At 65.9% G+C, this 230686-nt stretch carries 194 protein-coding genes, 1 tRNA gene, 1 other RNA gene and 3 pseudogenes; 90 read left to right on the forward strand and 109 right to left on the reverse strand.

The features are described from left to right. Positions 1-394: 394 nt before the first annotated feature. The gene (locus tag FHT08_RS14175) at positions 395-1495 is read right to left on the reverse strand and encodes an NADH:flavin oxidoreductase/NADH oxidase (protein ID WP_166775492.1); all 1101 of its coding nucleotides are present in this window, start codon (positions 1493-1495) and stop codon (positions 395-397) included. A 578-nt stretch (positions 1496-2073) separates the two neighbouring features. Here FHT08_RS14175 and FHT08_RS14180 point away from each other — a divergent pair. From FHT08_RS14180 to FHT08_RS14205, 6 genes are read left to right on the forward strand one after another with little or no spacing between them, the layout of a single operon-like run. After that, positions 2074-2916: an STAS domain-containing protein gene (locus FHT08_RS14180; protein ID WP_104538236.1), complete on the forward strand. Its 843-nt coding sequence runs from the start codon at positions 2074-2076 to the stop codon at positions 2914-2916. Position 2917: 1 nt separating this feature from the next. Further along, on the forward strand, positions 2918-3280 hold the full coding sequence (locus FHT08_RS14185; protein WP_166775493.1) for an STAS domain-containing protein: 363 nt from the start codon (positions 2918-2920) through the stop codon (positions 3278-3280). Continuing rightward, the gene (locus tag FHT08_RS14190; RefSeq protein WP_104606833.1) at positions 3277-3672 is read left to right on the forward strand and encodes an ATP-binding protein; all 396 of its coding nucleotides are present in this window, start codon (positions 3277-3279) and stop codon (positions 3670-3672) included. The genes FHT08_RS14185 and FHT08_RS14190 overlap by 4 nt, the downstream gene beginning before the upstream one ends. Next, positions 3663-4673, forward strand: coding sequence for an ATP-binding protein (locus FHT08_RS14195; RefSeq protein ID WP_104606834.1), 1011 nt, complete (start codon positions 3663-3665; stop codon positions 4671-4673). The genes FHT08_RS14190 and FHT08_RS14195 overlap by 10 nt, the downstream gene beginning before the upstream one ends. Continuing rightward, positions 4670-5545 (forward strand): ATP-binding protein, encoded by an 876-nt coding sequence (locus FHT08_RS14200; protein ID WP_104538232.1) that lies wholly within the window; start codon positions 4670-4672, stop codon positions 5543-5545. The genes FHT08_RS14195 and FHT08_RS14200 overlap by 4 nt, the downstream gene beginning before the upstream one ends. Then, a complete protein-coding gene (locus tag FHT08_RS14205) occupies positions 5535-7493 on the forward strand; it encodes a response regulator (protein ID WP_208409065.1) in 1959 nt (652 codons plus the stop codon). Before FHT08_RS14200 ends, FHT08_RS14205 begins: the two co-directional genes overlap by 11 nt. Before the next feature lie 219 nt (positions 7494-7712). Here FHT08_RS14205 and FHT08_RS14210 read toward each other — a convergent pair whose 3' ends face one another. Further along, the gene (locus FHT08_RS14210) at positions 7713-9362 is read right to left on the reverse strand and encodes a glycoside hydrolase family 43 protein (protein ID WP_166775495.1); all 1650 of its coding nucleotides are present in this window, start codon (positions 9360-9362) and stop codon (positions 7713-7715) included. A 270-nt stretch (positions 9363-9632) separates the two neighbouring features. On the opposite strand from FHT08_RS14210, the gene FHT08_RS14215 reads away from it, so the two are divergent. Next, positions 9633-12008 (forward strand): TonB-dependent receptor, encoded by a 2376-nt coding sequence (locus tag FHT08_RS14215; RefSeq protein ID WP_166775496.1) that lies wholly within the window; start codon positions 9633-9635, stop codon positions 12006-12008. Between the two features lie 148 nt (positions 12009-12156). On the opposite strand, the gene trxC is transcribed toward FHT08_RS14215, so the two are convergent. The 6 genes from trxC to FHT08_RS14245 form a co-directional block, all read right to left on the reverse strand. Next, positions 12157-12603, reverse strand: coding sequence for a thioredoxin TrxC (gene trxC, locus FHT08_RS14220; RefSeq protein ID WP_166775497.1), 447 nt, complete (start codon positions 12601-12603; stop codon positions 12157-12159). Between the two features lie 175 nt (positions 12604-12778). Continuing rightward, positions 12779-13144 (reverse strand): DUF1428 domain-containing protein, encoded by a 366-nt coding sequence (locus FHT08_RS14225; RefSeq protein WP_166775498.1) that lies wholly within the window; start codon positions 13142-13144, stop codon positions 12779-12781. Positions 13145-13517: 373 nt separating this feature from the next. Next, positions 13518-14648, reverse strand: coding sequence for a hybrid sensor histidine kinase/response regulator (locus FHT08_RS14230; protein ID WP_166775499.1), 1131 nt, complete (start codon positions 14646-14648; stop codon positions 13518-13520). Continuing rightward, positions 14645-15232 (reverse strand): chemotaxis protein CheB, encoded by a 588-nt coding sequence (locus FHT08_RS14235; RefSeq protein WP_039511445.1) that lies wholly within the window; start codon positions 15230-15232, stop codon positions 14645-14647. The genes FHT08_RS14230 and FHT08_RS14235 overlap by 4 nt, the downstream gene beginning before the upstream one ends. Beyond that, the gene (locus tag FHT08_RS14240; protein WP_343204155.1) at positions 15229-16080 is read right to left on the reverse strand and encodes a CheR family methyltransferase; all 852 of its coding nucleotides are present in this window, start codon (positions 16078-16080) and stop codon (positions 15229-15231) included. The genes FHT08_RS14235 and FHT08_RS14240 overlap by 4 nt, the downstream gene beginning before the upstream one ends. Continuing rightward, positions 16053-19217 (reverse strand): response regulator, encoded by a 3165-nt coding sequence (locus FHT08_RS14245; protein WP_166775501.1) that lies wholly within the window; start codon positions 19215-19217, stop codon positions 16053-16055. Before FHT08_RS14245 ends, FHT08_RS14240 begins: the two co-directional genes overlap by 28 nt. A 155-nt stretch (positions 19218-19372) precedes the next feature. Here FHT08_RS14245 and FHT08_RS14250 point away from each other — a divergent pair, with 155 nt between their 5' ends. After that, positions 19373-20536 carry a PAS domain-containing sensor histidine kinase gene (locus FHT08_RS14250; RefSeq protein ID WP_104538224.1) on the forward strand — a complete coding sequence of 388 codons (1164 nt, stop codon included), beginning with the start codon at positions 19373-19375 and terminating at the stop codon, positions 20534-20536. Next, a complete protein-coding gene (locus FHT08_RS14255; RefSeq protein WP_166775502.1) occupies positions 20529-20897 on the forward strand; it encodes a response regulator in 369 nt (122 codons plus the stop codon). The genes FHT08_RS14250 and FHT08_RS14255 overlap by 8 nt, the downstream gene beginning before the upstream one ends. Positions 20898-20993: 96 nt before the next feature. On the opposite strand, the gene FHT08_RS14260 is transcribed toward FHT08_RS14255, so the two are convergent. Next, entirely contained in the window at positions 20994-22343 is a 1350-nt protein-coding gene (locus FHT08_RS14260; protein ID WP_166775503.1) for a glycoside hydrolase family 16 protein, read from the reverse strand. 419 nt (positions 22344-22762) lie between these two features. After that, positions 22763-23035, reverse strand: a complete 273-nt coding sequence (locus tag FHT08_RS14265; RefSeq protein WP_104538221.1) for a DUF2798 domain-containing protein — start codon at positions 23033-23035, stop codon at positions 22763-22765. Between the two features lie 135 nt (positions 23036-23170). On the opposite strand from FHT08_RS14265, the gene FHT08_RS14270 reads away from it, so the two are divergent. From FHT08_RS14270 to FHT08_RS20055, 3 genes are all read left to right on the forward strand, one after another. Beyond that, positions 23171-24106 (forward strand): LysR family transcriptional regulator, encoded by a 936-nt coding sequence (locus FHT08_RS14270; RefSeq protein ID WP_166775504.1) that lies wholly within the window; start codon positions 23171-23173, stop codon positions 24104-24106. A gap of 418 nt (positions 24107-24524) precedes the next feature. After that, the gene (locus FHT08_RS20050) at positions 24525-25766 is read left to right on the forward strand and encodes a reprolysin-like metallopeptidase (protein ID WP_243849047.1); all 1242 of its coding nucleotides are present in this window, start codon (positions 24525-24527) and stop codon (positions 25764-25766) included. Next, positions 25745-26713: a ricin-type beta-trefoil lectin domain protein gene (locus FHT08_RS20055; protein WP_343204156.1), complete on the forward strand. Its 969-nt coding sequence runs from the start codon at positions 25745-25747 to the stop codon at positions 26711-26713. Before FHT08_RS20050 ends, FHT08_RS20055 begins: the two co-directional genes overlap by 22 nt. A gap of 129 nt (positions 26714-26842) precedes the next feature. Here the strand turns inward: FHT08_RS20055 and FHT08_RS14280 are convergent. Beyond that, positions 26843-28115 (reverse strand): annotated as a pseudogene (locus FHT08_RS14280) (alpha-L-arabinofuranosidase C-terminal domain-containing protein). A 240-nt stretch (positions 28116-28355) separates the two neighbouring features. On the opposite strand from FHT08_RS14280, the gene FHT08_RS14285 reads away from it, so the two are divergent. Then, positions 28356-29405 (forward strand): aldose epimerase family protein, encoded by a 1050-nt coding sequence (locus FHT08_RS14285; protein ID WP_166775505.1) that lies wholly within the window; start codon positions 28356-28358, stop codon positions 29403-29405. A 52-nt stretch (positions 29406-29457) separates the two neighbouring features. Here the strand turns inward: FHT08_RS14285 and ccsA are convergent, their stop codons facing one another. Continuing rightward, positions 29458-30249: a cytochrome c biogenesis protein CcsA gene (gene ccsA / locus FHT08_RS14290; protein WP_104538218.1), complete on the reverse strand. Its 792-nt coding sequence runs from the start codon at positions 30247-30249 to the stop codon at positions 29458-29460. Between the two features lie 80 nt (positions 30250-30329). Between ccsA and FHT08_RS20155 the strand changes: the two genes are divergently transcribed. The 8 genes from FHT08_RS20155 to rplS all read left to right on the forward strand — a co-directional run bounded on the left by FHT08_RS20155 (position 30330) and on the right by rplS (position 36320). Continuing rightward, positions 30330-30452 (forward strand): hypothetical protein, encoded by a 123-nt coding sequence (locus tag FHT08_RS20155; RefSeq protein WP_016901490.1) that lies wholly within the window; start codon positions 30330-30332, stop codon positions 30450-30452. 111 nt (positions 30453-30563) lie between these two features. Then, positions 30564-31940 (forward strand): signal recognition particle protein, encoded by a 1377-nt coding sequence (gene ffh / locus FHT08_RS14295; RefSeq protein WP_046342053.1) that lies wholly within the window; start codon positions 30564-30566, stop codon positions 31938-31940. Between the two features lie 232 nt (positions 31941-32172). Next, positions 32173-33243, forward strand: a complete 1071-nt coding sequence (locus FHT08_RS14300) for a nitronate monooxygenase (RefSeq protein WP_166775506.1) — start codon at positions 32173-32175, stop codon at positions 33241-33243. Further along, a complete protein-coding gene (locus FHT08_RS14305; RefSeq protein WP_166775507.1) occupies positions 33234-34031 on the forward strand; it encodes an aminotransferase class IV family protein in 798 nt (265 codons plus the stop codon). The genes FHT08_RS14300 and FHT08_RS14305 overlap by 10 nt, the downstream gene beginning before the upstream one ends. A gap of 97 nt (positions 34032-34128) precedes the next feature. Then, the gene (gene rpsP, locus FHT08_RS14310; RefSeq protein WP_011036396.1) at positions 34129-34389 is read left to right on the forward strand and encodes a 30S ribosomal protein S16; all 261 of its coding nucleotides are present in this window, start codon (positions 34129-34131) and stop codon (positions 34387-34389) included. A 44-nt stretch (positions 34390-34433) separates the two neighbouring features. Continuing rightward, a complete protein-coding gene (gene rimM / locus FHT08_RS14315; RefSeq protein ID WP_166775508.1) occupies positions 34434-34946 on the forward strand; it encodes a ribosome maturation factor RimM in 513 nt (170 codons plus the stop codon). A 63-nt stretch (positions 34947-35009) separates the two neighbouring features. Further along, positions 35010-35768: a tRNA (guanosine(37)-N1)-methyltransferase TrmD gene (trmD, locus tag FHT08_RS14320; protein ID WP_039520068.1), complete on the forward strand. Its 759-nt coding sequence runs from the start codon at positions 35010-35012 to the stop codon at positions 35766-35768. Positions 35769-35912: 144 nt separating this feature from the next. Continuing rightward, positions 35913-36320 (forward strand): 50S ribosomal protein L19, encoded by a 408-nt coding sequence (gene rplS / locus FHT08_RS14325; RefSeq protein ID WP_005989873.1) that lies wholly within the window; start codon positions 35913-35915, stop codon positions 36318-36320. A 327-nt stretch (positions 36321-36647) separates the two neighbouring features. Here the strand turns inward: rplS and FHT08_RS14330 are convergent, their stop codons facing one another. Beyond that, positions 36648-38123 carry an MATE family efflux transporter gene (locus FHT08_RS14330; RefSeq protein WP_166775509.1) on the reverse strand — a complete coding sequence of 492 codons (1476 nt, stop codon included), beginning with the start codon at positions 38121-38123 and terminating at the stop codon, positions 36648-36650. Positions 38124-38438: 315 nt separating this feature from the next. Between FHT08_RS14330 and FHT08_RS14335 the strand changes: the two genes are divergently transcribed. After that, entirely contained in the window at positions 38439-38846 is a 408-nt protein-coding gene (locus FHT08_RS14335) for an RNA-binding S4 domain-containing protein (protein ID WP_016903197.1), read from the forward strand. 533 nt (positions 38847-39379) lie between these two features. Here FHT08_RS14335 and katG read toward each other — a convergent pair. Together katG and FHT08_RS14345 are read right to left on the reverse strand one after the other, a co-directional pair. Beyond that, positions 39380-41626, reverse strand: a complete 2247-nt coding sequence (katG, locus tag FHT08_RS14340) for a catalase/peroxidase HPI (RefSeq protein ID WP_166775510.1) — start codon at positions 41624-41626, stop codon at positions 39380-39382. 432 nt (positions 41627-42058) lie between these two features. Further along, entirely contained in the window at positions 42059-42682 is a 624-nt protein-coding gene (locus FHT08_RS14345) for a DUF937 domain-containing protein (protein WP_208409067.1), read from the reverse strand. Positions 42683-42760: 78 nt separating this feature from the next. On the opposite strand from FHT08_RS14345, the gene FHT08_RS14350 reads away from it, so the two are divergent. Both FHT08_RS14350 and FHT08_RS14355 read left to right on the forward strand, forming a co-directional pair. Then, the gene (locus FHT08_RS14350; RefSeq protein ID WP_104538210.1) at positions 42761-43456 is read left to right on the forward strand and encodes a YafY family protein; all 696 of its coding nucleotides are present in this window, start codon (positions 42761-42763) and stop codon (positions 43454-43456) included. 57 nt (positions 43457-43513) lie between these two features. Next, entirely contained in the window at positions 43514-44158 is a 645-nt protein-coding gene (locus FHT08_RS14355) for a glutathione S-transferase family protein (RefSeq protein WP_104607293.1), read from the forward strand. 43 nt (positions 44159-44201) lie between these two features. Here FHT08_RS14355 and mutS read toward each other — a convergent pair whose 3' ends face one another. After that, entirely contained in the window at positions 44202-46757 is a 2556-nt protein-coding gene (gene mutS / locus FHT08_RS14360; RefSeq protein ID WP_343204157.1) for a DNA mismatch repair protein MutS, read from the reverse strand. 863 nt (positions 46758-47620) lie between these two features. Between mutS and FHT08_RS20060 the strand changes: the two genes are divergently transcribed. Further along, positions 47621-47971, forward strand: a complete 351-nt coding sequence (locus FHT08_RS20060) for a hypothetical protein (RefSeq protein ID WP_243849048.1) — start codon at positions 47621-47623, stop codon at positions 47969-47971. A gap of 28 nt (positions 47972-47999) precedes the next feature. On the opposite strand, the gene FHT08_RS14370 is transcribed toward FHT08_RS20060, so the two are convergent. Next, positions 48000-48974: an AraC family transcriptional regulator gene (locus tag FHT08_RS14370; RefSeq protein WP_343204161.1), complete on the reverse strand. Its 975-nt coding sequence runs from the start codon at positions 48972-48974 to the stop codon at positions 48000-48002. Between the two features lie 92 nt (positions 48975-49066). Between FHT08_RS14370 and FHT08_RS14375 the strand changes: the two genes are divergently transcribed. Continuing rightward, on the forward strand, positions 49067-50308 hold the full coding sequence (locus FHT08_RS14375; protein ID WP_166775513.1) for an MFS transporter: 1242 nt from the start codon (positions 49067-49069) through the stop codon (positions 50306-50308). A gap of 86 nt (positions 50309-50394) precedes the next feature. Here FHT08_RS14375 and FHT08_RS20065 read toward each other — a convergent pair whose 3' ends face one another. The 4 genes and pseudogenes from FHT08_RS20065 to FHT08_RS14390 form a co-directional block, all read right to left on the reverse strand. After that, positions 50395-50586 carry a hypothetical protein gene (locus tag FHT08_RS20065; protein ID WP_104538207.1) on the reverse strand — a complete coding sequence of 64 codons (192 nt, stop codon included), beginning with the start codon at positions 50584-50586 and terminating at the stop codon, positions 50395-50397. A 201-nt stretch (positions 50587-50787) separates the two neighbouring features. Beyond that, positions 50788-51417 (reverse strand): annotated as a pseudogene (locus FHT08_RS14380) (methyl-accepting chemotaxis protein); the annotation flags it as partial. A 616-nt stretch (positions 51418-52033) separates the two neighbouring features. After that, entirely contained in the window at positions 52034-53002 is a 969-nt protein-coding gene (locus FHT08_RS14385; RefSeq protein ID WP_146096351.1) for a GAF domain-containing protein, read from the reverse strand. A gap of 190 nt (positions 53003-53192) precedes the next feature. After that, positions 53193-53645 (reverse strand): helix-turn-helix domain-containing protein, encoded by a 453-nt coding sequence (locus FHT08_RS14390; protein ID WP_104607297.1) that lies wholly within the window; start codon positions 53643-53645, stop codon positions 53193-53195. Positions 53646-53815: 170 nt separating this feature from the next. Between FHT08_RS14390 and FHT08_RS14395 the strand changes: the two genes are divergently transcribed. Together FHT08_RS14395 and FHT08_RS14400 are read left to right on the forward strand one after the other, a co-directional pair. Next, complete coding sequence (locus FHT08_RS14395) at positions 53816-54997, forward strand: MFS transporter (protein WP_208409068.1); 1182 nt, start codon at positions 53816-53818, stop codon at positions 54995-54997. Between the two features lie 154 nt (positions 54998-55151). Then, positions 55152-55457, forward strand: coding sequence for a hypothetical protein (locus tag FHT08_RS14400; RefSeq protein WP_053051653.1), 306 nt, complete (start codon positions 55152-55154; stop codon positions 55455-55457). A 195-nt stretch (positions 55458-55652) separates the two neighbouring features. On the opposite strand, the gene galA is transcribed toward FHT08_RS14400, so the two are convergent. The 4 genes from galA to FHT08_RS14420 form a co-directional block, all read right to left on the reverse strand. Beyond that, positions 55653-58220, reverse strand: coding sequence for a beta-galactosidase GalA (gene galA / locus FHT08_RS14405; protein ID WP_166775516.1), 2568 nt, complete (start codon positions 58218-58220; stop codon positions 55653-55655). Next, positions 58217-59416: an arabinogalactan endo-1,4-beta-galactosidase gene (locus FHT08_RS14410; RefSeq protein ID WP_166775517.1), complete on the reverse strand. Its 1200-nt coding sequence runs from the start codon at positions 59414-59416 to the stop codon at positions 58217-58219. The genes galA and FHT08_RS14410 overlap by 4 nt, the downstream gene beginning before the upstream one ends. A gap of 162 nt (positions 59417-59578) precedes the next feature. Continuing rightward, on the reverse strand, positions 59579-62263 hold the full coding sequence (locus FHT08_RS14415) for a TonB-dependent receptor (RefSeq protein WP_166775518.1): 2685 nt from the start codon (positions 62261-62263) through the stop codon (positions 59579-59581). 369 nt (positions 62264-62632) lie between these two features. Then, the gene (locus FHT08_RS14420) at positions 62633-64018 is read right to left on the reverse strand and encodes a short-chain fatty acyl-CoA regulator family protein (RefSeq protein ID WP_166775519.1); all 1386 of its coding nucleotides are present in this window, start codon (positions 64016-64018) and stop codon (positions 62633-62635) included. 123 nt (positions 64019-64141) lie between these two features. Between FHT08_RS14420 and FHT08_RS14425 the strand changes: the two genes are divergently transcribed. The 7 genes and pseudogenes from FHT08_RS14425 to FHT08_RS14460 form a co-directional block, all read left to right on the forward strand. Then, positions 64142-65647, forward strand: a complete 1506-nt coding sequence (locus FHT08_RS14425) for a CoA-acylating methylmalonate-semialdehyde dehydrogenase (RefSeq protein WP_166775520.1) — start codon at positions 64142-64144, stop codon at positions 65645-65647. 10 nt (positions 65648-65657) lie between these two features. Then, the gene (locus FHT08_RS14430; protein WP_166775521.1) at positions 65658-66839 is read left to right on the forward strand and encodes an acyl-CoA dehydrogenase family protein; all 1182 of its coding nucleotides are present in this window, start codon (positions 65658-65660) and stop codon (positions 66837-66839) included. Continuing rightward, a complete protein-coding gene (locus FHT08_RS14435) occupies positions 66836-67633 on the forward strand; it encodes an enoyl-CoA hydratase (RefSeq protein ID WP_053045305.1) in 798 nt (265 codons plus the stop codon). Before FHT08_RS14430 ends, FHT08_RS14435 begins: the two co-directional genes overlap by 4 nt. Continuing rightward, on the forward strand, positions 67633-68820 hold the full coding sequence (locus FHT08_RS14440) for an enoyl-CoA hydratase/isomerase family protein (RefSeq protein WP_104538813.1): 1188 nt from the start codon (positions 67633-67635) through the stop codon (positions 68818-68820). The genes FHT08_RS14435 and FHT08_RS14440 overlap by 1 nt, the downstream gene beginning before the upstream one ends. A 156-nt stretch (positions 68821-68976) precedes the next feature. Beyond that, complete coding sequence (gene mmsB, locus FHT08_RS14445) at positions 68977-69879, forward strand: 3-hydroxyisobutyrate dehydrogenase (RefSeq protein WP_181126404.1); 903 nt, start codon at positions 68977-68979, stop codon at positions 69877-69879. 1444 nt (positions 69880-71323) lie between these two features. Continuing rightward, positions 71324-72289, forward strand: coding sequence for a cation diffusion facilitator family transporter (locus FHT08_RS14455; protein ID WP_166775887.1), 966 nt, complete (start codon positions 71324-71326; stop codon positions 72287-72289). Positions 72290-72365: 76 nt separating this feature from the next. After that, positions 72366-72736 (forward strand): annotated as a pseudogene (locus FHT08_RS14460) (aspartyl/asparaginyl beta-hydroxylase domain-containing protein); the annotation flags it as partial. A gap of 23 nt (positions 72737-72759) precedes the next feature. On the opposite strand, the gene FHT08_RS14465 reads toward FHT08_RS14460, so the two are convergent. Continuing rightward, positions 72760-74262 (reverse strand): sulfotransferase, encoded by a 1503-nt coding sequence (locus FHT08_RS14465; protein WP_166775522.1) that lies wholly within the window; start codon positions 74260-74262, stop codon positions 72760-72762. 161 nt (positions 74263-74423) lie between these two features. Here FHT08_RS14465 and FHT08_RS14470 point away from each other — a divergent pair, with 161 nt between their 5' ends. The 3 genes from FHT08_RS14470 to FHT08_RS14480 all read left to right on the forward strand — a co-directional run bounded on the left by FHT08_RS14470 (position 74424) and on the right by FHT08_RS14480 (position 79738). Next, a complete protein-coding gene (locus FHT08_RS14470) occupies positions 74424-74882 on the forward strand; it encodes a hypothetical protein (RefSeq protein WP_053046267.1) in 459 nt (152 codons plus the stop codon). A 40-nt stretch (positions 74883-74922) separates the two neighbouring features. After that, entirely contained in the window at positions 74923-76506 is a 1584-nt protein-coding gene (locus FHT08_RS14475; RefSeq protein WP_166775523.1) for a sulfotransferase, read from the forward strand. Positions 76507-76885: 379 nt separating this feature from the next. Continuing rightward, positions 76886-79738, forward strand: coding sequence for a TonB-dependent receptor (locus FHT08_RS14480; RefSeq protein ID WP_053051196.1), 2853 nt, complete (start codon positions 76886-76888; stop codon positions 79736-79738). Between the two features lie 174 nt (positions 79739-79912). Here the strand turns inward: FHT08_RS14480 and FHT08_RS14485 are convergent, their stop codons facing one another. Continuing rightward, entirely contained in the window at positions 79913-81994 is a 2082-nt protein-coding gene (locus tag FHT08_RS14485; RefSeq protein WP_166775524.1) for a 3-hydroxyacyl-CoA dehydrogenase NAD-binding domain-containing protein, read from the reverse strand. 235 nt (positions 81995-82229) lie between these two features. Between FHT08_RS14485 and rpoE the strand changes: the two genes are divergently transcribed. The 9 genes from rpoE (at position 82230) to recO (ending at position 91247) form a co-directional block, all read left to right on the forward strand. Continuing rightward, positions 82230-82850 (forward strand): RNA polymerase sigma factor RpoE, encoded by a 621-nt coding sequence (gene rpoE, locus FHT08_RS14490; RefSeq protein WP_039809975.1) that lies wholly within the window; start codon positions 82230-82232, stop codon positions 82848-82850. After that, positions 82847-83737, forward strand: coding sequence for a sigma-E factor negative regulatory protein (locus FHT08_RS14495; protein ID WP_104606370.1), 891 nt, complete (start codon positions 82847-82849; stop codon positions 83735-83737). The genes rpoE and FHT08_RS14495 overlap by 4 nt, the downstream gene beginning before the upstream one ends. Positions 83738-83846: 109 nt before the next feature. Then, positions 83847-85427, forward strand: a complete 1581-nt coding sequence (locus FHT08_RS14500; protein ID WP_166775525.1) for a DegQ family serine endoprotease — start codon at positions 83847-83849, stop codon at positions 85425-85427. 188 nt (positions 85428-85615) lie between these two features. Continuing rightward, positions 85616-87406, forward strand: a complete 1791-nt coding sequence (gene lepA / locus FHT08_RS14505) for a translation elongation factor 4 (RefSeq protein ID WP_166775889.1) — start codon at positions 85616-85618, stop codon at positions 87404-87406. A gap of 104 nt (positions 87407-87510) precedes the next feature. Then, positions 87511-88311 (forward strand): signal peptidase I, encoded by an 801-nt coding sequence (gene lepB / locus FHT08_RS14510; RefSeq protein ID WP_104606368.1) that lies wholly within the window; start codon positions 87511-87513, stop codon positions 88309-88311. Next, on the forward strand, positions 88311-88718 hold the full coding sequence (locus FHT08_RS14515; RefSeq protein WP_104538192.1) for a DUF4845 domain-containing protein: 408 nt from the start codon (positions 88311-88313) through the stop codon (positions 88716-88718). Before lepB ends, FHT08_RS14515 begins: the two co-directional genes overlap by 1 nt. Further along, entirely contained in the window at positions 88708-89388 is a 681-nt protein-coding gene (rnc, locus tag FHT08_RS14520) for a ribonuclease III (RefSeq protein WP_053046266.1), read from the forward strand. The genes FHT08_RS14515 and rnc overlap by 11 nt, the downstream gene beginning before the upstream one ends. Next, positions 89385-90284: a GTPase Era gene (gene era / locus FHT08_RS14525; RefSeq protein WP_026064645.1), complete on the forward strand. Its 900-nt coding sequence runs from the start codon at positions 89385-89387 to the stop codon at positions 90282-90284. Before rnc ends, era begins: the two co-directional genes overlap by 4 nt. Positions 90285-90524: 240 nt before the next feature. Continuing rightward, positions 90525-91247, forward strand: a complete 723-nt coding sequence (gene recO, locus FHT08_RS14530) for a DNA repair protein RecO (RefSeq protein ID WP_104606367.1) — start codon at positions 90525-90527, stop codon at positions 91245-91247. Positions 91248-91398: 151 nt separating this feature from the next. Here the strand turns inward: recO and FHT08_RS14535 are convergent, their stop codons facing one another. After that, complete coding sequence (locus FHT08_RS14535; protein ID WP_026064631.1) at positions 91399-92121, reverse strand: response regulator; 723 nt, start codon at positions 92119-92121, stop codon at positions 91399-91401. 157 nt (positions 92122-92278) lie between these two features. Here FHT08_RS14535 and rlmD point away from each other — a divergent pair, with 157 nt between their 5' ends. The 10 genes from rlmD to FHT08_RS14585 all read left to right on the forward strand — a co-directional run bounded on the left by rlmD (position 92279) and on the right by FHT08_RS14585 (position 102023). Beyond that, entirely contained in the window at positions 92279-93613 is a 1335-nt protein-coding gene (gene rlmD, locus FHT08_RS14540; protein WP_026064630.1) for a 23S rRNA (uracil(1939)-C(5))-methyltransferase RlmD, read from the forward strand. Positions 93614-93686: 73 nt separating this feature from the next. Next, positions 93687-94184, forward strand: a complete 498-nt coding sequence (locus FHT08_RS14545; RefSeq protein ID WP_016903736.1) for a CYTH domain-containing protein — start codon at positions 93687-93689, stop codon at positions 94182-94184. Between the two features lie 151 nt (positions 94185-94335). Further along, the gene (locus FHT08_RS14550; RefSeq protein ID WP_016903735.1) at positions 94336-95019 is read left to right on the forward strand and encodes a DsbA family oxidoreductase; all 684 of its coding nucleotides are present in this window, start codon (positions 94336-94338) and stop codon (positions 95017-95019) included. A gap of 39 nt (positions 95020-95058) precedes the next feature. Then, positions 95059-96075, forward strand: coding sequence for an FAD-dependent oxidoreductase (locus FHT08_RS14555; RefSeq protein ID WP_166775526.1), 1017 nt, complete (start codon positions 95059-95061; stop codon positions 96073-96075). Between the two features lie 183 nt (positions 96076-96258). Further along, the gene (locus tag FHT08_RS14560) at positions 96259-97836 is read left to right on the forward strand and encodes a cryptochrome/photolyase family protein (RefSeq protein ID WP_166775527.1); all 1578 of its coding nucleotides are present in this window, start codon (positions 96259-96261) and stop codon (positions 97834-97836) included. A gap of 138 nt (positions 97837-97974) precedes the next feature. Next, positions 97975-98979 (forward strand): beta-N-acetylhexosaminidase, encoded by a 1005-nt coding sequence (gene nagZ / locus FHT08_RS14565; protein WP_166775528.1) that lies wholly within the window; start codon positions 97975-97977, stop codon positions 98977-98979. Continuing rightward, complete coding sequence (locus FHT08_RS14570; protein WP_053045294.1) at positions 98979-99533, forward strand: hypoxanthine-guanine phosphoribosyltransferase; 555 nt, start codon at positions 98979-98981, stop codon at positions 99531-99533. Before nagZ ends, FHT08_RS14570 begins: the two co-directional genes overlap by 1 nt. 86 nt (positions 99534-99619) lie before the next feature. Continuing rightward, the gene (locus tag FHT08_RS14575; RefSeq protein WP_053045293.1) at positions 99620-100372 is read left to right on the forward strand and encodes an S-methyl-5'-thioinosine phosphorylase; all 753 of its coding nucleotides are present in this window, start codon (positions 99620-99622) and stop codon (positions 100370-100372) included. Positions 100373-100459: 87 nt separating this feature from the next. Continuing rightward, positions 100460-100666 (forward strand): cold-shock protein, encoded by a 207-nt coding sequence (locus tag FHT08_RS14580; protein WP_003488188.1) that lies wholly within the window; start codon positions 100460-100462, stop codon positions 100664-100666. Between the two features lie 94 nt (positions 100667-100760). Next, positions 100761-102023 (forward strand): NAD(P)/FAD-dependent oxidoreductase, encoded by a 1263-nt coding sequence (locus FHT08_RS14585; RefSeq protein ID WP_166775529.1) that lies wholly within the window; start codon positions 100761-100763, stop codon positions 102021-102023. Positions 102024-102055: 32 nt separating this feature from the next. On the opposite strand, the gene pdeM is transcribed toward FHT08_RS14585, so the two are convergent. From pdeM to FHT08_RS14640, 11 genes are all read right to left on the reverse strand, one after another. Continuing rightward, positions 102056-102700 carry a ligase-associated DNA damage response endonuclease PdeM gene (gene pdeM, locus FHT08_RS14590; RefSeq protein ID WP_104538184.1) on the reverse strand — a complete coding sequence of 215 codons (645 nt, stop codon included), beginning with the start codon at positions 102698-102700 and terminating at the stop codon, positions 102056-102058. Then, entirely contained in the window at positions 102690-105185 is a 2496-nt protein-coding gene (locus FHT08_RS14595; RefSeq protein WP_166775530.1) for a ligase-associated DNA damage response DEXH box helicase, read from the reverse strand. The genes pdeM and FHT08_RS14595 overlap by 11 nt, the downstream gene beginning before the upstream one ends. Beyond that, on the reverse strand, positions 105182-106786 hold the full coding sequence (locus FHT08_RS14600) for an ATP-dependent DNA ligase (RefSeq protein ID WP_166775531.1): 1605 nt from the start codon (positions 106784-106786) through the stop codon (positions 105182-105184). The genes FHT08_RS14595 and FHT08_RS14600 overlap by 4 nt, the downstream gene beginning before the upstream one ends. Further along, the gene (locus FHT08_RS14605; protein ID WP_104538181.1) at positions 106783-107016 is read right to left on the reverse strand and encodes a hypothetical protein; all 234 of its coding nucleotides are present in this window, start codon (positions 107014-107016) and stop codon (positions 106783-106785) included. Before FHT08_RS14605 ends, FHT08_RS14600 begins: the two co-directional genes overlap by 4 nt. Continuing rightward, positions 107013-108023, reverse strand: coding sequence for a ligase-associated DNA damage response exonuclease (locus tag FHT08_RS14610; protein WP_104538180.1), 1011 nt, complete (start codon positions 108021-108023; stop codon positions 107013-107015). The genes FHT08_RS14605 and FHT08_RS14610 overlap by 4 nt, the downstream gene beginning before the upstream one ends. A gap of 376 nt (positions 108024-108399) precedes the next feature. After that, complete coding sequence (locus FHT08_RS14615) at positions 108400-108765, reverse strand: hypothetical protein (RefSeq protein ID WP_104606360.1); 366 nt, start codon at positions 108763-108765, stop codon at positions 108400-108402. Next, positions 108762-109319, reverse strand: coding sequence for a polymer-forming cytoskeletal protein (locus FHT08_RS14620; protein WP_104538178.1), 558 nt, complete (start codon positions 109317-109319; stop codon positions 108762-108764). Before FHT08_RS14620 ends, FHT08_RS14615 begins: the two co-directional genes overlap by 4 nt. Positions 109320-109415: 96 nt before the next feature. Beyond that, positions 109416-111125, reverse strand: coding sequence for a diguanylate cyclase (locus tag FHT08_RS14625; RefSeq protein ID WP_166775532.1), 1710 nt, complete (start codon positions 111123-111125; stop codon positions 109416-109418). Between the two features lie 116 nt (positions 111126-111241). Next, entirely contained in the window at positions 111242-111568 is a 327-nt protein-coding gene (locus FHT08_RS14630) for a hypothetical protein (RefSeq protein WP_104538176.1), read from the reverse strand. A gap of 238 nt (positions 111569-111806) precedes the next feature. Next, entirely contained in the window at positions 111807-112148 is a 342-nt protein-coding gene (locus FHT08_RS14635; RefSeq protein WP_104538175.1) for a hypothetical protein, read from the reverse strand. Between the two features lie 122 nt (positions 112149-112270). Further along, a complete protein-coding gene (locus tag FHT08_RS14640; protein ID WP_166775533.1) occupies positions 112271-113446 on the reverse strand; it encodes a thiolase family protein in 1176 nt (391 codons plus the stop codon). Between the two features lie 185 nt (positions 113447-113631). On the opposite strand from FHT08_RS14640, the gene FHT08_RS14645 reads away from it, so the two are divergent. Next, positions 113632-116481: an autotransporter serine protease gene (locus FHT08_RS14645; RefSeq protein ID WP_166775534.1), complete on the forward strand. Its 2850-nt coding sequence runs from the start codon at positions 113632-113634 to the stop codon at positions 116479-116481. Between the two features lie 75 nt (positions 116482-116556). Here FHT08_RS14645 and FHT08_RS14650 read toward each other — a convergent pair whose 3' ends face one another. From FHT08_RS14650 to FHT08_RS14660, 3 genes are all read right to left on the reverse strand, one after another. Continuing rightward, positions 116557-117657, reverse strand: a complete 1101-nt coding sequence (locus FHT08_RS14650) for a Glu/Leu/Phe/Val dehydrogenase dimerization domain-containing protein (RefSeq protein ID WP_104538172.1) — start codon at positions 117655-117657, stop codon at positions 116557-116559. A gap of 156 nt (positions 117658-117813) precedes the next feature. Beyond that, positions 117814-119064 carry a 2OG-Fe(II) oxygenase gene (locus tag FHT08_RS14655; RefSeq protein WP_166775535.1) on the reverse strand — a complete coding sequence of 417 codons (1251 nt, stop codon included), beginning with the start codon at positions 119062-119064 and terminating at the stop codon, positions 117814-117816. Between the two features lie 188 nt (positions 119065-119252). Further along, positions 119253-119780 carry a M48 family metallopeptidase gene (locus FHT08_RS14660; RefSeq protein WP_104538170.1) on the reverse strand — a complete coding sequence of 176 codons (528 nt, stop codon included), beginning with the start codon at positions 119778-119780 and terminating at the stop codon, positions 119253-119255. 175 nt (positions 119781-119955) lie between these two features. On the opposite strand from FHT08_RS14660, the gene FHT08_RS14665 reads away from it, so the two are divergent. Next, on the forward strand, positions 119956-120129 hold the full coding sequence (locus FHT08_RS14665; RefSeq protein WP_003489471.1) for a DUF1328 domain-containing protein: 174 nt from the start codon (positions 119956-119958) through the stop codon (positions 120127-120129). Positions 120130-120306: 177 nt separating this feature from the next. Here FHT08_RS14665 and FHT08_RS14670 read toward each other — a convergent pair whose 3' ends face one another. After that, positions 120307-120561, reverse strand: coding sequence for a DUF2789 domain-containing protein (locus FHT08_RS14670; RefSeq protein ID WP_104538169.1), 255 nt, complete (start codon positions 120559-120561; stop codon positions 120307-120309). Positions 120562-120692: 131 nt separating this feature from the next. On the opposite strand from FHT08_RS14670, the gene FHT08_RS14675 reads away from it, so the two are divergent. Beyond that, on the forward strand, positions 120693-120959 hold the full coding sequence (locus FHT08_RS14675) for a DksA/TraR family C4-type zinc finger protein (RefSeq protein WP_104538168.1): 267 nt from the start codon (positions 120693-120695) through the stop codon (positions 120957-120959). 140 nt (positions 120960-121099) lie between these two features. Here FHT08_RS14675 and FHT08_RS14680 read toward each other — a convergent pair whose 3' ends face one another. Further along, positions 121100-121693, reverse strand: coding sequence for a mechanosensitive ion channel domain-containing protein (locus FHT08_RS14680; protein ID WP_046345878.1), 594 nt, complete (start codon positions 121691-121693; stop codon positions 121100-121102). 564 nt (positions 121694-122257) lie between these two features. Between FHT08_RS14680 and FHT08_RS14685 the strand changes: the two genes are divergently transcribed. Genes FHT08_RS14685 through FHT08_RS14695 form a run of 3 tightly spaced genes read left to right on the forward strand, consistent with a single transcriptional unit; the run spans position 122258 to position 124283 of the window. Continuing rightward, positions 122258-122848, forward strand: coding sequence for a sigma-70 family RNA polymerase sigma factor (locus FHT08_RS14685; protein ID WP_104538166.1), 591 nt, complete (start codon positions 122258-122260; stop codon positions 122846-122848). Further along, positions 122845-123387: a hypothetical protein gene (locus FHT08_RS14690; RefSeq protein WP_166775536.1), complete on the forward strand. Its 543-nt coding sequence runs from the start codon at positions 122845-122847 to the stop codon at positions 123385-123387. The genes FHT08_RS14685 and FHT08_RS14690 overlap by 4 nt, the downstream gene beginning before the upstream one ends. An 11-nt stretch (positions 123388-123398) precedes the next feature. Further along, positions 123399-124283: a DUF4097 family beta strand repeat-containing protein gene (locus tag FHT08_RS14695; RefSeq protein ID WP_104538164.1), complete on the forward strand. Its 885-nt coding sequence runs from the start codon at positions 123399-123401 to the stop codon at positions 124281-124283. Positions 124284-124366: 83 nt separating this feature from the next. On the opposite strand, the gene FHT08_RS14700 is transcribed toward FHT08_RS14695, so the two are convergent. The 4 genes from FHT08_RS14700 to FHT08_RS14715 form a co-directional block, all read right to left on the reverse strand. After that, on the reverse strand, positions 124367-124552 hold the full coding sequence (locus FHT08_RS14700) for a hypothetical protein (RefSeq protein ID WP_010366034.1): 186 nt from the start codon (positions 124550-124552) through the stop codon (positions 124367-124369). 189 nt (positions 124553-124741) lie between these two features. Next, the gene (locus FHT08_RS14705; protein WP_166775537.1) at positions 124742-126118 is read right to left on the reverse strand and encodes an Hsp70 family protein; all 1377 of its coding nucleotides are present in this window, start codon (positions 126116-126118) and stop codon (positions 124742-124744) included. 124 nt (positions 126119-126242) lie between these two features. Then, positions 126243-126716, reverse strand: a complete 474-nt coding sequence (locus FHT08_RS14710) for a peptidylprolyl isomerase (RefSeq protein WP_166775538.1) — start codon at positions 126714-126716, stop codon at positions 126243-126245. 276 nt (positions 126717-126992) lie between these two features. Further along, entirely contained in the window at positions 126993-128045 is a 1053-nt protein-coding gene (locus FHT08_RS14715; protein WP_166775539.1) for a cation diffusion facilitator family transporter, read from the reverse strand. Positions 128046-128142: 97 nt separating this feature from the next. Between FHT08_RS14715 and FHT08_RS14720 the strand changes: the two genes are divergently transcribed. Next, on the forward strand, positions 128143-128478 hold the full coding sequence (locus tag FHT08_RS14720) for a zinc ribbon domain-containing protein YjdM (RefSeq protein ID WP_047125710.1): 336 nt from the start codon (positions 128143-128145) through the stop codon (positions 128476-128478). Between the two features lie 117 nt (positions 128479-128595). Here FHT08_RS14720 and FHT08_RS14725 read toward each other — a convergent pair whose 3' ends face one another. The 4 genes from FHT08_RS14725 to FHT08_RS14740 all read right to left on the reverse strand — a co-directional run bounded on the left by FHT08_RS14725 (position 128596) and on the right by FHT08_RS14740 (position 132285). Then, the gene (locus tag FHT08_RS14725) at positions 128596-129396 is read right to left on the reverse strand and encodes a hypothetical protein (RefSeq protein WP_243849050.1); all 801 of its coding nucleotides are present in this window, start codon (positions 129394-129396) and stop codon (positions 128596-128598) included. A gap of 227 nt (positions 129397-129623) precedes the next feature. Then, complete coding sequence (locus tag FHT08_RS14730; protein ID WP_166775540.1) at positions 129624-130679, reverse strand: L,D-transpeptidase; 1056 nt, start codon at positions 130677-130679, stop codon at positions 129624-129626. A 374-nt stretch (positions 130680-131053) separates the two neighbouring features. Further along, a non-coding RNA gene (locus FHT08_RS14735) (sX9 sRNA) lies at positions 131054-131130 on the reverse strand. A 60-nt stretch (positions 131131-131190) separates the two neighbouring features. Next, positions 131191-132285: an alkene reductase gene (locus FHT08_RS14740; protein ID WP_166775541.1), complete on the reverse strand. Its 1095-nt coding sequence runs from the start codon at positions 132283-132285 to the stop codon at positions 131191-131193. Positions 132286-132531: 246 nt separating this feature from the next. On the opposite strand from FHT08_RS14740, the gene FHT08_RS14745 reads away from it, so the two are divergent. The 6 genes from FHT08_RS14745 (at position 132532) to FHT08_RS14770 (ending at position 137970) form a co-directional block, all read left to right on the forward strand. Beyond that, on the forward strand, positions 132532-133740 hold the full coding sequence (locus FHT08_RS14745; protein ID WP_166775542.1) for an MFS transporter: 1209 nt from the start codon (positions 132532-132534) through the stop codon (positions 133738-133740). Between the two features lie 583 nt (positions 133741-134323). Further along, positions 134324-134779, forward strand: a complete 456-nt coding sequence (locus tag FHT08_RS14750; RefSeq protein WP_047126648.1) for a PA2169 family four-helix-bundle protein — start codon at positions 134324-134326, stop codon at positions 134777-134779. 256 nt (positions 134780-135035) lie between these two features. Beyond that, complete coding sequence (locus tag FHT08_RS14755) at positions 135036-135638, forward strand: 2'-5' RNA ligase family protein (protein WP_166775543.1); 603 nt, start codon at positions 135036-135038, stop codon at positions 135636-135638. 35 nt (positions 135639-135673) lie between these two features. Next, entirely contained in the window at positions 135674-136282 is a 609-nt protein-coding gene (locus FHT08_RS14760) for a hypothetical protein (RefSeq protein ID WP_104538158.1), read from the forward strand. Positions 136283-136344: 62 nt separating this feature from the next. Next, on the forward strand, positions 136345-136527 hold the full coding sequence (locus tag FHT08_RS14765; RefSeq protein ID WP_166775544.1) for an oxidoreductase-like domain-containing protein: 183 nt from the start codon (positions 136345-136347) through the stop codon (positions 136525-136527). Positions 136528-136596: 69 nt separating this feature from the next. Continuing rightward, a complete protein-coding gene (locus FHT08_RS14770; RefSeq protein WP_166775545.1) occupies positions 136597-137970 on the forward strand; it encodes a virulence factor family protein in 1374 nt (457 codons plus the stop codon). A 960-nt stretch (positions 137971-138930) separates the two neighbouring features. On the opposite strand, the gene mprF is transcribed toward FHT08_RS14770, so the two are convergent. Beyond that, positions 138931-141495: a bifunctional lysylphosphatidylglycerol flippase/synthetase MprF gene (mprF, locus tag FHT08_RS14775; protein WP_104538155.1), complete on the reverse strand. Its 2565-nt coding sequence runs from the start codon at positions 141493-141495 to the stop codon at positions 138931-138933. 261 nt (positions 141496-141756) lie between these two features. Here mprF and FHT08_RS14780 point away from each other — a divergent pair, with 261 nt between their 5' ends. Both FHT08_RS14780 and FHT08_RS14785 read left to right on the forward strand, forming a co-directional pair. Continuing rightward, positions 141757-142473, forward strand: coding sequence for a DUF998 domain-containing protein (locus FHT08_RS14780; protein WP_166775546.1), 717 nt, complete (start codon positions 141757-141759; stop codon positions 142471-142473). 1 nt (position 142474) lies between these two features. Next, positions 142475-142822 (forward strand): RidA family protein, encoded by a 348-nt coding sequence (locus FHT08_RS14785; RefSeq protein ID WP_166775547.1) that lies wholly within the window; start codon positions 142475-142477, stop codon positions 142820-142822. 236 nt (positions 142823-143058) lie between these two features. Here the strand turns inward: FHT08_RS14785 and FHT08_RS14790 are convergent, their stop codons facing one another. The 16 genes from FHT08_RS14790 to FHT08_RS14865 form a co-directional block, all read right to left on the reverse strand. Continuing rightward, entirely contained in the window at positions 143059-144129 is a 1071-nt protein-coding gene (locus FHT08_RS14790) for a cyclopropane-fatty-acyl-phospholipid synthase family protein (RefSeq protein WP_104538152.1), read from the reverse strand. A gap of 17 nt (positions 144130-144146) precedes the next feature. Beyond that, positions 144147-144929 (reverse strand): DUF1295 domain-containing protein, encoded by a 783-nt coding sequence (locus FHT08_RS14795; RefSeq protein ID WP_104538151.1) that lies wholly within the window; start codon positions 144927-144929, stop codon positions 144147-144149. Continuing rightward, complete coding sequence (locus FHT08_RS14800; RefSeq protein WP_166775548.1) at positions 144926-145471, reverse strand: DUF2878 domain-containing protein; 546 nt, start codon at positions 145469-145471, stop codon at positions 144926-144928. The genes FHT08_RS14795 and FHT08_RS14800 overlap by 4 nt, the downstream gene beginning before the upstream one ends. Further along, a complete protein-coding gene (locus FHT08_RS14805) occupies positions 145468-146763 on the reverse strand; it encodes a cyclopropane-fatty-acyl-phospholipid synthase family protein (protein ID WP_104538149.1) in 1296 nt (431 codons plus the stop codon). Before FHT08_RS14805 ends, FHT08_RS14800 begins: the two co-directional genes overlap by 4 nt. Beyond that, on the reverse strand, positions 146760-147665 hold the full coding sequence (locus tag FHT08_RS14810; RefSeq protein WP_166775891.1) for a DUF1365 domain-containing protein: 906 nt from the start codon (positions 147663-147665) through the stop codon (positions 146760-146762). The genes FHT08_RS14805 and FHT08_RS14810 overlap by 4 nt, the downstream gene beginning before the upstream one ends. Then, positions 147665-148915, reverse strand: coding sequence for an FAD-dependent oxidoreductase (locus FHT08_RS14815; protein WP_166775549.1), 1251 nt, complete (start codon positions 148913-148915; stop codon positions 147665-147667). Before FHT08_RS14815 ends, FHT08_RS14810 begins: the two co-directional genes overlap by 1 nt. Next, positions 148912-149910, reverse strand: a complete 999-nt coding sequence (locus tag FHT08_RS14820) for a fatty acid desaturase (protein ID WP_104538146.1) — start codon at positions 149908-149910, stop codon at positions 148912-148914. The genes FHT08_RS14815 and FHT08_RS14820 overlap by 4 nt, the downstream gene beginning before the upstream one ends. Positions 149911-150137: 227 nt before the next feature. Next, the gene (locus tag FHT08_RS14825) at positions 150138-150965 is read right to left on the reverse strand and encodes an anti-sigma factor (RefSeq protein WP_166775550.1); all 828 of its coding nucleotides are present in this window, start codon (positions 150963-150965) and stop codon (positions 150138-150140) included. Then, positions 150962-151525, reverse strand: coding sequence for a sigma-70 family RNA polymerase sigma factor (locus FHT08_RS14830; protein ID WP_104538144.1), 564 nt, complete (start codon positions 151523-151525; stop codon positions 150962-150964). The genes FHT08_RS14825 and FHT08_RS14830 overlap by 4 nt, the downstream gene beginning before the upstream one ends. 58 nt (positions 151526-151583) lie before the next feature. Then, positions 151584-151952, reverse strand: coding sequence for a DUF4345 family protein (locus FHT08_RS14835; protein ID WP_104538143.1), 369 nt, complete (start codon positions 151950-151952; stop codon positions 151584-151586). Between the two features lie 85 nt (positions 151953-152037). Further along, positions 152038-152826, reverse strand: a complete 789-nt coding sequence (locus FHT08_RS14840; RefSeq protein WP_166775551.1) for a hypothetical protein — start codon at positions 152824-152826, stop codon at positions 152038-152040. 194 nt (positions 152827-153020) lie between these two features. Beyond that, the gene (gene rnfB / locus FHT08_RS14845; protein ID WP_104538141.1) at positions 153021-153452 is read right to left on the reverse strand and encodes an Rnf electron transport complex subunit RnfB; all 432 of its coding nucleotides are present in this window, start codon (positions 153450-153452) and stop codon (positions 153021-153023) included. A gap of 1 nt (position 153453) precedes the next feature. Beyond that, complete coding sequence (locus tag FHT08_RS14850; protein ID WP_104538140.1) at positions 153454-154044, reverse strand: HAD family hydrolase; 591 nt, start codon at positions 154042-154044, stop codon at positions 153454-153456. A gap of 201 nt (positions 154045-154245) precedes the next feature. Beyond that, a complete protein-coding gene (gene metG, locus FHT08_RS14855) occupies positions 154246-156333 on the reverse strand; it encodes a methionine--tRNA ligase (protein WP_104538139.1) in 2088 nt (695 codons plus the stop codon). Positions 156334-156568: 235 nt separating this feature from the next. Next, a complete protein-coding gene (locus tag FHT08_RS14860) occupies positions 156569-157018 on the reverse strand; it encodes a DUF2147 domain-containing protein (protein ID WP_104538138.1) in 450 nt (149 codons plus the stop codon). Between the two features lie 277 nt (positions 157019-157295). After that, entirely contained in the window at positions 157296-157685 is a 390-nt protein-coding gene (locus FHT08_RS14865) for a VOC family protein (protein WP_104538137.1), read from the reverse strand. A 305-nt stretch (positions 157686-157990) separates the two neighbouring features. Between FHT08_RS14865 and mmuP the strand changes: the two genes are divergently transcribed. Both mmuP and mmuM read left to right on the forward strand, forming a co-directional pair. After that, positions 157991-159388: an S-methylmethionine permease gene (mmuP, locus tag FHT08_RS14870; protein WP_104538136.1), complete on the forward strand. Its 1398-nt coding sequence runs from the start codon at positions 157991-157993 to the stop codon at positions 159386-159388. Then, positions 159385-160347 (forward strand): homocysteine S-methyltransferase, encoded by a 963-nt coding sequence (gene mmuM, locus FHT08_RS14875; protein WP_166775552.1) that lies wholly within the window; start codon positions 159385-159387, stop codon positions 160345-160347. The genes mmuP and mmuM overlap by 4 nt, the downstream gene beginning before the upstream one ends. Before the next feature lie 6 nt (positions 160348-160353). Here mmuM and FHT08_RS14880 read toward each other — a convergent pair whose 3' ends face one another. Next, positions 160354-162294: a DUF885 family protein gene (locus FHT08_RS14880; RefSeq protein ID WP_166775553.1), complete on the reverse strand. Its 1941-nt coding sequence runs from the start codon at positions 162292-162294 to the stop codon at positions 160354-160356. Positions 162295-162484: 190 nt separating this feature from the next. On the opposite strand from FHT08_RS14880, the gene FHT08_RS14885 reads away from it, so the two are divergent. Further along, a complete protein-coding gene (locus tag FHT08_RS14885) occupies positions 162485-163318 on the forward strand; it encodes an AraC family transcriptional regulator (protein ID WP_166775554.1) in 834 nt (277 codons plus the stop codon). Here the strand turns inward: FHT08_RS14885 and FHT08_RS14890 are convergent. From FHT08_RS14890 to FHT08_RS14900, 3 genes are all read right to left on the reverse strand, one after another. Then, entirely contained in the window at positions 163282-163884 is a 603-nt protein-coding gene (locus FHT08_RS14890) for a LysE family translocator (protein WP_166775555.1), read from the reverse strand. The two genes, FHT08_RS14885 and FHT08_RS14890, sit on opposite strands and share 37 nt — an antisense overlap. A 214-nt stretch (positions 163885-164098) precedes the next feature. Then, positions 164099-164875, reverse strand: coding sequence for a queuosine precursor transporter (locus FHT08_RS14895; RefSeq protein WP_166775556.1), 777 nt, complete (start codon positions 164873-164875; stop codon positions 164099-164101). Positions 164876-164879: 4 nt separating this feature from the next. Beyond that, the gene (locus FHT08_RS14900; RefSeq protein WP_104538809.1) at positions 164880-165554 is read right to left on the reverse strand and encodes a DUF502 domain-containing protein; all 675 of its coding nucleotides are present in this window, start codon (positions 165552-165554) and stop codon (positions 164880-164882) included. Between the two features lie 154 nt (positions 165555-165708). Between FHT08_RS14900 and FHT08_RS14905 the strand changes: the two genes are divergently transcribed. Then, positions 165709-167067: a hypothetical protein gene (locus FHT08_RS14905; RefSeq protein ID WP_166775557.1), complete on the forward strand. Its 1359-nt coding sequence runs from the start codon at positions 165709-165711 to the stop codon at positions 167065-167067. 128 nt (positions 167068-167195) lie between these two features. Here FHT08_RS14905 and FHT08_RS14910 read toward each other — a convergent pair whose 3' ends face one another. From FHT08_RS14910 to FHT08_RS14920, 3 genes are all read right to left on the reverse strand, one after another. Further along, positions 167196-168755 carry an alginate export family protein gene (locus FHT08_RS14910; RefSeq protein ID WP_166775893.1) on the reverse strand — a complete coding sequence of 520 codons (1560 nt, stop codon included), beginning with the start codon at positions 168753-168755 and terminating at the stop codon, positions 167196-167198. Between the two features lie 480 nt (positions 168756-169235). After that, the gene (locus tag FHT08_RS14915) at positions 169236-170543 is read right to left on the reverse strand and encodes a polyhydroxyalkanoate depolymerase (RefSeq protein ID WP_166775558.1); all 1308 of its coding nucleotides are present in this window, start codon (positions 170541-170543) and stop codon (positions 169236-169238) included. Positions 170544-171032: 489 nt separating this feature from the next. Next, positions 171033-171635, reverse strand: a complete 603-nt coding sequence (locus FHT08_RS14920) for a class I SAM-dependent methyltransferase (protein WP_166775559.1) — start codon at positions 171633-171635, stop codon at positions 171033-171035. Positions 171636-171709: 74 nt separating this feature from the next. Between FHT08_RS14920 and FHT08_RS14925 the strand changes: the two genes are divergently transcribed. Further along, the gene (locus FHT08_RS14925; RefSeq protein ID WP_104538129.1) at positions 171710-172156 is read left to right on the forward strand and encodes a CopD family protein; all 447 of its coding nucleotides are present in this window, start codon (positions 171710-171712) and stop codon (positions 172154-172156) included. A gap of 148 nt (positions 172157-172304) precedes the next feature. On the opposite strand, the gene FHT08_RS14930 is transcribed toward FHT08_RS14925, so the two are convergent. The 8 genes from FHT08_RS14930 to lpxD form a co-directional block, all read right to left on the reverse strand. Next, a complete protein-coding gene (locus FHT08_RS14930) occupies positions 172305-173264 on the reverse strand; it encodes an acetyl-CoA carboxylase carboxyltransferase subunit alpha (RefSeq protein ID WP_104538128.1) in 960 nt (319 codons plus the stop codon). 81 nt (positions 173265-173345) lie between these two features. Then, positions 173346-174209 carry a hypothetical protein gene (locus FHT08_RS14935; protein ID WP_104538127.1) on the reverse strand — a complete coding sequence of 288 codons (864 nt, stop codon included), beginning with the start codon at positions 174207-174209 and terminating at the stop codon, positions 173346-173348. Between the two features lie 56 nt (positions 174210-174265). Then, complete coding sequence (gene dnaE / locus FHT08_RS14940) at positions 174266-177853, reverse strand: DNA polymerase III subunit alpha (RefSeq protein WP_166775560.1); 3588 nt, start codon at positions 177851-177853, stop codon at positions 174266-174268. A 282-nt stretch (positions 177854-178135) separates the two neighbouring features. Beyond that, positions 178136-178831 carry a ribonuclease HII gene (locus FHT08_RS14945; RefSeq protein WP_166775561.1) on the reverse strand — a complete coding sequence of 232 codons (696 nt, stop codon included), beginning with the start codon at positions 178829-178831 and terminating at the stop codon, positions 178136-178138. Positions 178832-178857: 26 nt separating this feature from the next. Beyond that, entirely contained in the window at positions 178858-180177 is a 1320-nt protein-coding gene (gene lpxB, locus FHT08_RS14950) for a lipid-A-disaccharide synthase (protein ID WP_166775562.1), read from the reverse strand. Beyond that, on the reverse strand, positions 180174-180965 hold the full coding sequence (gene lpxA, locus FHT08_RS14955; RefSeq protein WP_104538123.1) for an acyl-ACP--UDP-N-acetylglucosamine O-acyltransferase: 792 nt from the start codon (positions 180963-180965) through the stop codon (positions 180174-180176). The genes lpxB and lpxA overlap by 4 nt, the downstream gene beginning before the upstream one ends. Before the next feature lie 23 nt (positions 180966-180988). Then, positions 180989-181450, reverse strand: a complete 462-nt coding sequence (gene fabZ / locus FHT08_RS14960) for a 3-hydroxyacyl-ACP dehydratase FabZ (protein ID WP_104538122.1) — start codon at positions 181448-181450, stop codon at positions 180989-180991. Continuing rightward, positions 181447-182460 (reverse strand): UDP-3-O-(3-hydroxymyristoyl)glucosamine N-acyltransferase, encoded by a 1014-nt coding sequence (gene lpxD, locus FHT08_RS14965; RefSeq protein WP_104538121.1) that lies wholly within the window; start codon positions 182458-182460, stop codon positions 181447-181449. The genes fabZ and lpxD overlap by 4 nt, the downstream gene beginning before the upstream one ends. Positions 182461-182588: 128 nt before the next feature. Between lpxD and FHT08_RS14970 the strand changes: the two genes are divergently transcribed. Next, complete coding sequence (locus FHT08_RS14970; protein WP_104538120.1) at positions 182589-182783, forward strand: hypothetical protein; 195 nt, start codon at positions 182589-182591, stop codon at positions 182781-182783. Between the two features lie 72 nt (positions 182784-182855). Here the strand turns inward: FHT08_RS14970 and bamA are convergent, their stop codons facing one another. From bamA to FHT08_RS15050, 16 genes are all read right to left on the reverse strand, one after another. After that, positions 182856-185261: an outer membrane protein assembly factor BamA gene (bamA, locus tag FHT08_RS14975; RefSeq protein ID WP_166775563.1), complete on the reverse strand. Its 2406-nt coding sequence runs from the start codon at positions 185259-185261 to the stop codon at positions 182856-182858. Between the two features lie 83 nt (positions 185262-185344). Further along, the gene (gene rseP, locus FHT08_RS14980; RefSeq protein ID WP_166775564.1) at positions 185345-186691 is read right to left on the reverse strand and encodes an RIP metalloprotease RseP; all 1347 of its coding nucleotides are present in this window, start codon (positions 186689-186691) and stop codon (positions 185345-185347) included. Between the two features lie 26 nt (positions 186692-186717). Next, positions 186718-187908 carry a 1-deoxy-D-xylulose-5-phosphate reductoisomerase gene (locus tag FHT08_RS14985; protein ID WP_166775565.1) on the reverse strand — a complete coding sequence of 397 codons (1191 nt, stop codon included), beginning with the start codon at positions 187906-187908 and terminating at the stop codon, positions 186718-186720. Positions 187909-187910: 2 nt separating this feature from the next. Beyond that, the gene (locus FHT08_RS14990; RefSeq protein WP_166775566.1) at positions 187911-188738 is read right to left on the reverse strand and encodes a phosphatidate cytidylyltransferase; all 828 of its coding nucleotides are present in this window, start codon (positions 188736-188738) and stop codon (positions 187911-187913) included. Beyond that, a complete protein-coding gene (uppS, locus tag FHT08_RS14995) occupies positions 188735-189496 on the reverse strand; it encodes a polyprenyl diphosphate synthase (RefSeq protein ID WP_166775567.1) in 762 nt (253 codons plus the stop codon). Before uppS ends, FHT08_RS14990 begins: the two co-directional genes overlap by 4 nt. Before the next feature lie 17 nt (positions 189497-189513). Beyond that, positions 189514-190071, reverse strand: coding sequence for a ribosome recycling factor (gene frr, locus FHT08_RS15000; protein ID WP_104538114.1), 558 nt, complete (start codon positions 190069-190071; stop codon positions 189514-189516). Positions 190072-190269: 198 nt separating this feature from the next. Then, positions 190270-190992 (reverse strand): UMP kinase, encoded by a 723-nt coding sequence (gene pyrH / locus FHT08_RS15005; RefSeq protein ID WP_166775568.1) that lies wholly within the window; start codon positions 190990-190992, stop codon positions 190270-190272. 105 nt (positions 190993-191097) lie between these two features. Next, positions 191098-192621 carry a GGDEF domain-containing protein gene (locus tag FHT08_RS15010; RefSeq protein ID WP_104606315.1) on the reverse strand — a complete coding sequence of 508 codons (1524 nt, stop codon included), beginning with the start codon at positions 192619-192621 and terminating at the stop codon, positions 191098-191100. A 272-nt stretch (positions 192622-192893) separates the two neighbouring features. Further along, positions 192894-193772, reverse strand: a complete 879-nt coding sequence (gene tsf / locus FHT08_RS15015) for a translation elongation factor Ts (protein WP_104538112.1) — start codon at positions 193770-193772, stop codon at positions 192894-192896. Between the two features lie 169 nt (positions 193773-193941). Continuing rightward, complete coding sequence (rpsB, locus tag FHT08_RS15020) at positions 193942-194763, reverse strand: 30S ribosomal protein S2 (RefSeq protein WP_026064294.1); 822 nt, start codon at positions 194761-194763, stop codon at positions 193942-193944. Positions 194764-195145: 382 nt separating this feature from the next. Continuing rightward, the gene (locus FHT08_RS15025; RefSeq protein WP_104538110.1) at positions 195146-195853 is read right to left on the reverse strand and encodes a fimbria/pilus periplasmic chaperone; all 708 of its coding nucleotides are present in this window, start codon (positions 195851-195853) and stop codon (positions 195146-195148) included. Between the two features lie 2 nt (positions 195854-195855). Next, positions 195856-196188, reverse strand: a complete 333-nt coding sequence (locus FHT08_RS15030) for a hypothetical protein (protein WP_104538109.1) — start codon at positions 196186-196188, stop codon at positions 195856-195858. Between the two features lie 48 nt (positions 196189-196236). Continuing rightward, positions 196237-197271 (reverse strand): spore coat U domain-containing protein, encoded by a 1035-nt coding sequence (locus FHT08_RS15035; RefSeq protein WP_166775569.1) that lies wholly within the window; start codon positions 197269-197271, stop codon positions 196237-196239. Then, positions 197268-199619 carry a fimbria/pilus outer membrane usher protein gene (locus FHT08_RS15040; RefSeq protein ID WP_166775570.1) on the reverse strand — a complete coding sequence of 784 codons (2352 nt, stop codon included), beginning with the start codon at positions 199617-199619 and terminating at the stop codon, positions 197268-197270. The genes FHT08_RS15035 and FHT08_RS15040 overlap by 4 nt, the downstream gene beginning before the upstream one ends. 16 nt (positions 199620-199635) lie before the next feature. After that, positions 199636-200406, reverse strand: a complete 771-nt coding sequence (locus FHT08_RS15045) for a molecular chaperone (protein WP_047130792.1) — start codon at positions 200404-200406, stop codon at positions 199636-199638. Positions 200407-200414: 8 nt separating this feature from the next. Further along, positions 200415-200966: a spore coat U domain-containing protein gene (locus tag FHT08_RS15050; protein WP_181126352.1), complete on the reverse strand. Its 552-nt coding sequence runs from the start codon at positions 200964-200966 to the stop codon at positions 200415-200417. A 291-nt stretch (positions 200967-201257) separates the two neighbouring features. Here FHT08_RS15050 and map point away from each other — a divergent pair, with 291 nt between their 5' ends. The 7 genes from map (at position 201258) to asnB (ending at position 209885) form a co-directional block, all read left to right on the forward strand. Further along, on the forward strand, positions 201258-202034 hold the full coding sequence (gene map, locus FHT08_RS15055; protein ID WP_104606308.1) for a type I methionyl aminopeptidase: 777 nt from the start codon (positions 201258-201260) through the stop codon (positions 202032-202034). Beyond that, positions 202031-204640, forward strand: coding sequence for a [protein-PII] uridylyltransferase (locus FHT08_RS15060; protein ID WP_104606307.1), 2610 nt, complete (start codon positions 202031-202033; stop codon positions 204638-204640). Before map ends, FHT08_RS15060 begins: the two co-directional genes overlap by 4 nt. A 20-nt stretch (positions 204641-204660) precedes the next feature. Next, positions 204661-205827 (forward strand): 2,3,4,5-tetrahydropyridine-2,6-dicarboxylate N-succinyltransferase, encoded by a 1167-nt coding sequence (dapD, locus tag FHT08_RS15065; RefSeq protein WP_166775571.1) that lies wholly within the window; start codon positions 204661-204663, stop codon positions 205825-205827. A 26-nt stretch (positions 205828-205853) separates the two neighbouring features. Continuing rightward, complete coding sequence (locus FHT08_RS15070; protein WP_243849053.1) at positions 205854-206297, forward strand: hypothetical protein; 444 nt, start codon at positions 205854-205856, stop codon at positions 206295-206297. After that, complete coding sequence (locus FHT08_RS15075; RefSeq protein ID WP_104538104.1) at positions 206294-206650, forward strand: arsenate reductase; 357 nt, start codon at positions 206294-206296, stop codon at positions 206648-206650. Before FHT08_RS15070 ends, FHT08_RS15075 begins: the two co-directional genes overlap by 4 nt. 111 nt (positions 206651-206761) lie before the next feature. Then, positions 206762-207895, forward strand: coding sequence for a succinyl-diaminopimelate desuccinylase (gene dapE / locus FHT08_RS15080; protein WP_166775572.1), 1134 nt, complete (start codon positions 206762-206764; stop codon positions 207893-207895). Positions 207896-208190: 295 nt separating this feature from the next. Then, a complete protein-coding gene (asnB, locus tag FHT08_RS15085; RefSeq protein WP_104538102.1) occupies positions 208191-209885 on the forward strand; it encodes an asparagine synthase B in 1695 nt (564 codons plus the stop codon). A 68-nt stretch (positions 209886-209953) separates the two neighbouring features. Here asnB and hpaM read toward each other — a convergent pair whose 3' ends face one another. The 3 genes from hpaM to FHT08_RS15100 form a co-directional block, all read right to left on the reverse strand. Further along, the gene (gene hpaM / locus FHT08_RS15090) at positions 209954-211003 is read right to left on the reverse strand and encodes a type III secretion-associated outer membrane-bound protein HpaM (RefSeq protein WP_104538101.1); all 1050 of its coding nucleotides are present in this window, start codon (positions 211001-211003) and stop codon (positions 209954-209956) included. A 240-nt stretch (positions 211004-211243) separates the two neighbouring features. Then, positions 211244-213388 (reverse strand): TonB-dependent receptor, encoded by a 2145-nt coding sequence (locus FHT08_RS15095; protein WP_166775573.1) that lies wholly within the window; start codon positions 213386-213388, stop codon positions 211244-211246. Positions 213389-213603: 215 nt separating this feature from the next. Next, positions 213604-216012, reverse strand: coding sequence for a penicillin acylase family protein (locus FHT08_RS15100; RefSeq protein WP_166775574.1), 2409 nt, complete (start codon positions 216010-216012; stop codon positions 213604-213606). Between the two features lie 146 nt (positions 216013-216158). Between FHT08_RS15100 and bfr the strand changes: the two genes are divergently transcribed. Beyond that, positions 216159-216644 carry a bacterioferritin gene (bfr, locus tag FHT08_RS15105; RefSeq protein ID WP_039511630.1) on the forward strand — a complete coding sequence of 162 codons (486 nt, stop codon included), beginning with the start codon at positions 216159-216161 and terminating at the stop codon, positions 216642-216644. 277 nt (positions 216645-216921) lie between these two features. Here the strand turns inward: bfr and FHT08_RS15110 are convergent, their stop codons facing one another. The 3 genes from FHT08_RS15110 to FHT08_RS15125 form a co-directional block, all read right to left on the reverse strand. Beyond that, on the reverse strand, positions 216922-217578 hold the full coding sequence (locus tag FHT08_RS15110) for a thiopurine S-methyltransferase (RefSeq protein ID WP_166775575.1): 657 nt from the start codon (positions 217576-217578) through the stop codon (positions 216922-216924). 481 nt (positions 217579-218059) lie between these two features. Further along, positions 218060-220303, reverse strand: a complete 2244-nt coding sequence (gene parC / locus FHT08_RS15120; RefSeq protein WP_166775576.1) for a DNA topoisomerase IV subunit A — start codon at positions 220301-220303, stop codon at positions 218060-218062. Positions 220304-220363: 60 nt separating this feature from the next. Next, a complete protein-coding gene (locus tag FHT08_RS15125) occupies positions 220364-221215 on the reverse strand; it encodes a helix-turn-helix transcriptional regulator (protein WP_024938904.1) in 852 nt (283 codons plus the stop codon). Between the two features lie 123 nt (positions 221216-221338). Between FHT08_RS15125 and FHT08_RS15130 the strand changes: the two genes are divergently transcribed. The 4 genes from FHT08_RS15130 to FHT08_RS15145 are packed head-to-tail and all read left to right on the forward strand — an operon-like array spanning position 221339 to position 226081. Then, complete coding sequence (locus FHT08_RS15130; RefSeq protein WP_016904051.1) at positions 221339-221779, forward strand: MarR family transcriptional regulator; 441 nt, start codon at positions 221339-221341, stop codon at positions 221777-221779. Between the two features lie 23 nt (positions 221780-221802). Then, entirely contained in the window at positions 221803-223290 is a 1488-nt protein-coding gene (locus FHT08_RS15135; protein ID WP_343204162.1) for an AdeC/AdeK/OprM family multidrug efflux complex outer membrane factor, read from the forward strand. A 10-nt stretch (positions 223291-223300) separates the two neighbouring features. Beyond that, on the forward strand, positions 223301-224494 hold the full coding sequence (locus tag FHT08_RS15140; protein WP_166775578.1) for an efflux RND transporter periplasmic adaptor subunit: 1194 nt from the start codon (positions 223301-223303) through the stop codon (positions 224492-224494). Positions 224495-224500: 6 nt separating this feature from the next. Further along, complete coding sequence (locus FHT08_RS15145) at positions 224501-226081, forward strand: DHA2 family efflux MFS transporter permease subunit (RefSeq protein ID WP_166775579.1); 1581 nt, start codon at positions 224501-224503, stop codon at positions 226079-226081. 214 nt (positions 226082-226295) lie between these two features. On the opposite strand, the gene FHT08_RS15150 is transcribed toward FHT08_RS15145, so the two are convergent. From FHT08_RS15150 to FHT08_RS15160, 3 genes are all read right to left on the reverse strand, one after another. Further along, positions 226296-226382, reverse strand: a tRNA-Leu gene (locus FHT08_RS15150). 142 nt (positions 226383-226524) lie between these two features. After that, positions 226525-228762, reverse strand: coding sequence for a glycoside hydrolase family 3 C-terminal domain-containing protein (locus FHT08_RS15155; protein ID WP_166775580.1), 2238 nt, complete (start codon positions 228760-228762; stop codon positions 226525-226527). A gap of 123 nt (positions 228763-228885) precedes the next feature. Then, complete coding sequence (locus FHT08_RS15160; RefSeq protein ID WP_166775581.1) at positions 228886-230655, reverse strand: M14 family metallopeptidase; 1770 nt, start codon at positions 230653-230655, stop codon at positions 228886-228888. Positions 230656-230686: the final 31 nt, after the last annotated feature.

Genomic DNA, 230686 nt, shown 5'->3' on the forward strand with positions numbered 1-230686 from the left:
TGTCACGCCGCCAGGAATGGATGCCCGGAAGAACGTGCAGCTCATCTCGCTGTTCGCATTTCTTTCCGCAACCGACAACAACCGGTGGTGCTTGCACGCGTGCCGGCGTGGGACCTTGAGCGGCATGGATGCCGCGCCAGAGCCTACATGGACGTACTTGCGGCGTGTCCCACACCGGCACGCGTGCAAGCGCCCGCAGCAGACCGGAGCATTCGCGTGGAACCGGCAGAGGTCTTGCACAAGATTGCCAGGTGTGCGGAGTCGGTCGGCAGCGTGGCGCCGCATCCGGTGTCGGGACACGCCGAGAGTCCATCCCTGGAAACTCGGTGGAAGCGCCCGCAGCAGACCTAGGCATGCACGTACCGCAATCTCGCAGTGCATCGCATCTGTGCGATCAGCTGCGCTTGCCGTAACGCTCCAGCCAGTGCGCGTACGAGGGCGGCAGCACCCACGATGGGCGTTCTTCGTCCAGTGCCAACGCGGCATGATACGGCCAATGCGGGTTGGCCAGGTGCGCGCGGCCGACCATCACCAGCTCCATCTGCCCGGCGCCGACAACGCGGTCGGCTTCCAGCGGATCGTCGATGTTCCAGGACGAGGCAATCGGCAGCTGCGCCTCGCGGCTGACCCGCTCGGAGTAAGGCGCCAGCAAGGCCGGCCCCCACGGAATCTGCGCAGTCGGGGCGCTGAAGCCGATGCTGACGTTGAGCAGATCCAGGCCGCCTTGCTTGAAGTTGCGCGTCAGTGCGATGGCTTCCTGCAGGGTTTCTTCGTCGCGGCCATCGAATTCGATCACGCCAAAGCGTGCGGTGAGCGGCAGCTGTTCCGGCCAGACCGTCCGCACGGCTTGCAGTGTTTCCAGCAGGAACCGCGCGCGGTTTTCGGCGCTGCCGCCGTAGTGATCCTGGCGATGATTGGCGTGTACCGAGAAGAAGCTCTGCGCCAGATAGCCATGCGCAAAATGCAGCTCCAGCCACTGGAAGCCGGCATCGCGCGCGCGCTGTGCGGCGGCGACAAAATCGCCGCGCACGCGGGCGATGTCGTCCAGCGTCATCTCGCGCGGCACTTTGGGCAGGCCGCCGCCGAAGGCGACGGCCGAGGGCGAGATGGTGTCCCAGCCACGCGGGTCGCCGTCGGCGATGTGGTCGTCGCCTTCCCACGGCAGGTTGGCACTGGCCTTGCGGCCGGCGTGGCCGATCTGGATGCCCGGCACGGCGCCGGCAGCGCTGATCGATGCCGCGATGCGTGCCAGCCCCTCGGCCTGGGCGTCGTTCCACAGGCCCAGGCAACCGGGGGTGATGCGTCCTTCCGGCGACACGCCGGTGGCTTCGACAATCACCAGGCCCGCGCCGCCGCGCGCCATGCTGGCGTAATGCACCTGATGCCACGCGTTGCTGAGGCCGTCGACGGCGGTGTACTGGCACATGGGCGGAACCGCGATGCGGTTGCGCAGCGTGACGTCCTTGAGTTGATACGGAGAGAACAGCGATGACATGGAGAGCGACCACCTGAGAAAAATCAGGCTGCGATCAGACCACGCGCGACCACCGCGCAGACACCCTGCCGGTGGCACAGCGCGTTGCATGCGCTGCCAGGTGTGCGGATGCGCACCTGGTCCGGCGCGCGGTCGTGCCCGGCGCAGGCGTGGTGGGTGCCGTCACGACATGGACGCCGGGTCGGGGCGGCGCAGCCAGGGCAGGCCAGGTACCGGTCGGAGCGGCCGCTGGACCCTGCGGTGCCGGCCTCGCCGGCCACCATGCCACCGCCAGTGCCGACGCGCCGCACCGGCGCCGGACCCGCGCAGCCGTGCGGCCGCCCTGCACGGTCGCCTGTCCGGCTGCGGCGCGCACCGCAACCGCCGTTGTCCAGGCGTGGCCGCGCTCACGTTTGCCGCCCGCCTTGCGATGTCAAACTATGTCGGGCACCGCGCATGACCGCTACAGGTTGGTCGCTGGTTGCCGAAACTGAATTGCTTTACTCTGCAGCGCTTCGGCGTTGGGGGCGCCGCGTCGGTCAGGGCGCAGTGCCGCCCGTACGCCCAGCCCTTTCTTCTTCATTCCGGCGGGTGATCTCATGGTGGCATTGCAGCAGCGCTCGATCGATGCGATTCGTGGCCAGGAAACTGCGTTGTTGGCTGCATGGCTGGGCTCCAGCCTGGGCAGCGATGGACGCATTTCCCGGCAGGACGTCGAAACACAAAGTGCAGACTTTTTGCATCTGTTGGTCGCCTCCCTGAAGGACGGCGGCAGTACCCTGGACAGCGCCGACTGGAGCGAGGTGCGTCGCTTCCTGGAAAACCTCTCGCGCGACCGCGCCACCCGCGGCTTCGATTCGCAGGAAACCGCCAACTTCATCTTCTCGCTCAAGCGGGTGCTGTTTGCGCTGATGCAGCGCGAGTATGCCGATACGCCAGAGGAACTGGGTCAGCAGCTGTGGGCGCTGTCCGAGCTGCTGGACCGTCTGGGCCTGTATACCGTCAAGGCGTTCCAGAAGACCCGCGAAGACATCATCGTGCGCCAGCAGGAAGAGATGCTGGAGCTGTCCACCCCGGTGGTCAAACTGTGGGACGGCGTGCTGGCACTGCCGATGATCGGCACGCTGGATTCGCAGCGCACCCAGGTGGTGATGGAGTCGCTGCTGCAGCGCATCGTCGATACCGGCTCGGAAATCGCCATCATCGACATTACCGGCGTGCCCACCGTGGACACGCTGGTGGCGCAGCACCTGCTCAAGACCGTCACTGCGATCCGCTTGATGGGCGCCGATGCCATCATCAGCGGCGTGCGCCCGCAGATTGCGCAGACCATTGTGCACCTGGGGCTGGACCTGCAGGGTATCGTCACCAAGGCCAACCTGTCCGACGCGCTGGCGCTGGCGCTCAAGCGCATCGGCGTGACCGTGAACAAGGCAGGCTGACATGGAACGCATCCCGATCCTGCGGATGGGCGACCTGCTGCTGGTCACCATCCAGGTGGACATGCACGACCAGTTGGCGATGACGCTGCAGGAAGACCTGTCGGAAAAGATCAGTGCCACCTCCGCGCGCGGCGTGCTGATCGACATTTCCGCACTGGACATCGTCGACTCCTTCATCGGCCGCATGATCAGCACCATCTCCGGGCTGGCGGCGGTCATGGATGCCCGGACCGTGGTGGTGGGCATGCAGCCGGCCGTGGCGATCACGCTGGTCGAGCTGGGCCTGAACCTGCCGTCGGTGCGCACCGCGCTTGATGTCGAACGTGGCATGCGCCTGCTGCGGCAACCCGATCACGCTTCATGACCACCGGTTCGCAACCGGTGCGCACCGAACAGGACGTGGTGCTGGCCCGGCAGACGGTGCGCAAGCTGGTGGTGCAGTGCGGCCTGCGTCTGGTCGACCAGACCAAGCTGGTCACCGCAGCCAGCGAACTGGCACGCAATACCGTGATCTACGGCGGTGGCGGCGACATGGATTGGGCCCTGGTGGAAAGCGGCATCCGCAAGGGCGTGCAGCTGACCTTCCGCGACGACGGTCCCGGCATTCCCGACCTGGATCTGGCGCTCACCGATGGCTGGACTTCCGGTAGCGGACTGGGATTGGGCCTATCCGGCAGCCGTCGGCTGGTGGATGATTTTGTCCTGGACACTGCAGCCGGCAAGGGCACGCGTATCACCATCACCAAATGGAAGTGACGCTCGCTGGCGAGGTCACGCGCGCGTTTCGTGTCGAGGAGACCAGCCAGGTCGGGCAGGCACGCCGCGAGGCAGCGGCATTGGCACAGACGCTGGGCTTCGATGAGGCCGCCTGCGGGCGCGTGGCGCTGGTGGCCACCGAGCTTGCCACCAATATGGTCAAGCACGGACGTGGCGGCTGCCTGCAGTTGTCTACGGTGGCCGCACGCCAGGGCATGGGCGTGGAGATTTGCGCCATCGACGGCGGCCCCGGGTTTGCACTGGCGGACGGCTTGCGCGATGGCTACTCCACCGCCGGGACGCCCGGCACCGGGTTGGGCGCGATCAAGCGCCAGGCGCAGGTGCTGGATGCGTACTCCGACGCCAAGGGCGCGATCGTGATGACACGGCTGTTTGCGCAGCAACGCGCCGAGCTGGACCTGGCGTACGGTGCCATCCGTCTGCCGCTGCACAACGAAACGGTGTGCGGCGATGCCTGGCATCTGGCCATTGGCGAGCAGCGGGCGACCGTCACCGTGATCGATGGCCTGGGCCACGGTCCGGGCGCTGCCGACGCTGCCGACGCCGGAACGCGCGCTGCGGCCACGGCCAGCGGCGAGCCCGGCGAGCGCATCGCGCAGCTGCATGCCGGCATGTCCGGCACCCGCGGCGGCGCAGCGGCAGTGATGCAGTTCGACAGCAACGCCGGCCGGGTGCGCTTTGCCGGGGTGGGCAATATCGTCGCGTCGCTGTGCGATGGCGACGGCGTGCGCGGCATGCCGTCGCATCCGGGCATCGTCGGGGTGCAGTTCCGCAAGGCGCAGCCGTTCGATTTTCCGGACGCCGCCGGCAAACTGCTGGTCATGCACAGCGACGGTCTGCAATCACGCTGGAACCTGCGCGACCACCCGGGGCTGCTGTCGCGCCATCCGCGTCTGATTGCCGCAGTGCTGTTGCGCGATTACACACGTGGCCGCGACGATTGCGGCGTGTTTGTCATGCGGCTGGGAGGCCTGCAATGAATGCTTCCGGTGAGACATCGCCCCCCGATCCGCTGGCCGAACTCGACGCGCTGCGGCAGCAGAACCAGGCCCTGCGCGAAGAGTTGGAAGAAACCAACCAGGGCGTGCTGGCGCTGTATGCCGAGCTCGATCAGCAGGCCGAGCAACTGCGCGATGTGTCCGAGCTCAAGAGCCGCTTCCTGTCGTACATGAGCCACGAGTTCCGCACGCCGCTCAGCTCGATCCTGAGCATCACCCGCCTGCTCGAAGATGGCATGGACGGGCCGCTGACCGCCGAGCAGTCCAAGCAGGTGCGCTTCGTCAGCGCCTCGGCGCGCGAGCTCACCGAAATGGTCGACGACCTGCTGGATCTGGCCAAGATCGAGGCCGGGCGCATCACCATCTCGCCGGGCTGGTTCGATCTGATGGACCTGTTTGCGGCCTTGCGCGGCATGTTCCGCCCGCTCACCGATGCCAGCAGCACCACCTTGATCTTCGAAGATCCACCGACGCTGCCGATGCTGTACACCGACGACAAGAAGCTGGCGCAGATCCTGCGCAACTTCATCTCAAATGCGCTCAAGTTCACCCCGCAAGGCCATGTGCGCGTGTTCGCACAGCTGGAAGGCGAAACCCATGTGCGCTTCGGCGTGCAGGACACCGGCATCGGCATTCCGGCCGAGCTTCACGATGCCTTGTTCGAAGATTTTGTACAGGTGGACTCGCCGTTGCAGAAACGGCTCACCGGTACCGGTCTGGGGTTGTCGATCTGCAAGCGGTTCGCCGAATTGCTGGGCGGCAGGGTGGGGATCAACAGCGTGGTCGGGCAAGGGTCGGAATTTTTTGTGGTGCTGCCGGTCACGCTGGCACCGGAGGATGCACTTGGGCAGTAAGCCACACATTCTGGTCGTCGACGACAACGCGGTGACGCGTTATTCGGTGCGGCGCGTGCTCGAACATCATCAGTTCGTGGTCGAAGAAGCCGGTACCGGCACCGACGGCCTGACCAAGCTGGCCGGGCAGGCATTCTCTGCGGTGGTACTGGACGTCAATCTGCCGGACATGAGCGGCTTCGACATCGTGCGCACGTTACGCGCCGAGCCGCGCACCGCGTCGCTGCCGGTGGTGCACGTGTCTGCGGCGTCGATCGCCACCGGCGACATGATCACCGGCCTGGAAGCCGGTGCCGATGCCTACCTGATTCACCCGGTCGACCCCAGTGTGCTGGTCGCCACGCTGCGCACCCTGCTGCGCGCGCGCCAGGCCGAGGACGCCTTGCGCATCAGCGAGGCACGCTTCCGCGAGATCTTCGAGCACATCAGCGCGCCGATTGCGGTGGTCGATGCCAGGCTGCACACGCATGAGGCCAATGCGGCGTTCCAGCGCTTGATCGGTGCCGCCACGCCCGGCGAGGTGATTGCCGTGCCCGGCGTGGACCAGGCCGCCACCGTGCACGCGCTGACCAACGCGCTGGCGCAGCGCGAGCGCTGGAGCGGTGCCTTGTCGATCCTGTGCGAGGGCAAGGTGTGCGAGACCGAATGGCGCGTGTCGCCGTATCGCGAACCGGATCTGGGCCTGCTGCTGGTCGAAGACGTCACCGAACAGCGCCTGCGCGAGCGCGAGCAGCGCCAGGAACTGGATACCGCCACCACCGAGCTGGCCCACCAGATCGCCGAGCGCCAGCGCACCGAAATCCAGTTGCTGCAGGCGCAGAAGATGGAGGCGCTGGGCAAGCTCACCGGCGGCATCGCGCACGACTTCAACAATCTGCTGACCAGCATCATTTCCGGCCTGGACATGATCCAGTTGGCGGTCGAGTCCAATCGCATCGAGCGGGTGCCGCGGCTGGCCGAGATCGCCACCGGCTCGGCGCATCGCGCCGCCGCGCTGACCCAGCGCATGCTGGCCTTTGCGCGCAAGCAATCGCTGGATGCGCAGGCCTTCGACATCAACGCACGGGTGCGCTCGCTGGAAGACATGCTGCACCGCTCGATCGGCGAGAACATCGTGCTGGAAATGGAGCTGGCGGACACGCCGCTGGTGGCGGTGGCCGATGCCAACCAGCTCGAAAACGTGGTGCTCAATCTGGTGATCAATGCGCGCGACGCGTTGAAGGGGCGGGGCACCATCCGCATCCAGAGCGCGGCCTATACCGCGCAGGGCGATCCGGAACTGGACGATGGCGATTACGTGGCGGTGAACGTGATCGACAACGGCAGCGGCATCGAGCCGGCCATCCTCAATCAGGTCTTCGAGCCGTTCTTCACCACCAAGCCGATCGGCGAGGGCACCGGCCTGGGCTTGTCGATGACCTATGGCTTTGCGCGCCAATCCGGCGGCACCGCGCGCATCACCAGTACCGTGGGCCGCGGGACCACGGTGGCCTTGCTGCTGCCGCGCGGACTCACCGCCAGCGCAGTGCCGCCGGCACCGGCACCGAGTTCGCCGCGTACGCGCAGCGAGCGCATCCTGCTGGTGGACGACACCGACGTGGTGCGCATGATGGTGAGCGAGGTGCTCAGCGATGCCGGCTACCACGTGATCGAAGCCGAAGACGCCAATGGCGCACTGGATCAGTTGCGTGCCGGTGTGGAGATCGATCTGGTGGTGTCCGACGTCGGCCTGCCTGGCATGAACGGGCGCGACATGGCCGATGTGGCGCGCGCGCTGCGCCCCGGCCTGCCGATCCTGTTCATCACCGGCTACGCCGAAAACGCCGCCACCCGCCAGGAATTCCTGGCTGACGGCATGGCGCTGCTGCCCAAGCCTTTCAGCCTCAACGATCTGCTCAACATGGTCGGGCAGATGCTCGATAGCAGCGTGATCTCCGCCCGCGCCTGACGCCGTTTGCGCGCGTAGGCGCCAGCCGTCGATGCCGACCTGCCGCGCGACGCTGTCGTGGCGACGCCTTGCGCGTTGAATGCCGTCGGGGCCAACGTCGACCCGCTTGTATCAGGTGCGCGCTTCCTGCGCGTGACACGTTACGTTGTACGCGCCTGCCTGTAGCGGGCGGTCGTCCAGTGCGTCGGCAGCGCCGACGTGTCGTTCGCTTGCGCGCGCTCAACGCGAATATGCGTACGGGCCGAACGTGGCGCCCAGGAAACCGCCGGCGCTGTCGGTGCTGAGCATGCTCGCATCGCCCTGTTCCAGCAGCGTCTGCCATTGACCGCTGCCGACCGCGTAATCCACATGCACGCGTGCGCCATCCAGGGCGAAGCGCAGCGTGACCGGTTGGCTTGCATCGGCCAGCGGCGCGCGTGCCAGCACGGTGCCGGTGCCCGGCTCCTGCGTCCCGGCACGGCGGGACAGCACCACCGACATGCCCGCATCGTCGCGCACCAGCAGTGCGGCCAGGAAATGACTTTCCCTGGCGACGATCGCCAGCCCGGCCTGTTCGCCCGCTGCCAGCGTGCTGCCATCGACGGTCGCCCCCAGCGTGGCGTGGTGATGCTGCAGACGGTGGCCGAGATACGCCGGTTGCCCGCGTCCGACATCGCCCAGCGCCACGGTCGAAGGCGTGATGCGCAGACCCTGTGGGCCGGTGACATACCACGGCGTGGTTGGCGGATGGATGGTCATCCATTGCATCGGTACGTGCGCGTCCTGGAAACGCTCGCTCCACTGCATCGGTCCGCTGGTGGGTGTGTCCTGCGGGCCTGCCGGCAGTGGCGGGCGCGCGGCGACCACAGGCACTGCCGTGCCGTGCGGCACTATCACCGGCCAGCCGTCGCGCCACTGCACCGGCAGCAGGAAGGTTTCGCGGCCCAGGTTGTAGCGGTTGCCTTGATACGGGCGGGTGGCCAGGAACACCGCCCACCAGGAGCCGTCCTGCAACTCGACGAACTGCGCGTGGCCTGCGGAGGTGATCGGCGCGTCGCGGCTTGGGTCCAGATCGCGCTGGGTCAGCACCGGATTGCCGCTCCAGGGCTGGTACGGCCCGGCGATCTGGCGGCTGCGGTAGATCATCTGCGCATGCTGCTCGCCGGTGCCGCCCTCGGCTGCGGTGAGGTAGTAGTAGCCATCGCGGCGGAACAGGTGCGGGCCCTCGATATGCTCGGGGTTGCTGGCTGGCCTGAAGCCCGCATCCACCAGCACCTGGCGCGTGCCGACCAGTTTCATGCGGGTCAGATCCAGCTGCTGCAGCCAGATCGCGCGGTGTCCGTCGTAACGCAGCGTGCCGGCAGGCACATCGTTGTTGACCAGCCAGGCGCTGCCGTCGTCGTCGAAGAACAGCGATGGATCGATGCCCTTGGCATCCAGCCAGATCGGGTCCGACCACGGTCCGGCCGGATCCCTGGCGGTGATCAGGAAATTGCCGCCATCGCAGTAGAAACAGGTGTTGGCGATGTAGAAGATGCCGTCGTGGTGGCTGATGCTGGCGGCGAACAGTCCGCGGGTGAGTTCGTCGTTTCCGTATCTGATCTGGCCGGGGCGATCGATCGCATTGCCGATCTGCGTCCAGTGCACCAGATCGCGGCTCTTGAACACCGGCAGGCCGGGGAAATAGCCGAAACTGGAGTTGACCAGATAGAAGTCGTCGCCAACGCGGACCGCAGACGGGTCCGGATGGAAGCCGGCCACGACAGGGTTGCGGTACTGCGCTGCGGTCGGCACCGGGCCGCCGTCATCGCCCTGGTAGTCGATCCGGTTGATCATCGCGCTGCCGGCCTGCGCCAGCTGACAGCTCACTGCGGCCAGTAGGCCCGCCATCCATCCAAGTCGTTTCAAGGTCTGTCCCTCTCCGGAGCGCGTCCACATGGCGCCAGCATGACAGCACACCGCTACTGCAGGCATCTGCCATTTCGCCATGGCTGGCGCGCGCCGCGCACAGGGCTGTGCGGCGGCAGCCACGTGCGCCACGGCACGCTTGCCATAGAGCTGCAACATTGCTGACATATCGTGCGCGCGGCGCCACGTCGCGCCTTCGGCCGGCACAACCCCGTATCGCCCCTCGCGTCACCTACCCAAGGATCATTTCGCATGCCGTTGTACTCGTCTGTCTCCGCGTCCCTGACGTCCGCCGCCACGCACGCACCCGCACGTCGTCGCGCCGCCTTGCAGCGCACGCCGCTGGCGCATGCCTGCGCCGGCCTGCTGCTCGCCTCGCTGGCGGCCGCGGCCTCTGCGCAGCAGGTGCCGACGCGCCAGGGAGAGGGCGAGGGCAGCCCGACCGCGCTGGATACGGTCACCGTCACCGCCGAGCACCGCGAGCAGAACCTGCAGGAAGTGCCGGTGTCGGTGGGCGTGGTGCAGGGCGCGGCGATGCGCGAGTTCACCGCCGGTGGCGACGACACGCTGCTGGCACTGTCCGGCCGCGTACCGGGTTTCTATGCCGAGACCACCACCGGGCGCATCTTCCCGCGCTTCTATATCCGTGGCCTGGGCAATATCGATTTCTATCTTGGCGCTTCGCAGCCGGTGTCCATCATCCAGGACGACGTGGTGCTGGAACACGTGGTGCTCAAATCCAACCCGGTCTACGACGTGGACCAGGTCGAAGTGCTGCGCGGCCCACAGGGCACCTTGTTCGGCCGCAACACCACCGCCGGTATCGTCAAGTTCGACACGATCAAGCCCGGCGATACCTATACCGGCCGCGTCGATGCCAGCTACGGCAGCTACAACACTGTGTCGCTGGACGGCGGCTTCGGCGGCCCGATCAACGACGTGCTGTCGTTCCGCGTGTCGGCCCTGTATCAACACCGCGACGACTGGGTGGACAACACCTTCGCCGGCAGCAGCGCCGACGGCACGCGCACGCCGCGCAAGGATGCGATGGGCGGCTACAACGACCGCAATGCGCGCCTGCAGGTGCTGCTCAAGCCCAACGACGCGTTCTCGCTGCTGGGTTCGGTGCATACCCGCGACTACGACGGTACCTCCACGTTGTTCCTGCGCAATGCGGTCACCCGTGGTAGCGACAAGGTCGACGTGGCGCGCGATCGCGTGGCCTACGACGAGGCGCACGACAACCCGCAGGCGTATCAGACCGACGGCGGCTCGATCAAGGCAATCTACGATTTCGGCGGCGTGTCGCTGACTTCCATCACCGCTTACGAGACCACCTCCGGCTACAGCCGTGGCGACACCGATGGCGGCGCAGCGGCGAACTACCCGGTCAATGGCGTGCCGAACGGCTTCGGCCAGTCGATGGGGCAGATCCGCGACCTGGACCAGTACACCCAGGAACTGCGTCTGGCCAGCGAAGGCGACGACGCACTGCAGTGGCAGGTGGGCGCGTTCTACTTCGATGGGCGCGACACCACCGATTTCTATCAGCGTGCGTATTTCCTGCAGACCGCGGCGCGCAACCCCAACAACTGGGTACGCCTGCGCAACACCAATACCTCCTGGGCCGGGTTCGGGCAGCTCAGCTACAAGGCCACCGACGCACTCACCTTGACCGCCGGTCTGCGCCAGACCAAGGACAGCAAGGAAACCCGTCTGCTCAAGACTGCCGATACCGCCGCAGGTGCGGTGACCTACCGCGGCCGCCGCGACGTGCGCATGTCCGATACCCAGCCCAGCTGGGACCTCAGCGCGATGTATGAGATCAATCCCGAGCTGAGCGTCTATGCGCGCGTGGCACGCGGCTTCCGCGGTCCGACCATCCAGGGCCGCAGCGCGGTGTTCAATTCGGATTTCACCACCGCCGATTCGGAAACCATCCTGTCGTGGGAAGCCGGCATCAAGAGCAGCCTGTTCGACAACCGTCTGCGTCTAAACGTCAGCGGCTTCACCTACACGGTGGACGACATTCAGCTCAACGGCAACGACTCGGACGGCAACGGTGTGCTGTTCAATGCCGACAAGGGCAAGGCCTACGGCCTGGAAGCGGATCTGGACTGGCGCCCGATCTCCAACCTGTCGCTGACCGCCGGACTGAGCCTGCTGCATAGCGAGATCCGGGACGATCGCGTCTATGCGCAGGCCTGTGCGCTCAACGGCGTGGTGGTGTGCACGGTCAACGACCCGACCATCCGCGTCGGCGCCAACACCTTTGCGCAGATCGACGGCAACCCGTTGCCCAACGCGCCCAAGTACAACCTCAACCTGGCCGCGCGCTACGACATCCCGGTGGGCAACGACGGCGCCTTCTTCGTCTCCACCGACTGGAACAAGCAGGGCGAAACCAGCTTCGTGCTGTACGACTCCACCGAGTTCCGCGCCGACGGTAATTTCGAAGGCGGCCTCAAGCTCGGCTACACCGGCGGCTATGGCGCGTGGGAAGTGGCGGCGTTCGCGCGCAACATCACCAACGAAAAGAACGTCAAGGGCGTGATCGAAAACTACATGGCGGCGGTGTACAACGAGCCGCGCGTGGTGGGCGTGTCGGTCAACGTCAACTGGCAGTAAGCGCGATTGAGACGGTAGCGAGCGGCTGCGCAATGGTCTTGTCGGCCGCTCCCGGTTGCTGATCGATCGGCATCACTGCGCGCGTGGCGCAGCGATGCTGGTCGTAGAACCAGGCCCGCTGCGTGCATCGCGCAGCGGGTTTTTTGTATCAACGGCTGCGCAATACCGACTGCACCCAGCTGACGATCTGCGCGCTGCTCACCGCGCCGGAATGACGGCCCAGCTCGCTGCCACCGCGGATGACCAGCAAGGTCGGGATGCTGCGGATGCCAAAGCGCGTGCCCAGCGCCGGATGCAGATCGGTATCGACCTTCGCCAGCCGGACATGCGGTTCGAGCATTGCCGCGGCTGCGGCAAACTGTGGCGCCATGCTCAGGCATGGTCCGCACCACGGCGCCCAGAAATCCACCACCAACGGCAGCGCGCTGCGCACCGCATGCTTGTCGAAATCGGCCGCCGACAGCGCCACCGGCGTGCCTAGGAACAAGGGCTTGCGGCAACTGCCGCAGTTGGGTGCATCGCGCAGACGCGCAGCTGCGACACGGTTCATCGCAGCGCAGTTCGGGCAGGCGATCAAAAGCGGTGCGTCTGTCATGCGGCGGTCTCCGGTGGCAGGCAATGCAATCGCTGCGCTCGCGCATTATGAGCGGCGAGCGCGGCTGCATGCGGCCAGTGTAACGGCCATCGCCGAAGGCCCGGTGTCGTCGGCCACTGCCGCAACACCGGGTGTGCGGCGCTCATGCGACAGGCCGGCGCACGCGCTGCAGTGCTCAGCCCGACTGCCCCAGGCTCAGGATCGGAACGAAGCCGCCGTAGATCAGGCGCTTGCCATCGAACGGCATCGGGTTGACCGACGAGTCCATGCGCGGGTCGTCCATCATCTTGCGCATGCCCGCATCGCGGGTCGCCTTGTCCGGCCATTCGATCCACGAAAACACCACGGTTTCGTCCTCGCCGGCATCGACCGCGCGATGGAAGTCGGTCAGTTGTCCATGCTGGACGTCATCGCCCCAGCACTCCACCACGCGCAACGCGCCGTACTCGATGATGACGGCATCGCCCATGCGGGCATGTTCCAGAAACGCGGCCTTGTTGGCCGTGGGCACCGCAAGCGCAAACCCATCCACATACGACATGACCACCTCCTCAGACATGGCGCACGGCGTGCGCCTGATGATGACGAACAGATGCTGGTGCGATCGACACAAGCGGCAAAGCAGCGCCAGAGCGTGTGCCGCCCCGCGCATGGAGTGCGAGCATACGGCGCATCTGGCCGGCGAGCACTGGTCGCGCTCGCATGACGTTGATGCACACGTCGTTGTGCCTGGCTTGCATTGCCGGATCGCGCGCGCGGCACGATGCGCGGTGCATTCTGGATGAGTTCGTCAGGGGGCGTTGTCGCCAGGGACTGGCGCTGCGACGGGCGCCAGCATGGGCATCGCGTGGGCTTCGACCAAGCAGCACGCGCTGCCGGGCGCTGTGGCGGACACTCCGATGCCCGACCTGCGATTACGCGGCCAGGTTGTGTCGCCGCAGCACGGCCTCAAACACCACTTCGCCGTCTTCGTTGCGCGCCTGCAACGTACCACCGTGCGCCTTGACGAATTGGTCGGCGATGAACAGGCCCAGACCGAGCCCCTGGCTGGCATGGAAGCTGGCCTTGAACGGCTCGAACAGGCGCGGCATCAGACTGTCCGCGATGCGCCCGGCGTTGCGTACCGACAGCCGCAGCGTGTCGCGTTCGCGTCCGTCCAGGTGCACCCGCACAGGCTGGTTGCCGCCATGCAGCACCGCGTTGCCGACCAGATTGGACACGACCTGTGCCAGGCGATCGCCATCGCCGTCGCCGTCCAGATCGCCTTCGGTACGCAGGTCGATCGGCGTGTGCGGATTGGCCTGGGCCACCTCGCCCACCACGCTGTGGGTCACTTCGCCCAGATTGCAGGGGCCGAACTGCATCGACAGCCCGTCGCTGCGCAGGCGCGAGAAATCCAGCAACTGTTCGACCATTCGCGCCATGCGCCGCGCGCTGTTTTCCAGGTGATCGAGCGTGCGCGCGGCCGAGCCGTCGGCGTCCACATCCAGGCTGAGCTTGTCGGCGCACAGCAGGATCACCGACAGCGGCGTGCGCAGGTCGTGGGTGAGCACGGCCATCATGGTTTCGTTGAGGGTGAGCGCGCGTTCCAGCGAAGCGTTGCGCGCCTTGAGCAGGCGCCGCTGCTGGTACAACTCGATGAACACATTGACCTTGCTCAGGATCACGTGCGGCTCGATCGGCTTGTGCAGGAAATCCACCGCGCCGGTTTCGTAGCCCTGGAACGCGCGCATCGGATCGTTCGGCGATGCGGTCAGGAAAATGATCGGCACATGCCGGCTACGCTGCGAGCCGCGCATCAGTTCGGCCAGCGAAAAGCCATCCATCTCCGGCATGTGCACATCCAGCAGCGCCAGCGCCACGTCGTGTTCGAGCAGCAGTTCCAGCGCCTGTGCGCCGGACGCGGCGCACAGCACCTGAAGGCCGTCGCGCTGCAGCAGCGCTTCCATCGCCACCAGATTCTGCGGCACGTCGTCGACGATCAGCAGCTTGGCGGGTTCATCGCCGTTGCTGTGCGCAGCCAGGCCGGTCGCGGTGAGGTTCATGGGTGAAAGGCTTCCAGTCGGCTGCAGATCGCCTGCAGGGTGAGCACCGCATCGGCGCCAGCATAGGCGAGAGCGGAGGCGGGCATCAGCGGTGAGGCGGCATCGTCGGGGCGCTGGATCCAGGCGGTGCCGCCGACCGCGCGCACCGCCGCCACCCCGGCGCTGCCGTCGCTGCTGGCGCCGGTGAGCAGAATCGCCAGCAGGCGCTGGCCGAAGACGTCGGCGGCCGATTCGAACAAGGGATCGATCGCCGGGCGCGAGAACAGCACCGGTGCATCCATCGACAACGCCAGGCTGTCGCGTGTTTCCACCAGCAGATGGTAGTCGGGCGGGGCGATGGTGACACTGCCGGCAAGCAGCGGCTGCTTGTCTTCGGCTTCGCGCACCGGCAAGGCGCAGCGTGCATCCATCAATTCGGCAAGATGGCTGGTGCGGTCGCGCGGCAGATGCAACACCACCAGCACCGGCATCGGCAGGTCCGCAGGCAGGCTGGACAACAGTGCCTGCAAGGCCATGACGCCGCCGGCCGAGGCACCGATCACCATCGCGTCGAACTGCGCTGCCGCCGCGTGCATGACATTCATGCCGCCGCCTTGCGGAACAGGCGCTGCTCGCGTGCCACGGTCTCGAATGCCTGCGCATGCGCACCGAACTGCAGCGATTCCTTGCTGCCCAGGCCCAGAAACCCGCGATGCACCAAGGCATCGTAAAACAGGCCCACTGCACGGTCCTGCAGGCTGCGGTTGAAATAGATCAGCACGTTGCGGCACGACACCAGATGCACTTCGGAGAACACCGTGTCGGTGGCCAGGCTGTGATCGGCGAAGACGATATTGCGCTTCAACCGGCGATCGAATACCGCACCATCGTAGGCGGTGGTGTAGTAGTCGGAAAGCGAGCCGCGGCCGCCGGCCTCCAGATAATTGCGACTGAACTGTGCAATGCGGTCGATGCTGAAGGCGCCGGCTTCGGCCATGCCCAGCGCTTCGGGATTGATGTCGGTGGCGTAGATCACCGCTTTTTCCAGCAGGCCTTCTTCGTGCAGCAGAATCGCCAGCGACCAGACTTCTTCACCGGTGCTGCAGCCGGCCACCCAGAGCTTGATCGAGGGATAGGTGCGCAGTACCGGCACCGCATGCTCGCGCAAACAGCGGAAATAGGCAGGGTCGCGGAACATCTCCGACACCTGCACGGTGAAGAACTGCATCGCCTGCGCAAACGTCTCCGGCTCGTGCAGCAGGCGATGCTGCAGATCGGCCACGCGTGCGCAATCGAAGCGTCCCATGGCGTGGCGCATGCGTCGACGCAACGAGGACACCGCGTAATCGCGGAAGTCGTAGTGATAGCGCTGGTAGACCGCTTCCAGCAGCACCCGCAGCTCCAGATCGAACAGCTCCACTGCAGTCATTGCCGCGAGCACCACACCCGGCACAGCGACACCAGCTTGTCCACGTCGATGGGCTTGGCGATGTAGTCGTTGGCACCGGCCTCAAGACAGCGTTCGCGATCGTCGGCCATGGCCTTGGCGGTCAGCGCGATGATCGGCAGATCCTGCCACTGACGATTGGCACGGATCTGGCGCATCGCAGTGAGGCCATCCATCTCCGGCATCATGATGTCCATCAGCACCAGGTCCACTTCGTGCCTGGCCAGATGTTCCAGCGCCTCGCGGCCATTGCGGGCGATCTGCAACGTCACGCCCAGCGGTTCGAGCACGCTGGAGAGCGCAAAGATATTGCGCACATCGTCTTCTGCCAACAGCACGGTGGCGCCATCCAGCACCGCATCGCGGCGGCGCGCTTCGCGCAGCAGGCGTTGCTGGTCGCTGGGCAACGAGGCTTCCACGCTATGCAGGAACAGCGTCACTTCGTCGAGCAGGCGCTCCGGCGAGCGCACGCCCTTGATGATGATGCTCTTGGAATAACGGCGCAGGCGTTGTTCTTCGTCGCGTGTGAGTGCGCGCCCGGTGTAGACGATCACCGGCGGGAACGCGACCGCATCGTTGCCGGCCATGCGTTCGAGCAGGTCGTAGCCACTGCCGTCGGGCAGCGCCAGATCGGTGACCATGCAATCGAAGGTGGAGCCGGCCAGTTGCTGCATGGCTTCGGCAATGCTGCCCACCGCGACGATTTCCAGTTGATCGCGTGCCAGCAGCAGTTCCAGGTTCGCACGCAGTGCGCTGTCGTCTTCGACGATCAACAAGCGGCGCACGGCGCGTGCATTGGTGTCTTCCAGCTGGCGGATTGCGCCGGCCAGCAGCTCGCGCGTGGCCGGCTTGATCAGATAGCCCACCGCACCGAGTTCCAGCGCAATCTGGCTGCGCTCCATGGCCGAGACCACATGCACCGGGATGTGTCGCGTTGCCGGGTCGCGCTTGAGCCGCTCCAGCACACTGAGCCCGGAGGCATCCGGCAGGCCGATGTCGAGCAGAATGCCGCTGGGGCGCAGGTCCGCTGCCAGCTGCAGCGCTTCTTCGGCGCTGGGCGCCACCACGCAATCGAAGTCCAGCTCATGCGCCAGGTCGACCAGGGCCTGCGCAAAACGCGTGTCGTCTTCCACCGCCAGGATCAGCCGGCCCGGACGGGTGCGTTGGTCGCGATCGTCCTCGGCGCGCTGCAGCGGCGGTGTGGCGGTTGCCGGAATCGGCAGCGGCATTTTCGTGGATGCCACCGCAGCGCGCTCGCCAAGGCGCGAAGCCATGGCCATGCCGCTGGCGGGCTGCGACGACGGCGTGGCGCCGATCGCTACTGCGCCCGCGTTGGCCTGCGCTACCGTGACCGGCTCGGTCGGTGCGCCGTCGATCGGCAACTCCAGCGTAAAACAACTGCCGCGTCCCGGCTGGCTGTCCACGCGGATGCTGCCGCCCATGCGCTGCGCCAGGTCGCGCGAGATCGACAGCCCCAGGCCGGTGCCGCCATAGCGACGGCGCGTGCTGCCATCGGCCTGACGGAACGCTTCGAAGATGATCTCGGTCTGTTCGTGCGCGATGCCGATGCCGGTGTCGTTGACCTTGAACAGCACCCGGCCCGGCGTGTGCGACTGGATCGACAGGCTGACGTTGCCGTGTTCGGTGAACTTGATCGCGTTGGCCAGCAGGTTTTTGAGGATCTGCTGCAGGCGTTGGCTGTCGATGACCAGTTGCGTCGGTGCGTCGGATTCGGCAGCCAGCTGCAACGCCAGGCCTTTCTGGCGCGCCAGCGGCTCAAAGGTTTCGCGCAGGCGCTGCAGTACCGAGTTGGTGGCGACGGTTTCGTCGGCCAATTCCACGTGCCCGGCCTCGATCTTGGACAGGTCGAGAATGTCGTTGATCAATGCCAGCAGGTCGTTGTTGGACGACAGGATCGCCTGTGCGTATTTCACCTGCTCGGGGCTGAGCGTGCCGTCCTTGTTGTCCGACAACAGCTTGGCCAGGATCAGCGCGCTGTTGAGCGGAGTGCGCAACTCGTGCGACATGTTGGCCAGAAACTCGGACTTGTAGCGCGAGGCAGTGGACAACTCGTTGCTGTTGCGCACCAGCTGGTTCTGCGCAACCAGCAAGGCCTGCTTCTGGGCCTCCAACGCCTGGGTCCGTTCCTCCAGCTGCACATTGGTCTGTTCCAGCTCGGCTTGCTGCAGTTCCAGATCGCTCTGCGATTGCTGCAGGCTGCGGCTTTGCTCCTCCAACTCCTCGTTGGCCACGCGCAGTTCTTCCTGCTGGGTCTGCAGTTCTTCGCTCTGACGCTGGGTTTCTTCCAGCAAGGCCACCAGCTGCGCGCGCAGCAACGCGGTGCGCAAAGCCAGGCCGATGTTTTCGCCGCAGCGTGCGAGCAGTTCTTCTTCGCGCGTGCGGGCAGCGCCCGGCGCAGCGGCGCGGCCCAGCTCGAGAATGCCGATCACCCGCCCATCGGCGACGACCGGTGCCAGCAGCAGCTCCTGGCAAGCGCTCCGGCCCAGGCCCGAGGCGATCTGCAGATGTCCGGCTTCCACACCGCGCACCCGGCGCACCGTGCCGCCACGCAAGGCCTCGCCGAGTTGGCCGGTATCGGTGGGCAGTGTCTTGGATACATCGGCCGGCAGCGCGGCGCCGCCGGTCAGACGCAGGCGTTCGCCCTCGATGCGATACAACGCGCCGACCTGCGCATCCAGCGTGTGGCACAACGCGCGCACGGCGGCATTGGCCAGATCGTCCGGGCTGTGATCGCCGCGCAAGCTGGCTTCGATCGTGTTCTCGGCCTGCTGTAGCCACAGCGCCAGTTCGGCCTGACGGCGCGCACGGATGGCCTGCATCACCACCAGCGCCATCGCCAGGAACGACACCCCGCCAATGCTGCGGTTGACCGAGGAAAAACTCGAATTGGTACTGGCCGGCGCCAGCTGAAAGCCGATTGCGACCAGCACGCACGACAGTGCGGCGACCACCAGCGGTGCCTGCACGCGATTCTGGAACACCGTCACGCCCACGGCGACAAAATAGGTCAACCACACCGCGTAGCCGAGCGGCGTGATCAATTCCACGCCGAGCGTTCCTGCCATCAGGGCCCCCGCGATTCCCCACACCCAGCGGTCGCGTGTGGTCGAGATGTTCTGCATAAAGGCACGGACCGGACTGGAAGGGCGGTCATGGTAGCCGATAATTTTCACGCGCAAATCGCCGGTATCTTGACGCCTGCAGCCGGGTCGGCTTGCACGCGGCCTTCACGCACTCGTCACTATGGTCGCGCGCTTTTCCGGGGGAAAGTCGCGTGATGGATGCGCAAACGGCCGTCGGCAGTGCGGGGCCGCTTTCTCACGACAGCCGGCAGTGCCAGCTGTTGGTGCAGAGCGTGTCCGATTATGCGATCTACATGCTCGATACGGGCGGCCATGTGTGCAGCTGGAATCCCGGGGGCGAGCGCATCAAGGGGTATACCGCTGCCGAGGTCATGGGGATGCATTTCTCGCGCTTCTACCTGCCCGAGGATGTGCAGCGCGGCGAACCGGCCCGCAATCTGGATACCGCCAGACGCGAAGGACGCTTTGCCACCGAAGGCTGGCGGGTGCGCAAGGACGGTCGCCGCTTCTGGGCAAGTGTGGCGATCGAGCCGGTGCTGGAATTTGGCGTGTTGGCCGGGTTTGCCAAGGTCACCTGCGACATCGACCAGCGGCACCAGGCGCAGCAGCTGTTGCAGCAGGCGCAGCACGCCCTGCTGCAGTCGCAGAAGGTGGATGCGCTGGGTCGCCTGACGCTCGGCATGGCGCACGATTTCAATAATCTGCTGACGGTGATGGCGACCAGCCTGGATCTGATCGCGCTGCGCGCCGGCGACGACGCGCGCACGCGCATGCTGGTGGAGGCGGCGCAGACGGCAGTCGATCGTGGCACCTTGCTGACGCGCCAGCTGCTCGCCTTCGCGCGCGGGCAGCGGCTGATTCCCGAGCGCCATGGCGCCAACGCGGTGGTGACACGCTCGCTGGAACTGCTGCGGCGTGCCTGCCCGGCCGGGCTGGCGCTGTCGCTCAAGTTTGCCGAGCAATTGCCCGATATCCGCGTGGATCCCGGCCAACTGGAAGCGGCCTTGCTCAATCTGGTGTTCAACAGCTGCGATGCCATGCCCGGTGGCGGCAACATCGTGCTGGAAACGGCGCGACAGCAGCGTGTTGCGCCATCCGATCCGCATGGCCGGCCGCGCGGCTACGTCAGCATCGCCGTGCGCGATGACGGCCCCGGCATGTCTGCGCATGTGGCGCAATGCGCCAGTGAGCCGTTTTTCACCACCAAGGACGTGGGCAAGGGCTCTGGCCTGGGATTGAGCCAGGTGTATGGCTTTGCGTCCCAATCCGGTGGCTTCGTCGAGCTGGACACCGCTCCGGCTTGCGGTACCAGCGTTACCCTGTTTCTCCCGGCCATCGAGGAGGCTGAGCATGACTGAACCCCTGCGTCTGTTGATGGTGGAAGATCAACAGGAATTGCGCGAACTGATCGGCGAGGCGCTGCGCGATGCAGGCATCGCCGTCGAAACCGCCGACGACGGCCACAGCGCCTTGCGCATGCTGCGCGAGAGCGGCCCCTATGATGTGGTCTTCAGCGACATCCGCATGCCCAACGGCATGTCGGGCATTGAACTGAGCGAACACGTGGCGCAGCTGCTGCCGCAGGCCCGGGTGATCCTGGCCTCGGGGTTTGCAAAGGCGCAATTGCCGCCGCTGCCGGCGCAGGTGGATTTCCTGCCCAAGCCGTATCGCCTGCGTCAGCTGATCGAGATGCTCAAAGGCGTTGCAGCCAACGCCTGAGCGTTGGCTGCGTGTGTCATGCGCTACACACACCTCTGCACGCAGTTGCGCGGCAGCCGTGCGTCGCGCTGACGGTGCGTCAGGCGCCTACGCCGCTCAACGGCTTTGGTAGTACACCTTGTCGATGGCGATCTCCACCGGTGCGGCGGGTGGATCGGCCACCAGCATGAACATCTGTTTGACCGCCTGCAGATCCAGATCGTAGAACGCACTGAAGGGAATGCTCACCTCGTGCCAGGCGCCATCGCGCACCAGGCCGTACTGATTGCCGCCTGCGGCAAAATCCACCCAGCTGTCGCCAAAACTTGTGTTGATGCCGATCTTGAAGGTCGACGGCGTGGTGGTTTTCAGGTGCAGCTTCAGCGTACCGCCGGCATAGGCGGCCATGTTGCGATAGTCGGTCTGGATGCCCAGGCCATACCAGGCACCAGCGTTGGCGCGGTATGCCATCACGTTGCGGCCTTCGAACGGCGCCTGCGCAATCGGGGCGAGGTTGTTCCACAGATACAACTCGGCATCCTGGCCCAGGTTCAGCCGCCCGCTGGTATCGGTCTGCTCGGTGAACACGCCAAAGCGCCCTGCGGGCGCCGCGTGTTGCGCGCCCACGTACAGCTGCGAACCGGGGTTCTGATACAGGCGGATGTAATCGATCTCCATCCTGCCGGGCAGCGGCGCGGTCACCGCCGCAGGCGAGGTGATGCCGGTATAGGCGCCTCCCACGGCGAGATTGAGCAGTAAGTACTGCTGCTGATGGAATTCGTGCAGCGAGGCGCCCTCGATGTTGGAGATCGCAAACTCGAAGTACTGCTGGCCGTCGATCGACACGCGGATGAACTGCGGGTCCCAGCTCATGCGGTACACATGGAAGTCGCCATGCAGATCCACCGGGCTGGTGTAGCTGGTGTCGTAGTCGGCCTGCTGGCCGTTGTAGTCCCAGTGCACGGCGGCGCCGATACGGCGATTGGCGCTGCCATTGGCGATCGCCGCTGCCATGCCGGCTTCCATCAGGTCGATCTCGCCGCGACCTGGCCACACGCCGATGGTGCCCAGCATCCAGTACGCCGGCCACAGCCCATTGCCCACCACCGGGGTCTTGATGCGCGCTTCCAGCGTGCCGTACTTGAAATGCATGCGGCCTTCGGTCTTGAGACGCGCCGAGGTGAACGGCATGCCCTGGAACGCTTCGCGCCGCGCTTCGATCACCAGCCGGCCGTTGTCGATGCGCGCGTTCTCGGCGCGGCTGGTGTAGTACTGCATCTCGCCGTTGCCCCAGCCGCACAGGCCGATCTGGCAGCCGTTGCCGACGTCGTAGGTCCACTTGTTGCCGTCGATGCCGGGGCCGTCGAAGTTGTCCTCCCAGACCAGGGTTTGCGCGTGTGCGCCTGGTGCCATCGTCACTGCCCATAGCAGGGCCAACTGTACAGCGACACTGCGTAGCGTGTTCATTGCGTACGTCTCCGAAAAGTGGACCGACGTCCATGGAGAAGTGACGCTGCGCAGCGGCTACTTCAGTGTCAAAGCAATTGTGTGGCGCGTTTCAGTTCCGTGGCGCTCATTCCGGAATAGTCCAGCATCGGCATGACGGTGGTCGCAGACTACATGCGGCGGATGTTGCGTGGCAGCAGCTGGCTGCGAATGTTTCGCTGCGGGCGCGATGGCATCTGCGGCGTCCGGGTCAATGCGTTCAAGCCGGGAGATGGTCCCATCGCCAACGCATGCACGCCTTGGCAGGCTTCGGACTGGCTGCCGCGCAGGGGATGCCACCGTGGCAGGCAAGCCGCGTGCTGCTGCACATCGATGACCTTGCAAATGCACCATCACGATGGCCTGCGGCAGCTTGTCGAGCATGCTGGCGCATGCCTGGCTCAATGCCCTGCGTGCACCGTCCACGCCACCAGCCGTATCACCAACGGTCGCACCACCATCACGCAGCAGAACGCGGTGGGCATCGCAATACGGTAGGCGTCCAGCACGCGCCACAGGTAGCCAGGGGCAAGCCCGGTATTGGCGCCGGTGATCACCAGGCACATCAGCAAGGCCATGATCGCGGCCATGTAGAACGCAAACACGAACGGGGTGGTGCGCACGCCGAGTTTCCAGCGCGGGCGCACCAATGGGGAGGGGGGAGATGACGACATGCAATGACCTCGGTTGCCGCGAATCGACGCGATGGGCAGCACTGTAGAGAGGCCACCGCTGGCGGGGTAGATCGCGTAGCCTTGCGGCTTACGTAAGAAGAAATTACGAATCGTTTGGCAATACTTGCCTAGCCAATGAACATTCTTCAGTCCATCCGTAGCTTTGTCAGCACTGTCGATGCCGGTAGCATTGCCGGGGGCGCCAAGTTGCTGGGGATCAGTGCGGCCGCGGTCAGCCAGAACATCGCGCGTCTGGAACAGCACCTGGGCGTGCGTCTGCTGCACCGGACCACGCGCAGTATGGCGCTGACCGAGCGCGGTACCTTGTACTTCGAGCAGGTGCGGCAACTGGAGCGGGACCTGGAACGCGCGCGGCAATCGGTGGCCGGGCCGCAACAGGCGCCGGCGGGGCGCTTGCGGGTGGCCAGCACTGCGGCCTTTGCGCGGCACGTGCTCGCCCCGATGCTGCCGGCCCTGCGTCAGCAGTACCCGCAGCTGGAGATCGAGCTGTTGTGCACCGACCGGGCCGTGCAGCACGCGCAGGAAAACGTGGATGTCAGCCTGCGCATCGAGGCGCAGCTGGAAGACGGCCTGGTGGCACGTTGCATCGCCCAGGTACCGCTGGTGGTCTGCGCAGCACCCGATTATCTGGCGCGTTGCGGCACACCGCAGACCGCCGACGACTTGAAGTACCACGATTGCCTGCTGCTGCGTTACCCGGTCGACGGGCGCTGCCTGCCGTGGAATTTCGTACGCAATGGCGTGCGCTTCCAGCCGGAGCTGGGCAAGGCAATGGTCAGTGACGATATCGATGCGCTCGCTACCATGGCCGCTGCCGGCGGCGGTATCGCGCGGCTGGCCGCCTATGTCGTGCAGCCTTACCTGCAGCGCGACGAGCTGCAGCCGCTGTTTGTCTCCGATCTCGGCAGCACCGCCCAGGCATTGCCGGAGCCGCTGCGGATCTACCTCTGCGTGGCCGACCGCCGCGACTTTACCCCGAAGGTGCGCGCCTTCATGGAGCACGTGCTCGAACGCCTGCCCGTGCAATGGGGTACTGCGAGTCAACGTTGAGATCCACGCAAAATTGAGCGCCCATCGCTGTGTGGTTGCTCGTGCGTCTGCGGAGAAGGCAATGCAGCTCCTGCGAGAACGATACGCGGGCTTAAAAAGTGCCCGTATTACAGTGCATTGGCTAATGACACAAATGCGTGGCTTCTATACCTGATATGCATCCGTACTGACGTCTTGGCGAGGCTGAAAAATGTCTCAAGCAATCTGGGCCGGGGCCGATAAGAAGTGAGACGCTGCTGATACGGGGCTAATTTGCTTGTTCGGCGGCGCATGGTGAACAGCGTGCAATGGAAGAGCTCGTAAACAAGAGGTGCCGCGCGGGGATGGGAATCATCCGATGGATCGGGCATTTACGAGTAGGGCCTTTTGATGTTTGACGGATCGGCCGAGCAGCTTGCACGGCAGATGGGGAATTGTAATGTTAAAGAAGAGCGCATTGGTTGTGGGGTTGTTTGCAGGTGTGGGTCTTGGGGGTTTTTTCTGGAATAGTCCGGCTGAGTCTCCGCAACGCAGCGCTCTCCAGGCTACGCCTGCTGCTTCTGGGTCGAAGATGGTGGCTTCTAAAGCAGGTCGTATGGCCGCTGTAGTTGTGAATAATAGTTTGTTCGACTATCCGGATAGCGGGACCTTATTAAGTTACGAAAGCCGGAAGCCTGAAAAGAAAGAAGGCCCCTTTGACCTATACCCCGTCCACCTGAGTGAATCATACGCACTACGCGCTGTGCTCGAAGGAACCATGAGCATCATGTCGCCTGACGGGGCCGAGCTCAACATGGAGTACGTTCGTCACACACATGGAAAAAACGGCAATTGGACGTGGGTTGGCCGCCTTCCTGGTGCTGGAATTGGTGAAGAGTCGGTTATTACCTTCGGTAAGAATGCAGTCTTTGGTTCCCTCGGATCCAGTGGCGGAAACGTATATAAAATTTCAACGATAGATGGTCGTCCTTACGTAATGGCAGCGACCGTATCTGCAACGCAGGCTGCGAAGCCCAGTCGAAAAAGCGACTCGCGCGAGCTGCTTGCATCCGTTACTGCCAAGCTTCAACCGCAGGTGGCCTCAACGGGTTTGATACCAGGTTATACTAGCTTGCAACAAGTAAATGCTGATGCCGGTACCACTGCGACGAATTCGATTGATTTGTTGTTGGGTTATACAACTGGGTACAAGGATTACCGCGGCGGGGAGTCTGCGGTTGAGACTGCACTTACTAACTTGGTAGAAGAGGCGAATCAGGCGTTTGCGAACACTACAATCAATACTCGCTATAGATTGATTGGTACACTTGAAATTAATTATACCGATAAAAACTTGAATTCTCAGGCCTTGAGTGAAGTAACTGGAATTACTGCTTCTAATGCAGCATTTCGGCCTCTTCGTCAGCTCCGAGAAAATGTTGGTGCCGACCTTGTTGCCGTCGTGAGGCGGTTTTATGAAGTGCAAGAAAGCTGCGGGGTTGCTTGGCGTAACGGTACGACAGACTCCCGGTATGCGTACGCGGAGGTTTCGGACGGCATTGATGGCGGATTCTACTGCACGCCCAGCACTCTTGGTCATGAATTGGGTCACCTGCTGGGTTCAGGGCACACGCGTGAAGCGGGGATGAGACGGGCGAAAACTACGGTTACAGAAGCGATGTGGATAGCTTTCACACTTTGATGGCTTATGGGGTCAATGGTCAAAGAGAGGTAAATATTTATTCATCGCCTTTGATCGCCAACTGCTATGGCCGGCCCTGCGGTGTCGCGCTTGAAGCTGATAATAGGAATGCCTTTGACTCTACAATTCCAAAAATTATTCAATTCCGTACATCCAGTGTGCCTTTTGACGATTTGAGCTCGCCCGGCCAAATTTCTGGTCCTTCTGGCAGATGTTTGGATATTCCTGGTGGCTCCACGCAGAACGGATCAGGCATTCAGGTCTGGAGTTGTAATGGTTTTTCGCAGCAGAAGTGGTCTTTGCAGCGTAGTGGTCGCTCTCTGTTGTCGAACTCAGCTGGGAAGGTTTTGGATATTGCGGGCGTAAGCTCTGAGAGCGGTGCGCCGTTACAACTTTGGGATTCGTTGAATAGTAAAAATCAGGCCTGGTATTTCTATAACTCCTCGATTATCGCGACCGGTGGAAAAGTTCTTGACGTGTCTGGTCCGTTATCTTCGAATGGATCTCAGTTGCAAACTTGGGATAATCTACGGGGCAGTAATCAGGTTTGGATGTATTCTCCTCGCACTGGTCAAATTCAAGTGTCTGCAGGTCGCTGCTTGGATGTTGCTGGATTTGACAATACCCCGGGAGCGGTTGTGCAAATATGGGATTGCGCACAAACAAAAAATCAGGTGTGGACGCTTGGAAAAAAAGGATCCATTCGTGGGTTTGGTGGCAACTGCCTGACGGTCCTTGGAAATTTGAATGCAAATGGTTCACGCGTGGTAATGGCGCAGTGCAACGGCGGTAGCGCTCAGGCCTGGCGTATTCGTGGAGAAATACGCAGCGAGCTTAATGATAAGTGTCTGGATGATTCGGCGGGTGGGCAACGTAACGGTGCCCGTGTTCAAATGTGGCAGTGTCTTGGAAATTCGAACCAAACTTGGGAGTTGCAGCCCAACTAATAGGTTTGATTAAATTAGTTTTTGTTCGATTAGATAGTTTATTTTTGAAGGGGCGCATAGCGCCCCTTTTTTTTGGAAGATGCTTCTGCAGATGATTTGATGCCTGATGTTGTAATTTACTTTCAGGCTTCAGTATAAAATCTCTCGATATTCCAGTTTCAGTATCACAATCGAACGCGCCGGCAACGCGATAGTCACCGCGTTGCCTTGCACGCGTGCTCCCTTGAACGCCTTAGGTTCCACCGCGTACGGCTGCATAAAGGTATTGAGCGCAGTGATCGCCGGCCCGGTCAGAATCTGTCCGGTCACTCCGCGCGCCGGGAGCCCATCACCTGTACGCTGACGCTCGCGGCCGACGTCGCATCCAGATTGGTCAGGGCGATAGAGACGTGTTCATCCCTGGTCTTGACAGCCGAGCCGTGCACTGCGGGCACGTGGACATCGCCGTGGCGAGACTCGGGTGTTTGCAGGCGTAACGGCAGTTGGGTGGCGTCCTGGTAGGGCGTGTACAGCGCGAACACATGGTAGGCGGGCGTCAGCACCATCTTGTCGCCGTCGGTGAGGATCATCGCCTGCAGCACATTGACCATCTGCGCGATGTTGGCCATACGCACGCGCTCGGCATGTGCGCTGAAGATATCGATGTTCAGCGCGGCCATCAGCGCATCGCGCAGCGTGTTCTGCTGATGCAGGAGCCCCGGGTTCGCATCCGGCAGCCCGGCGTACCAGGTGCCCCATTCGTCCACCATCACTGCGACCTTCTTGCCCGGGTCGTAGCGGTTCATGATCGCGCTGTGTTTGCTGATCAGCTCGTCCGTCACCAGCGTGCGCGACAGCGTGTCGATCCAGGCGGCTTCGTCGAAGTCCGTGGACCAGGCGCGTGGCGGCCAGCCACCTGGCACGGTGTAGTAATGCAGGCTCAGGCCGTCCATCAGCGTGCCGGCCTCGCGCATCATCACCCCTGTTCAGTGGTAATCTTTGTTGCTGGGCCGGGCGTGATCTTGAGGATCTTCTGATTGACGCTGACCGGGCGTTTGCCCGGCGCACCGACGCCATCGCGCCAATGGTATTCGTCAGCAAAACAGCCGCCGGGCCAGCGGATGTTGGGCACCACAATCGCCTTCAGTGCGGCCAGCACATCGTTGCGATAGCCGCGCGTATTGTGGATGGCCGAGTCCTCGCCGACCCACACCCCGCCCTAGATGCCGGTGCCCAGATGCTCGGCAAACTGGCCGAACAGCTGCCGCGACACCTGCGCACCGGGCTGGTCCACGCGCAGCGTGCCGGTCACCTTGACCTCAGCCGCAGGGGCGGCGAGCGCGCTGGCGAGCAAGGCTGCGCCAACGACAGCCTGCAACAGCCGTCCCGGTGAGATTCGCAAGGCGGGGGAAATCCATTGCATCGGCTTGGCGCTCCTGTGCTGATCGATCGAGGGGATCACACGCCGCTGCGTGGCGAGCGCGTCGCTAGCCTAGTGCCTGCAATGGCGGCTTGTCGCTGCACCGCGATCAATCAGCCGAGCGCTGGCGCATGCCTTGCCGACATGGTCATCGCATCGCACGCCAGGATGTGCGCCGGGGCATGGTCGTCGACCGCGCTACCCCGCTATGCTCGCCAGCTTCCAGTATCGGCGGGACGATCCATGCAGCGAGTGTTCGGGCAGTTGCCAGGCGGTGTCGACGTCCATGCGCTCACGCTGCGCAGCGATGCCGGACTGGAGGCGGAAGTACTCACTTACGGCGGCATCCTGCATGCGCTGCGGCTGACCACCGAGCACACGGCGGTGCCGTTGCTGCTGGCATTGCCGGATCTGCCTGCGTACGCCGCCGATTGCGACAGCCTCAACATCCTGGTCGGCCGCTTCGGCAACCGCATCGCCGGTGCGCGCTACACGCTGGATGGCGTCACCCGCACGCTGGCGGCCAACGAAGGGCGTAACCAGCTGCACGGCGGCCTGCGCGGCTTCGGACGGCGCGTTTGGAGCGTGCTGGAGCAGGCGCAGGATCAGGTGCTGCTCGGTTACGACTCGCCCGATGGCGAGGAAGGCTACCCCGGCAATCTGCAGGTGCGCGTGCGGCTGCAGTTGCGAGGACGCAGCCTGCAGCTGGACTTCCAGGCGCAATGCGATGCCGCCACCCCGTTGAACCTCACCCATCACCCCTACTTCAACTTATCCGGCGACCCGCATCAGCGCGCCGCGCTACAAGTGTTGCGGGTGCCGGCCGATCGCTATCTGCCGGTGGATGCCGAATCGATCCCGACCGGCGAGATCGCACCCGTCGCCGGCACGCCGTTCGATTTCCGCCATGCTGCAGCGTTGGCCGAGAACATTGATCCGTCGCACCAACAGGTGGTGCTCGGCAAGGGCTACGACCAATGCTTGGTGCTGGCCGCCGGGGCCGATTGCATTGCCGAGCTGTACTCGCCGCACAGCGGCGTGGCGCTGCGCATCATCAGCGACGCGCCGGCGGTGCAACTCTACGAAGGCCAGCATCTGGACGACCACCATCCCGGACTCGGCCGTGGCGTCTGCCTGGAGCCGCAGGACTATCCGGATGCGCCCAATCACCCCCACTTCCCGTCGACGATCCTGTGGCCCGGGCAGGTCTATCGCCGCCGCATCGCCTACCACTTCGCCAACCCGGGGCCGGATCAGCCGTGGGCGGCGGTAAGCGCTGCGCTGGACGCCTGAGCGCGGGTATCGCAACGACGGTGAGGCCCGCAGGTTCCTGAAGCCAACGCGGTCAGCGCGGCCCCAGGACCAGTTCGATCACGAACTTGCTGCCGAAGAACGACAACACCAGCAGCGCCATCGCGGTCAGCGTCCAGTGCACCGCCTTGGTGCCGCGCCAGCCGTTGCGCCAACGGCCGATCAGCAGTGCACCGAACACGATCCACGACAGGATGCTGAGTACGGTCTTGTGCAGCAACCGCTGCGCCAGGAAGTCCTGCACGAACAGCAGGCCAGTCAGCAGGGTCAGGCTCAGCAACACGAAGCCGACCGTAATCGTGCGGAACAGCAGCGTCTCCAGCTCGGTCAACGGCGGCAGCGCGCGCAGCCAGGTGTGGAAGTCGCGCCGGCGCAGGGCACGCTCCTGCAGCCACAGCATGATCGCCAGCAACGCGGCGATGCCCAGCGTGGCGTAGGCCAGCAGCGCCATCCATGCGTGCAGTTCCAGCCGCCAGCCCAGGTCCGAGCTCGGTTCGTGGCCGTAAGCGTGATAGCAGGCCAGCAAGACCGCCGACAGCGGGAACACCACCACGCCCACCGCCGCCATGCGTCCGCGCGCGCCGAACACGGCCGTCAGCGCGGCCATGCCCAGGCCGCACAGCGATAGCGCCGCGAAGAAATGCATGTCCGGCCCGCCGGCGGTGCGTAGCGCCACCAGCACGTGATACCCGGCGTGCAGCGCCACGGCCGCCAGCGCCGGGATCAGCCAGCGTGCAGGCGCCTGGTTGCCATCGCGCAGCACCGACCGGGTGAGCAGCGCCGTGGCCAGCAGATACAAGGCGAACGCGATGAGAACGATTGTCATCGTGGAAGTTTCGCATATTGGGGGCTGGGAATCGGGAATCGGGAATCGGGAAAAGCAGTTGCGAGCTGCGGGGGCTGGAGATGGACTGGCGTGCGGGGGCGGTACGCGCGCGGGCAGGGGGCTTACCGCTGGCACTGCAGCTGCCGTTGCTGTTGCTGGCGCTGCTGCTATGGCTGGCCGTGCGCATTGCTGCGCGTTGGTGAAGCTGCTTGCGGGTCGGCTTCGCCGGTCGGGCGGCGGGCGGTCGCTGGGGCGGCTGGCTGGCCGGTGCCGCTATAATCGACGCCCGTTTCCCCTCACGCGGTCCCTTGCGCATGTTCGAGTCCCTTACCCAACGTCTCTCCGGCACCATGGAGCGCCTGCGCGGCCGCGGCCGCCTGACCGAGGAGAACATCCGCGAAGCCACCCGTGAAGTGCGCATCGCGTTGCTCGAAGCCGACGTGGCGCTGCCGGTGGTGCAGGCGCTGATCGAGCGCATCAAGGTACGCGCGGTCGGTCAGGAAGTGCTCAAGTCGCTGACCCCGGGCCAGGCGCTGATCAAGATCGTCCGCGACGAGCTGACCGCCGTCATGGGCGCGGCCGCCACCGACCTCAACCTCAACGTGCCGGCGCCGGCGATCATCCTGATGGCCGGCCTGCAGGGTGCGGGCAAGACCACCACGGTCGGCAAGCTCGCCAAGCACCTGAAGGAAAAGCGCAAGAAGAAGGTCATGGTGGTCTCGGCCGACGTCTATCGCCCGGCCGCGATCGAGCAGCTCAAGACCCTGGCCGAGCAGGTCGGCGTGCTGTTCTTCCCGTCCGACGCCTCGCAGAAGCCGGTCGACATCGTGCGCGCCGCCATCAGCGATGCGCGCAAGTCGTTCGCCGACGTGCTGCTGGTCGATACCGCCGGCCGCCTGGCGATCGATGCGGCGATGATGGACGAGATCAAGGCGCTGCATGCCGCGGTCAATCCGACCGAAACCCTGTTCGTGGTCGATGCGATGACCGGCCAGGACGCGGCCAACACCGCCAAGGCCTTTGGCGAGGCGCTGCCGCTGACCGGCGTGGTGCTGACCAAGACCGACGGCGACGCCCGTGGCGGTGCCGCGCTGAGCGTGCGTTACATCACCGGCAAGCCGATCAAGTTCGTCGGTACCGGCGAAAAGACCGACGGCCTGGACGTGTTCCATCCCGACCGCGTCGCCAGCCGCATCCTGGACATGGGCGACGTGCTGTCGCTGGTGGAGCAGGTCGAGCACAGCGTCGACCAGGAAAAGGCCGCCAAGCTCGCCGCCAAGGTCGCCAAAGGCAAGAAGTTCGACCTCAACGACATGAAGGAACAGCTCGAGCAGATGCAGAACATGGGCGGCATCCATGGGCTGATGGACAAGCTGCCGGGCATGGGCCAGATCCCGGACAACGTCAAGCAGCAGGTCACCGGCAAGGAAGTGCCGCGCATGATCGCGATCATCAATTCGATGACCAAGAAGGAGCGCCGCAACCCGGCCCTGCTCAACGGCTCGCGCCGCGCCCGCATCGCCCGCGGCTCCGGCATGCAGCCGGCCGATGTCAACAAGCTGATGAAGCAGTATCAGCAGATGGAAAAGATGATGGGCAAGCTGGCCGGCGGCGGCATGAAGGGCCTGATGCGCAACATGAAGGGTATGATGGGCGCCATGGGCGGCCGCGGCGGCATGCCGTTCCGTTGAGTTTCGAGCGGCGACGCGCGCGGTGAGTGTCTCACCAGGCGCGCCTGGCGTTGAACTTGCCGGCTGTCAGCCGGCGCTGCAGTCGGGCGCTGGCTGGACGGTGCGGGCGTGGCGCAGCGATCTGTGATCGCAGGGTCGTTGGATTGATCGCGCATTCCGCCTGCATGCGCCGAGCGGACGTTGGATGCACGCGCGGGTACCATGGCCTGATCATGACTTCAGGGCGCGCACGATGGGTTCGTTTTCGCAGATCGACGCCTTCCAGCGGCGTTTTGGTTTAGGCCTTCCCATCCTGCTCAGCCCCATGGCCGGTGCCTGCCCGGTGCCGTTGTCGGCGGCCGTTGCCGATGCCGGCGGCATGGGCGCGATGGGCGCCGTGCTGTCGCAGCCGCAGGACATCGTGGCGTGGATGACGGCGTTTCGTGAAGCGAGTGCCGGGCCTGCCCAGGTCAATCTGTGGATTCCCGATCCGGCACCGGTGCGCGATGCCGCTGCGGAGGAGCGCATGCGCGCGTTTCTGTCGCACTGGGGGCCGCCGGTGCCCGAGGCGGCGGGCGATGCAACGCCGGCCGACTTCGATGCCCAGTTCGAGGCCTTGCTCGCTGCGCGGCCTGCCGTGGCCTCATCGATCATGGGCGTGTTTCGGCCCGATCAGGTTGCGCGGCTGAAAAGTGCCGGCATTGCCTGGTTCGCCTGCGCCACCACGCTGGACGAAGCGCGTGCGGCCCAGGCGGCCGGTGCCGATGCGGTGGTTGCGCAGGGTGCCGAGGCCGGTGGGCATCGCGGTGCGTTCGACGCCGGTCGGGCCGAGCGGCAGATGACCGGGTTGTTCGCCTTGCTGCCGCGATTGGTCGATCATCTGGATCTGCCGGTGATCGCCGCAGGCGGCATCGCCGACGCGCGCGGCATTGCCGCGGCGCTGATGCTGGGCGCAAGCGCCGTGCAGGTCGGTACCGGCCTGCTGCGCACGCCCGAGGCCGCGCTACCGAACGCCTGGGCCGATGCCCTGGCCCAGGCCGAACCGGAACAGACCCAGCCGACCCGTGCATTTTCCGGTCGGCTGGGGCGTGCACTCGCGACGCCCTATGTGCGTGCTGCCATCGCCGCGGAGGCGCCGGTGCCGGCGCCGTATCCGGTACAGCGCGCGCTGACCGCACCGATGCGTCAGGCCGCCGCGCGCGACAACCGCCTGGACGCCATGCAGGCCTGGGCCGGCCAATCGGCCTGGATGGCACCGGCACAGCCTGCCGCGCACTTGGTGACCCGGTGGTGGGCTGAAGCGCAGGCGCTGTTGTGCCGCTGATCTTCTGCAACGGCGCAGTGGCGACAGCGCAGCAGTTGGGCGCGGCCGCATTGATCAATTACGGCCACTTCACCACGCTGCAGGTGCGCGCCGGTGCGGTACGCGGGCTGGACCTGCATCTGCAGCGGCTGCAACACGACGGCGCTGCCTTGTTCGGTGCATCGATCGACGAGGCATCCCTGCGCGCCCAGTTGCGCGCTGCGTTGTCGGCCGCGAACTGCGAGGACGCCAGCGTGCGCATCACCGTGTTTGCGCAGGATTTCGACCTGCGCGATCCGTCGCGCCAGCTTGCACTCGATGTGCTGATCTCCATCGCGCCTGCAGCCCGAGCGCCGGCCACTGCGCTGCGCGTGCAGCCGGTCCATCATGTGCGCGAGCAACCCCGCCACAAGCATGTCGGCACCTTCGCGCTGCTGCATCTGCGTCGCCAGGCCATGGCGGCCGGCTACGACGATGCATTGCTGATCGACGCGCACGAGCATCTGCTGGAAGGCGCCTTCTGGAATCTGGGCGTGTGGCAGCAGGGCAGGGTGGTGTGGCCGCAAGGGCCGGCGCTGCCCGGCACCCAGCAGCGTCTGCTGCAGGCCGGCCTGCAAACGCTCGGTATCCAGCAGGAGTTTCGCCCGGTCATGCTGAGCGAACTGGGCAGCTTTGATGGCGCGTTCAGCTGCAACGCGCGCGGCCAGCAGGCGATCGTGCAAGCCGGCCCGGCGTCATGGCCGGCGCGGGGCGCGCAGCTGCCATTGCTGGAACAAGCCCTGCAGACCCAGGCCTGGCAGGGGATCTGAGCGATTCCGGGGTGACTTGGCTTCGCCGCCGGAGCCCGCTATAATCGCTGGCTTACCGCGCCACTCTGGCGACTGGGCAACTCAGGAAAACGACACCATGGTCAAGATTCGACTGACCCGCGGCGGCGCCAAGAAGCGTCCGTTCTACCACATCATCGTGACTGACGTGCGCAGCGCGCGCGACGGCCGCAACATTGAGCGTCTGGGTTACTACAACCCGGTTGCGCAGGGCGCAGAACCGCGCGTCGTGCTGGACGTTGCACGCGTCGACCATTGGGTCGGCCAGGGCGCACAGCTGACCGACAAGGTGCGTAACCTGTATCGCGAAGCATCCAAGTCCCAGGCCGCTGCGGCCTGATTTTGGAGGGCCGGGCGTCACCGCCTGGTCCAGAGTCGACGCAGATGAAGCCGACCGAGCGCCGCATCCTGTTAGGCAGGATTGTCGGCGCTTTTGGTGTCAAGGGCGAACTCAAGCTCGAATCCTGGACCGAGCCGCGCAGTGCGATCTTCCGGTACCAGCCGTGGATCGTACGGGCGCCCTCGGGGCAGGAATCGGTTGTGAGCGGCGTACGTGGGCGCGATCAGGGCAAGAATCTGATTGCGGTGTTCCCCGACGTGACTGACCGCGACACCGTCGAAGCCATGCACGGAACCGAGATTTACGTCGCGCGCAGCGTGCTGCCGCCACCCAGGCCCGATGAATATTATTGGGTGGATCTGGAAGAGCTGCAGGTGGAAACCGTCGAAGGCGTCAAGCTCGGCACGGTGTCGCACCTGTTCTCCACCGGCTCCAACGACGTGATGGTGGTACGTGGCGATCGCGAGCGGCTGGTGCCGTTCGTGCTGCCGGATTTCGTCAAGTCGGTCGACTTCGAAGCCAACCTGATCGTGGTGGACTGGGATCCGGATTTCTGATCGGAACGGCGCATCGCTCCGCTCTTGCTTTACCCATTCCCCAATCCCGATTTCCGATTCCCTGTGCGCATCGACGTCATCAGCCTGTTCCCCGAGTTCATCGCGCAATGCGCGGCGTTCGGTGTGGTCGGGCGGGCGCAGGAGCGTGGCTTGCTGGAATTGCAGGGCTGGAATCCGCGCGAGCATGCGCAGGGCAATTACCGCCGGGTGGACGATCGTCCGTTCGGTGGCGGGCCCGGCATGGTGATGCTGATCGAGCCGTTGCGGGCCTGCCTGGACGCGGTGCAAGCGGCAGACGCGCGTCCGGCGCCGGTGATCTATCTCAGCCCGCAGGGGCGGCCGCTCACCCAGCCGCTCGCTCGCGAGCTGGCGCAGTTGCCACGCATGGTGTTGCTGTGCGGGCGCTACGAAGGCGTCGACGAGCGCTTTCTGGCGCAGGCGGTGGATATGGAAATCTCCATCGGCGACTACGTGTTGTCCGGTGGCGAGCTTGGCGCGGCGGTGCTGGTGGATGTGGTGACGCGGTTGCAGGAGGGGGTGTTGAACGACGCCGAATCCGCTGCCCAGGACAGTTTCGAAGGCCCGCAAGGCCTGCTCGACTGCCCGCACTACAGCCATCCATCGACCCATGACTGGGGCGATGTGCCGGAGGTACTGCGCTCGGGCAATCACGCTGCGATCGCGCGCTGGCGTCGGCAGCAGTCGCTGGGCCGGACCTGGTTGCGTCGCCCGGACCTGCTCGATGAGGCCGGGTTGGACAAGAACGATCGCCGCCTGCTGGACGAGTTTCGCCGCGAACTCGCTCCGGGCGACGAGAAATAAGGGCTCACCCCTAGCTCTTGCCACTTTGGTTGGGGTATAATGTGCGGCTTGCTGGCCAGCCTTGCGTCTGGCCCTCCTACGAACCTCGAGCAATCGCCGTGCGGCGACTGCCGGTCCAATATCACCAGACACGCGGTGCCCATCATGAGCAAACTCAACAAGACCATCCTGGCTGACTTCGAAGCCGCCCAGATTCAGCGCAAGCTTCCCGAGTTCAACCAGGGCGACACCGTCGTGGTGAACGTCAAGGTGAAGGAAGGCAACCGCGAGCGCGTGCAGGCCTATGAGGGCGTCGTGATCGGTACCAAGAACGCCGGCCTGAACTCCGCTTTCACCGTGCGCAAGATCTCGCACGGCTTCGGCGTCGAGCGCGTGTTCCAGACCCACAGCGCCATCATCGACTCGGTCGAAGTGAAGCGCCGCGGTAAGGTGCGCGCCGGCAAGCTGTACTACCTGCGTGGTCTGGAAGGCAAGGCTGCCCGCATCAAGGAAGATCTGGCCGCCGCTGCACAGGCCAAGGCCGCTCGCCAGGCTGCTGCCAAGGCTGAGTAAGTCACTGGCAGGCTTGCCCTGCTGTTGCCAGACGGCCGCCTTCGGGCGGCCGTTTGCGTTGTGGGAATCGGGATTGGGGAATCGAGATTAGGGATTCGCCGGTTGTGCGTACGCGATGCTCATGGGTTTGCACGTGAGCGCGCGGTTGCTGCGCAGTGGGCGGAACCTCCCTGTAGCGCGCCGGTAACCGGTTGCGTCAGTGGGGCCCGGCCGATTACGCACGAGCGTCCGTGCTGCATGGATCATCTCAACACGGCGTCCGGCTCCTGCTTTCGCGCGTGATGTCGGCCGGTGTGACAGCGCGCTACCCGGCTGGGCCAGCGGACGTCAGTGCCGCCGGGGCTGCGGCGCGCCTGCGATGGGCGCGGTGTCGGCAACCGGCGAGGCCGGATGCGCCTGCACTTCGGCGGCGGCGGCCAGTTCCGCAGGATCTGCCGGCGTGGTCAGCATGCGTGCCTTGCGCCAGCCGCCCCAGCGGTAATACGCCAGCGACAGCAGCATCGAACACAGCGAACTGATCGGAAGGCTCCACCAGATGCCATCGGCTCCCAGGTACGGAATCAAGGCATTCGCCAGCGGCACGCGCACACCCCACAGACCGAACGCCAGGATCAGCAGCGGCGGGATCACTGCACCGGTGGCCCGCACCACGCCGGAAACCACAAAGCTCACGCCGAACAGCAGGAACGACCAGATACCGATGTGATTGAGATGCCGCGCCACCTCCAGCGTCGGGCTGTCGCTGGGCAGGAACAGCGCCAGCGTCCAGCGATCGAACACGATCAGCAGCCCGATCAGCACGCCGGTCATCAGGAAGTTGGCCACGATGCCGGTGCGTGCGGTCGCATCCACGCGCGTCCACAAGCCGGCGCCCACGTTCTGCGCGGCCATCGTCGAACACGCCGCGCCCAGCGCCATCGCCGGCATCTGCACATACGTCCATAGCTGCAGCGCCGCGCCGTAGGCGGCTGCGGTGTCGGTACCGAAGCCGTTGACCAGCGTCATCATCGCGATCATGGCCAGCGAAATCAGCACCATTTGCAGGCCCATCGGCACGCCTTTGACGATGAGCGCGCGCAGGATCGCCGGCGCGATGCGGAATAGGTGCAGATCGGCGCGCCCCAGCCACAGCACATGGCGTTTGCTGCGCAGATACAGCAGCAAACCGCCCAGTGCCACCGCCTGCGCCAGCAACGTGGCCCAGGCCGCACCGGCGATGCCCAGCGCCGGGAAAGGACCCAGACCGAAGATCAGCAGTGGGTTGAACACAATGTCCAGCACCACCGACACCAGCAAGAAGCGGAACGGCGTGCGGGCATCGCCGGTACCGCGCAGTGCCGCCGACAGGAACGCAAACACATAGATCAGCGGCATCGCCAGGAAGATGACCCGCAGGTACTCCTCGGCCAGCGTCTGCGATGCCGGCGGTGTGCCCATCGCGGTCAACAGATGCGGCGCCAGAAACCAGCCGAGCACCGCGATCAGCGCCGACAGCCCGCCGAAGAAACTGGCGCTGGTGCCCATGACCTTGCGCGCCTGTGCGATGTCGCGCGCGCCCATCGCCTGGCCGATCAGGATGGCCGAGGCCATGCCGATGCCGAACACCGAGCCGATCAGGAAGAACATGATGCTGTTGGCATTGGCCGCCGCAGTCAGTGCCGCCTCGCCGAGGTAGCGGCCCACCCAGATCGCATTGATCGAGCCATTGAGCGATTGCGCGATGTTCCCCGCAAGGATCGGCATCGCGAACAGCAGCAGATTCCTGCCGATCGGGCCTTCGGTCAGGACAGCGGATTTGGGCATCGCAGACGGGCCGTGGTGCAGAAGCTGCGAACACTAGCACTGGCAGGTGTGAGGCGCGCTGTCGCCAGGCAAATAGCAACTGCCGCAGGAGCGTGAAGCCGCCAGGCCGATGACACGACGCACGCTGTGCGGGTCAGTCTGTATGAGTCAGCCAGAGTGTGGAAGGTAGGCTGTACTTAGACGGCAGCGACGCTTGAGTTACAGCGGGCTTGCCCAGATATTTCCCGCTCAACGCAGCCCGTTGCGACGCGCCGATGCAGTGGCGATCACGGCAGCGGCCCGCAGCCCTTTGGAACCGACGGCAAGCACAACGCAATGACTCAACTGGTGGAACAAGCGACGACGGTCAGGCTGGATGTCTGGCTGTGGGCGGCGCGCTTCTTCAAGACGCGCAGCCTGGCCAAGACGGCGGTGGACAACGGCAAGGTGGACGTCGCCGGCCAGCGGCCCAAGCCCTCGCGCACGCTGCGCAGCGGCGAGCAGCTGCGCATCGACCGCGGCGGCGAGATCTTCGAAATCACCGTCGCCGCGCTGAGCGATGTGCGTGGCCCGGCACCGGTCGCACAGACGCTGTACGTGGAAAGCGATGCCTCACGCGAGGCGCGTGCGCAATGGCGGCTGCAGCGCGCCGCCGAACGCACCGGCTATCGCGCACCCGAGGGCAAGCCGGACAAGCGCGCACGCCGGCTGATCAACGCGCTGGGCGATATCGACGCGTTGTAGCGCTGCGTGGTTGTCCGCTGCGAATTGGATGGTGGAAACAGAAACGCCTGGATCTCCGTCGTGTCGTTCACTCAAGAAAGAACGGCGCTTCCCGATTGAGGTTGGAAGCGCCGTTTTCTGTTGCGGTGTGCGATGTATCCAGGTGCAGAACCGTCGATCAGAAGCTTGAGAACGGCTCACAAGACCTGGCCGGCGGTCGCGTGGTGGCGGTGTTGCCCACGTTTGGCGCCAGGTAGGTGGTGCAAGCCGCACAGTAATCCGACCAGCGCATCATGCTCTGCTCCTAACCAGGCACACCGACCATCTCGACTGGTCCTTGTCCGCTCACCGTCGCGGGACCTTACGCGGCATGGATGCCGCGTAAGAGCCTACATGGACGTACTTGCGGCGTGTCCTGCGATGGTGGGCGGGCAAGGGCCTTGCAGCCAAACCGCAGACCCGCCGCTCCACTGACGTCTTCAGTGCCGAGTCGATCTGTTGCGTGTGGTTCAACACTGCTGGAGGCGCACGCACGAGGGCGTGCGCCTTGCCACTCACGCCAGATCGAAACGATCCAGCTGCATCACCTTGGTCCAGGCGGCGACGAAGTCCTGGACGAACTTCTCCTGTGCATCGGCACTGGCATAGACCTCGGCCACCGCACGCAGGATCGAGTTGGAACCGAACACCAGATCCACGCGCGTGCCGGTCCACTTGGCTTCGCCGGTGCTGCGGTCGTGGCCTTCGTAGACCTGCTTCGATTCGGAGGTGGCTTTCCACTCCGTACGCATGTCGAGCAGGTTGGCGAAGAAGTCGTTACTCAGCACGCCGGGGCGGGTGGTGAACACGCCATGGCCGGAGTCGCCGACATTGGCGCCGAGCACGCGCAGGCCGCCGACCAGCACGGTCAACTCGGGCGCGGTCAGCGTCAGCAGCTGTGCCTTGTCGATCAGCAATGCCTCCGCGGGCACCGCATAGCGCTGCTTGGCGTAGTTGCGGAAGCCATCGGCCACCGGTTCCAGCACCGCGAACGATTCGACATCGGTCTGCTCCTGCGAGGCATCGGTGCGGCCGGGTGTGAACGGCACGGTGACGCTGTGACCAGCGGCCTGTGCGGCACGTTCGACCGCGGCATTACCGGCCAGCACGATCAGGTCGGCCAGCGATATCTGCTTGCCGCCCGACTGCGCGCCGTTGAAGTCGGCCCGGATACGTTCCAGCGTGCCCAGCACCTGTGCAAGCTGCGCGGGCTGGTTGGCCTGCCAATCCTTCTGCGGTGCCAGACGGATGCGTGCGCCGTTGGCGCCGCCACGCTTGTCCGAACCGCGGAAGGTCGATGCCGAGGCCCACGCGGTGGACACCAACTGCGCCACGCTCAGGCCGGAATCGAGGATGGTCTGCTTGAGGGCGGCGGCGTCCTGCGCATCGACCAGCGGGTGGTCGACGGCCGGCACCGGGTCCTGCCACAGCAATTCTTCGCTCGGCACCTCGGCGCCCAGGTAACGCGAGCGCGGGCCCATGTCGCGGTGGGTGAGCTTGAACCAGGCGCGGGCGAAGGCGTCGGCGAACTGGTCCGGGTGTTCGTGGAAGCGACGCGAGATGGCCTCATAGGCCGGGTCGAAACGCAGCGCCAGATCGGTGGTCAGCATGGTCGGCCGATGCGTCTTCGCTGCATCGTGCGCGTCGGGAATGATGGCGTCGGCATTTGTGGCCACCCACTGGTGCGCACCGGCCGGGCTCTTGCTCAGTTCCCACTCGAACTTGAACAGATGGTCGAAGAAGTCGTTGCTCCACTGCGCCGGGGTGGTGGTCCAGGTGACTTCCAGGCCGCTGGTGATGGTGTCGGCGCCCTTGCCGCTGCCGTAGCGGTTGTGCCAGCCCAGGCCCTGGCTCTCCAGCTCGCCGGCTTCCGGCTCGGCACCGACGTTGTCGGCCGGGCCGGCGCCGTGCGTCTTGCCGAAGGTGTGGCCGCCGGCGATCAGCGCCACGGTCTCTTCGTCGTTCATCGCCATGCGCGCGAAGGTGTCGCGGATGTCGCGCGCGGCGGCGACCGGGTCGGGCTTGCCGTCCGGGCCTTCCGGGTTGACGTAGATCAGGCCCATCTGCACGGCCGCCAGCGGATTTTCCAGATCGCGGGTGTGCGGCACTTCGCTGTCGTCGTCCTTCACCAGCACGCCGTGCGCTTCGTCCACGCCCGGCGAGCCGCGCGAGTAGCGCTCGTCGCCGCCCAGCCACTTGGTTTCGCGGCCCCAGTACAGGTCCTGATCCGGTTCCCAGGTGTCTTCGCGGCCACCGGCAAAGCCGAAGGTCTTGAAGCCCATGCTTTCCAGCGCGACGTTGCCGGTGAGGATCATCAGGTCGGCCCAGGAAATCGCCTGGCCGTACTTCTGCTTGATCGGCCACAGCAGCCGGCGCGCCTTGTCCAGGCTGACATTGTCCGGCCAGCTGTTGAGCGGTGCGAAACGCTGCTGGCCACGACCGCCACCGCCACGCCCGTCGCCGATGCGATAAGTGCCGGCGCTATGCCAGGCCATGCGCACGAACAGCGGGCCGTAATGGCCGAAGTCGGCCGGCCACCAGTCCTGCGAGTCGGTCATCAGCGCATGCAGGTCGCGCTTGAGCGCCTCCAGGTCCAGGGCCGCGAAGGCCTTGGCGTAGTCGAACGCCGCATCAAACGGATTGGAGCGCGCGGAGTGCTGGTTCAGCAGGTCGACGCGCAACTGCTGCGGCCACCAGTCCTTGTTGGTGGTGCCGTTGCCGACGACGGTGTGATTGAACGGGCATTTGGCTTCTGTGGTCATCGCTCTCTACCTTCGTTGCGCGGGGCGCGGCCCGGGTAACGGGACGGACGCCGGAAAAAGACTGGCCTGGATTCGCCCGGCGGCTCCCTGCGGCGGCGCCCTGAGGGCGGGACGACGGAGCGGACGTGGAGCGGAACCGGACCGGTTTCGGTAGAGGCAGACTATCGGTAACCAGGCGGTTGATAAAATTGATTGATGAAAATACTGCGATAGATGGCCTCAATCGTCATGCGGCTTGCTTGCGGGGCACTCGGCCTGGCCGCTGCGCATCGATCACACGGCCCTGTCGAACGCTTTCGCGTTGCCGGCATCACGGCCACCGCGCCGCCGGTTGCCCGAGGAGCAGGGCGAACCCCACGGCATCGGAGGCGATGCCGTCGCCGCGGGAGGGAGCGGTGTGCTGCGGCGAAGCGCCCAGGCAGCGGCGGTACCTCAGCGCTTGCCGAACAGCCCGCCGCCCAGCTTGAGCAGGTCGCCGACGCCGAGCTTGCCGTCGCCGTCCTGGTCGAACACGCTGCTCAGTAGGCCGGACAGGCCGCTGTCGGCATGGACCTGCTGCCGCTCCTGGCCGAGCGCCTGGCCGAGTTGTCCGGCATCGGCGGTGCCGCCGCCGCCGAGGAAGCGCCGGGCCAGGAACGCCAGCACGATCGGCGCCAGGATCTGCAGCAGCTGGCCGGAGCGCTGGGTGTCCAGGCCGGTGGCCTGGCCGAGCCCGGCACTGGCCTGCGGCGCCTGGCCGCCGAAGACGTGGCCGAGGATGCCGGCGCCATCGGCCTGCGCGCCACCGCCGCCGAGCACGCTCTCGAGCAGGCCGCCGAGCCCGTTGCCGGCGGCGGCCGGTGCGTGGTCGCGCTGCAGCGCGCCAAGCAGGGCCTGGGCGCCTTCCGGTTGTTGCGCGTTGCGGCCCAGCGCCGCCAGCAGCAGCGGCAGGGCGGTGGCGACCGCGCGTTGCGCCTGCGCCGGGTCGACGCCGAGGCGATCGGCGATCTGCTGCACCGGCGCGCCCTGCAGCTGCGTGCTCAGTTCCTGGGTCAGAGAGGTGCTCATGGAAACCATTCCTGGGTCTGGGGTCGTTCGTGCGCACACTACGCCGCCGCCGGTTAGGAAGGGAGCAAAAGCCCTTATGCTGTCGCGATGACTGTGCGCGCCACCCGTCTGCTGCACCTGCTCGATGCCCTGCGCGGGCGCCGCCGGCCGGTCGTTGGCGCGGATCTGGCCGATGCGCTCGGGGTCAGCCTGCGTACGCTCTACCGCGACATCGCGACCCTGCGTGCGCAGGGCGCCGACATCCTCGGCGACCCCGGGGTGGGCTATACGCTGCGCCCCGGCTTCCTGCTGCCGGCGCTGAACTTCACCGCCGACGAGCTGGAAGCGCTCACGCTGGGCGCACGCTGGGTCGCGCGCCAGGCCGATCCGGAACTGGCGCAGGCGGCGCAGCGTGCGACCGCGCGGATCGCCGCCACGCTGCCGGCCGACCTGCGGCTGGCGATCGAGACCAGCGGCCTGCTGGTGCCGGACCTCGGGGACGCGCCGCCGCCGGCACCGTGGTTGCCGGTCCTGCGCCGTGGCATACGGCGCGAACACGTGCTGCGGATGAAGTATGTCGATGTCGGTGGCCAGGTGTCGCAGCGGCAGATCTGGCCATTCGCGATGGCCTTTCTGGGCGGCCACGGCATGATCGCCGCCTGGTGCGAGCTGCGCGGCGATTTCCGCCACTTCCGCGCCGACCGGGTGCGGGCGCTGGCCGACGGCGGCGAGCGCTATCCCTCGCGCCGCCCGCTGCTGATCCAGCGCTGGCGCGCGGCAACCGGCCACGGCGTCGGCTGCTGACAGCGGGTGTCAGCAAGGGTCGCCCACACTGGCGTCTCTTCCCAGCGGAACCCGGCCATGGCCATCGATTACGTGCTGTACACCCACCCCCTGTCGCGCGGCCGCGTTGCGCGCTGGATGCTGGAGGAAACCGGTCTGCCGTACCGGCACGAGATCCTCGACTACGGCGCGGACATGAAGACGCCGGCCTATCGGGCGATCAATCCGATGGGCAAGGTGCCTGCGCTGGTGCACGGCGACACCGTGGTGACGGAGAACGCTGCGATCTGCGCCTACCTGGCCGAGCAGGTGCCGGAGCGGCAGCTGGCGCCGCCGCCGGGATCGGCCGCGCGCGGGCCGTACTACCGCTGGCTGATGTTCATGGCCGGCCCGTTCGAGGCGCTGCTGACCGCCCGGCAGAGCGGCACCCTGGCGCCGTCGCACAGTGCCGGTTACGGCAACGAGGCCGATCTGCTGCACACGCTCGAAACCGCACTCGAGGGCCGCCAACATCTGGCCGGCGAGCATTTCACCGCGGTCGATCTGTACGTCGCTGCTTGCCTGGGTTTCTACCTGCGCATCGGCGCGCTGGCCCCGCGCCCGGCCTTCGTGGCCTTCGCGCAGCGCCACGGCACGCGGCCGGCGGCGCGGCGCGCCCAGGCCATCGACGACGGCCTGGGCGCCGCGCATCCGAACCCGCACCCGCCTGCCGCCCCGGTGTGAGCGGCCGGCCTGCGGTCCGGCATGCGGACTGCAGGCCTTGGCGTCACAGCAGCGCCTTGAGCCGGTATAGCGCTTCCAGCGCCTGCTTGGGGCTCAGCTCGTCGGGGTCTAGCGCCGCGAGCGCTTCCTGCGCGGCGCTGGCCTGCGGCGCGAACAGCCCGAACTGCTGCGGCGCATCCAGCGCCTGCGGCGCCATCTCCGAGGCATGGCTTTCGCCGCCGCGTTGTTCCAATTCGGCCAGGCGCCGCCGCGCCTGGGTCACGGCGGCCTTGGGCAAGCCGGCGAGTGCGGCCACCTGCAGGCCGAAGCTGCGATTGGCCGGGCCGTCCTTGACCGCATGCATGAACACCAGGCGCTCGCCGTGCTCGACCGCGTCCAGGTGCACGTTGGCGATGCCGCTGGCACCGCCGGCATGCGATTGGTCGGCCAAGGCGGTGAGCTCGAAGTAATGCGTGGCAAACAGCGTGTAGCAGCGGTTGCTGTGCGCCAGGTGGCGCGCCACCGCATCGGCCAGCGCCAGGCCGTCGTAGGTAGAGGTGCCGCGGCCGATCTCGTCCATCAGCACCAGCGATTGCGGCGTGGCGTGGTGCAGGATGTAGCTGGTTTCGGCCATTTCCACCATGAAGGTGGATTGCCCGCGCGCAAGGTCGTCGCCCGCGCCGATGCGGGTGAGGATGCGGTCGATCGGCCCGATCACCGCGCGGCTGGCCGGCACATAGCTGCCGATATGCGCCAGCAGCACGATCAGGGCGTTCTGGCGCATGTAGGTCGATTTACCACCCATGTTGGGGCCGGTGATGACCAGCATGCGACGGTCGGCATGCAACTCCAGATCGTTGGGTTCGAACGGTTGGTCGCGCACCGCCTCCACCACCGGGTGGCGGCCGCGTTCGATACGCAGGCAGGCTGTGCTGTCCAGTTCCGGACGTGACCAATCCAGTGCCTGCGCGCGTTCTGCAAATCCGGCCAGCACGTCGAGCTCGCTCAATGCACTCGCGCAACGCTTGAGGCCTTCCAGCTCGTCGCCGAGTGCGTCGAGCAGGCCTTCGTACAGCAGCTTTTCGCGTGACAACGAGCGCTCGCGCGCCGACAGCACCTTGTCCTCGAAGCTCTTGAGTTCTTCGGTGATGTAGCGCTCGGCGTTGGTCAGCGTCTGCCGGCGGCTGTAGTGCAGCGGGGCCTTCTCGGCCTGGCCCTTGCTGATCTCGATGTAGTAGCCATGCACGCGGTTGTAGCCGACCTTGAGCGTGGCGATGCCGCTGCTGGCGCGTTCGCGCTGTTCCAGGTCGATCAGGAATTGATCGGCATTGGTGGACAGGCGGCGCAACTCGTCCAGATCGGCGTCGTAGCCGGTGGCGATCACGCCACCGTCGCTGAGCTTGAGCGGTGGCTGTTCGGCCACCGCGCTGATCAACAGGTGCGCGGTGGCATCGTGCTCGCCGAGTTCGGCATACAGCGTCTGCAGGCGGGGCGAATCCAGTGGCGCGAGGATCGCGCGCACCTTCGGCAACAGCGCCAGGCCATCGCGCAAGGTGGAAAAATCCCGTGGGCGCGCCGAGCGCAGGGCCACGCGGGTCAGGATGCGTTCCAGATCGCCGAGCGCGCGGAAGGCCTCGCGCACGTCGGCATCGGCGCCGCTGTCGATCAGCGTGCCGACCGCGTGGTGGCGCTGCACCAGCACCTCGCGCAGCCGCAGCGGACGGTGCAGCCAGCGCCGCAGCAGGCGCCCGCCCATCGGCGTGACCGTGCTGTCCAGCACCCCGAGCAAGGTGTTGCGGGTGTCGCCATCGACGCGTGTGTCCAGCTCCAGATGCCGGCGCGTGGCCGCGTTCATCGAGATCGCCTCGCTGGCCACTTCCATGGCGATGGAGGTCAGATGCGGCAGTCGCTGTTTCTGGGTTTCCTCGACATAGCCAAGCAGCGCGCCAGCCGCCGCGGTGGCGCAGGGCTTGTCGTCGATGCCGAAGCCGGACAGGTCATGCAACTTGAAGAACGCCAGCAGCTGGCGCCGGCCGCTGTCGGCGTCGAACAACCACGGCGGCCGCCGCCGCACGCCGACGCGGCCGCGCAGGAACTCCGGCCAGTTGTCTTCGTCGGGCACCAGCAGCTCGGCCGGTTCCAGGCGTGCGATTTCCGCTTCCAGCGCGTCCACGCTGTCCACTTCGTTGACCAGAAAACGCCCGCCGGCCAGATCGGCCCAGGCCAGGCCATAGCCTTGCTTGCTGCGCGCGATCGCCATCAGCAAGGTGTCGCGGCGCTCGTCCAGCAGCGCCTCGTCGGTGACCGTTCCCGGGGTGACGATGCGCACCACCTTGCGCTCGACCAGGCCCTTGGCCAGCGTCGGGTCGCCGATCTGTTCGCAGATCGCCACCGACTCGCCCAACGCCACCAGCCGCGCCAGATAGCCCTCGTAGGCATGCACCGGCACGCCCGCCATCGGGATCGGCGCACCGCCGGAACTGCCGCGCTGGGTCAGGGTGATGTCGAGCAGCCGTGCGGCCTTGCGCGCATCGTCGTAGAACAGCTCGTAGAAATCGCCCATGCGGAAGAACAGCAGCAGGTCGGGGTAGTCCGACTTGGCGGCGAAAAATTGCTTCATCAGGGGTGTGTGCTCTACAGCCCCGCTGGCGTTCTTGGTTTTTTCTTTTGTGTCAGTGTTTTGCAAGAAATGTTCTTCCGGGATGTGGCGGTCGATCAGGGTCGGTAGCGGCGAGTAACGGTAAATTGTGTTGCGGCGCTGGTGCGACGACCCTCTAAACGAGTGAAGCGATGTTGCGACGAAACGGACGAGGCGTTGGAATGGAACAGGATGTTGCGACGCAACCAGGGGCTGCCTCAAGTCGGCGCGGACTCAAGTTTAAGCTCACCCACCGGCAAATCCTTGAGCTGTCCGTCGAGAGGGTGCCGGCCATGGGACCCAGTGGGCGCTTGGCCATCGGGTCGAGGGCATGAAGAAGCAGTAGCTGCAGTCACGGGCGCGTTCTGGCAGCAAGCATGGCGGTGCTAGCGCAGGACAGGGGAAATCTTCTTCAGCGGATTGGGCGGGCCATCACCGGGGCTCCGCAGGCATCAAGGGACAGGGCCAAGAGCCTGTATCTCGACCTGCAAGGCACCTACTGGGACCTCGACCAAAACGAACTGGCGGGCGCGCGACACATCCGAGCCGGGCTGGCGTCCACGGCTTCGGCGGCTACCACACCTGCGATGCGAGGCTGACTGCGTCGACGCGGTCCAGCTATCGGTTGAGAAAGACCGAGCGAGAGCAGCGCTTGATATGGCGAGTGGCTGATCGATACGAAGCGGAACGGCCCCAACGGCATCACCGCTCAAGAGCCGCAAGCCATTGAGCGCAAGTATGGGGCGGCCCTCGATGCAAGGGCGCAGCGCTTCCGTGGCCTTCAGCGTTTTGCCGTTCGCCCCACCATCGTGGATCAGCCGTCCTATGACCGGCAACGCGGCATCTTGGACATCTACGTACCGATTCCTTGGATTGCCGGATTCCAGGTAGAGGGCATCACCGGCGAGGGGTCTGTCCCGACCGGTGCTCGCAGTGAGCGATCTATTTGGACACCCCGGCATGCCGGGCACTTTCATCTTTCGATCCGCATGAGCGAAAGCGAGGCAACCGGAGTGCTTAAGCAAGGCAGGGACGCAAAAGACGATCTGCTGGTCTTTGAGGTGGTATGCGTTTGGATGGAGAACGCAGGTCCGCGCGCACAGGTTGAAGTTGCGCGCGTCCAGGTGGGTTACCGGAACGAGGTCATCGGCGTGGACCTGACCAAACAAAAGAAGAGGAATCGTGATGCGGACTAGCAAGTTGGGTTGGGTTTCGGAATGCGTCCTACCGCTGGCGTTGTCGTCCTCGTCGAGTCGCGCCAGGAGAGTGCCCCATGACGCGTTTGTAGGCGCGACTAAATGCTGCCTGCGACGCATAGCCGAGACGCTCTGCCACTACCTCTATGGACAGGCTTTGCTGAGTCAACCATTGACTCGCCAACTGCATTCGCAGCTCAGTCACGTAACGCAGGGGCGCGGTTCCAATGACGGTCTGGAACCGGTCTGCAAAGACAGAACGTGAAATGTTTGACTCTGCAGCCAGTGCGTCGACGGTCCAATCGCGTCCGGGGTCTTTGTGTAGGGCAAGCAGCGACGGCGATAGACGAGGGTCGCGCATGGCCATGACCAGGCCTGAGGCTCCTTCGCAACCGCGCTCGACCCAGTCACGGACGATCATGGCGGCGACTGCATCCGCCAGCCGGGCGAGTATTCCAGCAAATCCAATACGTCCTGAGCACACCTCGCGCTTCATCGCGTCGACCAGCGGCAACAGCCCAGGAAACCGAGCGGCGTTGCCATCGGCCAACATCACGGTCGGCATCAACGTGCTTAACCCATGCATGCCACCTAGATCGAACACCATGCATCCGTGGAAGAGCACAGCGCTTGGCACGGGATGTGTGCTCGGGCACGTGTCGATGCCGCTCACCGCGTCACCCAGTGGGGCTGCGTCTATCGTTTCTAAGCACTGGACTGGATGGTCCTCGCCAGACAACAACGAGTGTCCTTCTCCGCGGGGAAGAAGCACGACATCCCCGGCGGTTAGAAGGTGTTGGCTGCCGCCCGCGCTACGAAGCATCGCATTGCCCACCGCCAGGTAGTGGAAGTAGGCATGCCCTGGCTTCAGGGGAAATCCAAGCCCAAAGGTCGGCCCGGTCTGAATGCGTCGGTATTGGACGCCATGTAACCGCATGCCGGTCAGCAGCTGGCTGATCAGATCGCTGGGCTGGGATGACGCGTGGCGTATTGAGTTAGCCAGGGGTTTCGATCAAAAATACAGGTCGGACAATCATAGATCATCCTGACTTGGCTCCATAGACTCTCGGCTGCACGATTGCACTGGGATCTTTGATGAGTAATGACGTAGTTGATGTCGCAGACGCGCCTGATCCGGTGACATGGGGCAGCGGGGAGCCGTCTTCATCGGCATGGGTGGCCGTGTTTTCGCTGGCCATGGGGGTCTTTGGGCTGCTCACGGCCGAATACCTGCCTGCCAGCCTGTTGACGCCAATGGCGGCGGATCTGGGTGTGTCGGAGGCGCTGGCCGGTCAGGCAGTGACGGTCACTGCTGTGGTGGCCCTGTTCGCTGGCCTGCTTGTGCCTCGGCTGACCCGTTCGATGGACAGGCGCCTGGTGCTGTTGAGTTTCACAGGTTTGATGCTCCTGTCCAACGCCTTGGTGGCGTTGTCTTCCAGCATGGGTGTTCTTCTGGTGATGCGAGTCCTTCTGGGCGTCGCGCTGGGTGGTTTCTGGAGCATGGCAGCGGCCGTTGCCATGCGGTTGGTGCCGCCACAGCGCGTGCCTCGCGCGCTTTCAATCATCTTCAGCGGGATTGCGGTCGGCACGGTGGTGTCCGTTCCGCTGGGGAGCTACCTGGGCGGGCTGCTGGGCTGGCGCAGCGCCTTTTGGGCTGCGACGGCGGTAGGTGGCCTCACTTTTGCGTTCCAGTGGTTCACGCTGCCCCGAATGGCCCCGCGCAAGGCCGCACTCCCAGAGTCGGTGGTGAGGCTCTTGCGCCGACCAGGTGTGACGGTCGGAATGCTGGGCTGCGTTCTGGCGCACACCGGTCAGTATTCGCTGTTTACCTATATCCGCCCAACGATGGAGAGCCTGGGGCAGATGAGCGCCGACGGCCTGGCGCTGATTCTGCTCGGATTCGGTGTGGCGAACTTTGTCGGCACACTACTGGCCGGCTGGCTCATGGAGCGCAGTTTGAAAGTGACGTTGGTGATCATGCCTGCCCTGGTTGGCGTAGCCGTTCTCGGCATGGTCCTGTTGCCGGTGGGTATTGGCGGGCTATCGATCCTTGTCTCGCTCTGGGGTCTGGCCTTCGGTGGCGTACCCGTTGCCTGGTCGAGCTGGGTCGCACGTGCGGTGCCCGACCAAGCCGAGAGCGCCGGCGGGATGGTAGTGGCCGCGGTGCAGTCCTCTATCGCGGCGGGGGCCGCTTTGGGCGGCCTGGTGTTCGGGCTGGGGGGCATCGTTGCAGTCCTCATCGTTGCCGCGGCAGTGATGCTCCTCGCTAGCCTGCTCATTGCGTTCCGAGTCAGGGTGAGCTCGCCGACGCTCTCGGCAGGTCCGTTTCATATCTAGCCCACATCCACCTTTGGGTGGCCACAGGGTCGCTAAGTACGCCTTGGACCTCGGCCGAACAATGTGCCGCCCAGCCCGGCAGCCTTTCAAAGAATAAAGTTGACGTCACTCTGACGGGCAACTGGGTGCCGAGCATGCGACGCCAAGACCAGGCCCAAGCGTCGCTGACACTCTCGAAAAGCAAGTGCAGATGCCGGCATGTCGCACGAATCAAAAGTTGTTGCTTGCGCATCCCAGGCTGCCAGCAGGGCTTCCAGGTCACTTATGAGTTTCTGCATTCAAGCCCTTTGATGCGCAAACGGTAGCCTTGCGTCTGGTCTGGCATGCGGAGCAAGCCTACTTAGCCACTATGTCGGTGCTGTTAAACCCGCTCAGCGAATTTATAGCGGACACGACAATGCAGGACAAGCGGTTGCCATCGCTTGGTCCTGCGGAATGATGTGTCGTATCAGAACCCAATGAGCCCAGGTTCCTGGGCCCACGCGTCCGACAATCTCCGCAAGCTGTGCGGCGGTGGTATTGGCGTCATTGCGCATCTGCGCGAACACACCCTTGAACTCGCCGGTCATTCGCGCGGTCAGGTCTCCTGCCGCGCTGGAATGCAGCAGCGAGGACAGCGATTGCAGGTTGCTGTCTGCGGTGGCCATGAGCAGGTTCAAGCGCTCCACCATGATGCGGAAATCGTATTGGAAACGATCGGCATCGCCGCGCGCCGTGAAGTCACCGATGGCGGCGGCCTGCGCCAGCTGCTTGATCTCGATATTCCTGGCGGACAGGTTGGCCTTGACCTCGTCCATGGTTTGGGAGAGCACGGCCTTCTCACCGGGCAGGCGCTCCATGCTCTCGCTCGGCTCGCCGATGGCATAGCGGCCCATGATCCGCGCAAGGTTGGACTGCACGGCCAGGTGGGAGGCCACCAGGGTATTGGTGGCCTCGGCCTTGCGGCCGTAGTCGCCCGGGAAGGCCTGTGCATCCATGCGGAAGCCGGTCTGGCCTTCATCGTGGCGCTTGGCCATGTTTGACCGGGCGGACATCAGGCTGCGTATCTGCGTTTGCATGACCTGCATTGCCTGGAGCAGGCGACCTGGTGCGTCTTGTGCTTTGGTCCGAGCGTCGCTACTGCGTTTTCTGGGACCGCCGATGGTCACCCTTGGCGAGGCTGGCGCAAAGAAAAGCTTATCGGCAACGGCGAAGCCGATCGAGGTTTGCACACTCGAATAGTTGGCGGCATGGAGTGATCGCAGCAGACGAATGAGCGATCGTAGGCCTGCCTCTGTTGCTAGGCGGGGCTGACAGCGCCTGTGCTCGACACATGGCATGTAGCCATCCAGCGCTTGGCGTAGTCATACGCGTCGCGTTGGTCAGCAAAGGCGGTACTTCTGAGTTGGCATCGGTGCAACGTGATGCTGCCGGGCTTGGAAATCAGGAGCTCCGGCAGGAATTTTCCATTGCACGGGATGCTGTGGGCCGTGAGCAGGTAATCGCCCACGTGCCGAACTGCGGTGACGCCCAATAGCGATCCTCCTTGATGGGGCAGGCACCTACGTTCGTCCAACATCAGTGTCAGACGATCGGCTCTCGATGCTCGCCGAGTGACACGCCATCATTGAAGGAAAAGCCTCAAGCCGCTATCGGCAATAGGCGAACATGCCTGTAAGTATTTTCCTGACCCGCAGCTGCTGGTTCCGCTGACAGCGCCCCTGCGTGCCCTCGTCCTTTGAGGGCTTAGCCTGGTCCTGCGGGGACAGCCGCTGGGATCGTGTGCTCATCGCTTCCAGCCAGACTGGCGCCCGGCAGGGAGCCTGCCTTGATGAGCTGATCGATGTTGTTGAGCTGCTGCATTTCCTTGAACCAGCTGGCTCCCCATCGGGCGCTGAACCCCTCTGCATTCAAGGACGACTGGATGCGCCGGGCGACCGACACCAACCCGGCTTCGCTGGTGCCAGGCAGAAACAGGGCGAACTCTCCGCGCGCCAGGTGTGCCAGGCTGTCCTGAGGACGGGTGGCTTGCTTCAGCAGGGCGATGGCCGCCGCCACATCTTGTTCTGACTCGGCGCCATTGCCCGAGTTGCTGGCGCCTACGTCAAAGAGCAATACGCCGCCTGGCTCGTTGCGATGGCGATGATCCGCCGCTGCTTGCAGGAGATCACGGAAGGTGCCGAGATCGTAGAGGCCCGTCAGCGTCTGCACGTTTTGCAGGATATGCGGATCAGCGGGGTGCGGTTGGACCTCGGCCAGGTGCTGGGCCCACGATCCGGCCAGCACCCGTCCAAATGTTTCCACCAGCGGCAAGAGGTGATCCAGTTTGTCCTCGATGACCCGGTTGTCCAGTCCGCACAGCATTCCCTCAACTTTGCCAGGAATTCGAATGGGCACGCCCAGATAGCTTGCGATACCCAGCCGTGTCGCCACGGCGGACTGGGCCAGGTGTTCGACTTTCTGCAAGTCGGGAGCGAACTGCGGGCCCCCCATGACGATCATGCTGCGGCATACCGACTCGTGCCAACTCAAGAACTGGTCGACCTTCAACCCGAAGGAAGCGTCGGTGCAGCCACGAATGATCCAGTGATCGTTTTTGACCTCGGCAAGCACCCAGGTCTTCAGCGGCGTCAGCTCGGCAAGACGCTCAAGCAGCTCGCTCGCGGTGTCTTGCATTCCGGCGAAGGGGACTTGGGTTCTAAGTTCGGTCGACATGCGGCGGCAGCGTTAGGGATTGACCTCATATCGGCCGTGCAGAATCAATCTGCAGCGGGCACCCTGTCGATTTTCTGAACGGCGGAACGGCCCCCGGTCTGGCCTGGATGGGCCCGAAGGCGATACCCAGCAGGGCGGCTGCCCACCATTGGGCGTTGAGTCGCCGCAGACGCGTGGGCGAACTGGGCGACTACGGATTGATCACTTTCCGAACCTGCGTAAACGCAGGCAGCAGCGGAGCGCCGTCTTTTGCCTGAAGCGACATGCGTGCGACCTTCTTGCCCGTGCGCCTGTCGATCAGCACCGAATGACGTTCGCCCTGCTCAAAAAGGTGGTCTTCGCCCCACTGTCGCAATGCCACCACGACGGGGAACAGGCTGTCGCCCTGTGCCGTCAGCACGTACTCCTGATAAGCCGTGCCGTCGGATGCATCTTGCATTACCAGGATGCCCGCATCGACCAGCTTGCGCAGCCGATCGGACAGGATATTGCGCGCCACGCCCAGGCTCCGCTGGAAATCGCCGAAGCGGCGCACACCATCGAAGGAATCGCGCACGATCAGCAGCGCCCATCGATCCCCAATGAGATCGACCGATCGCGCAACCGGGCAATGTTCGTCACCAAGGCGTCTGCGAGGGGGCATGGCGTCTCCGGAGCCGATCGACTGGGAATCAATAAAGTTGCATTTTAAAACCATATTGCTTAGCCTTCAATCGGTTTTTATTTGCAACTGGATTGGGTGGGGTTGGAACCATGGGGATTTCTGTCGCATCACTACCGTCAAGCAATCCTCCAACGGTTCCGTCTGCGAACATGCCCCGATACTTGGTGTGGCTGTTTGCGGTTGCAAGTGGACTGAGCGTGGCAAATGTCTATTACGCTCAGCCGCTGCTTGACACGCTGGCTCGAGACTTCGGCATCAGCTACGCGGCTGTGGGCGGGGTCATTACAGCCACACAAATCGGTTGTGCGCTGGCATTGCTGCTGCTGGTGCCGCTGGGCGACTTGGTCAATCGCCGTCGCCTGATGTCTATGCAGCTCCTGGCGCTGGTGGTCGCACTTGCCGTCGTGGCGATGGCGCGATCTGCGCCTGCACTGCTGGCAGGCATGCTCGCCGTCGGCTTGTTGGGCACAGCGATGACGCAGGGCCTGATTGCCTATGCGGCCAGTGCCGCCGCGCCCCATGAACGGGGCCGCGTGGTCGGCGCAGCGCAAGGCGGCGTATTCATCGGTCTGTTGCTGGCACGGGTGTTTGCCGGTGGTGTCAGCGATTTGGCAGGATGGCGCGGTGTGTACTTCTGCGCCGCTGTCCTGATGGTTGCGATGGCACTTCCGTTGTGGCGATGGCTGCCGGTCTTGCCGTCGACGTCCCAGACGATGCGTTACCCGCGTCTGATCGCTTCGATGCTGACGCTGCTGCGCCAGGAAAAGGTCTTGCAAGTGCGCGGCACGCTGGCGCTGTTGATGTTCGCCACATTCAACATCTTTTGGAGTGCGCTGGTGCTGCCCTTGAGCGCGCCGCCTTATCGCTTCTCCCATATGGCCATCGGTGCCTTCGGTCTGGTCGGTGTGGCAGGCGCCTTGGCTGCGGCGCGCGCCGGGCGGTGGGCGGACCAGGGTCATGCTCAGCGCACCAGTGCAGCGGCGCTCACGGTGCTGCTGCTGGCCTGGTGGCCTCTGTCGCTGATGGAGTGGTCATTGTGGGCACTGGTCATTGGCATCGTGCTGCTCGATATGGGAGGCCAAGCACTACATGTGACGAACCAGAGCTTGATCTTCCGCACCACGCCTGAGGCGCATAGCCGCTTGGTTGGCCTTTACATGCTGTTCTATGCCGCCGGCAGCGGACTGGGTGCAATCGGCGCGACCGTCACCTATGCCAGGGCAGGTTGGCAAGGTGTGTGCCTACTGGGCGCGGCAGCCAGTCTCCTGGCCCTGCTGTTCTGGTGGACGACAAGGCGGGGCGATACCCGCACTGCAGGCGTCGAGTCCTGAACGCTGCCAGTTCTTGCGAGCGCTCGGGGGCATGGCGCAATACATTCCGTGACACCAGGGGGAGATCGCCTGCGCCGCGCCGATAGTGGCTCCACATGGCCGTCCCAGCGGGCGCGCTACCGTGTGGGGCACATCAGGCAGGTCCGGTTTGGATATGGAACAGAAACAGCAAGAGTGGATGCAGGCCGTGACCGAGGCGCTCAGCGACCTGCTGGCCGCGCGTGTGGCCCAGGCCACGTTGCTGGAAGCGATGATGGTCTCGCATCCCGATCCGGTGATGCTGCGCAAGGCCTGGGATGAGCTGTCCTCCCAGCGCATCGCGTATGTCGCGCAGAAGAAAGCGGTCGCCGCCGACCCGCGACCGATGGATGCCTACACGCTTGAGCAGTTCCAGGCGTGGGAAGAAAAGCTCAGCCGTTACTTCCCGCGTGCGCCGGATGCAGGGGGCGCGGATGCGTGAGTCCGTCGGCCAGCGGCCCAATCGCGTGGCCCAGCGGCGATGGGCCAGGTGCTGATCGCCGCCACTGTGTACCGCTTGCGCACACGGGCGCCAGCGACTGTGCCGGAAGTCGGTCCTGGCACCCGGCATTGCGGTACGCCCAGGCGCTGCTGACCTGCTCGCTGGTGATCACTGCGGCTGCTGCTGCGGCTTGCGTCAGGCCACCGAGGCGCGTGGTTTGGCCTTGTCGGCATCCAGGCGCAAGGTGGCAGCGGCAAGGCCGGGTGCGGTGGCCTGCAAGACGATGCTGCCGGTGCTGCGCGTGCTCTGCAGCAGGGCCGCACACAGTCCATTGAAGGCCTTGCGTTGCGGCGCCTTGTCGTCTTCATGGCTGGCGGGGTCGCCGTTGCCCACGCCGATCAACCGCGCAGGGCCGCGCAGCGCGAACTGCACCAGGGTGTCGGCCGTCGGCACCAGGCGGCCTTGTGCGTCGACGATCTCCACCTTGACCACCGCGACGTCTTCGGCGTCGGCACGCGCTGCGTTGCGGTCGCAGCTCAGGCGGATCGCTGCCGGCTTGCCGACCGTCTCGCGGCGTTCGCTCAACACCAGTGAGCCGGCGCGATAGCCGCGCGCCTCGATCACGCCCGGTGCATAGGCCACGCGCCATTCGACATGGCCGTAGGCCGGCACCTGCTGCAGGCCCTGGCTGACGCCGTTGACCAGCAGTTCCACCGCTTCGAGATTGCTATGGCACCAGACCTGGACGCGGCCCTTGTCATCGGGCTGCAGCAGGCCGTCCCAGTTCCAGTGCGGGAACAGATGCAGCACCGGTTCGCTGGTCCATTGCGCGCGGTAATACCAGTAATTGTCCTTGGGAAACCCGCAGCTGTCGAGCACGCCGAACTGCGAGGCGACATTCGGCCAGCGGTTGTAGGGCGTTGGTTCGCCGCGGTAATCGAAGCCGGTCCAGATGAAGCCGCCAGCGATATACGGGCGCTGCGCGACATAACTCCACCAGGCTTCGGCGGTGCTGGCCCACCACGGGTGGTCGGTGTCGTAGGCGCGGGTGTAGCCGCGGGTGTCGTCGCGCTGGTAGTTGCCGCGCACCGACACGGTGCTGCCGGTTTCGCTGCCGTAGATTGGAATGTGCGGATACTGCGTGTGGAAGCCGTCCATCTGGCTGGTGCGGTAGTTGAAACCGACCACATCGACGACCTGGCCAACGCCATCGCCAAAGCCCTTGTCCATGGCGAACGTGGTGGGGCGGGTGGGGTCGAGCTGACGTACCCGTTGTTGCATGCGGCTGACAATGCGCGCGCCGCGCTCGGTGACCTGCTGCGGCTCTTCGTTGCCGAGCGACCACAGGATCACGCTGGGATGATTGCGCCCGCGCCGCACCATCGTCTCCAGCTCGCCCATCGCCTCGGGGTCGGTGGACATGCGGCGGGTTTCCTCGATCACGAACATGCCGAGCCGATCGCACAGCGCGAGCAGTTCGGGCGTGGCCGGATTGTGCGAGCTGCGGTACGCGTTGCAGCCCATCGACTTGAGCCGGCGCAGGCGCCATTCGTGCAGGCTGTCGGGGATGGCGGTGCCGACGCCGGCGTGATCCTGGTGGTTGTTGGTGCCGTGCAGCTTGAGCGGCGCGCCGTTCAACAGGAAGCCGCGCTGTGCATCGAAGACGGCCGTGCGCACGCCGAACGGCGTGACCACCGCATCGACTGCCTTGCCGTCGCTGTGCACGCTGGTGGTCAGGCGGTAGAGCTGCGGGGTGTCGATCGACCATAGCGCCGCTTCGCCGAGCGGCAGGGTCTGTTCGATGAGGTGCACCTGGCCGGGAGCAATGCTGACCGCGGCGCTGGCCGCCTGTGCGACGACGCGTCCATCCGGCGCGGTCACGCGCGCCTGCAGCGTGCATTGGCGCGGGGCGCTGCCATCGTTGCGCACCTCGGTGGACAGCTGCGCCGTGGCGGTGGCACCTTGCAGCGTGCTGCGCACGAACACGCCGTCCTGCGGCAGATGCAGCGGGTCGGTCTTGTTCAACCACAGATGGCGATAGATGCCGGCGCCTTCGTAGAACCAGCCTTCGCCCAGGGTGGCATCCACGCGCACCGCGATCAGGTTGGGCTTGCCGTAGTCGAGCACCTCGCTGAGGTCGACCTCGAACCCGCAATAGCCGCTGGCATTGCGCCCGACGATGTGGCCGTTGCAGAACACGATGCAGTCGCGGAACACGCCGTCGAACACCAGGCTGATGCGCTTGCCCAGATCGTCCGCAGGAATCTGCAGCACGCGGCGATACCAGCCCACGCTGGTTTCCGGAAAGCTGGTGCCCAGCGGCTTGTAGCCGTGCGCGGCCGCCGGATCTTCCTCGGTGATGGTGGCCGAGATCGGTTCCTGCCGGAAGGGCAGGGTGACGGCCCAGTCGTGCGGCAGATCCAGCAGTTCCCAGCCACTGTCGTCGAAGGCGAGTTGCGCGGCGGTGGCGGTGTCCTTGCCGGCCTTGGCGAAGGTGCGCTGGAAGGTGCCGAACCCGAAGTCGCGCACTGGGTCGCTGGCGTGGCCGAGATGGAAGCGCCAGCCGAAGTCGAACAGCAGCCGTTCGCGCGGTGCCAGGGCTGCATCGCCCAGCGCGGCAAGCGGGGCGGCGGTATTACTTGCAGCTGGCGCTGCAGCGGCGATAGCGGGCGGCAACGCACCGGTCGCACCGATCGGGAGTGCGGCGCTCACGCCACTGGCGAGCATGCCGCGCAGCAGCTCGCGGCGATTGATGCCGGTCATGGCTGGATCCCCTTGCCGGTGTCTGCAGCGTTGCCTTGCACGCCAGCAGCAGGGTTGCTCGTGGTTGCAGGCACGCCGGTATACGGGTGGCGCATGAAGTCGATCGCCGGCAGCACTTCATTGGCATGCTTGAAGTCGAAGAAGCTGGCGTTTTCCCACGACGAGCCGGTGCCCCAGCGCGTCTTGCAGCTGCTGCTGGTCCATGCCGGTTCCCAATACACCACGCCGGCGCCGCCGGTATCGATCACCAGCTGGGTGAGATCGACCATGTAGCGGAACTGGCCCTGCGGCGTGGCCGGGTAACCGGCAATCAGCGAGTCTTGGCCGAGCAGGTTGTGCGAGGTGTCGCCGGAGTCCAGCGTCCACGGATAGGCGGTTTCCACCACCACCACGTCGGCATCAAAGCGGCCGCGCAGGCGCTTGATGGTCTTGCCCAGCTCGTCCATCGATTGGATGGACCACTTGCGATAGTAGCTGATGCCGATCAGATCGTAGTCGGTGACGCCGGCCTTGGTGGCGGCGGCAAACCACGGTTCCACATTCTCTGGCTGGGCGATATGCAGCATCACCCGTGGCTTGATCGCCGAGCGTGCGCCGATATCGCGTACCGCCTTGATGCCGGCGTTGAACAGCTTGGCGTTGCGCTGCCAGTCGATGGGGCGCTTTTTGTCCCATGGCTTGCTGTCCATCAGATCGGAATTGCTTTCGTTGCCGACCTGCACCAGCTCCGGCATCAGGCCGGCACGGTCGAGCGCGCTGAGCGTGTCATAGGTGAAGCCGTAGAGCGTGCGTGCCAGTTCATCGGTATCGGTGATGCTGGCCCAGGCCTTGGGAATCAGCTGCTTTTCGCCGTCGGCCCAGTCGTCGGAATAGTGCAGGTCCAGCAGCACCTGCATGCCTTGCGCGCGTGCGCGTGCGATGGTCTTCTTGACGTCGGACAGGTCGCTGTAGCGGGTCCAGCGGGCATCGTTCCACAACCGCACGCGCACCAGATTGGCGCCATGCGCATGGAACAGCTCGAACGGGTCCTTGACCACGCCGTTCTCGCGGTACTGCACACCGCATTCCTCCATCTCGTTGACGTAGGACAGGTCCGCGCCCAGATACAGCGTGGCGGGGGCCGGGGCGGCGTGTGCGAAGGTGGAGATGGCCAGCGCGAGCAGCGCGGGCGTCCAGAGGCGGCGTGTGGAGCGCATGCAATTCCTCGACAGATGAAACGTGGAGCGGGTGACAGCCTGCCGCATGCGGCGGTGCCATCGTGCGGGCGATGCGCGCAATCACAACGTCAGTGACGTAGGCGATTGCGCACACCGCGCGCAGTGGTGGAGCAGGCGTGCAACAGCGGTGTCAGCGGTGCTTTAGAACTTGTAGGTCGCTTCCAGCGAGTAGCGACGGCCGAACACCTGATAGCCGCCGTCGTCCTGATTGGCCAGACGGTTGGGCTTGTTGTCGGTGTAGGCGCGCAGCGGTTCGTTGGTGAGGTTGCCGGCCTGGAAGCGGAAACCGAGCTGCTTGCTGTACTGCCAGTTCAGGCTCAGATCCACCGTGCCTTCGCTCTGCAACCGTGCCAGCCGCGCCGCATTCCAGCCGTACACCACGGTGTAGGGGCTGTGGTACTTGTAACCCACGCGCGCTTCGAAGCTGCCGTTGCTGTACCACAGGTCGAAGGTGCCGGTCTTGCGTGCCAGCCCGCTCAGCGGCAGCGGGTTGTCTTCCGGCGAGAATTCCTTGAGGTTGGAATCGACCAGCGAGAAGTTGGAGTAGACGCCGAAGTTTTCCATGTGCGGGATGAAGTAGAACGGCGTCTGGAAGGTGAGTTCCACACCGTTGATATGCCCGCCGCCGCCATTGAACGGCGCGCTGACCAGGTAATCCAGGCCGTTGATCACTTCGCGGTCGGTGCGGTAGCCGATGCTGGAATCCACTTCCTTGCGATACACCGCAATCGCCGCCAGCGCTTCCTTGTGGAAGTACCACTCGTAGGACAGGTCGACCTGGGTGGCCTTGAACGGATCCAGCTGCGGGTTGCCGCCGCTGCCGGTGAGCTGGCCGACGGTGACGTTGGGGTCGTCCAGGCGCCGGCCGGTGCGCAACTCGTCCAGCGGCGGACGCGCGATGACCTTGGCCACCGCAAAGCGCAGGATGCGTTGATCGTCGATCAGGAAGTTGACGGTGGCGCTGGGCAACACGTCGGTGTATTCCTTGCTGTCGCTGCTGGCCTGCACGGTGGTGCCGACCGAATCGAAGCCGTCGCTGGTGGTCTTGGTGTTGACCAGGCGCACGCCGATATTGCCGGTGACATCGGTGCCGAACAGCTGCGAGCTGAACACCGCTTTGGCGAAGGCTTCGCGCACGTCTTCCTTGACGTTCCAGTGGTCGAGCAACTGCTCCTCGAGCGTGGCCGGGTCGAAACCGCCGAAGCCGATCTGGGCGATGGCATCCATGTTGCCGCCGGTCAGCGTGGGCACGTTCAAGTCCGGCATGGTGACCGGATAGATCAGGCCCTGGTACGCCGAGATCGGCTGGTCGTAACCGGACTGGTTGCTGATGAAGCGGCGGTTCTGCTTCTCGCGGCGCGCGGCGCGTGCGCCGAATTCCAGCGAGGTGAACGCCGCGGCATCGACCGGGCGGCTGGCGTTGAGCGCCAGCGCGGCGATCTTGTCGCGTAGCCCCTGCGGCTCGGTCTGGCCGGCGATGCCCCACTCGGGCGTGTCCGAGCTGGTGCTGATGGTGGGGGTGACGCTGCGGCGGAAATCGAACGAGACGGTGTCCGGGTTGCTGCCGAAGCGCACCGCCTGCCAGGTGTTGTCACGCTTGGCCTGCGAGAACGACAGGTCGCTGCCCAGCGTCCACACGTCGCCGCTCCACTTGGCGTTGAGGCCGCCGGCGGTGAGCGTCTTGACCTCGTTGTAGTGGCTGACCACATGGTCGACCTGCAGGTTCGAGTTGGCCAGCGTGCCGGCCACCACGTCGCCATCGACGATGGTGTAGGACGAGCCCGGCGTGGTGTATGGATTGGCGCCGGTCGAGAAGGTGCTGTAGGCCAGGCCGTTGAACCAGTTCTGCAACTGGTCTTCGTCGATTTCGATACGCGAATACAGGCCGTCGAACTTCAACTCGACGTTGCCCGAGCGCCATTGCACGGTGCCCATCGCGCCGGTACGCGTTTGTTCTGTCAGCTTGAGCTGGTCGGCTGCGCCCCATGGCGTGGGGTCCACAGTGCCGTCGCCATCCACATCGCGCGAGGTGGTGGCATCGGTATAGCCCCAGCTGCCGATCGAGGAGTTGGAGTTCTTCTGCTTCTGGTAGGTGGCGCCCAGCGCAACCGCCAGGTTGTCGTTGATCTGGTGCACCCAGCTGGCGCCGAAGCGGTTGCCCCACGGCGAGTAGCCGTCCACGTCCTTGGCATGGTCGTAGAACACCGGGCCGGCGGTGCCGACGAAGCCCGGGCCGGTGTAGTCCAGCGGGCTGATGGTGGAGATGTCCACCGTTGCGGCAAGTCCGCCGGCGACCAGGTCCGCCGACTGGGTCTTGTAGACCTTGACGGTGGAGACGATCTCGGTGGGGAACACTTCCCAACGCACTGCACGATTGGGCTCGGAAGAGGCGATTTCGCGCCCGTTGACGGTGCCCATGGTCATGCGCGGGCCAAGCCCGCGCACGGTGGCCAGGCTCTCGTTGCCGCGGTCGCGGGTGCCGTTGACGCCGGGCAGGCGCACCAGCGCCTCGGCCACGGTGACGTTGGGCATCTGGCCCATGTTGTCGGCAGAGATCACTTCCATGACGTGATCGGACATCTGCTTGGCCTGCACCGCCTGATTCAGGCTGGCGCGCTGGCCGATCACGGTGATGTTGTCGAGCGTGACCGGCGGCGCCGCCGCGGTGGTGGCGGCGGTGGCCGGCGTTGCGGCAGGCGCGCTGTCCTGTGCGTGCGCACTGAATGCGGTGGCCAGCACGCAGGCGATGGTGGTGGTGAGGACGTCGCGCACGGGCGTGCGGCGCAGGCGCCGGCCGGCCGGGTGGCCGGTGTGGTGAACGGGCATCGTTTGATCCCTCCCAGAACAAAGTTACCGAATGAAATAGTGGCCGCTTGTGCGGCGCGCTGGCGCGGCTGCGCGTTGGCGCATCCGACGCGGGCATGGCGGTTGCTGCGGTGCTGCGGTGTGGAGCTGATTGGTCGTGTGCGTGACGCGGCGACGATCGTCGATCGCCTTGGCGTCCCCCTGTCCTGCATGTGTCTGCTTCAGGGTAGAAGCGCAAGTCATTCCATTCCAATGAAGCATTTTGCGTGAGCTATCTCGCGTTGGAATGCTGCAGCGCAGCGGTAGCGTCTGCCTGATCGCCGCCGACGCGCAAGGAGCCTGCGGGGAAACAAGACCGCCTGACAGAACGCTGCAGACCCGGGTCTGGGGCTAACGCGCGTTGGCAGATAACCTGGGCAGTGCGGGAAAGGCGCGCTGCATGCAGTCGTTGCGTTCGCAGGTCAGGCAGCCGGGGCCGATCGGCACCGCATCGTCCACCGCGTCCAGGTCCCAGCCGCGCGCATACACCAGTTGATCGGCATGACGCAGATCGCAGCCCATCGCCAGCGCGAAGGTCTTGCGCGGGCGGCCGTAGCCCGGCGCGCCGCTGCTGACCTGGCGCGCCAGCCAGAAGTAGCGCCGGCCATCGGGCATGCGTGCGATCTGGGTCAGGATGCGGTCGGGCTGGTTGAAGGCCTCGTAGACGATCCATAGCGGGCAGGCGCCACCGACATGCGAGAAATGGAAGTCGGTGGCCGAGTGGCGCTTGGATACGTTGCCGGCACGATCGACCCGCATGAAGAAGATCGGCAGCCCGGCCGCGCCGCGCCGCTGCAAGGTGCTGAGCCGGTGGCAGACCGCCTCGAAGCCGACGCCGAAGCGATCGGCCAGCCATTCGATGTCGTAGCGGGAGCGCTGGGCACTGTGCAGGAATTGGCCATACGGCATCACCAGGGCACCGGCGAAATAGTTCGACAACCCGATCCGCGACAGCGCGACACGTTCGGCATCTTCGAAGCCGGCATCGGCGATGCGTGCGTCGAGCAACGGCGCGCATTCCAGCAAGGCCAGTTGTGCGGCCATCTGGAAGGCCTGCTGGCCGGGGCGCAGGTGCGCGAGCAGCCACAGCACGCGGGCCTGCGTATCCACGCTGCGTTTGTCGCTGTACAGCTCGGGCGCGTCCTGCACCAGCAGGCCGTGGCGATCGGCCAGGCGTTGGCGCAGCCGCAGCGGCAGGTTGTCCGAGGTCAGGCCGAGTTCGGCATACAGCGCCTCGGCGCGCTCATCCAGTTCCGGCAGATAGTTGTGCGCGCGATTGAAGTAATCGCGCACCTGCTCGCCCGGCGACAGCGAGGGCAATGCGGCATGGTCGGCGCCGATCTGTATTTCCAGTGCGGCGGTACGCTCGAGCAGATGCCGGTGCGCGCGGTGCAGGTCCAGCAGGGCCTGGGCCACCTGCGGCAGGTTGCCGGTGAGCACGCGCAGCTCGGCGGCCGACAGGCTGTGGCCCAGGCTGCGCAGCGATTCGTCCAGCGGCTCGACCAACGCGGCCGGGTCGTCCAGGTCGAGCAGGCCGTCCAGATCGCCCAGCGCGGCCTTGAGCCGCTGCTGGATTGCCAGGGTCAGGGGGCGCTGGTTGCGCTCGATCTGGTTGAGGTAGCTCGGCGACAGCCCGAGCCGGCGCGCCAGCTCCGCCTGGGTCAGGCCGTGGCGCTGGCGCAGCCGCTGCAGGCGCAGGCCGAGCTGGTGGCGGAGCGGGAGGGGCGACTGCGGCATTTGCAAGATTCGCAAAATAGTGGCGGCAGCTTAGCGCGATTAAGCAGTCTCCGGCTGGGAATGCCAGGTCGCGGTGCGAACAATGCGAAGCATCCGTAGCGACCTTCTGCGAGCGACCCTGCAATGAGTGATTCCGTCCCGCGTGTTTCCCTGTTGATCGACGGCCAGTTCGTCACCTCCGCCAGCACCCATTGGCAGGACGTGGTCAACCCGGCCGATCAGTCGGTGCTGGCACAGGTGCCGTTCGCCACCACCGGCGAAGTGGCCGCGGCGGTGGCGGCGGCCAGCCAGGCCTTCGTGAGCTGGCGCAAGACCCCGATCGGCACCCGCGCACGTGTCTTTCTGAAGTACCAGCAGTTGATCCGCGAACACATGCCCGAGCTGGCCGCGTTGTTGAGCGCCGAGCAGGGCAAGACCCTGGCCGATGCCGAAGGCGATGTGTTCCGCGGGCTGGAAGTGGTGGAACACGCCGCGGCGATCGGCAACCTGCAGTTGGGCGAGCTGGCCAACAACGTCGCCAACGGCGTGGACACCTATAGCCTGCTGCAGCCGCTGGGCGTGTGCGCGGGCATCACCCCGTTCAACTTCCCGGCGATGATTCCGTTGTGGATGTTTCCGATGGCCATCGCCACCGGCAACACCTTCGTGCTCAAGCCATCCGAGCAGGACCCGATGGTGACCATGCGGCTGGTGGAACTGGCGCTGGAGGCGGGCATTCCCAAGGGCGTGCTCAATGTCGTGCACGGCGGCGAAGACGTGGTCAACGCGTTGTGCGACCACCCGGACATCAAGGCGCTGTCGTTTGTCGGGTCGACCAGGGTCGGCACGCACGTCTATCGGCGCGCCTCGCTGGCCGGCAAGCGCGTGCAATGCATGATGGGTGCGAAAAATCATGCCGTGGTGCTGCCGGACGCCAATCAGGAACAGACGCTCAATGCGATGGTCGGCGCCGCCTTCGGTGCGGCCGGCCAGCGCTGCATGGCCGCATCCACGCTGGTGCTGGTGGGCGAGGCGCGGGAGTGGATTCCGGCGCTGGTGACCAAGGCCAAGGACCTGACGCTGGGCGCCGGAAACGCGCCGGGTACTGAAGTCGGGCCACTGATTTCCGGCGCGGCGCGCGCGCGCGTGGAAGGCTTGATCGCCTCCGGCGTGGAGCATGGCGCCAGACTGGAACTGGATGGGCGCGCGCCCAGCGTGCCGGGGTTCGAGCAGGGCAACTTCGTCGGCCCGACCATCTTCTCCGGCGTGAGGCCGGGCATGCGCATCTACGACGAGGAAATCTTCGGCCCGGTGCTGGTGATCCTGGAGGCGGCCACGCTGGATGAGGCCATTGCCCTGGTCAATGCCAATCCCAACGGCAACGGCACTGCGTTGTTCACCCAGTCGGGTGCGGCGGCGCGGCGTTTTCAGGAAGACATCGACGTGGGCCAAGTCGGCATCAACGTGCCGATTCCGGTGCCGGTACCGCTGTTCTCGTTCACCGGATCGCGCGCCTCCAAACTCGGCGACCTGGGCCCGTACGGCAAACAGGTGGTGATGTTCTACACCCAGACCAAGACCGTGACCGCGCGCTGGTTCGACGACGAAACGCTGGGCCACGGCGTCAACACCACCATCTCCCTCAAGTGACCTGATCGCCATGAATGCAGCCATCCAGCTACACACCAATACGGCCGATTTGAATGACGAGCAGGAAGCGTTTCGCGCTGCCGCGCGCGACTTTGCCGACAAGGAACTCGCACCGCACGCCGCGCACTGGGATGCGCAAAGCCACTTCCCGCGCGAGGCGATCGCAAAGGCGGCCGAGCTGGGGTTCTGCGGGCTGTATACCGATGAGGGCGTGGGCGGCCTAGGCATGCGCCGGCTCGATGCCGCGGTGGTGTTCGAAGAACTGGCCACGGTCGATCCATCCACCTCGGCGTTCATCAGCATCCACAACATGGCCACCTGGTTGATCGCCAGTTACGGCAACGACGCGGTGCGCGCGCAGTGGGGCGAGGCGATGACCAGCGGCGCCAAGCTGGGCTCGTACTGCCTCACCGAACCGGGTGCCGGCTCGGACGCGGCCTCGCTCAAGACGCGTGCACAGCGCGACGGCGACAGCTACGTGCTCAACGGCAGCAAGGCCTTCATTTCCGGCGCGGGCGCCACCGATGTGCTGGTGGTAATGGCCCGCACCGGCGATGACGGCGCCCGCGGCATCAGCGCCTTCGTGGTGCCTGCCAATGCGCCCGGCATCAGCTACGGCCGCAAGGAAGAGAAGATGGGCTGGAACAGCCAGCCCACGCGCGGGGTGAGTTTCGAGAACGTGCGCATTCCGGCCGGCAATCTGCTGGGCAAGGAGGGCGAGGGTTTCAAGATGGCGATGAAGGCGCTGGACGGCGGCCGCATCAATATCGCCGCCTGTTCGTTGGGAGCGGCGCAAGGGGCGCTGGATGCCGCCCGCCGCTACATGGGCGAGCGCCGTCAGTTCGGCAAGAAGCTGGCCGATTTCCAGGCGCTGCAGTTCAAACTGGCCGACATGGCCACGCAACTGGTGGCCGCGCGGCAGATGGTGCACACCGCTGCGCGCAAGCTCGATGCCGGCAGCCACGATGCCACCGTGTGGTGCGCGATGGCCAAGCGCTTCGCCACCGACGCCGGCTTTGCGATCTGCGACGACGCCTTGCAGATCCACGGCGGCTACGGCTATATCCGCGAATACCCGATCGAGCGCCTGCTGCGCGACAGCCGCGTGCACCGCATCCTGGAAGGTACCAACGAGGTGATGCGCATGATCATTGCGCGCCACCTGCTCAACGGCGAGGAGGAATTGCGATGAGCGATTGGGCAACACAGGCGCACACCGGCTTGCAGGTCGAACGCGATGGCCATGTCGCCATCGTTACCTTGTGCAATCCGCCGGCCAACACCTGGACCGTGCACAGCCTTGCAGCCTTGCGCGATCTGGTACGCGCGCTGGATGCGGACCGCAGCATCTATGCGCTGGTGATCACCGGCGACGGCGAGAAGTTCTTCAGTGCCGGCGCCGACCTCAAGCAGTTTGCCGATGGCGACAAGGCTGCTGCACGGGAGGCCGCGCGTCGCTTCGGCGAGGCGTTCGAGGCCTTGAGTGCGTTTGGCGGCGTGTCGGTCGCCGCCATCAACGGCTATGCGATGGGCGGTGGCCTGGAGTGCGCGCTGGCCTGCGACCTGCGCATTGCCGAACAGCACGCGCAGCTGGCCTTGCCGGAAGCCAGCGTCGGGTTGCTGCCATGCGCCGGCGGCACCCAGAACCTGCCGCGCCTGGTCGGCGAGGGCTGGGCCAAGCGCATGATCCTGCTGGGCGAGCGTCTGGATGCCGCCACTGCGCACCGCATCGGCCTGGTGGAAGAGGTGGTGGGCACGGGCGAGTCGCGCGCGCAGGCCATTGCCTGGGCGCAGCGTGCCGGCAAGCAGAGTCCGGCCAGCGTCGCGGCGTGCAAGCGCCTGGTGCAGTCCACCCGTCACGGTACGCATGCCGCCGCGCTGGTGGCAGAGCGCGAAGCCTTCGTCGACCTGTTCGAGCAGGCCGATCAGGCCGAGGGAGTGGCGGCCTTTCTCGAGAAACGCGCGCCGCAGTGGAGCAATGGCTGATGCTGGATGTGAGCCCAACCGAGGAAGCGCCGGTGCTGTTCGAACAACGCGACTGCGCGGACGGGCATCGCATCGGCATCGCCACCTTGAACGCGCCCGGGACGCTCAACGGTTTGTCCTTGCAGATGACGCGCTTGCTGGATGCGCAGCTGCGTGTCTGGGCCGACGATGCGCAGATTGTCTGCGTGGTGTTGCGCGGCGCAGGCGAGAAGGCATTCTGCGCGGGCGGCGATCTGCATGGTCTGTACCAGAGCATGCGCGCGCATCGCGAGGCGGTGCCGGATGCGCAGGAGCGTCGCGCGCAACCGCAGGGCAATGCGCACGCCGCTGCGTTCTTCGAAGAGGAATATCGGCTCGACCATCGCATCCACACCTATCCCAAACCGGTGCTGTGCTGGGGCCATGGCATCGTCATGGGCGGCGGTATCGGCTTGATGTCCGGTGCCAGCCATCGCGTGGTCACCGAGCGCTCGCGCCTGGCGATGCCGGAGATCAGCGTCGGCCTGTTCCCCGATGTCGGCGGCAGCTGGCTGTTGCGCCGGGTGCCGCAGGCTGCCGGGTTGTTTCTGGCACTGACCGGCGCGCCGCTGGGCGCCAGCGATGCCATCTATGCCGGGCTTGCGGATGTCCGCCTGGAGCATGCGCAATACGCGGCAGTGCTGGACGCCTTGGGCGCGCATGCATGGACTGGCGATGCAGATGAGGATCGCGCCCAGCTCGGCGCGTTCCTGCACGGGATCGCGCAACCGCTGGAACCGGGCCCATTGCAGGTGCATGCGGCGCTGATCGCGCAATTGGTGGCAGGCCAGACGCTACCAGAGGTGGTCGCTGCAATCCTGGCATTGCAAAGCGAAGATGCCTGGCTGCAGGCCGCGCGTGCAACGCTGGCAGCCGGCGCCCCTGGCTCGGCGCGCCTGGCCTGGGAGCTGCAACGTCACCCGGGCATCGGCACGCTGGCCGACACCTTTCGCACCGAGTACGTGGTGGCGCTGCATACGGCCGCCCATGGCGACTTTGCCGAAGGCATTCGCGCGCTGTTGATCGACAAGGACCGCCAGCCGCAGTGGCAACCCGCCTTGCTGGAAGAGGCGGATGCGCAGTGGGCTGCTGGATTTTTCCAATCGCCCTGGCCGGCCGCACAGCATCCGCTCGCCGATCTTGCTGTACGTGCACTCGGTGAACGCTGAGCGGCTGGCAAATGCGGTTGATGGCTAGCGCAACGCGGACGCGATGGAGGAATTGCAGGGTTCGCATTGGCACCGGCAAGCCTGAAGTTTGCGACGGCTGCGTTGCGATCCAGCCGCTCGTTCATGGCCGTCCTAACTATTGATGATCGTTCTAACCTGGAAACCGACACCATGAGCAAGATCGCCTTTATCGGCCTGGGCAATATGGGCGGGCCGATGGCTGCAAACCTGATCAAGGCCGGGCACCAGCTGCGCGTCTTCGATCTGGTGCCTGCCGCACTGGACGCCGCCGCAGCAGCCGGCGCGCATGCCGCCAGCTCCGCGCACGACACCCTGGCCGACGCCGAGATCGTGATCTCGATGTTGCCGGCCAGCCGCCACGTCGAAGCGCTTTACCTGGGCGAGGCCGGGATCCTGCCGCAGATTCCCGCCGCTGCCCTGGTGATCGACTGCAGCACTATCGCACCCGCCAGCGCACGCAAGCTCGCCGCCGAGGCGCAGGCGCGTGGCCTGGCGATGCTGGATGCGCCGGTTTCCGGCGGGACGGCGGGCGCGGCGGCAGGCAGCCTGACCTTTATCGTCGGCGGCGCCGCGCAGGTGTTGGAACGCGCGCGGCCGGTGTTGCAGGCGATGGGCAAGAACATCTTCCACGTCGGCGACAACGGCGCCGGCCAGGTCGCCAAACTGTGCAACAACATGGCGTTGGGGGTGATCATGGCCGTCACCGGCGAGGCGCTGGCGCTCGGCGTTGCGCAAGGGCTGGATCCGGCGGTGCTGTCGCAGATGATGGCGGTCAGCACCGGGCGCAGCTGGGCCACCGAAGTCTGCAATCCGTGGCCGGGCGTGCTGCCCAACGCGCCGGCATCGCGCGGTTACAGCGGTGGCTTCGGCAACGATCTGATGCTCAAGGACCTGGGGCTGGTCGCCGAATCCGCAGTGCAGGCGGGCGTGTCGATTCCGCTCGGCGAGCTGGCGCGCAATCTGTACGCGATGAACAGCCAGGCCGGCAACGGCGCGCTGGATTTTTCCAGCGTGATCAAGCTGGTGGCCAAGGTTTGAGAGCGGCTGGCAAAAGTGTCTACGCCCATCGTCAACTAGGTGCGGCTGGAGTGGTGATTCGCCTCCGTCTGCAGGGTTGATCGAACTGGGGGCCTCGGCTGTAGAGTGGATGATCTGCGGCTTGGCTGCAGGGCCCTTGCCCGCCCACCATCGCGGGACACGCCGCAAGTACGTCCATGTAGGCTCTTACGCGGCATCCATGCCGCGTAAGGTCCCGCGACGGCGGCCGGGCAAGGACCAGGCGGGATGGTCGGTGTGCATGGCTCAGTAAAACAATCAGCACACTGTCTGGTGCGGTGTCCTCGCCGCTTGCGGGACCGTGTGGCGGCATGGATGCCGCCACCGAGCCCCCAGGGACGGGTTCACGGCGTGTCCCGCGAGCGGTGAGGGCACCGCGCACTCGACGCTGTGGTTTTGCTGCAGGGCCCTTGCCCGTCCGCCATCGCAGGACACGCTGCAAGTACGTCCTTGTAGGCGCTTACGCGGCATCCATGCCGCGTAAGGTCCCGCGACGGTAGGCGGGCAAGGGCCAGTCACGATGGTCGGTGTGCATGGTTTTAAGTAAGACAGCCAGCAAACTGTCTGGGGCGGTGTCCTCGCCGCTTGCGGGACCGTGTGGCGCATGGATGTCGCCACCGAGCCCCCAGGGACGGGTTCACGGCGTGTCCCGCGAGCGGTGAGGGCACCGCGCACTCGACGCTGTGGTTTTGCTGCAGGGTCCTTGCCCGTCCGCCATCGCAGGACACGCCGCAAGTACGTCCATGTAGGTTCTTACGCGGCACCCATGCCGCGTAAGGTCCCGCGACGGTGGGCGGGCAAGGACCAGGCGGGATGGTCGGTGTGCATGGTTTTCAGTAAGACAGCCAGCCCACTGTCTGGGGCGGTGTCCTCGCCACTTGCGGGACCGTGTAGTGGGATGGATGCCGCCACCGAACCTCAGGGACGGGTTCACGGCGTGTCCCGCGAGCGGTGAGGGCACCGGGCACTCGACGCTGTGGTTTTGCTGCAGGGTCCTTGTCCGCCCACCATCGCAGGACACGCCGCAAGTACGTCCGTGTAGGCCCTTACGCGGCATCCATGCCGCGTAAGGGCCCGCGACGGTGGGCGGGCAAGGGCCAGTCACGATGGTCGGTACGCATGGTTGCATGCAGGGGCAGGCAGTGCATGCAGCGCGGCCGTCCGACGAGCTGCGGTCTGATCAGCCTCTTTTTTTCCGAGCAATGTCACTGCCAATACGACATCACACCACCCGCCAACGAAGGCGAATGTGGCCGACAGGTTGCCGCCATCGCTACGGCGTTCGAGGGTTTTTGCTAGCCACTCCGGCCTGAGCAGTAACGTGCAGCGCCGCGCCCACGTGATGTGATGTCATCACGCCCGGGTGTAATAGTCTCCGCCATCGCGTGCGCCTAAGGTGCGCGCATTGCACGAGGCCACCGCATCCATGGGACACGACCACAGCCACGCCCCCAGCGACATCCGCCACGAGACACCGCTGTGGTGGGCACTGGGACTCACCGCCACGTTCCTGCTGGCGGAAGTCATCGGTGCGTTCATCACCAACAGCCTGGCGCTGTTGTCCGACGCCGCACATATGGCCACCGACACCGTCGGCCTGATGATCGCCCTGCTTGCCGTGCGCCTGAGTCGCCGTCCTGCCGATGCGCGCCGCACCTATGGCTATGTGCGTCTGGAAGCGCTCGGCGCGCTGGCGAACGGCGTGCTATTGTTCGCGGTCGGCGCCTACATTCTCTGGGAGGCCGCGCAGCGCTTCCGCGCGCCGCAGGATATTTCCTCCAGCGGCATGCTGCTGATCGCCGGCTTCGGCCTGGTGATCAATCTGATCGCCATGAAGCTGCTGCACGCCGGCAGCGGCGAGAGCCTGAACGTCAAGGGCGCGTATCTGGAGGTCTGGAGCGACATGCTCGGCTCGGTGGCGGTGATCATCGGCGCGCTGCTGATCGGCTGGACCGGTTGGCAATGGATCGACCCGGTGCTGGCCGTGCTGATCGGCCTGTGGGTGCTGCCGCGCACCCGGGTGCTGCTGCGCGAGGCGATCAACGTGCTGCTGGAAGGCGTGCCCAAAGGCATCGATCTGCCGCAGGTGCAGCAGGCGCTGACCAGCTACCCCGGCGTCGAAGACGTGCACGACCTGCATGTCTGGGCACTGGCCTCCAGTACCCCCGCGCTCACCGCACACGTGGTGGTCGGCGAAACCACCGACCGCGACCGCCTGCGCGACGCCCTTGCCGAGCTGCTGCACGCGCGCTTCGAGATCAGCCACGTCACCCTGCAGGTGGAGAGCGGCGATTGCGGCACCGAACCGTGTGGCACGTCGCCGGCCGCGCAGGGCTCCGCGCATGACGATCATCGTGGTCACGCGCATTCGCATGACCGCCACTCGCACTGACGCGGACAGCGCCGCCCAGTGAGCTTCTCGCCTGCTTGGCGGCGGTATGACGGTGCCGGGCACCACTCCGGCAGTGCCGGCAACCGCAGCCGCGTTGGCATTGGTCGATGCGGTGCAGATCGATGGCGCGTGTCCGAACGCGATGTCTTTGGTGCCTCGCCGCTGACCGTCATTCCGCCGCACCATGGACAGACCAACGCGCGTCTGGTGGCGCATCTTGCGTTGATCGTGCCCGAGGGCTGCAGCTTCGGTGTCGGTTACGACTAGCGGCAGTGCGAGGTCGGCAAGGTGCTGGTATTCGACTCGATCGGACATGAGGCGCGCAACGCGAGCGCGCAGCTGCGTGCGGTGCTGATCTTCGATGTCTGGAACCCGCTGCTGAGCCGGGAGGAGCGGCAGATGGGCAATGCCATGGAGGCGGCGATCGCGCGCCACCGTGCGGGATGAGGTATCGCCGGTAGTCGACCGATTCAGTCCGCAGGCGTGATGCCGAACCGGGCAAGCGTGGCGCGCAGGGGAACGAGCTGGGCGGTGTAATGTTTCCAGCGCCCGGACGCATCGCCATGCAGGGGCTGGCGCACCTGCCAGTAGCTGGCTGTCCTGACGGCTCCAGGCGCCTTGTGGAAATCCAGGCAGTCCGGTTCCCAGGGCAACTGCAAGAAGTCCAGCAGGGCGCGCAAGCTGGGCTCCGGAGCGGCGACGAAGGCGTCATAGTCGAACGTGTGGATGCTGTCCGGATACAGCGACAGCCAGTGCGCCATCAGTCGCTGGTAGGCGGCATAGAAATGCCCGATGTCCTCCAGCCGGCCCGCATAGCCAAACTGTTGTGGATTGAGCTGCTGCATGAAGATCGACAGCCCGTTGTCCAGCGGGTGGCGACGTGTGTGCACGATCCTGGCCGCCGGAAACAGCTGTTTGATCAGCCCGATCAGCAGAAAGTTGTCGGGGCGCTTGTCGGTGATGTAACGCAGTTGCGCATGCTGGGGAACGGCTGCCGACACGCGTTGACGATAGGCCGCGGCCAGCTGCGCCAGCGTGTGCGAGGACAGGTGCTGCGCGGCTTGCGGGAACGGCGACAGCGACTGTGCAACCAGTCGCGGCAGCGCATCCAGTTCGCCCCCGGCGGCAATGCACGAGTGGCGCGACAAGGCCTGTTCGATCAGGGTGGAGCCGGAGCGGAACATGCCGCAGATAAACAGTGGCGATACCGCGTCGTCTACGGCGGCCATGTGCGGTGACTGGCGCGCGTCGTTTGCATCGGCAAATACCGCAGCGATGTTGTCGAACTGCTGCTGTGTGCGGATCGGGTCGTAGCGCCTTGCATGTGCATGGCCATGCCGGTTGGCGGCACTGGCCGCATCGAATGCCTGGCTGTGCAGGCCGAGGCGGTCGTAGGCATGGGCAAGTGCATGCAGCAGCGTGGCCGTCAACGCAGGATCCTGCCCCGCGACCGAGCCTGCCTGCGCAAGTGCGAGCAGGCGGATGTCCTGCGCATGCGTTGGAGGATCCAGCTGCAGCAGGCGTGCGGTGGCTTGCAGCTGCAGCGCCCGTGTCCGGGCATCGACAGGAGGATTGGCGAGCAGCCGCCGGTATGCGGCGATCGCCTGGTCGCGTGCACCCAGCTCTTCCTGCAGGTTGCCCAGATTGAGCAAGGCCGGAGCATAGTCCGGCCGGCACTGCAGTGCCAGGTCGAGTTCCTTCAGCGCTGCCGCCTCCTGGCCAAGATGGTCGCTCAGCAGCGCAGCGCGATTGAGATGGATCTGCTCCGGTAACGCGGCACCGCACTGCAATGCCTGCGCATAAGCGTCCATTGCGGCGGATGCCTCGCCGGTCTGGCGCAGCAGATATCCCAGGTTGTACCAGGCATCGGCGCAGCGGGGCTGCGCCTGCAGGATGCGGCGATAAGCAGCAATCGCCTGCGCCAGATGGCCCTGTTGCAGTAAGCGTGCGGCGTGCTGCAAGGACGGGTCCAAGGCGTTTTCCAGGCATTCTTGCAACGGGTGGGAGACCTGCAGCTTAGGCGGCGCCGGCGGTGCGTTCAATCGGCCGGTGGCGGCACGGTGCTGAGCGGTCTTTCCTGCGCTCGCCGCTTGCCTTGTATGCTCTGCTGCAGTCGACGAGTGAAGATGCGCGCATGCACAAGCGAGTGGTGTGGGGGCTGACGATGTTGAGCTGCGCCTCGGTGGCATCAGCGCAGGACGTGCCGACGCATCGCTGCGCCGCAGTACTCGATCCCCTGCCGCGGCTGGCTTGCTACGACGCCAGCTTCCCGCCAACGCAGGCGGTGCGGGCGGCAGAGGCGGACAGGGCAGTGAGGGTATTCGGCCGCAGCACCCAACAGGCCCCGGCAGCGACAGGTGTGCAGCAATCAGCGCCTGCGCAACTCACCGCGAAGGTGCTTGCGGTGGCGTATCAGCCAGACGGTACGCGCATCGTGTCGCTGGACAGTCGCCAGCGCTGGGCGCTGACAGAAGCGACCAGCCGCGGACCGCTGGCCGAGGGCGAGGTTGTGGTGATCCGCAAGGCCGCAATGGGAAGCTACATGCTGGTGACCGCTGCCGGTGTGGCGCTGCGCGCCCGCCGCATCGACTAGCCAGGCCACCGACGGCGTCGCAATCAAAAGAAGACAATGGATGACTGAGAGACAACTGCGCGCACTGTTGCACAACGGGTATCAATTGCTGCGTCAGGGACGTTATGCCGAGGCAGCTGCGTTCGCCGACCGCGCCTGCGCAGAGCAGCCCGGCAATGCGCATCTGCTGGAGCTTGCCAGTGAAGCCTTGCTGGCCAACGGCAAACCGCAGGCCGCAGCCGACCGCATCGCACAGGCTGCGGCGGTTGCCACATCACCGCTCCCGCTATTGATCAAGTACGGCAGCTTGCTGCTGCAGCTGCGTCGCCGCCGCGAGGCCCGGCTCGTCGCCGGACAGGCGCAGGCGCTGGCCGCCGCCGACGGTGCTGCATGGTGGCGGATCGGCGCGCTGTACAGCGGATGCCACGAGGTGGCAACCGCCCGGGACGCGTACCGGCATGCGATGACATTGCTGGGAGAACAGCCCGGCCTGCTCTACGACCTTGCCACCATGCAGTTCTTTGGCGGCGAATTCGATGCGGCTGAGCGCACCCTGGAGCGGCTGTTGCAACTGGCACCCGGCACCGGCGATGCCTTGTACCTGCGCGCCACGCTCCGGCGTCAGACCGGGCAGCACAACCATCTGGACGATCTGCGTCACCGCTTGACCACGCTGTCGGAACCATCCGCCCGAGCGGCCGGGCTGTACGCCTTGAGCAAGGAGCTGGAGGACCTGGGCCGGCATGCGGAATCCTTCGAGACACTGACCGCCGCAGCGGCCTGCAAGCGCAAGACACTGCAGTACGACGTTGCTGCCGAGTGTGCGCATATCGCTCAGGTGCGAGAGGCGTACGACCCGCCTGCCTTGCGCGCACTGCAGCCCGGTCATGCGGGCGAGGGGGCCATCTTCATCGTCGGGCTGCCACGCTCAGGCACCACCTTGCTGGAGCGCCTGCTGATCCAGCGCGGCGGTGCACGTTCGGCCGGGGAGCTGATGGATTTCGGTGCGCTGCTCGGCAATGCGACATCCGGCGCATTGTCGACCAATCCCGAATTGACCGCCGCGCAGGCGTCGCTGCAGATCGATTTTGCGGCGCTTGGGCAGGAGTATCTGCGCGGCGCCCGTGAGCTGGTGCGCGACCATCCGGTGTTCATCGACAAGATGCCGGTCAATTACCTGTATTGCGGCATGATTGCCACCGCGCTGCCACGTGCACGCATCATCCATCTGGTGCGCGATCCGCTGGACACCTGTTATGCGATATACAAGACCCTGTTCTACAACGCCTATCCGTTCTCGTATGCGCTCGATGAGCTCGCCGATTACTACCTGGCGTATCAGCAGACCATGCGGCACTGGCATGCGGTACTGCCTGGCAGCATTCTCGATGTGCACTACGAAGAGTTGGTGCGCGACACCGACCAGCAGATCGCGCGGGTGCTGAGCTGGTGCGGGTTGACGCGCAGTGACGCCATCGCCGAACTGGAGCATGTGCCGTTCGTGACTGCGAGCGCGGCGCAGGTGCGCGGCGATGTCCATCAACGCTCGGTGCATAGCTCTCGGCGGCATATGGATGGATTGCTGCCTTTGTTGACGCGACTTCAGGCAGCTGGCGTGATCGTGCCCGGCGTCGAAGTGGTGTAGCGATTGGCGCTGGCCGATCATCCGGTCCAGTCTTTCGAGTGAGCGCGCCGCTGGCTCGCGAGCGACGAGCGAACACACGTGGCGACATCGAGTTCCACACAAGACACCGGCGGAAAATGGCCATTTTTCCCTGGCATCCGCACTGTTTTGGGGATTCGTCGCACCGATTCGGAGCATTTCTGAATGGCGCTTTAATTCTCCTCAACGTGGTCTTAACATCGGGTTGGCAACGTTTTTCGGGCGCTTTTTCGTCCGGCCGTTCGCCAGTGTGGAAGCGCAGTTTGACGCGCTTGCCAACGACGTCGCAGCACGTGCCGGCATCGCTTCAGATGCAAGCGCACCGCGCTGCGCTTACCCGTTCGGACTTTCGGAGAGAGAGATGAGATTGAAGACTACCAAGCTGCGCGACGCCATCCGGGTATCGCTCACGGTTGGCGCCACCGCGTTGGCCCTGTCGGGGACCGTGATGGCGCAGGATCAGCCCTCGACGGAACTCAAGAGCCTGGACGCGATCAGTGTCACCGGTACGCGCATCAAGAGCCAGACGATGACTGCCTCCAGTCCGGTGGCAGAGATCAACAAGGAAGAATTCCAGTACACCGGTTCGACCAAGGTCGAAGACCTGATCAATCAGTATCCGCAGCTTTCGGCGAGCTTTGACAACTTCGCCAACAATGGCTCGCAGGGCTATGCGACCGTCGATCTGCGGGGATTGGGCGCGCAGCGCACCTTGACCCTGGTCAACGGCAGGCGCATTCCCAAGGGCATTGGCGAGAGTCCGGACATCAGCATCATTCCGGCAGCGCTGGTGCGCCGCGTGGACATCCTGACCGGCGGCGCCTCGGCGGTGTACGGCTCGGATGCCGTCGCCGGCGTGGTCAATTTCGTGCTCGACGACGAGTTCGAAGGTGTCAGTGTCGACATGGGCTACAACGCCTACCAGCACGACAATGGCAACACGTTGATGCGCGGCCTGATGGACGATGCCGGTTACGATTATCCGACAGGGAACTCCGGTTTCGACGGCATCTCGCGCAATGTGGACCTGGCCATCGGCGGCAGCTTCGGCGAGGCGGGGCATGCCACCGCATGGGCGACCTGGCGCGAGAACGATCCACTGCTGCAGGGCCAGCGCGATTACTCCGCATGCGCCTTGAGCAACCGCGGCACTGCGTGCGGCGGGTCAGCCACCGCAGACCCGGCCAACTTCTATGTCGTCGCTCCGTCGGCTGGCGCGTTCTATGTGCAGCCTTCCGCCGGCGGAACCTGGTCGCAGGTCGCATCCCCGAATCTCTACAACTTCGCGCCGTTGAACTACTACCAGCGTCCGGATACGCGCTACACGGCCGGCACCAACATCAAGTACGAGGTCAACGAGCACTTCAAGCCCTATCTCGAAACCTTGTTCGTCAACCGCAAGAGTTCGACCCAGATCGCGCCGTCGGGTGCGTTTTTCACCGACCTCAACGTCAACTGCGCCACCTCGGTGATCGGTAGCCTGTGCAACGATGTGGGCATCACCGACGATGAGTTCACCGTCTATGTGGCCAAGCGCAACGTCGAAGGCGGCCCGCGCATCACCGACTCGGATACCAACAGTTTCAGCATCACCACCGGCGCCCAGGGCGACATCAACGACAACTGGTCGTACGACGCCTCGTTCACCTATAACCGCAGTACCACCAAGTCGGAAAACAGAAACGACTTCGTGACCACGCGGGTACGTGACGCGCTGCTGGGCTGCCAGCCTGGTTCGTTCGATGGCTGCGTGCCCTACAGCGTGTGGACCGACAGTGTCACCGCAGCAGAGGCAGAAGCGCTGCAGGGCGTGGGTATCGTCAACTACGAAACCTCGATGCGCGTGTTCAATGCCTATGTGACCGGTAATTTCGGCTATAGCCTGCCGTGGGCCGGCGATAACCCGATCAGTCTGGTCGGCGGTGTCGAAACCCGCACCGAAACCTTCAAGCGGGTGGCCGACAGCAACATGCAGACCGGCAACTTCACCGGCCTGGGTGGCCCGACCTCCAATGTGTCCGGCGACATCGGCGTCAAGGAACTGTTCCTCGAAGGCGCGGTGCCGCTGGTGGCGCAGGCCGGTAGTCTGGATCATCTCGACATGCAGCTTGGCTATCGCTACTCGGACTACGACACCTCCGGCGGCGTGAGTACTTATAAAGCCGGTCTGGGTGCGACATTCGTCGATGGCAAGTACCACCTGCGCGCCGGCTGGAACCGTGCGATCCGCGCTCCCAACGTGACCGAGCTGTACAACGAAAATACGATCGGGCTGTGGAGCGGCAGCGACCCGTGCGCCGGTGCCAATCCGGTCTTCACTCAGGCGCAGTGCGCCAACACCGGCGTCACCGCGGCGCAATACGGCCGCGTTGCGGCCAACCCGGCCGGTCAGTACAACGAAATCGGCGGCGGTAACACGGCACTGCAGCCGGAAACGGCCAACACCTGGACCGTCGGTTTTGCTGCCAGCCCCGTCAAGGGGCTCGATCTGAGCGTGGATTACTACGACATCAAGATCGACGATGCGATCCGCAGCATCGGCTCGTCCAACATCCTGACCGCATGCGGCGTGACCGGTAATGCGGATATCTGCAGCCGCGTGCGCCGCAATGCCACGACAGGTGACCTGTTCCGCGGTAGCGACCCGGACGTCTCCGGTCTGATCCTCAATTCCCAGGATAATTTTGGTTCGTTGCATTTCCAGGGCGTGGATCTGACCGCGTCGTATGCCTGGAGCGTCGGCCCCGGGCGCCTGACCGCCTCGATGATGGGCAGCTACGCCATCAAGCAGGAGTACGAGCCGGTTCCGGGTGTGCAGGAAGTGACCTACGACTGCGCGGGCGTGGTCAACGTGGCCTGCAACAGTGCCGAATGGCGGCATGTGCTGAGCACGCGCTACAGCTTCGATCGCTACACCGTCGGGCTGCGCTGGCGCTACATCGGTGAGCTGGATTACCAGAACACCGACGGCACCCGTGGCACAACCGACGTCCGCCTGGTGAACCAGGACAACAAGGTGTCGGCGTACAACTACTTCGACCTGTCCGGTTCGATGCAGTTGGGCGATTACGTCACCTGGACGTTGGGCATCAACAACATCGCCGACAAGGAGCCGCCGCTGGTGGGCGGCAGCCTGACCTTCAACGGCAACTCGCTCGCCGGTTACGACCAGGCTGGCCGTTACTTCTTCACCAGTGTGGGTCTGCGTTTCTGAGGCACGTTGCAACTCGGTAAAAAACAACGGCGAGCCAAGGCTCGCCGTTGTTTTTTCTGATTGCCTGCGACAGCTCGTGTCGACGGCTTGCCGCGCTGCAACCGTCAGATCAGTGCGGTCGCCGATCGCCTCTCGCCTGCGTGTCTGATCGACGTCGAAGACAGCGTCGACGGCTCACGCCACCGGTTCACGCAACAACGGCGACTGCCAGCCCGGGCGCGGCGCGAAACGCTCGCCATAGTGCGCCTGCAGTGCCTGCAGACGGGCCAGCAAGGCGTCGGCGCCGACACTGCGGATGTGCTGGATCGGGCCGCCGCGGAACGGGGCAAAGCCGGTGCCGAAGATCACGCCGGCGTCGAGCAGGTCCGCATCGGTCACCACGCCGTCGTGCAGGCAGGCGACCGCTTCGTTGAGCAGCGGCAGGATCAGGCGATCTTCCAGGTCTGCCGGCACCGCGTAGCCGCTGGCGACCTCGGGCTTGACCGCGCGCCCGTTCTTCCACTTGTACAGGCCCTGACCGTCCTTCTTGCCGCGCTTGCCCGGCTCCACGGTGGCCAGCGCCGCCGGAATCGGCAGGTGCAGAAACGGGGCGAGCTCCGCGCCCACGCCGGCTGCAACGTCCAGCCCCACCGTGTCGATCAGTTCGATCGGCCCCATCGGCATGCCGAACGTCACCGCGGTCTTGTCCAGCACCGGGCCCGGCACGCCTTCGGCATAGGCGGTGGCCGCTTCGAGCAGGTACGGGAACAGCACGCGATTGACCAGGAAGCCCGGGGTGCCGGCCACCGGTACCGGGAACTTGTCCAGCGCCTTGCAGAATGCCGCCAGGCGCGCGACGTTGGCCGGATCCAGCCCGTCGTGCTGCACGATTTCCACCAGTGGCATCATCGAGACCGGATTGAAGTAGTGCAGGCCGGCAAACTGCGCCGGGCGCTGGATATGCCCGCGTAGCTCGGTCAACGGAATCGACGAGGTGTTGGTGGTCAGCAACGCATCGGGCTTGAGCTGCGGCTCGATGGACTGATACAGCTCGCGCTTGGCCTGCGGGTTTTCGATGATCGCTTCGATCACCAGGTCCGCCTGCGCCACGCCCGCGCCTGCCAGGTCGCCACGCAGGCGCGCTGCCACCGCCGGCCGCTTGGCCTCGTCCTTGACGCGCTTGGCGAACAACTCGTTGCCGCGGCCCAGTGCCGTATCGATGAAGCGCTGCTCGCGGTCCTGCAGCGTTACCTCGAAGCCCTTGTAGGCAGCCCAGGCCGCGATATCGCCGCCCATCACCCCGGCGCCGACCACATGCACATGGCGGATCGGAGCCAGCGCCGTAGCGCCGGCATCCTTGCCGCCCAGCGCCTTCAGGCGCTCGGTGAGAAAGAAGATGCGGATCAGGTTGCGCGCGGTCGGCGTGCTGGCGAGCTTGACCACCGCCTTGCGCTCGGCCGCCAGGCGCGCCTGGATGCCGCTGCCGCCAGCGCGCTCCCACACGTTGATCAAGGCGTAGGGAGCCGGGTAGTGCTCCTTGCGCGCCTTGCGTGCGACCTGCTTGCGCATCTGTGGGGCCAGCAGTTTGCGCGCGAGCAAGGTATTGGTGGCCCATGCGGTGGCGCGCTGCTTGAACGGGCGCTTGCTGCCGGTGAGCGCAAGCGCGGCGGCGACATCGACCAGCACCGCGGGCGCGGCGACCTTGTCGACCAGGCCCATCGCGCGGGCAGCCTTGGCCGCGACGGTGCGGCCGGTCAGCATCAGATCCATCGCCGCCGGCGCACCGATCAGGCGCGGCAAGCGGGCGCTGCCGCCCCAGCCGGGAAAGATGCCGAGCTTGGTTTCCGGCAGGCCGATGCGCGTGCTGGCGTCGTCGGAGGCCACGCGATACCGGCACGCCAGCGCGATCTCGGTGCCGCCGCCCATGCAGAAGCCGTGGATCGCCGCGACCGTGGGGCAGGGCAGTTCGGCCAGCTTCTGAAAGACGCTCTGGCCGCGATGGATCGCATCGTTGACGGTACCCTTGCGGTCGAATTCCTGAAATTCCTTCAGGTCGGCGCCGGCGATGAAGCCGTTGGGCTTGCCCGAGCGCAGCACCACGCCCTTGGGCGGGTCCAGCGCCAGGCGTTCGACCAGTGCGCCCAGTTCGAGCAGCACCTCCTGCGAAAACGCGTTGACCGGTGCGCCCTGGCGATCGAGGCTGAGCACGACCACGCCGTCCTCGCGTAGGTCGGTCTGCCAATGGCTGAATCGGAGCCCGTCGAAACCTGGAAGCATGCGTCTGGTCGTCCGGTGATAGAAGGAAAGGTCGTTATCATCCAGAGGTTGTTTCCTTCACGTCAAATACCCATACCAGTCGGCAGGGCGGCGCGCGCCTCGTGCGAGGCGTCGCCAGTGGCGCATCGGTGCAGCTAGTCTGATGCGTGACGATCGTACGGATCGGTATGAACTTTTCTTCTCAATGGTTGTCTCATTGCCCGACTTCGGTGGGCTGACAGGAGTGCGGCCCGACATGGCCGAAGTCGATACACCTCAGGAGCTGGACCTGGAACTGGTCCGGCGCGTGCAGCGCGGCGAGAGCGCAGCGTTCGATGTGCTGGTGCGCAAATACCAGCACCGCATCGTTGCCTTGATCGGGCGCTACATCGCCGACTGGAGCGAGTGTCAGGACGTGGCCCAGGATACGTTCGTGCGCGCCTACCGCGCGATCAACAGTTTCCGCGGCGACGCGCAGTTCTATACCTGGTTGCACCGCATTGCCGTCAACACTGCCAAGAACCATCTGGTTGCGCACAACCGCCGTCCGCCCACCGACGATATCGAGATCAGCGATGCCGAACAGTTCGATGGTGCCACCCGCCTGCGCGATACCGACACCCCGGAGCGCGAATTGATGCGACAGGAGCTGGAACAAACGGTGATGCGTGCGGTCCAAGCCTTGCCGGAAGAACTTCGGTCAGCCATCACCCTGCGCGAGGTGGAGGGGCTGAGCTACGACGAAATCGCGCGAAAGATGGATTGCCCGATCGGAACGGTGCGCTCGCGCATCTTCCGGGCGCGCGAGGCCATCGACATCGAGCTGCGGCCTCTGCTGGAGACCGAAAGCGCCACCCGTGAGCGACACCGTGTATGAGCCATAACCCTGCCATGTCCACCACCGACAAGTTCGAGCGTCACTACCGCCAGCAGCTGTCTGCGCTGGTGGACGGCGAATTGAACGCCGACGAGTCGCGCTTTTTGCTGCGCCGTCTGGCCCATGACGAAGAACTGGCCGGCTGCCACGAACGGTGGCAGCTGTGCGGCGATGTGCTGCGCGGTGCGGCCAGCGCGCCGGCACCGCTGGATTTTGCCGCGCGCGTACGCAGCGCCATTGCCGACGAGCCCGTTCCGCAGGTGCAGCCAGCCACGCGTGCGGCCACGCGCCGGCGCTGGGGTGGTGGCGCGGCGATCGCGGCATCGGTCGCGGCGATCGCCCTGTTCATGGCGCGCGAGCGCCTGCCCGAAACCGCACCGCCTGCTGCGCAGGTCCCGGTGTTCGCCACGACAGCGCAGCTGCCGGCCGCCACGCAGGCCCCCATCACGCCCACGGCGCCGAAGGCTCCGGCCGAGCCTGGCCCGGCCGCCCCCGATGAGGTGGCCGCGCTGGCCGCAGCGGTGCCGGCTGCGGCGCTGGCATCCACGCGCCGTGGCGCGGCCACACGCAACCAGCAGGTCGCCCGCAGCGTTGCCGCGCGCCAGCAGCAGGCGCCAACCCGCATGCTGGCGACGGCTGCTCCCGCTTCGGCGACGGCCACGGCCGGTGCGGCGGCGCCATCGAATCCATTCACGCATCCGGATACCACCTTGCAGGCGCGCCCGTGGCCGCGTGCGGCGCTGTCCGGTGCCGGCGAAAGTCCGCTCAATGCCAGCTTCCGCCAAGGCGGACAAGGTACCGCGTTCTATCCGTTCGAGCCTGCGCCGCAGGGTGTTGCCAACCCTGCGCCGAACCGCCCGCTGCCGGTGCAACCACCGCAGGACTGATGTCGCCGCCGATCTTCATCCGTTCGGTGTGCTCCTTTCCGTTATCGTGCCGGACCCCTGCACTGGCAGGGGCTTTGGCCCCTGTCGCCCTGCCATCGGAGGCAACCTGATGAACCATCGCATTCGCACCCAGATGTTCGGCCTGATCGCCATGACCTTGCCGCTGGCCGCCTGCGCGCAGCAGTCCGCGCCCGCTGCCAGGGACGTTGCCCCGATTGCCGCCAATCGCAGCGCCACCCCGGCTCCGCAGCTGGTGGCCGGGCTGCCGGACTTCACCAACCTGGTCGAGCAGGTCGGCCCGGGTGTGGTCAACATCGAAACCACGATCACCCGCAAGGACGCCATGGCGCGCCAGCGACGTGGTGGTCCGGGTGGGCAGGACGGCGGCGCGATGCCCGGCGACGAGCAGATGCCGGAATTCTTCCGTCGCTTCTTCGGGCCGGATTTCCAGATGCCGGGCGGTCCGCGCCAGGCGCCTGGCCAGGGCGGCGATGACGATGGCGGTATCGCCGGCAAGTCGATGGGCTCGGGCTTCATCATTTCCGCCGACGGCTATGTGCTGACCAATCACCATGTGGTCGATGGCGCCAGCGAGGTCACCGTCAAGCTGACCGACCGCCGCGAGTTCAAGGCCAAGGTGGTCGGCAGCGACGAGCAATTCGACGTGGCGCTGCTCAAGATCGAGGCCAAGGGCCTGCCGACGGTGCGCCTGGGCGATTCCAACACGCTCAAGCCGGGCCAGTGGGTGGTGGCGATCGGCTCGCCGTTCGGGCTGGACCACTCGGTCACCGCCGGCATCGTCAGTGCCACCGGGCGCAGCAATCCGTATGCGGATCAGCGCTACGTGCCCTTCATCCAGACCGACGTGGCGATCAACCAGGGCAACTCCGGCGGCCCGTTGCTCAATACGCGCGGCGAGGTGATCGGCATCAATTCGCAGATCTTCTCCGCCTCGGGCGGCTACATGGGGATCAGCTTCGCGATCCCGATCGACCTGGCCTTCAGCGCTGCCGAGCAGATCAAGGCCAGCGGCCATGTGAGCCGCGGCATGCTGGGCGTGGCGGTCGGCCCGATCGACTCGCTCAAGGCGCAGGGCCTGGGCCTGCCGGACACGCGCGGCGCGCTGGTCAACGACATCCCGGCCAACAGTCCGGCGGCCAAGGCCGGAATCGAGGTGGGCGATGTGATCCGCGCGGTCAACGGCAAGCCGATCGATGTCGCCAGCGATCTGCCGCCGATGATCGGGCTGATGGCGCCGGGCACCAAGGTCAACCTGGACGTGTTGCGCGATGGCAAGCCGCGCAAGGTGGCCGTCACCCTGACGACGCTGGACAACCCCGCCGGCAACGCCGCGCCGCGGACCGCGGCCGATGACGCCAAGCCGAGCGCTCCGGCCAGCGTGGAGCTGCTCGGCCTGCAGGTGGCCGATCTCACCGCTGCCGAGCGCAGCCGCCTGGACCTGGAAGCCGGCGAGGGCGTACGCATCGCCTCGGTGACCGGCGCAGCAGCACGCAGCACCCAGCCGCCGTTGTCGCCGGGCCTGATCATCGCCCGCGTCGGTCGCACCAAGGTGGGCAGCGTCGCTGAACTCAACCGCGCCTTGTCCAGCTACAAGAAGGGCGACGTGGTCATGCTACTGGTCACCGACGGCAAGGCGACGAGCTATGTGGCCTTGAAGGCCGGCGCCTAACGGAGGGAAGGGAGAATCGGGAATCGGGAATGGCAAGCGCGGCTCCGCGAGGCGATAGCCCGCCTGGCTTTTGCGATTCCCGAATCCCGATTCCCCAATCCCCGGCCCCAAAGGGGCCGACCGTGCGATAATGCTGCGTTACCCTGACGACGGCACCGCCGGCGCCCACCTCAATGTCCTCTGATTCAATGCGGAATATCCGCAACTTCTCCATCATCGCCCACGTCGACCACGGCAAATCCACCCTGGCCGACCGGATCATCCAGCTGTGCGGCGGCCTGCAGGCGCGCGAGATGGAGGCCCAGGTCCTGGACTCCAACCCGATCGAGCGCGAACGCGGCATCACCATCAAGGCGCAGTCGGTGTCCTTGCCGTATACGGCCAAGGACGGGCAGGTCTACCACCTGAACTTCATCGACACCCCCGGGCATGTGGACTTCTCCTACGAAGTCAGCCGCTCGCTGGCCGCGTGCGAAGGCGCGCTGCTGGTGGTGGATGCGGCCCAGGGCGTGGAAGCGCAGTCGGTGGCCAACTGCTACACCGCGGTGGAGCAGGGTCTGGAAGTGGTGCCGGTGCTCAACAAGATCGACCTGCCCACCGCCGACATCGAACGTGCCAAGGCCGAGATCGAAGCGGTGATCGGCATCGACGCCGAAGACGCGGTAGCGGTCAGCGCCAAGACCGGTCTGAACATCGATCTGGTGCTGGAGGCAATCGTGCAGCGGATTCCGCCGCCCAAGCCCCGCGACACCGACAAGCTGCAGGCACTGATCATCGATTCCTGGTTCGACAACTACCTGGGCGTGGTCTCGCTGGTGCGCGTGATGCAGGGCGAGATCAAGCCGGGCAGCAAGATCCTGGTGATGTCCACCGGCCGCACCCATCTGGTCGACAAGGTCGGTGTGTTCACGCCCAAGCGCAAGGAGCTTGCCGCGCTGGGCGCCGGCGAAGTGGGCTGGATCAACGCCTCGATCAAGGACGTGCACGGCGCACCGGTCGGCGACACGCTGACCCTGGCGGCCGACCCGGCGCCGCACGCGCTGCCGGGTTTCCAGGAAATGCAGCCGCGCGTGTTCGCCGGCCTGTTTCCGGTCGATGCCGAGGATTACCCGGATCTGCGCGAGGCGCTGGACAAGCTGCGCCTGAACGATGCGGCGCTGCGTTTCGAGCCGGAAAGCTCCGAGGCGATGGGCTTCGGCTTCCGTTGCGGCTTCCTGGGCATGCTGCACATGGAGATCGTGCAGGAGCGGCTGGAGCGCGAGTACAACCTCAACCTGATCTCGACCGCGCCGACCGTGGTCTACGAGGTGCTCAAGACCGACGGCAGCATCATCCCGATGGACAATCCATCCAAGCTGCCGCCGCTCAACAACGTGGAAGAGATCCGCGAGCCGATCATCCGCGCCAACATCCTCACTCCGCCTGATTACGTCGGCAACATCATCACCTTGTGCGAAGAAAAGCGTGGCACCCAGATCGGCATCAACTACCTGGGCAGCCAGGTGCAGATCAGCTACGAGTTGCCGATGGCCGAAGTGGTGCTGGATTTCTTCGACAAGCTCAAGTCGGTCTCGCGCGGTTACGCCTCGCTGGATTACCACTTCCTGCGTTTCGATGCCGGCCCGTTCGTGCGCGTGGATACGCTGATCAACGGCGACAAGGTCGATGCGCTGTCGATCATCGTGCACCGCAGCTACGCCGACCGGCGCGGCCGCGAACTGTGCGAGAAGATGAAGGAGCTGATCCCGCGGCAGATGTTCGACGTGGCGATCCAGGCTGCCGTGGGCTCGCAAATCATCTCGCGCTCCACGGTCAAGGCGATGCGCAAGAACGTGTTGGCCAAGTGCTATGGTGGCGACGTTTCGCGCAAGAAGAAGCTGCTCGAAAAGCAGAAAGAAGGCAAGAAGCGCATGAAGCAGGTCGGCCGCGTGGAGATTCCGCAGGAAGCCTTCCTGGCTGTCTTGCAGATGGATAAGTAGCTGGGAATGGTAAATCGGGAATTGGGAATCGTAAGGGCGCAAGTGCTCCTGCTGTTCCGATTCCCCATTCTCGATTCTCGATTCCCTTTCCGAAAGGAACATCAATGAAATGGTTTGAAATCGCCCTGGTTGTGCTGACGCTGGGCACCGGCTTCATCTGGCTGCTGGACAAGCTGTTCCTGGCCAAGCGCCGCGCCGCACGCGCCGGTCTGTTGGACAGCGAGCCGGCGATCATCGACTACTCGCGTGCCTTCTTCCCGGTACTGGCGGTGGTGTTGATCCTGCGCAGCTTCGTCGCCGAGCCGTACAAGATTCCGTCCAGTTCGATGATGCCCAACCTGCTGATCGGCGATTTCATCCTGGTCAACAAGTTCGCGTACGGGTTCCGTCTGCCGATCAGCAATACCAAGTTCATTCCCACCGGCGAGCCCAAGCGTGGCGACGTGGTGGTGTTCAAGCCGCCGCATGCGCCGGACCAGAACTGGATCAAGCGCGTAGTGGGCCTGCCGGGCGACAAGATCGGCTTCCATGGCGATACGCTGTACATCAACGACAAGCCGATGCGTTACACGGTCAAGGGCGAGTACATCGGCAAGGGCAAGGGCGCCGAGATGACCGGCACCACCTTGCTGGTCGAGGACTTGCCGGGCCGCACCCACACGGTGCTGGAGTGGGTCGATCGCAACATGCCGGCCGGGCAGGGCGACTGGACCGTACCGGCGGACAGCTATTTCGTGATGGGGGATAATCGCGACAACAGCGAAGACAGCCGGTTCTGGACCCAGACGCACTTCCTGCCGGAGGCCAACCTGCGCGGCAAGGCGTTCCTGATCTGGCTCAATTGCGAGGGGTGGTTCTGCAAGGGGAGTTTCGATCCGTCGCGGATCGGAACCGGAATCCAGTAATGCACGCACGGCGTGCCGGGGGAAGCACAATGAAGCGCAAGCAAAGCGGTATGACGTTGACGTCGTTCGTGGTGGTGCTGGCGGTGGTGGGGTTCGCGCTGTACATCGGAATGAAGCTGTTTCCGATGTATCAGGAATATTATTCGGTGCGCACGGCCATGAAAGGCCTGGCCAAGGAACCCGATAGCGCCAACATGGATCCGTCCAAGTTGCAGGATCTGTTCTTTCGGCGGCTGTACATCAATTACTCGGAAAACGTCAAAAAAGAAGACGTCAAGTTCGAGCGCGTCGACGGGGGCTGGCGCATGAAGGTCAATTACGAAGTCCGCCGCGAATTGATCGGCAATCTGGATATTGTCGGTAAATTCGAGACGTCTCAGGACATGACCGGACGTGGTGGCGAATAGAACTTTCCAGCGTGGCGATCCGATCGGGCATGCGTTCGCCGATCCGGGCTTGCTCGCCCAGGCGCTGCGGCATCGCAGCGCCGGGACGCCGCATAACGAACGACTGGAATTCCTCGGCGACGGCATCGTCAATCTGCTGATCGCCGAGGCACTGTATCAGCGCTGGCCCAAGGCCGACGAAGGCGCATTGACCCGCGCGCGTGCCGAACTCGTGCGCGAAGCAGCGCTGGCGGTGATCGGCCGCACCCTCAATCTGGGGGAGCGGCTGACGCTGGGCCCGGGCGAGCTGAAATCCGGCGGCCATCGACGCGATTCGATTCTGGCCGACGCGGTCGAGGCGATCGTCGCGGCGATCTACCTGGACTGCGGTTTCGAACGCTGCCGCGCGGTGGTGCTGCCGTGGTTCGAGCCCTCGCTGGCGGCGCTGCCGGTGGGCAAGGCAGAGAAAGACCCCAAGACGCGGCTGCAGGAATGGCTGCAGGCGCGGCAGCTGCAATTGCCCACTTACGCGCTGATCAGCGAAAGCGGCGACGAACACGCCAAGCAGTTCCATGTCGCCTGCATCCTGGAACAGCCCGTCGCCCGCGCCGAAGGCCAGGGCAGCTCGCGTCGCCTCGCCGAGCAACAGGCAGCCACCCTTGTCATCGCACAACTGGATTCAAACACGTGAGCGAAACCTCTTCCCCCCATCGTAGCGGCAGCGTTGCGGTGATCGGCCGGCCCAATGTCGGCAAGTCCACCCTGACCAATGCCCTGGTCGGCGCCAAGGTCAGCATCGTGTCCAACCGGCCGCAGACCACGCGCCACCGGTTGCTGGGCATTGCCACCTTTCCCGAGGGGCAGCTGGTGCTGGTCGACACGCCCGGACTGCATCGCGAGCAGAAGCGCGCCATGAACCGGGTGATGAACCGCGCCGCGCGCGGCTCGCTGGAAGGCGTGGACGCGGCGGTGCTGGTGATCGAAGCCGGCCGTTGGGACGAGGAAGACACCCTGGCCTTCAATGTCCTGAGCGATGCCGACGTGCCGGTGGTGCTGGTGGTCAACAAGGTCGACCGGCTCAAGGACAAGACCGCGCTGTTCCCGTTCCTGGCCCAGGTCAGCCAGGGGCGTACGTTCGCTGCGGTGCATCCGGTGTCGGCGCTCAAGCGCAAGGGCCTGGAGGCGTTGGTCGGCGACCTGCTCAAGCTGGTGCCGGAGGCCGAAGCGATGTTCGGCGAGGACGAGATCACCGACCGCAGTCAGCGCTTCCTGGCCGGGGAACTGGTACGTGAGCAGTTGATGCGTCAGCTCGGCGAAGAGCTGCCGTATGCCACCACGGTGGAGATCGAACGCTTTGCCGAAGATGGTGCGCTGCTGCGCATCGGCGCGGTGATCTGGGTCGAGCGCGAAGGCCAGAAGGCGATCGTGATCGGCAAGGGCGGCACCCGTCTGAAGGACATCGGCGGCAAGGCACGGCTGCAGATGGAGCGCCTGTTCGGTGCCAAGGTGTTCCTGGAGACCTGGGTGCGCGTGCGCGAAGGCTGGTCGGACGACGAAGCGGCATTGAAGGCGTTCGGATACGAGTGAGGTCCTGGCCGGCGCCGGTGCAGATGAGATGCTGACGGCCTGCCGAAGTGATCGCCTACACCGGCACTGGCGTGGAGTTGCGATGCAAGCGATGTCCCGATGCACCGGATCGCGCCTGGCCACCGCGGCTGATATCGGTGGCCGGTGCGATCATGTGCGCTGCCGGGAGTGGCTCACAGCGGTCACTGCCGGCAGCCGGTCTTCTGTCCTGCAGTTGCGCCCCTTGCCGCATAACAGATCATGCTGATCGAACACGAACGCGGTTTCGTCCTGCATGTGCGCGCCTGGCGCGAGACCAGCCTGCTGGTGGAGGTGCTGACCGAGCAGCATGGTCGGGTCGGGCTACTGGCACGCGGGGTGCACGGGCCACGCAAGCAGGCCTTGCGGGCCGCGCTGCAGCCACTGCAACTGATCCAGTTCACGGCGGTGCAACGCGGCGAACTGGCCCAGTTGCGTCAGGCCGAGGCGCTGGATACCGCACCCCGGCTGGCGGGCGAATCCATGCTGGCCGGCTTCTATATCAGCGAATTGCTGCTGCGCCTGGCGCCGCGCAACGACCCGGTGCCAGAGTTGTTCGATTGCTATGCGCAGGCGCGTGCGCATCTGGCATCGGACCTGCCGCTGGCCTGGGGGCTGCGCCAGTTCGAGCGCGATGTGCTCGACGGCCTGGGCGTGGCGTTCGATCTGCAGCACGACCGCGACGGCCAACCGATCGACCCGGCGGCGCGCTACCGGCTCGATCCGCAGGAAGGCGCGTTGCGCGTGTTGAGCGAGGCGATGGCGCAGGACCGGCGCGACACCGTCACCGGTGCGGCGCTACTGGCGTTGGGCCAGGACCTCATGCCCATGGCCGATGACATGCCGGGCCTGCGTCGCAGCATGCGGGGCGTGCTGCTGCATCATCTGAGTGGGCGTGGGTTGAAATCCTGGGAAATGCTCGAGGATCTGGCGCGGCGGCGTTGAGGAGCGAAAGGCCGGTCAACCAAACCTGGCCAGTAGTAGCCAGATGCGCGTTGGACTCCATGCGGACCCATCGTGCACGCGTGGTGCTCGATGTCGCCTGTTCCGATCGCTGACGCTGTGCCGAGCCCGGGGACATCGACGCAGTCGCCCCTCAGTGCAGCAATGCGGCCACCGCCGCATGGAACTGCGTCTGCGCCGTGCTGGAATGCGGGTCGCCGCGCAGCAGGCGCACTGCGCCGGCAAGCCGCGCCGCGCCGACAAATCCGCAGCTGGCCTGCAGCCGGTGCAGATGGCCGCGCAGTGCCTGATCGTCGCTGACCTGCAAGGCCGAGTCCACCGCATCGCGGGTGCCCGGCAACTCGGCCAGAAACAACTCGCGCAGCGCGTTGAGATGATGTTGCTGGCCGTTGAGGGCGCTGAGCGCGGCCGCTTCGTCCCAATCGCTGGCGGCGATGTCGACCACACCCACCGGCGCCACGCTGTAGCGGCCGCGCGCCAGTCCGCGACGCACCGCCTGCAGCAGGCGCTCGGAGGTCAGTGGCTTGACCAGCATTTCCAGAAAGCCATCGGACTGCAGGCTGCGTTGCATCGCCGTAGCGGTGTCCGCGGTATGAGCCAGTGCAGGCACGTCCGGATGCAGCAGGCGCAATGCGCGTAGCAGGCCGCTGCCGGTGCCATCGGGAAGATTGACATCGATCAGCCACAAGTCGTGGCGACGTTCGCGCGCGCGGTCCAGTGCCGAAGACAAGGAGTCTGCGCAGTCCACATGAGCGGGAAGACCTCCCAGCACCGCCTGCAGAAAGCCACGGCTGATCGGGTCGTCCTCTACCAGCAAGAGTCGTGGTTGGGGTTCGTGGCGTGTGGCCATGTTCATGCTGCCTCCTTGTCAGCGATGCCGCGTCCTAGCAGGCGCGTGCAGCGGAAGTGTGCCTGTGTTTGCAGGGCGCGACAATTGTTCTCCAGCGCGAAGCGGCCGCGATCGATCGCATCTGCGACAATACGCACCCTTTTTGCCCGCAGCTTGTCGCCACGTGGCCAGAACCCGAAACCGCCTCGACCGTACTCCGTTCCAGACCGCGATCACCGACCTCAGTCACGACGGGCGCGGTGTGGCCCGCCGCGACGGCGAGGGCGGCAAGGTCACCTTCATCAGTGGCGCCTTGCCCGGCGAACTGGTGCGTGCCGAACCCACCGCGCGCAGCCGGCATTTCGACGAGGCCAGGACGGTGGAGGTGCTGGAGGCGTCGCCGCAGCGGGTGACCCCGCGCTGCCCGCATTTCGGCGTCTGCGCCGGCTGCGTCCTGCAGCATCTGGAAGAGTCGCAGCAGATCGTGGCCAAGCAGCGCGTGTTGATGGACAACCTAGAGCGCATCGGACACGTCACGCCGCAGGCGGTGTTGCCGGCCCTGGTCGGCGATACCTGGGGCTATCGGCGCAAGGGCCGCTTTTCGGTCCGGCGCGTCGAAAAGAAGGACAAGACCCTGGTGGGGTTTCGCGAGCTGGATCCGCGTTTCGTGGCCGATCTGTCGGTCTGCTACACGGTGATCCCACAGATCGGCGAGAAGGTTCCGCAGCTGGCGGCGCTGGTCGAAGGTTTGGACGGCAAGCGCGACATCCCGCAGATCGAATTCATCGCCGGCGACGACGCGGTGGTATTGACCATCCGTCATCTGCAGCCGCTCAGCGAGCGCGACCTGCAGGCGCTGACCGCGTTCGCCCAGGCGCAGGGCTTTGCGATCTTCCTGCAGCCGGGCGGCGTGGATAGCGTGCATCCGCTGTGGCCGCAGGAAGTGCCACTGTCGTTCCGCCTGCCGCAGTGGGATGTGGAGCTGGCGTTCCGGCCGCTGGACTTCATCCAGGTCAACGCCTCGCTCAACCAGAAAATGATCGCGCATGCGCTGGCACTGCTCGACGCCAGGCCGGACGACCGCGTGCTGGACCTGTTCTGTGGGCTGGGCAATTTCACCCTGCCGTTGGCGCGCGGCGTGCGTGAAGTGGTCGGTGTGGAGGGCGATGCCGGGCTGGTGGCGCGCGCCAGGGACAACGCGCAGCGCAACGGTCTGGCAAACGCGCAGTTCTATGCGGCCGACCTGACCCAGGACCAGCGCAACGCTGAGTGGATGCGGCAGGGCTTCGACAAGCTGCTGCTGGACCCGCCGCGCTCGGGCGCGCTGGAAGTGCTGCAGCAGTTGCCGCTGAAGAAGTTCGAGCGCATCGTCTATGTGAGCTGCCACCCCGGCTCGCTGGCGCGCGATGCCGGCTACCTGGTCAACGAGCAGGGCTTCACGCTCAAGGCCGCCGGCGCGATGGACATGTTTCCGCACACCGCACATGTGGAGAGCATCGCGGTGTTCGAGAGGCGGTGAATCGGAAATAGTGAATCGGGAATCGTAGAGGCGGTTCGCCGTATGCTGTTGCGATTCCCGATTCCCGATCTCCATGCCCATCGAAATCGAACGCAAATTCCTGGTGACCGGCGATGGCTGGCGCAGTGCCGCCCATGCGGTGATCCCGATGGCCCAGGGCTATATCAACGACCAGGCGGCATTGCGCAGCGGTGCGCAGAACGCGTCGGTGCGGGTGCGCATCCAGGGCGAGAGCGCGTTTCTCAACCTGAAATCGCGTGAGGTGGGGCACACGCGGCAGGAGTTCGAGTATCCGATTCCGGTCGTCGAGGCGCGTGCGCTGTTGGCGCTGTGTGTCGGCGGCCTGATCGACAAGCGCAGGCATCTGGTCCAGTACCAGGGGCATGTGTGGGAAGTGGACGAATTCCTCGGCGACAACGCCGGGCTGGTGGTGGCCGAGATCGAACTCGACGATGCGGGCGAGGCTTTCGCCAAACCCGAATGGACTGGCGCGGAGGTCACCGACGACGTGCGCTATTACAACCTGGCGCTGGCCTCGCACCCGTTCAAGCACTGGAGCGGGGATTTGTAGGTCGGGATTCGGGATTGGGCATTCGGGATTCGTAAAAGCTAACGCGATGCGTCGGAGTTGGGGCTGATTGCGTTGCGCCCCCCCCAGTCCCTGCCTTGGTATTGGGTTTATGCTTTGCGAGTCCCCAATGACGAATCTCCAATCCCCGCCCATGCGCATCGATATCTGGTCTGACGTGGTCTGCCCCTGGTGCTGGATCGGCAAGCGCCGTTTCGAGCAGGCGGTGGCCGCACTCGGTGCGCAGGCAGCGGCGCTGGACATCCATTACCACGCCTTCCAGCTGGACCCAGATGCTGGCCTGGAGCCGACCCCGCTGCGTGATGCGCTGGCGCAAAAGTTCGGCGGTGCCGCGCGCGTGGAGCAGATGCTGGCGCAGACCCAGGCCACTGCGCGCGCCGAAGGCCTGCCGTTCGATTTCGCGCGTGGGCAGGTGCAGGTCAGCACCCTGCGCGCGCATCGGCTGATCTGGCTGGCCAGCCGCGAGGGCGATGTCCAGGCCGTGATCGAAGCGCTGTTCCATGCGTATTTTGCCGAAGGCCAGGACATCGGCGCGACCCAAACGCTGGTGTCCGCCGGGGCCGCCGGCGGTCTGGACGAGGCCCGCGTGCGCGCCCTGCTGGACTGCGACGAAGGCGTCGTTGCGGTGGAAGCGCAACTGGCGCAAGCCGCTGCGTTGGGAATCCGTGCAGTGCCCAGTTTCGTCATCGATGGACGCAGCCTGATCCAGGGCGCGCAGCCGCCGGAAAGCTTCGCGCAGGCACTGTTGCAGCTGGCGGCCGAATCGGCGCCGATCGGCGGTCCCGATACCTGCGGGCCGGACGGCTGCGCGGTGTGAACGGCTGGCGGCGTGTGGCAACGGCCTGCCGCTGACGAGATGACGCGGCCCACCCCATCGAAGACGGTTGCGGTGATCGGCGCCGGGCTGGCCGGGCTTGCCTGCGCGCAACGTCTGCAGGCGTCAGGATTGGCCGTGACGCTGTTCGAGCAGGGCGATGTGCCCGGCGGACGCATGCGCAGCTGTGGCGGCGATGGCTGGCAATGCGATCACGGCGCGCAGTATTTCACCGCACGTGACCGGGCGTTTGCCGCGGTGGTGGAGGCATGGATCGCGCGCGGCGTCGCGGCGGTCTGGCCTGCGCGCGTCGCCAGTTGGGATGGCGCCGACATGCGTGCGTCACACGGCGGGTTGACGCGCTTTGTCGGGGTGCCGGACATGGCCGCACCGGCGCGTGCGCTTGCGGCGGCCCTCAATGTTCGGTTGGGCAGCTCTGTGCGATCGCTGCAGCGCGAGGGCGACACCTGGCAACTGGAGGTGGCGGAAGATGCGACCACACGCAGTTGCTGCTTCGACACTGTGCTGCTGGCGGTGCCGGCACCGCTTGCAGCTGCATTGCTGGCGGACATCGCGCCCACGCTGGCGACGCTTGCCGCCAACGCACGGATGCAGCCGGCCTGGGCGGTGGTGGCGCGTTTCGACATGCCGGTCGACCCCGGGTACGACGCCCTGTTCGTCAACACCGGCCCGTTGCGCTGGGCGGCACGCAACTCCAGCAAGCCGGGGCGAGAGGGCGTGGAAACCTGGCTGCTGCACGCCAATGCCGCTTGGAGCCAGGCGCATCTCGGCGCGACGCCCGCAACAGTGATTGCCAGCGTGTTGCCGGCACTGGCTGCGCTTGGTCTGCCAACGCCGCAGTCCTGCGACGCCTATCGCTGGACGGTTGCCAGCACCGATCCGGCCTTGCAGATCGGCTGTGCCTGGGAGGCGCGGCTGGGTATCGGCATCTGCGGCGACTGGTTGGCCGGGGGCAAGGTCGAAGGTGCCTGGCAGAGCGGTGTGGCGTTGGCAAGGCGTGTGTGCGCCGGCGATGCCGCCTGCAGCGGGCAGGATTGATGCGTGGCAAGCGCAGCGGGAGAGGCACTGGCACTTGAAGGCAGCAGGCCTACGCACACCAGGCCGTTCGCCAACGCAGATTGGTCGCGCAGGCATGACGGAGCACGTGCCGTCGTGCAGTGCGTATGCCCCTGCGAGCTCAATCGTTGCCAGGCGCTGCTGGCGTGCAGGAGTCCGGCATAGATGAGCGATCCCAACGCGACCGCAGCCGGGCGTAATCCGCAGGTAGCCGCGCACACGCTGCGCCTGATCCTGGGCGATCAACTCAATCCACAACACAGCTGGTTCGATGCAACCGAGGCGGGCGTGGTCTACGTGCTGATGGAAGTGCGCGAGGAAACCGACTACGTGCTGCACCACGCGCAGAAGATCCTGGCGATCTTCGCGGCGATGCGCGCGTTCGCCGCGCGCTTGCGGCAGGCCGGTCATCGGGTGCGTTACGTGGCCATCGACAGCCCCAGCAATCGGCAATCGATTCCCGCCAATCTGGACGCGCTGATGGCGCATTACCGCGCCGGCCAGCTGGAGTACCAGGCGCCGGACGAATGGCGGCTGGACCAAGCATTGCAGCACTGGCGCGCACGCCAGCCGTTCGCCACGCGCGTGGTCGACAGCGAGCATTTCCTGAGCGAACGCGATGAGGTGGCGGGGTGTTTCCGCGCGGGCGGCGCATGGCGCATGGAAGCGTTCTATCGGCGCATGCGTCGGCGCCACCGGATCCTGCTCGATGCCGCAGGCGAGCCGGAAGGCGGGCGCTGGAATTTCGATCACGACAACCGTGCGCCATGGCCGGGCGATCCGCCCGCGCCGCAGGAGTGGCGCGCAGCGCACGATCACCACGCGCTGTGGAGCGTCATCGAGGCAGCCGGGGTACGCAGCTTCGGCGCGCCCAATGCCGACGCGCTGCCGTGGCCGCTGGACCGCGACGAAGCCTTGCAGCACCTGGATGCCTTCGTCACGCATGCGCTACCGCACTTCGGTCGCTACGAAGATGCGATGAGCACGCGCAGCCCGCGGCTGTTCCATTCGCTGTTGTCGTTTGCGCTAAACGTCAAGCTGCTGCATCCGCGCGAGGTGATCGCGCGTGCGGAAGCGGCATGGCATGACGGGCATGCGCCGCTGGCATCGGTGGAGGGCTTCATCCGCCAGATCCTGGGCTGGCGCGAATACGTGCGCGGCGTGTATTGGTCGCAGATGCCCGGTTATGCGCAATCCAATCGCCTCGCTCAGCATGCGCCGCTACCGCACTGGTTCTGGGACGGGCAGATCGGCATGCGCTGCCTGGCCGATGCGATCGGTAATTCGCTGTCCAACGCGCATGCGCACCATATCCAGCGGCTGATGGTGATCGGCAATTTCGCGCTGCTGGCAGGACTGGATCCGCAGGCGCTGCATCGCTGGTACCTGGGCGTCTATATCGATGCGTTTGAGTGGGTGGAGCTGCCCAATACGGTCGGCATGAGCCAGTTCGCCGACGGCGGCCTGCTGGGCAGCAAGCCGTACATCAGCGGCGCGGCCTATATCGACCGCATGAGCGATTACTGCGGTGGCTGCCGGTACCAGCGCAAGGCGCGGGTCGGCGCGCAGGCCTGCCCGTACAACGCGCTGTACTGGGATTTCCTGGCACGGCAGCGCACGCTGCTGGGCGCCAACGAGCGCCTGGCGCTGCCATACCGGCAGCTCGACGCCATGGCACCGGCTGCGCTGGAACAGGTGCAGGCGCAGGCCGCGCATTGGCGGGCGAATCTGGAGCGGCTCTGAGGTGCAGCCGGCGTGCAGCGGCCGGGCAGGGATGGCCGGAAAACGGGCCTGCCTGAATGCGCGATCTGACGCTGCAACGCGCATCTGCGACAATGCCGCGCTGCGCCAACGTGGCGCCTGGCCCGGGAGTCCCCCAACATGCTTCTGATCGGCGTTGCCGGTACCGAACTCAGCGCACAGGAACGCGACTGGCTGCAGCACGACGCGGTCGCCGGCGTGGTGCTGTTCACGCGCAACTTCGCCTCGCGCACGCAGGTGGCCGAGCTGTCCGCATCCATCCGCGCGGCCGCACCGCGCCCGGTGCTGATCTGCGTCGACCAGGAAGGCGGGCGCGTACAGCGCTTTCGCGACGGCTACAGCGCCCTGGCGCCGCTGCAGAGCTTCGGCGCGCAGTACGCGCAGGACCCCGAAGCCGCGCTCGCTGCGGCGCGCGCGCATGCGCAGCTGATGGCCAGCGAAGTGCGTGCCAGCGGTGTGGACCTGAGCTTCGCACCGGTGGTGGATCTGGGCCGTGGCAACCGCGCCATCGGCGATCGCGCATTCAGCGACGACCCGCAGATCGTGGCCAGCTTCACCCGCGCCTATGTGCAGGCGCTGCACGCTGCCGGCATGGCCGCCACGCTCAAGCATTTCCCCGGCCACGGCACCGTGCTGGAAGACACCCACGTCGACCATGCCAGCGACCCGCGCCCGCTGGAGGTCCTGTTGGCCGAAGATCTGCTGCCGTTTATGGCCGGCATCGAGGCCGGCGCCGATGCGGTGATGATGGCGCACGTGGTCTATCCGCAGGTCGCCGCGGAACCGGCCGGCTATTCGCAGCGCTGGATCGAGCAGATCCTGCGCGGGCAACTGGGGTTTCGCGGCGTGGTGTTCTCCGACGACATCGGCATGGCCGCCTCGTTCAGCGCCGGCGGCGTGGCGGGCCGGGTGCATGCGCATCTGGATGCCGGCTGCGACGTGGTGCTGGTCTGCCACCCGGAACTGGTCGACGAATCGCTGCAGGCCGTGGCCGGCCGCAGCCTCAATACCGCAGCATTGATCGGCCTGATCGGACGCGGCGCGCTGGGCTGGGATGGCCTGCTCGCCGGCTCCGACACCTCATTCACCACTCCCCTTTCCGCCTTTTTCGGAACAACTGCCTGATGTCCACGCTCACCATTTCCCAGGCCCTGGCCCAAGCCGACCTGCTGGTCGACCGCCCCGCCATCGATGCGGCGGTCGCCGGCATTGCCGACGCGATCGCGCGCGACTATGCCGGCGAAGTGCCGGTGTATCTCACCATCATGCACGGCGCGTTGCCGTTCTCCGGCCAGCTGGCGCTGGAGCTGGGCGCACGCGGCCAGGACCTGCAGTTCGATTACCTGCACGCCACCCGTTATCGCGGCGAAACCACCGGCGGCGAGCTGGTGTGGAAGCACCGTCCGGCCACTGCGCTGTTCGGCCGCCGGGTGATCCTGGTCGACGACATCCTCGACGAGGGCTACACGCTGCAGGGCGTGCGCCAGTGGTGCCTGGAGCAGGGCGCCACCGACGTGCGCGTGGCGGTGTTGACCGTCAAGCGTCACGACCGCTGCGTGCCCGGCGTGGCCGCCGACTATGTGGGCGTGGAAGTGGCCGACCGTTACGTGTTCGGCTTCGGCATGGACGTCAACGAGCAGCTGCGCGGCATTCCCGCCATTTACGCGATGAAGCAGTAACTGCCGCAGTTTGCCCGCGTCGCTGCGGGCAGCCCGGCGCGCAGGCCTGCGCGCCACCGTCCTGTCTTTCGTTGCAGAGGTTGCTTGTGTCCTCCAATTCCATCGCATTGGCCGTCATCGGCGGCACCGGCGTCTACAAGCTCGCACAGCTGGACCAGGTGCAGACGCATGTCATCGAGACGCCGTATGGCGCGCCCTCCGGCCCGATCCGGGTGGGCATGTTGCTGGGCCACCGCGTGGCGTTCCTGGCGCGGCATGGCGAGGGCCATTCGCTGCCGCCGCACAAGGTGAATTACCGCGCAAACGTCGCTGCGCTGCAGCAAATCGGTGCTGCGCGCGTACTGGCGCTCAACACCGTCGGCGGCATCACCGAGCAGTTCGGTCCGCGCGTGCTGGCCTGTCCGGACCAGCTGATCGATTACACCTGGGGCCGCGTGTCCACCTTCTGCGAAGAGCCAGGCAGCGAGGTGCAGCACGTGGATTTCGGTCATCCGTATTCGCCGATGTTTCGCAGCAAGGTCATTGCCGCCGCCAAGGTGACCGGCGTTACGATGGTTGCCGGCGGATGCTACGGCGCAACCCAGGGGCCGCGGCTGGAAACGATTGCAGAGATCGCCCGCATGCGTCGCGACGGCTGCGATCTGGTCGGTATGACCGGCATGCCCGAAGCGGGTCTGGCACGCGAAAAAGGCCTGGAATATGCGTGTTTGGCGATCGTGGCCAACTGGGCGGCCGGCTGTGGCGACGCGCAGGAAATCACCATGGCGGAGGTGTTGGCCAACGTGGATGCCGCCTCGTCCGGATTGCCGGAGTTGATCGGCGAACTTGCACGCGGGTGATTGTCATCGGGGCATAAGCTTTGCATACTCGGCGCGTACGCATCGCCGTACACCACCCATTAATTATTGCAAAGGTCTCGCATCACCATGCCGAACGGTACCGTCAAGTGGTTCAACGACGCCAAGGGATTTGGCTTCATCTCACCGGAGGACGGCAGCGCCGATGTCTTCGCGCACTTCTCCGCGATCAACTCCAAGGGCTTCCGCAGCCTGCAGGAAGGCCAGCGCGTCAGTTATGACGTGACCCAGGGCCCGAAGGGTGCCCAGGCTTCGAACATCACGCCGGTCGAGTGACGTGACTCGATTGTGCGGTTGAAGAACCCCGCCACGGCGGGGTTTTTTTTGCAGCGGTCCCTGCATGGCAGGTGCCATCCAGAGAGCGAAGGACATGCAGCAAGCATTGCGGATTGCGGTAGTGGGCTATGGAACGGCGGGACAGGCGCTGGCCGTGCTGCTGGGCGCCGACGGGCACCGGATGGACGTGTTTGAACGTGCCGCCACGCCCGGGCCGGTGGGAGCGGGCTTCCTGCTGCAGCCCAGCGGGTTGCAGGTGCTGTGGAAGATGGGCTTGCTGCCGCAGGCGCTCGCGCATGGCGCACCGGTGCGCCGGCTGTATGGCGAAACGCCGTGCGGACGCGCGGTGATGGACATGCAGTACCGCGATCTGGATGCGCGGCTGATGGGCCTGGGAATGCAGCGCGGCGCCTTGTTTACGCTGTTGCGCGAGGCCTGGCCGGAGCACGCGCAACTGCACGTGGATACCCAGATCAACGCGATCGATCACGACGGCGTGCGCGTGCAGGACCAGCGCGGGCAGTGGCATGGTCCCTACGATCTGATCATCGCCGCCGATGGTTCTGCATCGAACTTGCGTGCGCAGGCGCAGGGCACACGGCTGGATCGGGTGTATCCGTGGGGCGCGTTGTGGTGTCTGTTGCCATGCGAGGACTGGCCGTTTGTCGATGCGTTGCGCCAGCGCTATATCGGCGCGCGCAAGATGATCGGCCTGCTGCCGGTGGGCACGCGTCCGGGCGACGCCACCCCGCGGCTGAGTTTTTTCTGGAGCCTGCCGTGCAACGATTTTGTCGCCTGGGAACAGCGCGGCATTGCCGCGTGGCGCGAGGAGATCGCGCAGATGTGGCCGCAGGCGCATGCGCGTCTGGACAGCGTGCAGGTGCATGGCGCATTGGCGCGTGCGAGTTATCGCGACGCGGTGGTGACGCGCTGGCATCGCGGCCGTTTCGTGCTGGCCGGCGATGCCGCGCATGCGATGAGTCCGCAGCTGGGGCAGGGCGTCAACATGGCGCTGCTGGATGCGTTGGCGATGCGCGACGCGCTGCGGGTCGGCGCCGATCTGGATGCGGCCTTGCAGCACTATCAGCGCGAGCGGCAGGCGCATGTGGCGATCTATCACCGCTGGAGTCGTTGGCTGACGCCGCTGTTCCAGTCCGAACGCGATCTCTGGGCGCACGGACGCGATCTGCTGATGCGCCCGATGGGACGCGTGCCCGGAGGACGCGGGCATATGCGCGTGCTCAGCGGGACCCAGCACGGCTGGTTCGGCAAGTTGGCATTGGCGCCGGAGTTTGTGGATGCGTTGTCGCAACCGGTGCCGCGTGTTGACGTCGACAACGCCGAAGCGGCCGCATAGATGAAGCATCGGTCCACGCAGCGCCGCGCCCGTTAACGCACCGGCAATGCCAGCGCATCGTCCTCCACGCAAGCAACCAGACGTTCGCCTTCGACCAGCGTTGGCACGATGCCCGCGGTGAAATGCGAGAACGCCGGCAGGATGGTGACGCGCTCGCGCAGCCAGAACGCCGGCCAGCGACGCGACATGCCGGGCAGCGCGGCCAGCGGATGCAGATGCCCGCACAGCACGTGCCCGGTCGGATGCGGCAGTGGATCGTGGCGCAGCACGAAGGGGCCATCTTCGACCTGTTCGCCGGCCGCCTCGATATGCAGATCGGCGCCCGCCAATGCGCGGTCGTGATTGCCGCGGATGGCGATCACGCGCAAGGCGCAATGGCGCTCGCGCCAGGCGCTCCAGCGACGATGCCAGGCCGCGCGCGGCACCGGTCCGTGCAGCAGGTCGCCGAGGATCCACAACGCGTCCACGGCGCGCCGTTCCAGCAGCACATCCAGCCGCTCCAGATCGTGCGCAGTGCCGCCGGCCGGCATCCCGATGCCGGCGCGACGGAACACATCGGCCTTGCCCAGATGCAGGTCGGCGATCAGCAAGGCGCGCTGCGCCGGTCGATACAGTGCGCGTTCGCCGAGCAGTTCCACTGTTTCGCCGGCCAGCTGCAGCTGCACGCTATCGCCCATGTTTACGCTCCAGTTGTTCGGCAGCGCGCAACACGCGGGCCTTCCAGTCTTCGGTACTCAGTTGGCCGCGCACGCGTTCGGCCCATAACGGAAACGACAATGGGGTGAGGCTGCGCGGTTTGCACAGGCGCAGTTCGCGCCGCGCGCAATCTTCCAAGGCATGCGCAAGCCGCGCCAGTTCGAGCTGGCCTTCGAACACTTCGCGCTCGGCCTGGGCAAGCAACAGATGATCGGGATCGAAACGCTGCAACACGTCGTACAGCAATCCGCTGGAGGCCTGCAGCTGACGCAGGCTGCGTGGTGCACGACCGGGCAGCGAGGGCGACAGCAAGCCGGCGACGCGCGCGATCTCGCGGAACTGGCGGCGCGCCAGTTCGCCCAGGTTGAGGCTGTCGCGCAGATCGGCGAACAAGCCCTCCGGCGACAGCAGCGCCTGCAGGACGCCCGCATCCAGTTCCACATCCTGCGCCGGCGACAACACGAAACCGTAGTCGTTGGCAGCAAAACTGAATGTATTACGCTGACGCCGGCCCCAGCGCGCTGCAAGCAACGCAGCCAGGCCTTCATTGACCTGGCGGCCGGCGAAGGGATACACGAACACGTGCCGGCCATCGCGCGCCTTGATGCTTTCCACCACCAAATGGTCAGGGCCGGGCAGCGAGGACAGCTGCGCCTGCAGGCGCAGCAACGGTGCCAGCGCCTGCATTTCCGGTGCGTCGCCGGGATCGGCAAACACCGCTTCGACCTCGCGGCCCAGTGCCGACGACAACGGCATGCGTCCGCCCATCCACTTGGGCACCACGCCGCTGCCGCCCTTGGCCACGCGCACGTAGGCGGTCATGTCTTCCAGCCGCACCAGCTCCAGCAGACGGCCGGCGAATTGAAAACGATCGCCACGGCGCAGGCGGCCGACGAACTGTTCTTCCACCGCACCCAGGCGCCCGCCGCGCAGGAACTGCACGCGCACGCTGCCGTCGCTGGTGATCGTGCCGATGGACAAGCGATGCCGCAGCGCGACGCGCCGATCGATGACGCGATACACGCCTTCTTCGTCGCGCACGACCTTATGGAAATCCGGGTAATGCGCCAGCGCGCTGCCGCCTTGCACGATGAAGTCCAGCACCGCCTGCCAGGTAGCGTGATCCAGCGCCGCAAATGCATCGGTGCCGCGCACTTGCTCAAACAAGGCATCGGCCTGAAAGCCGCCGCCCAGTGCCAGGGTGACGCAGTGCTGCGCCAGCACGTCCAGCGACAGGCGCGGTGGCGGTCGCGCTTCGATCTGGCCATGCACGATGGCGCGCCGCGCTGCGGCGTATTCCACCAGTTCCAGCGCATGCGAGGGCACGCACACCACATGCCCGGATTCGCCCGGACGGTGGCGCGCGCGGCCGGCACGTTGCAGCAGGCGTGCAATGCCCTTGGGACTGCCGACCTGCAGCACCTGATCGACAGCCGGGAAGTCCACGCCCAGGTCCAGGCTGGAGGTGGCGACCACGCAACGCAGGCTGCCGTCGCGCAAGCCTTGTTCGGCCGCCGCACGCAAGGACGGGTCCAGCGAACCGTGATGCAGCGCGAGCGTGGCCAGATCGTCCGGCCACACCGCGCTCAAGGCCTGATGCCACAACTCGGCCTGTGCGCGCGTATTGGTAAACACCAGGCTGGTGCGTTGCTGCATGATCTTCTGCAACACGCGCGCCAGCTGCGCCAGACCCAGATGCCCGGCCCACGGAAAACGCTCGCCGCTGTCGGGCAGCAGCGTCTCCAAGGTCATCGCGCGGGGTTTGACGCCCGACACCAGCGCGGCATCGGGGCGATGCGGCAACAGCACGTCGCGCGCCTGCGCCAGATTGCCCAGCGTTGCCGACAGGCCCCAGATGCGCAGCTGCGGCGCCCAGCCACGCAGCCGCGCCAGGCACAGCTGCAGCAGCACGCCGCGCTTGTTGCCGAGCAGCTCATGCCATTCGTCGACGATCACGCAGCGCAGCGCCGACAACTGCGGCGCGGTGTCGGGATACGACAACAGCAAGGCCAGCGATTCGGGCGTGGTGACCAGTACGTCGAGCTTGCCGCTGCGCGCCAGCCGCTTGTCGCGCGCGCTGGCATCGCCGGTACGCAGGCCCACCTGCCAATCCAGCCCCAAGGCCTCCACCGGCTCGCGCAGGGCGCGTGCGGTATCGGCAGCAAGCGCGCGCAAGGGCGTGATCCACAGCACCTGCAGCGTGCGTTGCTGCTGGCGTCGTGCGGTCGTGGTGGCTGGCTTGATCGCCGGCTTGCGTCCACGTATGGACAGGGCCTCCAGCAGCGGCCCACCGAAGGCCGCCAGCGTCTTGCCGCTGCCGGTGGGCGTATGCAGCAAGCCGGATTCGCCGGCCAGATAGCGCTTCCACACATCGCGTTGAAACGGCAACGGCGCCCAACCGCGCTGCGCGAACCAGGCACGCCATTGTTGCAGGGGCGTGCCGCGTGTCTGCGGCGCAGCACTCACCGTGCCAGCGCCTGCAGGCTGCTCAGGTGATCGGCCTCGCGCATCGGTTTGTCGTGCCGCCAGCGCAGAATGCGCGGAAAACGCACGGCAATGCCGGATTTGTGCCGCGCGCTGCGGTTGACCGCTTCGAACCCCAGTTCGAAGACATGATGCGCGGTGACCGCACGCACCGGGCCGAAGCGCTCGGTGGTATTGGCGCGGATCCAGCGATCCAGTTGCAGGATCTCCTTGTCGTCCAGACCCGAGTAGGCCTTGGCGATCGGCACCAGCTGGCCCTCGTGCCACAGCCCGAAGGTGTAGTCGGTATACAGCGTGCTGCGCCGGCCATGGCCGGCTTGCGCGTACAGCAGCACCGCATCGATGGTGAGCGGGTCGATCTTCCATTTCCACCAGTCGCCGCGTCGGCGGCCCGACTGGTAGGTCGAGTTGGCACGCTTGAGCATCAGTCCTTCGACACCGCGTTCGCGTGCATCCAGGCGCACTTGCGCCGCCGCCTGCCAGTCGCCGGCCTGCACCAGTGGCGAGGCGACGATGCGCGGGTCGGCGAGCGTGGTCAGCACGCCTTCCAGCAATGCGCGACGCTCCTGCAAGGGGCGCTCGCGTAAATCCTCGCCATCCAGCTCGAGCAGATCGTAGGCGACCACGCGCGCCGGCGCCGCCGCCAATGTCTTCGGCCCGGGCTTGAGCCGCTGGATACGCGTTTGCAAGGCGGTGAACGGCATCGGCAAGGGTTGCTCCGGTTGCCAGGCCAGCAGCTCGCCATCGATGACGGTGCCGTCGGGCAACTGCAGCGCGGCCTGTTCGATCTCCGGAAAACGGCCATCCAGACGTTCCTCGCCACGCGACCACAACGCCGCGTCGCCCGCCCGTCGGATCAGCTGCAGGCGAATGCCGTCCCACTTCCATTCCAGCAACCAGTCAGCGACCGTGCCCAGCGTCTCGACCTCGGCTTCGAGTGGCGATGCGAGAAAGAACGGATAGGGCTGTTGACGATCGCCGGGCAGTTCTTCGGCGGTCAGCAGGGTGGCCAGATAGCCCGGATGCGGCCGCCAGCTGCCGAGCATGCGCTGCGCAATGCGCGCGATCTCTACCCCGGACATTTCCGCCAGGGCCTGCTGTACCAGTCGCTGTGACACGCCCACGCGCAGGGCCCCGGTCAGCAGCTTGTTGAAGACCAGGCGCTCGTCGAAGGCCAGGCTGCGCCACGCCTGCACGATGCAGGCCTTGCGCACCTCCACGTCCTGGTTGGCGATCGGCAGCAACCGCTGTTCGATCCACTCGGCCAACGGCAGATCGGCCGCTTCGGTGGTCGGGTCATCCAGCAACAAGGCCAAGGTCTCGGCCAGATCGCCGACATGGTCGTAGCTGTCGGCCACCAGCCAGTCGGCGATGCCGGCGGTGTCGGTGATCCATTCGCGCAGTTCGCCGCTGCTGGCGATGCGCATGCGCGTGCTGGCCACCTTGCCACCGGCCAGCAGGTATAGCGCCCACGCCGCATCGAACGGCGGCGCGCTGCTGAAATAGGCGACCAGGGCCGCACGCTTGTCGAGCGTGCCGGTGCTGCGATCCAGAGTGCGGTACAGCGCGGCAAATCGCTTCACGCCGGGCCCTGCAGGTTGCTGCGGTTGTCGGCAGCACGCAGCTCCAGCGCGCGCCGGGTAAATGCGCCCAGACAGCGCGGGCGCCGGTAAGGCCGTGGCGGTCCGATCACCGCCGCCGGCAGTGCGCGATGCACGCGAAATGCCAATGCATGGCGACGGAACGCGAGCGCACCGGTCAAACGGATCCGTGGGCGCGCGCGCGCATAACGACGTGCAGGCAAGGGGTTCATTCCTCGGCTCCGAAATCGGTACGGAAGGCCTCGGCAGCCACGCCGCGTTCCAGCAGGTGCTGGATCAACGCGTCGGTATTGCCGTGGGTGGCAATCACCCGCCGTGCGCCGGTGTCTTCGATGGTGCGCAGCAGGTCAGGCCAATCGGCATGATCGGAGACCACAAAACCGCGGTCGTAATTGCGCCGACGGCGATTGCCGCGAATGCGCATCCAGCCCGATGCGAAGCCCTGTTGCGCATGCCGGAAGCGACGGATCCAGGCGCTGCCCGCCGCCGATGGCGGCGCTAGCACCAATTGCCCGGCATAGTCGGCGCCACGCGCGTGCTCGCTGACCGGTTGGGTGTCCAGCATCGGGATGCCGGCCTGACGATACACCTCCACGCCCACCGCGATCGCACCATGCAGCAACGCCGGTTGCGTGTCCCAGGCGCGCAATTCGGCCAGCACGCGTTGCGCCTTGCCCAAGGCATAGCAGTACAGGATGGCCGCCTCGCCGCGCGCGGCGCATTCGTGGCGCCAGGCGACGATGTCGGCGGCCACGTCGGAGGTGTCCGGCCAGCGATACACCGGCAGCCCGAAGGTCGCCTCGGTGATGAAGGTGTCGCAGGGCACTACTTCGAACGGTTTGCAGGTGGGGTCGTGCTGGCGTTTGTAGTCGCCCGAGGCAACCCAGACTTCGCCATCCACCTCGATGCGCACCTGCGCCGAGCCGAGCACATGTCCGGCCGGATGCAACGACACCCGCGCACGTCCCAGATCGAACGCTTCACCGTCGGCATGCGTGTGATAGACCTGCTCGCCCAGGCGCCACTGCAGGATCGGCAGACTTTCGTGCGTGCAATGGTATTCGCCCATTCCGCCGCGCGCGTGGTCGCCGTGTCCGTGGGTGATCACCGCACGCGCCACCGGCCGCCAGGGATCGATATGGAAATCGCCCTGCGGGCAATACAGGCCTTCGGGGCCAAGCACCACCAGATCGCCAAGTTGTTCGTTGCCGTTGCGCATGCGGCAACTCTGGCCAAGCCGGTGTGCAGATCCTGAGAATGGGAATGGCATGCCTCGGTGCACCGGTGCGGCAAGGCCTGCAGATCGCAATCGCTAATCGAGCCAATGCGCGATCAATGCAAGGCCAATGAATCGATCAAGCGCCTGGCGTGGCGTGAGCTGGCCTTCAATGCAGCACGCACGCCGATACCTCGCACCGTTCCGCATCGGAATAATCCGTCAAGACTCGGAAATCGAACACCCACGCAGGCGCTGGCCCGCATCATCCACGCCGATTCCCGATTCCCGATTCCCGATTCCCGATTCACAATCCCCAATCCCCAATCCCCAATCCCCAATCCCCAATCCCCAATCCCCAATCCCCAATCCCAGCACCCTAATGCCGCGACCGCCGCCCAGGCACACGCACCGCTGTCGCCTCCACCGCCAGCGTAAAGCCGCGTTCTTCGCCGCGCTGCATCGCGCCGACATCCACGATCTGGCGCCGAATCTCTTCGCCCTTGCCGTTACGCACCACCACCACCACGGTGTATTCCCATGGATCGCCATCGGCAGGATGGCGAATGGTGCCATCGACCTTGAGCGGCACGATCGGTGCCGGCTGTGCGTGCTGCGCCGCGGCCGAGTCGAAGCGCAGGTGATGCCTGCACGCAGGGCAGACGCTGGCGCTTTCCAGAATCGTCGCCTTGCAGTGCGGGCAGCTGCGCGTGGCACCGGGCGTGCCCGGGCGGGGCGCACTCATGTGGCGTCGTTGTCTCCGCTGACGACCGGCTTGGCTGCACCGACCGGTTTGCCGGTGTCCTCGCCCCAGCCGAAATCGGCCTGGCCGCGCATGCGCGCCCCCGAGGCCACGGTCAGGCTGCCGGCCTTGACGTCGCCGACCAGCACGCCGGAGGTCTGCAGCTCCACCTGCGCGGCCGATTCGATATTGCCCTCCAGCTCTCCGGCAATGATCACCGTGTTGGCGCGCACCCCGCCGTTGAGCTTGGCGCCGCGCTCGATGGTGAGATCGCCCTTGACGTTGACATCGCCCTTGAAGCGACCGGCCAGACGCACGTGGCCGGCGCCCTCGATCTTGCCTTCGATGCTGATGTCGGCGGCAATCAGCGATTCCTTGGCCTCGCTATGCCGCTGCGGTGTGGCCGCGGCGGGCGTGGCGCTTGGTGGCGCGGCTGCAGGGACCGGCGGCGTCGGGCTGGCCTCGGCAGTAAACAGCCGCCCATCGGCAGCCGGGACCTCAGGCGCTGCGGGAACGCCGTCTTTCTTGTTGGGAGCTTGATCGCGCCACATCGACATCTGACTGCCTCGCTGGGGGGTCAAAACCGACTATCGCCGCGTGAACCGATCTTTTGTGTGACCGATTACGCAAACCGACGTCGATGGCGCGCCTGCTCAGTCCGGCGCGTGCGTGGCAGCGCCATGCCGCGCGACCCGGTTGCGGCCACCATGCTTGGCGACATACAAGGCCGCATCGGCTTTCTGGAGCAGGCTCGCAGCCAACTCACCATCGGCCGGAAAGCTGGCCACGCCGATCGAGGCCGTCACCCGCGGCAACGAGCGCAGGCCGTCGCTGACTGCCAGGGCCGCGATATAGCCGCGAATGTCCTCGGCCACACGCAGTGCCCGGACGCCATCGGCCTCGGGAAGAATGACCGTGAACTCTTCGCCCCCGTAGCGGCAGGCGACGTCTTCGGCACGCAGCCGGGTCAGCAGCAACTCGCCCAGCGCCGCCAGCAGCAGATCGCCGCCGGCATGCCCCTGGCTGTCGTTGAATTGCTTGAAGTGGTCCACGTCTAGCATCAGCACCGACAACGGCAGGCCACGGCGTGCGCAACGCGCCAGTTCGTGGCTGAGCGATTCTTCCAGATAGCGGCGGTTGTACAACCCGGTCAGTGGGTCGCGAATCGACTGCCTGCGCAGCGATTCGCGCAGGCGCAGATTGCTCAGTGCCAGCGACAGCTGTTCGGCGGCCGCCTCGGCGATCTCCAGACGTGGCATCGGCCCCGGACCCGTCGAAGACAAGAACAGGAATCCAAGTTGGGTGCCTTGCGCGGACATCGGCAGGCATGCGGTGGTGACGCAGGTGTCGTGCTCGGGCGCGCCGATATGCGCACACGGTGCGTCCCGGCTCAGGTCGTCGATGATGTGCGGTTGACCACGGCGCAGCGCCCAGCACTGTTCAGGCAGAAGATGCGGCGCACTGTGCACCAGCGGCTCGCCCCAGTGACTGATCGCCTCAGCGCGATCCTGCGAAGAGCGCAGCAGATACACGCTTCCGGCAACGCCCGGCAGCAGGCTGGCCAGGGTGCGGCTGGTCACCACCAGCGCCTCTTCTGCGCTGATGCAGCTTTGCAGCAAGCCGGTATAGCGGCTGAGCAGGTTGAGATCGGCAGTACTGCGTTGCAGCGCAACGACGCTGTCGCCCAACTCGCGAATGGCCTGCGCTGCCAGCTTCTCGGCCTGCGAGCGATGCCGCAGTTCGCGCATCAGCAAGGCATAGACGGTGCCGACCACCGCCAGTCCGAACGGGATGCCGGCCAGTGCCAGCGCCAGCAACAAGGCCGCACTGCGCCGGCTGCTTTCGGCGCGTTGCACCAACAATTCCTGCTCGCGTTGCACCATGGTCAGCGCTTGCTCGCGGATCGCACTGGTGGTGCGGAAGGCGCTCTGCCGGATGCCGGCACGCGCGGGCTCCAGACCGGCCTGCACGTACACGTCGAGCACGTGCTGGATCTGCTGCAGTCGCATCTCCACCAACCGCCGCAAGGTATCCAGGTTCTGCACCTGAGCGGGGTTGTCGGCAATCAGGCGACGCAGGTTGCCGAGCAGGATTGGCAGGCGCTCGACGCTGGCCTGATAGTCCAGCAGATAGGCATCGTTGCCGGTCAGCAGAAAACCGCGCTGCGCCGATTCGGCGTCCAGCACGCGCGCCTGGATCTCATCGATCCGGCCGATCACTTCATGCGTATGGGACACCCAGGCAGCATCGGCCAGCGAGCGGCGTGCGCCGACGAAGATGCCGGCGCCGATGGCAATGAAGACCAGCGCGGAAAAGACCAGCGCCAGCTGGTTGCGGCGGCGCACGGTAAAGGAGGCAGGCATGGGCGGATGCTAGCGTGCCAGCATGGACAACACGAGGTCGCCGGTGGCAGGAAGCGAACGCGCCGGCGCAAAGTGGCCGGCGCGTCTGCAAAGTGTCGACACGGTCACGCGGTCGATCAGCGCTGCGGATGTTCAGCGTCGTGCTTGTCGGCGTTCTGCTCGGCCTTGTTAGCCATCTCGCGGGTCTTGTCTGCGGTGGCGTCCGCGGCATTGGCGGTTGCGCGGCTCGCGTCGGCGGCCAGTTCGCGTGCTGCCACGCGTGCATCGGCTGTGGCGGCCTTGGCCTGCACGGCGGCGCGATCGGCGGCTTGTTCGGTCGCCGCCGCCGCATGCTTGGCAGCGGAGGCGGCGTCGCGTTGCGCCTGCTCAGCGTCGGGGCCTTGGCAAGCGGCGAGAGTGAAAGTGGCGATGGCGCTCAACGACAGCATGCGGATCGTCTTCATGGGTGGTCCTGTTCCTGTTCCGGTGTTGGAAGGCGGAGCTTATGCAGGGCCGGATGCAGCCGGCGTCAATGTGCTGTTGTCCGTTCAGCCAGTTGGCGGCATGCGTTGTACATGTCCTGACACGGCACGGGTTCGACGGCTGGCCGGCGACGCAGCCCATCACCGGTAAATCGCAGGCAAAGAAAAAGCCGCTGGAGACCAGCGGCTTTTTCCGAACTCGCTTGGAGCTAAGAAGTGATTACTTCTTGGCTTCTTCGGCGGTGTCCTTAGCGGCTTCGGCGGTGTCTTCAGCCGTCTTGGCAGCGTCGGCAGCCTGCTCGGCAGCAGCGTCGGTGGCAGCGCCGGAAGCAGCCTGGGCAGCGTCAGCAGCGGTGTCAGCCGAAGCAGCAGCGGTGTTGGCAGCAGACTGAGCGGCGTCAGCCGACTGCGAGCCCGAGGCAGCAGCCTGGTCAGCAGCGGTCTGAGCGTCGGCAGCAGCTTCGTTAGCCGAAGAAGCAGCGTCCTGAGCCTGTTCCGGCTTCGAGCAAGCGGTCAGGGCCAGGCCCAGAGCCATTGCGATCAGCAGCTTGTTAATGGTCATTGTTTCAATCCTCGTCGTTAGATTAGGCAACGCGCTATTGCGCGCCCCCGACATGATGACGGTCCAAAGACCAGTGTCAAGCGTGCGCGCATTCAGTTTTGCAAAATCGCCGTTAAAAACAATTAAATCAATTCGATAGCGATGGCGGTCGCCTCGCCGCCGCCGATGCACAGAGTCGCAATTCCGCGCTTGCCACCGCGCATGCGCAACGCATTCACCAATGTCACCACCAGGCGGGCGCCAGAAGCGCCGATCGGATGCCCCAATGCGCAAGCGCCGCCGTTGACGTTGACCTTCGCGTGGGAAATGCCCAGCTCGGCGATCGGCGTCATTGCCACCACCGCGAATGCTTCGTTGATTTCAAACAGGTCCACTTCGTCCAATTGCCAGCCGACCTTGCCGATCAACGTCTGGATCGCAGCGACCGGCGCGGTGGTGAACCACTCAGGTTCCTGCGAATGGGTGACATGGCCCACGATGCGCGCCAATGGTGCGATGCCACGACGTTGCGCCTCGTCTGCGCGCATGAGCACGGTGATCGCCGCGCCATCGGAGATGCTCGACGAACTGGCGGCGGTGACGCTGCCGTCCTTCTTGAAGGCCGGCTTCAGGGTCGGGATCTTGGCGATGTCTGATTTACCGGGCTGCTCGTCGCTGTCGACGACCACCTCGCCCTTGCGCGTGGTCACCGCGACCGGAACGATTTCATCGGCGAACGCACCGCTGCGCTGCGCAGCCTGCGCGCGTTCGACCGAGGCGATCGCAAACGCATCCTGATCGGCGCGGCTGAAACCGAACTTCTCGGCAGTGGCCTCGCCGAATACGCCCATCGCCTGGCCGTCGTAGGGATTGGTCAGACCATCCCAGGCCATGTGGTCGACCGCCTGGAAGTTGCCGTAGCGGTTGCCGGTGCGCGAATTGGGTAGCAGATGCGGCGCATTGCTCATCGACTCCATGCCGCCAGCGACCACGATGCTGGCCGAACCGGCCTTGATCAGGTCGTGCCCGAACATGATCGCCTTCATGCCCGAGCCGCATACCTTGTTGATGGTGGTGGCGCCGGTCGAGGTAGGAATACCGGCGGCGATCGCCGCCTGCCGTGCAGGCGCCTGGCCCAGGTTGGCCGGCAGGACGCAGCCAACGATGACTTCCGAAATGTCGGCCGGCGCGACGCCGGACTGCGCCAGCGCGCCGCGGATCGCTGCAGCGGCGAGCGTCGGCGCCGGCACACCGTTGAATTGACCAAGAAACGAGCCGATGGCAGTGCGTTTGGCAGCAACGATGACGATGTCGGACATAGGGGAGATACCGTTTAAAGTGAAACGATTATCTGCCTCATGGTGGGTTCGCGCCAGCACGCGCCGGTGTTGCGCCATCCGCTACGCAATCGACTGCGACAGTTGTGTGAGGATGCAGTATAAAGACGGCGTTCGGGCCCGAGCTTGGGCCCTATCCATGGAATGGGTTCGGGGAGAACAATCAGATGAAGAAGACAGACGTCGCCAGGACTGTCCTGGCCTCGGCGTTGGCCGTGGCATTGACCGCGTGTGGCGGCGGTGGTGGGGGCGGTGGTATTCGTCCGAGTACACCGACCGCACCGCCACCGACGTCGCCACCGCCACCACCGCCGCCCACTTCACCGCCGCCGCCGCCTCCGCCGGTGGTCGCACCGCCGACGACGCCGGAACCTGCATTCGACGCGCATTTGACGCTGACCAACGCACGCGCTGCGCAGGCGCTGGGGTTCACCGGTGCGGGCTATCGCATCGGCGTGATCGATACCGGCATCAATACCAATCATCCGGCCTTGCAGGGACGGGTCAGTAACAGCTTCATCTATGTGGATCCGCGCACGAACAATGTCGCCGCAGGCGATGTCGTGGGCCACGGCACGGTGGTCGCGCAACTGGCAGCCGGGCGCGCGGTGGGCCAGTGGCCGGGCGGCATCGCCAGTGGCGCCGGCCTGGTGTCGGCACGCATCATCAGCGACGAAGCACCGGACGATGACGGCAGCGGCGAAGGCAACGAGGTCGACGGCCCGCTTGGCCTGGGTCCGGTGCATGCCGATCTGATCAGCGCAGGCGTGCGCATCATGAACAATTCCTGGGGCGGGCTGTATTGGAACGACCCGGCCGTCACCAATCAGGTCGCGCAGGAATACCGGCCGTTCGTCATCGGCAACGATGGGTTGGTGGTGTTTGCTTCGGGTAACGAATCCGGATCGCAACCGTCCGACACCGCTGCGCTGCCCAGCCAACTGGGCCCGAATGGCACGCTGCCGGCTGCCGATCTGGAACGCGGCTGGCTGGTCGTCGCTGCGCTGGATACCGCCAATCCGACGCAACTGGCGTCGTACTCCAATGCCTGTGGCGTGGCGATGCGCTACTGTTTGGTGGCGCCGGGCACTTCGATGTTCCTCGACCCGGATGCAACCGCCAGCAATATCCGCTACTTCTACGGTAGCGGCACCTCGTTTGCGGCGCCGTTGGTCTCCGGTGCGGCTGCGCTGGTGTGGCAGGCGTTTCCGTACTTCAACAACGACCTGGTGCGACAGACGCTACTGGGAACGGCCACCGATCTGGGTGCGGCCGGCGTCGACCCGACCTTCGGCTACGGCCTGCTCAATGTCGGCAAGGCGGTGCTGGGGCCGGCACGTTTTGACTGGGGCACGGTCGATGTCACCGTCAACACCTTGCGTTCCACCTGGGCCAACGACATCAGTGGCACCGGTGGCCTGACCAAACGCGGCACCGGCACGCTGGTGTTGAGCAGTGGCGCCAATACGTTCAACGGCGACACCCAGGTGCTGGGCGGCACCTTGCAGACGGCCAGTCTGCAGAGTGCGCGCGTTGGCATCGCCAATGGTGCAACGCTGATCGGCGCGGGCAGGATCGGCGGACGCGTCGATAACGCCGGCACGCTGCAGGTCAACAGTGCGACGCTGTCGATTACGGGCAATTACACCCAGGCCAGCAACGGTCGCCTTGCGTTGAACGTGGGCGACCGGGTGAACGTGACCGGGACCGCGACGATTGCCGGCGATCTGCAAGTACTCGGCCGCCGCGATTACGTGGTCGACAACGCCACCTACACGCTGTTGCAGGCCAGCAGTGGATTGCAGGGCACGTTCGACACGCTCAGCCGCGGCGCGGCCGTGACCTTTCTGGATGCCTCGCTGACGTACGACAGCAATACGGCGTACCTTGCCGTGCGCAGCTTGAATGCCACCGCAGTTGCCGCCACGCTTGGCATGACCGGTACGGCGGCGATGGATTCGGCAATCCGTGTCGAACAAGCGTTCCAGCAGGTGGATGCGCAGCAACTGCAGGGCGCTGGCGGCATCAGCAGCGGGTTTATCCGCGCCGCAGCGGCGTTGCAGCAGTCGCCGGATGCCAAGGCTGCCGCCGCTTCGCTGCGCAGTCTGTCCGGGCGTGCGCATGCCGAGTCGGCAGCGATGACCTTCGACACCATCGATCTGGGCAGGCGTGCGTTGGCCTCGCATTTCGATGGGGTGTCGCAGCAGCCGCGCATGCTGGGCGTCTGGCAACGCGCGCTCGGTGGGCCGGGCGAGGGTGGCGTGACCACCGCAGGATTCGCCACCTCCGGCTGGATGATGGGCAACGACTTGCGCCTGGCATCGGGGGCAGTCACCGGCTTTGCCTTCGGCGAAACGCGCTCCAACAGCCTGGGCGATCTGGACGGTGCACGCGGGCGCGATCGGCAGGTGCAGGGGCAGCTGTACTGGGGCACCACGCTGGGGTCGGCGTACACGCTGAGCCAGTTGGGGTTCGGCAACGTCAACCGGCAGATCGAGCGCAGCCTGCAGTTGGGCCAAGACCGCAGCAGTGCCTTCAGTGACTACAGCGGCAGTTACCTCAGCGGCAACCTGGAAGCCGGGTATCGCCTGGGTGGCGTGCGCGCCAGCCTGACGCCCTATATGGGGCTGGATTACGTGCGTCTGCGCAGCGAAGGATTCCGCGAAAGCGGTGGCGACGGCTTCGGCTTGCGCGCCGATGCCAGCACCTCCTCGCGCACCCAGGTGCTGGCCGGCCTGCGTTCGTCCTATCGCTGGCGCGGCGTGCAGCTCGGCGGTTATGCCGAATGGCAGCAGGCGTTGCGCAGCGACGGCCTGACGCTGGATGCCAGCTTCATCGGCGTAGACGCCTGGGCGCCGTTGCGCGGCATGCAGCCGGCGCGCTCGGGTGGTCTGTTCGGCATCACCGCGGCCGCGCCGTTGGGGCCGCAGAGCCAGTTGCGCTTCGGCTACGACCAACGGGTGGGCGAGCGCGGCGACGATCGCGCGCTGAGCCTGCGCTACAGCGCCGATTTCTGATCGGCGCGTGGCCTGGGTGAGCGGTCGTGTGGATCGGTAGGTCACCTGTCCGGGCAGCGTGCCTGGACAGGTGGGTCACTCGCCGCGCAGCTTGTGCAGAAAGCGCGGTGCGGTGCGGCCCAGCGGCAGTTTGAGCTTGCTGATGGCCTCGATACGCGCCTCGGCAATCTGGTCGGCCGCCTGCTGCGGCGCTACCCCCAGCCGGGTGGACAGGTCGAATACCTTTTCCAGGTTGTGATAGATGCTGCGGATCAAGCGCATCGCACGTTCGCGGTTGTAGCCGTCGATCTCCAGCGACACGTTCATTACGCCACCGGCATTGACCACGTAATCGGGCGCATACAGGATGCCGCGCTTGTGCAACTCTTCGCCGATGGCGGCGCTGGCAAGCTGGTTGTTGGCGGTGCCGCAGATGATCTTGGCCTTCAGCCGCGGCAGCGTGTCTTCGTTGATCGCCCCTTCCAGCGCGCAGGGTGCGAACACATCGGCCGGCACTTCATAAATCTCCTCGATGCCGACCCCTTCTGCACCGTATTCGGCCACCGCGCGGTCCACCAGTGCCGGGTTCAGATCGGCCACATAGAGTTTGGCGCCGCGCTCCTTGAGCAGTTTCACCAGCTCCATGCCGATATGGCCCAGGCCCTGGATCGCGATGCTGGCCTTGCCGACTTCCTCGTGGCCGAGCCTGCGATTGAGCGAAGCCATCAACGCCTGCAACGCACCGTAGGCGGTGAATGGGGCCGGGTCGCCGGAGCCGCGATGCACCTGGTGGACGCCGGTGACGTACTCGCTCTCCAGATAGATCTGTTCCATGTCGCTGACATCGGTGCCGACGTCTTCGGAGGTGATGTAGCGCCCGCCAAGGGTGTCGACAAAACGGCCGAATGCGCGAAACAGCGCCTCGCTCTTGTCGCTCCTGGGGTCGCCGATGATCACCGCCTTGCCGCCGCCGACATTCAATCCCGCCAACGCGTTCTTGTAGGTCATGGTGCGGCTGAGCCGCAGCGCATCGTTGAGCGCCGCCTCGCTATTGGGATAGGGGCGCATGCGCACGCCACCCAACGCGGGCCCGAGCCGGGTGCTGTGCAGCGCGATGATCGCTTTCAGGCCGGCGTCGCGGTTGTGACAGAAGATCACCTGCTCGTGGCCGGTGGTGTCGAGGGTTTCGAAAAGCATCGAAGGCTCCGCGGGGCTGCGTGATGTGCCTTCCCTGAGGCCGGGCCGGAACCCGTGCAATGGGAAACAAAAAACGCGACGTTTGCAGACCCTGTCCGATCACGTCGCGCCGCAACATTTTAAACCACGTCGACGGGGGCTGGTGTATGAATCTGTTCACCAATGCCGATAGCGCCGCTGCCGAAACCACAGGGTTCCCAACCATTTGCTCCCTGCGCTGACCGGCAGGCCGGCGTGCAGCGAGTCGGGATCGGGGCGGCCGTCGGCATGCAGATTGTCGAAGCACACCACCGACCCGGCACGTGGACACACGCGCACGCCCGCGACCGGAAAGTCGGTGTCGCCCCCTGCGTCGACGTCGTTGAGGTAGACGCAAGCGGTGCGCAGACGATTGCCGGCAGTGGGACGGTCGGCGGCGATCGTGCCGGGCGGCAGATAGTCGCGATGCGCGCGGTACTGCTCACCCGGCGCGTAGCACAGGACCGACAGCGCTTCGGCATGGGTCAGCGGCAGCTGCGCGCAGGCCGCTACACGCGCCTGTGCCGCACGTGCGGCGAAGTCCTCGAGGATGGGATCCAGCGTGGCGCCGCGACTGGTGCGGATCGGCGCACGGCGCGTGCTCGCATCGTCGGCGTCGACCACCTCGGAGGCGCGCAGGTGCGGCCGCGCCAGCAGCATCAACAAGCGGCACTCGTCGGCAGACAGCACGCCGCAGACTTCTTCGATCACGGGCGCGTCGTGGCGGCGCGTCGCGACATGTCGGGCAGCGAAACCGATGCGCTGGTCGTTGCCGACCGGATCCGGTGGCGTGATCCGCACGGCGGGCGGCGCGGCAATACCCAGCGGTTGCAGTTGCCGCAGCAGCTGCGCCGCAGCCTCGGGTTGCGGCGGGACGCCTTCGCCACGCAGCAGGCGTTCGGCCAGCAGCGCCGCAGCCAGTGCATCGCCGGCTGCGGCGGCGCGTTCCAGCAAGGCAACGCAGCTGCGTTGCTGCGCGGGGTGGTCGATCCGGCCGTGCTGGATAGCCAGCGCGCGCAGCGCGGGCGGGTAGTCGACTGCGGCCGCTGCGTGCAAGCCGGATTCCGCCTGCGTGTCCAGCGTCAACCGGTCGTCGGTGATGGCCAGGGTCGCCAACAGATAGCGCGCTGACGCGACATTCTGGCGTTCGGCGTGTTGCCAGTGTTCCAGCGCCTGGGCCACGTCGACCTCGCAACCGACACCGTAGGCCAGCATGCGGCCGGCTTCGATCTGCGCGCTGGCATCGCCTGCGGCTGCACTACGCGTGTACCAGTCCAGGGCCTGCTCGGTCTGCCCTGCGCGCACCAACGCATGTCCCAATGCCGTCATTGCCGCAGGTTGCGCACTCTGCGCGGCGTGGGCGAGCTGCTGGAGGGATGGTGCCTGCATGGCCGCATTCTAGGAGACGCCGCCAACGCTGTCGCGCTCAACCTCGGGCAGGCGCAGATGTTACCCAAGGCCGGGTGGAGCACAGCATTGCCGAGGATCAGTGCAGCCCGGTCGTACCACACGGTGACCGGTCGCCCCCCCGGACAGGTGCTGACGCTGACGTGCAGCCTCCGCTTGCCGGTGCGCGATCAGGCGTCCGTGGACAGCGCCAGGTGGGTCAGATACAGGCGCAGGTCGAACTCCAGTTGGTGGTAGTCCGGGCTCATGTGGTTGCACAGCTGGTAGAAGGCCTTGTTGTGATCGGCCTCCTTCAGATGCGCCAGCTCGTGGGCGACGATCATCTGCAGGAACGGTTCGGGCGCATCGCGGAAGATCGCGGCAATGCGGATCTCGCGGCTGGCTTTGAGTCGGCTGCCGTGGACGCGCGAGATCGCCGTGTGCGTGCCCAGCGCATGCTTCACCACCTGCAGATGGTTGTCGTAGAGCGCCTTGTGCAGGGTGGGCGAGGAGCGCATGTAGCGCTCCTTCATGGCCTTGACGTAGTCGTACAACTGGCGATCGGTGCGGATGCAGTGGCGATCCGGATAGCGGCGCGCCAGCACCAGTGCGAGTTTGTCCTGCGCAATTAGCTCGCGCACCTGATCCAGGACGGCGGGCGGGTAACCGGCGAGATAGCGAAGAGTGTCCATGCCAATCGATTGCTGCAAGGTACGCATGATCACCGATGCGGGCGCTGCTGGCGAATCTACAGGCGTGACTATGACATCGTGTGTCAGGTGTATTCACGAATGCGGCACATCCGGGTGAGTAGCGTGCAATGCATGTTTTGCGGCACGACCGCGCAAGCACACGACTGAACACGGCACCGCGCCGGATGAGGAGACAACAAACATGATCAAGTGGGCCATTATTTTCGCCATCATCGGACTGATTGCCGGTGCGCTCGGGTTTGGCGGCATGGCCGGTGCTGCGATGGGAATTGCCAAGTTCCTGTTTTGGGCCGGCATCATCATCGCCATCGTGCTGTTCGTACTCGGCATGACGATCGCCAAAAAGGTGACCTGATGCCCCAGGCATGGCGTTGATGTGCAGTTCGCATGCCGGACGCATCACCCGAAGTGCAAAGGAGCGGCCATTGGCCGCTCCTCTTTTTTTGTTGCTGCAATCTGGGGAACCGACCCACCGACAATCCGGGCCGCAAGCGAGGTCTAGCGCAGGGCGATCGCCGCGTTTTTGCGCAGATCAGACGCCGGTATCCTCGGCGGTGGTGTGCAGGGCAATATTGAGTTGATCGATGGTCACGATCCAGTCGGCATCGTCGAGGCGCTCTTCACGCAATAACTGCGCCTGTGCCGGCGTCCAGAACCGCGCTTCCTCCAGGCGCATGTCGCCTGGCAGCGGAGAATGTTCATCGATGAAACTGCGGATGCTGACCTCATCGGACGGCAGGCCCAGCTGGGCGAATAATTCGGAGAACGGGTGGACGTGTTGTTCCATTGCGACTTCCTCGAAGGGTGCGAATGAGCGGATGCTAAAGCACCCGATTTGAGCGCGCTGTGCACGTCCGGCTTGGATTTGCCCGCGCGCATGCCCATATTCCGGTTCTGAGCAGACAAGCCGAGGCGAACATGGCGACCGGATGGGCAGGTGATGGGGCGGTACAGGACCAGATCGATGCAACCGTCGAGGATGCGGTCAAGCGCGCACGGAGCCAGCTGCATCGGGGCCCGAGCCTGACGCACTGCGAAGAGTGCGATGCACCCATCCCCGAGGCACGCCGTAAGGCGGTGCCGGGCGTGCACCTGTGCGTGAACTGTCAGCAAGCGCACGACCTTGAGCAGGCGGCGCAAGGCGGCTACAACCGTCGTGGTAGCAAGGACAGCCAGCTGCGTTGACTGCCGCGGGGCGTCTTCAGAGAAGCCGGCAAAACGACTGCGTCTGCTGCCAGGCTGACGCGTCCATTGCTCGGCTCTATCAGTGTCCCGGCCCCGATCAAGCCAGCTGACAACTGCTCGCCGGGTTTTGCCAGTCGGTCTCAGTTGGCGTTGAAGTGGCTGGCCTCGCGCCAGCGACGCGTGGTGCGCTGGAAGAACAGGCTGTTGGGAACCTGCAACACGCTACCGGCGTGATCGCCAGTCTCTTCCAATGTCGTGTAAATCACATTGATGTCGATCACCCGGCCCTTCAAACCAGGCTTGTCGCCGCCTTCCAGCAGTTCGATGTGGTCGTGCAGGCGGAACGGGCGCGTGGTGATGATCAGGAAGGTGCAGAAGATATTGGACAGCACGCTCCATGCCGCGAAGAACGCAACTGCACCGACCGCTGCGAATCCGGTGAACGCTGTCCACAAGGTGCCGCTGGAGACGCCGATCACGTGCAGCACCATCAGCACTGCGCTGATCGAAATGACGAAACTCCCAACCCGGCGGATGCCGATCATCATTTCCGCGGGCAGGCTGTAGCGGGCACATAGGCGCCTGAGCAATTGCCGGAGCAGCAAGCGCGCCAGCGCAGCAACGGCGAGAATCAGCACGATCTTGACCGTCGGCACTGCAACGGCCAGCCATTGCGCATTCCAGTGGGGCAACAGACTACGGATCATCGCGGGCAATGTGTCGGACGCGGACATCACATCGTGCAGGGTCATGGAGAACACCCATTGTAACGGGGGCGTCATCGTGCAGCCGGTGCGCGGGGTGAATGCGCGCTCGGCTGCGGCGGCAGCGGCAGAAACCCCAGCGCTGGCGCTGCAACCGGTCAGGGCGTAGAACGCCGGCCATGCGCCGACAAAGCGACCACGTGCCGCCAGAGCTGCTCGGCGCGGCGGACCGGAAACCAGATTGCCGGTGCGCTCAGCTCGACGCACGACAGTCGTGTCGACGGCAAGTGCAGCAGGCAGACCTGCAGGCGCGCAGGAGTCAGTGTGAGCTGCACCGCATCGATCGGCAGCGGGGCCGGGCAATGGGTGGAGCACAGGCTCAGCAGTAATCCCAGAACATGCGGCATGGCAACGTCCGATCAGGGTGCCTGCGCCTGGAGCAGCCAATGGCCGTGCTCCCCGCAAGCGATGCGACGCAGGATTGCGCCATCGCAGGCTTGGATGCGGCGGCCGGCGAAAAGGTTTAGAGCCGTGCTCGAACGACACCCTGGGCACGGTTTAAACCTTTGCGCTGCCTGACGCATCGAAGTGGATATGCTCGACACCTCCATGCCCATCATCGATGCCCCAGCTTGTGACGGTCCGGCCGGCCGCGACGATGCGGCGCTGGCGCGTGCCGCCGCCGGCGGCGATCGCACCGCCTACGAGGCCATCTATCGCCGCCATGCGCCGCGCCTGTATGCGGTGGTGTGGCGGTTATGCGGGGGCAATGCGGCGCGTGCCGACGATGTGCTGCAGGAGACCTTCATTGCCGCGTGGAAGGCCTTGCCGCAATTTCGTTTCCAGAGCGCACTGGGCACCTGGCTGCACCGGCTGGCCGTCAATACGGCCTTGATGGAGCTGCGTGCGCGCTCGGTTGCGGGAGATCATGTGGTGGACGATGCCGACGGCGAGATCCTCGCTGCCATTCCGGGCGCCGCAGCCTGCCAGGCCACCCGGATGGATCTGGAGCGCGCGCTGGAGACCCTGCCGCCGCGTGCACGCGCGGTATTGGTCTTGCATGACATCGAAGGCTGGAAACATCAGGAAATTGCCGACCAACTGCAGATGGCGGTCGGCAGTTCCAAGGCGCAACTGCATCGCGCGCGCGGCCTGCTGCGCGTGCGGCTGGGAGACATTGCATGAACCACGATCCGCTCGATCCTTACGCAACCGATGACGCCGCCTTGTCCGCGCGTCTGCGTGCGTTGCCGCAGCAACGCCAGCCACCGGCGCAGGTCTGGGAGCGCATCGCGCCCGCACTGACGCCGCACGCCACCGTGGTTGCACTGCAGCCGCGCCGCCGGCGTGCCTGGGTCTGGCCTGCGTTCGGTGTGGCGCTTGCTGCCGCGCTGGCGGTGGTGGCGATCGTGCCAGGCCTCGATCGCTCGACGCAGGCGCCAGCGCCAGCGCCAGCGTCGGCGCGGCCTGCTGGCTTGGTGGTGCAGGCACAGGCAATGGCCGGGCAGTACCAGCAGGCCATCGACGCAGTGCCGGTGCAGCAGGTGCCGGCCGACCTGCGCCCGGCGCTGGCCGAGCTGGACCAGAGCGCGCAGGCCATCCACGCCGCCATCGCGCAGAGTCCGCGCTCTGCATTCCTGTTGTCGCAGCTGCAACGCACCTATGCCAAGCGCCTGCAACTGACCCGTCTTGCCTCACAGGGCGAGGCGTCCTTTCCAAGCTGAGGAGCATGCCCATGCGTTACGCCCATTTGTCCGTGTTGTTGCTGGTCGCGTTTTGCGCGGCGCCGGCGGCAGCGCAGACCACCGTGAAGCAGTCCCATCCGCTAACGCGCGGCGGACGCGTGGAGCTGGACAACATCGCCGGGCAAATCCGCGTGCGCGGCTGGGACCGCGACGACGTGGCGCTGACCGGCACCCTGGGCGAAGGACAGCGCCTGCAGGTGGATGAAAGCCCGGACCGGCTGCAGTTCGAGGTGGTCTATCCGCGCAACGGCCGCAACAGCAAGGGCGCCCAACTGGAACTGCGGGTCCCGCGCGCGGCGCTGCTGGAGGTGGAGGCGGTGAGTGCCTCGGTGGATGTCGATCAGGTCGATCTGGCGCGGTTGCAGCTCAAGTCGGTCAGCGGCGATGTGGTCGCAGCCGGACGCGCCGGGGAAGCGCACCTGGAAACGGTCAGCGGCGCGCTGCGCAGCACGGTGGCCAGCGCACGGCTGAGCCTGGGCACGGTCAGCGGGCAGATCGATGCGCCAACCGGCGCCAGCGGCGTGGTGTCGGTCGAGTCCGTCTCTGGCCAGATCCGGGTTGGCGCGGGGCAGGTGTCGCAGTTGCGCGCCGAGAGCGTGTCCGGCGGGACGGCACTGACGGTGACCGGTCTGGCGCCGGGCGGCAGCATCGCTGCCGAGAGCGTCAGCGGTTCGATCAGCCTGGGCGTGCCGCGCACCGTGTCGGCAGCGTTGCAGGTGGAGGTGTTCAGCGGCGACATCCGTTCGGTGGCCGGGCAGGTGGAGCGGCCGGAGTACGGCCCGGGCAAGCGCCTGAAAGCCCGGCTGGGGGCCGGCAACGGCGACATCAAGGTGGAATCGCATTCCGGTTCGGTACGCGTCGATTACGGCAACTGATCGCCTGCGCCAACCAGCACCGCAAACGAGCGTGCCACCTTGCGGTGGCACGTTGGTACGACGCTTCTGCTTGCGGGTAACGCTTAGGCGATCTTGTCGCCGTCGTTACGTGCCGGGCCGAAGTTGGTGGTGAGCACTTCGATCCGGCCGCCGGTCTTGCGGAACGCGGCGATGTCGGCAGCGATGCGCTCACGACTGAGCGGCTGCGACTTACCTTCGCTGCGAGCGATGCTGGGCTGGGATTTCTGCTTGGTCGCGGGACGTGCCATGTGGCCTCCTGTAGCGGGGAAGTGCGGTGACACCGCGTGCGGCTAGGGTGGCGCGCGCGGAAGCGGTGTCGAGAGGTGCGGTCGCGTTCGGTGCGCAATCGCGGTGGCACGGCAAGCGTGCCTTGCTGACAAGACGGCTAAGCGGCATGCAGCAACCGTGCATTGTAAGGGATACGGGCGTGGGTTGCGTTAACCGTCCGACGGACGGGCCTGGTCTGCCGCCGCCCAGGCCAGACCCTGCACCACGCCGAAGGACGGATCGCCCTGTACCAGGCGCGATTCCGGGAACGCGGCGGCCACCGTGTCGCGGATATAGCCGGCACGCGACATGCCGCCGGTCAGAAACAGCGTGGCCGGCGGCGCATCCAGGTCGGCACGGACCTGCGCCAGCAAGCCTCCCAGTTCGCCCAGATAGCTGGAAGCGGACGCAATCAATGCGCTGGCCTGCACCTCCACCGCTAGCCCGCGTTCGATGAAATCCAGCGCGGCCTGATGCTGGTCACGCTCGCTGAGCGCGATCTTGCAGGCTTCCACGCCGCGATACAGGCGCGCGGTGTTGCCGGTGTCCTGCAGCGCCTGCAGGCGCTTGTCGAACGGGGCGGGGACGTCCTGGTATTTGTGCAGGCGGAACTCGCGCTGGCGGGTCATGTCCTGCACCATCGCCGCTTCCACGTAATGGTGGGTGGGCACGCGGGTGATGCCGCGGCCGAACAGTGGCATGTAGGCGGCCAGACTCAGTGCCAGATCGATATCGGTACCGCCGCGCGCGATGCCCCAGGCGCGGTGCACCTGCGGCGCGGCGCTGCCGCCAACGCTGGCATGGGCGATGTCGGTGGTGCCGCCGCCGATGTCCACCACCACGGTGTCGTGACGGCTGTCGTGACTGACGTGGTAATGCATCGCGGCCGCTGCGGGTTCTTCGAGGAAATCCACGTGGTCGAAGCCGGCCGCGATGGCGGCGGTGCGCAGAATCTCCAGCGCCTGCGCATTGCCGGCCTCGCCGATGGAACTGCGGAACTGCACCGGACGGCCCAGCGTGGCGCTGCGGATATTGATGTCGAACTGGCGCGAGGCGGTGAGCCGGATGTGTTCCAGCACATGCGTGGCGATGCCGGTGATGGTCTGGCGTGCGCGCGGATGCAGGTTGTAGCCCAGCATCGATTTGGGGCTCTGCACCAGGCTGCCTTCGCCTTCCAGGAAGTACGCATCCAGCGCCTCGTCGCCGTAGACCGCGTTCTGCAGCAGGGCGGCGGAGCTGCGCGGTTCGCGCACCTGCTCTTCCATCCACTGGCGGCGGACAATGCGGATCGCGTCGCGGCGCAGGCTGTCGGTGCTGGACGTCCGTCCGGCCGCGGCGGCGTCGCGACGGCCCGAGTCGATCAGCCGTTCGACCTCATACTCCAGCGCCGGCGTCAGGCTGAAATCGTCTGGGTCGCGCATGGTCTCGGGGAAGTACACCGTGGTGCGGAACTGCAAGGCCTCGCCGAAACGCACCGGCACCACCTGGCCATCGACGATCGCCGCAGCGGCGGAATTGCTGGTACCGAAGTCGATGCCGAGTTTCATGCAAGCGGGCCTGTGGGCGGGCCGCGCACTTTACTACTTCTGCCGCCGGCGACGCCGGTCGCGCTGCGTTCCAACGGCGCAGCAGCCGAATTGCCGCATGCCCGCAGGCACACGGCATACCCGATCAGGCCGCGATGCTGGCGACCTGACCTTCGTTCAGTTCTTCGGTGGTGGCTTCGCGCACCTCGATGACTTCGACCGCAAAGTGCAGGGTCTGCCCGGCCAGCGGATGGTTGCCGTCGACGGTGACCTGCTCCGCGCCGACTTCGGTGACGGTGACCAGGACCGGGCCCTGTTGCGTGCGCGCCTCGAACTGCACACCCGGCACGACCTCGACATCGGTCGGGAATGCCTCGCGCGGCACCTGCTGGATCAATTGTTCATGGCGCGGACCATAGCCCTGTTCGGGCGCCACATCGGCAGTGAGCGTCTCGCCGACGCGCTTGCCGTCCAGTGCCTGTTCCAGGCCGGGCACGATGTTGCCGGCGCCGTGCAGGTAGCTCAATGGCGTGTCCGGCGTCGAGCGGTCCAGGACCTGGCCGCTGTCGTCGGAAAGGGTGTAATGAATGGTCGCAACGCGACCCTGGCTGATTTCCATTGGAAACCTCCATGACGGTGATCGAGTGGAATGCGTCGGCTGACTCACGACGCCAAGAGGTGGTGCCCGCATACCGTAGGCAATCGACCCGGATGGTGCAACCGCTGCCGGAGCTGCGGTTATGGCGAGGATCAGCTTGGTGGTGACGATGGCACCCCTGTGATGCAACAGATTCTGCGCGACGCCTCGGTGCTGGAACGTGGGCCGGTCGATGCGCGTCACGGTGCAGCGTTCGGTCGCATCGCGCGATGCGCGAATTCCAGTGCCTGCAGTGCGCTAATCCTTCTCGGCACCACGTTCGATCTGGGCGCGGCGTGCGTGCCAGGTTTCCGGCGTCTGCGGCTTGATGAACAGCGCGGTGAGCTCGGGGTGCTGACGCTTGGCGGCCGCTTCGATGCGCCCGACGCAGGCTTCGATCTGTGGCGTGGTGCGGCTGTCTTCGAATTCGGCGCTCAGGGTGGCGATGACTTGGTTCGGGCCCATTTGCATGGTCAGCACACCGTTGGCAGCACGCACATCCGGATCGCTGGCGGCAATGCGCAGCAGCGATTCGGTAACGTGCGCATGCGCAGGTTCACCGATCAGCAGGCCCTTGGTCTCGCGCGCCAACAGGAATGCGGTGAAGGCCAACACGCAGGCAATGCCGATCGAGGCGATGCCATCGAGTTCGGGCATGTCCAGCAGTTGCGCGCCGGCCAGGCCCAGTACCGCCATGAACAAGCCGATCAACGCGGCGCTGTCTTCAAGCAGCACGGTGAACGTGCTGGGGTCCTTGCTTTGCCGAAATGCCTGGAAATACCCTATGCGGCCTTTCTTGGCGCGGAATTCGCGCAATGCCACCACCCAGGAAATGCCTTCGAACACGATCGACACGCCGAGCACGATGTAGGCGACCAGATGGCTCTTGGCCGGCTCGGGATTGCGCAGATGCACGATGCCTTCGTACAGCGACACGCCTGCGCCCATCGCGAACACCAATAGCGCAACGATGAAACTCCAGAAGTACAGCTCGCGTCCGTAACCGAACGGATGGGTCGGCGAGGGGGCCTGCGCGGCGCGGCGCAGGCCGTATAGCAGCAGCACTTCGTTGACGGTGTCCACCAGCGAGTGCACGCCTTCGCTGAGCATCGCCGAGCTGCCCGAAATCCCTGCGGCGATGAATTTTGCGACCGCGATGGCAAGATTGCCGGCCAGCGCGACATAGACGACCAGATGCGAGCCGGTTTTCTTTGCCGCGCCCGCTTGGCCAGCCGCGGGCTCGGTGGGTGCTGGCGCAGCGCCGGGGGCTTGGGGAACCGATTGGTTGGACACACGCGACCTGCAAGGCATTCGACAAGCGGCGCACTATCGCGCTGGCGCCGTGCCGGAGACGTGATCGCGCGGCCGGGAGGCTACAATCCACGCCCGCTTTGAACTTAGGAATCCCATGTCTTCCGTTCCCACCTGCCCGCAATGTGGCCTGGACAATACCTATGCCGATGGCGCGTTGTGGATTTGCGCAGACTGCGGCTTCGAATGGAGCGCGGGGGAATCCGCCGCGCCTGCGATGGAGGTGCGCGACAGCAACGGCAACCTGCTGCAGGCCGGCGACACGGTGAGCGTGATCAAGGACCTGAAGGTCAAAGGCTCGTCGATTCCGCTCAAGCAGGGCACGCTGATCCGCAACATCCGCCTGGTCGAAGACGATGCCGAGCACATCGAAGGCAATTCGGAAAAGATCAAGGGCCTGGTGTTGAAGACCTGTTTTCTGCGCAAGGCCTGAGGCTGTTGCGGAGGCAGCAACACCGCATGCGGCAAGTGTAGCAGCGCGCCTGCGCGCGATCAGGCATGCTCGATAACGCTTCGTCGCGCGCAGGCGCGCTCCTGCGTTGCGGCATGCTCAATCGCGCGGATACACCGCCGCCACCGTGCAACTCAGGCGCATCCGCGCGGCCAGGCCGCCGCGCGTGGTGCTCAGGTCGCCCTGCTGGCCGGATCCGGCAGCCGCGCCGGCAAGTGCCATTTCGTCGAGCACATCGACCTTGTCGCCGGGATTGCCGCAGATCGCATTCAGGCCCATGCCGGAGACGAAGCGGATCGGCGGCGCGCCGCTGAGTTCGCGGCAGCTGTCCATCAGTTCGACCCGGTAGTGGCGATGCGTGCCGGGGTGACGTGGCGAGACTTCCACCACCAGTCCCTGGCCGTCTTCCGACCACGAACGCAGCATGCTGGGATTGAAGCAGTAGCTGGACGAACCGGCGAAATTGCGCCGGCGCGCTTCGCGCACGCTGACCCCGTCCAGGGTCGGGATGCCGCTGTCGCGTTGCCGGGCCGCACTGGCGTATTCGCGCGCACTCAGCGTGGCGATCTGGCTGATCGCGCAACGTTGCTGGCCCGAACTCACGTATGCCGGCGCACCGTTGCAGACCCAGCCGTGCGCCGCCAGCAGGCTCGCATCCGCGTGTGCGGCCAGTTGCGGGCAGTCCTGCGCCAGGCGGATGCGGAACAGCCGTCCGCCCTGTTCGGCCACTGCCAGCGTGCGCGGATCGGCTTGATGCAGCTCCGTCACCTTGCGCGCATCCAGGCACTCGGCGTTCGGTGCGGCCGGGCGCAGCGGCTCGGCCGCTACGTCGGCCGCTACGGTGGAGGACGCGTAACCAAATAGCGTGCTGCCGAGCAGAACCGCAGTGAGTAGACGCATCACGCACATCCTTGGCAATGAGGGATGCCCGCATCATCTGCCAAGCAAGCCGCGCCGACAATCGCAGCAACGCGCGTCGGCTCGCTCAACAATGCCGGGCGGGCTGCCAGCGCTCGGCACCGCCCGCGCATACGCGTGCATGCCGCTGCCGGGCTGCCAGCATGTGCGCGCGCAATCTCACGCGCAGCTTGCAACTCGCCGCTGCGATAGCGCGGCGCAGCTCGTGCTCAGGGTGCCTGGGGCGGATCCGAATCCAGCACCTGCAGCTTGCCGCCGGTGGTTTCGGGAAGGACGCGTTGATCGGTGGCGACCAGCACCACACCAGGCGTCAGCAGCGGCAGCAGGCCGGCCAGGAATGCCGGCGGCACCTGCAGCCGCGCGATGGCGTCGGCATCCAGGGCCTGTCCTGCCGCGGCACTGCTGCCGGGGATGCCGATGCGCATCCAGTTGGGCATGCGTTGACCGGGCAAGCCGGGCACTTCGCCAGGCAGAAAACCCTGGCCGACGATGAACGCCTGCGTGCCCAGCGGCGCGGCGCCGGTCTGCGCGCGCAATGCCACTTGCGCGCGTCCGATTTCCACGCCGTTGCGATACACCACCAGTTGCTGATCGCTGCTGCTGACCAGCATCGAGATCGGGCCGTTGGGCGCCAGCTCCGGCTGCCACGCAAAGCTCTGGCCGTTGGGCAGCGGCAGCAATGCCCGCTGCGCACCGGTGGCCGGGTCGATCGGGCTGAGCGCGCGGGGATGCACCACCGCGTCCGCGTCCACGCCGGCCTGCGCGACCACCACCACCATGCCCATGTTGGAATTGTCGAACAGCAGCCGCGCGAACTCCGATGGCAGATGCACGCAGCCATGCGATTCCGGATAACCAGGCAGGCCGCCTGCATGCAGGGCCACGCCGTCCCAGGTCAGGCGTTGCTGATAGGGCATGGGCGCGGCGTTGTAGAGGCTGGAACGGTGGTCCTTGTCCTTCTGCAGGATGGTGAACACGCCGGTCGGTGTCTCGTGCCCGGGCTTGCCGGAGCTGATGGTGGACATGCCAATCAGGATGCCGTTGCGATACGCATACGCGCGTTGCTCGGTGAGGCTGACGATCACCGCCATCGGCCCCCAGCCCTTGCTGACGCCGCCCCAGATCCATTCGCCCGGCTTCAGATCGGCCGGTGCCGTTTCGGCAGGGCTGGATTGCCGCGCGCCCCAGAACGGCACCGCAAGGGCCGGCCCGCAGACCAGCAGCGAGCAGAAAACAACAGCAGTGAGCAGGGGCCGCATCGGCATTCCAGAAAGCAGTGTCGGCACGATCCTAGCGGGGCAGGGCGAGCGCGTCATGGGGGTGTTGCCGGTGTCGCTGCGATGCGAAGGTGCCGGCGTCGCGCGGGGAGAGTACGGTGTACGCGTTTGGCGTCTTCGCCGAGCCTGGGGTGCAGCACGCACAGGCGCTTGGTCTTGCGCGCTGGTTCAACGATTGATTTGGCAGATGCACGATGGCCGCCGCATCGCGATGGCAGTCGGGCATAGGCGACGTATTGCGCTCACACGGAACGCCGGGCCACGACGTGCTTGCTCCGGTGTACACAAAGATGGACTGATCCGGTGCAGCGGCTGCGCTTGCATGATGCCGGCGCAGCCGCTGTGTCGGCGGGACATGGAGCGACCAACAGATCATAGCGAGCAGTCGTCAGGTGGGTGCGGACGGCGCGCTTGGAACCGGAGTGTACAAGTGGTACATGCCGATTCCGTGCACCGGCCGCGCCCGCCTGGCGGCTGCGAAGTAGGCCCTTAGCCGCTTTTAGTCCGGCAGAGCGGGGTAGTCGGTGTAGCCCTTGGCCCCGCCGCCGTACAGGGTGGCCTGGTCGAGGTCGGCCAACGGAGCGTTCTCGCGCAGGCGACGCACCAGATCCGGGTTGGCGATGAACGGCCGGCCGAAGCCGATCGCATCGGCGTAACCGCTGTTGATGGCGTGGTCGGACAGCGCCTTGTCGTAGCTGTTGTTGGCGATCCAGGCGCCGTCGAACTTTGCGCGCAACGCGGCATAGTCGAAGGCGACGTTGTCGCGCGCACCGCCGGTTGCGCCTTCGATCACGTGCACGAAGGCCAGCCCGCCGATCAGGTTGAGACGCTCCACCGCACGCTCGAACAGGGGCTGCGGATCGGAGTCGTGCATGCCGTACACCGGCGTGACCGGCGACAGCCGCACGCCGGTGCGCTCGGCACCGATCTGATCGGCGATCGCCTGTACCACTTCGGTCAGCAGGCGGGTGCGGTTTTCGATGTCGCCGCCGTACGCGTCGGTGCGCCGGTTGGAGCCGTCACGCAGGAACTGGTCGAGCAGGTAGCCGTTGGCCGCGTGCACTTCCACGCCGTCGAAGCCGGCATCGATGGCGTTGCGCGCAGCGATGCGGTAGTCCTCGATCAAGGCGGGGATTTCGTCCAGCGCCAGCGCGCGCGGCTCGGAGACATCCTGGAAGCCGTCCTTGGTGTAGGTCTTGCCTTCGGCGCGGATGGCGCTGGGCGCGACCGGCGCTTCGCCCGGCGGCAGCACGCTGGTGTGCGAGACGCGGCCCACATGCCACAGCTGCAGCACGATCTTGCCGCCACGGCGATGCACTTCATCGGTGACCGCACGCCAGCCCTGGACTTGCTCGGCGGTGTGGATGCCGGGCGTATCCAGGTAGCCCTGACCCAGCGGGCTGATCTGCGTGCCCTCGGCCACGATCAGGCCGGCACTGGCGCGTTGGCCGTAGTATTCGGCGGCGAGCGGCGAAGGTACCTGCCCGGCGGCGGCGCGATTGCGCGTCAGCGGCGCCATGATCACGCGGTTGGCAAGATCCAGCGCGCCCAGGCGCACGGGGGAGAACAACGGGGATTCAGTGGAGTTGGACATCAGCAACCAATTGGGTATGGATCACGCGCCAGGCGCGACACCGCGCCGATCGCGAGTGCCCCTTAGCGATGGTGGCGGGCCAAAGCGGATTCGAGCGTTGGCGATGGGACACAGCGTCTCCTGTCGCGTCGAAAGCGGCCAAATGTCGATGTGCCGGGGCCTGGCGCTGAATCGCGGCATGCACCGTGCTTTCGTGGATTGCTGCGTTGCACAATACTAGGCCGCCCCGTCATTGTGGAGTCGGGCATGTCCGATACCGAGCTTTCAACGCCGCGCGTGTCCCGGCGCGATTACGTGCTGATCCTGTTTGCGTTGGCGATGGGCGGCTTTGCGATCGGCATCAGCGAATTCTCGACCATGGGCCTGATGACCCAGATTGCGCAGGGCCTGCAGATCAGCGAGCCGCAGGTCGGCCACGTGATCAGCGCCTATGCGCTGGGCGTGGTGGTCGGTGCGCCGTTGCTGGCGATTGTCGGCGCGCGCTGGCCACGGCGCACCTTGTTGCTGCTGCTGATGGTGTTCTACGCGCTGGGCAATCTCGCCAGTGCGTTGGCGCCGAGCTATCACATGATGTTGCTGTGCCGTTTTATCGCTGGATTGCCGCATGGCGCGTACTTTGGCGTTGCTTCGTTGGTGGCCGCGTCGATCAGCCCGCCCAATCAACGCGCCACTGCAGTGGGCCGGGTATTGCTGGGCCTGAGCATTGCCTTGCTGGTGGGCAATCCGTTGGCGACCTGGCTGGGCCAGATCGTGAGCTGGCGCTGGGCCTACGCGGCGGTGTCGGTGCTTGCACTGTGCACGGTTGCCGCAGTGGCGGCGCGCCTGCCGCCTGCCCCGGACGAGCCGCGGCAGCAGCCGCTGCGTGAGCTGCGCGCGTTCAATCGGCCGCAGGTGTGGCTGGCCCTGGCGATCGGCGCGGTGGGCTTTTCCGGCATGTTCTGCGTCTTCAGTTATCTGGCGCCCACCCTGACCGCGGTGACCGGCGTGGAGCCGGCACGGATCCCGCTGGCGATGGTGGCATTCGGGGTCGGCGGCGTGCTCGGCAGCATCCTGGGCGGCTGGCTGTTTGACCGCATGCAGTTCCGCGCGGTGCCGGTGTTGCTGGTGTGGTCGGTGGTGGTGATGCTGACCTTTCCGTTGGCTGCGCAGTCGGGCCTGTGGGTGTTCGTGTCCATCGTGGCGGTCGGCACCATGGGCGCCCTGGCGCCTGCCCTGCAGACGCGTTTGATGGATGTGGCCGCGGAGGCGCAGACCCTGGCAGCGGCGTCCAACCATGCCGCGTTCAATACCGCCAACGCGCTCGGCCCGTGGCTGGGCGGCATGGCGATCACGGCCGGGTGGGGATGGACCTCGACCGGCTATGTGGGCGCGGCCACTGCGTTGGGCGGCTTGCTGGTGTATGCGCTGGCGGTCTGGCAGGAGCGCCGCCAGCGTGCGTGGCTGGCGAGCCGCTGAGGCGTTGCCAGGCCTCTACTGCCTGATGCAGGGATATTGACGAGCGGCAGCGTTGGCCGACGTCGTGCTCGCTGCGAGGTTGGTCCCCATGCATGACGCAGGGCTGCATCCACGGCCAACTCACGACCGCACGTCGAGACTGCATGCACCACCGCAGACAGGCCATACAGCGCCATGACCGACTTCACGCCACCGCCATGGAAGCGCCCAAAACCCAAGGGTAAATCCGCATCCACGCCGCTGACAGCAAGCCAAAAGGCCGCCGCCAGGCAGCGTGCCGAGGAGGCCGGTCGGCCGTATCCCAACCTGGTCGACAATATGTGGGCGAGCCGGCAACCGAAGTCAGTTTGACCTGATCTTGGCATCGATGAATCGCCATTCATTGCCTGCATGATCGCGTGAGGACAATCCCCACATCACTCACATGTCGATTATGTGCGGCACGCCAAGCTGAGGCCGTACACAACACACGTACACAACACACAAGGCATGCAATCAGCACATCGATTGCCTCATCTCCGAAAGCCAGCGCAAACGCATTCGTAACCGCGCAGCGCTGGCCCATCGCAACCAGGAGCGACACATGAGCATTCAGAGCAAGACCGAGCACAGCCTCAACGACCTCATCGCCATTTCCCGTGACGGCAAGGACTTCTACGAAGAAGCGGCTGCCAAGGTGGGCGATGCGGAACTTGCAACGCTGTTCCGCCGCATCGCTGGCGTCAAGTCCGACATCGTCAGCAATCTGAGCAGTGTGGTTGCGTCGGTCGGCGGCAAGCCGGAAACCAGCGGCACCATGGTCGGCGGCATGCAGCAGTTCTACGGCAAGGTCCGCGCCACCTTGGGCGATACCAAGTACGGCTACGTTGCCGAGCTGGAAGAGTCCGAAGACCGCCTGTTGAAGGCATTCGACGAGACCATTGCCGACCAGGACACCCCGGCCGCCGCGCGCGACGCCGCACTGCGTCTGCTGCCGGAAGTGCGCGCATGCCACGACGTGATGCGTAATCGCAAGCATGCGATGAAGAGCGCCGCATAAGCTGCGTGCGCGACCCAGGCGCATCCAGGTGATGCAGCTTGCGGAGTACAACCGATAAAGGCGGAAACGGGTGGCGCAAGCTGCCCGTTTCTTTTTGTGCTGCACATGGCCAGTGCTGTGCGATTGTTGTTCCACGCGTTGCGCGCGTTCCACGCTTTCATGTCGCGATTGACTGCGTGTCACGCACGCGCCCGGTCTGCTAGTATCCGCCGCCCTTCTTCCGGCAGGGCCGCGTACGCGGTCGCGGCATCAGCCCATGAAACAGCAGTTCCTGTACCTGTCTTCTGCCGAAGCACAGTTGTCGCTGGGCCTTGGTGAGGAGAAGACCACCGAGCGCCTGTTCTTTGCGGTCATGGCAGATGCGACCACCGCCCAACACGCTTCGGCGATCGCCGATGGGCTGCTGCACAGTGGTCATGTTGACGGCAAGCCGCTGGCGCGCGAACGCTTGCATGTGACCTTGCATCATCTGGGCGATTACGCAGGCGGCTTGCCGCCATCGTTGGTGAGCCGCGCCAGCCAGGCAGCCGAGCGCGTGGTGCTGGATGCGTTCGAGGTGGAATTCGATCGGGTTGGCACCTTCGGTGGACGGCGCTCGCAGCTGCCATGCGTGTTGCGTGGCGAAGACAAGGTGCGCGGGTTGTACGAATTGCAGGGCGCGCTGGGCCGGCAACTGGCGCATGCGGGCATTGCCGGCGATGCGCAGTACACGCCGCACATGACGCTGCTGTATTGCAACCAGTCGTTGCCGCAACGGCGCTGCGATGCGCTGGCCTGGACGGTACGCGAGTTCGCGCTGGTGCGCAGCTTTCTGGGTCAGTCGCGCTACCGGATCGAGGGGCAGTGGGCGCTGCGATGATGTGCTGACAGATGCGTACGCGGTAGCCTGCGCGCATGGACGCCCTCACCACACCGCTGCCATTGCAGCCCCAGCACCTGGCCGCGCTCGAACAGGCCTATGCCACGCCGCCGCGCGCCTATCATCACTTCGGCCATGTGCGTGCGCTGCTGCACCATTACGCCGAGGTCGACGCCGGGCCGGGCTGGCAGCAGCCGGTCGAGGTCTGGCTGGCGGTGCTGTTTCACGATGCGGTGTATCGGCCCGGGCGTAGCGACAACGAAGCGGAATCCGCCAAGTGGGCGGCGGACTGCATCCCGCGCTGGTGGCCGCAGGCGTCGGTGGATCTGCAGCGCGTACAGCGCCTGATTCTGCTGACCGCACGCCACGGACAGCTGCAACCAGCGGACGTGGATGCCGACGCGGCGTTGTTCCTGGATTGCGACATGGCGATCCTGGCCGCACCGGCAGCGGTGTTCGATGCCTATGACGAGGGCATTGCCGCCGAGTACCGTGGGCATGTCCCCAGCCTGCTGTTCCGGCTCAACCGCAGGCGGTTTCTGGCCGGCCTGCTCGAGCGTCCACGCATCTTCCTGAGCGACCACTTCCATGCGTGCTACGACGCTGCGGCACGGGCCAATCTGCGCCGGCGACTGGGGCGCTGACCTGGCACGCTGCGCGCTGTGGTTCATCCAGGCGCTGCCATGGCGCACGCTACAATGCGCGCATGCACGACCGCGCAGCTTCCGATCACGATCCACGCCCGCAGCCGCCTGAGGCGCCTGCTCCCAACGAGTGCTGCGAAAGCGGTTGCCCGTTGTGCGTGCACGATCTGTACGCGGGGGAGCTGGCGCGCTACCGGCAGGCGTTGGCCGCCTGGGAAGCGCGTCAGCGAGCACATGCGCGATAAGCGAAGCGCCGCGCTTCGCGCAGCCGCCTGGACCGATTATCTTTGAACCACTTTTCCCGATGGTGCGACATGCGACGACTTGAGATGTGGAGCGCGCTCTGCGGTGTGGTGGTGTTGACGCTATCGAGCATGGCCACTGCGCAGACCACGCAACCGGTGAGCCACGGCCGCTTCGAGCAGGTGCCGGTGCTGATGCCCAAGGGCGAGCCGCAGCGTGTGGTGATCTGGCTGACCGGCACCGGCAACAACGTCAAGCGCCAGACCCAGGCGGAAGGCCTGCGTGCCGAGGGTGCGCTGGTGGCGATGGTGGATACCGCGCATCTGTATGCGGTGCTGCGCAAGGCCGGCGGTACCTGCACGTTCTCGGTCGGCGATGTGGAGAATTTCTCGCGCTATGTGCAGGCCTTCTACCATATCCCCACCTACCGCCTGCCGCTGCTGGTCGGCGACGGCGAAGGGGCCGCCCTGGCCTATGCGATCGCGGCGCAAGCCAAGCCGCATGTGCTGGCCGGCGTGCTGACCGATGGGCTGTGCCCGGCGACGGTGTCCGACCAGGCGATCTGCCAGCCGGGCGTGCGTCCGGGCAGCAACACGCTGCTGCCGGTGCCGTTGCAGATTCCCTGGGTGCTTGCCGGCAGCCAGGACAAGCGTTGCCCGGCCGCGGCCGAGGACGGCTTCCTCAAGCAGGTGCCGCAGGCGCGCACGTTCACGCGTTCGGCGCAGGGCGACATCCTGCCGGGCCTGCGCGCGGCGGCACGCTCGCTGGGCGAGCAGAAGGGCGTGGCGCTGCCGCCACCGCCGGGCGGGCTGGAAGATCTGCCGGTGGTGGAACTGCCGGCCAAGCCCGATGGCGACAGCGACGACGACACCTTCGTGATCTTCGTCTCCGGCGACGGTGGCTGGGCAGGCCTGGACGAAGAGGTGGCCGATGCCCTGGCCGCGCAAGGCATCCCGGTGGTCGGCCTGGATTCGCTGCGTTACTTCTGGACCGAGCGCACACCGCAGGGCTTTGCCACCGATCTGGATCGCATCGCACGTTTCTATGCGCAGCGCTGGCAACGTCAGCGGGTGGTGCTGATCGGCTTCTCGCAGGGCGCGGATGTGTTGCCTGCCGCGATCAACAAGCTGCCGGCGCAGACCAAGCAGAACCTGCGCATGACCGCGCTGTTGTCGGTGGGCAAGCTGGCCGATTACGAATTCCACGTCAGCAACTGGCTGGGCTCGGACGACGAAGGCCTGCCGATCGCGCCGGAAGTGCAGCGGCTGCCCGCCGGCACCACCGTGTGCATCTACGGCCAGGACGACCAGGACGCGCTCTGCCCAAGCCTGCCGGCACAGGCGGCCAAGCGGGTCGCGCTGCCGGGTGATCACCACTTCAAGGGCGATTACGCGACCCTGTCCAAGGTGATCATGGAGCAGCTGCACGCGCTGTCGAAGCCGTAAGCAAGCGCGGCATGTCGCCGTTCGGTTCGGCCCCCAGCAGCCCGGCAGGCCCGCGGCATTTCTTTCCGCAACCGACAATAACCGGTGGTGCTTGCGCGCGTACCGGCGTGGGACCTTGAGCGGCATGGATGCCGCGCCAGAGCCTACATGGACGTACTTGCGGCGTGTCCCGTGCCGGTATGCGTGCAAGCGCCCGCAGGAGACCTAAGCACTCGCATGGAAACTCTAGATGTCGTGCAGAAGATTGATCGGTGTGCGGAGTCGATCGGCAGCGCGGCGCCGCATCCGGCGTCGGGACACGCCGTGAATCCATCCGTGGAGGCTCGGTGGCGGCATCCATGCCGCCACACGGTCCCGCCCCCGGACGCGGCACCACGCTCCCAAGATTGCTACTGCTGATCGGCAAGCAATGCTTCAAGCAGGTGTTGATGCCTGCGGACCTCGTGGCCGATGTAATCGGTAAGTCATCCATCTGCTGTCACGCCGCCAGGAATGGATGCCCGGAAGAACGTGCAGCTCATCTCGCTGTTCGCATTTCTTTCCGCAACCGACAACAACCGGTGGTGCTTGCGCGGGTGCCGGCGTGGGACCTTGAGCGGCATGGATGCCGCGCCAGAGCCTACACGGACGTACTTGCGGCGTGTCCCACACCGGTACGCGTGCAAGCGCCCTCAGTAGACCGAAGCATTCGCATGGAACCGGCAGAGGTCTTGCACAAGATTGCCAGGTGTGCGGAGTCGGTCGGCAGCGCGGCGCCGCATCCAGTGGAGGGACACGCCGTAAATCCATTCCCGGAGGCTCGGTGGCGGCATCCATGCCGCCACACGGTCCCGCCCCCGGACGCGGCACCACGCTCCCAAGATTGCTAGCGCTGATCGGCAAGCAATGCCTTCAGGGACGCGTGCAAGCGCCCGCAACAGAGCGAAGCATTCGCATAAAAACCGTAGCTCCGGTGTGGCCTTACTCCTGCCGGCCCGGCTCCACCGAGATCAATCGGGTGACATCCAGCAGCGCCGCCGGCAGATGCATGCCGCCGGGCGCGACCAGATAGCGCGGGCGCCAGGTCGGGGCGAATTTCGACTTGAAGCGGCGCAGGCCGCTGAAGCCATAGAAGCGTTCGCCATGACGTGCGACCAGGCTGGCGAAGCGGTTCCAGCGGCCGGCCAGGCGATGCTCGGCCAGGCCCGACAGTGGCGCCATGCCCAGCGAGAAGCGCGTATAACCGTTGGCTTGCCCCCACAGGAACAGCTCGATGAACAGGAAATCCATCGTGCCCTTGGGTGCCTGCGCGCTGTGCCGCATCAGGTCCACCGACAGCTCGCCGCCGGCCGGCGCCCACCACACATTGGCGAAGGCCACGATTTCGCCTTCCGCCTCGGCCACTGCCACCGGGAAGCGGCGCAGATAGTCCGCATCGAAGCTGCCCAGCGAGAAGCCTTTTTCTTCGCCGGACTTTTCTTCCAGCCATTGTTCGGACACGTCGGACAGACGCGGCAGTACCGCATCCACCTGTTCGGGCTGCAGCATGCGGAAGGTCAGGCCGCCGCGCTTGCCGCGGTTCCAGGCCTGGCGCAGATCGGCGCGGTCGCGGCCCTCGAGGGTGAAGCCTTCCAGCGGCACGATCGCCTCTTCGCCCAGTTTGACCAGGGTCAGGCCCATATCGAGGTAGGTCTGCCAGTATTTTTCGCCGACCTGGTAGAACACCGGGCGCAGGCCCATATGGTCGGCCTCTTCGCGGAAGCGCCAGATCAGTGCGCGTGCGACCTCCGGCGGGCCGACCGGGTCGCCCATCGAGATCAGCGAGCCGCCGTAACGCTGCATCATCACAAACCCGCGGCCCTGCTCATCGAGCAGGAAGGCCTTGTCGCCGGTCAGCGCCAGGCAGGCCTGGGTGTCAGTACTAATGGCCAGGATCGGCGCCAGCGTCTGCAGGGTCTGCGCATCGGCGGACGGCATCGGGCGGCGGCCGCCACGCAGCAGGCGCGCCATGCCGAACACGATCACGCCCACGCACAGGATCAGCGCCGCGCGCAGCGCACGCGGGGCATTGGCCGAGGTGGCGAATTCCCACCACAGGTCGTTGCTGTATTCGACGTGGCTGTAGACGAAGAACAGCAGCCAGAACGTGGCCACCAGCACCAGGCCGAGGTTGCTCAGCCAGCGCCATGACCAGGCTTCGTCCAGCAGCGCGCCCTGGCGGTAGAACTCGCGGCGTGCCGCCCACAGCGCCACTGCGGCCAGCGCCGCCGACAACGACACCGAGATATGGCTGCCGCGCAACAGCGACAGCGGCGGCAGCAGGATGCACACGCCCAGCGCCAGCACCCAGGCCGCATGGCTGCGACGTTGCAGGCCCTGGCCGATCAGCAGCAGCACCATGCCGCCCAGGCTGACCAGCAGATGCGAGGTTTCGATCAGTGGCAGCGGCGCCACTTCCTGGCGCGCGCGCGGAGTGGGCAAGGTGCCGTCGATGACCAGCGCCGCACCCACCGCAAACACCGCCAGCGCCAGGATCTGCGGCAACCACGGGCGCAAGGCCTTCCATACCGTGCGTGCGGTGCTGGCGCTGGCGCGCACCGGTGCGCCCAGGCCGGAGGCTGCCGCCATCGCCACCGAGATCAGCAGCGGCACGATGTAGTAGGTGACCCGGTAGGCCAGCGCGGCGGCCAGCACCGCGGCGGGGGTGACATGCGGCAGCAGCTTGAGCAGGCTCCACTCGAACACGCCCAGTCCGGCCGGTACGGTGGAGATCAAGCCGGCGACCACCGCCACCAACCAGATCCCGATAAAACCGAAGTAGCCGGTGCCCGGGGCCGGCGGCAGCAGCACGTAGAACGCGGCGGCCGCCAGGCCCAGCTCGACCACGCTGAGTGCGGTCACGCCCAGCACCGTGGTGCGGTCGGGCAGCCAGAAGCGATGACTGCGGATCCCGAATTCGCGGCCCTGTCTGCCGACCAGTCCCAGCATCACGACGTAGCCGACCAGCAAGGCGATGCCGGCGATGCGGATGCCTTGCGCGGTGATCGGCAACGCACGCGCAGCCGCTTCCGGTTCCAGCAGCAGCGCCAAGCCAAGCAGCACCCAGGCGCCGAAGATGAAGCCCAGCGTGCTCATCAGCACCACCTGGCCGATCTCGGCCAGGGTCAGCCCGACGCTGCCATAGCCGCGCAGGCGGACCGCGCCGCCGGTGAGTGCGGCAAACCCCAGCGTCTGTCCCACCGCGTGCGCCATGAAGGCGGTGATGCCCACGCGCGCCGGATGCAGCCGCTTGCCGGTGCGCTTGAGCCCGACCCAGTCGAAGCCCACCAGGCAGGCGTAGCTGCTCAAGCCCAGCAACAAGGTGAGTGCGATCTGGCCGACCCCCAAGGCACGGAAGGCCTGGCGGATCTGCCGATAGCCATGGTCGGTGAACTGCGCCGACAGCGCGTGCAGCGCCATCGCCAGGATCGCCAGGCTGACGATCACCGGCAAGGCGCGGCGCCACCCGCTGGTCGGCGCTTGGGAAGACACGGAAGTATCCGTCATGAGGGAAACGGGATCTGCTGGAGGGGAAGAGGGGCGCATGCACGGGATGTGCCGCGCGGGTGGTTGGTCTGCATGGGCCGGTCGGTGTCAAGGTACATGCAGGGTGATCGCGTGGGTGCCGAATGAGGTGAACGCAGGGTTCGGTCGCGCCGACAGGTGTCGGCGCAGGACGGCCGCGCGCATCATAGGGCATCGCTGCGCCCACGTGCCGCAGCAGACCGACATGGACACCATGACCGTTGCAACAGAGGCAGACTGTTGATGGATGATCGATACTGCAATGGCAACGCGATGCCAGCCGGGACGTCGTGCCCGCCACGCCGGGCCGGGCAGGCCGGCGCAGTGGCCGCCTGCACGGGCCTGGCCTTCATCGCCTTGATTCTGCTGCTGCAATGGCTGCGCGGTGATCTGGACTGGATCGACGCACAATTGAGCGCATATCTGCACGGGGCCTACGGCCTGCTGTTGCGCACGGCCTATTGCGTGTTGGCTGCCGCGATGGCGTGGATGGCGCTGGGCCTGCAGACGGCACTTGCACCGCCCGCGCGCAGCCGCACCGTGGTGGCGCTGTTCCTGGCGGCGGCGGTGGGCCTGAGCATGGTGTCGATCGGCGATAGCTGGATGCCGGAGCTGGCGCCCGACGCGGCCATGCTGGTGCATTTGCTCTCGGCCGACATGACGTTTCTGTGCGTGATTGCGGCGGTGTTGCTGCAGTCCTGGTACTTCCGCCGCGACCGGATGTGGCAAGGCCACTTCGCCACTGCGTTCGGCCTGGGCCTGAGCGCGTTTGCGGTATTGCTGTTCCACGTCACGGTCACCCGCGCGCCGCTGGGCGTCAGCCAGAAGAGCGCCATCGTGTTGATCGTGGCCTGGATGGTGCGGGTGGGGGCGTGGTTGGCGCAGCACGTGCGCGCCGGGGCTGCACGTTTGCCGCATTCGCGGGACAATGCCCCGGTCAACCAACCGGAGGAAGTCTGAAATGGTGCAGCGATTCGATGCGGGTCCGCGGATGTCGGAAATGACCGTCCATGGCGGCGTGTGCTACCTGGCCGGCCAGATTGCCGAAGACACCAGCCAAGACATCACCGGGCAGACCCGCCAGGTGCTGGGCGAAATCGACAAGCTGCTCGCGCAGGCCGCCAGCGACAAGACCAAGATCCTGCGCGCGGAAATCTTCCTGGCCGACATCGCCGATTTCGACGGCATGAACAAGGCCTGGGACGAATGGGTGCCGCACGGCTTCACCCCCGCGCGCGCCACGGTCGAAGCCAAATTGGCGCGGCCGGAGTGGAAGGTGGAAATCGTGATCACCGCTGCGGCGAGCTGATCGCAGGGCGGCGCGCGGAGCGCGGCTCGATCGCGCGCCGACGCCGTGTCATCTGCGCGCATGCGCTCGGACATGCATCGCGGCGTTGTCTGAAAGACAGTGGCGAAAGCTGATCGCGGGTCGGCTTGGCAGGATCGCCAGCGCGCTCGTCGGCGCACCCCATGAGTGGAACGCCGACATATCGGGCTCCACTCGTGTGGGCCGCCTTGTCGTTTCGACGCGCGCGCGTGCCGCAATCAGCGTTTGACGAAGCGGTAATGCGCCACGCCCCATTCGCGACCCTGGTCGTAACCGAACAGCTCGGCGCAGGCCAGCCAGAACATCCGCCAGCGCTGCCACCAGCGCTGCGCATCGTCGCCATAGGTCTGCCGCAATAGCGGCATGATCTGCTCGCGGTGGCGGTCTTGATTTTCCAGCCAGGCGTTGGCGGTTTTTTCGTAATGCTCGCCAGACAGCACCCAGCGCTGTTCGATGACCACGTCCTGCTGAAAATGCAGCAGGGTGTCGGCCGCCGGCATCAGCCCACCGGTGAAGAAATGCCGTCCCATCCAGTTGTCTTCGCCTGCCACTTCGAACGGGTAGGCCAGGTCGCGGTGACAGAAGATGTGCACGAACAGCTTGCCGCCCGGCGCCAGCCAACTGCCGACACGCGCCAGCAGCTCGCGGTAATTACGCATGTGCTCGAACATCTCCACCGACACCACGCGGTCGAAGTTGCCCGGCGGCAGCGCCAGCGCGTTGACGTCGGCGGTGATGACCTGCACGTTGTTCAATCCGCGCACCCGGCACTGCTCCAGGATGTGCGCGCGCTGCGGACGCGAGTTGGACACCGCGGTGATGGCGGCGCCGGGATAGCGCTCGGCCATCCACAGGGTCAATGAGCCCCAGCCGCAGCCCAGCTCGAGAATACGTTGGCCGTCGGCCAGTTCGGCGCGCTCACCGTACAGCGCCAGCATGCGTTCTTCGGCCGCATCCAGATCCGGCGTGGTGGCGTCCCAGTAGCAGCTGCTGTACTTGAGCCGGCCGCCCAGGCACAGGGTGAAAAACTGCGGCGGCAGTTCGTAGTGCTGGCGATTGGCGGCATCGGTTTCGATCGCGATGGCGCTGGCACGCAGGCTGTCGATGAAGGTGCGTTGGCGTTCGCCGCTGGCGTCGGCACCGCCGGTGCGCTCATCGCGCAGGCGCTGCGCGCACAGCCGGCGGATGCCGTAACGCAGTGCGGCGTCGGGCAGCACGCCGGATTCGGCCAGCCGGGTGGCGAAGGATTCTTCGGGCAGCGAGGAGGGCGGAACGGTAACGGTGGACATACGACTCTCCAGGCGACTCAGGACGAAGGGGGAAGTGGAAAAAACGCACTGGTGCTGCGCTGATACTGCGCATAGTCCTCACCACGCGAGCGCAGTGCCTGCTGCTCGGTGTAGGGAATGCCGGTGAAGCGATACAGGAATACGAACATCACCACCGGCCCCAGCGCAGCCAGGGCAAGCGGCCACGGCCCGGCACCGACGGCCAGCGCCAGATAGGCGAACCAGTGCACGAACTCGAAGAAGTAGTTGGGATGGCGCGAGTACCGCCACAACCCGCTGCGGCAGGTGACGCCGCGGTTGGCCGGGTTGGCCTTGTGCGCAGACAGTTGCCTATCGGCCAGGGCTTCGCCACCGACCGCGATCAACCACACCGCAATCGCCAGCGTGCTCCACACGCTCCAGTCCGGAGTCGGGTTGCTGGCAGCGGCCAGAAACGGCACACAAAACAGCACCACGACCACCGCCTGCGCCAGGAAGAAGCCCAGGAATTTGCGTTGGTCGCCGTTCCAGTGCTCGCGCAGGGCGCGATAACGGCCATCTTCGTGCGGGTCGCCGAACACGCGCACGCCCAGATGCAACGCCAGGCGCGCGCCCCAGACACCGCCGAGCACGCCCACCAGCACACGCGGCAGCAACGCGCCATCGGACATCCACGCGCAATACGGCGCCGCCACCGCCAGACACGCGGCCCACAGCACATCGACCGGGCCGGCATTGCCGCTGCGGCGTTGCCACAGCCAGCCGATCACCATCACCACGCTCGCAAACACGCCCACATGTAGCAGCGGCCAGGCATTCATTGCAGTTCTCCCCTCAGGTGTGCAGGCGATGGTCGTGCCAGGCGGCGTGCATACAGCGACAACATGCCGCAGGCCACGCCCCAACCGATGCCGACCGCAACCACGGCATGTAGCTGCGGTGGCTGGAATTGCACCGCCTGCCAGCTGCGTTGCGCCAACCAGTACGAAAACGGCCCGAAGATCGTGCCCAGCAGCACCGCCAGCCACGGGCGCCGCATCACCGGCGCCAGCGAATGATTGAGCGTGAGCGCAAAGCCCAGCCACAGCGCCAGGATCCAGGCCGGCGCCAGCAAGGTGCCCGGCCACGGCGCGGCATAACGCACCCAGCCTGCGGCGGCCAGCGTGGTGTCCAGCAGCAAGCCCAGCGACAGCGCGGCGACCAGCAATTGCAGGTCGCCAGGCGCACGCCGCGACGGCCATAGCTGATACAGCGCGAACAGTGCCAGCACCAGCAGGGCGGGCCAGATGCGCGCCTGCGCAGCGGCGCTGACGGCCACCAGCCATAGCACCTGCAGGCCCAGATAGTTGCCGAGCTGCTTCATGCGTCAACGGGAAGGCCGGGCACGAACTGCGGCGGGCGTGCACCCGGCTTGCTCAGCCATAGATGCACATCGCCGATCGAGCGCTCCAGGAAGCCGGCTTCGCAATAGGCCAGATAGAACTCCCACATGCGGATGAAGCGTTCGTCGTAGCCGAGCGCGCGGACCTGCGCCAGCTGCGCCATGAAGCGCTGCCGCCAGGCACGCAGCGTCAACGCATAGCTTGGCCCGATGTCTTCCAGGTTGAACAGGCGCAGGTCGCTGGCGCGTGCGATCGCGCCGGTCATCGCCGCCACCGACGGAATGAAGCTGCCGGGGAAGATATGCCGCTTGATGAAGTCCACCGAGCGCAGCGCCTGCGCATAGCGATGGTCTTCGATGGTGATGGCCTGGATCAGCGCCTCGCCATCGTCGGCCAGCAGGCTGCCGACCTTGGCGAAATAGGTGTCCAGATACTGGTGGCCGATCGCCTCGATCATCTCGATCGACACCACCCGGTCGTAGCGGCCGTCCAGATCGCGATAGTCGCGCAACACCACGGTGACCCGGTCGCTCAGGCCGGCCGCGGCGACGCGTTGGGTCGCCAGTTCGAACTGCTCGCGCGAAATGGTGGTGGTGGTGACGCGGCAGCCGTGCTCGCGTGCGGCGTGCAGCGCGAAGCCGCCCCAGCCGGTGCCGATTTCCACCACGTGGTGCTGCGGGCCAAGCCGCAGTTTCTGGCAGATGCGTTCGAGCTTGCGCGTGGCTGCGCGCTCCAGTGCGGCCTCGCCCTGGGCTTCTTCGCCCTGGACGAAGATCGCCGAGGAATACATCAGGTTCTCGTCGAGAAACAGGCGGAACAACGGGTTGCCCAGATCGTAGTGCGCGGCGATGTTGCGCCGGCTGCCGCTGCGGGTATTGCGTGCGAATGCATGCAGGCTGCGCATCGCCCAGCCGCCCAGGCGCGCGGAGCCGGTTTCCATCGCATCCAGGCGCTCGCGATTGCGCAGCAGCAGGCGCATCAACGCGACCAGATCGTCGCATTGCCACTGCCCGTCCATGTACGACTCGCCGGCACCGACGCTGCCGTTGAGTGCGGCCTGGCGATAGAAGCCGGGGTCGATGACGCGCAACTGCATCTGCAGCGCATCCGCACCATTGGCGCTGCCGAGGGTGGTGACACCGTCGGCTTCGTGCAGTTGCAACTGTCCATCGCGCAGTTCGCCCAGCGTGGCCAGCAGGCGCTTGCGCAGCAGGCGGTCCGTCCAGGAAGCGGCGCGCGGCGCAGCGGTGTCGGGCAGGGACGTGGCGTTCATCGGGGTTCTCGCACAGGCGGATGAGGATGATCGTGGACCGGGTTGCCGCGCAACCAAAGGCGCAGGGCCTGCCAGTGGATGGCCAGCACCACCTGCACGGTCATCAAGGGGTAGGCCAGCAGCGTGCGCGCCAGCGTGCGCGCGTTGAGCGGCTGGCGTTGCAGGACCAAGGTGGCATCGAAGCGGCACGCGCCGCAATTGCCGTGCGCGCCATCAGCCTCAGGATTGCCAGCCGGCGCGTCGCCGCCAGGTGCATCCAGCACCTCCATGTGCACGCGCAACTGCGCGTCCGGCACGCTGAAACGCCAGTCGTACCGGTGTTGCATGCCCAAGAAGGGCGACACATGGAAGCACTTGTCGAAGCGCCAGGCATGCACGTGGCGATGCGTGCGCGCCTGCGCGACCGGCAGCACATAGGCATGGCGCTGCCGCCAGGGCGTATTGGTGATTTCCGCAACGATCCAGCGCAGGCCACCGTGGCGATCGAAGCAATAGTAGAAGCTGACCGGATTGAACACATGGCCGAAGTAGCGCAGATGCGTAAGCAGGCGGATCGCGCCATCGGGGCGCTCGCCGGTGTGGGTCTGCACGCAATCGCGCACGGCCTGGTCCAGTGGGATATCCGGGTCGCCGAGGTAGTCGCTGCGCCGGAACTGCGCCAGATTGGCGCGCCCCACCGACCACAGCCAGCGTTGCGCAAACACCCGGTCCAGCTCGGACAGATCCAGATACATCAGGAACAGCCGGTAGCGAAATGCCAGCGGCTTGGGCGCAAACCGACGGTGCCGCACCCAGCCGGTGTAGATCGCGCTATGCACCGCGTCCGCCACGCTGCCGCTATCGCTGTCTTTGTCCGGAGGCAGCGGTACCGCATCGGGGCTGGCTTCGCGCAGCAGCTGCATCACCAGTCCACTCCCAAGCCACGGGCCACTTCCACGCCGCTGCGCAGGCCATCCTCATGGAAGCCGAAGCCCCAAGCCGCGCCGGCAAACCAGGTGCGCTGTATGCCCTGGATGTCGGCCTTGCGCATCTGCGCGGCGAGAGCGGCCGCGTTTTGTACCGGATGGCGGTAGCGCATGCGCCGCAGCACCTTGTCCGGGGCGATGTCGTGGTCGCGATTGAGGCTGACGATGAACGGCTGCGGCGCATCGATCGACTGCAGGGCGTTCATCCAGTAACTCACCGTGCACGGCGCCTGCGGGTCAGCCGGCACATGCGCATTCCAAGCAGCCCAGGCGCGGCGATCGCGTGGCAGCACGCTGGCGTCGGTGTGCAGGACGGTGTCGTTGTCCTGGTAAGTGATGCCGCCCAGAACCTGCTGCTCGGCCGCTGTGGCGTCGCTGAGCAAGGCCAGTGCATCGTCGGCATGGCAGGCCAGTACCACGTTGTCGAAGTGCTCCTCGCCACGCAGGGAACTGAGCAGCACGCCGTGGGGCAAGCGCCGGATCGCATGCACCGGCGTGGACAGGCGTTCGAGCACCTGCCAGCGTCGACGCAGCGCGCGCACGTAGCTGTTGGACCCGCCACGCACTACCTGCCACTGTGGACGCCCGCTGAGTTGCAGCATGTGGTGATTGGCCATGAAGCCGATCAGCTGGCCCATTGGAAATTCAAGGATGCGCTGCGAGGGCGATGACCACAACGCCGAAGCCATCGGCACCAGGTGCTGATCGCGAAACGCCGCCGAATACCCATGCCGCTGCAGATACGCACCCAGCGTGCTGAAGCGCTCCTCGGTGTGCAGCACCGCAGGTGCGTGCCGATAGAAGCGGCGCAGGTCGGCGAGCATGCCCCAGAAGCGCGGGCTGAGCAGATTGCTGCGCTGGCAGAACAGTCCCCCCAGGCTGCCGGCGTTGTATTCGAGCCCACTGCGCGCATCGTGCACCGAGAAGCTCATGGTGGTTGGCTGTGCGGCCACGTCCAGCTCGGCGAACATGCGCGTGAGCAGCGGATAGTGCTGCGGGTTGAACACGATGAAACCGCTGTCCACCGCATAGCGTTGGCCGTCCAGCTGGATGTCGTGCGTATGCGTATGCCCGCCAAGATAATCGGCGGCCTCAAACAAGGTGACCTCGTAGCGGCGCGACAACAGCCATGCTGCGCCCAGGCCGGCGATCCCGCTGCCGACCACGGCAATCCTGCCCTCGCTCATCGGCTCACCCGCTCGGCACGTTGCGTGAGCGATTTCGGCATCGGCTTGAGATCCCACACCAATCCCACCCACGACATCGCGGTGAGTCCGTACCAGGTGAGGTCGTACTCCCACCAGCGCAGTCCCTGACGCGCGGAGCCGGGAAAGAAATGATGGTTGTTGTGCCAACCTTCGCCGAAGGTGAGCAATGCTAGCAGCCAGTTGTTGCGGCTGTCGTCGCGCGTCTCAAAGCGCCGGCTGCCGAAGCGGTGTGCCAGCGAATTGATGGTGAAGGTGGCATGGAACAAGGCCACGGTGGAGATCACAAAGCCCCACACCAGCAGCTGCGCACCGTCGGTCTTCAACGCGGGCGCGGCGACCGCCAGCCAGTCGCCGAGCAGATACAACCCCGTTGCCAGCAGCACCGGCATCACGATGTCGAAGCGGTCCAGAAAGCGCAGCTCGGCAAAGCGACGCAGGTCGGGGATGACCTCCCAATCGGTGCGGAAGTTGCGCGGGGTCAGGAACCAGCCAGTGTGGCTCCACCAGAAGCCGTGCTGCGCCGGCGAATGCGGGTCGCGGCCGGTGTCGGTATGGCGATGATGGTTGCGATGATGCGCGGCCCACCACAGCGGCCCGCGTTGCACACAGGTGGCACCGATGGCCGCGAACACGAACTGCAGCACGCGCGAGGTCTTGAAGGCACGGTGCGAGAAGTAGCGGTGATAGAACCCGGTCAGCGCGAACATGCGCAGCGCGTACAAGGCCACCGCCATGCCGACTGCGAACCAGGACGCACCGACCCACAACACCGCCAGGCAAGCCAGATGCAGTGCGATGAAAGGCAGGGCACGCAGCCAGTCGATACGGTCTGCGCGTGCTTCGTCCAGCGGCTCGTCGGTTTGCGAATCCACCCAACGACGCAGACTGCCGGTGCGTGCTGCGAGCCACCCACGCCGACGGGTGTTGGCAGGCTGTGGCGGCGCGGCATGTGGGTCAAAGCCAGTACTCGGCACGCATGGTTCTCCGTGTGTAGTCGTGACCCTTTACGAACGCAGCCGGCAAACAGATGCACCAGCCCGTTTGATCGTCGCATGCGTGCGCGCACTTGGCGTGCCGGTGCGAACGAATCGCGCAACTGCGCACACATTCAACGGTGCAAGCCAGGGTTGACGCGGATGAGGCTGTCGCCCGAAAGCCGCCGCCTGCGACGTGGTCGCAGGCGGCGTCAGGGCGTGCCGGGTCAGGGCGCCATTGCCAGTGTGCTGATGCCGCCCTTGGCCACCACGGTGCCAGTGGCAATGCCGTCCGGTGCGCCGCCTGGCGGCTCCAGCGTGACGGCCAGAATGGCCTCGTTGCTGAGCATGGGCATCAGCTGATCGGGAATCTGCGCGCGGCGTGCACGCTGGTCGTCGAAGGTACCCATCGAATGCGCCTTGCCGTCCGGCGTGATCAGCCACAACTCGGGCACCTTGTCGGCGGTGGCAGTGCGGTCCAGCGGCGTCACCGTGATGGTGTGCTTGTCGGCATCCATCAAGGCGACGTAGCCGGGGCGGCCGTCTTCGGTGGCCAGCGTGGAGGTCATCGCGATGCCGGTCGCTGGCGCGGTGGTCGCAGGCGGCGTGACCGGTGTCTGCACCACCGGACCGGTGCCCGGCGGCGGCTGCACCGGTGCCGGCGGCGTGCGCAGGTTCAACAGCGCCAGCACGCACACTGCAGCAGTGGCCAGGCCACCGGCGCTTGCCCAGCGCCAGAACCGCACGCTGTTCCACACCGCTGTCTTTGGTGGACTTGCCGACGGCGCGGAGGTTACCGCGTGCAACGGTGCATCGAAGCCCAGCGTCTGGCGGATGCGTGCCCAGACCTGGCCGGGCGGCGTCACTGCGGCGATCTCGTCCAGCAACGGCGCAAGATGGTCCTGCCACTGCGTCACTGCCTGGGCGAACTGGCCGTCGGTGGCGACGCGTTGTTCGGCAGCCAGACGCTGGTCGTTGCTGAGCAGGCCCAGCACGTATTCGCCGGCCAGCACGTCGCGCGGCGGTTCCTGGTCGATGGGAAAGGGCGTGCTCATCGTTCCAGACATGCCTTGAGTTTGGCCAGGCCGCGGCGGATCCAGCTTTTGACCGTGCCGATCGGTGTGTCGGTGCGCGCGGCGAGTTCTTCGTAGGTGATGCCGTCGAAAAACGCGGTGCGGATCAATTCGCTGCGCGGCGGCTCCAGCTCGGCCAGGCAATGGTCGATGCGGCGGCGCGTGCTGGCGCGCTCGGTGCGCTCCAGCGGCGAGGCATCGCTGGCGCGCAATTCGCCGGCATCGTCCAGCGCCACATTGCGGCGTTGCGGTGCATTGGCGCGCAGATGGTCGATGGCCTTGTTGCGCGCGATCATCGCCAACCAGGTGAGCCCGCGTGCACGGGTGGGATCGAACTGCCCGGCCTTGTGCCAGATCAGTGTGAACACGTCCTGCAGCACCTCTTCGGCTTCGGCACGTTGCGGGATCATGCGCAGGCAAACGCCGAACAGTTTGGGTGAGGTCTGCCGGTACAGCGCCTCGAAAGCATGCCGGTCGCCGCCCGCGGTGGCGGTCAGCAGTCGTCCGGCTTCATCGTCGTCGTGGCCAGGGATGGCACTCATGCGGTCGGGCGTTTTTTGAGGTGAGGGCGATGCTACCGGACTGTGCTGATGCTGTCCTTCACTTCCGCTGATACCACAGTAGCACTGCCGCGAGCAGCAACAGGATCTCGACCCCTGCCAATGCCACCGTGGGTGCGGAGACCGGCCACAGGCGCGCCAGCGAGACGCTGCGGAACAGCACGATCGGCACGTAGAACGCGAGTGCGACCAGCAGGCCGGTGCGCGGTTGATCGATCCATGCGAAGTAGCCGAACAGGAACGCCATGCCCAGCTGCAGGCCGCCGTAGATGACCAGGTATTCCGATTGCCCGGCCGGCGAGAGCTGGGTGTAACCCACGGCATTGGCGGTCTTGGCCGGCGAGAGCGTGCACCAGATCGCCAGGACGACGTAGAGCACTGCGTTGATCCAGAGGTAGGCCTTGGCCATGGCGATGGTCCTGTAGGGGAAAGGGATGACCGGGCCGTTGTACGCAACCGCGTGTGGTCGAACGTGAAGATGTCAGGTGTCTGGGTCACGGGGCGCTGCAACTCCTGGCCAGCGGCTGCTCGCGCGCCTGGCGCAGCTCATCGGCGCCGACGGCACGCGCAGCGGTGTCCGGAAAAACGATGCGAACATGCGGATAGCGGCCGTGGTCGTCGCGCAGATTGCCCACGCCACGGAATTGCAGCAGACGCTTGTCGGCGATGGCATAACGCACTTCGAGCGAGGGCACCGCCGCGCCGTACCAGGCATCCAGGCTCAAGCGAAACCGGCGCTCGCCGCCGCTATCGCCGATGCGCTCGACACGGAACGCCAGCTGGCGTTGCAGGCTGGGCAGCACGAACTCCACGCGTTGCGGCGCGCTGGCGAGCGCCTCCCAGTTGTTGCGCAGGTAGGCATCGAAGCCGGCATCGATCACGCGCGGGCCGTCGTCGGCCGGCAGTGGCGTGCGCTGCTCGGCCTTGCCGGGCTCCTGCTGGAACATCTCGCGCACGCCGTTGCGTTGCCGCACGCCCTGGCGATAGCCATCGCGGCCGTCGATCAGGCTGAAGTCGGGCGAGCTGCCGCCGCCATCGATCAGCTTGCGCGCAAACGGGCGCCCGTCCGGGCAGCGATACAGCACCACGCGTCCGCCATCGTCGAGCAGCCAGTGCGCCTCGCGATAGCGCAGCGCGCCGCTGTCGCCATCGAAGGCATCGCCATCCACACGGGTGACCGCAGCCGCACTCAGCGGCAGGCCGCCCAGCACCAGCAGCAACAACGGCGGAATCGGCCGGCAGACGGTGGCGAGCGCGGCAAGGGCGGCGGCGAGTGGGCGCATCGGCGGATTCCTCGATGGAGTGCCTACCAATACGAGCGCATCCGCAGCACGGATGCGCCGGACGCGTCAGGACGTTCCCGACAAACAGGGCGTCATTCGCGGCCGATGCCATTGGTCATGGATGGCGTCGCGGTGCGATGCGCGCAACCCTGGCCGGCGCTGGGTCGGATGCTGCATGCCGACTCGCCAGCGTTTCAGCCGCCTGGATGCAGCGCGATGCAGTCCACCGGGCAGGCCGGCAGGCACAGCTCGCAACCGGTGCACAGCGCGGCGATCACCGTATGCATGTGCTTGGCGCCGCCGACGATGGCGTCCACCGGGCAGGCCTGGATGCATTTGGTGCAGCCGATGCAGTCGGCCTCCACGATCCAGGCCACCTGCGGCGGCGTGTGGCTGCCACGGCTGCGGTCGTACGGGCGTGCAGGACGCTGCAGCACGTGCGCCAACGCGCGTGCCCCGGCGTCGCCGCCGGGCGGGCAGTGATCGACGTCGGCCAGGCCCTTGGCCATGGCTTGCGCATACGGGCGACAGCCGTCGTAACCGCACTGGCCGCACTGGGTCTGCGGCAGCAGGCGGTCGAGGCGTTCGACCAGATCGGGCGATGAGGCAGGCGTCGCGATGTGCATGTCAGTGCAGCAGGTTGCCGCGATACCAGCGCTGCTGCGCCAGCGCCAGCATCGGCTTGTCCTCGCGGCTATCGCCGTAGGCATGCACGCATTCGTAGTGCGACAGGTCGTAGCGCAGGCGGATCTGTGCGGCCTTGTGCGGACCGCAATCGCCATCCGCATAGCGCCCGCTCAGCACGCCGGCGTGGTGTTCCAACTTGTTGCAGATCAACGACAGGTCATGCTGGGCGCACCACGGCTGCAGATACAGGTCCAGCGAGCCGGACACCAGCACCACTTCATGCCCCTGCGCCTGGTGCCAGTCGATGCGTTGCATCATCTCTGCACGCAGTACGCCTGGCAGTGCGCTGCGTGCGTAGTCCGTGCCATGCGCAATCATCTCGTCCAGCGCACGGCCGCAAAACACCATGCGCGTCACGCGCGCACGCAGCGCGGCGGCCGATACCAGGCCCAGCCGATAGCCCAGCACCCAGGGACCGACCTGCCACTTTGCCGACGCCAGCTGCGCGGGCGTGGCTACCTTGCGCAGGAAGCGCGCATAGCTATCGCAGGTGGTGATGGTGTGGTCGAAGTCGAACAGGGCCAGGTGCATGGGAGCGGGGATTGGGGAGCCGCGAGGGGGATTGGGGATTGGGGATTGGTTAGAAGCGGTCGTCTGGCGCTTGCCTTCTCCCGTCGGGAGAAGGTGCCCGCAGGGGCGGATGAGGTGACGGGCCAGGCACTCGTGTCAGGTCTCCCTCAACAACCAGCTGTAGCTTCCACGATTCCCGATTCCCGATTCCCGATTCCCGATTCACCGCACCGGCATCCCCGGCTGCGCACCACCATCGGCGTCCAGCAGGGCCAGCGCGCCGCCGTCGAAGCCGGCAGATAGGATCATGCCTTCGCTGATGCCGAAGCGCATCTTGCGTGGGGCCAGGTTGGCGATGAACACCACGCTGCGGCCGACCAGCGTTTCCGGCTCGCCATAGCTGGCGCGGATGCCCGAGAAGATCTGGCGCTTGCCCAGTTCGCCGGCATCCAGTTCGAAGCGCAGCAGCTTGTCCGAGCCTTCCACGAATTCGCATGCCAGCACCTTGCCGATGCGCAGGTCGAGCTTGGCGAAGTCGTCGATGCCGATGAGGCTGGCAGTGGCGGTTGGGGATTGAGGATTGGCAACGGCCGCCGGTTTCGTCTCGGCCTTGGACGGGGCGGGCTTGGCGGTAGCGACAGCGGGTGCCGCGGGTGCGGTCATGGTGTCTTTTGAAGCGTCGGTCATGGCGTCGATCAGTTTGGGGTCGATACGGGTGAACAGGGCGGTGTAGGGCTGGATCACGTGCGCGGTCAGCGGGCGGGCGACGTCGTCCCAGCTGGTCATCGGTGCCGACAGGAAGGCTTCGGCCTCGGCACAGGTGCGCGGCAGGATCGGCTTGAGTGCGGCCACCAGGATCCGGAACAGGTTCAGGCCCTGCGTGCACACCGATTGCAGTTGCGCATCGGCACCGTCCTGCTTGGCGATCACCCACGGCTTGGTGTCGTCGATGTACTTGTTGGCCTCGTCGGCCAGCGCCATGGTCTGGCGGATCGCGCTGGCCGCATCGTTGCGCTCGTAGGCCTCGCGGATCGGCGCCAGCGCGGCGACGAAGCGGTCGTACTGCGCCGGGTCGGGCAGGGCGTCGGCCAGCTTGCCGTCGAAGCGCTTGCCGATGAAGCCGGCGCAGCGGCTGGCCAGGTTGACGAACTTGCCGACCAGATCGGCGTTCACCCGCGCGATGAAATCGCCCAGATTCAGGTCCAGATCGTCCACGCCGCCGGAGGATTTGGCCGCGAAGTAGTAGCGCAGCGCCTCCGGTTCCAGGCCCACGTCCAGGAAGGTCCGCGCCATCACGAAGGTGCCGCGCGACTTGGACATCTTGGCGCCGTCCACGGTGAGGTAGCCGTTGACGTGCAGCCGGGTCGGCGCGCGATGGCCGGTGCCGTGCAGTACCGCCGGCCAGAACAGGCCGTGGAAATTGACGATGTCCTTGCCGATGAAGTGATGCAGTTCGGTCTGCGTGCCGGCGGCCAGATGCGCTTGGAAATCCTCGCCCATCTGCGCGCACAGCGTCTTGAAGCTGCACAGGTAGCCGATCGGCGCGTCCAGCCACACGTAGAAATACTTCCCCGGCTGGCCGGGAATCTGGAAGCCGAAATACGGCGCATCGCGCGAGATGTCCCAGGCGCGCAGGCCGCCTTCGGTGTCCAGCCATTCCCTCAGCTTGGCCTTGACGCCGGGCAGTGCCACATCGCCGGCCAGCCACTGCCGCAGGAAGCCGTCGAAATGGCCCACTTCGAAGAAAAAATGCTCCGAGTCGCGCAGCTCCGGCGTGGCGCCGGAGATCACCGACTTGGGGTCTTTCAGCTCGGTCGGCGCGTAGGTGGCGCCGCAGACCTCGCAGTTGTCGCCGTACTGGTCGGCGCTGCCGCAATTGGGGCAGACGCCCTTGATGTAGCGATCCGGCAGGAACATGCCCTTGGCCGGGTCGTAGAACTGCGCCACCGAGCGACGGCTGATGTGACCGGCGGCCTCCAGCCTGGTGTAGAAGGCCTCGGTAAGTTCGCGATTGACCGGTGAATTGGTCGAATCGTAATGATCGAAGGTCACCCCGAACGCGGCGAAATCGCGCTCATGGCTTGCCTGGATGTTGGCGATGAAGGCTTCCGGGGTCACCCCGGCCTTTTCGGCGGCGAGCATGATCGGCGTGCCGTGGGTGTCGTCGGCGCAGACGAACCAGGTCTTGTCGCCGCGCAGCCGGCGCGCGCGCACCCAGATATCGGCCTGGATATAGCCGACCAGATGGCCAAGATGCAGCGGCCCGTTGGCGTAGGGCAGGGCGGTGGTGACGAGTGCGGTGCGGGTCATGGCAGGCGTAATGCGGGGGACAGCCGATTATCGCATTAGTCGGGAGCCGGGATTGGGGCTGGGAATGGGGGATCGGGATTGGGGAATCGGTCAAAGCAGGGTCATGCTGCCGTGTTGTCGAGGCGCGCAGGTGTTTTGGCCGCGCATGTAGCGTCAGGATGGACACACGCAAAAAAGGCGCCCTCACGGGCGCCTGCTCTTACCGATTCCCCAATCCCGATTCCTGATTCGTGACCTATTCGCGAATCCAGGTCTGAGTACGGCCCAACGCTTCGATGCCGACATAGCCGCGCATCTGCAGCTTCTTGCCGCCGTCGGTCAGGGTGATCTTGGCCTTGTAGGTCTTGCCCTTGGCCGGGTCGAGCACCGAGCCGCCGCTCCACACCGCGGTGCCGTCGGGCTTGAGGCCCCACAGGATGGTCATGCCCTTGATCGGCTTGCCCTTGAGCGGGCCATCGCACTTGTCGCAGGTCGGGTTGGGCCCATGGTTGGACTGCAGGATGTCGACCACCTTGCCGCTCAGCGTGCCGTTGCCGAGCTGTTCGATCTGCACCACCGACTTGGGCTTGCCGGTTTCGTCGTCGATGGTCTTCCAGCGGCCCACCGGGGAATCGGCGGCCTGGGCCAGCAGCGAAGCGGCGGCCAGCGGCAGGGCCAGCATCAGGGTCTTGAAGGTCTTGCGCATGTGTCCCCTCCCAGGGATTGCTGTGGCCGCCGTCGACGGCCTGACCGGAATGTATACCGTGGAGTATGGTGGCGGAAAGATGCAGCGTTCAATTGGAGGGCGCGCAATGAGGCCACGAGCTGTGTGCGTCCGTGCCTCCGGTGACTGCAGCGGGTGACAGCGGCCGAATACTGCCGATCTTGAGGTCCGCATCGACAGCCCCTGCATGCCGCGCGGATCGCTTTCAACCTGCCTCAGGCCTGTCGTCGACAGGCGTCGATGCTCCACAGGTCTTGGCCTAACCCACTTCGTACAACTCCAGCGGCAGGTCATCCGGGTCGGCGAAGAAGGTGAAGCGGAGGCCGGTGTACTCGTCGATGCGGATGTCTTCGGTGGCCACGCCGTGCGCAGTGAGATGCGCCACGGCCGCGTCCAGATCCTCGACGCGGAAGGCGAGATGGCGCAGGCCGCGCGCTTCCGGGCGGCTGGGGCGCAGCGGTGCGGCGGGAAACGAGAACAGCTCGATCTGGCCGCCATCGGGCAATGCCAGGTCCAGCTTCCAGGAATCGCGCGCCTGCCGGTAATGCTCATCGAGCACCCGCAGGCCCAGGATGTCGCAGTAGAACCGTTTGGACACCGCGTAGTCGCCGGCGATGATCGCCACGTGGTGGATGCCGGCGAGCTTCATGCGGCACCTCGCAAGCGCTGCGGCATCTGCTGCGACGCGCCGAAACTGTCGGCGAGCGCCGATGCGTGGCGCGCAGCGGCGGTGCTACGCGGTGCGCGTGTGGGCAACACCGCGCTGGTCGAGCAATACGTCTTCGCATGCATGGGTGGTTGCAGGGCGTGCGGCATGGCGACCTTCCGGATGAGCAGCACGCAAGCATACCCGCGGGTCGTTGCACGCCGGTGCACCGTCACGGCTAGTCATCGCATGGCTGCGCTCGCCTGGCTGCGCATGGCAGGATGCGTTGCCACCGATCAGACACGCCGATGCCCGAGCCGTCGTCCACCGCCGCACCGCAGTTCCAGCGCAGCATGCAGGTGCGCCATCTGGTGATGTTGTCGCTGGGCGGCGTGATCGGCACCGGGTTGTTCTTCAACACGGGTTACATCATCGCCAGCACCGGCGCGCTCGGCACGGTGATCGCCTATCTGATCGGCGCGCTGGTGGTGTACCTGGTGATGCAGTGCCTGGGCGAGTTGGCGGTGGCGATGCCGCAGACCGGCGCCTTCCATGTGTATGCCGCGCGGTATCTCGGCCCGGCCACCGGGTACGTGGTGGCGTGGTTGTACTGGCTGACCTGGACGGTGGCGCTGGGCTCGAGCCTGACCGCGGCGGCGTTCTGCATGCAGTACTGGTTTCCGCACACACCGGCATGGCCGTGGTGCCTGTTGTTCTGCGCGCTGATCTTCGGCTTGAACACGGTGTCGGCGCGCTGGTTTGCCGAAGGCGAATTCTGGTTCTCGCTGATCAAGGTGATCACGATTGTGCTGTTCATCGTGCTTGGCGGGGCGGCGGTGATCGGCGTGCTGCCGTTGGCCGATGGGTCGCCGGCACCCGGACTGCGCCACCTGCGCGCCGACGGCTGGTTCGCGCAAGGCACGCTGCCGATCCTGATGACGATGGTGGCAGTGAACTTCGCCTTCTCCGGCACCGAGTTGATCGGTGTGGCCGCTGGCGAAACCGCGCAGCCGGCGCGTGCGATTCCGCTGGCGATCCGCACCACGCTGGTGCGGCTGGTGGTGCTGTTCGTCGGCACCGTGCTGGTGCTGGCCGCGTTGCTGCCGGCCGAGCAGGCAGCCGTGGACACCAGCCCGTTCGTGCGCGCGTTCGCGTTGCTGGGCATCCCGTATGCGGCCGATGTGTTGAATGCGGTGATCCTGACCGCGATCCTGTCGGCGGCCAATTCCGGCCTGTATGCGGCCGCGCGCATGCTGTGGTCGCTGGCCAACGAAGGCACGCTGCCGGCGCGGCTGGCACGCCTGACCCGTCGCGGCATCCCGTTGCCGGCCTTGGTACTGAGCATGTTGGGCGGCCTGTTGGCGCTGCTCACCGGCGTCTACGCGGCAGACACCGTGTTCGTGGCGATTTCGACGGTGTCCGGCTTTGCGGTGGTGGTGGTGTGGTTGAGCATCTGCGCCTCGCACTATCGTTTCCGTCGCCAGTTGCTGCGCGATGGCATCGCGCCGGAGAGCCTGGCCTATCGCGCGCCGTGGTATCCGTGGACACCGCTACTGGGTTTTGCACTCTGTCTGCTGGCCTGCATCGGGCTGGCATTCGATCCGCAGCAGCGCATTGCGCTGTGGTGCGGCATCCCGTTTGTGGCGCTGTGCTACGGCGCCTACGCACTCACCCAATGGCTTGCGAGCAGGAGGCAACCCGCATGACGATTCTTCCGCGCCAGCCGCGCGCCGGTGCGCCTTTCAGCCAGGCGCTGCAGCATGACGGCTACGTGCTGCTGGATGGCGCGCTCGCCACCGAACTGGAGCAGCGCGGCTGCAATCTCAACGATGCGCTGTGGTCGGCGCGCGTGCTGATGGAGCAGCCGGAGCTGATCTATCAGGTGCATCGCGACTATTTCGCTGCCGGCGCGCAGTGCGCCATCACCGCCAGCTACCAGGCCACGCCGCTGGGCTTTGCCGCGCGCGGGCTGGACCTGGCGCAATCGCAGGCGCTGATCGCACGCAGCGTGGCCCTGGCCGCGCAGGCGCGTGCCGATCATTTGCAGACGCGACCGCAGGACGCGCCGTTATGGGTGGCCGGGTCGGTCGGGCCGTATGGCGCGTACCTGGCCGATGGCTCGGAATACCGCGGCGATTACGCCCTGCCGCTGGCGCAACTGTTGGACTTCCATCGCCCGCGCATCGCCGCGTTGGCCGAGGCGGGGGTGGATGTGCTGGCCTGCGAGACGCTGCCGTCGGCCAACGAGATCGCCGCGCTGCGCCTGCTGCTGGAGGAATTTCCGCACCTGCATGCGTGGTTTTCGTTCACCTTGTGCGATGCGGCGCACTTGAGCGATGGCACCGCGCTGACGCAAGTCGTGCCTGCGCTGGATGCCTGCGCGCAGGTGATCGCGGTGGGTGTCAACTGCATCGCGCTGGATCAGGTCACCGCCGCGTTGCAGACGCTGTCAGCGCTGACGGCACTGCCGCTGGTGGTGTATCCCAATTCTGGCGAGCACTACGATGCCGACGCGAAACAGTGGCACGCCGGCAGCACGGTCGCATGCACCCTGGCCGATCAGCATGCGCAGTGGCTGGCGGCCGGCGCGCGGCTGATCGGCGGTTGCTGCCGCACCACACCGCGCGATATCGCCGCGCTGGCGCGCGCGCGGGTGGCAGGCTGAGCGGGGTCAGCCCTTCTGCGTGGCGATCCAGCGCTGGATCTTGTCCTGCAGGATATCCAACGGCACCGAGCCGTCCTTGAGCACTTCGGTGTGGAAGGCGCGCACATCGAAGCGCGGGCCCAGTTCGCGTTGCGCCTGCTCGCGCAACTGCGCGATCTTCATCTCGCCGACCTTGTAAGACAGCGCCTGGCCGGGGATGGCCATGTAGCGGTCCACCTCGGCCTCGGCATCGGTCCGGGTCATGGCCGAGTTGTCGAGCATGTAGTCGATCGCCTGCGTGCGGGTCCAGCCCTTGCTGTGCAGGCCGGTGTCGGTGACCAGGCGAATCGAGCGCCACAACGCATTCTGCAGATAGCCGTAGTAGTTGTACGGGTCCTGATACAGGCCCAGGTCGCGGCCCAGCGATTCGGCATACAGCCCCCAGCCCTCGATATACGCGGTCTCCCCGCCCAGGCGGCGGAACTTGGGCAGGTCGGTCAGCCGCTGCTGCAGCCCGAGCTGGAAGTGATGGCCGGGGATGGCCTCGTGCAGATACAGGCTCTCGGTCTCCCAGGTCTTGCGCGCGTCCAGGTCGGAGGTGTTGACGTAGAACACGCCCGGTGTGCTGCCGTCGCCGCTGGGGCGCATGTACGAGCCGCTGGCGGCCGACTGCGCACGCTGCGGTTCCACCACGCGTACTTCCAGGGCCGGCATGCCCTGGACATCGAACAGGCGCGGCACCGCAGTTTGCACGCGTCCCTGCAGGCCACGGTAATAGCCCAGCAATTCGGTCTCGCTGCGGAACGCGAAGCGCCTGTCGGTCTGCATGAACTTGTAGAACTTGGGCAGGTTGCCGCGGAACCTGACCTGCTTGGCCAGCGCGGTGATCTCTGCCTGCAGGCGCGCGACCTCGCTCAGACCGATCTGATGGATCTGCTCCGGAGTCAGGTCGGAGGTAGTACTCTGGCGCACGTCGTAGGCGTACCAGGCCGCGCCATTGGGCAGCGCGGTCAGGCCGTCGGTGTCACGGCAGGCCGGCAGGTACTCGGTGGCGATGAAGCCGCGCAAGGCCCGGTACGCCGGCATGATCCGCACTTCGATCAGCCGCTTGTACTCGGCGGTGATGCGCTGCTTGTCGGCCTCGGGCATGTCTGCCGGCAGATTGCGTACCGGGCCCCAGAACAGGCTGTCTTCGGCATTGCGCGCGATGATCGCGTCCAGCTGCGGCAGCACCTTCTGCATCAGCACCTTCGGCTGCACCACGCCGGCCTGCATGCCGGCCCGCATGTTGGTGATGGCCTGGTCGAACAGGTCCGGGATGCCCACAGCGCGCCGCGACCAGTTGTCGTAGTCCTTGACCGTCTTGAACGGCTGCGCGCCGGTGCCCGAGCCCAGCACCACCGCGATGCTGGCGATGTTGTAGAACTGGTTGATCGGCAGCATCCAGCTGGGGAACTGCTCGGCCGCCAGTGCGCTGCGCGCATCGCGCACGAAGATCTGGTAGCTCAGCAGGTCCTGCCCGCTCAGGCCGTCCGGCCCCAGCGCTTCGGCCTTGCCCAGCCACAGCACGGTGAAGTCGTGCGACTGCTGCCGGAACGCCGGCGACAGGAAGTTGGGCAACTGGTCGTTGTAACGGGTCTCGCCCTGGAAGGTGGCCTGCAGCGGGTTGAGCTTGAGCGAGGCATCCCAGTACTGGTCGTAGAGCAGGTTGAGCTGCTGCGCCTTGGTCAGCACCACCGGTGCGGTCACTGCACGCGGCCTGGGCTTGGCGGCCTTGCCACCCTTGGCGGCCTTGGTGGTCTTGGCCGCCGGCTTGGCGGTCTTCTTGCCCTTGCTCGCCTTCGCGCGCGTTTGCGTGGTCTGTGCCTTGCCGGTTTTCTTCTTGGCCGCATCGGCGGGCGCTGCCACTGACAGGCTCAGCACGGCGGCCAGGGCCAGGGACAGCAGGCGGGAAAAGCTGAGGGGCATTACCGGCTCCGGGAACAAGCGAGCGGGGAGCTTGCCCGATCCGCACCGTTCCGGCCACCCATCCGGCGCACGGGGGGCGCCTGGAATTCATGAAGTCCGCTGCGCACGCCTGCAGCACGCAGGCATGTTGCAGTGCGATAGGCTTGCGCATATGCCAAGGGATGAATCGACATGCGGGACGCAGCTGCCCGTGCAGGGTGGGCAGGGTTTCTGGCGCGATCCGGCGTTGCCCTTCGTCGAACTGCGCCAGGTGGTCAACAGCCGCAGCCTGTGTTACGCCGCGCATACGCACGAGCAATGGTCGGTGGGCGCGGTCGACCGCGGGCTTGCGCGTTATCGCAATGGACGCATGAAGGCGCAGGTGGGGGCGCGGTCGCTGACCCTGATCAACCCGGGCGATGTGCATGCCTGCAATCCGGATCAGCAGCAGGACTGGTCGTTCCGCATGCTGTATCTGGACGTGGCGTGGCTGCGCGAACAACAGCGTGCACTCGGCCTGGCCGCCAATGCGGATGTGCACATGCTGGCAGCGCCGTTGTGCCAGACCCCGGCGGCCTATGCCGCTTTCGAGCGCATGCATGCCGTGTTGACCGATGGCCATGCCGATGCGCTTGCGCGCGAGAGCGCGTTGATCGCGTTCGTGGCGCGGCTGCATCTGCATGTGGAGCCGCTCAGTCGTGCGCTTGCGGTCGATATCGGGCCGATGCAGCGGGTGGCCGAGTATCTGCAGACCCATCATGCACGTGCGGTATCGCTGCGCGAGCTGTGCACGCTGGCGGGGATGCCGGCGCCGCGATTGATTCGCGGCTTTCGTCAGGCGCACGGACTGACCCCGCATGCGTATCTGCTGGATTGCCGTTTCCAGCGTGCACGCGAGGCCTTGCGGCGCGGCGGTGACATTGCCGAGGTCGCCTATGCGCATGGCTACGCCGACCAGGCGCACCTGCAGCGCAGCTTCAAACGTGCCTGGGCGGTGACGCCAGGGCGTTACCGCAATGCCGTGCCCCATTCCAGCAACAGATAGGCCGCGCTCAGCACCAGCAGCGCGGCCAGCACCCGGTTCAACCGCCGCAGCTGCCTTGGCACCTGCACGTGCCGCCGCAGCACGGCGCCGGCCAGCAACCAGCACCCCAGCGAGGGATAGCAGATCAGCGCATACAACGCCGCAAACCCCGCCAGTTGCGTGGTGCCTGCCGTCGCATACAGGGCAACGCCGGAGGACGCCGCCAACCAGGCCTTGGGGTTGAGCCATTGCATCGCCGCACCGGTCCAGAACGAGGCAGCCGGGCGCGCCCCGCCCGTCTTGATGACGCCATCGTCGCGCAGCAGGCGCCAGGCCATGTAGAGCAGAAACGCCACCTCTGCCAGATGCAGTGCACGGCCGAGCAGCGGCCAGCGCAGCAGCACCTGCTGCAGTCCCATGCCAACCAACAGCAGCAGCGCGACGAAGCCGACGGTGGCGCCGATCACGTGGCCGTGCCCGGCACGCACGCCGGCGCTGGCGCCAGTGCTCAGCGCGACCAGGTTGACCGGCCCGGGCGAAATCGAGCACACCAGCGCGAAGCTGGCCATTGCGACAAGATGGTCCATAACGCGGAATCCGTAGCGGGGCGCAACAGCATGGCCAGCGGTCGCAGCGACGGATTGAACAAAATTTCGATGGGCGGTCGCTGCGGGCGTTGCGTGATCGGCAAACGCGGTGAGCGGTCGTCAGGCAGGCGACATGCAGGACCGATGAGGCCGAGTGGAAGCCACGGGCGCCGGCCCTCGTCTGGCAGCGCTGCGGCCGGCAGGTTTTGCGTTGTCAGCCGGCGGCGGCTTCTTCGCGCAGTTGCTCGGCGCGCTCGGCGCCCAGATATGCGCCGATGGCGCGGCGCGCCAGATACAGCAGCGGGATCAGCGCGATCGCAAAGCCCATCTTGTAGACGTAGTTGAGCGTGCTCACCGCCAGAAACTGGTCGATGGACCAGTGCTGCGGGCCGAGCACGAAGGCGATGTAGATCACCACGAAGCTGTCTACCAATTGCGACACCGCCGTGGAGCCGGTGGCGCGCAGCCATACGTGCTTTTCGCCGGTGGCGCGGCGGATGCGGTGGAACACCGACACATCGATCAACTGGCCGAACAGGAAGGCCACCAGCGAGCCGCCGATCGTCCACAGCCCCTGGCCGAACACCGCTGCAAAGGCGGCCTGGTAGTCCGGCACGCCCTGGCTCTGCGCCGCAGTGACCCACCAACCTGCCGGCGCCAATGCGATGGCGGCGAACGCAAACACGAAGCCGTAGCCGATCAGCGCCACCGCCACCCACGAGATGAAACGCACCCCGCGGCTGCCGAAGAACTCGTTGATGGTGTCGGTCATGATGAACACCACCGGCCACAACAAGGTGCCGGCGGTGAAGCTGAGCGAGCCGGTCTGCCCGAACAGGTTCCAGTTCAACGGCGCGATGCCGAGCGTGTCTTCCAGCGCGAAGATCTTGACCCCGATGAACTCGGCCAATGCCGCGTTGACGCAAAAGAACGCGGCCAGCGCAATGAACAGGCGAACCGCACGATCGTCGAGGGTACGCAGCTGCGTCACGGGCTCAGCGATCCGCCGTGCGAGTGAAGGGAACCGATTCGGGCGCCACTGCGCCGCCGGAGATGATGAAGCTCATGGCCTGGTCCACGCTCCAGTCTGTGGGCGTGAGCAGTTCCACCGGCACGATCTCCAGATAGCCGGAGGTCGGGTTGGGCGTGGTCGGCACATACACCGCCGCCAGCTCGCGGCCGGTGCCCTGTTCCTTGATCACCCGCGTGACTAGGCCGACCGACTTCATGTCCCGATGCGGGAAGTCGATCAGCACCACGCGCTGGGTGCTGCCGGGCTGGGTCTGCAGGATGTCGAGCAATTTGCGCGCGCTGTCGTACACCACGCTCGCCAATGGAATGCGCCGCATGATCGCCTCGAACCAGCGCAGCAGGCGCTGACCGATCACGCGCCGGCTCAGGATGCCGACGAACAGGATCGCGCCCACGGTGGCGATCAGCGCGATGGTGTTCTGCACCCACAGCGCCTTGATCCAGCCCAGATAGTCGGGGAACGAGGCGGCGATGCGCTCGGACAACGGCACCACCCACGGGCTGCTGATACCCGACAACAGCGAGAATACGAACTTCACCACCACCCAGGTCAACCAGACCGGCAGCAGGGTGAGCAAACCGGTCAGAAAGACGCGTTGCAGGGAAGGGCGAGTGGATGGAGTGGGGGATTCGGACATACGCGCATTGTAGGCTTCGGCCGCGTCCGGTGCAGGCGCGCAGCGCGCCTTGTTCGCCGGGGAGGCGGCAAGTGCGCATCGACGCCATGCCACTCGCGGCTCTGTCCGGGCCGCTCTAAGATGGCGCAGCTCATCCACGGACGGTTGCCCCCGCATGCTCGCCAAATTCCTCAAGTCGGCCCTGCTGGGCCTATGCATCCTGATCGCCCTGCTGGCGGCCCTGTACGCGATCTCCGCGCGCTGGCCGATTCCCGATGCGCAGCGCCAGGCGTTGGCGCAGATCGATCAACCACCAGTTGCACCGCCGGCAGGCTCGAATCTATTTGCTGCACTCTGGTTGCTGCCGTATGCCGTGCCGGCTACCGAACAGGACGTCGTGATGGCACGCGATCTGCAGCGGTTTGCGAACGTCACGACTGCGGCCGGTTTTGTCAGCGACGCAGCGCGCTATCCGCGCACGCCGCGGTGGCCAGCCGCCGCGCCACCCAAGTGCAACTGGTCCACCCCAGACTGCCTGGACAAGGTGCGCGCTCAACCCCAAGCCTATGCCGATGCGCTGATGTCACAGGCACCGCTGCTGCAGCGCGCCGCTACGCTGTCATCGCATGCTTACTACCGCAATCTGTTTCCGACCCGTGCCGACACACCGCTGCCGGAGTTGCAGGGGTTGAGTTTGCCGATGACTCAGCACGCGCTGGACTTCGTCCAGGGCCGCCAGCAGGCTGCGTTGTCCGGCGTGTGTGCGGACGCACAGGTGGCGCGCGTGCTGCTGCGCGGTCAGGACACACTGATCGCGACGATGATCGGGGCAGCCATGTTGCGCGGTAACGCCGAGTTGTTCACCGGCATGCTGAGCGAGCTGCCGTCCACCCAGCCGTTACCTGCGCATTGCCAAGCGGCATTTGCGCCGTTGACGATAGATGAGACCAGCCTGTGTGGGGGGCTACGCGGCGAAGCACGCTTGGTCAGCGCCAATTACCGCGCGGTCGTCGAAGCCGGCAGCGAGCAGCTGCGCTGGTACGACAGGTTGGTACCGCCGCTGCTGGACGTTGAACGAACCCGTGCACTGACCGCGCCGTATTACACCTGGGCCTGTCACACCGACGTGCGCACGCAGCTGGCGCAGGACCGCAAGGTGCCCACCAGTGCCATACCTGCCGCGCCAACAGTGACCTTCGCCTGCGTCGCAAACGCAATAGGCTGCGTGTTCGCCGACGTGGAGCATATGGATAGCGCGCAGTATCAATGGCAGTTGCAGGATCTGGCCGCGACAACGCGGCTGACCTCCGCAGTGCTGTGGCTACGTGCGCATCCCGCCGAGCAACAGACGCTGGCGCAGCGCTTGGATCAACTGCCCGCCACGCTGATCCGACCAGGGCGCGACATCACCGCGGGCGAAGATGGAAAGACGCTAGAGCTGCCGCGTTACGCGCGCAGCGATCACGCCAACCTGCAGATGCCATTGGCGGCAAGCCAGGTGGCACAGACAGCGGCGATGCAGGGCAAGCCGTGACACCTGCGGCTGCAGAAGTGGACACCAGTGCAGGCAAGCACGCGTCGCTGATTGCATAACGGACAACGCCACCCAGGAACGGATTCCGGGTGGCGTTGTCAGTCACCACGTCAGCGTGATGCCCCTGCTTAGAACCGGAAGTTCAACCAGCCCATCACGAAGGTCGAATCGCCGTAACCGGCCTTTTCGAGCGCAGGCCCGGCCATCAGGTGTTCGGCGCGGAAGGTCACCGACCAGTTCGGGTCGATGTTCCAGGTGGCATTGATGCGCGGCATGGTGCCGATGCGGCGCTCGCCGGTGCTCTGCGTGCGGGCGTAGGCGCGTGCCTGGTTGTTGTAGATCGCATCGCTGGTGGTCTGCCGCCACAAGGTTTCCCATTCCAGGTTCACGGTGATCTTGGAGGTGGGCGAGAAGGTGAACGTGGGCGCGGCAGTGACCAGGTTGACCGGGCCGAAGAACGTCGCCCAGCTGAAGTAGATCGTATTGCCGTACAGGAAGTTGTTGTTGCGCAGCGTGCCGGTGCCGGAGGTGCCACCGCCGCCGGAAGCGATTTCGCTATGGAAGCCCAGGCGCGGTTTCCAGCCCGATTCGCTCAGCGACCAGGCGTTGGAGGTGCTGGCCATGTAGGCACGCAGATCGCGCCCGCCGTAGCTGCCGCGCTGCACGGTCACGAACGAGTCGGTACGCAGCTTGCCCACATTGCCCCACAGGCGCAGGCCGTAATAGTTGCGGTTTTCTTCGGCGGTCTGCCGGCCCCAGACCTGATTGTCGTTGCGGAACTGGTAGAAGAACGGCTCCAGATACATCGGCTTGGCGGTCGGCATGCGATAGCCGCCGACCACGCCGCGGAAATGCCGCGAGCGGTCGATGCGATCGTCGCCCAGGCCTTCGGTGCCATCCAGGTTAAAGTTGAAATCGAACACGTCCACACGGGTCTTTTCGCCGATCGCCCAGGCGCGTACGCCGTTGAAGGTCACGAAGATATCGGTGTTGTCGCGCAATGCCATCAGCGTGGTGGGGCCATCGACAAACACCTGACGGCCGACACGCAGGCCCAGATCGGTATCTTTGATCCGTCCTTTCACATCGAAGAACACCTGCTGCAGGATTGCGTTGTTTTCCTGCGTGCCGGTCTTGGCACCTTCGTTGCGTCCATCCAGGCTGCCGTGCGCCAGTTCCGTGTACAGGCGGAAGTGCTCGCCGACATGGAAGTCGGCGCCGAAGAACGCGCGCAACAGATACTGCTGCTGCGAATGGCTGCCCGGAATCAAACCGGGGTTGGTGATGGTGTTGCTGCGCACGCGTAATTCGTTGCTGAGCGAGACATACACATCGCCCGACTCATTGAACGGAATGTACTTGAGCGGATCGAACGGGCTCTTGCGCTTGGACGGGTCCTTCAGATACGACCAGTCCTCGGCCCAACGCACCTGCCACATGTTGCCGCCCTGCTTGGCTCCCCAGCCCTGCGCCTCCAGCGGATAACCCTTTGCGGCGGCGGGCGCTGCAGGAACGGCAGGCGCAGCTTTCACCGGCTCCGGCTGGGCCCGCTTGGCAGTGACCGGCGCGGTCTGCACCTGCGCAAACGCCAGTCCCGGCAGTGATAACCCGATCGCCAAGCACAGGCGCCGGGTGGCACCAGAGGAAGTTACAGCCATGGCCGGCTGTGCCAAGCGTGCAAGTCGCATCATGTCGCCCTATCGAAAAAAGTGAGTCGTCTGGGCGAGTGGTATCGGCCCAGTGGGCAATGACTGTAGTGGAGCGCTGCGGCAAAGGGAGTAACCCAATGGTTCTAAGCACATGAGCGCGTTGATGAAGCCGGGAGTGGGGAATCGAGAATGGACGATCGGTAGAGCACGCTTGCTTGGCAGTGGGCCACTCTCAAAAAATGATTCGGCACACCGGCAATAAGGCCATCGGCGAACACATAAGGCTCTTACGCGGCATCCACGCCGCGTAAGGTCCCGCGACGGTGGGCGGGCAAGGACCAGTCGAGAGGGTCGATGCGCATGGTTTCAGGCAGTTCAACAAGGGCGACCGGCGAACTGTCTGGTGCGGCCGCCGCGCACGCGACCACGCAGTGGGCTGTCTTTACGCGAAACAAAAATCTGCGCATAAAAGAACGCCCCTCGATCGATTTCGATCAAGGGGCGTTTTTTGTCGGCCGATCAGGCGCGTTTTCCGCGCCTGCGGATCGGGGTGACGGTGGCGGGGTCGCGGCTGCCCACCGGGTCGGCATCGTAGCGAGCGATGAATTCGCGCACCTGCGGGTACACCACTTCGCGCCAGCGACGGCCGCTGAAGATGCCGTAGTGACCGGCACCTTCCACCACCAGATGACGACGATGCGCCGCATCGATCCCGGTGCACAGATCGTGTACCGCTTCGGTCTGGCCAAGGCCGGCGATATCGTCCAGTTCGCCTTCGATGCTGAGCAGTGCGGTATTGCGGATCGCCGACGGCTTGACCAGCTGGCCGTCCACTTTCCACTTGCCCTGCGGCAGCAGGAAGTCCTGGAACACCACGCGAATGGTATCCAGGTAGTACTCGGCCGGCATGTCGAGCACGGCATTGTATTCGTCGTAGAACTGCCGGTGCGCCTGCGCGTCCTGCAGGTCGCCCTTGACCAGGTCGGTGTAGAAATCCCAATGCGACATCACGTGCCGGTTGGGATTCATCGACAGGAAGCCGGCATGCTGCAAAAAGCCCGGATACACCTGCCGCCCATGGCCCGGATACGGGAACGGCACGGTGTGGATCAGGTTGTTCTGGAACCACTCGATGCCATTCTCGGTGGCCAGGTTGTTGACCTGGGTCGGGCTACGACGCGCATCGATCGGCCCGCCCATCATCACCAGCGAGCGCGGTGTGGGCTCATCGTTGGTGGCCATCAACGACACCGCCGCAAGCACCGGCACGGTGGGCTGACACACGCTGACCACATGCAGGCGCTCGGCGCCGATGTGACGGATGAACTCCTGGATGTAGCCGATGTAGTCCTCGAGCCGAAAGGCGCCGGCTTCCAGCGGCACCATGCGCGCGTCGACCCAGTCGGTGACATAGACCTTGTGGTTGCGCAGCAGGGTGCGCACGGTGTCGCGCAGCAGCGTGGCGTGGTGGCCGGACAACGGCGCCACCACCAGCACGGCAGGCTGCTGCTTCATCGTGCCGATCAGCTCGACATGGTCGCTGAAACGCTTGAAGCGCAGCAGACGGCAGAATGGCTTGCTCAGCACCTCGCGTTCGATGATCGGCAGCGAGTGACCGTCGACCTCGACATCGTCGAGTGCCCAGGCCGGCTTTTCGTATTCCTTGCCCAGGCGATGGAACAGCTCGTTGCTGGCCGCCATGCGTTCGGCACCGGGGAGCGAGGCCCACAGGCTATCGGGGTCGGAGAACATCTTGGCGTTCGCCTGGGCCTGATGCACCCAAGGGGCTAGCAGATTGCGGGTCAGCTCGTGCAATTGATAAAGCATTCCACCCATCCGTGCGGCTCTTTGCTGCCGCGCAGCATACCCCCTTTGGCGCATTTGCACCTTAATGGGGCTGCGGACGGTAGAGGCTGTCATACAACCTATGGCAGGCGTGAGCGCCTTGATTCGCCGCGATCTGGTTGCGGCTCTGGCGATCATCCGGATGGCTGCGCGAGCCGAAAGCGCGTATTCGTCGCAGAACCATACGGCCTGCTGGACGAGCCCTTCTCCTGGAGGGGAGGAAGAAGTGAGGTACGGGGCGCAGTCCAGTGCACTCAGCCTTCATCAGCGCTCAATCTCCATCAGGCTTCGCGCATACCCTCATCCGCCCCTGCGAGGCACCTTCTCCCGGCGGGAGAAGGGAGTGAATCCCTCTGCCCGCGAGGCGAGGGATGCGTGAAAACAAAGCCCCTCTCCTGCGGGAGAGGGGTTGGAGTGAGGGTACGCGGCGAAGCCATTCGTCGTGCGCGGCTCAACCGGGCCGCGTCCTGCTCAGCCGCGCTCCAGCGCAGACGCGTCATCGGCCAACTGCGGCGACAACCAGCAGTGCGAACCGAGTGCGGCAAACCCCACGCTGGCGAAGCGGCGCCGATACCAGCGCGCCGGCCGCGCCTGAAAACCATCGTGGTCGCCCTCGAAGGCGTCTTCCTCGGCGAAGGTCTCCAGAAATGCCACGCCCGCGCACATCTCGGCCAACCCTGGCAGGCCTTGGTTGAACTCGCGCGTGGGCACGTAATGCAGCACGTCCGAACAGATCAGCAGATCCACCGGCGCGCACGGGCGCAGCCAGGCGAAATCACCGAAGCGGGCAGGGTGGATCTGCCGGCTGCGTCCGTAACGCTGCACTGCATAGGCGCTGCTGTCGAAGCCCAGATAGCTGAGCTTGGGGCGTAGCGCCAACAACGGCGCGCGCCAGGCCGCCTCGCCGCAACCGATATCCAGCACGCTGCGGATCGGGCGCTCCAGGTAGTACTCGGCCTGGCTTACCGCCAGTGCGACCTTGCGTCGCAGGCGCGCAGGGTCGGCCAGTCCGGCATCCCGGTACCAGCGGCGGAAATAGTGGGCGTCGTACTGTTTGTTGTCGGGTTCGGACATGGACGTCAGGTGCTTTCACGTGAGCGGATAGGTGAAAATGCGGGCCATCCTACGCCAGCCAGCGAAGCCAGCACATGAGCCTGTATCTGTGGATCAAGACCTTCCATCTGTTGTTCGTCATTGCATGGATGGCGGCGGTGTTCTACCTGCCACGCATCCTGGTCAATATCGCCGAAGCCGGTGCCGAGCCGGCGGTGCGTACGCGGCTGGTGCTGATGGGGCGCCGCCTCTACACATTCGGCCACAGCATACTGGGGCTGGCGCTGCTGCTGGGCGCGGTGCTGTGGCAGGGCTATCGGGTGATTCCGGATTTCCCGACGATGGTGGCCGGTGGCTGGCTGCACGCAAAACTGTTTGCGGTGGCCTTGATCCTGGCGCATTACATCGTGGCCGGGCGCTGGCTGAAGGGCGTGGATCAGGGCCGCAGCCTGCCCAGCGGCCGCGCTTTGCGGCTGTTCAACGAAGTGCCGGTGGTGTTGCTGGTCGGGGTGATCTGGCTGGTGCTGGCCAAGCCGTTCTGAGGCTGGGATGTAGGGGTTGGTCGGGGCGGAGTACGGCAGGCGCCGCTTCGCATGCTGCCAGCGTAGCGCGGTGTGTCACCGGGGCCGTCGCTTTCGACGAATCCCCAATCCCAGCATCCGCAATCCAGGTGCGCCTACAGCGCGCCGATCAATTGCCTTCGTAAGCGCCGTAGCTGCGCAGGCGCTCGTAACGACGCTGCAGCAGGCCCTCGACCGGCAGCTTTTCCAGCGCTTCCAGCTCGTTGAGCAGTACGGCCTTCAGGCGCTTGCCCATCTGCGCGGGGTTGCGGTGCGCGCCGCCGGTGGGTTCGCGGATCACCTTGTCGACCAGACCAAGACCCTTCAGGCGCGTGGCGGTGATGCCGAGCTGCTCTGCGGCGTCCTTGGCCTTGTCGGCAGTTTTCCACAGGATCGAGGCGCACCCTTCCGGGGTAATGACCGAATAGGTGCCGTACTCCAGCATCAGGGTGCGGTCGCCCACGCCGATCGCCAGTGCGCCGCCGGAGCCGCCTTCGCCGATCACCGTGCAGATCACCGGCACCTTGAGCTCGGCCATCTCGATGAGGTTGCGGGCAATGGCCTCGGACTGACCGCGCGACTCGGCATCGATCCCGGGCCAGGCGCCGGCGGTATCGATGAAGGTCAGCAGCGGCAGGCGAAAGCGCTCGGCCAGCTTCATCAGCCGCAGCGCCTTGCGGTAGCCCTCCGGGCGCGGCATGCCGAAGTTGCGCTTGATCTTCTCTTTCGTGTCGCGACCCTTCTGGTGCCCGATTATCACCACCGGGCGGCCGTCGATGCGGCCCAGGCCACCGACGATCGCCTTGTCGTCGGCGAAGGCGCGGTCGCCGGCCAGCTCCTGGAATTCGTCGCAGATGGTGGCGATGTAGTCCAGCGTGTACGGGCGCTGCGGGTGGCGCGCCAGCTGCGAGATCTGCCACGAAGACAGGTCGCGGAAGATCTGTGCGGTGCGCACGCGCAGCTTGTCGCGCAGCGCACGCACCTCGGTGTCCACGTTGACTGCTGGACCGGTGCTGGCCTTGCGCAGTTCCTGGATCTTTGCTTCCAAATCGGCGATGGGTTGCTCGAAGTCGAGGTAGTTAGGATTCATGCAGTGGTGTCGTCAACGTAAGGCGGGGAGTGTAGCCGAATGCCGGGGTGCGGCCCGTACGCGTCCGTCCGGTCGCAGCGCTCAGCGCGACGGCACCAGCGCGGCGCTGCTCATGATCCGGCTGACGCCACCGACGAAGTCGTTCAGGCGTTTGTTCTCGATCACCGGCAGGCGCGATCCCAGGCTGGCGGTGGCATGGGTGAAATCTATCTGGGTACGCACGTACAGCTTGCGCAGGCGGCGCTGTTCGGCTGGGTCGGTCGCGTGCAGGTAGTCGTCCACCAGCTTGCGCAGCGGCCCGGCGTGCGCCTCGAACACCGGCGCCAGCGGCGGCAGCCGGGCGGCGTCCGGCGTCGGCGTGCGCGCCGGGGCGTGCCAGTCGGCCGGCCGCCGCGCGGCGACGTAGCCGGGCTCGCCCCGGGTGCTCTCGAAGTACGCCACGAACGCGTCTTCAGCGAAGATCTTGCGGAAGCGGCGGCCGCCGCTGCCGTCGACCTGGCCGCTGGCGGTCTCCGGGAACGGCGTGTGCACATCGAAATCCCAGTCCTTGGCGATGAACAGGTCATCGACCTGGCCGTAGCGGCCGGTCAGCTCCACGCCCTGCACCTGGACCTTGGCGTCGCCTTTGAATTCGACCGCCTGGGCGCGGTCGGTCCAGTAGACCTCGTCGACCAGGTAGTAGTCGGACAGGGTCGGGTTGACCAGTGCGCCGTCGTGGTCGGCGTAGACGATGAAGGGCACGCGCCCGAGCTGCGCGCTCTGCAGCGTATGCGCGCCCGGCGCCAGCTCCAGCGCCAGCTCCGCGTGCGCCGGGATGCGGTGGGCCTTTCCGTCCACCTGCAGCGCCAGCGGTTGCCCGGTCGGGTTGTCGAAGTGGAAGGTCTGCGGGCTCTTGCCGCAGGCGGCCAGCAGCAGCATGCACGAGAGCAGGAACGGAAAACGCATGTGACAGGACTCGATCGTTGCGGTGAAAACGGAGCGGGGCGGCGGCGGGTGGCGCGTCAGTTCGCCCACGGCGGGTTGTACTTGACCTTGAGCGTGCGCACCGCCGGGTCGGCGCGCAGGCCGTCGAGCAGTTGCTGGTCCAGGCGCACCGAGTGGCTGCCGTTGAGGTCGAGCATGCCGGCCACGCCGCCGGTGGAGGCGCGCAGCAGCAGGTCCAGGCGCAGGGGGGTCTTGCCGGGGCGGTGCTTGGCCAGCAAGGCGTCGATGCGTTTCCAGGCCTGCTTTTCGCGCAGATCCAGGCGCAGCGACAGGCGCTGCGCGTGGTCGGCGCAGATCTGTTCGTAGTCCCAGCATTGGCGGATGCGCAGGCTGTAGCCGCCGTTGAATTCGTCCTCGCGTAGGCCGCCCTTGACGATCAGGATGCGGTCGCGGGTGAGCAGATGCCCAAACTCGGCCATCGCGTCGGAGAACGCGCTACATTCGACCCGACCACGGCCGTCTTCGAGCTGCACGAACACCTGGCTGTCGCCCTTGCGCCGCACCCCGATCACCTGGCCGGCCAGGATCGCGCTGACTTCCGGGCGCCAGGCGCGTTTTTCGCCATCGCCGCCACCGCCGCCACGTTGTTGCGAGGCGAGGATCTTCTCCAGCGAGCCCAGGTCGCAGCCGACCAGTTCGCGCACTTCGTCGCGGTGCGGGTCGAACGGGTGACCGCTGAGATAGAAGCCCAGCGTTTCGCGCTCGCCGGTGAGCAACTGGCCCAGCGGCCACTCCTTGCCTTCGGGCAGGTCCAGACGCAACGCCGGCGCACTCGGGTCCGGGCCGCCGAACAGCGAGTTCTGGCCCGAGGCGCGCTCGCGTGCCAACTGCTCGGTGGCCTTGACCACTTCCGGCAGCTGCAGCATCAGCGAGGCGCGGTTCTTGCCCAGCCCGTCCATCGCCCCCGCGTTGATCATCGCTTCCAGCGTGCGCCGGTTGAGCTTGGCGGTGCCCACGCGCGTGCAGAAATCCAGCAACGTGGTGTAGGGGCCGCCGCGCTGGCGTTCTTCGACGATCGCCTCGCAGGCGCCCTGGCCGACGCCCTTGATCGCGCCCAGGCCGTACTGAATCGTGTCCGGGCTGGCGGCCTCGAACATGTAGGCCGACTCGTTGACGCGCGGCGGTTTGACGGTCAGGCCGAGATTGCGCACCTCATCGAGAAAGCCCACCACCTTGTCGGTGTTGTCCATGTCCGAGGACAGCGTCGCGGCCATGAATTCGGCCGGGTAATGCCGTTTCAGCCATGCGGTCTGGTAGCTGACCAGTGCGTAGGCGGCGGCGTGCGACTTGTTGAAGCCGTAGCCGGCGAACTTCTCCATCAGGTCGAAGATCTCGTCGGCCTTGGCCGCGCTCACCCCGCCCTTGGCCGCGCCCTCGCGGAAGATCTCGCGGTGCTTGGCCATCTCGGCCGGCACCTTCTTGCCCATCGCGCGGCGCAGCAGGTCGGCGCCGCCCAGCGAGTAGTCGCCGACGATCTGCGCCATCTGCATGACCTGCTCCTGGTACACCATGATGCCGTAGGTGTCCTTCAGGATGGCCTCGGTGCGCGGATCCGGGTAGACGATCTCCTGCTGGCCGTGTTTACGGGCGTTGAAGTCCGGGATCAGGTCCATCGGGCCGGGGCGGTACAGCGATACCAGCGCGATCAGGTCTTCGAAGCGGTCCGGGCGGGCGTCCTTGAGCAGGCGGCGCATGCCCGAGGATTCGAACTGGAACACCGCGCCGGTATTGCCCGAGGCGAACACGCCCTTATAGGTGGGCACGTCGTCGAGCGGAATGGCGGTGATGTCGACCGGGTCGATGCCGGCGCGCGCATGGCGCACGTTGATCGCCTTGACCGCCCAGTCGATGATGGTCAGCGTGCGCAGGCCGAGGAAGTCGAACTTCACCAGGCCGACCGCTTCAACATCGTCCTTGTCGAACTGGGTGACCTGATTCTTGCCGCGCCCGTCTTCGTCGTGTTCGGCGAACAGCGGGCAGAACTCGGAGAGCGGCTCCGGCGCGATCACCACGCCGCCGGCGTGCTTGCCGGCGTTGCGGGTGAGGTCTTCGAGCTGACGGGCCAGATCCATCAGGTCGCGCACGTCGTCTTCGACCTGATAGCGCTGGATCAGGTCTGGCGAGGCCATCTCCGAGTCTTTGCCTTCGCCCATCGCATCCTTGAGCGTGATGCCCAGGATGTTGGGAATCAGCTTGGCGACGCTGTCGACAAGACCGTAGCTGAAGCCGAGCACACGCCCTGCGTCGCGCACCACCGCCTTGGCCGCCATGGTGCCGTAGGTGATGATCTGGCTGACCCGTTCGCGCCCGTACTTGCGCGCCACGTAGTCGATCACCTCGTCGCGGCGATCCATGCAGAAGTCGATGTCGAAGTCGGGCATCGACACGCGTTCGGGATTGAGGAAGCGCTCGAACAGCAGGTTGTACGGCAGCGGATCCAGGTCGGTGATCTGCAGTGCCCACGCCACCAGCGAGCCGGCACCGGAACCGCGGCCCGGGCCGATCGGAATGCCCTGGTGCTTGCCCCACTGGATGAAGTCGGCCACGATCAGGAAGTAGCCGGGGAAGCCCATCTTGATGATGGTGTCCAGCTCGAATTCCAGCCGGTCGACATAGTCCTGGCGGGTCTTGCCGGGCGCGATCGGGTTCTTTTCCAGGCGCGCGGCCAGGCCATCGCGCGACTGGCTGCGGATCCAGCTGTCCAGCGTTTCGTCTTCGGGCACCGGGTAGGCGGGCAGGAAGTAGGTGCCCAGGCGCATCTCGATGTTGCAGCGCTGCGCCAGCGCCAGCGTGTTGTCGATCGCATCGGGCACGTCGGCGAACAGCGCGGCCATTTCGTCGCCGGACTTCAGGTACTGCTGGTCGCTGTACTCGCGCGGGCGTTTGGGATCGTCGAGCACGCGGCCCGAGGAAATGCATACACGCGCCTCGTGCGCATTGAAGTCGCTGGCGTACAGGAAGCGCACATCGTTGCTGGCCACCACCGGCAGGCCGCGCACACCCGCCGCATGCAGCGCGAACTGGTTGAAGCGTTCTTCGCCCTCGCGCCCGGTGCGGGTCAGTTCCAGGTGCAGGCCGTCGCCGAACACGCGCTGCCAGTCGGCCAGCTGCTGCTCGGCCAGGTCGGCGCGGCCTTCGCCGAACAGGCGTCCGGCCAGGCTGTCGCGCCCGGCCAGGGCGAACAGGTTGGCGTGGCCGCTCTGCAGCCACTCCGGATGGATCGCCACGCCGCCTTCGGGGCGGTGGCCTTCCATCCAGGCGCGGGTCAGCAGGCGCGACAGGCTCAGGTAGCCTTCGCGGTCGCGGCACAGCAGGGTCATGCGCCAGGGCGGCATGTCCGGGGTGGCGATCATCACGTCGGCGCCGGCGATCGGCTTGATGCCCACGCCTTCGGCGGCCTTGTAGAACTTGACCAGCGCGAACAGGTTGTTGAGGTCGGTGACTGCCAGTGCGGGCATGTCGAGCTCGACCGCCCGGCTCAGCAGGTTGGCCTGCTTGGCCTTTTTCGGGTCAGCCTGATCCGGTTTCTCGGGCACGCGGATGGTGGAATCCGCCAGCGAGAACTCGGTGTGGACGTGCAGATGGACGAAGCGGGAAGTGGACATGCGAGACCGGAATAATGCGTGGTCAGGGTAGCGAGCGTGGTCGGGTCGAACAAGGCTTGACAGCATCGGCGCAGGGCCGCGGCCAGCTGCCACGGGGGCTGGGCGGTGCGGCCGATTCAGGCTTCGGCTAGCTGCGTGCAGTGCAGCGGGGGCGATTGCGCGGATCGGGGGCACGTGGGGCTGCGCGTGCGGACTCGCTCGACGCCGTGGCCGAGCCGGTCGCATCCGCGCGCATGGATGCTTGCGCCATTACCGGGCTAGCTCGGCCTGAATTGCGGTCGCTCAGTCGGCCAGCAGCAGGTCATCGGCCGGCGCCGCGCAGGGCACATCCCACTGCGACTGCGACGCCTCCATTCCCAGCGCACGCCGCACCGGGGCGAAGCTGCGGCGGTGCTGCGGGCACGGCCCGTGGCTGCGCAGCGCGGCCAGATGCACCGGCGTGGCGTAGCCCTTGTGCTGGTCGAAGCGGTATTCGGGGTGTCGGGCGTGCAGCTCGTGCATCAGGCGGTCGCGGGTGACCTTGGCCACGATCGAGGCGGCCATGATGGCGCGATCGAGCGCGTCGCCGCCGATCAAGGCCTCGGCCGGGCAGGGCAGGCCCTTGGGCACCCGGTTGCCGTCGATGCGCGCGAACCCGGCCACATGCGCCACGCCTTCCACCGCACGCCGCATGCCCAGCATGGTCGCCTGGTAGATGTTGATGCGGTCGATCTCCTCGCTGTCGATCAGTACCACCGACCACGCCAGCGCCCGCTCGACGATGCGCGCGTACAACTGCTCGCGCCGCTGCGCGCTCAGCTGCTTGGAATCGTCCAGCCCGTTGATGCGCGGCTTGCTCGGGTCGAACACCACCGCCGCCACCGCCACCGGCCCGGCGAGCGGGCCGCGGCCGGCCTCGTCGACACCGGCGATCAACCGCGAATCGGGAATCGGGAATCGGGAATCGTGAAAAAGCGTGTCCTGCTTGGTCGGAGCCATAACGGTACCGTGGGAAGTCAAGCGCTTCACGACCCAGCTCCTGTCGATTCCCCACTCCCGATTCCCGATTCCAGCTGCGTCAGCAGCCCAGCCACCGCATCGGCCGCGCGCGCCGACGCGTCGCGGCGCAGTTGCGCGTGCAGGGCGAGATAGCGCGGTTGCAGGGCGGCGACTTTTTCCGGGTGCTTGAACCAGTCCAGCAGAGCCACGCACAGGCGTTCCGGCGTGCAGTCGTCCTGCATCAGCTCGGGGGCGAGGTCGTCGTTGGCCAGGATGTTGGGCAATGCGTAGCGGTTGACCTTGAGCAGGCCCAGCGTCTTGACGATGCGGTAGGTGAGCGGGGCGACCTTGTAGCCGACCACCATCGGGCGCTTGACCAGCATCGCCTCCAGCGTCGCGGTGCCCGACGCCAGCAGCACCACGTCGGCGGCCAGCATCGCGGTGCGCGCCTGGCCCTCGAGCAGGTGCGAACGCAGCACCGGCAGCGACGAACGCGACAACTGCTCGGCCAGCAGCTGCTTGCAGCCAGGATTGGCTGCCGGGACCAGCACGTGCAGGTTGGACAGGTGCTCGGACACCAGCCAGGCAGCCTGGAAGAACGTATCGCCGAGCTTGCTGATTTCGCCGTGCCGGCTGCCGGGCAACACCGCCAGCACGGTGCTGGAGGCGGACAGGCCCAGTTTGGCGCGCGCGGCCTCGCGATCGGCCTGGTAGGCGATGTCGTCGGCCATCGGGTGGCCGACAAACCGCGCATCGATGCCGTGCCTGGCGTAGATCGGCGGTTCCATCGGAAACAGGCACAGCACCAGGTCGGCGCTGGCGCCGATCTTCTCCGCACGCTTCTCGCGCCATGCCCACACCGACGGGCTGACGTAATGCACGGTGCGCACGCCACGCTGCTTGAGCCAGCGTTCGACCGACAGATTGAAATCGGGCGCGTCAATGCCGATGAACACGTCCGGCTTCCACGCCAGCACCCGCTCGCGGAAGGCGCGGCGCAGCTTCAGCAGCCGCGGCAGATGCTGCAGCACTTCGGTCAGCCCCATCACCGCCAGCTCGCTGGCATCGAACCAGGTCTGGCAGCCGGCAACACGCATCGCATCGCCACCGATGCCGACGAACTCGGCAGCCGGATAGCGGCGACGCAGCTGGTCGATCAACCCTGCACCCAGGATGTCGCCGGAGGCTTCGCCAGCGATCAGCGCGATGCGTGGGGCGCGCGTTTGCGCGCTGGGAATCGGCAATGGAGAATGGGGAATCGGAAGTGCTGGCGATGGGCCGGCGGCAGGCGCGTCAGCGTGCGCGCCTGCATCGATTCCCGATTCCCGATTCCCAATTTCCCTCATCGCAACAACGGCCTTTCCGCCGCCTCAATGAACGCGAGCAGCCCGCGCACGTCCTCGCTGCTCTTGGCCTGTTCGGCCAGCTGCAGCTTGGCTTCGGCCAGCGGCAGACCGGCGACGTACAGCGTGCGGTAGGCGCGCTTGATCGCGGTGATGCGCTCGGCATCGAAGCCGCGCCGCTTGAGCCCTTCGCTGTTGATGCCGCGCGGGCGGCCCAGCGATTCGCTGCCGACCATGGTGAACGGTGGGACGTCGCCGTTGGTCAGCGCACCCATGCCCAGGAAGGCATGCGCGCCGATCCGGCAGAACTGATGCGCACCGGCAAAGCCGCTGATGATCACGTAGTCGCCCACGCTGACATGGCCGGCCAGCGTGGTGTTGTTGGAAAACACGCAGTGGTTGCCGACATGGCAGTCGTGCGCCACGTGGGTGTAGGCCAGCATCCAGTTGTCGTCGCCGACCACGGTGATGCCGCCACCGCCGCCGGTGCCGCGATTGATGGTGACGAATTCGCGGATCACGTTGCCGTTGCCGATCACCAGCTCGGTGCGCTCGCCGGCGTATTTCTTGTCCTGCGGTTCGCCGCCGATCGCGGCGTGGCCGATGAAGCGGTTGTTGCGGCCGATGCGGGTCGGGCCGTGGATCGAGCAATGCGGCCCCACCTCGGTGCCCGCATCGATCTGCACATCGGCGCCGATCAACGAAAACGCGCCCACGCGCACATCGCTGGCCAGTTGCGCCGCCGGATCGATGACGGCGGTGGGATGAATCAAGGGTGCTTGATCACGCATCGTGTCTCACCTCCAAAAACGGATTATTCCTTGGCGCCGGCGCACATGACTTCGGCACTGGCCACGACTTCGCCGTTGACCTTGGCCTCGCCGTAATAGCATCCCATGTTGCGGATCAAGCGCTTCATCTGCACTTCCAGCATGAGCACGTCGCCCGGCACCACCTGCTTGTTGAAGCGGGCGTTGTCGACCTTGACCATGTAGAACAGCTTGGACAGCGCGTCGCGTCCCAGTCCGAGCTGGGTCATCACGCCACCGGCCTGCGCCAATGCCTCGATGATCAGCACGCCGGGCATCACCGGGCGGGTGGGGAAATGGCCCTGAAAAAATGGCTCGTTGATGCTGACGTTCTTCTGCCCGACGATGCGCTTGGCATCCAGGTCAAGCTCGACAACCCTGTCGATCAGCAGAAACGGATAGCGGTGCGGAATCAGCGTCTGGATCTGGTTGACGTCGATCGGCAGCTCGTAGGTGGGGTGACTCATTCTTTCTCCTTGCCCACAGCCAGGATGCGCCTTGCCAGCACATCGAGTTGTTTGAAGCGCGCGGCATTCTTGCGCCACGTGCGATTGTCGGTGAGAGGGGTCCCGGACGAATACTCGCCCGGCGCATGGATGGAATTGCGCACCACCGACTTGCCGGTGATCACCACCTTGTCGCAGATCTCCAGATGCCCGACCACGCCGACATGCCCGCCGAGCAGGCAGTAACGGCCGATCCTGGCGCTGCCGGCAATCCCGGTGCAGCCGGCGATGGCGCTGTGTGCGCCGATGTGGCAGTTATGCGCGATCTGCACCAGGTTATCCACGCGCACGTCCTCTTCCAGCACGGTGTCTTCCAGGGCGCCGCGGTCGATGCAGGTGTTGGCGCCAATCTCGCAATCGTCGCCGATCACCACGCCGCCCAGTTGCGGGACCTTGATCCAGTGGCCGGCATCCATCGCCAGGCCGAAGCCGTCGGCGCCGATCACCGCACCTGGATGAATGCGTACGCGCTTGCCCAGGCGCACCCGGGTCACCAGGGTGACGCGGGCGAGCAGCTCGCTGCCGTCATCGACCACGCAGTCCTCGCCGATGATGCTGCCGGTGCCGATCACGCAGCCATCGCCCACGCGGCTGCGCGCACCGATGCTGACGAACGGGCCGACGTGTGCGTTTGGCGATACCTGTGCGCTGGGGTCGATCGCCGCGGACGGGTGGATGCCCGGCTCGCGCACCGGCGCCACGTCGAACAGGGCGGCGATCTTGGCGAAGGCGGTATAGGGATCCTTGGCGACCAGCGCGGTGCCGCGTGCGTCCTGCGCGTCGTCGGCGCGCAGGACCACCACTGCGGCCTGCGTCTGGCCCAGCTGCGGACGGTAGCGTGGATTGGACAGGAAGCTCAGTTGTCCGGCGCCGGCATGCGCCAGGGTGGCGACGCCACTGACTTCGATGGCGCCATCACCGACGAGGGTCAGACCAAATTGTTCGGCAATCGCACTGGCGGTCAAGCGCATCAGGGTGAACCTCTTGTAAATGCGGGAGAGCGGCTTTAACGGGGAAAAAACACCATTAAGCAGTTCCCAACAAAGCCTGCGTATCTAGGGTGCTGTCGCGATCAAGCGGCGAATCCAGGAGCAAGCATATGAAAACCGTTCCTTCCATCCTTGGTGGTCTGGTCATGATGGGAGCGGTCGCAAGTGCATCGGCCCAATCCTTCGATGTCGAGCAGGGCAGGGCGACCGGTGAGCAGCAGCTGCAGTGTCTCAGCCTGCCTGCCGGCGACATCGCCAGCTGCCTGTCCAACACTGTTTCCACATGGTTCGACAGCTGGTTCTGACCGGCCGACATCCCCACCGGCGATACACGGGCGGCTCGCACAAGCGAGCCGCCTTTTTGTTGCCGTTGGCGGTTAGAACTGACCGCCGAAGGTGAACTGCAGACGTTCGATCTCGTCGTTGTCTTCCTTCTTCAACGGAAACGCGTAGCTGATCGAGATGGGGCCGACCGGTGCGCGCCACAACAGCGCCACGCCGGTGGACGCACGCAGCTCATTGGCCTTGAAGTTGTCCACGCCATCGTAGACATTACCGAAGTCGAAGAACGCTGACACGCGTGCCGACGGGCTGTCGAACAGCTTCGGGAAATACATTTCCACCGAACCGACGGTCTTGAACGAACCACCCAGCGGCTGGCCGCGCGTGTAGTTCAGGGTACTTTCCGAGCGTGGACCCAGCGTGTTGTCTTCGAAGCCGCGCACCGAGTTGGTACCGCCAGCGTAGAAGTTCTCGTAGAACGGCAGGCCGGTGGCCGTCACGGATCGGAGCAGGTTGCTGCCATTGCAGGCTTGTTCGGTAAATGTCGTACTGCTCTCTATTCCGCAAATCTCACGCGAGCTGTCTTTGCCATAGCTGTCGCCATAGCCCAGCTCGAAGCGCGTGTTCAACACGATCGCCGGGATGATCGGCCAGTAGTTGGAGATCTGGTAGTTGAACTTGTAGTACTCGACCGTGGAGCCGGGCAGGGTGGTCTCCAGGCCGACGCGCTGATACATGCCGCGGGTCGGCATGAAGAAGTCGTTGCGGGTATCGCGTGCCCAGCCCAGTTCGGTGCGCCAGGCATGGAAGGTGCTTGTGCCGATCGCATCGATATAATTGATGATGGCTTGCGGGGTCTGGCCCTGGAACGTGTTGATCTGGTTGCTGTCGACGCCGACCATCGCCGAGACGGTATCGTTTTCGGTGATCGGCACGCCGAACACCACCTGCGCCGAACCGTTCTTGCTGTTGTACTGCGCGGTGTTGAAGTCCGAGTAGTCCAGCGAGCGCCACGACAGGTTGTAGCCCAGCGACACGCCGTCGTCGGTAAAGAACGGGTTGGTGTAGGAGAACGCATAGCGCTGCTGGTAGCTGCTGCGCGAGGCTTCCACCGCCACCCGGTTGCCGCCGCCCAGGAAATTGTTCTGCGACAGCTGCACCGAGGTGGTCACACCGAAGCTCTGCGAGTAACCCAGGCCGAACACGAAGCTGCCGGAGGTGGTTTCCTTGACGTTGTAGACCACATCAACCTGGTCGTTGCTGCCCGGCACGGCCGGCGTTTCCACGTCCACGCTCTCGAAATAGCCCAGGCGCTGCAGGCGGATCTTGGAACGGTCGATTGCCGCCTGCGAGTACCAGGTGTTTTCGAACTGGCGCATTTCGCGGCGCAGCACCTCATCGGAGGTACGGCTGTTGCCCTTATACAGGATGCGGCGCACGGTCACGCGCGGGCCCGGCACCACCTGCAGGTTCACCGCAACGGTGCGGTCCTCGCGGTTCGGGGTCGGCAGCGGGTTGACCTTGGCAAACGCGTAACCGACGTTGCTGAGCGTGTTGGTGATCGCATCGGAGGTGTACTCCAGCAGCGCACGCGAGAAGATGTCGCCGGCCTTGGGGATGACCAGGCGCTCGATGTCGGCCTGCGGCAGCACGGTGTCGCCGGTGACCTTGATCTCGGAAATCTTGTACTGCTCGCCCTCGGTGACGCCGGCGCTGACGAACATGTCGCGCTTGTCGGGGCTGATCGACACCTGGGTGGAGTCGATGCTGAAGTCCACGTAGCCGCGGTCCAGGTACCAGGAGTTGAGCTTCTCCAGGTCGCCGGACATCTTCTCCTTGGAGTACTGGTCGTCGCGGCGGTACCACGAGGCCCAGTTGTGCTCCTTGGATTCCCAGTTCTCCAGAATGTCCTCGTTGGCGAACTTTTCGGTGCCGATCAGGTTGACGTGGCGGATCTTGGCGGCCTTGCCTTCCTTGATCGCGATCGCCACGTCCACGCGGTTACGGTCCAGCGGGCTGACCGTCGGGGTGATCTCGACGTTGTACTTGCCGCGGTTGTTGTACTGGCGGGTCAGTTCCTGGGTCACGCGGTCCAGGCTCAGGCGATCAAAGGTGCCGCCCTCGGTCAGGCCGATGTCGCCCAGACCCTTGAGCAGCTCCTCGGACTTGATGTCCTTGTTGCCGGTCACGGTGAGCTTGTTGATCGCCGGACGTTCTTTCACGGTGATCACCAGGATGTTGCCCTGACGATCCAGCTGCACGTCTTCAAAGAAGCCGGTGCGGTACAGCGCACGGATCGAGTCGGCGACCTTGCCATCGTCCACGGTGTCGCCGCGGTTCACCGGCAGATAGGTGAACACGGTGCCGGAGGCAATGCGCTGCAGGCCGTCGACGCGGATGTCGCTGGCAACGAACGGCTCTGCGGCCAGGGCAACGACTGGCAGGCTGAGGCCGGCGGCAAGAGCGAGGGCAAGCAGGCGGCGAGTGGGAAGACGCGTCATGTCACATCCGGTTGGAGTCGATTTCGGGTGTTGCTGGATGCCGACGTATGACGACGACAACAGGCGGAAAGAGGGGAGCAGCTTCATCGTGGAACCAGGCCGAGGATGTCGTTGTAGAACGCCAGTCCCATCAGCCCGGCCAGGACCGCCAAGCCGACATATTGTCCGGCAATCATGGCCCGTTCGCTGATCGGGCTGCCCTTGACCAACTCGATAAGGTAATACAGCAGATGCCCACCGTCCAAGATCGGGATCGGCATCAGGTTGATGATCGCCAGGCTGAGCGACAGCAATCCCAGGAAATACAGGAACCAGTCGAGCCCGCGTTCGGCCGAGGCATTGGCCGCGCGCGCAATCGTGACCGGCCCGGAAATGTTCTTGACCGAGGCCTGGCCGGTCAGCATGCGCTTCATCATGCCCAGCGAATCGGCGGTCATCCGGCCGGTTTCACGGATTGCCGCCGGCACCGCGGCGAACACCCCATACTGCTGGCGGCTGTCGTATGCAGGTGCCTGTGCCGCCGCAAACCCCACGCCCAGCAGCCACTGGCCCTGCGGCGATCGACGTGGGGCGATCTCCAGCGCCAGCCGGTCTCCGCCGCGCGCGACTTCGATCATGCCGGTGCCGCCCTGCGCGCCCAGTGCCTGCAGTTGGACAGGAATCTCGTCGGCCGAACGGATCGGCTGGCCGTCGATGGCCACGATGCGGTCGCCCGGCTGCAGCAGCCCCTGCGCCGCAGAGCCGGCGACCACCTGGCCCACGACCGGCGGCTGCAGCATGAACTGCCAGCCGATGCCGGCCAGCGACGCCACGCGGCGCTCGTCAAAGCCGGCCGGCAGCTGCGACAGCCGCAGGGTGTGCTCGCGGTTGCCGGCGCCGTCGGTGGCGGTCAGCACGCGGATATCGCGCTTGTCCATCGCCGCCGTGGTGAGCTGCATGCTGGCATCGCTCCAACTGCTGACGGTGCGTCCGTCGATGCGCACGATGCGCTCGCCCGGGGTCAGGCCGGCTTCGGCGGCCAGGCCATCGGCACGGCCGACAGTGGGCGAGTAATCCTGCTTGCCGACCACGAACATCGCCCACAGCATCGCCATGCACAGCAACAGATTGGCGATCGGGCCGGCGGCCACGATGGCGATGCGCTGCCATACCGTCTTGCGGTTGAAGGCCTGGTCCTGCTCGGACGGATGGACGTCGCCTTCGCGCTCGTCGAGCATCCTGACATAGCCGCCCAGCGGGATGGCCGCCACCACGAACTCGGTGCCGTGACGGTCGAGACGCATCCACAAGGGCTTACCGAAGCCCACCGAGAAGCGCAGCACCTTGACGCCGCAGCGGCGCGCGACCCAGAAGTGCCCGAACTCGTGAAAGCTCACCAACACGCCCAGGCTGACGATCATCCACCAGACCGAACCGATGAAATCAGCCATGGATGCAACTCGTCTGCGTAAATCGATCAGGCATGAAGGCGGTGATGGGCGAGGGCGCGTTCGGTGATCTGTCGCGCTTGCGCATCGGCAGAAAGCAGGGTGTCGAGGGAGTCGGCATTGTGCCGTGGGAGCGTTGTCAGTGTGTGTTCGACCAACGCGGGAATCGCTAGGAAACCCACCTGGCCCTGAAGAAACGCTGAAACAGCCACTTCATTGGCCGCGTTCAGGACCGCAGGCGCGGTTCCACCGGCCTCCAGCGCCTCCCAGGCCAGGCGCAGGCACGGGAATGCGGCCATGTCCGGAGCCTCGAAATCCAGTCGTCCCTGAGTCAACAGATCCAGCCCGCCAACGCCGGACTCGACCCGGTCCGGCCACGCCAGGCCGACTGCCAGCGTGGTGCGCATGTCCGGCAGGCCAAGCTGTGCCAGGGTGGAGCCGTCGACGAATTCCACCAGCGAGTGCACCAGGCTCTGCGGATGCACCAGTACATCGATCTGCGCACCGGGCAGGCCAAACAGGTGATGCGCTTCGATCACCTCCAGGCCCTTGTTCATCAAGGTCGCCGAATCCACCGAGATCTTCGGCCCCATCGACCATTTGGGGTGGGCGACCGCCTGCGCGGGCGTGACGGCGCCTAGCGCAACACGGTCCCAGCCCCGGAACGGCCCGCCGGAGGCGGTCAGGATCACCCGGCGCACGCCGCGACTGGCGTCGCAGGAACGCAGGCACTGGAAGATGGCGCTGTGTTCGCTGTCGATCGGGATGATCTCGGCGCCGGCGGCAGTTGCGGTGCGGGTCAGCAGCTCGCCGGCCAGCACCAGGGATTCCTTGTTGGCCAGCAACAGGCGCTTGCCAGCGCGGGCCGCAGCCAGCGTGGAGGGCAGGCCGGCCGCTCCCACGATCGCTGCGACCACGGTGTCGCAGGCATCGCTGGCGGCCAGCGCGTCCAGGGCGTCGGCACCGGCATGCGCCTGGGTGACCAATCCGGCCGCACGCAGACCGTCGCGTAGCGCCGGATACAGGGATGGGTCGGCAATCACCGCATGCGCAGGGCGGTGGGTGACGCATAGCGCCAGCAGGGCGTCGACCTTGCTGCCGGCCGACAACACGCTGGCGCGCAGCCGCTGCGGATGACGGGCAATCACATCCAGTGCCGACGCACCGATCGAGCCGGTGGCGCCGAACACGGCGACCTGACGGAGAGGGGAGCCAGCCATGCCTAGAATCCGAGAATTTCCTTGCCGAGTGCGAACACCGGCAGGGCGGCGAGCACGCCGTCGATACGATCCAGCACGCCACCGTGGCCCGGAATCACCGCGCCCGAGTCCTTGGCGCCGGCGTGGCGCTTGAGCAGGCTCTCGAACAGATCGCCCAGCACCGAGGCCATCACCGCCACTGCCGAGACCAGGACCAGTTGCGGCACATGCGCCAGGGTGAGTCCGGCCAGCCAGCCGAAGGCGCAGGCGACCACGATGCCGGCGAACAGGCCGCCGAGCAGGCCTTCGATGGTCTTGTTGGGGCTGACCCGCGGCGCCAGCTTGTGCTTGCCGAACGCGCGGCCGGCGAAATAGGCGCCCGAATCGGCCGCCCACACCATGGTCAGCGCGGTCAGCAGCCACAGATTGCCCTTGTCCGGGTTGGCATGCAGCAGCACCAGCGCGGCCCAGGCCGGCAGGACCGCCAGCGTGCCTGCGGCGAGCTTGAGCGCGCGCGCCTGGCCGTTGCCGTGATCGGCACCGAAGGTGAAAAAGCGCAGCCACAGCAGCGCCAGCAGCCACCAGACCACACCCACCAGGGCGGCGATCTGGAACAGCACCATCGAGCCGGCCGAGGCCCAGACCATCAGCACCATCAGCAGCAGATTGAGCATCAGCAGCACGGTGCGCGGCAGGCTGTCGTCGATGCCGGAGAGCTTGAGCCACTCCCACAGGCCGGTCAGGAACAGGATCGCCGCCAGCGCCGCCAGCCACTGCGTGGGCAGCAGCACGATCGCGCAGATGGCGAGCGGCGCCATGATCAGCGCGGCAATCACGCGGGTCTTGGTCATGCGGACGAGCTCTCCGTCGCCTTGTCGGCGATCTGGGCGCTGGTCAGACCGAAGCGACGTTCGCGCCCTGCATAGTCGTCCAGTGCCTGCTGCAGCACGCCGGCGTCGAACTCCGGCCACAGGGTTTCAGTGAACCACAGTTCGGTGTAAGCCAGCTGCCACAGCAGGAAATTGCTGATGCGGGTGTCGCCACCGGTGCGGATGAACAGGTCCGGCGCCGGCAGATCGGCCAGCGCGACGCGGCTGGCCAGCAGCGCTTCATCGATCTGCTGCGGTTGCAGACGACCGGCGGCCACCTCTTCGGCCAATGCCCGCGCGGCCAGCGCAATGTCCTGACGGCCGCCGTAGCTGGCGGCGATGCTCAGCACCAGCCGCGCATTGGCGGCGGTGATGCGTTCGGCACCGAGCATGCGCTCGCGCAGCGGCGCCGCAAAGCGGCTGCGATCGCCGATGAAGCGCACCTGCACGCCACGGCGCTGCAGCTCGTCGACCTCGCGATCGAGCGCATGCAGGAACAGCTTCATCAGCGCATCGACTTCTTCCTGCGGGCGCCCCCAGTTTTCACTGGAAAACGCGAACAGGGTGAGCGCCGAGACGCCTTTTTCCAGGCAGAAATCGATGGTGCGATTGACCGCACGCGCGCCGGCGCGATGGCCGATCATGCGCGGACGCCGCCGACGCTGCGCCCAACGCCCGTTGCCATCCATGATGATGGCGATATGGCGCGGCACGGCGGCAGCGGAAGGTGCTGGATGCATGGCAGGCGTCGCCACGATCAGACCGTCATCAGTTCCTGTTCCTTGGCCTTGACGACCTCATCCACATCCTTGATGGCCTTGTCGGTGAGCTTCTGGATGTCGTCTTCGGCGCCGCGCGCTTCGTCTTCGGTGGCCGCCTTGTCCTTGAGCAGATCCTTGACCTGCTGGTTGGCATCGCGACGGATGTTGCGGATGGCCACCTTGCTGTCTTCGCCCTCGCCATGCACGGCCTTGCTGAGCTCCTTGCGGCGCTCTTCGGTCAGCGGCGGCAGGTTCAGACGGATCACGGTGCCGACCACGGTCGGGGTCAGGCCCAGATCCGAGGCATAGATCGCCTTCTCGACGTCCTTGATCATGCCCTTGTCGAACAGGCTGATGACCAACGAGCGGCCTTCGGAGACGCTGATGCTGGCAACCTGATTTAGGGGGGTGTCGGTGCCGTAGGCCTTGACCTTGATGCCGTCCAGCAGCGCCGGAGAGGCGCGCCCGGTGCGCACGGTGGTCAGGGAATGGCGCAGAGCATCGATGCTCTTGGTCATGCGCGTCTGCGCGTCTTGTTTGATCTGGGTGAGCATCGCCGGAATCCGTGTGGAGCTGAATCCGGAGATTATAGCCGGGACTGGGGTTTCACGACTCGCGGGTCGTCAGGACCCGCGTAAGCCGGTTCACTTGCCGGTGCCGCTTCCGCTGGAGCCGCTCCACCGGCAGGCATCAACGCAGGCGTCAGCACTGCGCTTTAACGAATCCCCAATCCCGATTCCCGATTCCCGCCCTCAGCTCCGGCCCTGCACCAACGTGCCGATCTGCTCGCCATGCAGGATACGCAGCAATACGCCGGGCTCGCTCATGCCGAAGATGCGCAGCGGTAGGTCGCTGTCGCGCGCCAGGGCGAAGGCGGCGGTGTCCATCACTTCCAGGCCCTGCAGGATGACCTGGTCGTAGGTCAGGCTGTCGTAACGCACCGCATCGGAGTGCTTCTTCGGGTCCTTGTCGTACACGCCGTCGACCTTGGTTGCCTTGAGCAGCAGGTCGGCGCCGATCTCGATCGCGCGCAGCGCCGCACCCGAGTCGGTGGTGAAGAACGGATTGCCGGTGCCGGCGGCGAAGATCGCGATGCGGCCCTTCTCCAGATGACGGATCGCGCGACGGCGGATGAAGTCCTCGCAGACATCGTTGATCTTGATCGCGCTCATCACGCGGACCTTGGCGCCAAGCTTTTCCAGCGCGTCCTGCATCGCCAGCGCATTGATCACGGTGGCCAGCATGCCCATGTGGTCGCCGGTGACGCGGTCCATGCCGCTGGCGGCCAGGCCGGCGCCGCGGAAGATGTTGCCGCCGCCGATCACCAGCGCGACTTGCGCGCCGGCCTGTTGGGCCTCGATCACTTCGTGGGCCAGGCGATCGATGACCTTGGGATCGATGCCGTAATCCCCGTCTCCCATCAGCGCCTCCCCGGAAAGTTTGAGAAGAATGCGGCGATAGGCAAGTTCGGACATGGGAAAAACCTCGGTGTGGGGGGATCGGCAAACGCCGGCAAGTCTAGCGGAAGCCTGTCACCGGGCGTGGTAAAATTCGGTATCGGGGACGACGTGACGCGTTGCTCAGTGCGCGCGCGGAGGCTGCGGCGTCGGCACATCGGTCGCATCGTAGGCGGTGACGCGGTTGCGGCCGCGATGTTTGGAGCGATACAGCGTGCTGTCGGCGGCCTGCAGCAGATGCTCGATGCTGTCGAACTGCCGGTCGCCACCGCCGTGGGTGGCCAGTCCTGCCGAGAAGGTGATGTGCAACGGGCCGCCCTGCAGTTGCGCCATCGGCGTGCGCGCGGTTTCGGCCAGGATGCGCTCGACCACCATCAATGCCGCCTCTGCCGCGGTATTGGGCAGGATCACCAGGAATTCCTCGCCGCCATAGCGGGCGACCAGGTCGCTGGTGCGCACCATGCGTTGCAGCGTCTGCGCAAAATTGCGTAGCACCTCGTCGCCGACCAGATGGCCATACGCATCGTTGACGCGCTTGAAGTCGTCCAGGTCGATGAAGGCGATCGACAGTGGCCAGTTCTGCCGCGATGCCAGCTCGAACTCATGCGCGAGCGCAGTGCCCAGCTGATGGCGATTGAACACGCCGGTCAACGCATCGCGGCTGGCCTGTTCGGCCAGATGGCGCATGCGGTTTTCCGATTCGTCGGCATGCCGGCGCGCTTCGGCCACATCCTGCAATTCGCGCAGGCTGCGCAGCATCGCCAATTCGCGCGCCTGCTCGAAGATCATCTGGATGTGCTCGGGTTGCGGCACGCGGATGTCGAACAGGGCCTCCAGTTCGGGCAGCGACTCGGCGATGCGTTCGATCACTTTTTCGAAGCGTTCGGCATCCAGTTCCAGCACGTCCTGCGCCTGTCGCTGCGCGCGTTCGGTGGCGGCCACGGCGCTGGCCGACAGCCAGATGTCTGCCAGGCGTCCGGACAGCGCGACACAGGCCATGAAGGGCTCCAGGCTGGTCAGCTCCTCCTCGCTTTGCGCGATGGCGTTCTGCAGGTACGGCGGCAATTGCCAGTGATGCGCGAGCCATGCGCCGACCTCGGCATGGGTGGCGCCCAGATGCGCGCGTTCGGCATCCAGCAGCGCGGTGTTGTCGGGTGCTTGTTCCAGGAGCGGCGCATACAGTTGGGGCACGCCCTGCAGCAGGGCAAGCTTGCCGATGTCCTGCAACAGGCCGGCCAGCATGAGTTCTTCGGGTTTGCGGATGCCGTAGGCCTGCCCGAGGATGCGACTGGCCAGCGCACACAGGCCGGCCCGTCGCCAGATGCGCTCATGCAGCGGATGTGCGGTGAACGTGCTGCGCACGCCGTGTACCATCGAAAACCCCAGCGCCAGACTCAGGGTCGCATTGAGGCCGAGCATGGCCAGCGCCTGGCCAAGGTTGTCGATACGGCGGCGGCTGGCGTACAACGGTGAATTGGCAACGCGCAGCATGCGCGCGCTCAATGCCATGTCCATGCCGATGACGTTGGCCGTGGTGGTCATGTCCACGTCGGGGTCCTGCGCCAGCTCGATGACGCGCAGCGCGACGCCGGGAGGCGAGGGCAGGTTGCGGCAGTAATGCAGGGCGGCCTGTAGATCTGGTTGCATGGGTCATCGCCGGCGGTGAGCGCAAGCATACCGCCGCGCTCGTTAATGGGGCACGCCATGCTCCGCCATCGCCGCGCTGCAGCGCGTGCGTGATGGACGCGAAAGCTTGGTCGGCATCAAGGTTTAGCGGCAGCGGCAACGACATCTGTAGAGTTGAGGCCGGTTGTGTGCCCGGCGGATGCGTTCGCTTCAGTTTCGGGAGCGGAAAGGGGGCAGCTGCGGGCAAAAAAAAGCCGCGGCAGGCCGCGGCTTCTTCTGTGCAGTAGCGAGGATCAGGCCAGTCCGGCCTGCTTCATCACTTCGGCGGCGTAGTCTTCCACCACCTTCTCGATGCCTTCGCCAACGGCCAGGCGCTGGAAACCGACCACGTCCGCACCGGCAGCCTTGACGGCCTGCTCGACGGTCTGGTCGGTGTTCAGCACGTACGGCTGGCCGTACAGCGTCACTTCGTTGACGATCTTGCTGATCTTGCCGCTGATGATCTTTTCCAGGATATCGGCCGGCTTGGCCTTGTCCTTCTCGGACATCTTGGCCAGTTCGATTTCCTTTTCCTTGGCGACGAACTCGGCCGGAACATCGGAGGCCTTGACGTGCGGCGGGTTCATCGCAGCAATGTGCATGGCGATGCCACGGGCCAGTTCGATGTCGCCACCCTTCAGCTCGACCAGCACGCCGATGCGACCGCCGTGCACGTAGGCCGCAACGTTGTTGGCGCTGTCGATGCGAACCAGGCGACGCACCTGCAGGTTCTCGCCGACCTTGGCGATGACCGCTGCGCGACGCTCTTCAATGGTTTCGCCGCTGTCGAGCTTGACGCTCTTGAGCGCTTCGGCATCGGCTGCGTCCGAGTTCAGTGCGGCGGTGGCCACGGTCTCGGTGAAGGCCAGGAAGTTCTCGTCCTTGGCGACGAAGTCGGTTTCGGAGTTGACTTCGACCAGCACGGCCTTGCCGCCGGCCTGTGCGGTGGCGATGCGGCCTTCGGCGGCAACGCGGTCAGCCTTCTTGTCGGCCTTGGCCAGGCCCGACTTGCGCAGCCATTCGGCAGCGGCATCGATGTCGCCTGCGTTTTCGACGAGTGCCTTCTTGCACTCCATCATGCCGGCGCCGGTGCGCTCGCGCAGTTCCTTGACCAGGGAAGCAGTGATTTCCATGGAATTACCTCATATGGACGAATGCGTGCGGCGGAGTGTTCCGCCAGTAGGAGACGGCGCAGCCATGCCGGCCGCCCCCGTAGAAATGTTCAGTGGCCTCGGCGACGGGGCGCAGTGGACCCGTCGGGGCTGCGGCCGCACAGCATGGTGCGGCCGCATTGCAGGCCGATTACTCGGCAGCCGGAGCGGCGGCGTCGGCCGGTGCGTCAGCCTTCTTGTCGCCCTTCTTGGCCGGAGCGCGACGGCCCTTGCCTTCGTCGGCGGATTCGGCGGAGAACTCTTCTTCGCGAACCGAAGCGGAGTTCGGCGCAGCAGCCTTGCCTTCCAGCACGGCGTCGGCAGCGGCGCGTGCATACAGCTGCACGGCACGGATGGCGTCGTCGTTGCCCGGGATGGCGTAGTCGACCAGGGCCGGGTCGTAGTTGGTGTCGACCACCGCGATCACCGGAATGCCGAGCTTCTTGGCTTCCTTGATGGCAATGTCTTCATGGCCGATGTCGATCACGAAGATCGCGTCGGGCAGACGGTTCATTTCCTTGATGCCGCCCAGCGAGGCGTCCAGCTTCTCGCGCTCGCGACGCAGGCCCAGCACTTCGTGCTTGACCAGCTTGTCGAAGGTGCCATCGGTCTCGGCCGACTCCAGTTCCTTCAGGCGGGCAACCGACTGCTTGACGGTACGGAAGTTGGTCAGCGTGCCGCCCAGCCAGCGCTGGGTCATGAACGGCATGCCGCAACGCTCGGCTTCTTCCTTGATGGACTCGCGCGCGCTGCGCTTGGTGCCCAGGAACAGCACGGTGCCGCGCTTCTGCGCGATCGAGGAGAGGAAGTTCATCGCGTCATTGAAGAGCGGAACGGTCTTCTCGAGGTTGATGATGTGGATCTTGCCGCGCGCGCCGAAGATGTACGGCGCCATCTTGGGGTTCCAGTAGCGGGTCTGGTGACCGAAATGGACGCCGGCTTCCAGCATCTGACGCATGGTGACTTGGGGCATTGAAGTAACTCCTGATAGCGGAATCGCCGTGCGCGGGCTTGACTTTAAAGAGTCCGCACATGGATGTGCGGGCCCTTGCGAAAGGGTGCGCACGTAATTCCGGGGTTGGGCTTCCCTGTCGCCTCCGTGACGAACCCCTTGTGGGGGCACCCCGGCACGGATGGCGGCGGCAGGTGTGAATTCGTCGATGACGTCCGACGTGAACGACGCAATGCGTGGGATACGCAAAACAGCCGGCGGAGTATAGCCGGCGGAGCGAGTGCATGCAATCGGGAACCGGGAACCGGGAATCGCACGAGCTTAGGTGCGCGGGCGTCCAAAAGCCCACGAACGATCAGCTGCCGCCATGCGCCTTACCGATTCCCCATTCCCCATTCCCCATTCACGGCTGCAGAGCCAGCGTGCTTTCGATGTCGCTGTTGATGCGTGCCACGAAGCGGCCATTGCCTGCGGGCAAGTCGGTGGGCAGCGGCCATTGGCGGGTCTGGCCGGGCAGCACGTAACCGGCGAGGTCGTCGCGGATGCTACGGCGGGTGCCGCCGGCATCGATGTAGGCCAGGTCGGCCAGCCTGGCGTGGCTGAGCCCGGCGTTGTGGACTTTCAGTGAGCGGCCGTTGCCGTGGCCGGACAGGCTGGCCTGCAACAGCGGGTGCGGGTCGCCGGGCTGGCTGGGCAGGGCGAACACCGGCGTGGAATACCGCAGCAGTTCGGTGTCGCTACCGGCGGCATGCTGGGTTACCACCAACCGGTAGCTGTCTTCGGTCTGCGCCGGGCTGGGAGTTAGGCGGATCACCCGCAGCAGTTGCCGGCCTTGCGCGGGAATTTCGAAATGCGCCGGGCTGACGGTGGCCGCGGTAGCGGGTTCGAGCAGCTCGCGGTCGCCGTCCTGGCGCCAGCGGTAGAGTCTGGCTTCGGCGCGCCACGGCAATGCAGCATGGTTGTAAAGCCAGACGGTCGCTTGGTCGCTGTCGGCGGGAATGCGTGCGGTGGTCGGAGCGATGGCGATCTCGGCGCCAACGGCGCTGCCGGTGAGGGCCAGGCTGGCCAGTGCCAGCGCCAGCAGGCAGCAACGGGGGCTGGGCGCAGTCATGGTCAGAACGCGATCGTGGTCATGCGCGTGCTGCCGGCAGGCGCTGGCCCGGCGAGTGCGCTGGCATCCTGCCCGGTACTGGTGAGGGCGGGGGCCTCGGCGCTGCTGTCTGCCGTAGCGATCGCCATCGGCGTACCCCTGGAACAGCTGGCGCGCGGCGGCGCAGTGCGCAGCTCGCAGCCGCTGAGCAGGCGCAGGCCGATGTGCAGGGTGAAGTTCTCCGGGCCACGGGCAGTGGCCGCACCGGCTGTAGTAGAGGTCGCGGTGAAGACGAGGGCGACCAGCGTCAGGCGCTTCAGTAAGGTGACCAGCGTCATAAAGGCAATCGTTTGCATAGGAGACGTAACGAATAGCGACGTTCCAGATGCGAACTTTATTAACTGTCAGTAAGTGATCGAGACGGTCACCGTGTCGTTGTAGGCGCCCGCAATGGGCTGCTGCGGTGCCGGTGCGCGGCCATAGACGGTCACCGTCTGAGTGACTCCGTTGCCGGTGCCGTTGAGCGTATCGACGCCGATGCTGGTGCCCCAGCGATTGCCGCGGCCAGCGTCCCGATACAACTCGTAGGCAATGTAGTTGGCACTGCTGGCATGGCGCATGCGCCGGACGCTGCCGGTGGCATTGACGCCGTCGCCTAGCCCGATATTCCAGGCGGTGCGGTTGGTGCACGACAGGCTGATGGTGGAGGTACGGTCGATGGCGGTATCGATGGAGCCGGCGATGCTGCCGAAATCCAGGTCGGTGGTGACGTAGGTATTGCAGCGTGCCGGCACGTTGGCCGAGGCAGTGAACGGGAAGGCGTTGCTGGCGGTCTTGGCGCCGCTGCCGCCGGCCGTGCAGCTGCTCGGCGCCGGCGGGACACCGGTGATGCTCTCGTTGTAGGAGTAGCGCAGCACGGTATCGGCACCGCCGAAACTGCTGGTGTGGTTGCCAACCGACAGGATCTGATTGGCCGGAATGCGCCCGTAGAGGGTGATGGTGGTCGTCTGCGAGCCGCCGGTGATCACCGGAACGCCGTAGGACAGCGTCAGCACGCGCGGCGAAGGCGTCGTCGACCCGGTGGCGCCCCAGACCTGGGTACGCGTGGCCTCGCTGTAGATCTGGAAGTCCAGGCTGTCGCCGGTGGGGTTGAGCATGCGGCGCGGCGCGTACAGTCCGTTGCTGGCGCTGCCCGGCCCGAGGTCCAGGCAAAGACTCACCTGCGCATAGCCCAGCACGCTGAGCGCAGCGGTCGCGCAGGAGACGTTGAGCGTCGCCACTGCATCGGTGGTGCCGTTGGCCGCCACGTTGCCGAATGCCAGCGGGGTGCCGAGGGTGACGCTGCAGGTGGTGTCCGCGCGCGCATTCTGGCTGGGTGCAAGCCACAACGCGGCGATCGCCAGCGCAAGCACGAAGCGGCAGGCTGCAAGCGGATTCATGGGGTCTGCTGCTCGAGGACGCAGGGCAGCGGGCCGACCCGCGGAATGCCGCTGCGGATGGCCGGGTAGGTGAATCGCACGCTGCAGCGGCCAGTAGGCAGCTCCACCAGGATGCGGTTGTCGACCTGCAGGTTGTCCAGATAGGTCTCGCCGTCATAGCCGACCACCACGCGTTCGGCATTGCCCTCGCGCTGCACCACACTGCCGACCGGCAACGGCATGCCCTGGGCGTCGTGCAGCACGATCGTGGCCGCGCGTACCCGGGTGATGCCGAAGCGCACCGTCACCCCGGACTGCTGGCGCGGTGTCACCGCGGTATCGACGCGATCCACCCGCAGGTCCGCCGGCAGGTTCAGGGTGTCGATGGATAGCTGATTGCGCTGCCACGACTGCAACGGGGTGACCAGCAGCATCCCGCGCGCGTCGGTGACGCCGATCAGGCGATTCTCCAGCCGCACCGGAATGCCGGGCTGGCCGTCGGTGGAGACCACCGCAAAGGCATCCTGGATGTCGCGTGCGGCAAAGCCGCTGCCGTCCATCCACACCAGACTGCCGCTGGCGCTGGCATAGCTGAAGTTGGCGCCATCCTGGTTGGCGACGCCGAAGTTGTAGCGGCCGATACGGTTCAGCCATCCCAGTTCGGCCAGGCCTCCGCTGGCATCGTCGCCGGCGCGCCCCTGCAGGCGCCAACCGATCCCGCCCAGATCGCCGTCGCCGGGCAGCGGCTGGCTGAGATCGGCCACAAATCCGGTGCGGTCACCATTGCGCTGCACCGATGCGCTGGCCTGGCGTAACTCGCCGAACGTGGTCGACAGCGACAGATACAGGCTGCGGTCGCTGCGCACATCCAGATTCTGGTTGCCCGACAGATTGGCCGCCCAGGTGCGCCCGAAACTGCGCGACCAGAACAGGCTCGCGTAGCGCGAGGTGTCGCCTTGCGGGTAGCTCAGCCGCACATAGCTGGTGCCGAGCGAGCCGATCGGATCGACGTTGATGCCGAACACCGCGCGGTCGCTGACGCGCGCCGGCAATGCGCCCTGCAGCGCGCCCAGATCGCGATAGTCGCCGTGGGTGCGCTGGGTGCCGACAGTGAAGTTGAAGCGACGATTGTTCCAGGCATACCCCAGCACGTACTGGCCGCCGCGCAGCGCATCCATCCGGCTATGCGCGTAGGCCGCGTTGACCACCCCGCCCACACCGAGCAGCCACACGCCGCCGGCGCCGCCATTGACCACGCCGCCGCCGGCCTCGGCATGCGCTTCGATGGTGACGTCCTCGCGCAGGCCTTTGCGCAGCGTGGCGCTGGCGACCGTGCGCGAGTCATAGGAAAACGAGCGCACGCCGTAGTCCTGGCGCAGATGGCCGATGCCGGCAGACCACTCGGAAACGCCGCGCGCCAACAGCTGCGGCGTGCCATAGAACGCGAAGTCGAGCCGGCGCACTTGGCCGAAGGCATCGGTCACCACGATCTGCGCCTGCCCGGTACCGCTGATGCCTGGTTGCGCAGCCAGCTGGAACGGGCCGGCCGGCACTTGGCCGCTGTACTGGCGCAGGCCATCGACGTAGAGCTCCACAGTCGATGGCACCACCGCCTCGCCCAGGAAGCTTGGCGTGGGAGTGAGCACGCGGTACGGCTGCAAGGCATAGTTGCGGCCGACCTGTACCCCGCCCAGGCGGATCGAGCGGCTCCAGTCGACAAAGCCGCTGTAGAAATCTCCGGCCGTCAGGCTGGTGGCGCTGTCGGGGAAATCCATTTGCCAGGCGCTGTCCAGGCGCACCGCTTCGCTGCGCCAGCGCTGGTCCTGCGGGCGGTCGTAGGCCAGGAACACCGCGGTGGTGTCGACCATGCCGCGGCCGATGCCGAAACCGCGCAACTCGGTCGCCAGCGACACGCTGCTGGCGCCGGCATTGCGTGTGGCATAGAAGTCGTAGTTGAGCAGGATGCCCGGCGAGGCGGTGGCGCTGGGCGGTGCGACCTGTTCGGCCTTGAGCACCGTGGTGGAGAGCGACAGCTGCGCCAGCGGCACCTGCAGTGCCAGTCGCTGCAGTGCGGCGTCGTAGCGCACTTCCACGTCAGGCAGGCGATCCAGGTCGACCAGCTCGCTGGCGGCGCGGTCGGCCAGGATGAAGCCGAGCTTGCGCAGCGTGTCGACCGAGCCGCGCAGGTGGCCGTCCACCAGTTCGAACGGTGCCAGACCGCGGTCGGCCTGATTGAGGGTGACATCCAGGTACAGCGTCTGCGCCAGGGACGCCACGCTCTGCGGAGCCTGATCGGGGAGCGCTGCCATGTCGGCCAGATCGCCGGACGCAGCGTGTGCCAGGCAGGTGGCCGTCGCAAGCAGCGTCATCGCCAGCCGGCCCGCATCACGGCGCCGCTGGCGCGGCCAACAAGGTGCGTTCGTCTGCCTCACCATTGATCCTTGCGATGATGGCGCCGCGGCCGAACTGGGCCAGCGGTGCACCCAGCGACCAGCGCATGGTCTGGCCGGGCAGGACATAGCCCACCAGTCCGTTCAATACGCTCTTGGTCGTGCCGTCGACCCGATGCTGCAGGTCGGCGACTTGGGCGTGTCCGTTGCCGGTGTTGCTGATCTGGATCTGCGCATTGCCGTCGCTGCCGGCAATTACCTGCGTGCTCAGGGTCGGCGTGGATTCGGTCTTGCCCGGTGGCAGCAAAAAGATCGGCACCGAATAGCGCAACACGAATTGCATGCCCTTGAGATCCGCATCGGTGCTGGGCAATTCGTCGACGATGATGCGGTAGCAGACTTCCTCGCTGGCGGGCGCAGGCCCGGCGCGAATCACGCGAATCAGCTGGCGCTCGCCGGCGGCAAGCGTGCGCATCGGCGGGCTGACCAGCAGTTCCTGGGTCGGGTCGAGCTGATCCTTGCCGTCACGCTGGGTCCAGCGATAGGCACGGGTCTGCACCTGCACCGGCGCGCTGCCGCTGTTGCTCAGCCAGAGCCCGTCGGCGGACTGCTGCGCGCTCAGTGTCAGCGAGGTCGGTGCCAGCTGCAGGCTGGCCGCCTGTGCAGACCGCAGCGGCAAGCCGCTGCCAAGCGCCAGCGTGAGCGCCAATCCGGCCGTCACCAGCCAGACTGGCATCCGGTACCACGGGCGGTGGTGCGATGGCATGCGCGCGCTCAATAGACGATCGTGGCGGTGATGGTGTCTTGGTAGGCACCGATCGCGGGATTGTTGGCCGATGGGTTGGTCACGCGGCCATAGACCGGATAGATCTGGTTGATGCCGGTGGCGGTGCGGCTCAGCGTATTGGTGCCGGTGGTGCTGCCCCACACCGTGCTGCGGCCCAGATCCTGGTACAGCTGATAGGCGATGAAGTTGTTGGTGGTGACCAGCGCATCGGTGTTCTTCATGCGGCGGGTGGTGACATCGTTGGCGGTGCCGGCATTGCTGCCCGCGCTCAATGCGATGTTGTACGGGGTCAGCGCGGTGCACTGCGCGGTCACGCTGCCGTTGGCGTCCGCATTTGTGGTCGAGGTGGACAATACCGAGCCGAAGTCGACGTCCGTCGCCGAGGCGGCGGTGATGGTGCAGGCCTTGGTGACGGCGATCTTGACGTTGAACGTTGTGGTGTCTGCTGCAGTGGCGGCGCCAATGGTCGAGAGCAGGCCGAGGGACAGCAGGACAGGACGGACAGTACGCATGGACATTTCCTTGACCAGTCTGGTCATTAGTGACGCGACGGCTTGTCGCCTTCCCTGCAATGCATCAGCTGTGCCAAAGATTACCCTGAATAATTCGTCTATCTCACTGTTTAACCTAAAAGTTTTCGTGAAATTGCGATGTCTTCCGGATGACTCCGATTGCGTATTTTTTGACGCGCGCGGTAGTGCGTCACACATGAATACGCGTTGCTGCCAGTTTCCTGCTGCCCCGTCCGTTTCCACCGGTCTATCGCCTTCAGCATGAAAATGCCCATGCGGGTCGTTCAGATTCAGTCCGAATCGGCGATAATCGCTGCCATGAGCGTCAATCTGAAAACCAAAGAAGAAATCGAACTGATGCGCGTCGCCGGCCGCCTGGCCGCCGAGGTGCTCGATGTCGTGGCTCCGTATGTGCAAGCGGGCGTGACCACGGCCGAGCTGGACCGCATCTGCCACGACCACATCGTCAACGTGCAGGGCACCATTCCCGCCAACGTCGGCTACCGGGGCTTTCCCAAGAGCGTGTGCACCTCGGTCAACAACGTGATCTGTCACGGCATCCCGAGCGCGGCCAAGGTGCTGAAGGACGGCGACATCGTCAATATCGATGTCACCGTCATCAAGGATGGCTGGCATGGCGACACCAGCCGCATGTATTACGTCGGCACGCCGTCAGTGATGGCCAGACGCCTGGTCGATACCACCTATGAGGCGATGTGGCGCGGCATTCGTGCAGTCAAGCCGGGGGCAACGCTGGGCGATGTCGGTCACGCGATTCAGAAGTTTGCCGAAGCCGAGCGCTTCAGCGTGGTGCGCGACTATTGCGGCCACGGCATCGGCAAGGTCTACCACGACGAGCCGCAGGTGATGCATTACGGCCGTCCCGGCGAAGGGTTGGTGCTCAAGCCCGGCATGACCTTCACCATCGAGCCGATGATCAACGAAGGCACCTACCACCATAAGACCCTGCCGGACGGCTGGACCGTGGTGACCAAGGACCGCAAGTTGTCCGCGCAGTGGGAACACATGGTCGCGGTGACCGAAGACGGCGTGGATGTGCTGACGCTGTCGCCGAACGCTCCCGCTCCGGTATGACGGCCACGCCGGCGGACCGACCCGACCCGGGTGTCGCCGGCGATGCCGAGTGGGCCGCGCAAGCGCGCCCGCTGCTGGTGCATGCCGACATGCGGCTGTGCAAGCGCTTCGACCAGGGCGAGCCGATCGAACGCCTGGTGGCCTTGCGCGCACGCGCGGTCGACCAATTGATGCGCAATGCGTGGACGCGCTGCATCCCGGCCGATGCCGGACTGTCGTTGCATGCCGTGGGGGGCTATGGGCGCGGCGAGCTGTTCCCGCGCTCGGATGTGGATGTGCTGGTGCTGGGCGAGACCGGCGTGCAGCAACAGCACGAGCAGGCCCTGGCGCGGCTGTTCGCCTTGTTGTGGGATGTGGGCCTGCCGATCAGTCACGCGGTGCGCTCGCCGGCGCAATGCACCGCCGCGGCCGCCGATCAGACGGTGTTGACGGCCTTGATCGAATCGCGGCCGCTGGTGGCTGGCGGTCAGGCGCGTGCCGCCCTGGCGGCAGCGATTTCGCCGCAACAGGTGTGGCCGGCGCGCGAGTTCTTCCAGGCCAAGCGCGAAGAGCTGCTGGCGCGGCATCAGCGCTTCGGCGATACCGCCGACAATCTCGAGCCGGACATCAAGGACGGCCCCGGTGGTCTGCGCGATCTGCAGACGCTGGGCTGGATGGCGCTGCGCGCGTTCGGTGTCAAGGATCTGGAGGCGCTGGTCGGACTCGGTCATGTCGGTTTCGACGAGGCCGCAGCGCTGAGGCGCGAACGCGAGGAGCTGGCACGGCTGCGGTTTGGCTTGCACATGGTCGCCAACCGGCCGGAAGAGCGCTTGGGATTCGATTATCAGAAGACCCTTGCCGAGCGGCTGGGCTTTGCCGACGACCCGGAAAGTCTGGGCGTGGAAAAGATGATGCAGCGCTTCTATCGCAGTGCTGCGTTGATCCGTCGCATCAGCGACCGCTTGCTGCAGCGCTTCGAAGAGCAATTCGACGGCGAGGCGGTGCCGGAGTCGCTCGGCGGGGGCTTCAGTCTGCGCCGCGGCTACCTGGCCGCGGATGCAGAGGACTGGCCGGGCGGCGATGTGCTGCAGGTCTTTGCGCTGTTTGCGCAATGGGCGGCGCATCGCGAGGTGCGTGGACTGCACTCGCTGACTGCCCGCGCGCTGGCCGAGGTGCTGCGCGAGTTGCCGGCCTACGACGTGGCCGATGCGACCGCGCGCGACAGCTTCATGGCGCTGCTGCGCGGCCCGCGGGCGGTGGAGTCGCTCAACCGCATGGCGCGCCTGGGCGTGCTCGGCCAGTGGATTCCGGCATTTGCCAGCGTGTCCGGGCGCATGCAGTTCGACCTGTTCCATGTCTACACGGTGGACCAGCACACCCTGATGGTGCTGCGGAACATCGCGTTGTTTGCCGCCGGTCGCGCCGACGAGCGTTTTTCGATCACCCATGAAGTCTGGCCGCGCCTGCGCAAGCCGGAATTGCTGCTGCTGGCCGGCCTGTTCCACGACATCGCCAAGGGCCGTGGCGGCGATCATTCCGAGCTGGGCGCGGTGGATGCGCGCGCGTTCTGCCAGGCGCATCGGCTCAGCGAGGGCGATACCGCGCTGGTGGCCTGGCTGGTCGAACAGCATCTGCGCATGTCGGTGACCGCGCAGAAGCAGGACATCTCCGACCCGGAGGTGATCCACCGTTTCGCCACCCTGGTCGGCACGCGCGAACGTCTGGATTACCTGTATCTGCTGACCTGCGCCGATATCGCTGGCACCAGTCCCAAGTTGTGGAATGCGTGGAAGGACCGGCTGCTGGCCGATCTGTACTTCGCCGCGCGGCGCGCGCTGCGCGAGGGCCTGGAGCATCCGCCGCCGCGCGAAGAGCGCCTGCGCGAAGCGCGCGAGTCCGCGCGCGCGCTGATGCAGGCGCAAGGCCACGACGATGCCACCATCGACCGTCAGTTCGCCGGCATGCCGGATGAAAATTTCCTGCGCTTCCGTCCCGAGCAGCTGGCCTGGCAGGCGGTGTCGCTGATCGAAGTGCAGATCGGCCAGACCCTGGTCAAGGCGCGGCGTGCGGTGCCGGACAACGACGCGCTGGAAGTGTTCGTGTATTCGCCCGACCGCGATGGCCTGTTCTCCGCGATCGTCGCCACGCTGGATCGCAAGGGCTACGGCATCCATCGCGCCCGCGTGCTGGATGCACCGCACGATGCGATCTTCGACGTGTTCGAAGTGCTGCCGCAGGACAGCTCCGCAGATGGCGACCCGCAGCGCCTGGCTGCGGCCTTGCGCCAGGTGCTGGCCGGCGACCTGCACAAGGTGCGGCCCTCGCGGCGTGCGGTGCCGCGCCAGTTGCGCCACTTCCGCTTTGCGCCGCGCGTGGAGTTCAGCGAAAGCGCCGGTGGCCGCCGTACCCGCATCAGCCTGGTGGCGCCCGATCGCCCCGGCTTGCTGGCCGACGTGGCCAATGTGCTGCGTCTGCAGCACCTGCGTGTGCACGATGCGCGCATCGCCACCTTCGGCGAGCGTGCCGAAGACCAGTTCCAGATCACCGACGAGCATGACCGCCCGTTGCCCGAATCCGCCCGGCAGGCGCTGCGCGATGCGCTGTGCGCCTGTCTCGATCCCACTTAAGTCCGTTCGGAGACCCCCCCATGGCCACCAGCAAGAAGACCGCGCGCAAGCAGGGCGCCACCCCCACCAACGCAGCGCCCAAGCGCGCGACGAGCAAAAGCGGCAAGGCGCGTCAGGCGCCGGCCGTCGACAAGCGCAAGGCCACCGCGGCGGCTGGCAAGCCTGTGGCCGCCAGCAAAAGCGTTACCAAGCAGGTGACCAGGAAAAGCGCGACCAAGTCGGCGACCAGTGCGGCCCCGCGCGTGGCCAAGCAGCCGACCAGCGTGGTGTCCGCACCGGCCGCCAAGAAGGCTGCAGCTGCGAAGAAACTGCCGATCGCCGAAAAGGCCGTCGGCGGCGCTGCAACGCCGGTGGGTACTGACGAACTCAAGTTCGGCATCGAAAGCGCATTCGAGCGCCGCGCCAGCTTGACCGTCGACGAGATCGACGGCTCCACCCGCGCCATCGTCACCCGCGTCATCGACGGCCTGGAGAGCGGCGAGTTCCGCGTCGCCGAGCCGGACGGACAGGGTGGCTGGAGCGTCAACGAGTGGTTGAAGAAGGCCGTGCTGCTGTATTTCCGCGTCAACGAAATGGCCGTGATCGACGCGCAGCCGGCACCGTTCTGGGACAAGGTGGAGTCGCGTTTTGCCGGCTTCGGCGAGGCCGAGTTCCGCAAGGCCGGCGTGCGTGTGGTGCCGGGTGCGGTGGCGCGGCGCGGCAGCTATTTCGGCAAGGACGTGGTGCTGATGCCGAGCTTCACCAATATCGGCGCGTATGTGGGCGAAGGCACCATGGTCGATACCTGGGCCACGGTGGGGTCGTGCGCGCAGATCGGCGCACATTGCCACCTGTCCGGTGGTGCCGGCATCGGCGGCGTGCTCGAACCGCTGCAGGCCAGCCCGACCATCATCGAGGATCATTGCTTCATCGGTGCGCGTTCGGAAGTGGTCGAAGGCGTGGTCATCGGCCACCACAGCGTGATCGGCATGGGCGTGTTCATCAGCCAGAGCACGCGCATCTACAATCGCGCCACCGGCGAGATTTCCTACGGCTACGTGCCGCCTTACAGCGTGGTGGTGTCCGGCCAGCTGCCGTCGAAAGATGGCTCGCATTCGCTGTATTGCGCGGTGATCGTCAAACAGGTGGATGCCAGGACCCGCAGCAAGACCAGCGTCAACGAGCTGCTGCGCGGTCTGGCCGATTGAGCACAGTGCAGCCTGCGCAGGGTGCCATGCTGTCGCGTCCGCTCAGTGGCTGGGTCCGCTGGGGCATTCCGGCCATGTGGTTGGGATGGGTGGCGCTCTACGTGGCCGGCTCGCTGCTGCGCGACGGCGTGCCGCAGCAGCTGGATGCCCTGCGTTGGCTGGCGCCTGTGCTGGTGGTGCTGATGACCTTGCGTCTGGCATGGGCGTCCAGCCGGTGGGCGCAGGTTCGCGATGCGGGCGATGCGCTGGAGATCGTGCAACAAGGACGATCGCAGCGGGTGGATCTTGCCGAGCTGCGCTCGGTCGATGCGGCATGGCTGATTCCGCCACGGCGGATGGCGCTGAAATTCCACGGCACACGCGCCGATGTGGTGTTCCTGCCCGCACACGGGCAGGAACACGATCAACTGGTAACCACCCTGTTGGCGCGTGCAAGCGCGCGCCGCGGAGTCGAGAAGGCGACGACATGACCACGCTCTATGGATTGAAGAACTGCGACACCTGCAAGAAGGCGACCAAGTGGCTGGACCGCTTCGGCGTGGCCTACAGCTTCGTCGATTACCGCGAGCACACGCCCGCGCCGGAGACGTTGGTGGATTGGGCCGGCAAGGCCGGCGGATTCGAGGCCCTGATCAACAAGTCCTCGACCACCTGGCGCCAGCTGCCCGACAACAAGAAGACGCCCGGTTCGCACGCCGAATGGAAGTTGCTGCTGCGCGAGTACCCGCAATTGATTCGCCGCCCGGTGGTGGTGACAGAGGACGGTACGCTCAGCCAGGGCTTCTCCGACAACGGGTTCAAGGCACGCTTCAACATTGCCTGATGGCGCCACCGCGCCGTCGGCTCGCACACGCCTGTGCGGGGCGGCCGCGGGGAAGGCAGGCGACCTGCTGATGCCGGCGACCCAGATGCATCTTTTATCGGAAGGACGAACATGACCGGCGACGTACTGCAACTGACCTGCGAGCTGATCGCACGCGCCTCGGTGACACCGGCCGATGCCGGCTGCCAGGCGCTGCTTGCGCAACGCCTGGAGGCTGCCGGATTCGCTTGCGAGCACCTGCGCCTGGGCCAGGTCGACAATCTGTGGGCCACCCACGGCAGCGGTGCGCCGGTGCTGGTGCTGCTCGGCCACACCGATGTGGTGCCGCCGGGACCGCGCGAGGCCTGGACCAGCGATCCGTTCGATCCGCAGATCCGCGATGGTGTGCTGTACGGGCGCGGCACGGCCGACATGAAGGGCAGCGTGGCGGCCTTCGCGATCGCCGCCGAACAGTTCGTCGCCGCCCATCCGCAGCATGCCGGCACGCTGGCGGTGTTGCTGACTTCCGATGAAGAAGGCGACGCCATCGATGGCGTGCGGCGCGTGGCCGAGCTGTTTCGCGCGCGCGGGCAGGCGATCGACTGGTGCATCACCGGCGAACCGTCGTCCACCGAACGGCTGGGCGACCTGCTGCGCGTGGGCCGCCGCGGCAGTCTGTCCGGCACGCTGATCGTCAGGGGCGTGCAGGGACACGTGGCGTATCCGCACAAGGCGCGTAATCCGATCCATCTGGCCGCGCCGGCACTGACCGAGCTGGTGGCGCGGCAGTGGGACGAGGGCTTCGAGAGTTTTCCGCCGACCAGCCTGCAGGTGTCGAACATCCATGCCGGCACCGGCGCCAATAACGTGATTCCGGGCGAGCTGCAGGTGGCCTTCAACCTGCGCTACACCCCGCTGTGGGATGCGCCGCGGCTGGAAGCGGAAATCACCGCATTGCTGGATCGCCATGGGCTGGACTATGCGCTGCGCTGGCATCGCAGCGGCGAGCCGTTCTACACCCCGGAAGGGCGCCTGCGCAGCGTCGCACGCGAGGTGCTGGGCCAGTTCGCCGGCGCGCCGCCGGAGGAAAGCACTGGCGGCGGCACCTCCGATGCGCGCTTCATCGCGCCGCTGGGTGCGCAATGCATCGAAGTCGGCCCGGTCAACGCCAGCATCCACCAGGTCGACGAGCATGTGCGCGTGGCCGATCTGCAAGCCTTGCCGGCGCTGTATCGCGGCCTGATCGAGCGGCTGCTGGTGGATTGACGGACCATGCGTCGCCGTCGTTGCCGCTGAAACAGTTGCGCCATCGAAAACGAACGGTTAGCGTCGCTCACATGGTCTTCCAGCTCGCCAACCGCAATAACGCCAACCGCAACAATCTGCGCGCGAACAATCGTGCGCGGCCGATGCGGGTCTGCGACTAGGCGAAGTAACACCAAACGCCCAGGAATCAGAGAACCCGCATCGGCCGATGCGGGTTTTTTTTATGGGTGTCATTCTCGTGCAGCACGCTTGCCACCGGCCGCCAACCCCCGCAGTTTCATCCAGGAGTGTTTCCATGTGTTCCATCTTCGGTATTTTCGGCCTGCAACCCGGTGACGATCTGCAGGCATTGCGCCGGCAGGCGCTGGAATGTTCGCAGCGGCAGCGTCATCGCGGCCCGGACTGGAGCGGTGTGCATATCGATACCGGTGCGATCCTGGTGCACGAGCGCCTGGCCATCGTCGACCCGGCTGGCGGCTCGCAGCCGTTGTTGTCCGAAGATGGCGAACTTGCGCTCGCAGTGAATGGCGAGATCTACAACCATCGCGAGCTCAAGCAGGAGCTGATGCAGCCGTACGCCTTCCAGACCGGCTCCGATTGCGAGGTGATCAACGCGCTGTATCGCGAGGATGCGCCGGCCTCCTACCTCAACCGCCTCAACGGCATCTTCGCGTTCGCACTATGGGACAAGGCCGCCGGGCGGGTGATCATCGCGCGCGACCCGATCGGCGTGGTGCCGCTGTACTGGGGCCACGACCGCGAAGGCCGGCTGCGGGTGGCCTCGGAACTGAAGTCGCTGGTGGACGATTGCGCCGATGCGGCGCAGTTCCCGCCTGGCCATTGGTACGACAGCGCCACCGGTGCACTGAGTCGCTATTACGAGCGTGCCTGGCGCGAATACGCCGAAGTGGAAGGCGTGCAGGTGCAGCTGCAGGAATTGCGCGAGGCGTTCGAGCGCGCGGTGCACCGTCAGCTGATGACCGACGTGCCGTATGGCGTGCTGCTGTCCGGCGGGCTGGATTCGTCGCTGGTCGCCGCGGTGGCCGCACGCTACGCACGCCATCGCATCGAAGAGAACGACACCACCGAAGCGTGGTGGCCGCGCCTGCATTCGTTCGCGATCGGTTTGAAAGGCTCGCCGGATCTGGCCGCGGCCGAAGTCGCCGCCGCCGCGCTGGGCACCGTGCATCACGGTTTCGAGTACAGCTTCGACGAAGGCCTGGATGCGCTGCCCGAGGTCATCCGCCATATCGAGACCTACGACGTCACCACCATCCGCGCCTCTACGCCGATGTTCCTGCTGGCACGACGCATCAAGGCGATGGGCGTAAAAATGGTGTTGTCGGGTGAAGGCAGCGACGAAATCTTCGGCGGCTATCTGTATTTCCACAAGGCACCGAACGCACGCGAATTCCACGAAGAACTGGTACGCAAACTGGATGCGCTCAACAACTACGATTGCCTGCGCGCCAACAAGTCGATGATGGCCTGGGGCGTGGAGCCGCGCGTGCCGTTCCTGGACCGCGAATTCCTGGACGTGGCCATGCGCATGGACGCCAGCTTCAAGATGATCGACAAGACCAGCAGCGGCGCCACGCGGATGGAAAAGGGCGTGTTGCGCGAAGCGTTTGCCGGGTATCTGCCCGAATCGATCCTGTGGCGGCAGAAAGAGCAGTTCAGCGATGGCGTGGGCTATGGCTGGATCGATGGACTCAAGGCGCATGCCGCCGCACATGTGAGCGACCGCGAGCTGGCTGCCGCCTCCAAACGCTTTCCGGTCAATCCGCCGCAGACCAAGGAAGCGTATTTCTATCGCACGCTGTTCGAGCAGTTCTTCCCCAGCCAGGCGGCGGCGGAGACGGTGCCGGGCGGCAAGTCGATCGCGTGTTCGTCGCCGACCGCGATCGCCTGGGATGCCAGCTTCGCCGCGATGGCCGACCCGTCCGGCCGTGCGATTGCCGGCGTGCACGAACAGGCGTTGGCGTCGTAACGCTGCTGCATCGAAGTTGAAACTACAGCGGCCGGCATGCGCTCACGCGCTGCCGGCCGCTGCTGCGATCACTCGTGGCGCACGCAGTATCCGTAGCGTTGCGGCTCGATATCCACGCCGGCCACATCGGCCTGGTTGTTGCGCCACAGGTTTGGCTTGAAGTCGGCCGCAGTGCAGTTAGCAGCGCGGTCCACACCGATGGTGTAGGTGAACGGCGTATTGGAGAAGCGGTTGTTCTCGAACACGTTGTCCTGGCTCATGCTGTTGTCCCAGCACAGGATTTCCGGGGTGCGATAACGGATGGCGCAAGCCAGGAAGACACCGGCGACCTTGTTGCCGTCGAACTGATTGTTGCTGAAGCGGTTGCGGCGCGCGTCGGACAGATAGATGCCCTGGCTGCCGTTGCGCTCGAAGCGGTTGTTGCGGATCTCGCTGTCTTCCAGATGCTCGGTGGTCAGCCCTGCGGCCACGTTGTCGTGGATGTAGTTGTTGACCATGGTGACCTTGGCGGTGCGATTGAACGATACGCCGTCCCAAATCGCGCCCGAAACATCGTTGTTTTCGATGGTGATCTCGCGCGTGTCGTACTCGCTCAGCAGGCAGGCGCTGCGGCACTTGTTGACCTGCAGACCGGCGAGCCGGATGCCCTGGCCGGAACGCACGACCACCGCGCTGTTGCTCAGATACGGACGCTCGGGCATGAATTCCTTGTCGCCGGTGCTGGCGACGATCTGCATGTCTTCGATGCTGACATTGCGGATCACGCCGGTCGGCTGCTGATTTTCATAGTCGCCGACCACCAATGCCGGTTGCTGCACGCCATCGGCCATGCGCAGCACCGTGGTCGGGCCTTTGCCGCGAAGAGTGAGATTGCCGCGGTGGATCGAGACCAGGCCATTGAGCGGAAATTCGCCCTTTTCCAAGCACAACACCGCAGGCGTATCGCTTTGCGGAAGCTTGTCGATGGTTTTCTGCAGATCCTGCCCAGGGCGCACTTTGGCGGTGCATGCCGCGACCGGCGCATCCGGTGGGCCGGATTTGGCGGGCGGCGCTGCCGAGCAGGCAGTCGCAACGAGCAGGGGCAACAGGGCGGAAACGGAGCGGGCAAGCTGAGGCATGCGGATTCCGGTCAGTGGGGGGAGGAGGGCGATCGTGTAAAAACACGTTACAGATCGCGACGGCCTCTAGTGTGTCCCAATGGACGTTAACGTCTGGCGGATTCCGGCCGGCCTGATTCGGCGCAGGTTCATTGCACCGCCGTGGTCGAGGCCACAACTGTGCGTGCGGCGGCCGCTGCGGCCGATCAACGTCACAGTTGGAGCAGTGCTCGCGGCCTGGGCAGGCGCCCGTTCGCCACGCTAGAAACTGTAGGCCAGCTGCGCGTAGACGCGGCGCGGTTCGCCAGGAAAGTGACCGGTGCGCTCGGTGAACCCGCTGACGGCATAGACCCGGTCGAACAGGTTCTTGACGTTGACCTGCAGCTTCCAGGCGTCCCACTGCGTCTGCCAGCTGATGTCGAAGATGGCGTACGGCTTGACGCGCTGACCTTCCAGGCTGAGCCGCTCGCCTACGTAGTCCGCACCGAAGGCAATCGCCGAGTTCCAGGCCGGCAGGTCGTAACGTGTCCACAGACCGAAAGTGTTGCGCGGTGCATTGGCGAAGCGGTCGCCGGACACATTGGTGATGCCGTTGGTGCCCGCATCGAGCACGCGTGCATCGTTGTAGGCGTAGGTCAGGTTGAGCACCCAGCGTTCGGTGAGGTCGGCCAGCAGATCCACTTCCAGGCCTTCGCTGCGTACCAGACCGAGCGCGGAGAGCTGGTTGACGCCATCGACGACACGGCCGTTGGCCTGCACGATGTTGCTGCGTTCGATGCGATACAGCGCGGTGTTGAGCGTCAGCCCGCCATCGCTGAGCGCGGTTTTCAGACCCACTTCCCACTGCGTGCTGCGCTCGGGATCGAACGGCCCGCCGACGCTGCTGTCCTGATTGGCCGCATCCTGCGGCAGAAAGCCGCTGGCATAACTTGCGTACGCGTTGATGCCATCGCGCAGCACGAACGTGCTGCCCACACGCCAGCTGAGATCGTTGCCGGTGACGCGCGAGCCGTCCAGACGGTTGTCGTCCTTGAAGCCGTCCCAACGCAGTCCGGCCATCGCAAACCAGCGCGGCGTCAGCGTGAGTTCGTCCTGAAGATACGCGCCGTAGCGCTGGCTGCGTGTGCTGGTGGCGCGCCAGGGCAGGCCGTCCAGACCGTAGTCGTAGAAGCCGCTGCGGCCATACACCGGGTTGAACAAATCAATGCCCGGCACCGGCCCGCGCACGCGGCCGGTGTCGGCGGTATTGGCGGTCTGCGCGCGGAAATCCGCGTCCAGCCGATAGTAGTCCGCGCCCATCAGCAGCTTGTGCTCGATCGCGCCGATGCGGGTGCGGAACACCGCGTTGACGTTGCCGGAGATCGCATCGTTATCGCGGAACTGATTGCGCAGCTGCCGCGTCATCCATTCGGCGGTGCCGTCGCCATCGCGGTCGATCAGGCCCATCGGCTCGTGATAGATCTGATGCTCGTCGTTCTTGAACCAGCGCATCGCCATGTCCACGTCCCACGCATCCGACGGTGCAAAGCGGTACTGTGCGAATGCCACCTTGGCGCGCATGTCGAGGAAATCGGTGGGTTCGTTGTGGTTCCAGCGGCGGTCGGTGAGGAAGTTGCCGTCGTCGTCCACCGGCACGCCGCGCAGGCGATTGCCGCCCAGGTTCTGGGTGATGTCGGTGTATTGCAGCGTGAGCTCGCCTGTCTGGCCGATGTCGAACGCCACTGACGCATCGCCGATCTGGCTCTGGCTATCGGTGTTGCGGCGAAAGCCATCCTCGCCATCGGCGTAGGCGCCGATGCGGTAGCGAATGCGCCCGTCTTCGCGTGCCGGCCCGGTGGCTTCGAACGAGGCCGCACCGAAGGATTGATTGCCCACCTGCAGCTCCACCCGACGCGCGGCCTGATGGCCGGGTTTGCGGGTGACGTAATTGATCACACCACCGGGTTCGCCGCCGCCATACAACGCACCGGCCGGGCCCTTGAGCACTTCCACGCGTTCGATATTGAACAGCTGCGGCACCGAGAAGCCGGCATACGGATCGCCACGCAATCCGTCATACAGCACGTTCTCCTGGCGGAAGCCGCGCAGGGTCACGCCGGCATAGCTGAAGAAGCTGATGCCGCTGATGCTGCGATACAGATCGGTGATCTGGCGCGCGGCCTGGTCGTCGATCAGTTCGCGCGGCAGCACCTGTACAGACTGCGGCACCAGCGACAACGGCGTATCGGTGCGTGTGGCCACCGCAGCATCGTCGGATTTGTACAACGTCTGCGCACGGCCGACGACGTCGACGCCATCCAGGTCGGTGACCGCTGTGGGGGTGCTGGCGTGTTGTTGAGCGAAGGCGCGGGGCGACGGTAAAACCAGGGAAGCGGCAAGCGCGGTGACAAGGAGCGTGGGGCGCATCGGTCACTAATGGGAATGGTTATCAAATGCATCTTAGCATGTTGTGCTCGCTTGATTGGGCAGATCGGTAGGCGGGCGTGGCTGCGGATACTTGGATGTGCAGATGTGAGGGGTGCGGGGTGCGATCTGCAGAACGCAGACACCGATTTTGCGTTCGTCCAGCCCCCAACGACTGTCGAAACCTGTGTCGACAGACGAGACAGCAATGACCACGCCTACTTCGGCTGCAGTTGCAACGTATAGCGGGTTGCGGTCGGCAGGAATGGGGTTGGCCGGCCGTGTACCCAATCGTCGTGGCCTGCGCCCCAGAACGGCGACAAGGGGTGTCCACTCTGGCCGCCCGGCATGTGCACAATGCCGTCCTGTTCGTGGCCGGGCGACACCACCATGCGTTCGGAGGCGCCGAAGGCCGGGCCTTGCACGCGCGGCATGTCGCGGTCGCCTGGCAGTTGGTCGGGCGGCATGCACAGCCAGCGCTTGGCGAGCGCAGGTAATGCCCGCGCGATCGGGTGGCAGATGGTGGCGGTGTTGCGTTCGCCCCAGGTACGTTCGCTCAAGGCGCCGTCCTGCGCAGCGAGATCCGTCTGCGCATTGCGTGCAGCCGCGGCAAGCAGCTGATCCCAGTTCGCATAGGCGGGCGGCAGCAGATGCGCCGGGCGCTGCTGCAGCAACGGCCAGACGATGCCTTCCAGCTGGGCGCGGCGCGGCGGCAGGAAGTCCTTGCCAAGCGCGGCTTTTGCCGGCGCCAGCAGGCCGGCTTCCACTGCGTCGATGGTCATGCCGCGAAAGCCGCGCACGATGCGGTAGCTGGCCGAGCGGGTGGATGCGTGCCCGTCCCATTGACGGGTGGCGGCTTCGATCTGCTGCAAGGCCGGATCCTTGCTGTGTTCGACCACGCTGCGCAACAACTGCCACCACCGCGTGAGCAGCACGGCGCGATCGTCGAGCTGGATGGCGAGCAGATCCCGCTCGTTGAAGCGCTGTCTGGCGAACAGGTCGTTGCGGATCTGCTGCGCCCGCGCGCCCAGGTCGTAGCCGGCATTACCAAGCGTGGCCAACTGCTGCGCATCGACGACGCGGCTGTTGGCGGTCCAGAGCCGGTGCGAAGGAGGATCGATCAGCTCGGGGGCAGCATCGCTGCGCACCGGCCAGGGCTGGCAGCCGCTCGGTGCTGGCGCCGATGCCGAGGTTACCGCAGCCGAAGGCGATGCCGCGCGTGCGCCCTGCGCCGAGATTGCCAGTTCGGCGATGCCGCTCGGGCCACACCCGGCATTGCGTACCGGGCGCGCACCGATCAACCGCCAGGCGATGCGCCCGCTGCGATCGGCCAGCAACAGGTTCTGTGCCGGAATGCCCGAGCGATCCGCCACTGCAAAGGCGGCCTGCACATCGGCCGCCGTACTCATCTGCGCAAAGTCCAGCCGGATCGCGCCGGGCAGCTGCGCGGCCCAGCGCAGCGCGAGCAGGCTGCCATCGGCGTTGTCGTGCAGGACCGGTCCCCAGGCGCTCTCGCGCACCGCAAAACGCACCGGCGCGGCGCCGGCCACGCGAATGGTTTCGACATGGGTGGTGAGCGCTTGCGGATGACCCGGCGTGGCCGGCGCAATCCGCGCAAAGTCGGCGGTATCGATGTAGCTGTTGGTAAAGGCCCAGGCCACATGCCCGTTGCTGCCGACCACCACCGCCGGCAAGCCGGGCAGGGTGAAACCGGTGACATCCACCTTGCCGTCGGGCGCGCTGGCGTCCGGGTAACGCAGGCGTGCGCGGAACCAGATATTGGGCGCGCGCAGGCCCAGGTGCATGTCGTCGGCGACGATGGCGCGGCCGTCGCTGGTGAGGCTGCCGTCCACGGCGAAGTTGTTGCTGCCCGGCGTCGGCGGCTCGGCGCCTGCGGTGGCGGCTGGATGCGGCAGGCGGCGCAGATCCAGCGTGGCGGCGTCGGGCAGCATGGCATCGCCTTGCGCGGGGCCGAACAGCGGCGCATCCCAGCTGGAGCCTTGATGGTCCAGCAATGCCGCCAGCGCCGCCGGCACCACCGCACGGATGCGGGCGGCAGCCAGTTCGGTCTGGTTGTCGTTGTCCTGCAGGTCGGCATACATCGCCATGCCGGTGAGGATGGAGTCGTCCAGCGTCCACGCGCGCGGTGTCTGCCGCAGCAACAGGTACGGCCACGGGCGCACGCGCAGTGCGGCCAGCCCGGCATTGACGCCCTCGGTATAGGCCTGCAGCGCGGCGCGCTGGCTGCCGGCGGCGACATCCAGGCTGGCATGCACGCGGGCGCGCAGCCGGTGCACGCGATTGCGTTTGTCCAGGTCCAGCGCTGCGGCGCCGAACAGCTCGGACAACTCGCCGGCCGGTGCGCGGCGCATCAGGTCCATCTCAAAGTAGCGCTCCTGCGCGTGCACATAGCCGAGTGCGCGCATGGCATCGACCTGGCTGGCCGCATCGATGGTGACCACGCCACGCCGGTCGCGTTGCACGCTGACCGGTGCTGCAAGGCCCTGCAGTGCGCTGTTGCCATCCAGCTGCGGCAGGCTGCCACGCATCAGCAGATACACGGCCAACAGGGCCGCCACGACCAATACCACGATTGCCAGCAGCAGCCGGCCCAGCCATTTGCGCATTGTCGAGTCCTTGAGTTCGGTCACAGTGTGGCGGCCTGTCATGACCGTGGCGGGTCTGGCCGCAAGCGCAACTGAAAGTGATTCCGATTAGATCATTGCGCCGCGGCTTAGGGCACCATGCGCGCATTGCGTCGCTGGAGCACATCATGAAAGGCCATCCCGAAGTCGTCGACTACCTCAAACAGCTGCTGCGCGGCGAACTGGCGGCACGCGACCAGTATTTCCTGCACTCGCGCCGTTACGAGGACCAGGGCCTGATGGCGCTGTACGAGCGCATCAATCACGAAATGGAAGAGGAGACCGAGCACGCCGATGCGCTGCTGCGGCGCATCCTGTTCCTGGAAGGCGACCCGGACATGCGGCCGGCCGAGTTTGCGCCAGGCAAGACCGTGGTGGAGATGCTCGAGCGCGATCTGGTGGTGGAATACGAAGTGCGTGCCAATCTCGCCGCCGGCATGAAGCTGTGCGAAGAGCACGGCGATTACGTCAGCCGCGACATCCTGCTTAAGCAGCTGCAGGACACCGAAGAAGACCACGCCTGGTGGCTGGAGCAGCAGTTGGGCCTGATCAAGCGGATCGGCCTGGAGCTGTACCAGACCTCGAAGATCGACAAGGGCCACGTCGCCGGCTGAGCCCGGTGACTGGGCGCTGGGCAGCCGCTGAGCGTGCGCAGCACAGATTTGCAATCGGCAGGTGCCGCACGGGGCATTGCCTTGCTGCGTGGTCTGCGTCAACTGCCGGCGGTCTGCGGCGGTGTTGCTCGCGCATTTCGCTGTTGTGCAAACCATCATTGCGTGGCGCAACGCCGCGCGGTCCTGATCGGCGCGCGCTGCGCTGCCTGTGCAACGTCTGCTGCGCCCGACTGGGGCGTCGGCAGCGATCGTCGATGACAAAGTTCGCCCGTGACCGTCAGTTGCGTTGCAGACGATAGACGCCGGTCGACAGGGCAGTGACGCCATCGGCACGGAAGCGCGGCTCCTGATCGAGGATGTCGCGGCGTTCCAGTTGCTGCACCCGCCATTGCGTGTCGAACAGTGCGTGCACCGCGTCAGCGTCCACCGAAAACGGCGGCCCGGCCTTTTCGGCCTGCGGATATTCCAGGGTGATCAACAGTCCGCGGCATTCCGCAGGCAGGCGCGCGTACGTGGTGTGCAGATACTGTTGGCGCAAGCCGGCAGGCAGGGCGATCAATGCGGCGCGGTCGTAGACGGCGCTGCAATCGGCCAGCACGCTTGGCTCCAGTGCAAACGCGTCGCCGCAGATGATTTCGATCGGGCCGGCGATAAAGTGCTCGCCCGCGCGGCTGCTGTGGCGCTGCGGTTGCAGGCCGGCATCAGCGAAGAATTGCGTCACCGCCAGCGGCGATATCTCCACGCCCAGCACCCGATGGCCTTGTGCGGCCAACCAGTGCAGGTCCAGCGTCTTGCCGCATAACGGCACCAGCACGCGGGTAGCCTTCGGCAACTGCAACGCCGGCCAGTGCTTTTGCAGCAACGGCATCACCTGGTCCTGATGGAAACCGGTCTGACCGTTCTGCCAACGCTGCAGCCAGAAATCTATGTCCATGATGTTGTCTTGTTGGTTTGCGTTGACGAGTGCCGTGATGCAGCCAATGGCACTCACACTGCAGATCGAAAGGAACCGCTCAGACCACACCGCACCGCCGCGCGACATGCACTGCGCACACCCACACACACCGACATCTCGATCGGTCCTTGTCCGCCCACCATCGCGGGACCTTACGCGGCATGGATGCCGCGTAAGCGCCTACACGGACGTACTTGCGGCGTGTGCTGCGATGGTGGGCGGGCAAGGGCCCCGCAGCAAATCCGCAGATCTCTCGCTCTACAATCGACGCACCCGCACCGCTCGATTACCTCTCAAGGCAATGCAGAGCTTGCGCTTCAGCGTAGCCTCGCCGTTGCAAGCCAAGCTGGCCGAGGGCGCGATGCCCTAAAGCCGGCAGCGTCCAGCTGGCGGTAGTTTTGTGGGTCGCTCACAACCGCACGGCCAACGCGCCGCCGCGCGGCGCTTGGGTGAACAGCCGTTACTGCACTTCCAACCCGTCCACCTTCTGCCACCCTCGCGGCAACAACGCCCCGCGACTTGCGCGCGCGCCCACATAGGGATCCAGATCCTTGAACGACAGGCTCATGGTGCGTGCGCCGCTGCGCACCAGCAGCGTGTTGCCCGGAGCCACCGCCACCACCGCGACCACGCGCTCGGTGCCGAGCTTGGCCTTGGGGATGTCGATGATCTTGTTGCCTTTGCCCTTGTCCAGCTCGGGCACATCGCTGGCGGTCACCGCCAGCAGATTGCCGGCACTGGTGACGGCGACGATGCGGTCGCTCTGCGGATTAGTCACCTGCGCAGGCGTCAGCACATGCGCGCCGGTGGTCAGGTTGAGCATCGCCTTGCCGGCCTTGTTGCGGCCGGTGAGGTTTTCGAAGCGGGTGACAAAGCCGTAGCCATGCGAGGACGCCAGCACGAAGCGGGTGGCGTTGTCGGCGCTGGCCATGACCTGGAACGCCGCGCCCGAGGCCGGCGAGAAACGGCCGGTCAACGGTTCGCCATTGCCACGTGCCGAGGGCAGGGTGTGCACCGCGGTCGAATAGGCGCGGCCTTCCGAATCCAGGAACGCCACCTGATGCGTGCTGCGGCTGCGCACCGCCGCCAGCAGGCTGTCGCCTTCGCGGTAGGACATGCCGGCCGGGTCGACCTCGTGGCCCTTGGCCGCGCGTACCCAGCCCTTTTCCGACAGCACCACGGTCATCGGTTCGCTGGTGACCATCTCGGTTTCGTCGATCGCCTGCGCCGCGCCACGCTGCACCAGCGGCGAGCGGCGTGCGTCGCCGAACTTCTTGGCGTCGGCGGTCAGCTCGTCCTTGATCAGCTTCTTCAGCTTGGTCTTGCTTTCCAGGATCGCCATCAACTGCGCGCGTTCCTTGGCCAGCGCTTCCTGCTCGCCGCGGATCTTCATCTCTTCCAGGCGCGCCAGCTGGCGCAGCTTGGTTTCCAGGATGTATTCGGCCTGTTCCTCGCTGAGTGCGAAGCGCGCGATCAGTACCGGCTTGGGTTCGTCCTCGCTGCGGACGATGCGGATGACTTCGTCCAGGTTGAGGAAGGCGATCAACAACCCTTCCAACAGGTGCAGGCGGCGTTCGACCTTCTGCAGGCGATGGTTGAGGCGGCGGGTGACGGTGTCGCTGCGGAAGCTCAGCCACTCGCTCAGCAAATGCCTGAGGTTCTTGACCTGCGGGCGGCCATCCAGGCCGATCACGTTGAGATTGACGCGGTAGCTGCGCTCAAGGTCGGTGGTGACGAACAGGTGTCCCATCAGCTGCTCGGCATCGACACGGTTGGAGCGCGGCACCAGCACCACCCGCACCGGGCTGGTGTGGTCGGACTCGTCGCGGATGTCTTCCAGCCACGGCAGCTTCTTGGCGCGCATCTGCTGGGCGATCTGCTCGATCACCTTGGACGGCGAGACCTGGTACGGCAACGCATCGATGACGATGTTGGCGTGTTCTTTCTTGTAGGTGGCGCGTGCGCGCACGCTGCCATGGCCGGTCTCGTAGATTGCGCGCAGATCGGCCGCCGGGGTGATGATCTCGGCGGTGGTCGGGTAGTCCGGGCCAAGCACGTGTTCGCACAGCTCGGCGACCGTGGCATCGGGGTTGTCGAGCAGGCGCAGCAGCGCGCTGACGATCTCGTTGAGGTTGTGCGGCGGCACGTCGGTGGCCATGCCCACCGCGATGCCGGTGGTGCCGTTGAGCAGCAGGTGCGGCAGGCGCGCCGGCAGCCAGGTCGGCTCTTCCAGGGTGCCGTCGAAGTTGGGCGCCCAATCGGTGGTGCCCTGGCCGATTTCGCCTAGCAGCACCTCGGCGATCGGGGTCAGCTTGGATTCGGTGTAGCGCATTGCCGCGAACGACTTGGGGTCGTCGGTGGAGCCGAAGTTGCCCTGGCCCTCGATCAGCGGGTAGCGATACGAGAACGGCTGCGCCATCAGCACCAGCGCTTCGTAGCAGGCGCTGTCGCCGTGCGGATGGTACTTACCGATCACATCGCCCACGGTGCGCGCGGATTTCTTCGGCTTGGCAGCGGCATTCAGGCCCAGCTCGCTCATCGCGAAGATGATGCGCCGCTGCACCGGCTTCAGGCCGTCACCCAGGAACGGCAGGGCGCGGTCGAGCACCACGTACATCGAATAGTCGAGATAAGCGCGTTCGGCGTACTCGCGCAGCGGCAGCTGCTCGAAGCCATGGAAGGTGGGGCGGGTCAGATCGGTCATGTAAAGCCAGGTCCTACGAAAGAGGAGCCCGCGCCGTGGCGCGAGCTCGAAGAGCGCCGATTATCCGGATGCGGCGGGGGATGCCAAGCCGCGCGCATGCGTGCCGGCCAGATAACGCGTGGGGGGAGCGCCGAAATGGCGGTGGAACACACTGACGAAGGCGCTGGGGCTGCTGTATCCGAGCTGGTCGGCGACCTGGGCGACCGGGCTTCCCTGGCTGAGCCGCCGTAGCGCCTCCGCCAGCCGGGCCTGCTGCCGCCACTGCGCGAAACTCAGCCCGGTCTCGCTGCGGAAATGCCGGCTCAGGCTGCGCGCCGACAGCCCGCCCCAGTCGGCCCAGGCGTCCAGCGGGCGCGGGTCGGCCGGGGTATCGAGCAACTGCCTGGCGATGCGCAGCAGCCGCCGGTCGGCTGGCATCGGCAGGTGCAGGTGGTCGATCTGCACCTGGTGCAGTTCGTCCAGCAGCACCGCGGCCAGGCGTTGCCGGGCGGGGTCGAGCGGCTGGCCCAGCGGCCAGTCGGCCGCGCGCATGATCACCTCGCGGGCGAGCCCAGTCAGGCGGATCACCCCGCCTTGCGCGGGCAACGCGGCGCAGGCGTCCGGCCGGACCACCACGCCCCAGCCGCGCAGCGGCCCGGCCAGTTCCACGGTGTGCTGCTGGCCGGGCGGCATCCAGCCGGCGCAGCCCGGCGGTAGCGACAGGGTCCCCTGCTCGGTGTGCACCGTCAGCACGCCGTGCTCCACATACATCAGCTGCCCGCGGACATGCGCATGCCGAACCGTCTCCGGCGCCCATACCGCGCGCAGGTCGGCCAGGAACGCGATCACCTCCGGTCCGTCGGCCCACTCGAAGCTGTCGCGCACACCGGGTGGCAGGGCATCGCGTGTGGTTGGCGGATTTTCGACAGTCATTGGCGCAATTGTATTACCAGGCCAGCGGTGCAGGCGCGTAAGGTGACGATCCTTGCTGGCGGTTTAATCCCGTTAGAAATATTTGCGTTGACAAATATATTTTTCGGAAGAAAATAGCCCGCCATGAATGACCTCTCCACCGCCTCGCCGTCGTTCGGCCTGCTGTTGCGCCAAGTGCGCGATGCGCTGATGCGTCAGCTCGATGCCGAAATGAAGGGCGAGCTGCCGGACTTCGGCTTCAGCCACTACGTCGGCCTGAAGATCCTGGCGGTGCGCTCGCCCTGCACGGCCAACGAGCTGGCGCTGGCGCTGGACCAGACCCCGAGCGCGGTCACCCGCCTGCTCGACAAGCTCGAAGCGCTCGGTGCGGTGCGACGCGAGCCACATGCGCAGGACCGGCGCGCGCTGCAGATCGTCATGACCGAACAGGGCGTGGCGCTGTGGGAGCGCCTGAAGCTGCGCGGCGAGCGCGCCATCGAGCATGGCTTGCGCGATCTGGCCCCGCCCGAGCGCGAGCAACTCACCTCTCTTCTCATCCGTGTCCGCGATGCACTCAACTCATGAACGCTGCTAGTTCCCCTATCCAGATACTGCGCCTGCGGTCCACGCAGCTTGCGCGGCCGCTCGTCCTCACTGCGCTGACGCTGGCGCTGGCCGCCTGCGCCAGCAGCCGCGGGCTTGCCCCGCAGGGCACCATGCTGGAGCCGGGCGCACTGCATGCCGAGCGCGCCCTCGCGCAGGCCAACCTGAGCCCGGCCGCCTGGCCGGCCAGCGATTGGTGGCGCGCCCTGGGCGATACGCAACTGAACGCGCTGATCGCCGAAGGCCTGCAGCACAGTCCCAGCCTGGCGGCGGCCGATGCGCGCCTGCGCCAGGCGCAGGCACGCATCGGTAGCGCGCAGGCCGATCGCGGCCCCAGCCTGTCGGTGTCCGGCGGCTATGCGGGCGTGCAGTTGCCCGAATCGATGGTGGGCGATGAGCGCGGCGGCAAGTTCGGCGGCAATGGCCAACTGGTGCTGGACTTCCGCTATGGCGTGGACCTGTGGGGCGGCAAGCGCGCCACCTGGGAAGCGGCGGTGGACCAGGCGCATGCGGCCGAGGTGGACGCACAGGCGGCACGCCTGAACCTGTCGGCGGCGATCGCCGAAGCCTATGCGCAGCTCGACTACGCATGGCGCCTGCACGACGTGGCCAACGATGAGTTGACCCGCGTGCAGAAGACCCTGGAGCTCACCCGGCAACGCCGCGGCGCCGGCATCGACAGCGATCTGCAGGTGCGCCAGGCGCAGGCCCGCGTACCGTCGGCGCAGCAGCAGCTGCAGTCCGCGCAGCAGCAGATCGACGAGGCCCGCTACGCCCTGGCCGCGCTGGCCGGGCAGGGCCCGGATCGCGGGCTGGAGATCGCGCGCCCGACGCTGGGGGCGGCCATCGCCACGCAGTTGCCGAGCAACCTGCCCGCCGACCTGCTGGGCCGCCGCCCCGATGTGGTCGCCGCGCGCTGGCGCGTGGAGGCCGCCGATCAGGATATCGCCGCCGCCAAGACCCGCTTCTACCCCAGTTTCAACATCACGGCGCTGGGCGGTGTGGTGAATCGCGATGTCGGCCAGTTGCTGGAAAGCGCCTCGGTGTTCGGCGTGGTTGCGCCGGCGCTGAGCCTGCCGATCTTCGATGGCGGCAAGCTGCGCGCCAATCTGGCCGGCAGCGATGCGCAATACGACCTGGCGGTGGCCGATTACAACCAGAAGGTGATCGACGCCCTGCGCGAGGTTGCCGACCAGGTCAACGCCGTGCGTTCGCTGGAGCAGCGTGCGCGTGCGCAGGACGACGCGGTGCAGACCGTGACCGCCGCCTTCGAGCTCGCGCAGCAGCGCTACCGCGCCGGTATCGGCAGCTATCTGGAAGTGCTCAGCGTGCAGGAGCAATTGCTGCTCGCACGCCAGCGCATGGCCAGCCTGCAATCGCAACAACTGTTGGCCTCGGTGAGGTTGCAGCGTGCCTTGGGCGGCGGATTCACGCCGGAACCTGCGCGCGATACCGCACACGCCGCGACCACTTCCGCACAACCGAATTCCTGAGACAGCGACGATGAGCCAGACGACTCCAACTTCTTCCCCCCCTGCGCCGGCCGCGCCCAGCAGGCGCCGTGCGGCGCTGCGCATCGTGGCCATTGCGGTGATCCTGGCGATCATCGGTCTTGTGGTGTGGTACTTCCTGGTCGGCCGCTGGCATGAGGACACCGACGACGCGTATGTACAGGGCAACCAGGTGCAGATCACCCCGATGGTGGGCGGCACCGTGGTCAGCATCGGCGCCGAAGACGGCATGCGCGTGGAGCGCGGCCAGTTACTGGCGCAGCTGGACCCGGCCGACACCGCGGTCGCGTTGCAGCAGGCCGAAGCCAATCTGGCCAAGACCGTGCGTCAGGTGCGTGGTCTGTACCGCAGCGTGGAAGGCGCGCAGGCCGAACTGTCCTCGCGCGAGGTGAGCTTGCGCAGCGCACGTGCCGACTTCGCACGCCGCAGGGATCTGGCCGCCAGCGGCGCGATCTCCAACGAAGAACTGGCGCATGCCCGCGAGGAACTGGCCGCTGCCGAAGCGGCGGTGAGCGGTTCGCGCGAGAGCTTCGAACGCAACCGCGCCCTGGTGGACGACAGTGCGGTGGCCAATCAGCCGGACGTGCAGACGGCCGCCGCGCAGCTGCGTCAGGCCTATCTCAACCACGCCCGCACCGGGGTGATTGCACCGGTGTCCGGTTACGTGGCGCGTCGTTCGGCGCAGCTGGGCCAGCGTGTGCAGCCCGGCAGCGTGCTGATGGCGGTGGTGCCGCTGGAGCAGGTGTGGGTGGAAGCCAACTTCAAGGAAACCCAGCTCAAGCACATGCGCCTGGGCCAGGAAGTGGAACTGCATTCGGATCTGTACGGTGGCGGCGTGAACTACACCGGCCGCATCGAAAGCCTGGGCCTGGGCACAGGCAGCGCGTTCTCGCTGTTGCCGGCGCAAAACGCCAGCGGCAACTGGATCAAGATCGTCCAGCGCGTGCCGGTGCGCATTGCGGTGGATGCCAAGCAACTGGCCGGCAATCCGCTGCGCATCGGTTTGTCGATGAAGGTCGATGTCAACCTGCACGACCAGCAGGGCAGCGTGTTGCCGACCAAGTTCGCCAATGGCGCGGTGTTCTCCACCGACGTGTATGCGCAGCAGTTGCAGGCCGCCGACGCGGATATCCAACGCATCATCCAGGACAACCTGCCTGCGCAGGCTGCGTCCAAGGCGGGCTGAGCCAGCATGTCTTCGCAAGCTCCCGTCGCGCCAGGCGGTCCCTCGGCACCTGCGCCCGCCACCGCCTTTCGCCCGGCGAGCGTGGCACTGTGCACCGTGGGTCTGGCGATGGCCTCGTTCATGCAGGTGCTGGACACCACCATCGCCAACGTCTCGTTGCCGACCATCGCCGGCAATCTCGGCGCCAGTTCGCAGCAGGCCACCTGGGTCATCACCTCGTTCGCGGTCAGCACCGCGATCGCCCTGCCGCTGACCGGCTGGCTGAGCCGCCGCTTCGGCGAGACCAAGTTGTTCGTGTGGTCGACGCTGGCTTTTACCGTGGCCTCGTTGCTGTGCGGCCTGGCCCAGAGCATGGGCATGCTGGTGGTGTCGCGCGCGCTGCAGGGGTTCGTCGCCGGGCCGATGTACCCGATCACCCAGAGCCTGCTGGTGTCGATCTACCCACGCGAAAAACGCGGGCAGGCACTCGCCTTGCTGGCGATGATCACGGTGGTGGCACCGATCGCCGGCCCGATCCTGGGTGGCTGGATCACCGACAACTACAGCTGGGAATGGATCTTCCTGATCAACGTGCCGCTGGGCATCATCGCCAGCAGCATCGTCGGCTCGCAGTTGCGCCATCGCCCCGAGCAGCTGGAAAAGCCGCGCATGGACTACATCGGCCTGATCCTGCTGGTGGTCGGCGTGGGCGCGCTGCAACTGGTGCTGGACCTGGGCAACGACGAGGACTGGTTCTCCTCCGACAAGATCGTGGTGCTGGCCTGCGTCGCTGCAGTGGCGCTGGTGGTGTTCGTGATCTGGGAACTCACCGACAAGGATCCCATCGTCGATCTCAAGCTGTTCCGGCATCGCAACTTCCGCGCCGGCACGCTGGCGATGGTGGTGGCCTATGCGGCGTTTTTCAGCGTGAGCCTGCTGATCCCGCAATGGCTGCAACGCGACATGGGCTACACCGCGATCTGGGCCGGCCTTGCCACCGCGCCGATCGGTATCCTGCCAGTGCTGATGACACCATTCGTGGGCAAGTACGCGCTGCGTTTCGACCTGCGCATGCTCGCCACCGTCGCCTTCATCTTCCTGTCGTTCACCAGCTTCCTGCGCTCCAACTTCAACCTGCAGGTTGACTTCGGCCATGTGGCCACCGTGCAGCTGGTGATGGGCGTGGGTGTGGCCTTGTTCTTCATGCCGGTGCTGCAGATCCTGCTCTCTGACCTGGACGGGCGCGAGATCGCGGCAGGTTCCGGCCTGGCCACCTTCCTGCGTACCCTGGGCGGCAGCTTTGCCGCATCGTTGACCACTTATCTGTGGGCACGCCGCACCCAGGTGCACCACGCGCACATCACCGAACACATCTCGGTGTACACCCCGGGCATGCAGGAGCAGGTCACCGCGATGGGGCAGGGCGACCTGCAACACGGCGCGGCATCGCTCAACAACATGATCAATCACCAGGCCTCGCAGATGGGCTTCAACGACATCTTCTACCTGCTCGGCTGGACGTTCCTGGCGATCATCTTCTTCCTGTGGCTGGCCAAGCCGCCGTTCGGTGCAGGCGCGGGCGGCGCAGCGGCGGGGGGCGGGCATTGAGCGAGGCTGCTGATTGAACAAAGAAAACCCTGCTGAAATGCCGGGTTTTTCTTTGTTAGGGATTTGACGAGGTTGGCTAATCGCCGCAGCGCCGAGCGGGTCGATGCGACGCATGGCCTGACGCAAGCGCTAGCAAATGAAGACTCCGCACGCCTAACTCCCAAATGCAAAAAACCCCGCCAGAGCGGGGTTTTTTACGATCTACCGTGAGTCGTGGTGCCCAGGAGAGGACTCGAACCTCCACGAAGTTGCCCCCGCTAGCACCTGAAGCTAGTGCGTCTACCAATTCCGCCACCTGGGCGACTCAGGAGGCGAATTGTGCAAGTTGCGCGCGACGCTGTCAACGCATCCGGCACAAATTTTTCGTGGTGGCCGGTGCTTGCCGGCGACGTGAGAAGACGGCGTGGCGGACACGCGTAATGCATGCCCGCCACGACACCGGATCACGGCAGCTGCGCCGCCTTCAGGCTGACCTCTGCACTCTGCACCGGTTCGCTTGCCGAACGCGCCAGCTGCACGCGATAGGTGCCCGCGGCAATCGTCCAGTGACGGGCCTTGGCATCGAAGTCGGCCAGCGTCTTGGGTTCGGCGATCACCTGCACGGTGCGCTTTTCGCCCGGCTTGAGCGTGAGCTTCTGCCAGCCGATCAGGCGCAGCGGGGTGGCATGGCCGTCGGGCAGGGTGACGTAGAGCTGCGGCACGGCGGCGCCTTCGCGCTGGCCGATGTTTTCCACCTCGAAGTTCGCCGTGAGCTGGCTGCCGTTGGCTTCCACGCGCAGCCCGCCCATGCGGAACTGCGTGTACGACAGGCCATGGCCGAACGCATAACGCGGGGTCAGCTTGCGCGCGGCGAACCACTTGTAGCCGACGTTGGCGCCTTCGATGGCGTAGTCGATGCTGTCTTCGCCCGGCTTGGCCGGCTTGAAGCCCAGGCCCGGGATCGAGGGACGCGGCAGCTGCGATTCGTCCACCGGCCAGGTCACCGGCAGATGGCCGGACGGATTGACCGCACCGGTCAGCAGGTTGGCGATCGCCTCGCCGCCGCCGATGCCCGGATACCACGCCTGCAATACCGCCGGCACGCGCTCGGCCCAGGGCATGCGCACCGGGCCGTTGGTTTCCAGCACCACGGTGGTCTTGGGGTTGGCCTTGGCCACCGCCTCGATCAAGGCATCCTGGTTGTCGGGCAATTGCATGTCCGGCAGGTCCACCGATTCGGCCGACCATTGGGTGGCGAACACGATCGCCACATCGGCGGCCTTGGCCGCGCGTGCCGCGGCAGCGCGGTCCTTGCCGTCGACATAATCGATCTGCACGTTCGGCAACGCGGCGCGCAATGCCTGCAGCGGCGAGGACGGATGGATGATCACCGGGCCGGGCCAGGTGGTCGGATTGAGGCCGGGTACGGCGTTGCCACCGTTGATGGTGTAGTCCACACGCGAGGAACCGCCGCCGGACATCACGCCCTTGTCGGCATACCCACCGATCACCGCTATGCGGCGCACGTCCTTGGATAGCGGCAAGGTAGCCTGCTCGTTACGCAGCAGCACGCTGCCTTCCTCGGCAACATGCTGCGCGGACAGCTGCCCGGCCTTGCCGTCGATCGGCTGGCGCTGGGTGGGATGATCGAACGCGCCATGCGCGAACAGGCTGCGCAGCACGCGCTTGACCATGTCGTCGAAGCGCGCGCGCGGCACCACGCCGGCCGACACCGCCATGCGCAACGGTGCGTCGAAGAACACCGCCGCGTCGAACACTTCGCCAGCCGATTGCTGATCGAGTCCGGCCAGGGCCGCCTTGGAGCCGCTATGCACGCCGCCCCAGTCGGACATCACGTAGCCGGGGTATTTCCATTCCTGCTTGAGGACCTGGTTGAGCAGGTAATCGTGCTCGCAGCCGTAGATGCCATTGATCTTGTTGTAGGAGCACATCACCGAGGCCGGGTCGCCGATTTTCAACGCGATCTCGAACGCCAGCAGGTCCGATTCGTGCATCGCCTGCTCGCCGATCTCGGCGCTGTGGAAATTGCGTCGCGTCTCCATGTCGTTGAGCGCGTAGTGCTTCATCGTCGACAGCACATGCTCGCTCTGCACGCCGCGGATCGACTCGCCGACCATGGTGCCGGCCAGCAGCGGGTCTTCGCCGGCATATTCGAAATTGCGTCCGTTGCGCGGGTCGCGCTGCAGGTTGACGCTGCCGGCCAGCAGCACATTGAAGCCCTGCTGCCAGGATTCGCGGCCCATGGTCTTGCCGCCGGCATAGGCCAGCTGCGGATTCCAGCTCGACGCGGCCGACGGCCCGGACGGCATCGCGGTGGCGAAGTCGCCCTTGCGGATGCCGCCGGGGTTGGTCACGCCCACGCCGGCATCGGCCAGTTGCTGCGCCGGGATGCCCAGCCGTGGGACGCCGGGGACATAGCCGGCCGAGCCCAGCGCGCCCTCGGGCTTGGGAATCTTGTCGGTGCCCAGGCCGAAGTAGCTGCGCAGCATCTGGAATTTTTCGTCCTCGCTCATCTGCGCGAGCAGACGGTCGGCGCGCTGGTCCGCGGTCAGCGCGGTGTCCATCCACGGCTGCGCGGCGGCAGCGGTCTGTGCGCCGAGCGGAGCGGCAAACGCGGTGCTGACGCCAAGGGCGATGGCCAGCGCGAGACGCCGTGGCCTGGAGTGTGTAAACGGTTTCATATCGAGGTGTGGCACGGGTGGTCCTTATGGTGCGGTTGCAATCAGGGGAGGGCACCGCGGTGCCCGGGTTCGAAAGGCGCGCGTGCGCGCCGAATCAGATGCTTGCCGGAAGCGGGCGCCGCCTCAGAACTGGGTCTGTGCCGTGCGTAACACCGGATACAGGCGGTAGCGCTCGTCCCAGGAGGAATGCAGGCGAGCGAAGAATTCCAAGCGTGCCTTCGGGTCGGCCGCGAAGGCCGCATCGCTGGCCAGGCGCTGTTCGAACTGCGCCTTCACTGCCGGGTCGCGCTCGAGCAGGTCGCGCGCGACCTCTTCGGCGACGTAATCCTCCATGTATTCCTTGCGCTCGAATGCGGTGTTGAACAGGCCCCATTGCAGCAGCGAATCCGGCGCCTGCGGTTCCAGCATCGCCATCACCAGGCGCGACCTGGCCTGGGCGATCGGCACGAACAAGGAGCCGGCCGGCACGGTGCGGGTTTCATCGCGCCATTGCCCGGTGATCTCCAGGTTCTGGTGGCCTTCGTTGGAGCGCGCGGCAAACGTGGCCTTGTCGGCACGGAAGCTCTGCACCGGATGGGCGGCAGTGGTGGCGATGGTGTCGAAGGCGATGCCGTGCAGGCGCAGTTTCTCCGCCACCAGCGCCGCTTGCGCGGCAGGCACCAGGTAGCCGCCGCGTGGCGCATCGACCACCACGTCCGGCTTGATCTGATCGCGTAACGGTACCTTCCAGATCTGTGGTCTGGTCTCGTCGTAGCGCGTCATCAACGCACCGGAAATCGGCGAGGGCGTGCGCGTGTAGGCGTAGCCACGGAAGGTAACGGTGCGTGCGGCCGGGCCGGCAGCGAAGCTCAACGGCTCGATCTCGCCAGCCAGCCTGGTCGCACGCTGATCGGCCGCCAGCGCATCGGCGCGCCACCTGGCGCCGTTGCGCGCGGCCTGCTGCAGCACCGACACGATTGCATTGCGGGTGACGCGTACGCGCACCGGGTAGGTCTTCCACGAATGCGTTTCCACCAGCATGCCGAAGCGGTTGCGCAGCAGGAAATAGCCGTGCGAAAAACGCGGCGGCGACACATCGTCGGCAAAGCCCGATGTCGGGTCGTCCTCGTGCACGAACGAGGGGTAATACGGCAACGGCAGCGAGCCCTGTCCGGCGAGGTCGGCAATCACCGCATCGCGCCAGCGCGTGCCGTCGCGTTGCAGCGTGGCATCGCCGGCGTGCACGGGCTCCACCTGCACCGACACGTCGTGCTCGAACTTGGCGCCATCGGTGACGTGCAGGTCCACGTACATCAGCGGATCCCATTGCTGCACCAGCCGCAGCATCGCCTGCATTTCCGGCGCGTCGGCCTTGAGGTAGTCGCGATTGAGATTGAGGTTCTGCGCGGTGGTGCGCCAGCCCATCTGTTCGGGGCCGCGTTGATTGGGGCGATTCCAGGCGCCGAAGCGCTCGTGGCCGTCGACGTTGAACACCGGCACGAATACCCAGACCAGCTTGTCCAGTACGCCTTTGCCGGTTTTTCCGTCCAGCAATTCGCGCAGCGCCAGGAAGCCCGCGTCCTTGCCGTCGATCTCGCCGGCATGGATGCCGCCTTGCACCAGCACCACCGGCAACTTGCGTTGCGCAGCGCTGTCGGTATCCAGTGCGCCGCTGGTGGAGACGATCAGCGCCTTCATCGGCCGGCCTTCCGGGGTGGTGCCGAACTCGATGCAGCGCACCGCCTGCGGGTAGCGCTGCGCAAAGGCATCGCAAAGCGCGATGACTTCCTCGTAGCGTCCGGTCTGCGCAAACCCGCTGCGCTCGGCCCGGGTGGTCAGCGGTTCGGCGGCCAGTGCGGCGGGGGCGGTGGTCAGCAGCAACAGGCTCAGGGCCAGGCGGGTGAAGCGGGGCATCCAGCGGTCCAGTGTTCCAGGAAAACGTTTG

The organism is Xanthomonas sp. CFBP 8151 (assembly GCF_011761885.1).
Taxonomy (GTDB): Bacteria; Pseudomonadota; Gammaproteobacteria; order Xanthomonadales; family Xanthomonadaceae; genus Xanthomonas; species Xanthomonas arboricola_B.

Bases quoted from the DNA above. Each gene is read 5' to 3' on its own strand.
- FHT08_RS14175 (WP_166775492.1), bottom strand. From the start codon at position 1,495: ATGTCATCGCTGTTCTCTCCGTATCAACTCAAGGACGTCACGCTGCGC.
- FHT08_RS14180 (WP_104538236.1), top strand. From the start codon at position 2,074: ATGGTGGCATTGCAGCAGCGCTCGATCGATGCGATTCGTGGCCAGGAA.
- FHT08_RS14185 (WP_166775493.1), top strand. From the start codon at position 2,918: ATGGAACGCATCCCGATCCTGCGGATGGGCGACCTGCTGCTGGTCACC.
- FHT08_RS14190 (WP_104606833.1), top strand. From the start codon at position 3,277: ATGACCACCGGTTCGCAACCGGTGCGCACCGAACAGGACGTGGTGCTG.
- FHT08_RS14195 (WP_104606834.1), top strand. From the start codon at position 3,663: ATGGAAGTGACGCTCGCTGGCGAGGTCACGCGCGCGTTTCGTGTCGAG.
- FHT08_RS14200 (WP_104538232.1), top strand. From the start codon at position 4,670: ATGAATGCTTCCGGTGAGACATCGCCCCCCGATCCGCTGGCCGAACTC.
- FHT08_RS14210 (WP_166775495.1), bottom strand. From the start codon at position 9,362: ATGGCGGGCCTACTGGCCGCAGTGAGCTGTCAGCTGGCGCAGGCCGGC.
- FHT08_RS14215 (WP_166775496.1), top strand. From the start codon at position 9,633: ATGCCGTTGTACTCGTCTGTCTCCGCGTCCCTGACGTCCGCCGCCACG.
- trxC (WP_166775497.1), bottom strand. From the start codon at position 12,603: ATGACAGACGCACCGCTTTTGATCGCCTGCCCGAACTGCGCTGCGATG.
- FHT08_RS14225 (WP_166775498.1), bottom strand. From the start codon at position 13,144: ATGTCGTATGTGGATGGGTTTGCGCTTGCGGTGCCCACGGCCAACAAG.
- FHT08_RS14230 (WP_166775499.1), bottom strand. From the start codon at position 14,648: ATGAACCTCACCGCGACCGGCCTGGCTGCGCACAGCAACGGCGATGAA.
- FHT08_RS14235 (WP_039511445.1), bottom strand. From the start codon at position 15,232: ATGAATGTCATGCACGCGGCGGCAGCGCAGTTCGACGCGATGGTGATC.
- FHT08_RS14245 (WP_166775501.1), bottom strand. From the start codon at position 19,217: ATGCAGAACATCTCGACCACACGCGACCGCTGGGTGTGGGGAATCGCG.
- FHT08_RS14250 (WP_104538224.1), top strand. From the start codon at position 19,373: ATGGATGCGCAAACGGCCGTCGGCAGTGCGGGGCCGCTTTCTCACGAC.
- FHT08_RS14255 (WP_166775502.1), top strand. From the start codon at position 20,529: ATGACTGAACCCCTGCGTCTGTTGATGGTGGAAGATCAACAGGAATTG.
- FHT08_RS14260 (WP_166775503.1), bottom strand. From the start codon at position 22,343: ATGAACACGCTACGCAGTGTCGCTGTACAGTTGGCCCTGCTATGGGCA.
- FHT08_RS14265 (WP_104538221.1), bottom strand. From the start codon at position 23,035: ATGTCGTCATCTCCCCCCTCCCCATTGGTGCGCCCGCGCTGGAAACTC.
- FHT08_RS14270 (WP_166775504.1), top strand. From the start codon at position 23,171: ATGAACATTCTTCAGTCCATCCGTAGCTTTGTCAGCACTGTCGATGCC.
- FHT08_RS20050 (WP_243849047.1), top strand. From the start codon at position 24,525: ATGTTAAAGAAGAGCGCATTGGTTGTGGGGTTGTTTGCAGGTGTGGGT.
- FHT08_RS14285 (WP_166775505.1), top strand. From the start codon at position 28,356: ATGCAGCGAGTGTTCGGGCAGTTGCCAGGCGGTGTCGACGTCCATGCG.
- ccsA (WP_104538218.1), bottom strand. From the start codon at position 30,249: ATGACAATCGTTCTCATCGCGTTCGCCTTGTATCTGCTGGCCACGGCG.
- FHT08_RS20155 (WP_016901490.1), top strand. From the start codon at position 30,330: ATGGACTGGCGTGCGGGGGCGGTACGCGCGCGGGCAGGGGGCTTACCG.
- ffh (WP_046342053.1), top strand. From the start codon at position 30,564: ATGTTCGAGTCCCTTACCCAACGTCTCTCCGGCACCATGGAGCGCCTG.
- FHT08_RS14300 (WP_166775506.1), top strand. From the start codon at position 32,173: ATGGGTTCGTTTTCGCAGATCGACGCCTTCCAGCGGCGTTTTGGTTTA.
- rpsP (WP_011036396.1), top strand. From the start codon at position 34,129: ATGGTCAAGATTCGACTGACCCGCGGCGGCGCCAAGAAGCGTCCGTTC.
- rimM (WP_166775508.1), top strand. From the start codon at position 34,434: ATGAAGCCGACCGAGCGCCGCATCCTGTTAGGCAGGATTGTCGGCGCT.
- rplS (WP_005989873.1), top strand. From the start codon at position 35,913: ATGAGCAAACTCAACAAGACCATCCTGGCTGACTTCGAAGCCGCCCAG.
- FHT08_RS14330 (WP_166775509.1), bottom strand. From the start codon at position 38,123: ATGCCCAAATCCGCTGTCCTGACCGAAGGCCCGATCGGCAGGAATCTG.
- FHT08_RS14335 (WP_016903197.1), top strand. From the start codon at position 38,439: ATGACTCAACTGGTGGAACAAGCGACGACGGTCAGGCTGGATGTCTGG.
- katG (WP_166775510.1), bottom strand. From the start codon at position 41,626: ATGACCACAGAAGCCAAATGCCCGTTCAATCACACCGTCGTCGGCAAC.
- FHT08_RS14345 (WP_208409067.1), bottom strand. From the start codon at position 42,682: ATGGTTTCCATGAGCACCTCTCTGACCCAGGAACTGAGCACGCAGCTG.
- FHT08_RS14350 (WP_104538210.1), top strand. From the start codon at position 42,761: ATGACTGTGCGCGCCACCCGTCTGCTGCACCTGCTCGATGCCCTGCGC.
- FHT08_RS14355 (WP_104607293.1), top strand. From the start codon at position 43,514: ATGGCCATCGATTACGTGCTGTACACCCACCCCCTGTCGCGCGGCCGC.
- mutS (WP_343204157.1), bottom strand. From the start codon at position 46,757: ATGAAGCAATTTTTCGCCGCCAAGTCGGACTACCCCGACCTGCTGCTG.
- FHT08_RS14375 (WP_166775513.1), top strand. From the start codon at position 49,067: ATGAGTAATGACGTAGTTGATGTCGCAGACGCGCCTGATCCGGTGACA.
- FHT08_RS20065 (WP_104538207.1), bottom strand. From the start codon at position 50,586: ATGCAGAAACTCATAAGTGACCTGGAAGCCCTGCTGGCAGCCTGGGAT.
- FHT08_RS14385 (WP_146096351.1), bottom strand. From the start codon at position 53,002: ATGTCGACCGAACTTAGAACCCAAGTCCCCTTCGCCGGAATGCAAGAC.
- FHT08_RS14390 (WP_104607297.1), bottom strand. From the start codon at position 53,645: ATGCCCCCTCGCAGACGCCTTGGTGACGAACATTGCCCGGTTGCGCGA.
- FHT08_RS14395 (WP_208409068.1), top strand. From the start codon at position 53,816: ATGCCCCGATACTTGGTGTGGCTGTTTGCGGTTGCAAGTGGACTGAGC.
- FHT08_RS14400 (WP_053051653.1), top strand. From the start codon at position 55,152: ATGGAACAGAAACAGCAAGAGTGGATGCAGGCCGTGACCGAGGCGCTC.
- galA (WP_166775516.1), bottom strand. From the start codon at position 58,220: ATGACCGGCATCAATCGCCGCGAGCTGCTGCGCGGCATGCTCGCCAGT.
- FHT08_RS14410 (WP_166775517.1), bottom strand. From the start codon at position 59,416: ATGCGCTCCACACGCCGCCTCTGGACGCCCGCGCTGCTCGCGCTGGCC.
- FHT08_RS14415 (WP_166775518.1), bottom strand. From the start codon at position 62,263: ATGCCCGTTCACCACACCGGCCACCCGGCCGGCCGGCGCCTGCGCCGC.
- FHT08_RS14420 (WP_166775519.1), bottom strand. From the start codon at position 64,018: ATGCCGCAGTCGCCCCTCCCGCTCCGCCACCAGCTCGGCCTGCGCCTG.
- FHT08_RS14425 (WP_166775520.1), top strand. From the start codon at position 64,142: ATGAGTGATTCCGTCCCGCGTGTTTCCCTGTTGATCGACGGCCAGTTC.
- FHT08_RS14430 (WP_166775521.1), top strand. From the start codon at position 65,658: ATGAATGCAGCCATCCAGCTACACACCAATACGGCCGATTTGAATGAC.
- FHT08_RS14435 (WP_053045305.1), top strand. From the start codon at position 66,836: ATGAGCGATTGGGCAACACAGGCGCACACCGGCTTGCAGGTCGAACGC.
- FHT08_RS14440 (WP_104538813.1), top strand. From the start codon at position 67,633: ATGCTGGATGTGAGCCCAACCGAGGAAGCGCCGGTGCTGTTCGAACAA.
- FHT08_RS14455 (WP_166775887.1), top strand. From the start codon at position 71,324: ATGGGACACGACCACAGCCACGCCCCCAGCGACATCCGCCACGAGACA.
- FHT08_RS14470 (WP_053046267.1), top strand. From the start codon at position 74,424: ATGCACAAGCGAGTGGTGTGGGGGCTGACGATGTTGAGCTGCGCCTCG.
- FHT08_RS14475 (WP_166775523.1), top strand. From the start codon at position 74,923: ATGACTGAGAGACAACTGCGCGCACTGTTGCACAACGGGTATCAATTG.
- FHT08_RS14480 (WP_053051196.1), top strand. From the start codon at position 76,886: ATGAGATTGAAGACTACCAAGCTGCGCGACGCCATCCGGGTATCGCTC.
- FHT08_RS14485 (WP_166775524.1), bottom strand. From the start codon at position 81,994: ATGCTTCCAGGTTTCGACGGGCTCCGATTCAGCCATTGGCAGACCGAC.
- rpoE (WP_039809975.1), top strand. From the start codon at position 82,230: ATGGCCGAAGTCGATACACCTCAGGAGCTGGACCTGGAACTGGTCCGG.
- FHT08_RS14495 (WP_104606370.1), top strand. From the start codon at position 82,847: ATGAGCCATAACCCTGCCATGTCCACCACCGACAAGTTCGAGCGTCAC.
- FHT08_RS14500 (WP_166775525.1), top strand. From the start codon at position 83,847: ATGAACCATCGCATTCGCACCCAGATGTTCGGCCTGATCGCCATGACC.
- lepA (WP_166775889.1), top strand. From the start codon at position 85,616: ATGCGGAATATCCGCAACTTCTCCATCATCGCCCACGTCGACCACGGC.
- lepB (WP_104606368.1), top strand. From the start codon at position 87,511: ATGAAATGGTTTGAAATCGCCCTGGTTGTGCTGACGCTGGGCACCGGC.
- FHT08_RS14515 (WP_104538192.1), top strand. From the start codon at position 88,311: ATGCACGCACGGCGTGCCGGGGGAAGCACAATGAAGCGCAAGCAAAGC.
- recO (WP_104606367.1), top strand. From the start codon at position 90,525: ATGCTGATCGAACACGAACGCGGTTTCGTCCTGCATGTGCGCGCCTGG.
- FHT08_RS14535 (WP_026064631.1), bottom strand. From the start codon at position 92,121: ATGAACATGGCCACACGCCACGAACCCCAACCACGACTCTTGCTGGTA.
- FHT08_RS14545 (WP_016903736.1), top strand. From the start codon at position 93,687: ATGCCCATCGAAATCGAACGCAAATTCCTGGTGACCGGCGATGGCTGG.
- FHT08_RS14550 (WP_016903735.1), top strand. From the start codon at position 94,336: ATGCGCATCGATATCTGGTCTGACGTGGTCTGCCCCTGGTGCTGGATC.
- FHT08_RS14555 (WP_166775526.1), top strand. From the start codon at position 95,059: ATGACGCGGCCCACCCCATCGAAGACGGTTGCGGTGATCGGCGCCGGG.
- FHT08_RS14560 (WP_166775527.1), top strand. From the start codon at position 96,259: ATGAGCGATCCCAACGCGACCGCAGCCGGGCGTAATCCGCAGGTAGCC.
- nagZ (WP_166775528.1), top strand. From the start codon at position 97,975: ATGCTTCTGATCGGCGTTGCCGGTACCGAACTCAGCGCACAGGAACGC.
- FHT08_RS14570 (WP_053045294.1), top strand. From the start codon at position 98,979: ATGTCCACGCTCACCATTTCCCAGGCCCTGGCCCAAGCCGACCTGCTG.
- FHT08_RS14580 (WP_003488188.1), top strand. From the start codon at position 100,460: ATGCCGAACGGTACCGTCAAGTGGTTCAACGACGCCAAGGGATTTGGC.
- FHT08_RS14585 (WP_166775529.1), top strand. From the start codon at position 100,761: ATGCAGCAAGCATTGCGGATTGCGGTAGTGGGCTATGGAACGGCGGGA.
- pdeM (WP_104538184.1), bottom strand. From the start codon at position 102,700: ATGGGCGATAGCGTGCAGCTGCAGCTGGCCGGCGAAACAGTGGAACTG.
- FHT08_RS14605 (WP_104538181.1), bottom strand. From the start codon at position 107,016: ATGAACCCCTTGCCTGCACGTCGTTATGCGCGCGCGCGCCCACGGATC.
- FHT08_RS14610 (WP_104538180.1), bottom strand. From the start codon at position 108,023: ATGCGCAACGGCAACGAACAACTTGGCGATCTGGTGGTGCTTGGCCCC.
- FHT08_RS14615 (WP_104606360.1), bottom strand. From the start codon at position 108,765: ATGAGTGCGCCCCGCCCGGGCACGCCCGGTGCCACGCGCAGCTGCCCG.
- FHT08_RS14620 (WP_104538178.1), bottom strand. From the start codon at position 109,319: ATGTCGATGTGGCGCGATCAAGCTCCCAACAAGAAAGACGGCGTTCCC.
- FHT08_RS14625 (WP_166775532.1), bottom strand. From the start codon at position 111,125: ATGCCTGCCTCCTTTACCGTGCGCCGCCGCAACCAGCTGGCGCTGGTC.
- FHT08_RS14630 (WP_104538176.1), bottom strand. From the start codon at position 111,568: ATGAAGACGATCCGCATGCTGTCGTTGAGCGCCATCGCCACTTTCACT.
- FHT08_RS14635 (WP_104538175.1), bottom strand. From the start codon at position 112,148: ATGACCATTAACAAGCTGCTGATCGCAATGGCTCTGGGCCTGGCCCTG.
- FHT08_RS14640 (WP_166775533.1), bottom strand. From the start codon at position 113,446: ATGTCCGACATCGTCATCGTTGCTGCCAAACGCACTGCCATCGGCTCG.
- FHT08_RS14645 (WP_166775534.1), top strand. From the start codon at position 113,632: ATGAAGAAGACAGACGTCGCCAGGACTGTCCTGGCCTCGGCGTTGGCC.
- FHT08_RS14650 (WP_104538172.1), bottom strand. From the start codon at position 117,657: ATGCTTTTCGAAACCCTCGACACCACCGGCCACGAGCAGGTGATCTTC.
- FHT08_RS14655 (WP_166775535.1), bottom strand. From the start codon at position 119,064: ATGCAGGCACCATCCCTCCAGCAGCTCGCCCACGCCGCGCAGAGTGCG.
- FHT08_RS14660 (WP_104538170.1), bottom strand. From the start codon at position 119,780: ATGCGTACCTTGCAGCAATCGATTGGCATGGACACTCTTCGCTATCTC.
- FHT08_RS14665 (WP_003489471.1), top strand. From the start codon at position 119,956: ATGATCAAGTGGGCCATTATTTTCGCCATCATCGGACTGATTGCCGGT.
- FHT08_RS14670 (WP_104538169.1), bottom strand. From the start codon at position 120,561: ATGGAACAACACGTCCACCCGTTCTCCGAATTATTCGCCCAGCTGGGC.
- FHT08_RS14675 (WP_104538168.1), top strand. From the start codon at position 120,693: ATGGCGACCGGATGGGCAGGTGATGGGGCGGTACAGGACCAGATCGAT.
- FHT08_RS14680 (WP_046345878.1), bottom strand. From the start codon at position 121,693: ATGTCCGCGTCCGACACATTGCCCGCGATGATCCGTAGTCTGTTGCCC.
- FHT08_RS14685 (WP_104538166.1), top strand. From the start codon at position 122,258: ATGCTCGACACCTCCATGCCCATCATCGATGCCCCAGCTTGTGACGGT.
- FHT08_RS14690 (WP_166775536.1), top strand. From the start codon at position 122,845: ATGAACCACGATCCGCTCGATCCTTACGCAACCGATGACGCCGCCTTG.
- FHT08_RS14695 (WP_104538164.1), top strand. From the start codon at position 123,399: ATGCGTTACGCCCATTTGTCCGTGTTGTTGCTGGTCGCGTTTTGCGCG.
- FHT08_RS14700 (WP_010366034.1), bottom strand. From the start codon at position 124,552: ATGGCACGTCCCGCGACCAAGCAGAAATCCCAGCCCAGCATCGCTCGC.
- FHT08_RS14705 (WP_166775537.1), bottom strand. From the start codon at position 126,118: ATGAAACTCGGCATCGACTTCGGTACCAGCAATTCCGCCGCTGCGGCG.
- FHT08_RS14710 (WP_166775538.1), bottom strand. From the start codon at position 126,716: ATGGAAATCAGCCAGGGTCGCGTTGCGACCATTCATTACACCCTTTCC.
- FHT08_RS14715 (WP_166775539.1), bottom strand. From the start codon at position 128,045: ATGCCTTGCAGGTCGCGTGTGTCCAACCAATCGGTTCCCCAAGCCCCC.
- FHT08_RS14720 (WP_047125710.1), top strand. From the start codon at position 128,143: ATGTCTTCCGTTCCCACCTGCCCGCAATGTGGCCTGGACAATACCTAT.
- FHT08_RS14725 (WP_243849050.1), bottom strand. From the start codon at position 129,396: ATGCGTCTACTCACTGCGGTTCTGCTCGGCAGCACGCTATTTGGTTAC.
- FHT08_RS14730 (WP_166775540.1), bottom strand. From the start codon at position 130,679: ATGCCGATGCGGCCCCTGCTCACTGCTGTTGTTTTCTGCTCGCTGCTG.
- FHT08_RS14740 (WP_166775541.1), bottom strand. From the start codon at position 132,285: ATGTCCAACTCCACTGAATCCCCGTTGTTCTCCCCCGTGCGCCTGGGC.
- FHT08_RS14745 (WP_166775542.1), top strand. From the start codon at position 132,532: ATGTCCGATACCGAGCTTTCAACGCCGCGCGTGTCCCGGCGCGATTAC.
- FHT08_RS14750 (WP_047126648.1), top strand. From the start codon at position 134,324: ATGAGCATTCAGAGCAAGACCGAGCACAGCCTCAACGACCTCATCGCC.
- FHT08_RS14755 (WP_166775543.1), top strand. From the start codon at position 135,036: ATGAAACAGCAGTTCCTGTACCTGTCTTCTGCCGAAGCACAGTTGTCG.
- FHT08_RS14760 (WP_104538158.1), top strand. From the start codon at position 135,674: ATGGACGCCCTCACCACACCGCTGCCATTGCAGCCCCAGCACCTGGCC.
- FHT08_RS14765 (WP_166775544.1), top strand. From the start codon at position 136,345: ATGCACGACCGCGCAGCTTCCGATCACGATCCACGCCCGCAGCCGCCT.
- FHT08_RS14770 (WP_166775545.1), top strand. From the start codon at position 136,597: ATGCGACGACTTGAGATGTGGAGCGCGCTCTGCGGTGTGGTGGTGTTG.
- mprF (WP_104538155.1), bottom strand. From the start codon at position 141,495: ATGACGGATACTTCCGTGTCTTCCCAAGCGCCGACCAGCGGGTGGCGC.
- FHT08_RS14780 (WP_166775546.1), top strand. From the start codon at position 141,757: ATGGATGATCGATACTGCAATGGCAACGCGATGCCAGCCGGGACGTCG.
- FHT08_RS14785 (WP_166775547.1), top strand. From the start codon at position 142,475: ATGGTGCAGCGATTCGATGCGGGTCCGCGGATGTCGGAAATGACCGTC.
- FHT08_RS14790 (WP_104538152.1), bottom strand. From the start codon at position 144,129: ATGTCCACCGTTACCGTTCCGCCCTCCTCGCTGCCCGAAGAATCCTTC.
- FHT08_RS14795 (WP_104538151.1), bottom strand. From the start codon at position 144,929: ATGAATGCCTGGCCGCTGCTACATGTGGGCGTGTTTGCGAGCGTGGTG.
- FHT08_RS14800 (WP_166775548.1), bottom strand. From the start codon at position 145,471: ATGAAGCAGCTCGGCAACTATCTGGGCCTGCAGGTGCTATGGCTGGTG.
- FHT08_RS14805 (WP_104538149.1), bottom strand. From the start codon at position 146,763: ATGAACGCCACGTCCCTGCCCGACACCGCTGCGCCGCGCGCCGCTTCC.
- FHT08_RS14810 (WP_166775891.1), bottom strand. From the start codon at position 147,665: ATGCAGCTGCTGCGCGAAGCCAGCCCCGATGCGGTACCGCTGCCTCCG.
- FHT08_RS14815 (WP_166775549.1), bottom strand. From the start codon at position 148,915: ATGAGCGAGGGCAGGATTGCCGTGGTCGGCAGCGGGATCGCCGGCCTG.
- FHT08_RS14825 (WP_166775550.1), bottom strand. From the start codon at position 150,965: ATGAGCACGCCCTTTCCCATCGACCAGGAACCGCCGCGCGACGTGCTG.
- FHT08_RS14830 (WP_104538144.1), bottom strand. From the start codon at position 151,525: ATGAGTGCCATCCCTGGCCACGACGACGATGAAGCCGGACGACTGCTG.
- FHT08_RS14835 (WP_104538143.1), bottom strand. From the start codon at position 151,952: ATGGCCAAGGCCTACCTCTGGATCAACGCAGTGCTCTACGTCGTCCTG.
- FHT08_RS14840 (WP_166775551.1), bottom strand. From the start codon at position 152,826: ATGCGCCCACTCGCCGCCGCCCTTGCCGCGCTCGCCACCGTCTGCCGG.
- rnfB (WP_104538141.1), bottom strand. From the start codon at position 153,452: ATGCACATCGCGACGCCTGCCTCATCGCCCGATCTGGTCGAACGCCTC.
- FHT08_RS14850 (WP_104538140.1), bottom strand. From the start codon at position 154,044: ATGCACCTGGCCCTGTTCGACTTCGACCACACCATCACCACCTGCGAT.
- metG (WP_104538139.1), bottom strand. From the start codon at position 156,333: ATGACCCGCACCGCACTCGTCACCACCGCCCTGCCCTACGCCAACGGG.
- FHT08_RS14860 (WP_104538138.1), bottom strand. From the start codon at position 157,018: ATGCGCAAGACCTTCAAGACCCTGATGCTGGCCCTGCCGCTGGCCGCC.
- FHT08_RS14865 (WP_104538137.1), bottom strand. From the start codon at position 157,685: ATGAAGCTCGCCGGCATCCACCACGTGGCGATCATCGCCGGCGACTAC.
- mmuP (WP_104538136.1), top strand. From the start codon at position 157,991: ATGCCCGAGCCGTCGTCCACCGCCGCACCGCAGTTCCAGCGCAGCATG.
- mmuM (WP_166775552.1), top strand. From the start codon at position 159,385: ATGACGATTCTTCCGCGCCAGCCGCGCGCCGGTGCGCCTTTCAGCCAG.
- FHT08_RS14880 (WP_166775553.1), bottom strand. From the start codon at position 162,294: ATGCCCCTCAGCTTTTCCCGCCTGCTGTCCCTGGCCCTGGCCGCCGTG.
- FHT08_RS14890 (WP_166775555.1), bottom strand. From the start codon at position 163,884: ATGGACCATCTTGTCGCAATGGCCAGCTTCGCGCTGGTGTGCTCGATT.
- FHT08_RS14900 (WP_104538809.1), bottom strand. From the start codon at position 165,554: ATGTCCGAATCCCCCACTCCATCCACTCGCCCTTCCCTGCAACGCGTC.
- FHT08_RS14905 (WP_166775557.1), top strand. From the start codon at position 165,709: ATGCTCGCCAAATTCCTCAAGTCGGCCCTGCTGGGCCTATGCATCCTG.
- FHT08_RS14910 (WP_166775893.1), bottom strand. From the start codon at position 168,755: ATGCGACTTGCACGCTTGGCACAGCCGGCCATGGCTGTAACTTCCTCT.
- FHT08_RS14915 (WP_166775558.1), bottom strand. From the start codon at position 170,543: ATGCTTTATCAATTGCACGAGCTGACCCGCAATCTGCTAGCCCCTTGG.
- FHT08_RS14920 (WP_166775559.1), bottom strand. From the start codon at position 171,635: ATGTCCGAACCCGACAACAAACAGTACGACGCCCACTATTTCCGCCGC.
- FHT08_RS14925 (WP_104538129.1), top strand. From the start codon at position 171,710: ATGAGCCTGTATCTGTGGATCAAGACCTTCCATCTGTTGTTCGTCATT.
- FHT08_RS14930 (WP_104538128.1), bottom strand. From the start codon at position 173,264: ATGAATCCTAACTACCTCGACTTCGAGCAACCCATCGCCGATTTGGAA.
- FHT08_RS14935 (WP_104538127.1), bottom strand. From the start codon at position 174,209: ATGCGTTTTCCGTTCCTGCTCTCGTGCATGCTGCTGCTGGCCGCCTGC.
- dnaE (WP_166775560.1), bottom strand. From the start codon at position 177,853: ATGTCCACTTCCCGCTTCGTCCATCTGCACGTCCACACCGAGTTCTCG.
- FHT08_RS14945 (WP_166775561.1), bottom strand. From the start codon at position 178,831: ATGGCTCCGACCAAGCAGGACACGCTTTTTCACGATTCCCGATTCCCG.
- lpxB (WP_166775562.1), bottom strand. From the start codon at position 180,177: ATGAGGGAAATTGGGAATCGGGAATCGGGAATCGATGCAGGCGCGCAC.
- lpxA (WP_104538123.1), bottom strand. From the start codon at position 180,965: ATGCGTGATCAAGCACCCTTGATTCATCCCACCGCCGTCATCGATCCG.
- fabZ (WP_104538122.1), bottom strand. From the start codon at position 181,450: ATGAGTCACCCCACCTACGAGCTGCCGATCGACGTCAACCAGATCCAG.
- lpxD (WP_104538121.1), bottom strand. From the start codon at position 182,460: ATGCGCTTGACCGCCAGTGCGATTGCCGAACAATTTGGTCTGACCCTC.
- FHT08_RS14970 (WP_104538120.1), top strand. From the start codon at position 182,589: ATGAAAACCGTTCCTTCCATCCTTGGTGGTCTGGTCATGATGGGAGCG.
- bamA (WP_166775563.1), bottom strand. From the start codon at position 185,261: ATGACGCGTCTTCCCACTCGCCGCCTGCTTGCCCTCGCTCTTGCCGCC.
- rseP (WP_166775564.1), bottom strand. From the start codon at position 186,691: ATGGCTGATTTCATCGGTTCGGTCTGGTGGATGATCGTCAGCCTGGGC.
- FHT08_RS14985 (WP_166775565.1), bottom strand. From the start codon at position 187,908: ATGGCTGGCTCCCCTCTCCGTCAGGTCGCCGTGTTCGGCGCCACCGGC.
- FHT08_RS14990 (WP_166775566.1), bottom strand. From the start codon at position 188,738: ATGACCAAGACCCGCGTGATTGCCGCGCTGATCATGGCGCCGCTCGCC.
- uppS (WP_166775567.1), bottom strand. From the start codon at position 189,496: ATGCATCCAGCACCTTCCGCTGCCGCCGTGCCGCGCCATATCGCCATC.
- frr (WP_104538114.1), bottom strand. From the start codon at position 190,071: ATGCTCACCCAGATCAAACAAGACGCGCAGACGCGCATGACCAAGAGC.
- pyrH (WP_166775568.1), bottom strand. From the start codon at position 190,992: ATGTCCGAACTTGCCTATCGCCGCATTCTTCTCAAACTTTCCGGGGAG.
- FHT08_RS15010 (WP_104606315.1), bottom strand. From the start codon at position 192,621: ATGCAACCAGATCTACAGGCCGCCCTGCATTACTGCCGCAACCTGCCC.
- tsf (WP_104538112.1), bottom strand. From the start codon at position 193,772: ATGGAAATCACTGCTTCCCTGGTCAAGGAACTGCGCGAGCGCACCGGC.
- rpsB (WP_026064294.1), bottom strand. From the start codon at position 194,763: ATGCCCCAAGTCACCATGCGTCAGATGCTGGAAGCCGGCGTCCATTTC.
- FHT08_RS15025 (WP_104538110.1), bottom strand. From the start codon at position 195,853: ATGACTGCGCCCAGCCCCCGTTGCTGCCTGCTGGCGCTGGCACTGGCC.
- FHT08_RS15030 (WP_104538109.1), bottom strand. From the start codon at position 196,188: ATGCAAACGATTGCCTTTATGACGCTGGTCACCTTACTGAAGCGCCTG.
- FHT08_RS15035 (WP_166775569.1), bottom strand. From the start codon at position 197,271: ATGAATCCGCTTGCAGCCTGCCGCTTCGTGCTTGCGCTGGCGATCGCC.
- FHT08_RS15040 (WP_166775570.1), bottom strand. From the start codon at position 199,619: ATGACGCTGCTTGCGACGGCCACCTGCCTGGCACACGCTGCGTCCGGC.
- FHT08_RS15045 (WP_047130792.1), bottom strand. From the start codon at position 200,406: ATGCCATCGCACCACCGCCCGTGGTACCGGATGCCAGTCTGGCTGGTG.
- FHT08_RS15050 (WP_181126352.1), bottom strand. From the start codon at position 200,966: ATGACCAGACTGGTCAAGGAAATGTCCATGCGTACTGTCCGTCCTGTC.
- map (WP_104606308.1), top strand. From the start codon at position 201,258: ATGAGCGTCAATCTGAAAACCAAAGAAGAAATCGAACTGATGCGCGTC.
- FHT08_RS15060 (WP_104606307.1), top strand. From the start codon at position 202,031: ATGACGGCCACGCCGGCGGACCGACCCGACCCGGGTGTCGCCGGCGAT.
- dapD (WP_166775571.1), top strand. From the start codon at position 204,661: ATGGCCACCAGCAAGAAGACCGCGCGCAAGCAGGGCGCCACCCCCACC.
- FHT08_RS15070 (WP_243849053.1), top strand. From the start codon at position 205,854: ATGCTGTCGCGTCCGCTCAGTGGCTGGGTCCGCTGGGGCATTCCGGCC.
- FHT08_RS15075 (WP_104538104.1), top strand. From the start codon at position 206,294: ATGACCACGCTCTATGGATTGAAGAACTGCGACACCTGCAAGAAGGCG.
- dapE (WP_166775572.1), top strand. From the start codon at position 206,762: ATGACCGGCGACGTACTGCAACTGACCTGCGAGCTGATCGCACGCGCC.
- asnB (WP_104538102.1), top strand. From the start codon at position 208,191: ATGTGTTCCATCTTCGGTATTTTCGGCCTGCAACCCGGTGACGATCTG.
- hpaM (WP_104538101.1), bottom strand. From the start codon at position 211,003: ATGCCTCAGCTTGCCCGCTCCGTTTCCGCCCTGTTGCCCCTGCTCGTT.
- FHT08_RS15095 (WP_166775573.1), bottom strand. From the start codon at position 213,388: ATGCGCCCCACGCTCCTTGTCACCGCGCTTGCCGCTTCCCTGGTTTTA.
- FHT08_RS15100 (WP_166775574.1), bottom strand. From the start codon at position 216,012: ATGCGCAAATGGCTGGGCCGGCTGCTGCTGGCAATCGTGGTATTGGTC.
- bfr (WP_039511630.1), top strand. From the start codon at position 216,159: ATGAAAGGCCATCCCGAAGTCGTCGACTACCTCAAACAGCTGCTGCGC.
- FHT08_RS15110 (WP_166775575.1), bottom strand. From the start codon at position 217,578: ATGGACATAGATTTCTGGCTGCAGCGTTGGCAGAACGGTCAGACCGGT.
- parC (WP_166775576.1), bottom strand. From the start codon at position 220,303: ATGACCGATCTGACCCGCCCCACCTTCCATGGCTTCGAGCAGCTGCCG.
- FHT08_RS15125 (WP_024938904.1), bottom strand. From the start codon at position 221,215: ATGACTGTCGAAAATCCGCCAACCACACGCGATGCCCTGCCACCCGGT.
- FHT08_RS15130 (WP_016904051.1), top strand. From the start codon at position 221,339: ATGAATGACCTCTCCACCGCCTCGCCGTCGTTCGGCCTGCTGTTGCGC.
- FHT08_RS15140 (WP_166775578.1), top strand. From the start codon at position 223,301: ATGAGCCAGACGACTCCAACTTCTTCCCCCCCTGCGCCGGCCGCGCCC.
- FHT08_RS15145 (WP_166775579.1), top strand. From the start codon at position 224,501: ATGTCTTCGCAAGCTCCCGTCGCGCCAGGCGGTCCCTCGGCACCTGCG.
- FHT08_RS15155 (WP_166775580.1), bottom strand. From the start codon at position 228,762: ATGAAACCGTTTACACACTCCAGGCCACGGCGTCTCGCGCTGGCCATC.
- FHT08_RS15160 (WP_166775581.1), bottom strand. From the start codon at position 230,655: ATGCCCCGCTTCACCCGCCTGGCCCTGAGCCTGTTGCTGCTGACCACC.